Source organism: Nocardioides pyridinolyticus (assembly GCF_054653575.1).
Map to the genome: position 1 here is coordinate 57,371 of NZ_BAAIFY010000002.1, position 218,189 is coordinate 275,559.

Annotated in this window: 232 protein-coding genes, 1 tRNA gene and 1 pseudogene (2 of these 234 running past the window's edge); 137 read left to right on the forward strand and 97 right to left on the reverse strand. The window is 72.1% G+C overall.

Translation table 11 applies throughout. The features are described from left to right. The 3 genes in view from ACYQ0U_RS02330 to ACYQ0U_RS02340 are tightly spaced (at most 11 nt apart) and all read right to left on the reverse strand, a layout consistent with a single transcriptional unit that may run on beyond the window. Positions 1 to 815, reverse strand: the 5' portion of a protein-coding gene (locus ACYQ0U_RS02330) for an Mrp/NBP35 family ATP-binding protein (protein ID WP_459968984.1). Its footprint begins 346 nt before the window's first position; only the first 815 of its 1,161 coding nucleotides appear in the window; the start codon lies at positions 813 to 815; its stop codon lies beyond the left edge, outside the window. An 11-nt stretch (positions 816 to 826) separates the two neighbouring features. Continuing rightward, entirely contained in the window at positions 827 to 1,369 is a 543-nt protein-coding gene (locus ACYQ0U_RS02335) for a DUF1003 domain-containing protein (protein ID WP_459968986.1), read from the reverse strand. Then, positions 1,366 to 2,622: a magnesium transporter MgtE N-terminal domain-containing protein gene (locus ACYQ0U_RS02340; protein ID WP_459968988.1), complete on the reverse strand. Its 1,257-nt coding sequence runs from the start codon at positions 2,620 to 2,622 to the stop codon at positions 1,366 to 1,368. Before ACYQ0U_RS02340 ends, ACYQ0U_RS02335 begins: the two co-directional genes overlap by 4 nt. 153 nt (positions 2,623 to 2,775) lie before the next feature. Here ACYQ0U_RS02340 and ACYQ0U_RS02345 point away from each other — a divergent pair, with 153 nt between their 5' ends. The 5 genes from ACYQ0U_RS02345 to ACYQ0U_RS02365 are packed head-to-tail and all read left to right on the forward strand — an operon-like array spanning position 2,776 to position 7,421. Next, the gene (locus ACYQ0U_RS02345) at positions 2,776 to 3,183 is read left to right on the forward strand and encodes a hypothetical protein (RefSeq protein ID WP_459968990.1); all 408 of its coding nucleotides are present in this window, start codon (positions 2,776 to 2,778) and stop codon (positions 3,181 to 3,183) included. Positions 3,184 to 3,204: 21 nt separating this feature from the next. Beyond that, entirely contained in the window at positions 3,205 to 4,557 is a 1,353-nt protein-coding gene (locus tag ACYQ0U_RS02350) for a phospholipase D-like domain-containing protein (RefSeq protein ID WP_459968992.1), read from the forward strand. A gap of 6 nt (positions 4,558 to 4,563) precedes the next feature. Further along, positions 4,564 to 6,126 carry a class I SAM-dependent methyltransferase gene (locus tag ACYQ0U_RS02355; protein WP_459968994.1) on the forward strand — a complete coding sequence of 521 codons (1,563 nt, stop codon included), beginning with the start codon at positions 4,564 to 4,566 and terminating at the stop codon, positions 6,124 to 6,126. Positions 6,127 to 6,128: 2 nt separating this feature from the next. Further along, complete coding sequence (locus ACYQ0U_RS02360; RefSeq protein WP_459968996.1) at positions 6,129 to 6,323, forward strand: DUF6752 domain-containing protein; 195 nt, start codon at positions 6,129 to 6,131, stop codon at positions 6,321 to 6,323. Positions 6,324 to 6,332: 9 nt separating this feature from the next. Continuing rightward, the gene (locus tag ACYQ0U_RS02365) at positions 6,333 to 7,421 is read left to right on the forward strand and encodes a hypothetical protein (protein ID WP_459968998.1); all 1,089 of its coding nucleotides are present in this window, start codon (positions 6,333 to 6,335) and stop codon (positions 7,419 to 7,421) included. Here the strand turns inward: ACYQ0U_RS02365 and ACYQ0U_RS02370 are convergent. Next, a complete protein-coding gene (locus ACYQ0U_RS02370; protein WP_459969000.1) occupies positions 7,396 to 8,448 on the reverse strand; it encodes a glycosyltransferase family protein in 1,053 nt (350 codons plus the stop codon). The two genes, ACYQ0U_RS02365 and ACYQ0U_RS02370, sit on opposite strands and share 26 nt — an antisense overlap. A 52-nt stretch (positions 8,449 to 8,500) precedes the next feature. Here ACYQ0U_RS02370 and ACYQ0U_RS02375 point away from each other — a divergent pair, with 52 nt between their 5' ends. The 6 genes from ACYQ0U_RS02375 to ACYQ0U_RS02400 all read left to right on the forward strand — a co-directional run bounded on the left by ACYQ0U_RS02375 (position 8,501) and on the right by ACYQ0U_RS02400 (position 15,623). Further along, positions 8,501 to 9,583, forward strand: a complete 1,083-nt coding sequence (locus ACYQ0U_RS02375; RefSeq protein WP_459969002.1) for an endonuclease/exonuclease/phosphatase family protein — start codon at positions 8,501 to 8,503, stop codon at positions 9,581 to 9,583. Positions 9,584 to 9,701: 118 nt separating this feature from the next. Further along, entirely contained in the window at positions 9,702 to 11,051 is a 1,350-nt protein-coding gene (locus ACYQ0U_RS02380; protein WP_459969004.1) for an endonuclease/exonuclease/phosphatase family protein, read from the forward strand. Between the two features lie 13 nt (positions 11,052 to 11,064). Continuing rightward, positions 11,065 to 12,168 (forward strand): hypothetical protein, encoded by a 1,104-nt coding sequence (locus ACYQ0U_RS02385; protein WP_459969006.1) that lies wholly within the window; start codon positions 11,065 to 11,067, stop codon positions 12,166 to 12,168. Positions 12,169 to 12,254: 86 nt separating this feature from the next. After that, complete coding sequence (locus tag ACYQ0U_RS02390; RefSeq protein WP_459969008.1) at positions 12,255 to 13,460, forward strand: acyl-CoA dehydrogenase family protein; 1,206 nt, start codon at positions 12,255 to 12,257, stop codon at positions 13,458 to 13,460. A 1-nt stretch (position 13,461) separates the two neighbouring features. Beyond that, positions 13,462 to 14,598 carry a hypothetical protein gene (locus tag ACYQ0U_RS02395; protein WP_459969010.1) on the forward strand — a complete coding sequence of 379 codons (1,137 nt, stop codon included), beginning with the start codon at positions 13,462 to 13,464 and terminating at the stop codon, positions 14,596 to 14,598. After that, on the forward strand, positions 14,595 to 15,623 hold the full coding sequence (locus tag ACYQ0U_RS02400) for a hypothetical protein (protein ID WP_459969012.1): 1,029 nt from the start codon (positions 14,595 to 14,597) through the stop codon (positions 15,621 to 15,623). The genes ACYQ0U_RS02395 and ACYQ0U_RS02400 overlap by 4 nt, the downstream gene beginning before the upstream one ends. Before the next feature lie 142 nt (positions 15,624 to 15,765). Here the strand turns inward: ACYQ0U_RS02400 and ACYQ0U_RS02405 are convergent, their stop codons facing one another. After that, complete coding sequence (locus ACYQ0U_RS02405; RefSeq protein ID WP_459969014.1) at positions 15,766 to 16,092, reverse strand: hypothetical protein; 327 nt, start codon at positions 16,090 to 16,092, stop codon at positions 15,766 to 15,768. Positions 16,093 to 16,116: 24 nt separating this feature from the next. Continuing rightward, a complete protein-coding gene (locus tag ACYQ0U_RS02410) occupies positions 16,117 to 18,432 on the reverse strand; it encodes a glycosyltransferase family 4 protein (RefSeq protein ID WP_459969015.1) in 2,316 nt (771 codons plus the stop codon). Positions 18,433 to 18,533: 101 nt separating this feature from the next. Here ACYQ0U_RS02410 and ACYQ0U_RS02415 point away from each other — a divergent pair, with 101 nt between their 5' ends. Next, positions 18,534 to 19,577, forward strand: a complete 1,044-nt coding sequence (locus ACYQ0U_RS02415) for a sulfotransferase family protein (protein ID WP_459969017.1) — start codon at positions 18,534 to 18,536, stop codon at positions 19,575 to 19,577. On the opposite strand, the gene ACYQ0U_RS02420 is transcribed toward ACYQ0U_RS02415, so the two are convergent. Beyond that, positions 19,522 to 20,547 carry an endonuclease/exonuclease/phosphatase family protein gene (locus ACYQ0U_RS02420; RefSeq protein ID WP_459969019.1) on the reverse strand — a complete coding sequence of 342 codons (1,026 nt, stop codon included), beginning with the start codon at positions 20,545 to 20,547 and terminating at the stop codon, positions 19,522 to 19,524. The genes ACYQ0U_RS02415 and ACYQ0U_RS02420 overlap by 56 nt on opposite strands. Before the next feature lie 96 nt (positions 20,548 to 20,643). Between ACYQ0U_RS02420 and ACYQ0U_RS02425 the strand changes: the two genes are divergently transcribed. Beyond that, positions 20,644 to 20,826, forward strand: a complete 183-nt coding sequence (locus ACYQ0U_RS02425) for a DUF5302 domain-containing protein (RefSeq protein ID WP_459969021.1) — start codon at positions 20,644 to 20,646, stop codon at positions 20,824 to 20,826. A 78-nt stretch (positions 20,827 to 20,904) separates the two neighbouring features. Beyond that, the gene (locus ACYQ0U_RS02430; RefSeq protein WP_459969023.1) at positions 20,905 to 21,441 is read left to right on the forward strand and encodes a MaoC family dehydratase; all 537 of its coding nucleotides are present in this window, start codon (positions 20,905 to 20,907) and stop codon (positions 21,439 to 21,441) included. Here the strand turns inward: ACYQ0U_RS02430 and ACYQ0U_RS02435 are convergent. Further along, positions 21,424 to 22,587, reverse strand: coding sequence for an MFS transporter (locus tag ACYQ0U_RS02435; RefSeq protein ID WP_459969025.1), 1,164 nt, complete (start codon positions 22,585 to 22,587; stop codon positions 21,424 to 21,426). The genes ACYQ0U_RS02430 and ACYQ0U_RS02435 overlap by 18 nt on opposite strands. Before the next feature lie 98 nt (positions 22,588 to 22,685). Here ACYQ0U_RS02435 and ACYQ0U_RS02440 point away from each other — a divergent pair, with 98 nt between their 5' ends. From ACYQ0U_RS02440 to ACYQ0U_RS02460, 5 genes are read left to right on the forward strand one after another with little or no spacing between them, the layout of a single operon-like run. Continuing rightward, positions 22,686 to 24,644 (forward strand): CASTOR/POLLUX-related putative ion channel, encoded by a 1,959-nt coding sequence (locus ACYQ0U_RS02440; RefSeq protein WP_459969026.1) that lies wholly within the window; start codon positions 22,686 to 22,688, stop codon positions 24,642 to 24,644. 28 nt (positions 24,645 to 24,672) lie between these two features. Next, on the forward strand, positions 24,673 to 25,230 hold the full coding sequence (locus ACYQ0U_RS02445; protein ID WP_459969028.1) for a histidine phosphatase family protein: 558 nt from the start codon (positions 24,673 to 24,675) through the stop codon (positions 25,228 to 25,230). Between the two features lie 25 nt (positions 25,231 to 25,255). Then, the gene (locus ACYQ0U_RS02450) at positions 25,256 to 26,332 is read left to right on the forward strand and encodes a saccharopine dehydrogenase (protein WP_459969030.1); all 1,077 of its coding nucleotides are present in this window, start codon (positions 25,256 to 25,258) and stop codon (positions 26,330 to 26,332) included. Positions 26,333 to 26,365: 33 nt separating this feature from the next. After that, entirely contained in the window at positions 26,366 to 26,983 is a 618-nt protein-coding gene (locus tag ACYQ0U_RS02455) for a DUF6758 family protein (protein ID WP_459969032.1), read from the forward strand. A gap of 28 nt (positions 26,984 to 27,011) precedes the next feature. Further along, positions 27,012 to 27,854, forward strand: coding sequence for a PHP domain-containing protein (locus tag ACYQ0U_RS02460; protein ID WP_459969034.1), 843 nt, complete (start codon positions 27,012 to 27,014; stop codon positions 27,852 to 27,854). On the opposite strand, the gene ACYQ0U_RS02465 is transcribed toward ACYQ0U_RS02460, so the two are convergent. After that, complete coding sequence (locus tag ACYQ0U_RS02465; RefSeq protein WP_459969036.1) at positions 27,823 to 28,587, reverse strand: SDR family NAD(P)-dependent oxidoreductase; 765 nt, start codon at positions 28,585 to 28,587, stop codon at positions 27,823 to 27,825. The genes ACYQ0U_RS02460 and ACYQ0U_RS02465 overlap by 32 nt on opposite strands. 62 nt (positions 28,588 to 28,649) lie before the next feature. Here ACYQ0U_RS02465 and ACYQ0U_RS02470 point away from each other — a divergent pair, with 62 nt between their 5' ends. Both ACYQ0U_RS02470 and ACYQ0U_RS02475 read left to right on the forward strand, forming a co-directional pair. Next, positions 28,650 to 29,423 carry a ParA family protein gene (locus ACYQ0U_RS02470; protein ID WP_459969038.1) on the forward strand — a complete coding sequence of 258 codons (774 nt, stop codon included), beginning with the start codon at positions 28,650 to 28,652 and terminating at the stop codon, positions 29,421 to 29,423. Continuing rightward, positions 29,420 to 30,082, forward strand: coding sequence for a L,D-transpeptidase (locus ACYQ0U_RS02475; protein WP_459969040.1), 663 nt, complete (start codon positions 29,420 to 29,422; stop codon positions 30,080 to 30,082). The genes ACYQ0U_RS02470 and ACYQ0U_RS02475 overlap by 4 nt, the downstream gene beginning before the upstream one ends. Positions 30,083 to 30,106: 24 nt before the next feature. Here ACYQ0U_RS02475 and ACYQ0U_RS02480 read toward each other — a convergent pair whose 3' ends face one another. Continuing rightward, on the reverse strand, positions 30,107 to 31,513 hold the full coding sequence (locus ACYQ0U_RS02480; protein WP_459969042.1) for a DEAD/DEAH box helicase: 1,407 nt from the start codon (positions 31,511 to 31,513) through the stop codon (positions 30,107 to 30,109). Positions 31,514 to 31,684: 171 nt separating this feature from the next. On the opposite strand from ACYQ0U_RS02480, the gene ACYQ0U_RS02485 reads away from it, so the two are divergent. Both ACYQ0U_RS02485 and ACYQ0U_RS02490 read left to right on the forward strand, forming a co-directional pair. Then, a complete protein-coding gene (locus tag ACYQ0U_RS02485; RefSeq protein WP_459969044.1) occupies positions 31,685 to 32,374 on the forward strand; it encodes a ferritin-like fold-containing protein in 690 nt (229 codons plus the stop codon). A gap of 2 nt (positions 32,375 to 32,376) precedes the next feature. Beyond that, a complete protein-coding gene (locus ACYQ0U_RS02490) occupies positions 32,377 to 33,402 on the forward strand; it encodes a hypothetical protein (protein ID WP_459969046.1) in 1,026 nt (341 codons plus the stop codon). An 85-nt stretch (positions 33,403 to 33,487) separates the two neighbouring features. Here the strand turns inward: ACYQ0U_RS02490 and ACYQ0U_RS02495 are convergent, their stop codons facing one another. After that, the gene (locus ACYQ0U_RS02495; protein WP_459969048.1) at positions 33,488 to 33,709 is read right to left on the reverse strand and encodes a DUF3107 domain-containing protein; all 222 of its coding nucleotides are present in this window, start codon (positions 33,707 to 33,709) and stop codon (positions 33,488 to 33,490) included. A 30-nt stretch (positions 33,710 to 33,739) separates the two neighbouring features. Beyond that, positions 33,740 to 34,327: a TetR/AcrR family transcriptional regulator gene (locus tag ACYQ0U_RS02500; RefSeq protein ID WP_459969468.1), complete on the reverse strand. Its 588-nt coding sequence runs from the start codon at positions 34,325 to 34,327 to the stop codon at positions 33,740 to 33,742. A 232-nt stretch (positions 34,328 to 34,559) separates the two neighbouring features. Here ACYQ0U_RS02500 and moeZ point away from each other — a divergent pair, with 232 nt between their 5' ends. The 5 genes from moeZ to ACYQ0U_RS02525 all read left to right on the forward strand — a co-directional run bounded on the left by moeZ (position 34,560) and on the right by ACYQ0U_RS02525 (position 39,058). After that, positions 34,560 to 35,759 carry an adenylyltransferase/sulfurtransferase MoeZ gene (gene moeZ / locus ACYQ0U_RS02505; protein WP_459969050.1) on the forward strand — a complete coding sequence of 400 codons (1,200 nt, stop codon included), beginning with the start codon at positions 34,560 to 34,562 and terminating at the stop codon, positions 35,757 to 35,759. Between the two features lie 114 nt (positions 35,760 to 35,873). Next, positions 35,874 to 36,782 (forward strand): hypothetical protein, encoded by a 909-nt coding sequence (locus tag ACYQ0U_RS02510; RefSeq protein WP_459969052.1) that lies wholly within the window; start codon positions 35,874 to 35,876, stop codon positions 36,780 to 36,782. Positions 36,783 to 36,866: 84 nt separating this feature from the next. Further along, the gene (locus ACYQ0U_RS02515) at positions 36,867 to 37,196 is read left to right on the forward strand and encodes an MGMT family protein (protein ID WP_459969054.1); all 330 of its coding nucleotides are present in this window, start codon (positions 36,867 to 36,869) and stop codon (positions 37,194 to 37,196) included. Positions 37,197 to 37,244: 48 nt separating this feature from the next. Next, complete coding sequence (locus tag ACYQ0U_RS02520) at positions 37,245 to 38,249, forward strand: ATP-binding cassette domain-containing protein (RefSeq protein ID WP_459969056.1); 1,005 nt, start codon at positions 37,245 to 37,247, stop codon at positions 38,247 to 38,249. Then, positions 38,246 to 39,058: an ABC transporter permease gene (locus ACYQ0U_RS02525; protein WP_459969058.1), complete on the forward strand. Its 813-nt coding sequence runs from the start codon at positions 38,246 to 38,248 to the stop codon at positions 39,056 to 39,058. The genes ACYQ0U_RS02520 and ACYQ0U_RS02525 overlap by 4 nt, the downstream gene beginning before the upstream one ends. A 3-nt stretch (positions 39,059 to 39,061) precedes the next feature. On the opposite strand, the gene ACYQ0U_RS02530 is transcribed toward ACYQ0U_RS02525, so the two are convergent. From ACYQ0U_RS02530 to ACYQ0U_RS02540, 3 genes are all read right to left on the reverse strand, one after another. Continuing rightward, positions 39,062 to 40,453 carry a YlbE family protein gene (locus ACYQ0U_RS02530; RefSeq protein WP_459969060.1) on the reverse strand — a complete coding sequence of 464 codons (1,392 nt, stop codon included), beginning with the start codon at positions 40,451 to 40,453 and terminating at the stop codon, positions 39,062 to 39,064. Positions 40,454 to 40,525: 72 nt separating this feature from the next. After that, positions 40,526 to 41,914, reverse strand: a complete 1,389-nt coding sequence (locus ACYQ0U_RS02535) for an AllF/FdrA family protein (protein ID WP_459969062.1) — start codon at positions 41,912 to 41,914, stop codon at positions 40,526 to 40,528. Beyond that, complete coding sequence (locus ACYQ0U_RS02540) at positions 41,911 to 42,576, reverse strand: oxamate carbamoyltransferase subunit AllH family protein (RefSeq protein WP_459969064.1); 666 nt, start codon at positions 42,574 to 42,576, stop codon at positions 41,911 to 41,913. Before ACYQ0U_RS02540 ends, ACYQ0U_RS02535 begins: the two co-directional genes overlap by 4 nt. Before the next feature lie 81 nt (positions 42,577 to 42,657). On the opposite strand from ACYQ0U_RS02540, the gene ACYQ0U_RS02545 reads away from it, so the two are divergent. The 7 genes from ACYQ0U_RS02545 to ACYQ0U_RS02575 all read left to right on the forward strand — a co-directional run bounded on the left by ACYQ0U_RS02545 (position 42,658) and on the right by ACYQ0U_RS02575 (position 51,236). After that, a complete protein-coding gene (locus tag ACYQ0U_RS02545; protein ID WP_459969066.1) occupies positions 42,658 to 43,896 on the forward strand; it encodes a PucR family transcriptional regulator in 1,239 nt (412 codons plus the stop codon). Positions 43,897 to 44,057: 161 nt separating this feature from the next. Continuing rightward, positions 44,058 to 45,512, forward strand: coding sequence for a uracil-xanthine permease family protein (locus tag ACYQ0U_RS02550; RefSeq protein WP_459969068.1), 1,455 nt, complete (start codon positions 44,058 to 44,060; stop codon positions 45,510 to 45,512). A 22-nt stretch (positions 45,513 to 45,534) separates the two neighbouring features. After that, positions 45,535 to 46,374, forward strand: a complete 840-nt coding sequence (locus ACYQ0U_RS02555) for an FAD binding domain-containing protein (RefSeq protein WP_459969070.1) — start codon at positions 45,535 to 45,537, stop codon at positions 46,372 to 46,374. Then, positions 46,371 to 46,850, forward strand: coding sequence for a (2Fe-2S)-binding protein (locus ACYQ0U_RS02560; protein ID WP_459969072.1), 480 nt, complete (start codon positions 46,371 to 46,373; stop codon positions 46,848 to 46,850). Before ACYQ0U_RS02555 ends, ACYQ0U_RS02560 begins: the two co-directional genes overlap by 4 nt. Beyond that, positions 46,847 to 49,234, forward strand: coding sequence for an aerobic carbon-monoxide dehydrogenase large subunit (gene cutA, locus ACYQ0U_RS02565; RefSeq protein WP_459969074.1), 2,388 nt, complete (start codon positions 46,847 to 46,849; stop codon positions 49,232 to 49,234). The genes ACYQ0U_RS02560 and cutA overlap by 4 nt, the downstream gene beginning before the upstream one ends. Continuing rightward, entirely contained in the window at positions 49,231 to 49,854 is a 624-nt protein-coding gene (locus ACYQ0U_RS02570; RefSeq protein ID WP_459969076.1) for an SRPBCC family protein, read from the forward strand. Before cutA ends, ACYQ0U_RS02570 begins: the two co-directional genes overlap by 4 nt. After that, positions 49,851 to 51,236, forward strand: a complete 1,386-nt coding sequence (locus ACYQ0U_RS02575; protein WP_459969078.1) for an amidase — start codon at positions 49,851 to 49,853, stop codon at positions 51,234 to 51,236. Before ACYQ0U_RS02570 ends, ACYQ0U_RS02575 begins: the two co-directional genes overlap by 4 nt. A 679-nt stretch (positions 51,237 to 51,915) precedes the next feature. Here the strand turns inward: ACYQ0U_RS02575 and ACYQ0U_RS02580 are convergent. The 15 genes from ACYQ0U_RS02580 to ACYQ0U_RS02650 form a co-directional block, all read right to left on the reverse strand. Beyond that, entirely contained in the window at positions 51,916 to 53,355 is a 1,440-nt protein-coding gene (locus tag ACYQ0U_RS02580) for an aldehyde dehydrogenase (RefSeq protein ID WP_459969080.1), read from the reverse strand. After that, positions 53,352 to 53,561 (reverse strand): 2-hydroxymuconate tautomerase, encoded by a 210-nt coding sequence (gene thmT / locus ACYQ0U_RS02585; protein WP_459969082.1) that lies wholly within the window; start codon positions 53,559 to 53,561, stop codon positions 53,352 to 53,354. The genes ACYQ0U_RS02580 and thmT overlap by 4 nt, the downstream gene beginning before the upstream one ends. Positions 53,562 to 53,564: 3 nt before the next feature. After that, positions 53,565 to 54,353 (reverse strand): 2-keto-4-pentenoate hydratase, encoded by a 789-nt coding sequence (locus ACYQ0U_RS02590; protein WP_459969084.1) that lies wholly within the window; start codon positions 54,351 to 54,353, stop codon positions 53,565 to 53,567. Next, on the reverse strand, positions 54,353 to 55,489 hold the full coding sequence (gene dmpG / locus ACYQ0U_RS02595; RefSeq protein WP_459969086.1) for a 4-hydroxy-2-oxovalerate aldolase: 1,137 nt from the start codon (positions 55,487 to 55,489) through the stop codon (positions 54,353 to 54,355). Before dmpG ends, ACYQ0U_RS02590 begins: the two co-directional genes overlap by 1 nt. 3 nt (positions 55,490 to 55,492) lie before the next feature. After that, positions 55,493 to 56,485 (reverse strand): acetaldehyde dehydrogenase (acetylating), encoded by a 993-nt coding sequence (locus ACYQ0U_RS02600; RefSeq protein ID WP_459969088.1) that lies wholly within the window; start codon positions 56,483 to 56,485, stop codon positions 55,493 to 55,495. A gap of 1 nt (position 56,486) precedes the next feature. Then, the gene (locus ACYQ0U_RS02605) at positions 56,487 to 57,296 is read right to left on the reverse strand and encodes a 2-keto-4-pentenoate hydratase (protein ID WP_459969090.1); all 810 of its coding nucleotides are present in this window, start codon (positions 57,294 to 57,296) and stop codon (positions 56,487 to 56,489) included. Then, positions 57,293 to 58,261, reverse strand: a complete 969-nt coding sequence (locus ACYQ0U_RS02610; protein ID WP_459969092.1) for a PDR/VanB family oxidoreductase — start codon at positions 58,259 to 58,261, stop codon at positions 57,293 to 57,295. Before ACYQ0U_RS02610 ends, ACYQ0U_RS02605 begins: the two co-directional genes overlap by 4 nt. Further along, positions 58,254 to 58,919: an HAD-IA family hydrolase gene (locus ACYQ0U_RS02615; protein WP_459969094.1), complete on the reverse strand. Its 666-nt coding sequence runs from the start codon at positions 58,917 to 58,919 to the stop codon at positions 58,254 to 58,256. Before ACYQ0U_RS02615 ends, ACYQ0U_RS02610 begins: the two co-directional genes overlap by 8 nt. 1 nt (position 58,920) lies before the next feature. Further along, a complete protein-coding gene (locus ACYQ0U_RS02620; RefSeq protein WP_459969096.1) occupies positions 58,921 to 59,214 on the reverse strand; it encodes a hypothetical protein in 294 nt (97 codons plus the stop codon). Next, on the reverse strand, positions 59,207 to 60,463 hold the full coding sequence (locus ACYQ0U_RS02625; protein WP_459969098.1) for a Rieske 2Fe-2S domain-containing protein: 1,257 nt from the start codon (positions 60,461 to 60,463) through the stop codon (positions 59,207 to 59,209). Before ACYQ0U_RS02625 ends, ACYQ0U_RS02620 begins: the two co-directional genes overlap by 8 nt. A gap of 39 nt (positions 60,464 to 60,502) precedes the next feature. Continuing rightward, on the reverse strand, positions 60,503 to 62,317 hold the full coding sequence (locus ACYQ0U_RS02630; protein ID WP_459969100.1) for a PEP-utilizing enzyme: 1,815 nt from the start codon (positions 62,315 to 62,317) through the stop codon (positions 60,503 to 60,505). A gap of 86 nt (positions 62,318 to 62,403) precedes the next feature. Further along, a complete protein-coding gene (locus tag ACYQ0U_RS02635) occupies positions 62,404 to 63,504 on the reverse strand; it encodes a PEP/pyruvate-binding domain-containing protein (protein ID WP_459969102.1) in 1,101 nt (366 codons plus the stop codon). Positions 63,505 to 63,509: 5 nt separating this feature from the next. Continuing rightward, positions 63,510 to 64,577: a histidine phosphatase family protein gene (locus ACYQ0U_RS02640; protein ID WP_459969104.1), complete on the reverse strand. Its 1,068-nt coding sequence runs from the start codon at positions 64,575 to 64,577 to the stop codon at positions 63,510 to 63,512. Between the two features lie 10 nt (positions 64,578 to 64,587). Further along, entirely contained in the window at positions 64,588 to 65,499 is a 912-nt protein-coding gene (locus ACYQ0U_RS02645; protein WP_459969106.1) for a catechol 2,3-dioxygenase, read from the reverse strand. Continuing rightward, positions 65,499 to 66,590 (reverse strand): catechol 2,3-dioxygenase, encoded by a 1,092-nt coding sequence (locus ACYQ0U_RS02650; protein WP_459969108.1) that lies wholly within the window; start codon positions 66,588 to 66,590, stop codon positions 65,499 to 65,501. The genes ACYQ0U_RS02645 and ACYQ0U_RS02650 overlap by 1 nt, the downstream gene beginning before the upstream one ends. A 98-nt stretch (positions 66,591 to 66,688) precedes the next feature. Between ACYQ0U_RS02650 and ACYQ0U_RS02655 the strand changes: the two genes are divergently transcribed. From ACYQ0U_RS02655 to ACYQ0U_RS02700, 10 genes are all read left to right on the forward strand, one after another. Further along, positions 66,689 to 67,360 (forward strand): hypothetical protein, encoded by a 672-nt coding sequence (locus tag ACYQ0U_RS02655; protein ID WP_459969110.1) that lies wholly within the window; start codon positions 66,689 to 66,691, stop codon positions 67,358 to 67,360. Then, complete coding sequence (locus ACYQ0U_RS02660; protein ID WP_459969112.1) at positions 67,357 to 68,133, forward strand: IclR family transcriptional regulator; 777 nt, start codon at positions 67,357 to 67,359, stop codon at positions 68,131 to 68,133. The genes ACYQ0U_RS02655 and ACYQ0U_RS02660 overlap by 4 nt, the downstream gene beginning before the upstream one ends. Next, positions 68,130 to 69,380, forward strand: a complete 1,251-nt coding sequence (locus ACYQ0U_RS02665; protein WP_459969114.1) for an alpha/beta fold hydrolase — start codon at positions 68,130 to 68,132, stop codon at positions 69,378 to 69,380. The genes ACYQ0U_RS02660 and ACYQ0U_RS02665 overlap by 4 nt, the downstream gene beginning before the upstream one ends. Before the next feature lie 442 nt (positions 69,381 to 69,822). After that, positions 69,823 to 70,878, forward strand: coding sequence for a PAS domain-containing protein (locus ACYQ0U_RS02670; RefSeq protein WP_459969116.1), 1,056 nt, complete (start codon positions 69,823 to 69,825; stop codon positions 70,876 to 70,878). Continuing rightward, positions 70,845 to 71,153 carry a PP2C family protein-serine/threonine phosphatase gene (locus tag ACYQ0U_RS02675; RefSeq protein WP_459969471.1) on the forward strand — a complete coding sequence of 103 codons (309 nt, stop codon included), beginning with the start codon at positions 70,845 to 70,847 and terminating at the stop codon, positions 71,151 to 71,153. The genes ACYQ0U_RS02670 and ACYQ0U_RS02675 overlap by 34 nt, the downstream gene beginning before the upstream one ends. 57 nt (positions 71,154 to 71,210) lie before the next feature. Next, positions 71,211 to 71,876 carry a lysophospholipid acyltransferase family protein gene (locus ACYQ0U_RS02680; RefSeq protein ID WP_459969473.1) on the forward strand — a complete coding sequence of 222 codons (666 nt, stop codon included), beginning with the start codon at positions 71,211 to 71,213 and terminating at the stop codon, positions 71,874 to 71,876. Positions 71,877 to 72,220: 344 nt separating this feature from the next. Continuing rightward, the gene (locus ACYQ0U_RS02685; RefSeq protein ID WP_459969118.1) at positions 72,221 to 74,296 is read left to right on the forward strand and encodes a hydantoinase/oxoprolinase family protein; all 2,076 of its coding nucleotides are present in this window, start codon (positions 72,221 to 72,223) and stop codon (positions 74,294 to 74,296) included. Continuing rightward, complete coding sequence (locus ACYQ0U_RS02690; RefSeq protein WP_459969120.1) at positions 74,293 to 76,215, forward strand: hydantoinase B/oxoprolinase family protein; 1,923 nt, start codon at positions 74,293 to 74,295, stop codon at positions 76,213 to 76,215. The genes ACYQ0U_RS02685 and ACYQ0U_RS02690 overlap by 4 nt, the downstream gene beginning before the upstream one ends. A gap of 79 nt (positions 76,216 to 76,294) precedes the next feature. After that, entirely contained in the window at positions 76,295 to 76,972 is a 678-nt protein-coding gene (locus ACYQ0U_RS02695) for a hypothetical protein (RefSeq protein WP_459969122.1), read from the forward strand. Positions 76,973 to 76,981: 9 nt separating this feature from the next. After that, complete coding sequence (locus ACYQ0U_RS02700) at positions 76,982 to 77,635, forward strand: NAD(P)H-binding protein (RefSeq protein WP_459969124.1); 654 nt, start codon at positions 76,982 to 76,984, stop codon at positions 77,633 to 77,635. Here ACYQ0U_RS02700 and ACYQ0U_RS02705 read toward each other — a convergent pair. Both ACYQ0U_RS02705 and ACYQ0U_RS02710 read right to left on the reverse strand, forming a co-directional pair. Continuing rightward, positions 77,601 to 78,776, reverse strand: a complete 1,176-nt coding sequence (locus ACYQ0U_RS02705; protein WP_459969125.1) for an MFS transporter — start codon at positions 78,774 to 78,776, stop codon at positions 77,601 to 77,603. The genes ACYQ0U_RS02700 and ACYQ0U_RS02705 overlap by 35 nt on opposite strands. A 46-nt stretch (positions 78,777 to 78,822) precedes the next feature. Beyond that, on the reverse strand, positions 78,823 to 79,305 hold the full coding sequence (locus tag ACYQ0U_RS02710; protein WP_459969127.1) for a TIGR00266 family protein: 483 nt from the start codon (positions 79,303 to 79,305) through the stop codon (positions 78,823 to 78,825). A gap of 70 nt (positions 79,306 to 79,375) precedes the next feature. On the opposite strand from ACYQ0U_RS02710, the gene ACYQ0U_RS02715 reads away from it, so the two are divergent. Together ACYQ0U_RS02715 and ACYQ0U_RS02720 are read left to right on the forward strand one after the other, a co-directional pair. Continuing rightward, positions 79,376 to 79,861, forward strand: coding sequence for a nucleoside deaminase (locus ACYQ0U_RS02715; RefSeq protein ID WP_459969129.1), 486 nt, complete (start codon positions 79,376 to 79,378; stop codon positions 79,859 to 79,861). Next, positions 79,858 to 80,589 (forward strand): SDR family oxidoreductase, encoded by a 732-nt coding sequence (locus ACYQ0U_RS02720; RefSeq protein WP_459969131.1) that lies wholly within the window; start codon positions 79,858 to 79,860, stop codon positions 80,587 to 80,589. Before ACYQ0U_RS02715 ends, ACYQ0U_RS02720 begins: the two co-directional genes overlap by 4 nt. Here the strand turns inward: ACYQ0U_RS02720 and ACYQ0U_RS02725 are convergent. Further along, complete coding sequence (locus ACYQ0U_RS02725; RefSeq protein WP_459969133.1) at positions 80,586 to 81,257, reverse strand: response regulator; 672 nt, start codon at positions 81,255 to 81,257, stop codon at positions 80,586 to 80,588. The two genes, ACYQ0U_RS02720 and ACYQ0U_RS02725, sit on opposite strands and share 4 nt — an antisense overlap. Then, positions 81,254 to 82,114, reverse strand: coding sequence for a sensor histidine kinase (locus ACYQ0U_RS02730; RefSeq protein ID WP_459969135.1), 861 nt, complete (start codon positions 82,112 to 82,114; stop codon positions 81,254 to 81,256). Before ACYQ0U_RS02730 ends, ACYQ0U_RS02725 begins: the two co-directional genes overlap by 4 nt. Positions 82,115 to 82,200: 86 nt before the next feature. Here ACYQ0U_RS02730 and ACYQ0U_RS02735 point away from each other — a divergent pair, with 86 nt between their 5' ends. From ACYQ0U_RS02735 to ACYQ0U_RS02765, 7 genes and pseudogenes are all read left to right on the forward strand, one after another. Next, a complete protein-coding gene (locus ACYQ0U_RS02735; protein ID WP_459969137.1) occupies positions 82,201 to 82,668 on the forward strand; it encodes an SPFH domain-containing protein in 468 nt (155 codons plus the stop codon). Beyond that, positions 82,655 to 84,157 (forward strand): potassium/proton antiporter, encoded by a 1,503-nt coding sequence (locus ACYQ0U_RS02740; RefSeq protein ID WP_459969139.1) that lies wholly within the window; start codon positions 82,655 to 82,657, stop codon positions 84,155 to 84,157. Before ACYQ0U_RS02735 ends, ACYQ0U_RS02740 begins: the two co-directional genes overlap by 14 nt. Beyond that, positions 84,154 to 85,446 (forward strand): ArsB/NhaD family transporter, encoded by a 1,293-nt coding sequence (locus ACYQ0U_RS02745; protein WP_459969141.1) that lies wholly within the window; start codon positions 84,154 to 84,156, stop codon positions 85,444 to 85,446. Before ACYQ0U_RS02740 ends, ACYQ0U_RS02745 begins: the two co-directional genes overlap by 4 nt. A gap of 63 nt (positions 85,447 to 85,509) precedes the next feature. After that, positions 85,510 to 86,460 (forward strand): carbamate kinase, encoded by a 951-nt coding sequence (locus tag ACYQ0U_RS02750; RefSeq protein WP_459969143.1) that lies wholly within the window; start codon positions 85,510 to 85,512, stop codon positions 86,458 to 86,460. Next, a complete protein-coding gene (gene bar / locus ACYQ0U_RS02755) occupies positions 86,460 to 87,554 on the forward strand; it encodes a barbiturase (RefSeq protein WP_459969145.1) in 1,095 nt (364 codons plus the stop codon). The genes ACYQ0U_RS02750 and bar overlap by 1 nt, the downstream gene beginning before the upstream one ends. A gap of 90 nt (positions 87,555 to 87,644) precedes the next feature. Then, positions 87,645 to 87,785, forward strand: a pseudogene (locus ACYQ0U_RS02760) (DUF4326 domain-containing protein); the annotation flags it as partial. Positions 87,786 to 87,789: 4 nt separating this feature from the next. Continuing rightward, entirely contained in the window at positions 87,790 to 87,939 is a 150-nt protein-coding gene (locus tag ACYQ0U_RS02765; RefSeq protein WP_459969475.1) for a DUF4326 domain-containing protein, read from the forward strand. Between the two features lie 245 nt (positions 87,940 to 88,184). Here the strand turns inward: ACYQ0U_RS02765 and ACYQ0U_RS02770 are convergent, their stop codons facing one another. After that, positions 88,185 to 89,342 (reverse strand): CaiB/BaiF CoA transferase family protein, encoded by a 1,158-nt coding sequence (locus tag ACYQ0U_RS02770; RefSeq protein WP_459969147.1) that lies wholly within the window; start codon positions 89,340 to 89,342, stop codon positions 88,185 to 88,187. A gap of 62 nt (positions 89,343 to 89,404) precedes the next feature. Further along, entirely contained in the window at positions 89,405 to 89,995 is a 591-nt protein-coding gene (locus ACYQ0U_RS02775; RefSeq protein ID WP_459969149.1) for a DJ-1/PfpI family protein, read from the reverse strand. Positions 89,996 to 90,041: 46 nt separating this feature from the next. On the opposite strand from ACYQ0U_RS02775, the gene ACYQ0U_RS02780 reads away from it, so the two are divergent. Then, the gene (locus tag ACYQ0U_RS02780; RefSeq protein ID WP_459969151.1) at positions 90,042 to 93,257 is read left to right on the forward strand and encodes an ATP-dependent helicase; all 3,216 of its coding nucleotides are present in this window, start codon (positions 90,042 to 90,044) and stop codon (positions 93,255 to 93,257) included. Further along, complete coding sequence (locus ACYQ0U_RS02785; protein WP_459969153.1) at positions 93,254 to 96,412, forward strand: ATP-dependent helicase; 3,159 nt, start codon at positions 93,254 to 93,256, stop codon at positions 96,410 to 96,412. The genes ACYQ0U_RS02780 and ACYQ0U_RS02785 overlap by 4 nt, the downstream gene beginning before the upstream one ends. Here the strand turns inward: ACYQ0U_RS02785 and ACYQ0U_RS02790 are convergent. The 4 genes from ACYQ0U_RS02790 to ACYQ0U_RS02805 are packed head-to-tail and all read right to left on the reverse strand — an operon-like array spanning position 96,382 to position 99,025. Continuing rightward, positions 96,382 to 97,458, reverse strand: a complete 1,077-nt coding sequence (locus tag ACYQ0U_RS02790; protein WP_459969155.1) for an NAD(P)-binding domain-containing protein — start codon at positions 97,456 to 97,458, stop codon at positions 96,382 to 96,384. The genes ACYQ0U_RS02785 and ACYQ0U_RS02790 overlap by 31 nt on opposite strands. Positions 97,459 to 97,499: 41 nt before the next feature. Next, positions 97,500 to 98,210: a purine-nucleoside phosphorylase gene (gene deoD, locus ACYQ0U_RS02795; protein ID WP_459969157.1), complete on the reverse strand. Its 711-nt coding sequence runs from the start codon at positions 98,208 to 98,210 to the stop codon at positions 97,500 to 97,502. Positions 98,211 to 98,234: 24 nt separating this feature from the next. Then, positions 98,235 to 98,576, reverse strand: coding sequence for a hypothetical protein (locus ACYQ0U_RS02800; protein WP_459969159.1), 342 nt, complete (start codon positions 98,574 to 98,576; stop codon positions 98,235 to 98,237). Next, positions 98,549 to 99,025: a hypothetical protein gene (locus tag ACYQ0U_RS02805; protein WP_459969161.1), complete on the reverse strand. Its 477-nt coding sequence runs from the start codon at positions 99,023 to 99,025 to the stop codon at positions 98,549 to 98,551. Before ACYQ0U_RS02805 ends, ACYQ0U_RS02800 begins: the two co-directional genes overlap by 28 nt. Before the next feature lie 65 nt (positions 99,026 to 99,090). On the opposite strand from ACYQ0U_RS02805, the gene nudC reads away from it, so the two are divergent. Further along, positions 99,091 to 100,002, forward strand: coding sequence for an NAD(+) diphosphatase (nudC, locus tag ACYQ0U_RS02810; RefSeq protein ID WP_459969163.1), 912 nt, complete (start codon positions 99,091 to 99,093; stop codon positions 100,000 to 100,002). Positions 100,003 to 100,014: 12 nt separating this feature from the next. Here the strand turns inward: nudC and ACYQ0U_RS02815 are convergent, their stop codons facing one another. Beyond that, positions 100,015 to 100,266: a mycoredoxin gene (locus ACYQ0U_RS02815; RefSeq protein ID WP_459969165.1), complete on the reverse strand. Its 252-nt coding sequence runs from the start codon at positions 100,264 to 100,266 to the stop codon at positions 100,015 to 100,017. A gap of 80 nt (positions 100,267 to 100,346) precedes the next feature. Here ACYQ0U_RS02815 and ACYQ0U_RS02820 point away from each other — a divergent pair, with 80 nt between their 5' ends. The 6 genes from ACYQ0U_RS02820 to ACYQ0U_RS02845 all read left to right on the forward strand — a co-directional run bounded on the left by ACYQ0U_RS02820 (position 100,347) and on the right by ACYQ0U_RS02845 (position 104,262). Further along, positions 100,347 to 102,386, forward strand: coding sequence for an ATP-dependent DNA helicase UvrD2 (locus ACYQ0U_RS02820; RefSeq protein ID WP_459969167.1), 2,040 nt, complete (start codon positions 100,347 to 100,349; stop codon positions 102,384 to 102,386). 395 nt (positions 102,387 to 102,781) lie between these two features. Beyond that, a complete protein-coding gene (locus ACYQ0U_RS02825) occupies positions 102,782 to 103,021 on the forward strand; it encodes a hypothetical protein (protein WP_459969169.1) in 240 nt (79 codons plus the stop codon). A gap of 137 nt (positions 103,022 to 103,158) precedes the next feature. Continuing rightward, positions 103,159 to 103,503 (forward strand): WhiB family transcriptional regulator, encoded by a 345-nt coding sequence (locus ACYQ0U_RS02830; protein WP_459969171.1) that lies wholly within the window; start codon positions 103,159 to 103,161, stop codon positions 103,501 to 103,503. After that, positions 103,407 to 103,730: a hypothetical protein gene (locus tag ACYQ0U_RS22930; protein WP_488199412.1), complete on the forward strand. Its 324-nt coding sequence runs from the start codon at positions 103,407 to 103,409 to the stop codon at positions 103,728 to 103,730. Before ACYQ0U_RS02830 ends, ACYQ0U_RS22930 begins: the two co-directional genes overlap by 97 nt. A 34-nt stretch (positions 103,731 to 103,764) precedes the next feature. Next, the gene (locus ACYQ0U_RS02840; protein ID WP_459969175.1) at positions 103,765 to 103,965 is read left to right on the forward strand and encodes a hypothetical protein; all 201 of its coding nucleotides are present in this window, start codon (positions 103,765 to 103,767) and stop codon (positions 103,963 to 103,965) included. 135 nt (positions 103,966 to 104,100) lie between these two features. Continuing rightward, entirely contained in the window at positions 104,101 to 104,262 is a 162-nt protein-coding gene (locus ACYQ0U_RS02845; RefSeq protein ID WP_459969177.1) for a hypothetical protein, read from the forward strand. Positions 104,263 to 104,287: 25 nt separating this feature from the next. On the opposite strand, the gene ACYQ0U_RS02850 is transcribed toward ACYQ0U_RS02845, so the two are convergent. After that, positions 104,288 to 105,004 carry a hypothetical protein gene (locus ACYQ0U_RS02850; RefSeq protein WP_459969179.1) on the reverse strand — a complete coding sequence of 239 codons (717 nt, stop codon included), beginning with the start codon at positions 105,002 to 105,004 and terminating at the stop codon, positions 104,288 to 104,290. Between the two features lie 135 nt (positions 105,005 to 105,139). Then, complete coding sequence (locus ACYQ0U_RS02855; RefSeq protein ID WP_011754982.1) at positions 105,140 to 105,298, reverse strand: DUF5679 domain-containing protein; 159 nt, start codon at positions 105,296 to 105,298, stop codon at positions 105,140 to 105,142. 191 nt (positions 105,299 to 105,489) lie between these two features. On the opposite strand from ACYQ0U_RS02855, the gene ACYQ0U_RS02860 reads away from it, so the two are divergent. The 3 genes from ACYQ0U_RS02860 (at position 105,490) to ACYQ0U_RS02870 (ending at position 108,200) form a co-directional block, all read left to right on the forward strand. Continuing rightward, on the forward strand, positions 105,490 to 106,284 hold the full coding sequence (locus ACYQ0U_RS02860) for an enoyl-CoA hydratase/isomerase family protein (protein WP_459969182.1): 795 nt from the start codon (positions 105,490 to 105,492) through the stop codon (positions 106,282 to 106,284). A 323-nt stretch (positions 106,285 to 106,607) separates the two neighbouring features. Next, positions 106,608 to 107,651 (forward strand): PHP domain-containing protein, encoded by a 1,044-nt coding sequence (locus ACYQ0U_RS02865; RefSeq protein ID WP_459969184.1) that lies wholly within the window; start codon positions 106,608 to 106,610, stop codon positions 107,649 to 107,651. A gap of 9 nt (positions 107,652 to 107,660) precedes the next feature. Beyond that, positions 107,661 to 108,200, forward strand: a complete 540-nt coding sequence (locus ACYQ0U_RS02870; protein WP_459969186.1) for a M48 metallopeptidase family protein — start codon at positions 107,661 to 107,663, stop codon at positions 108,198 to 108,200. On the opposite strand, the gene ACYQ0U_RS02875 is transcribed toward ACYQ0U_RS02870, so the two are convergent. Together ACYQ0U_RS02875 and ACYQ0U_RS02880 are read right to left on the reverse strand one after the other, a co-directional pair. Then, positions 108,142 to 108,717 (reverse strand): NUDIX hydrolase, encoded by a 576-nt coding sequence (locus ACYQ0U_RS02875; RefSeq protein WP_459969188.1) that lies wholly within the window; start codon positions 108,715 to 108,717, stop codon positions 108,142 to 108,144. The genes ACYQ0U_RS02870 and ACYQ0U_RS02875 overlap by 59 nt on opposite strands. After that, positions 108,714 to 110,060 carry a zinc-dependent metalloprotease gene (locus ACYQ0U_RS02880; RefSeq protein WP_459969190.1) on the reverse strand — a complete coding sequence of 449 codons (1,347 nt, stop codon included), beginning with the start codon at positions 110,058 to 110,060 and terminating at the stop codon, positions 108,714 to 108,716. Before ACYQ0U_RS02880 ends, ACYQ0U_RS02875 begins: the two co-directional genes overlap by 4 nt. Before the next feature lie 393 nt (positions 110,061 to 110,453). Here ACYQ0U_RS02880 and ACYQ0U_RS02885 point away from each other — a divergent pair, with 393 nt between their 5' ends. From ACYQ0U_RS02885 to ACYQ0U_RS02925, 9 genes are all read left to right on the forward strand, one after another. Further along, positions 110,454 to 110,876 carry a molybdenum cofactor biosynthesis protein MoaE gene (locus tag ACYQ0U_RS02885; RefSeq protein ID WP_459969192.1) on the forward strand — a complete coding sequence of 141 codons (423 nt, stop codon included), beginning with the start codon at positions 110,454 to 110,456 and terminating at the stop codon, positions 110,874 to 110,876. 42 nt (positions 110,877 to 110,918) lie between these two features. Further along, positions 110,919 to 111,155, forward strand: a complete 237-nt coding sequence (locus ACYQ0U_RS02890; protein ID WP_459969194.1) for a hypothetical protein — start codon at positions 110,919 to 110,921, stop codon at positions 111,153 to 111,155. Between the two features lie 35 nt (positions 111,156 to 111,190). Further along, on the forward strand, positions 111,191 to 112,258 hold the full coding sequence (locus tag ACYQ0U_RS02895; protein ID WP_459969196.1) for a YlbL family protein: 1,068 nt from the start codon (positions 111,191 to 111,193) through the stop codon (positions 112,256 to 112,258). Beyond that, complete coding sequence (locus tag ACYQ0U_RS02900; RefSeq protein ID WP_459969197.1) at positions 112,255 to 112,812, forward strand: PPA1309 family protein; 558 nt, start codon at positions 112,255 to 112,257, stop codon at positions 112,810 to 112,812. Before ACYQ0U_RS02895 ends, ACYQ0U_RS02900 begins: the two co-directional genes overlap by 4 nt. 7 nt (positions 112,813 to 112,819) lie before the next feature. After that, entirely contained in the window at positions 112,820 to 115,870 is a 3,051-nt protein-coding gene (locus ACYQ0U_RS02905; RefSeq protein ID WP_459969199.1) for a UPF0182 family membrane protein, read from the forward strand. A gap of 48 nt (positions 115,871 to 115,918) precedes the next feature. After that, positions 115,919 to 115,992, forward strand: a tRNA-Met gene (locus tag ACYQ0U_RS02910). A gap of 175 nt (positions 115,993 to 116,167) precedes the next feature. Beyond that, a complete protein-coding gene (locus ACYQ0U_RS02915) occupies positions 116,168 to 116,374 on the forward strand; it encodes a helix-turn-helix transcriptional regulator (protein ID WP_459969200.1) in 207 nt (68 codons plus the stop codon). Then, entirely contained in the window at positions 116,367 to 116,489 is a 123-nt protein-coding gene (locus tag ACYQ0U_RS02920; protein WP_459969202.1) for a hypothetical protein, read from the forward strand. The genes ACYQ0U_RS02915 and ACYQ0U_RS02920 overlap by 8 nt, the downstream gene beginning before the upstream one ends. A gap of 358 nt (positions 116,490 to 116,847) precedes the next feature. Continuing rightward, positions 116,848 to 117,552: a tyrosine-type recombinase/integrase gene (locus ACYQ0U_RS02925; protein ID WP_459969204.1), complete on the forward strand. Its 705-nt coding sequence runs from the start codon at positions 116,848 to 116,850 to the stop codon at positions 117,550 to 117,552. On the opposite strand, the gene ACYQ0U_RS02930 is transcribed toward ACYQ0U_RS02925, so the two are convergent. Together ACYQ0U_RS02930 and ACYQ0U_RS02935 are read right to left on the reverse strand one after the other, a co-directional pair. Continuing rightward, complete coding sequence (locus tag ACYQ0U_RS02930) at positions 117,549 to 118,184, reverse strand: nucleotidyl transferase AbiEii/AbiGii toxin family protein (protein ID WP_459969206.1); 636 nt, start codon at positions 118,182 to 118,184, stop codon at positions 117,549 to 117,551. The two genes, ACYQ0U_RS02925 and ACYQ0U_RS02930, sit on opposite strands and share 4 nt — an antisense overlap. After that, positions 118,181 to 118,693 (reverse strand): helix-turn-helix domain-containing protein, encoded by a 513-nt coding sequence (locus ACYQ0U_RS02935; protein WP_459969208.1) that lies wholly within the window; start codon positions 118,691 to 118,693, stop codon positions 118,181 to 118,183. Before ACYQ0U_RS02935 ends, ACYQ0U_RS02930 begins: the two co-directional genes overlap by 4 nt. 137 nt (positions 118,694 to 118,830) lie before the next feature. Here ACYQ0U_RS02935 and ACYQ0U_RS02940 point away from each other — a divergent pair, with 137 nt between their 5' ends. Continuing rightward, on the forward strand, positions 118,831 to 119,337 hold the full coding sequence (locus tag ACYQ0U_RS02940; RefSeq protein ID WP_459969210.1) for a site-specific integrase: 507 nt from the start codon (positions 118,831 to 118,833) through the stop codon (positions 119,335 to 119,337). A gap of 84 nt (positions 119,338 to 119,421) precedes the next feature. Then, the gene (locus ACYQ0U_RS02945) at positions 119,422 to 119,661 is read left to right on the forward strand and encodes a hypothetical protein (RefSeq protein ID WP_459969212.1); all 240 of its coding nucleotides are present in this window, start codon (positions 119,422 to 119,424) and stop codon (positions 119,659 to 119,661) included. Between the two features lie 58 nt (positions 119,662 to 119,719). On the opposite strand, the gene iolD is transcribed toward ACYQ0U_RS02945, so the two are convergent. The 8 genes from iolD to ACYQ0U_RS02985 are packed head-to-tail and all read right to left on the reverse strand — an operon-like array spanning position 119,720 to position 128,821. Then, positions 119,720 to 121,624 carry a 3D-(3,5/4)-trihydroxycyclohexane-1,2-dione acylhydrolase (decyclizing) gene (gene iolD, locus ACYQ0U_RS02950; protein WP_459969214.1) on the reverse strand — a complete coding sequence of 635 codons (1,905 nt, stop codon included), beginning with the start codon at positions 121,622 to 121,624 and terminating at the stop codon, positions 119,720 to 119,722. Further along, positions 121,624 to 122,559 (reverse strand): 5-deoxy-glucuronate isomerase, encoded by a 936-nt coding sequence (iolB, locus tag ACYQ0U_RS02955; protein WP_459969216.1) that lies wholly within the window; start codon positions 122,557 to 122,559, stop codon positions 121,624 to 121,626. Before iolB ends, iolD begins: the two co-directional genes overlap by 1 nt. Further along, positions 122,556 to 123,500 carry a Cgl0159 family (beta/alpha)8-fold protein gene (locus ACYQ0U_RS02960; RefSeq protein ID WP_459969218.1) on the reverse strand — a complete coding sequence of 315 codons (945 nt, stop codon included), beginning with the start codon at positions 123,498 to 123,500 and terminating at the stop codon, positions 122,556 to 122,558. The genes iolB and ACYQ0U_RS02960 overlap by 4 nt, the downstream gene beginning before the upstream one ends. After that, positions 123,497 to 124,465: a 5-dehydro-2-deoxygluconokinase gene (gene iolC, locus ACYQ0U_RS02965; protein ID WP_459969220.1), complete on the reverse strand. Its 969-nt coding sequence runs from the start codon at positions 124,463 to 124,465 to the stop codon at positions 123,497 to 123,499. The genes ACYQ0U_RS02960 and iolC overlap by 4 nt, the downstream gene beginning before the upstream one ends. Positions 124,466 to 124,467: 2 nt before the next feature. After that, positions 124,468 to 125,346, reverse strand: coding sequence for a sugar phosphate isomerase/epimerase family protein (locus ACYQ0U_RS02970; protein ID WP_459969222.1), 879 nt, complete (start codon positions 125,344 to 125,346; stop codon positions 124,468 to 124,470). A 22-nt stretch (positions 125,347 to 125,368) separates the two neighbouring features. Next, positions 125,369 to 126,376, reverse strand: coding sequence for a Gfo/Idh/MocA family protein (locus ACYQ0U_RS02975; RefSeq protein ID WP_459969224.1), 1,008 nt, complete (start codon positions 126,374 to 126,376; stop codon positions 125,369 to 125,371). A 15-nt stretch (positions 126,377 to 126,391) separates the two neighbouring features. Then, on the reverse strand, positions 126,392 to 127,315 hold the full coding sequence (locus ACYQ0U_RS02980) for a TIM barrel protein (RefSeq protein ID WP_459969226.1): 924 nt from the start codon (positions 127,313 to 127,315) through the stop codon (positions 126,392 to 126,394). A 9-nt stretch (positions 127,316 to 127,324) separates the two neighbouring features. Continuing rightward, complete coding sequence (locus ACYQ0U_RS02985) at positions 127,325 to 128,821, reverse strand: CoA-acylating methylmalonate-semialdehyde dehydrogenase (protein ID WP_459969228.1); 1,497 nt, start codon at positions 128,819 to 128,821, stop codon at positions 127,325 to 127,327. Between the two features lie 449 nt (positions 128,822 to 129,270). On the opposite strand from ACYQ0U_RS02985, the gene ACYQ0U_RS02990 reads away from it, so the two are divergent. The 4 genes from ACYQ0U_RS02990 (at position 129,271) to ACYQ0U_RS03005 (ending at position 132,643) form a co-directional block, all read left to right on the forward strand. Then, entirely contained in the window at positions 129,271 to 130,266 is a 996-nt protein-coding gene (locus ACYQ0U_RS02990) for a substrate-binding domain-containing protein (protein WP_459969230.1), read from the forward strand. A 102-nt stretch (positions 130,267 to 130,368) separates the two neighbouring features. Continuing rightward, positions 130,369 to 131,409, forward strand: coding sequence for an ABC transporter permease (locus tag ACYQ0U_RS02995; protein WP_459969232.1), 1,041 nt, complete (start codon positions 130,369 to 130,371; stop codon positions 131,407 to 131,409). 2 nt (positions 131,410 to 131,411) lie between these two features. Continuing rightward, on the forward strand, positions 131,412 to 132,227 hold the full coding sequence (locus ACYQ0U_RS03000) for an ATP-binding cassette domain-containing protein (RefSeq protein WP_459969234.1): 816 nt from the start codon (positions 131,412 to 131,414) through the stop codon (positions 132,225 to 132,227). Between the two features lie 17 nt (positions 132,228 to 132,244). After that, the gene (locus ACYQ0U_RS03005; RefSeq protein ID WP_459969236.1) at positions 132,245 to 132,643 is read left to right on the forward strand and encodes a universal stress protein; all 399 of its coding nucleotides are present in this window, start codon (positions 132,245 to 132,247) and stop codon (positions 132,641 to 132,643) included. On the opposite strand, the gene ACYQ0U_RS03010 is transcribed toward ACYQ0U_RS03005, so the two are convergent. Together ACYQ0U_RS03010 and ACYQ0U_RS03015 are read right to left on the reverse strand one after the other, a co-directional pair. Further along, positions 132,630 to 133,430, reverse strand: a complete 801-nt coding sequence (locus ACYQ0U_RS03010; RefSeq protein ID WP_459969238.1) for a TIM barrel protein — start codon at positions 133,428 to 133,430, stop codon at positions 132,630 to 132,632. The two genes, ACYQ0U_RS03005 and ACYQ0U_RS03010, sit on opposite strands and share 14 nt — an antisense overlap. Continuing rightward, a complete protein-coding gene (locus ACYQ0U_RS03015; RefSeq protein ID WP_459969240.1) occupies positions 133,430 to 134,461 on the reverse strand; it encodes a Gfo/Idh/MocA family oxidoreductase in 1,032 nt (343 codons plus the stop codon). Before ACYQ0U_RS03015 ends, ACYQ0U_RS03010 begins: the two co-directional genes overlap by 1 nt. A 91-nt stretch (positions 134,462 to 134,552) precedes the next feature. Between ACYQ0U_RS03015 and ACYQ0U_RS03020 the strand changes: the two genes are divergently transcribed. Genes ACYQ0U_RS03020 through ACYQ0U_RS03030 form a run of 3 tightly spaced genes read left to right on the forward strand, consistent with a single transcriptional unit; the run spans position 134,553 to position 137,117 of the window. Beyond that, positions 134,553 to 135,566, forward strand: a complete 1,014-nt coding sequence (locus ACYQ0U_RS03020; RefSeq protein WP_459969242.1) for a LacI family DNA-binding transcriptional regulator — start codon at positions 134,553 to 134,555, stop codon at positions 135,564 to 135,566. Continuing rightward, positions 135,566 to 136,312, forward strand: a complete 747-nt coding sequence (locus tag ACYQ0U_RS03025; RefSeq protein WP_459969244.1) for a sulfite exporter TauE/SafE family protein — start codon at positions 135,566 to 135,568, stop codon at positions 136,310 to 136,312. The genes ACYQ0U_RS03020 and ACYQ0U_RS03025 overlap by 1 nt, the downstream gene beginning before the upstream one ends. Positions 136,313 to 136,349: 37 nt before the next feature. Then, positions 136,350 to 137,117 carry a GntR family transcriptional regulator gene (locus ACYQ0U_RS03030; protein ID WP_459969246.1) on the forward strand — a complete coding sequence of 256 codons (768 nt, stop codon included), beginning with the start codon at positions 136,350 to 136,352 and terminating at the stop codon, positions 137,115 to 137,117. A gap of 203 nt (positions 137,118 to 137,320) precedes the next feature. On the opposite strand, the gene ACYQ0U_RS03035 is transcribed toward ACYQ0U_RS03030, so the two are convergent. Next, a complete protein-coding gene (locus tag ACYQ0U_RS03035; RefSeq protein ID WP_459969248.1) occupies positions 137,321 to 138,484 on the reverse strand; it encodes a Gfo/Idh/MocA family protein in 1,164 nt (387 codons plus the stop codon). A gap of 174 nt (positions 138,485 to 138,658) precedes the next feature. On the opposite strand from ACYQ0U_RS03035, the gene ACYQ0U_RS03040 reads away from it, so the two are divergent. After that, positions 138,659 to 139,042: a DUF2267 domain-containing protein gene (locus ACYQ0U_RS03040; RefSeq protein ID WP_459969250.1), complete on the forward strand. Its 384-nt coding sequence runs from the start codon at positions 138,659 to 138,661 to the stop codon at positions 139,040 to 139,042. Between the two features lie 92 nt (positions 139,043 to 139,134). Here the strand turns inward: ACYQ0U_RS03040 and ACYQ0U_RS03045 are convergent, their stop codons facing one another. Next, positions 139,135 to 140,100, reverse strand: coding sequence for a LysR family transcriptional regulator (locus ACYQ0U_RS03045; RefSeq protein ID WP_459969252.1), 966 nt, complete (start codon positions 140,098 to 140,100; stop codon positions 139,135 to 139,137). Positions 140,101 to 140,279: 179 nt separating this feature from the next. On the opposite strand from ACYQ0U_RS03045, the gene ACYQ0U_RS03050 reads away from it, so the two are divergent. From ACYQ0U_RS03050 to ACYQ0U_RS03060, 3 genes are all read left to right on the forward strand, one after another. Then, the gene (locus ACYQ0U_RS03050; RefSeq protein ID WP_459969254.1) at positions 140,280 to 140,690 is read left to right on the forward strand and encodes a hypothetical protein; all 411 of its coding nucleotides are present in this window, start codon (positions 140,280 to 140,282) and stop codon (positions 140,688 to 140,690) included. 17 nt (positions 140,691 to 140,707) lie between these two features. After that, positions 140,708 to 141,565, forward strand: a complete 858-nt coding sequence (locus ACYQ0U_RS03055; RefSeq protein WP_459969256.1) for an alpha/beta fold hydrolase — start codon at positions 140,708 to 140,710, stop codon at positions 141,563 to 141,565. A gap of 113 nt (positions 141,566 to 141,678) precedes the next feature. Further along, the gene (locus tag ACYQ0U_RS03060) at positions 141,679 to 143,124 is read left to right on the forward strand and encodes an aldehyde dehydrogenase family protein (protein ID WP_459969258.1); all 1,446 of its coding nucleotides are present in this window, start codon (positions 141,679 to 141,681) and stop codon (positions 143,122 to 143,124) included. A gap of 365 nt (positions 143,125 to 143,489) precedes the next feature. Here the strand turns inward: ACYQ0U_RS03060 and ACYQ0U_RS03065 are convergent, their stop codons facing one another. From ACYQ0U_RS03065 to ACYQ0U_RS03080, 4 genes are read right to left on the reverse strand one after another with little or no spacing between them, the layout of a single operon-like run. Then, positions 143,490 to 144,155, reverse strand: a complete 666-nt coding sequence (locus ACYQ0U_RS03065) for a GntR family transcriptional regulator (RefSeq protein ID WP_459969261.1) — start codon at positions 144,153 to 144,155, stop codon at positions 143,490 to 143,492. A 31-nt stretch (positions 144,156 to 144,186) separates the two neighbouring features. Continuing rightward, on the reverse strand, positions 144,187 to 144,690 hold the full coding sequence (locus ACYQ0U_RS03070) for a flavin reductase family protein (protein ID WP_459969263.1): 504 nt from the start codon (positions 144,688 to 144,690) through the stop codon (positions 144,187 to 144,189). A gap of 23 nt (positions 144,691 to 144,713) precedes the next feature. Beyond that, complete coding sequence (locus ACYQ0U_RS03075; protein ID WP_459969265.1) at positions 144,714 to 145,142, reverse strand: ester cyclase; 429 nt, start codon at positions 145,140 to 145,142, stop codon at positions 144,714 to 144,716. 54 nt (positions 145,143 to 145,196) lie between these two features. Continuing rightward, on the reverse strand, positions 145,197 to 146,846 hold the full coding sequence (locus tag ACYQ0U_RS03080; RefSeq protein ID WP_459969267.1) for a BCCT family transporter: 1,650 nt from the start codon (positions 146,844 to 146,846) through the stop codon (positions 145,197 to 145,199). A gap of 254 nt (positions 146,847 to 147,100) precedes the next feature. On the opposite strand from ACYQ0U_RS03080, the gene ACYQ0U_RS03085 reads away from it, so the two are divergent. The 7 genes from ACYQ0U_RS03085 (at position 147,101) to ACYQ0U_RS03115 (ending at position 154,145) form a co-directional block, all read left to right on the forward strand. Next, positions 147,101 to 147,721 carry an amino acid synthesis family protein gene (locus tag ACYQ0U_RS03085; RefSeq protein ID WP_459969270.1) on the forward strand — a complete coding sequence of 207 codons (621 nt, stop codon included), beginning with the start codon at positions 147,101 to 147,103 and terminating at the stop codon, positions 147,719 to 147,721. Then, positions 147,718 to 148,269, forward strand: coding sequence for an amino acid synthesis family protein (locus ACYQ0U_RS03090; RefSeq protein WP_459969272.1), 552 nt, complete (start codon positions 147,718 to 147,720; stop codon positions 148,267 to 148,269). The genes ACYQ0U_RS03085 and ACYQ0U_RS03090 overlap by 4 nt, the downstream gene beginning before the upstream one ends. A 21-nt stretch (positions 148,270 to 148,290) precedes the next feature. After that, a complete protein-coding gene (locus tag ACYQ0U_RS03095; RefSeq protein WP_459969274.1) occupies positions 148,291 to 149,022 on the forward strand; it encodes an alpha/beta fold hydrolase in 732 nt (243 codons plus the stop codon). Beyond that, positions 149,015 to 150,502 (forward strand): aldehyde dehydrogenase, encoded by a 1,488-nt coding sequence (locus tag ACYQ0U_RS03100; protein ID WP_459969276.1) that lies wholly within the window; start codon positions 149,015 to 149,017, stop codon positions 150,500 to 150,502. Before ACYQ0U_RS03095 ends, ACYQ0U_RS03100 begins: the two co-directional genes overlap by 8 nt. A 5-nt stretch (positions 150,503 to 150,507) precedes the next feature. Further along, the gene (locus tag ACYQ0U_RS03105) at positions 150,508 to 150,744 is read left to right on the forward strand and encodes a tautomerase family protein (RefSeq protein ID WP_459969278.1); all 237 of its coding nucleotides are present in this window, start codon (positions 150,508 to 150,510) and stop codon (positions 150,742 to 150,744) included. Beyond that, positions 150,741 to 151,790 carry an LLM class flavin-dependent oxidoreductase gene (locus ACYQ0U_RS03110; protein WP_459969280.1) on the forward strand — a complete coding sequence of 350 codons (1,050 nt, stop codon included), beginning with the start codon at positions 150,741 to 150,743 and terminating at the stop codon, positions 151,788 to 151,790. The genes ACYQ0U_RS03105 and ACYQ0U_RS03110 overlap by 4 nt, the downstream gene beginning before the upstream one ends. Positions 151,791 to 152,039: 249 nt before the next feature. Continuing rightward, a complete protein-coding gene (locus tag ACYQ0U_RS03115; protein ID WP_459969282.1) occupies positions 152,040 to 154,145 on the forward strand; it encodes a SpoIIE family protein phosphatase in 2,106 nt (701 codons plus the stop codon). 10 nt (positions 154,146 to 154,155) lie between these two features. On the opposite strand, the gene ACYQ0U_RS03120 is transcribed toward ACYQ0U_RS03115, so the two are convergent. Next, complete coding sequence (locus ACYQ0U_RS03120; RefSeq protein WP_459969284.1) at positions 154,156 to 155,154, reverse strand: NADP-dependent oxidoreductase; 999 nt, start codon at positions 155,152 to 155,154, stop codon at positions 154,156 to 154,158. Positions 155,155 to 155,359: 205 nt separating this feature from the next. Between ACYQ0U_RS03120 and ACYQ0U_RS03125 the strand changes: the two genes are divergently transcribed. Beyond that, complete coding sequence (locus tag ACYQ0U_RS03125; RefSeq protein ID WP_459969286.1) at positions 155,360 to 156,712, forward strand: vanadium-dependent haloperoxidase; 1,353 nt, start codon at positions 155,360 to 155,362, stop codon at positions 156,710 to 156,712. A 44-nt stretch (positions 156,713 to 156,756) separates the two neighbouring features. Here the strand turns inward: ACYQ0U_RS03125 and ACYQ0U_RS03130 are convergent, their stop codons facing one another. Beyond that, positions 156,757 to 157,098: a DUF2200 domain-containing protein gene (locus tag ACYQ0U_RS03130; protein ID WP_459969288.1), complete on the reverse strand. Its 342-nt coding sequence runs from the start codon at positions 157,096 to 157,098 to the stop codon at positions 156,757 to 156,759. Between the two features lie 104 nt (positions 157,099 to 157,202). Here ACYQ0U_RS03130 and ACYQ0U_RS03135 point away from each other — a divergent pair, with 104 nt between their 5' ends. The 4 genes from ACYQ0U_RS03135 (at position 157,203) to ACYQ0U_RS03150 (ending at position 160,254) form a co-directional block, all read left to right on the forward strand. Continuing rightward, positions 157,203 to 159,257 carry a SpoIIE family protein phosphatase gene (locus tag ACYQ0U_RS03135; RefSeq protein ID WP_459969290.1) on the forward strand — a complete coding sequence of 685 codons (2,055 nt, stop codon included), beginning with the start codon at positions 157,203 to 157,205 and terminating at the stop codon, positions 159,255 to 159,257. 59 nt (positions 159,258 to 159,316) lie between these two features. Then, positions 159,317 to 159,730, forward strand: coding sequence for an ATP-binding protein (locus ACYQ0U_RS03140; protein ID WP_459969293.1), 414 nt, complete (start codon positions 159,317 to 159,319; stop codon positions 159,728 to 159,730). Then, positions 159,727 to 159,933: a hypothetical protein gene (locus ACYQ0U_RS03145; RefSeq protein ID WP_459969295.1), complete on the forward strand. Its 207-nt coding sequence runs from the start codon at positions 159,727 to 159,729 to the stop codon at positions 159,931 to 159,933. The genes ACYQ0U_RS03140 and ACYQ0U_RS03145 overlap by 4 nt, the downstream gene beginning before the upstream one ends. Positions 159,934 to 160,032: 99 nt before the next feature. Continuing rightward, positions 160,033 to 160,254, forward strand: a complete 222-nt coding sequence (locus ACYQ0U_RS03150; RefSeq protein WP_459969297.1) for a hypothetical protein — start codon at positions 160,033 to 160,035, stop codon at positions 160,252 to 160,254. 113 nt (positions 160,255 to 160,367) lie between these two features. Here ACYQ0U_RS03150 and ACYQ0U_RS03155 read toward each other — a convergent pair whose 3' ends face one another. The 6 genes from ACYQ0U_RS03155 to ACYQ0U_RS03180 all read right to left on the reverse strand — a co-directional run bounded on the left by ACYQ0U_RS03155 (position 160,368) and on the right by ACYQ0U_RS03180 (position 166,245). After that, positions 160,368 to 160,667, reverse strand: coding sequence for a hypothetical protein (locus ACYQ0U_RS03155; RefSeq protein WP_459969299.1), 300 nt, complete (start codon positions 160,665 to 160,667; stop codon positions 160,368 to 160,370). Between the two features lie 185 nt (positions 160,668 to 160,852). After that, positions 160,853 to 162,442, reverse strand: coding sequence for a phytoene desaturase family protein (locus tag ACYQ0U_RS03160; RefSeq protein ID WP_459969301.1), 1,590 nt, complete (start codon positions 162,440 to 162,442; stop codon positions 160,853 to 160,855). Next, positions 162,439 to 163,638 (reverse strand): aminomethyl transferase family protein, encoded by a 1,200-nt coding sequence (locus ACYQ0U_RS03165; protein WP_459969303.1) that lies wholly within the window; start codon positions 163,636 to 163,638, stop codon positions 162,439 to 162,441. Before ACYQ0U_RS03165 ends, ACYQ0U_RS03160 begins: the two co-directional genes overlap by 4 nt. 11 nt (positions 163,639 to 163,649) lie before the next feature. Next, on the reverse strand, positions 163,650 to 164,390 hold the full coding sequence (locus ACYQ0U_RS03170; RefSeq protein WP_459969477.1) for an amino acid ABC transporter ATP-binding protein: 741 nt from the start codon (positions 164,388 to 164,390) through the stop codon (positions 163,650 to 163,652). Positions 164,391 to 164,398: 8 nt separating this feature from the next. Continuing rightward, positions 164,399 to 165,301, reverse strand: a complete 903-nt coding sequence (locus tag ACYQ0U_RS03175; protein WP_459969305.1) for an amino acid ABC transporter permease — start codon at positions 165,299 to 165,301, stop codon at positions 164,399 to 164,401. After that, the gene (locus ACYQ0U_RS03180) at positions 165,298 to 166,245 is read right to left on the reverse strand and encodes a transporter substrate-binding domain-containing protein (protein ID WP_459969308.1); all 948 of its coding nucleotides are present in this window, start codon (positions 166,243 to 166,245) and stop codon (positions 165,298 to 165,300) included. Before ACYQ0U_RS03180 ends, ACYQ0U_RS03175 begins: the two co-directional genes overlap by 4 nt. Positions 166,246 to 166,372: 127 nt before the next feature. On the opposite strand from ACYQ0U_RS03180, the gene paaA reads away from it, so the two are divergent. Genes paaA through paaI form a run of 6 tightly spaced genes read left to right on the forward strand, consistent with a single transcriptional unit; the run spans position 166,373 to position 170,509 of the window. Further along, positions 166,373 to 167,317: a 1,2-phenylacetyl-CoA epoxidase subunit PaaA gene (gene paaA, locus ACYQ0U_RS03185; RefSeq protein WP_459969310.1), complete on the forward strand. Its 945-nt coding sequence runs from the start codon at positions 166,373 to 166,375 to the stop codon at positions 167,315 to 167,317. Next, positions 167,314 to 167,607 (forward strand): 1,2-phenylacetyl-CoA epoxidase subunit PaaB, encoded by a 294-nt coding sequence (paaB, locus tag ACYQ0U_RS03190; RefSeq protein WP_459969312.1) that lies wholly within the window; start codon positions 167,314 to 167,316, stop codon positions 167,605 to 167,607. The genes paaA and paaB overlap by 4 nt, the downstream gene beginning before the upstream one ends. A gap of 10 nt (positions 167,608 to 167,617) precedes the next feature. After that, the gene (paaC, locus tag ACYQ0U_RS03195) at positions 167,618 to 168,559 is read left to right on the forward strand and encodes a 1,2-phenylacetyl-CoA epoxidase subunit PaaC (RefSeq protein WP_459969314.1); all 942 of its coding nucleotides are present in this window, start codon (positions 167,618 to 167,620) and stop codon (positions 168,557 to 168,559) included. A 24-nt stretch (positions 168,560 to 168,583) separates the two neighbouring features. Then, on the forward strand, positions 168,584 to 169,069 hold the full coding sequence (paaD, locus tag ACYQ0U_RS03200) for a 1,2-phenylacetyl-CoA epoxidase subunit PaaD (protein WP_459969316.1): 486 nt from the start codon (positions 168,584 to 168,586) through the stop codon (positions 169,067 to 169,069). A gap of 4 nt (positions 169,070 to 169,073) precedes the next feature. Next, positions 169,074 to 170,123: a 1,2-phenylacetyl-CoA epoxidase subunit PaaE gene (gene paaE, locus ACYQ0U_RS03205; RefSeq protein WP_459969318.1), complete on the forward strand. Its 1,050-nt coding sequence runs from the start codon at positions 169,074 to 169,076 to the stop codon at positions 170,121 to 170,123. Then, positions 170,120 to 170,509, forward strand: a complete 390-nt coding sequence (paaI, locus tag ACYQ0U_RS03210; RefSeq protein ID WP_459969320.1) for a hydroxyphenylacetyl-CoA thioesterase PaaI — start codon at positions 170,120 to 170,122, stop codon at positions 170,507 to 170,509. Before paaE ends, paaI begins: the two co-directional genes overlap by 4 nt. On the opposite strand, the gene ACYQ0U_RS03215 is transcribed toward paaI, so the two are convergent. Beyond that, entirely contained in the window at positions 170,506 to 171,600 is a 1,095-nt protein-coding gene (locus ACYQ0U_RS03215; protein WP_459969323.1) for a PAS domain-containing sensor histidine kinase, read from the reverse strand. The genes paaI and ACYQ0U_RS03215 overlap by 4 nt on opposite strands. Before the next feature lie 41 nt (positions 171,601 to 171,641). Beyond that, positions 171,642 to 172,259, reverse strand: coding sequence for a TetR/AcrR family transcriptional regulator (locus tag ACYQ0U_RS03220; protein ID WP_459969326.1), 618 nt, complete (start codon positions 172,257 to 172,259; stop codon positions 171,642 to 171,644). A gap of 76 nt (positions 172,260 to 172,335) precedes the next feature. On the opposite strand from ACYQ0U_RS03220, the gene ACYQ0U_RS03225 reads away from it, so the two are divergent. The 6 genes from ACYQ0U_RS03225 (at position 172,336) to ACYQ0U_RS03250 (ending at position 179,192) form a co-directional block, all read left to right on the forward strand. Next, the gene (locus ACYQ0U_RS03225) at positions 172,336 to 172,548 is read left to right on the forward strand and encodes a heavy-metal-associated domain-containing protein (RefSeq protein WP_459969328.1); all 213 of its coding nucleotides are present in this window, start codon (positions 172,336 to 172,338) and stop codon (positions 172,546 to 172,548) included. Continuing rightward, a complete protein-coding gene (locus tag ACYQ0U_RS03230; RefSeq protein WP_459969330.1) occupies positions 172,545 to 173,399 on the forward strand; it encodes a hypothetical protein in 855 nt (284 codons plus the stop codon). Before ACYQ0U_RS03225 ends, ACYQ0U_RS03230 begins: the two co-directional genes overlap by 4 nt. Positions 173,400 to 173,428: 29 nt before the next feature. Beyond that, positions 173,429 to 175,531, forward strand: coding sequence for a heavy metal translocating P-type ATPase (locus tag ACYQ0U_RS03235; protein ID WP_459969480.1), 2,103 nt, complete (start codon positions 173,429 to 173,431; stop codon positions 175,529 to 175,531). Positions 175,532 to 175,786: 255 nt separating this feature from the next. Beyond that, positions 175,787 to 177,940 carry a DEAD/DEAH box helicase gene (locus tag ACYQ0U_RS03240; protein ID WP_459969331.1) on the forward strand — a complete coding sequence of 718 codons (2,154 nt, stop codon included), beginning with the start codon at positions 175,787 to 175,789 and terminating at the stop codon, positions 177,938 to 177,940. A gap of 41 nt (positions 177,941 to 177,981) precedes the next feature. Continuing rightward, positions 177,982 to 178,506, forward strand: a complete 525-nt coding sequence (locus ACYQ0U_RS03245; RefSeq protein WP_459969333.1) for a sigma-70 family RNA polymerase sigma factor — start codon at positions 177,982 to 177,984, stop codon at positions 178,504 to 178,506. Continuing rightward, positions 178,503 to 179,192, forward strand: coding sequence for an anti-sigma factor family protein (locus tag ACYQ0U_RS03250; protein WP_459969337.1), 690 nt, complete (start codon positions 178,503 to 178,505; stop codon positions 179,190 to 179,192). Before ACYQ0U_RS03245 ends, ACYQ0U_RS03250 begins: the two co-directional genes overlap by 4 nt. On the opposite strand, the gene ACYQ0U_RS03255 is transcribed toward ACYQ0U_RS03250, so the two are convergent. Then, positions 179,182 to 181,200: a CDP-alcohol phosphatidyltransferase family protein gene (locus ACYQ0U_RS03255; RefSeq protein ID WP_459969340.1), complete on the reverse strand. Its 2,019-nt coding sequence runs from the start codon at positions 181,198 to 181,200 to the stop codon at positions 179,182 to 179,184. The two genes, ACYQ0U_RS03250 and ACYQ0U_RS03255, sit on opposite strands and share 11 nt — an antisense overlap. Positions 181,201 to 181,220: 20 nt before the next feature. Here ACYQ0U_RS03255 and ACYQ0U_RS03260 point away from each other — a divergent pair, with 20 nt between their 5' ends. The 6 genes from ACYQ0U_RS03260 to ACYQ0U_RS03285 are packed head-to-tail and all read left to right on the forward strand — an operon-like array spanning position 181,221 to position 185,709. Beyond that, positions 181,221 to 182,246, forward strand: a complete 1,026-nt coding sequence (locus ACYQ0U_RS03260; protein WP_459969342.1) for a zinc-dependent alcohol dehydrogenase — start codon at positions 181,221 to 181,223, stop codon at positions 182,244 to 182,246. Then, positions 182,234 to 182,620, forward strand: coding sequence for a 6-pyruvoyl trahydropterin synthase family protein (locus ACYQ0U_RS03265; RefSeq protein WP_459969344.1), 387 nt, complete (start codon positions 182,234 to 182,236; stop codon positions 182,618 to 182,620). Before ACYQ0U_RS03260 ends, ACYQ0U_RS03265 begins: the two co-directional genes overlap by 13 nt. Before the next feature lie 51 nt (positions 182,621 to 182,671). Next, the gene (locus tag ACYQ0U_RS03270; protein WP_459969347.1) at positions 182,672 to 183,577 is read left to right on the forward strand and encodes a glycosyltransferase family 4 protein; all 906 of its coding nucleotides are present in this window, start codon (positions 182,672 to 182,674) and stop codon (positions 183,575 to 183,577) included. Continuing rightward, positions 183,574 to 184,329, forward strand: coding sequence for a lysylphosphatidylglycerol synthase domain-containing protein (locus ACYQ0U_RS03275; protein ID WP_459969350.1), 756 nt, complete (start codon positions 183,574 to 183,576; stop codon positions 184,327 to 184,329). The genes ACYQ0U_RS03270 and ACYQ0U_RS03275 overlap by 4 nt, the downstream gene beginning before the upstream one ends. Next, entirely contained in the window at positions 184,322 to 185,044 is a 723-nt protein-coding gene (locus ACYQ0U_RS03280; protein ID WP_459969352.1) for a RibD family protein, read from the forward strand. Before ACYQ0U_RS03275 ends, ACYQ0U_RS03280 begins: the two co-directional genes overlap by 8 nt. Then, positions 185,041 to 185,709, forward strand: coding sequence for a GTP cyclohydrolase II (locus tag ACYQ0U_RS03285; protein ID WP_459969355.1), 669 nt, complete (start codon positions 185,041 to 185,043; stop codon positions 185,707 to 185,709). Before ACYQ0U_RS03280 ends, ACYQ0U_RS03285 begins: the two co-directional genes overlap by 4 nt. Here the strand turns inward: ACYQ0U_RS03285 and ACYQ0U_RS03290 are convergent. The 3 genes from ACYQ0U_RS03290 to ACYQ0U_RS03300 all read right to left on the reverse strand — a co-directional run bounded on the left by ACYQ0U_RS03290 (position 185,642) and on the right by ACYQ0U_RS03300 (position 189,087). Further along, positions 185,642 to 186,958, reverse strand: a complete 1,317-nt coding sequence (locus tag ACYQ0U_RS03290; RefSeq protein WP_459969358.1) for an APC family permease — start codon at positions 186,956 to 186,958, stop codon at positions 185,642 to 185,644. The two genes, ACYQ0U_RS03285 and ACYQ0U_RS03290, sit on opposite strands and share 68 nt — an antisense overlap. A 126-nt stretch (positions 186,959 to 187,084) precedes the next feature. Further along, entirely contained in the window at positions 187,085 to 188,593 is a 1,509-nt protein-coding gene (locus tag ACYQ0U_RS03295) for an MXAN_6640 family putative metalloprotease (RefSeq protein ID WP_459969361.1), read from the reverse strand. A gap of 95 nt (positions 188,594 to 188,688) precedes the next feature. Then, positions 188,689 to 189,087, reverse strand: a complete 399-nt coding sequence (locus ACYQ0U_RS03300; protein WP_459969363.1) for an FAD synthase family protein — start codon at positions 189,085 to 189,087, stop codon at positions 188,689 to 188,691. Between the two features lie 45 nt (positions 189,088 to 189,132). Between ACYQ0U_RS03300 and ACYQ0U_RS03305 the strand changes: the two genes are divergently transcribed. Continuing rightward, entirely contained in the window at positions 189,133 to 190,404 is a 1,272-nt protein-coding gene (locus ACYQ0U_RS03305; protein WP_459969365.1) for a DUF445 domain-containing protein, read from the forward strand. A gap of 150 nt (positions 190,405 to 190,554) precedes the next feature. Continuing rightward, positions 190,555 to 190,887: a hypothetical protein gene (locus ACYQ0U_RS03310; protein ID WP_459969367.1), complete on the forward strand. Its 333-nt coding sequence runs from the start codon at positions 190,555 to 190,557 to the stop codon at positions 190,885 to 190,887. Between the two features lie 4 nt (positions 190,888 to 190,891). Here ACYQ0U_RS03310 and ACYQ0U_RS03315 read toward each other — a convergent pair whose 3' ends face one another. Continuing rightward, positions 190,892 to 191,404, reverse strand: coding sequence for a TOPRIM nucleotidyl transferase/hydrolase domain-containing protein (locus ACYQ0U_RS03315; protein ID WP_459969369.1), 513 nt, complete (start codon positions 191,402 to 191,404; stop codon positions 190,892 to 190,894). A gap of 22 nt (positions 191,405 to 191,426) precedes the next feature. Here ACYQ0U_RS03315 and ACYQ0U_RS03320 point away from each other — a divergent pair, with 22 nt between their 5' ends. Beyond that, positions 191,427 to 191,672 carry an RNA-binding S4 domain-containing protein gene (locus tag ACYQ0U_RS03320; protein WP_459969371.1) on the forward strand — a complete coding sequence of 82 codons (246 nt, stop codon included), beginning with the start codon at positions 191,427 to 191,429 and terminating at the stop codon, positions 191,670 to 191,672. Between the two features lie 40 nt (positions 191,673 to 191,712). On the opposite strand, the gene ACYQ0U_RS03325 is transcribed toward ACYQ0U_RS03320, so the two are convergent. After that, a complete protein-coding gene (locus ACYQ0U_RS03325; RefSeq protein WP_459969373.1) occupies positions 191,713 to 192,081 on the reverse strand; it encodes an FKBP-type peptidyl-prolyl cis-trans isomerase in 369 nt (122 codons plus the stop codon). A 40-nt stretch (positions 192,082 to 192,121) separates the two neighbouring features. Here ACYQ0U_RS03325 and ACYQ0U_RS03330 point away from each other — a divergent pair, with 40 nt between their 5' ends. Then, a complete protein-coding gene (locus ACYQ0U_RS03330; RefSeq protein WP_459969374.1) occupies positions 192,122 to 193,150 on the forward strand; it encodes a PP2C family protein-serine/threonine phosphatase in 1,029 nt (342 codons plus the stop codon). Between the two features lie 6 nt (positions 193,151 to 193,156). Here the strand turns inward: ACYQ0U_RS03330 and ACYQ0U_RS03335 are convergent, their stop codons facing one another. Together ACYQ0U_RS03335 and hisN are read right to left on the reverse strand one after the other, a co-directional pair. Further along, positions 193,157 to 193,588 carry a CBS domain-containing protein gene (locus ACYQ0U_RS03335; RefSeq protein ID WP_459969376.1) on the reverse strand — a complete coding sequence of 144 codons (432 nt, stop codon included), beginning with the start codon at positions 193,586 to 193,588 and terminating at the stop codon, positions 193,157 to 193,159. A gap of 15 nt (positions 193,589 to 193,603) precedes the next feature. Then, entirely contained in the window at positions 193,604 to 194,470 is an 867-nt protein-coding gene (gene hisN / locus ACYQ0U_RS03340; RefSeq protein WP_459969378.1) for a histidinol-phosphatase, read from the reverse strand. Between the two features lie 51 nt (positions 194,471 to 194,521). Between hisN and ACYQ0U_RS03345 the strand changes: the two genes are divergently transcribed. After that, on the forward strand, positions 194,522 to 194,953 hold the full coding sequence (locus tag ACYQ0U_RS03345; RefSeq protein ID WP_459969380.1) for a DUF2231 domain-containing protein: 432 nt from the start codon (positions 194,522 to 194,524) through the stop codon (positions 194,951 to 194,953). On the opposite strand, the gene rsgA is transcribed toward ACYQ0U_RS03345, so the two are convergent. From rsgA to ACYQ0U_RS03365, 4 genes are read right to left on the reverse strand one after another with little or no spacing between them, the layout of a single operon-like run. Beyond that, complete coding sequence (gene rsgA / locus ACYQ0U_RS03350; RefSeq protein ID WP_459969382.1) at positions 194,950 to 195,939, reverse strand: ribosome small subunit-dependent GTPase A; 990 nt, start codon at positions 195,937 to 195,939, stop codon at positions 194,950 to 194,952. The two genes, ACYQ0U_RS03345 and rsgA, sit on opposite strands and share 4 nt — an antisense overlap. Continuing rightward, complete coding sequence (gene aroA / locus ACYQ0U_RS03355; protein WP_459969386.1) at positions 195,936 to 197,234, reverse strand: 3-phosphoshikimate 1-carboxyvinyltransferase; 1,299 nt, start codon at positions 197,232 to 197,234, stop codon at positions 195,936 to 195,938. The genes rsgA and aroA overlap by 4 nt, the downstream gene beginning before the upstream one ends. A gap of 9 nt (positions 197,235 to 197,243) precedes the next feature. Next, complete coding sequence (locus tag ACYQ0U_RS03360) at positions 197,244 to 197,711, reverse strand: DoxX family protein (protein WP_459969388.1); 468 nt, start codon at positions 197,709 to 197,711, stop codon at positions 197,244 to 197,246. Further along, positions 197,708 to 199,078: a sigma-70 family RNA polymerase sigma factor gene (locus ACYQ0U_RS03365; RefSeq protein ID WP_459969390.1), complete on the reverse strand. Its 1,371-nt coding sequence runs from the start codon at positions 199,076 to 199,078 to the stop codon at positions 197,708 to 197,710. The genes ACYQ0U_RS03360 and ACYQ0U_RS03365 overlap by 4 nt, the downstream gene beginning before the upstream one ends. Before the next feature lie 115 nt (positions 199,079 to 199,193). Between ACYQ0U_RS03365 and ACYQ0U_RS03370 the strand changes: the two genes are divergently transcribed. From ACYQ0U_RS03370 to rsrA, 5 genes are all read left to right on the forward strand, one after another. Next, positions 199,194 to 199,907, forward strand: coding sequence for a hypothetical protein (locus tag ACYQ0U_RS03370; RefSeq protein ID WP_459969392.1), 714 nt, complete (start codon positions 199,194 to 199,196; stop codon positions 199,905 to 199,907). Between the two features lie 21 nt (positions 199,908 to 199,928). Continuing rightward, positions 199,929 to 200,672, forward strand: a complete 744-nt coding sequence (locus tag ACYQ0U_RS03375) for an SOS response-associated peptidase (RefSeq protein WP_459969394.1) — start codon at positions 199,929 to 199,931, stop codon at positions 200,670 to 200,672. Beyond that, on the forward strand, positions 200,669 to 201,313 hold the full coding sequence (locus tag ACYQ0U_RS03380; protein WP_459969396.1) for an alpha/beta hydrolase family protein: 645 nt from the start codon (positions 200,669 to 200,671) through the stop codon (positions 201,311 to 201,313). Before ACYQ0U_RS03375 ends, ACYQ0U_RS03380 begins: the two co-directional genes overlap by 4 nt. Positions 201,314 to 201,375: 62 nt before the next feature. Then, the gene (locus ACYQ0U_RS03385) at positions 201,376 to 202,011 is read left to right on the forward strand and encodes a sigma-70 family RNA polymerase sigma factor (RefSeq protein ID WP_459969398.1); all 636 of its coding nucleotides are present in this window, start codon (positions 201,376 to 201,378) and stop codon (positions 202,009 to 202,011) included. Continuing rightward, positions 202,008 to 202,298: a mycothiol system anti-sigma-R factor gene (gene rsrA, locus ACYQ0U_RS03390; RefSeq protein ID WP_459969400.1), complete on the forward strand. Its 291-nt coding sequence runs from the start codon at positions 202,008 to 202,010 to the stop codon at positions 202,296 to 202,298. Before ACYQ0U_RS03385 ends, rsrA begins: the two co-directional genes overlap by 4 nt. A gap of 70 nt (positions 202,299 to 202,368) precedes the next feature. Here the strand turns inward: rsrA and ACYQ0U_RS03395 are convergent, their stop codons facing one another. From ACYQ0U_RS03395 to ACYQ0U_RS03410, 4 genes are all read right to left on the reverse strand, one after another. Beyond that, positions 202,369 to 202,443: a 50S ribosomal protein bL37 gene (locus ACYQ0U_RS03395; protein WP_369759046.1), complete on the reverse strand. Its 75-nt coding sequence runs from the start codon at positions 202,441 to 202,443 to the stop codon at positions 202,369 to 202,371. Positions 202,444 to 202,581: 138 nt separating this feature from the next. Further along, positions 202,582 to 202,941, reverse strand: coding sequence for a thioesterase family protein (locus tag ACYQ0U_RS03400; protein ID WP_459969402.1), 360 nt, complete (start codon positions 202,939 to 202,941; stop codon positions 202,582 to 202,584). A gap of 15 nt (positions 202,942 to 202,956) precedes the next feature. Continuing rightward, complete coding sequence (locus ACYQ0U_RS03405) at positions 202,957 to 204,591, reverse strand: acetolactate synthase (RefSeq protein WP_459969404.1); 1,635 nt, start codon at positions 204,589 to 204,591, stop codon at positions 202,957 to 202,959. A gap of 10 nt (positions 204,592 to 204,601) precedes the next feature. Then, the gene (locus ACYQ0U_RS03410; RefSeq protein ID WP_459969406.1) at positions 204,602 to 205,453 is read right to left on the reverse strand and encodes a DUF2785 domain-containing protein; all 852 of its coding nucleotides are present in this window, start codon (positions 205,451 to 205,453) and stop codon (positions 204,602 to 204,604) included. Between the two features lie 86 nt (positions 205,454 to 205,539). Here ACYQ0U_RS03410 and ACYQ0U_RS03415 point away from each other — a divergent pair, with 86 nt between their 5' ends. Then, complete coding sequence (locus ACYQ0U_RS03415) at positions 205,540 to 207,015, forward strand: sensor histidine kinase (RefSeq protein ID WP_459969408.1); 1,476 nt, start codon at positions 205,540 to 205,542, stop codon at positions 207,013 to 207,015. 4 nt (positions 207,016 to 207,019) lie between these two features. Here ACYQ0U_RS03415 and ACYQ0U_RS03420 read toward each other — a convergent pair whose 3' ends face one another. After that, the gene (locus tag ACYQ0U_RS03420) at positions 207,020 to 207,271 is read right to left on the reverse strand and encodes a WhiB family transcriptional regulator (RefSeq protein ID WP_459969410.1); all 252 of its coding nucleotides are present in this window, start codon (positions 207,269 to 207,271) and stop codon (positions 207,020 to 207,022) included. 206 nt (positions 207,272 to 207,477) lie between these two features. Between ACYQ0U_RS03420 and ACYQ0U_RS03425 the strand changes: the two genes are divergently transcribed. Further along, the gene (locus ACYQ0U_RS03425; RefSeq protein WP_459969413.1) at positions 207,478 to 207,876 is read left to right on the forward strand and encodes a hypothetical protein; all 399 of its coding nucleotides are present in this window, start codon (positions 207,478 to 207,480) and stop codon (positions 207,874 to 207,876) included. A 10-nt stretch (positions 207,877 to 207,886) separates the two neighbouring features. On the opposite strand, the gene ACYQ0U_RS03430 is transcribed toward ACYQ0U_RS03425, so the two are convergent. From ACYQ0U_RS03430 to sodN, 3 genes are all read right to left on the reverse strand, one after another. Further along, a complete protein-coding gene (locus ACYQ0U_RS03430; RefSeq protein WP_459969415.1) occupies positions 207,887 to 208,699 on the reverse strand; it encodes an RNA polymerase sigma factor SigF in 813 nt (270 codons plus the stop codon). Then, positions 208,699 to 209,121 carry an ATP-binding protein gene (locus ACYQ0U_RS03435; protein ID WP_459969418.1) on the reverse strand — a complete coding sequence of 141 codons (423 nt, stop codon included), beginning with the start codon at positions 209,119 to 209,121 and terminating at the stop codon, positions 208,699 to 208,701. Before ACYQ0U_RS03435 ends, ACYQ0U_RS03430 begins: the two co-directional genes overlap by 1 nt. 307 nt (positions 209,122 to 209,428) lie before the next feature. Beyond that, entirely contained in the window at positions 209,429 to 209,830 is a 402-nt protein-coding gene (sodN, locus tag ACYQ0U_RS03440) for a superoxide dismutase, Ni (RefSeq protein WP_459969421.1), read from the reverse strand. A gap of 20 nt (positions 209,831 to 209,850) precedes the next feature. Between sodN and ACYQ0U_RS03445 the strand changes: the two genes are divergently transcribed. The 4 genes from ACYQ0U_RS03445 to ACYQ0U_RS03460 all read left to right on the forward strand — a co-directional run bounded on the left by ACYQ0U_RS03445 (position 209,851) and on the right by ACYQ0U_RS03460 (position 213,176). Further along, on the forward strand, positions 209,851 to 210,210 hold the full coding sequence (locus ACYQ0U_RS03445) for a S24/S26 family peptidase (RefSeq protein WP_459969423.1): 360 nt from the start codon (positions 209,851 to 209,853) through the stop codon (positions 210,208 to 210,210). A gap of 123 nt (positions 210,211 to 210,333) precedes the next feature. Next, a complete protein-coding gene (locus tag ACYQ0U_RS03450; protein ID WP_459969426.1) occupies positions 210,334 to 211,509 on the forward strand; it encodes an NAD(P)-dependent malic enzyme in 1,176 nt (391 codons plus the stop codon). A 21-nt stretch (positions 211,510 to 211,530) separates the two neighbouring features. Next, positions 211,531 to 212,499 (forward strand): zinc-binding dehydrogenase, encoded by a 969-nt coding sequence (locus ACYQ0U_RS03455; RefSeq protein WP_459969428.1) that lies wholly within the window; start codon positions 211,531 to 211,533, stop codon positions 212,497 to 212,499. Continuing rightward, positions 212,496 to 213,176: an SDR family oxidoreductase gene (locus ACYQ0U_RS03460; protein ID WP_459969430.1), complete on the forward strand. Its 681-nt coding sequence runs from the start codon at positions 212,496 to 212,498 to the stop codon at positions 213,174 to 213,176. Before ACYQ0U_RS03455 ends, ACYQ0U_RS03460 begins: the two co-directional genes overlap by 4 nt. 223 nt (positions 213,177 to 213,399) lie before the next feature. Here the strand turns inward: ACYQ0U_RS03460 and ACYQ0U_RS03465 are convergent, their stop codons facing one another. Further along, a complete protein-coding gene (locus ACYQ0U_RS03465) occupies positions 213,400 to 214,026 on the reverse strand; it encodes a TetR family transcriptional regulator (RefSeq protein WP_459969432.1) in 627 nt (208 codons plus the stop codon). Between the two features lie 139 nt (positions 214,027 to 214,165). On the opposite strand from ACYQ0U_RS03465, the gene ACYQ0U_RS03470 reads away from it, so the two are divergent. From ACYQ0U_RS03470 to ACYQ0U_RS03480, 3 genes are read left to right on the forward strand one after another with little or no spacing between them, the layout of a single operon-like run. Then, complete coding sequence (locus tag ACYQ0U_RS03470) at positions 214,166 to 215,245, forward strand: ferredoxin reductase (RefSeq protein ID WP_459969434.1); 1,080 nt, start codon at positions 214,166 to 214,168, stop codon at positions 215,243 to 215,245. Between the two features lie 11 nt (positions 215,246 to 215,256). Continuing rightward, entirely contained in the window at positions 215,257 to 216,345 is a 1,089-nt protein-coding gene (locus tag ACYQ0U_RS03475) for a fatty acid desaturase family protein (RefSeq protein WP_459969437.1), read from the forward strand. Between the two features lie 10 nt (positions 216,346 to 216,355). Continuing rightward, entirely contained in the window at positions 216,356 to 216,562 is a 207-nt protein-coding gene (locus tag ACYQ0U_RS03480; RefSeq protein ID WP_459969439.1) for a hypothetical protein, read from the forward strand. Positions 216,563 to 216,574: 12 nt separating this feature from the next. On the opposite strand, the gene ACYQ0U_RS03485 is transcribed toward ACYQ0U_RS03480, so the two are convergent. The 3 genes in view from ACYQ0U_RS03485 to ACYQ0U_RS03495 are tightly spaced (at most 23 nt apart) and all read right to left on the reverse strand, a layout consistent with a single transcriptional unit that may run on beyond the window. After that, the gene (locus tag ACYQ0U_RS03485; protein WP_459969441.1) at positions 216,575 to 217,195 is read right to left on the reverse strand and encodes an acetoacetate decarboxylase family protein; all 621 of its coding nucleotides are present in this window, start codon (positions 217,193 to 217,195) and stop codon (positions 216,575 to 216,577) included. Positions 217,196 to 217,218: 23 nt separating this feature from the next. Beyond that, positions 217,219 to 217,953 carry an SDR family NAD(P)-dependent oxidoreductase gene (locus ACYQ0U_RS03490; RefSeq protein ID WP_459969443.1) on the reverse strand — a complete coding sequence of 245 codons (735 nt, stop codon included), beginning with the start codon at positions 217,951 to 217,953 and terminating at the stop codon, positions 217,219 to 217,221. Continuing rightward, positions 217,950 to 218,189: the end of a phosphotransferase family protein gene (locus ACYQ0U_RS03495; RefSeq protein WP_459969446.1), read on the reverse strand. 801 nt of this gene lie beyond the right edge of the window; 240 of the gene's 1,041 nt are visible here — the last part of the coding sequence; its start codon lies off the right edge, out of view — the gene reads right to left on this strand; the stop codon is at positions 217,950 to 217,952. The genes ACYQ0U_RS03490 and ACYQ0U_RS03495 overlap by 4 nt, the downstream gene beginning before the upstream one ends.

The window sequence follows — 218,189 nt, forward strand, 5'->3', positions numbered from 1 at the left end:
GAGGCCATCGTGCCGGCGCGCTCGGCGACCTCGGCCGCGGCCTCCTGCGGGGTGGTCACCACGACCACCTCGGCACCGGGGAGGTGCTGGCCGAGCGAGATCGCGACGTCGCCGGTGCCCGGGGGCAGGTCGAGGAGCAGCACGTCCAGGTCGCCCCAGTAGACGTCGGCGAGCATCTGCACGAGCGCCCGGTCCAGCATCGGGCCGCGCCACGCGACGACCTGGTCGCGCCGCGGCTTGAGCATGCCGATCGAGATGACCGAGACGCCGGAGGCGGTCGGCACCGGCATGATCAGGTCGTCGACCTGGGTGGGCCGGCTGTCCGCGACGCCGAGCATCGCGGGGACCGAGTGGCCGTAGATGTCCGCGTCGACGATGCCGACCTTGAGGCCCTGCTGGGCCATCGCGAGGGCGAGGTTCACGGTGACCGACGACTTGCCGACGCCGCCCTTGCCGCTGGCGATCGCGAAGACCTTGGTGAGCGAGCCCGGCTGCGCGAACGGGATCTCCCGCTGGGCCGTGCCGTTGCTGAGGATCTCCTTGAGGCCGGCGCGCTGCTCGGCGGTCATCACGCCGAGCTGGAGGTCGACGCCGGTGACGCCGGGGACGCCCCCGACGGCCGCGGTCACGTCGCGGTTGATGGTGTCCTTGAGGGGACAGCCGGCGACGGTCAGCAGCACGGTCAGGTGCACGAGACCGGCGTCGTCGATGGCGACGGAGTCGACCATCCCGAGGTCGGTGATGGGGCGCTTGATCTCGGGGTCGTTGACCGTCGCGAGAGCGGCGGTGACCTGCTCGAGAAGGGGGCTGCTCATGATCCCCGAGTCTACGTGGACGGTCGATCGGGATCGGCGTCGGCCGGGTGAGTCTGGCCACGCTCGACCTCGCGCTCGTCGAGCTCGGCCAGCAGGCTGCGCAGCTCCGAGCGCAGGTAGTCGCGGGTCGCGACCTCTCCGACGGCCATCCGCAGCGACGCGACCTCGCGCGCCAGGAACTCCATGTCGGCGTGCGCGCGGGCGTCGGCCTGCCGGTCCTGCTGGGCGATGACCCGGTCGCGCGCCTCCTGGCGGTTCTGCGCGAGCAGGATCAGCGGGGCGGCGTACGACGCCTGGAGGCTGAGGATGAGCGTGAGGAAGATGTAGGGGTAGTCGTCGAAGCGCCAGTCCGCCGGGGTGGTGAAGTTCCACAGCACCCAGAACGCCACGAACAGCGTCATGTACAGGAGGAACGTCGCGGTGCCCATGAACCGGGCGAACTGCTCGGCGAAGACGCCGAAGCGGTCGGTGTCGTACGCCGGGCGGCGGACCAGCCGGCGGCGGCGGAGCTCCCGCGGCGCGTCGAGGCGCGGCGCGCGGTCGCGCTCGCTCATCGCCGGGGCCCCTGCCGGATCGCCTGGTCGCGCCAGCCCTCGGGCAGCATGTGGTCGAGCAGGTCGTCGACGGTGACGGCGCCGAGCAGGTGGCCGGCGTCGTCGACCACCGGCGCGGCGACCAGGTTGTAGGTCGCCAGGTGGGCGGCGACCTCGTCGATGGTCGCCTCGGGCCGCAGCGACTCCATCGAGTCGTCGAGCGCGCCCGCCACGAGCGTCGAGGGAGGCTCGCGCAGCAGCCGCTGGATGTGCGCGACGCCGAGGAACTTGCCGGTGGGCGGCTCCAGCGGCTGGCGGCACACGTAGACCAGCGCCGCGAGCGCCGGAGTCAGCTCGGGGTTGCGCACGTGGGCGAGCGCGTCCGCGATGGTCGCGTCCGGGCCGAGGATGACCGGCTCCGGCGTCATCATGCCGCCGGCGGTCTCCTCGGCGTAGGACATCAGCCGGCGGACGTCCTCGGCCTCCTCGGGCTCCATCAGCTCCAGGAGCGCCTCGGCGGTCTCGGGCGCCAGGTCGGCGATCAGGTCGGCCGCGTCGTCGGGCGACATCTCCTCGAGGATGTCCGCGGCGCGCTCGTTGTCGAGGTGCTCGAGGATCTCGACCTGGTCCTCCTCGGGCAGCTCCTCGAGCACGTCGGCGAGGCGTTCGTCGTCGAGGGCGGCCACGACCGCGGTCCGGCGCTCGAGCGGCAGGTCGTGGATCATGTTGGCCGCGTCGGCCGGGCGCATCTCGTTGAGCGCCGCGATCAGGTGGGTCGCGCCCTGCGCCTCCTCGCGCCCGGTCAGCCCCGAGACGTCGCGCCACTCGAACACATGGGTCTGGCCGCGGCGGCGCAGCCCCTTGGCCGGCTCCTGGATCGCGACCCGGCTGAGCACCCAGTCGCGGTTGCGCGCCTGCTCCATCGCGACGTCGTAGACGGTGCCCACGATGGAGGAGCTCGGGACGGTGACGGTGCGGTCGAGCATCTGGCCGATCACGAGGGTCTCGGTCGGGCGCTGCTCGAACCGGCGCATGTTGAGCAGGCCGGTCGTGTGGACCTGCCCGCTGTCGATGTTGGTGACCCGGGTCATCGGCACGAAGATCCTGCGGCGCCCGAAGACCTCGGCCACCAGGCCGAGCACGCGGGGCTGGTGGATCTCCGACCGGACCGCCACCACGAGGTCCCGCACCTTGCCGACCTGGTCGCCCTGGGGGTCGAAGATCGGCAGCCCGACGAGGCGGGCCGCGTAGACGCGGGAGGGGGTGGTGCTCATCCGGGGTCCCCGCGGAAGCGTGGGATGGAGGAGCGCAGCGGGGGAAGCCCGCGCTTTCGTGGGGTGAGGCTCACGTCTCGACAGGCTACCGGCGTGGGCGGCCCCCGCGGTGCAATGAGGGGGCGAGGCGGCACCCCACCTATACTCCGAGGCATGTCGGGTGCCCGTGGACAGAGCCTGCGCAGGGCGGCGTTGCCGCTCGTCGCGCTCTGCGCGTTCGGTTGCGGGAGCTCCGGCTCCTCGACTCCGGACGCGGTCGGGACCGACGCGTCCAGCCCGCCGGCGACCTCCGACTCCACCCCGGGGTCGACGCCGGCCGACAGGCCCGCTTGCGAGACCGTGTGGCAGGTCGACGAGACCCTGCCGCGGACCTACCGGGGCTGTGTCGACAGCACCGGGACCCTGGTCCCGCGCGACGCGCTCGGCTGCTCCTCGGGGCAGCGGCTGGTGCGCCACGACGACCGCTTCTGGGCGGTCCTCGGCGGCACCATCCACGAGGCGTCGTCCACGCTCGCCGACGACCCGGACTTCCGCACCGACGTGCGCAGCTGCCGGGCGTGACACCACCGAGGAGTTTCCTGCGTGACCAGATGTCTTGCCCTGCTCGTTGCGATCACCGCGTTCCTGGTGCCGGTCGGCGTCCCGACCGCCGCGGAGGCCGCGCCGGACAACTACCGGCCCCAGCCCGGGGTGACGTTCAACAACCCCACCGGTGACCGCGACAACCGGCGCCAGATCTACCGCAAGCTCATGCGGTCGATCGACTCCGCGCCGCGCGGCAGCACGATCAAGTTCTTCACCTGGAACTTCCTCACCAGCGAGGGCACGGACGCGCTGCTCCGAGCCCAGCGCCGTGGCGTCACCGTCCGGCTCCTCATGGACGCCAGCAACAACAAGGACGAGATCGGCAACCCGCCGTTCCGGCGCCTGCGGGCCGGCCTGCACAAGCGCAACCTCGAGCGCCCGCACCGCCCGAAGAGCTGGGCCAAGACCTGCCAGAACTCCTGCCGCGGCTCCGGCGGCGCGGCGCACGCCAAGTTCTTCATGTTCTCCCAGGTCGGCAAGGTCCCGCGGGTGGTCTTCCAGGGCTCGGCGAACTTCACGCTGGCGTCGACCAACAACCAGTGGAACGACGCCGTGATCCACACCCGCAGCAAGCCGGTGTGGCGCTTCTACGACAAGGTCTTCCGCGAGGCCTCGCTGGACAAGAAGGCCTCGCCGCCGTTCGTCGCCGGTCACTTCGGCGACTTCTCGCTCTACATGTTCCCGCTCCAGGGCACCAAGGTGGACCCGGCGTACCGGCTCCTCAACAAGGTGAAGTGCCGCGGCGCCACGAACACCGCCTCCGGCCGCACGGTGCTGCGCCTCGCGCCCGACGTGATCCGCAACGCCCGCGGCATGAAGTTCGCGCGGAAGATCCGCGGGCTGTGGGAGGCCGGCTGCGACGTCCGGATCGGCTACACCGTGCTCGGCATCGACATCGGCCGCTACCTGCGCGGCACGTCCGGCCGCGGCCCGGTCCCGATGAAGCACCTCGTGCAGGACTTCGACGGCGACGGCCAGTTCGACAACTACTTCCACCTCAAGGCGATGGCGATCATCGGCAACGTCGCCGGCAAGCGCGCGAACAAGGTGGTCCTGAACGGCTCGGCCAACCTCTCCGGACTCGGCGGGGTCAGCGACGAGAACATCGGCGTCTACTGGCGGGCACCGATCACGGACCGCTACCGCCAGCACATCGACTACTGGTACGAGAACTTCCCGGCGGACCGCAGCCCGAACGGGGCGGCCAACGGCACCACGCCGGCCGCGCGTCGAGCGGCGTCCGAGGGCCAGCTCGTCTTCGGCAGCGGTGCGAACGCGGTGTACGAGGACGGGACGCCGTACTCCACGACCGGCCTCGACCCGTACGCGAAGCTCGACCGGATGGACTGATCCGCGGTGGCACGCGTGCCCTCCTACCTCCGGGTGCGAGGCGTCGACGACGCCGGTGTGTCCCTGCTCGTCACGGCCGACCGGCCCCTCGACCTCCTCGTCGACGGGCGCCGGGTGTGGACCTTCTGGACCGGGCGCGACACCGTGCCGGTCCACTCACCCGTCGGGCGGGGGCCGTGGCCGCTGCGCCGCGCTCCGTGGCCGACGCCGCTCCAGCGGCGCCTCGACGGACGGTCGACGATCACGGTCCGCGACTCGGCGTCCGGGCGCACGTACTTCGAGCGGGAGCTGGCCTTCGGGGACCGCGAGGGCCCGATCCTCGTGCAGAACCGCGACGGTCTCGACGTCGGCATGGACAAGTCGGGGCGGCTGGTGCCGGTGTTCGCCGGGCGCTCCGACCGCGACATCGCTGCGCTGCTGGACGCCGTGGGCGCGGTGCTGGCGGCGCTGCGCTCGGCCGGCCTGGAGCCGTTCGTCGCCTACGGCACGCTGCTCGGCGCCGTGCGCGAGGGCCGGGTGCTCGGGCACGACTCGGACGCCGACCTCGGCTACGTCAGCCGGCACACGAACCCGGTCGACGTCGCGCGCGAGTCGTTCGCGGTGCAGCGCCGGCTGGCCGCCGAGGGCTGGCAGATCTCCCGCTACAGCGGCGGCTCGTTCAAGATGCTCGTCACCGAGGGTGACGTCACCCGCGGGCTCGACGTGTTCGGCGGCTTCCTCGACCAGGGCCATCTCTACCTGATGGGCGAGATCGGCGTCCCGTTCGAGCGGGAGTGGATCACGCCGCTGGGGGAGGCCCGGCTCGACGGCCGTCCGGTGCCGGTGCCCGCGCGCCCGGACAAGCTGCTCGAGGCGACGTACGGCCCGGGCTGGCGGACCCCGGACCCGGCGTTCAAGTTCACGACGCCCGACCGCACGGTCCGCGCGTTCGAGGACTGGTTCCGCGGCACCCAGCCGGGGGTCCGCTACTGGGACCGCAAGGCCTACCAGAACGCCCGGCGCACGCTGCCCGAGAAGCCGTCGGCGCTGGCCCGCAACGCCGCCGCGGCCGCGACCGAGCTCGGCGCCGAGGTGCTCGACGTCGGTGCCGGCCGGGGCATCGACAGCGTCTGGCTGGCGCGCCAGGGCCTGCCGGTGACGGCCTACGACTACACGCGCCGGGGGCTGAACGTCGCCGCCGAGCTGGCCACGACCGAGGCGCTCGACCTCACGACCCGCGACCTGAACCTCACCGAGTGGCGCTCGGTGCTCGCCGAGGGCGCGCGGCTCGCGCACCGCCGCGGCCCGAAGGTCGTGGTCGCCCGGCACCTGCTCGACGCCACCACGACCGAGGGCCGGCAGGCGTTCGGCCGGCTGTGCTCGATGGCGCTGCGCGACGGCGGCCGGGTGTTCGCCGAGTTCTTCCTGCTCGACGAGGACCGCCCCGACGAGAGGCCCGAGTGGATGCTGGGGCGCCCGGACCCGGAGGCGGTCACTACGCTGCTGCGCGACGCCGGCGCGACGCGGGTGGACGTGACCGAGAAGGCCCGCGGCGGACGGCCGCTCGCGAGAGTTGTGGGAGTGTGGTGAGCATGGGTCTGCGCAGTGACGTGGAGCGGCTGGAGCAGCGGGTCGCCGACCTCGAGGCCGACCTGGCCGAGATGCGCCGGCACCACCTGCGCCTGGCCGAGCTCGCCGACGTCGTCTCGGAGCTGCTGGTGCCGATGGCGAACCGGGACGAGGCCGCGATCCAGGCGGCGATCGAGCGGTTCCAGGAGTCGCTCTAGTGGTAGCCGATGGTTGACCGCGTCTTCGTGCACATCGGGCTGCCGAAGACCGCGACGTCCTACCTCCAGACGATCATCTGGTCCAACCGCGACCGGCTGCGCGAGCGCGGCGTCGTCGTGCCCGGCGCCGAGCGGCGCGACCACCTGTGGTCCTCGCGCACCGTCCGGGAGCAGACGAGCCACCGCAGGGCGCCCGAGCACCAGCAGCAGGCGTGGACGCGGGTCCGTGCGGAGCTCGCCTCGTCGCCGGGCACAGGCTTGGTCAGCCACGAGTTCTTCGCCGCGGCGTCGGCCGAGCAGGCCCGGGCCATGGTCGAGGCGCTCGCGCCGGCCGAGGTGCACCTGGTCGTGACCGCGCGGGAGCCGCTGGGACTGTTCACCGCGAGCTGGCAGGAGAGCCTGAAGAACGGGGCGACGACGCCGATGCCGGAGTACGGCCGCACCGTCTCCGCGAAGCCGACCGACATCTGGAACTGGCGCACGCTGGACCTGCGCCTGGTCCTCGAGCGCTGGACCCGGGCCGTGCCGGCGGCGCGTGTGCACGTGCTCGTGCTCGACCCGGGCGCCCCGCGCGAGGACGTGTGGGAGCGGTTCGCCGCCATCGTCGGCTTCCCGACCGAGGGCATCGACCTGTCCGGCTCGTTCCCGAACACCTCGATGGGCGTGGCCGAGGCCGAGACGCTGCGCCGGGTCAACGGGCAGCTGACCGGCTTCGGCAAGGCCTTCGACAAGGGCGTCTACCTGCGCACCTACCTCGCGGACGAGCGGCTCGTGCCGCGCGGCGGGGAGCGGTTCTGGCCCGAGCCCGACCAGGTCGAGGACTGCCGGCGTCGCGGCGAGGAGGCCGTGGCGCACCTGGCGGCGGGGGAGTACGACGTCGTCGGCGACGTGGAGCACCTGCGGGTCCCGGCGGAGCTGGAGGAGCGTCGCAGCACGACGTCGGTGACCGACGCCGAGGTGGCCGAGGTCGCGGTCGGGCTGGTCGCGACCATGTTGGGCGACGTACGCGACCTGAGCGGGAAGTCCCGCGGGGGCGGGGGACCCGGGTGGCGCTCGAGGTTCCGCCGCAGGCTCAGGGGCGGCGCCCCAGACGCTTGAGCCCCTGCCTGGCCGACGCCGGGCGGCCGACCGGAGCGGCGTCCTCGACGTAGTAGCCGGCCTTGGGGCCCTCGGACAGCTCGGCGACCCGCTGGGCGAGCTGCTCGGCGGCGCCCGCGGGGAACGCGCGCGGCGTGTGCCCGCCGCGCTCCGGGTCGGCGTCGACCAGCAGCTGGAGGTCGGCCAGCGTCTCGACGTCGTCGCGGGTGGTCAGCTCGTAGATCCGGCGCAGGTACCTCTCCCGGGTCGCCGGCGGCAGGTCGCCGGAGAGCAGGGTCTTGAGCGCGCGGGCGGACGGCTGCCGCGAGGGGCGGTAGCGAGCCGGCCCGGCCGAGGCGAGCGCGGTCCACTTGCGCACGAACTCCTCGCCGGAGGGCGCGTCGTAGTGCAGGACGTGCAGCCGCGGGTCCTCGTGCCGCGGCTGGCGCACGCCGTCGGCCGAGACGCCCTCGTGCAGGGTGAGGCCGAGCCCGGAGCCGGGGCGCACCCCCGACTTCCCGAGCACGTGGCCGTGGAAGTAGGCCTGGTTGGTCGGCTCGGGCAGCGCCCCCAGCACGTGCAGCAGGTTGAGCTCGGCGTCGTCGAGCAGGTGCTTGAAGCGGGTCGGCCGCCCGTCGGTCTCCCACTCGCTGACCGCCTCCCACGGGGTCAGCCAGACCGCGTCCACGCCGGCGGGCACGGCCGCGAGGGCCTCGTGGTCGAGCACCGCGACCTCGTCGCCGTCGACGTGGAACAGCCACTCCGCCCAGTCGTACGGCGCCAGCACGGTCCGCACCCAGTTCGCGTTGGTCCGCTGGCGGACGTTGAGGCTGGCCGGCCGGTCGCCGGCCCACCAGGCGCGCCGGCCGGTCGGGACGCACGTGACGTGCGGGTGCTCGCCGAGCATCGCCGCGACCTCGGCCTGGCCGTCCTCCCGGGGCGCGTCGAGGAACACGAACATGTGGTCCACGCCGGACGCGAGGTTGGCGTCCACGAAGAACCGGACGTTCTCCGCGGAGTCCTTGACCGTCGTGGCCGTGAAGTACATGGGCGTCAGCGTAAAGGTGGAGGGACCAGGGCCCGATGTTATGGTCATGCCCGTGACCGGACCGTCCCACCGCGCCCCGAAGGCCGGTCGGCGGACCTCGCGGGTCGCGGTCGCGATCCTCGCGCTCGGCGTCCTGGTCGCCCTCCTCGCCACCGTGCGCCTCGCGGGCTCCGACGGCGGCTCGACCGCCGCGGACCTCGGCGAGCGCGTGGCCGCGACGAGCAGCCCCACAGCCTGGCCGAGCGCGAGCGCGAGCGGGTCCGGTGCCGCGGTGTCCCGCTCCGCGCCGACGACCGCGCCCCCGCAGAAGGTCGTCCAGGCCGCGGTCGTCAAGCCGAAGCCGCCGAAGGTGCTCGAGCGCGAGCGGGTCGAGCGGATCGCGGCGAAGCAGGAGGCCGAGGTCGACGCGCCGTTCGACGTCACCATCGGCACCTTCAACGTGCTCGGCAGCCAGCACACCGCCCCCGGCGGGGACCGCCGGCGCTACCCGCCGGCCTCGGTGCGCACACCCGGCGCGGCCAGCCTGATCGCGGCCCACCGCATCGACATCGTCGGCACCCAGGAGCTCCAGGGCGACCAGCTCGCCGGGCTCACCTCGCGCACCGGCCTGACCGCCTGGCCGGGCACCGCGTGGGGGGCGCAGGAGACCGACAACTCGATCCTCTACGACGACGGCCGCTTCGACTACATCGAGGGCACGAGCTTCACCGTGACCTTCATGGGCCGCCCGCGGCCCTCGCCGATCCTCAAGCTGCGCGAGAGCGCCAGCGGCCGCGAGTTCTACGTCGTCAACACCCACCTCTCCGCCGGCGGCGGCCGCTACGCCACCGAGCGGCGCAACGGCATGGCCACGCTGGTGCGCGTGATGACCGGCCTCAAGGCGACCGGCCTGCCCGTGCTGCTGACCGGCGACATGAACGACCGCGTGCCGTTCTACTGCAACGTCGTCAGCCCCGCCGGCCTGGTGAACTCCAACGGCGGCGGCGCGGGCTGCGCCCCGCCGGCCGGCCAGATCCCGGTCGACTGGGTCGTCGGCAGCGGCGTCACGTGGAGCGGCTACTGGCGCGACACGTCCTCGACCACGCGCCGGATCAGCGACCACATCTTCGTCAGCGCGACCGCCCACATCGCCTGAACGGTGATCCTGAGAACTACCCGGAGAACTACAGCGTTGTAGTTCCGGCGCACGCCTTGTCAGTGACGGATGAGGATGATGTGATTCCTGTGACTGGTGAGATCGAGAGGAGACGGTGATGGGTGCACGCATGGGTCGGTACGGCGTCGGCGCGGTCGTCGCGCTCGCGCTCGGACTGTCCGCGCTGGCACCCACGTCGGCCCTGGCGCGCGACAACGAGGTGCCCGAGGAGCCGACCCCGGCCGGCTCGGAGACCGTCACGATGATCCAGGCGAACATCCTGACCACGCTCAAGCCGGCGCCCTTCCAGAAGGACGCCCGCACGGTGACCTCGCTCCTGCCCGACGTGATCAGCTACAACGAGGTGCCGTTCCGGCACGACGTGTTCCTCGCCCCCGAGGGCTACGCGATGTACCGCGACATGTCGAACCGCTTCACCGCGGCCACCCCGGTCGCCTGGCGCACCGATCGCTGGACCGCTGTCGCCACCGGCAACCAGTGGATCTCCAACTGGCGTGGCCGGCCCCCGGGCAAGCAGGTCGAGCTCGGCCGGCGTACCGCGAACTGGGTGAGGCTCCAGAGCGTCGACGGCAGGGTGATCAACGTCGTCTCCACCCACATCGCGCCGCCGACCCGCGGCATGCCCGACCTCCTGCGCCGCTCGATCAAGAGCCTCGACAAGCTGGTCGCGAAGCTCGCCCCCAGCGGCCCGGTGCTCGTCGGCGGCGACTTCAACGTGCACTACAAGAGCGGCCGCTACCCGCGAGACCTCTTCGACGCCAGCCGGCTGACGCCGACCTATGACGTGCTCGGGACGTCCTTCCCGACCGGCGACCACTTCGGCAACACCATCGACTACCTGTTCAGCCGCGGAGAGGGGCAGCTCACCGCGACGAACCACTACGCGGTGGAGCTGAAGTCCGACCACGACGCCGTCGTCGGCGAGTACACCTGGCTGGTCGACGCCCCCGCGACGATCAGCTCGGTGCGGAACAAGCCCTCCGGCACCAGGCCCGAGCAGCGCGCGGTGGTCAAGGCGCTGACCCGCGCGATCGACGCCGCCGAGGCCGGCTCGACCGTCGCGCTGCGGACCTCGGTCTTCGACCTCCGCGGCGTGCTGCGCTCCCTGCGCAAGGCGCTCGAGCGGGGCGTCCACGTCCAGGTCATGACCGCGAACGACGCCCCGACCGGTCGCGAGCGGACGCTGGGTCGCGCGGTGGCCGCCCACGGCGACCCCGACAGCTGGGTCCAGGCGTGCGGCGGCGGGTGCCTGCCGTCGTGGCGCGAGGCCGGCATGCCGCCCGCGCTGCTGATGGTCGGCGACGCCGCGGGCGAGTGGACCACCCGCTTCGACGCCAACCGGATGGTCGTCTCCGACCTGACCGCGATGCCGTCGCGCGTGAAGATCCAGAGCGGCCCGATCGCGCTCGAGGGTGGAGCGGCTCTCCTGGCTGGAGGGGCCGGCTGACATCCTTGGGCGCATGCCCGACGCCCCCCGGCTGTACCTCCACGTCGGTCTCCAGAAGACCGGCACGTCGTACCTCCAGGCCGCGCTGCTCAACAGCCGCGAGAGCCTGGCCGACGCCGGCCTCGACCTGGTGCCCCCGACCAAGCGCGAGTCCTTCGAGCTGATGGTCGTGGTGCGCGACCGGTACGCCGACCGCCGCGACGACGAGTCCGACCGCAACATCCTCGACCGGTTCACCCAGCAGCTGGCCGCGGCGAGGGGATCCCGGGCGGTCTACAGCCAGGAGTCCCTGGCCGCGGCGAGCCCGGCGCAGATCGAGCGGCTCCTCGCCGCCTGCGGCGACCGCGAGGTGCACGCCGTCGTGACGGTCCGCGACCTGCCGCGCGGCCTGCCCTCGGCCTGGCAGGAGGAGATCAAGGCCGGCAGCACGGCCCGCTTCGGCCGGCACCTGCGCAAGCTGCAGCGGCAGGAGCGCGAGGGCGCGGGCCGCAACCCGTGGATCCACCTCGACGCACCCGCGGTGCTCGCGCGCTGGGGCGAGCACGTGCCCGCCGAGCGACTGCACGTCGTCACGGTGCCGCCGTCCGGCAGCGCGCCGACGCTCCTGCTGGAGCGCTTCGCCGCCGTGCTGGGCGTCGACCCCGGCCTGCTCGAGCCGGAGGAGCGGCCGGCCAACACCAGCCTCGGGCTCGTGCAGGCCGAGGTGCTGCGCCGGGTCAACGCCGAATTGCCCGACGAGGTGCACCGGCGCTACGTCTACAGCGACGTCGTGAAGCGCTCGTTCGCCAGAGGGGTCCTCGGGCGCCAGGAGGGCGAGCGGATCCTGGTGCCGGGGGAGTACCGCGACTGGTGCGAGGAGGTGACGGCCCGCCAGGTCGAGGCCCTGCGCGGGTACGACGTCGTCGGGTCGCTCGACGACCTGGCCTGCTCCGACAGGTACTTCGCGACCGAGCCGCAGCGCGCGCGGCAGCGCGACGTCGCCTCCACGGCGGTCGCGGCGCTGGCCACGATGCTCGGCGAGCGCGGCACGGCGGTCGCCGGGCGGCGTACCGGGGAGATCCGGGTGCGGCCGACCAGCAGGCTCAGCCGGGTCAAGGCGCGGCTCCGCGGCCGGTGACGAGTGGGTCACACCGGGGGTACTGACTGGTAGCGCGGGGGATAGCATCACTGCCGGTCCACGCACCTCGTCACGGAAGGATTTCCATGGGTCGCCTTTGCCAGACCGACGGTCTCACCGAGGAGCAGCAGGAGATCCTCAAGGCGGTACGCCGCTTCGTGGACGACAAGATCCTGCCGGTCGCCACGGAGCTCGAGCACGCCGACGAGTACCCGCAGGAGATCGTGGACGGGCTCAAGGAGCTCGGCATCTTCGGCCTGATGATCCCCGAGGAGTACGACGGGCTCGGTGAGTCGCTGCTGACCTACGCCCTGTGCGTGGAGGAGATCGCCCGCGGCTGGATGAGCGTCTCCGGTGTCATCAACACCCACTTCATCGTGGCCTACCTGCTCATGCAGCACGGCACCGAGGAGCAGAAGAGGAAGTACCTGCCGAGGATGGCCGCCGGCGAGGTCCGCGGCGCCTTCTCGATGTCGGAGCCGGGCCTGGGCTCGGACGTCGCGGCGATCCGCACGAAGGCCGTCAAGGCCTCCGATGACTCCGACGAGTACGTCATCGACGGCCAGAAGATGTGGCTGACCAACGGCGGCACGTCCACGCTGATCGCGCTGCTGGTGAAGACCGACGACGGTCACGACTCGGTCTACAAGAACATGACGACCTTCCTGGTCGAGAAGGAGCCGGGCTTCGGCGAGGTCGCGCCCGGCCTGACCATCCCGGGCAAGATCGACAAGATGGGCTACAAGGGCGTCGACACCACCGAGGCGGTGTTCGAGGGCCACCGGATCGCGGCGGAGCAGATCCTGGGCGGGGAGACCGGCAAGGGCTTCTACCAGATGATGGACGGCGTCGAGGTCGGCCGCGTCAACGTCGCGGCCCGCGCCTGCGGCATCGGCCTGCGGGCCTTCGAGCTCGCGATCGCCTACGCCCAGCAGCGCGAGACCTTCGGCAAGCCGATCGCCGACCACCAGGCGATCATGTTCCGGCTCGCGGAGATGGCGACCAAGGTCGAGGCCGCGCACGCGCTGATGGTCCGCGCCGCCCGCCAGAAGGACAAGGGCGAGCGCAACGACGTCGAGGCCGGCATGGCCAAGATGCTCGCGTCGGAGTACTGCAACGAGGTCGTGTCGGACTCGTTCCGCATCCACGGCGGCTACGGTTACTCCAAGGAGTACGAGATCGAGCGCCTCTACCGCGAGGCGGCGTTCATGCTCATCGGCGAGGGCACCAGCGACATCCAGAAGATGATCATCGGCCGGAGCCTGCTCAAGGACTACAAGCTGGGATCCTGACTTGGCGCAACGCCTCTACCTGCACCTCGGTCTGCCGAAGAGCGGCTCGACCTTCCTCCAGTCGGTCATCGGGGGCAACCGCGCCGCGCTGAAGGAACACGGGTACGCCTACCCGTACGTCCAGCAGGAGGGCATGTTCCACGCGGCCGTCGAGATGGCCGGCAACCCCGAGCACTGGGGGCTGAGCCGCGAGGACGTCGACGGCACCTTCGACGCGATGCTCCAGCGGGGCCGCGACCTCGGGCGGACCGTGGTGATCAGCCACGAGATCTTCGGGGCCGCCTCGCCGGCACAGGTCGAGGAGATCGTCGGGCGGCTGGCGGACTTCGAGGTCCACCTGGTGGTGACCGTCCGCAACATCGGGCGGATGTTCACGGCCCAGTGGCAGGAGGCGGTCAAGAACGGCAACCCCGAGTCGTTCGCCGACTTCGCGGAGCGCCAGCTGGCGGCGCTGCCCGAGCCGGGGGACCGGGTGATGGCCGGCTTCTGGCGCGGCCAGAACCTCGCCTGGCTGCTGGACCGCTGGCGCCCGTACGTCCCGCCGGAGCGGACCCACGTCGTGGTCAGTCCCGCGGGCGGCGCCGACCCCGAGGTGCTCTGGCGGCGGTTCGCGGAGGCGATCGACCTCGCGGCCGACGCGATCGACACCTCGACGGTCCCGGGCAGCAACGAGTCACTGGGCACGCCGCAGATCGCGCTCCTGCGCCAGGTCGTCTCGTCCCTGGACGGGCGGCTGGAGCAGCCGTGGTACTCGCTCGTCGCCAAGCGCTGGTTCGCGCAGTCGATGCTCAGCCAGGTCCGCTCCCGCAAGCCGGTCACCCCCGCGCCCGTGGCCGAGCAGCTGGCCGGCGTGGCCCGCACGTGGATCGAGCTGGTCGAGACCGACGGCTACCGGGTCCACGGCGACCTGGCCGAGCTGCTCCCCGCCGTACCCCCGGACGGGACGCCGCACCCCGACGACGCGTCGGCCGAGGACCAGCTGGCCGGCCTGGCCGACGTCCTGGCTGCCATGCTGCTCCGCGTGCGTGACGACCGGCGGCAGATCGCCGAGCTGAAGGCGGCGAACAAGATGCTCGAGGCCCAGGTCGCCGACCTGACCCGGCCGCGGTCCCTGTGGAGCAGGGTGTGGCGGCGGTGAGCGACGCGCTGACCTTCCACCTGGGCACGCCCAAGAGCGGCACCACGTCGCTCCAGGGGATCCTGTCGCACAACCGGCGGCGGCTGAGGAAGGCGGGCTACCTCTACCCGGGCGAGAACCCGAGCCACTTCATCGAGGTGCTCGGGCTGCGCGACGGGGGCTTCCGCGGCCACAGCTACGCGTCGTCCGAGGGTGCCTGGGAGCGGCTCGTCGGCGAGGTCGAGCGGCACCGCGGGCCGGTCCTCGTCTCGCACGAGATCCTCGGGGGGTCGAAGCAGCCGGTGGTGGAGCGGGCGGTCGCGTCGTTCCCCGGTCGGCCGCTGCGCGCGGTCATCACCTGCCGCGACCTCGGCCGCCAGCTGCCCGCCGCGTGGCAGGAGGGCGTGAAGAACGGCGACACCGAGACGTACGCCGAGTTCCTCGACGCCGCGCTCGAGGGCTGGGCCGGTCCCGGGGCGGCGAAGGGCTTCTGGCGCGGCCAGAACCTGGTCACGATCGCCCGGCGCTGGGCCCGGCACCTCGGCCCCGAGAACGTGCTGCTCGTGACCGTCCCGCCGCCCGGCGCCGACCCGGACGTGCTGTGGCAGCGGTTCCGCGAGGCCGCCGGCCTGCCGGCGATCGACTACGACCTCCCCGCAGCCACCCGCAACCCCTCGCTCGGCGCCGTCGAGACCGAGCTGCTGCGCCGGATCGTCTCCTCGCTGCCCGCCGACGTCCCCTGGCCCGTCTACACCCGCCAGGTCAAGCGCCGGCTCGCCCAGCGCGAGCTCGTGCAGCGCCAGGCCGGCGGCCCCATCACGGTCCCCGAGCGGTACCGCCCCCGGATCGCCGAGATCCAGTCCGAGATGCTCGACGCCGTGCGCGAGGCGGGCTACCCGGTCGTCGGGTCGCTCGACGACCTCACGCCGGCGTACCGCTCCGACGGTGTCTCGCCCGACGAGGTCACCGACACCGCCCTGCTCGACCGCGCGCTCGAGGTGATGGCGCCGATGGTGCTGCGCGACAACCCGCGCAAGAAGGGCTGAGCGCTCGGTGGTGGTGGTGGTGGCCGTGGCCGCCGCCGACGATTCATCACGGTAGGCAGGTGAGCTTGCACTCCCCTCGGCATACCCACCGCGGGGAGTGCGGATTCGACTGCCTACCGTGATGAATCGGCAGACAGCCGAGCTACGAGCGCTCCGCGTGGGGGCCGAGGAGCCGGCGCAGGTAGCGGCCGAGGGGCACGCCGCAGAGCGCCATCGCCACCACGGCGAGACGTGCCGGGTCGGGGCGGTCGACGTGCTCGGTGTCGGCGGCGTGCCAGCTGCAGGTCGTCCCGGGCGGGAGCCAGGTCCGCTCGGCGGTCCCGTAGAACGAGGAGGCCATCGCGAAGTCGCACCGGAGCGAGCTCTCCGCGGTCCACAGCCAGAACACGATGATCGCGGCGGACAGGGCCGCCAGTGCGTACGACGTGCCGACGAGCCAGCGGCCCGGGTAGGCGGACGGTGAGGACACGTGCCGACTGTACGGAGCGCTCGGCTAGGAGCGGTCCGCGTCGATGTCCTCGACCAGCTCGACCCAGCGGTCGACGACGGCCCCGGGCTCGAAGTCGCGGGCGGTCTCCAGGCCGGCGGCGCCGAGCTCCCGGCGGCGGGCCGGGTCGTCCATGAGCGAGCGGAGCGCGTCGGTGAGGCCGTCGATGTCGCCCTGGCGGACCAGCAGGCCGTTGGTGCCGCTCCGGATCAGCTGGCGGGGGCCCTCGGGGCAGTCGAAGGAGACCGGGGGGACGCCCTTGCTCAACGCCTCCAGCAACACCATCGGCAGGCCCTCGTAGCGCGAGGACATCGCGTAGATCGACGCGCCGGCCAGCTCCTGCTCGAACTCGCGGGTGACGCCGGCGAGCAGGATCCGGTCACCGACGCCGGCCTCCGCGACAGCCTGCGCGAGGACCGAGTGCTGCGGGCCGTCGCCGTAGATGCGCAGCTGCCAGTCGGGGTGGGAGGTCGCGAGAGGGACCCAGGCCTCGACGAGCCGCTCGAAGCCCTTCTGGAGGCTCAGCCGGCCCGCGGCGATCACGACCGGGTTGGTGAGCGGGGCGGGCTCGCCGCCGGTGAACGGCGTGGGGTTCGGGATCGCCCCCATCCGCAGCGACGGGTCGTCGACGTACTCCCTCCAGCGCTCGAGGTCGGCCTCGGTGAGCGTCAGCAGCGCGTCCAGGCTGCGGACGCCGCCGGCGCCGGTCGCGACGCGGCGCAGCGCGGCGCGCAGCGGCTCGGGGCGGGGCAGGAACGACAGGTGCTCCTGATGGACCAGGATCGAGTCCGGATGGGTCCACAGGGCCGCCGCGACGCCGAACTCGGGCCGGGTCGAGACGACGACACCCGGCGGGAGCGCCGAGAGCTCCTCCTCGAGCCGCTTGTCGACGAACGCCGTGAACGACTGCCGCGCCTGCTCGTCCGCGACCAGCCGCGAGGGCTGCTCGTCGAGCTTGCGGATCCTCCGCTTCGCCTGCGGGTCCTTGCGCGGGACCGGCCGGGGCCGGCTCGGGTTCTCGGGATCGAAGCGGTCGTAGAGCGGCACGAGCCGCACCCGCGGGTCGAAGGCGAACGCCGGCTGCTCGGACGAGCGCGACAGCGTGATCACGCGGACCTCGTGGCCGCGCTCGACCAGGGTGTTGGCGGTGATCGAGGTGGTGCGGGCGATGCCGCCGGTGGCGTACGCCGAGGGGACGAGGAACGTCCACCGGCGGGTGCGCTCACCCGCGGAGCGGATGCGGCGCCGCCTCGCGGCCGGCGCGGGCTCCTGCTCGGGCTCCTGCTCGGCCCCGGGCGCCATCTGGAGCCGGAGCTGGCCGACCGCGAGCGTGCGCCCCGCGGTGACGAGCTCGGCGTCGGTGACCGAGTCCGGGTGGCGCGCCCCCGGACGGTCGTCGCCGGTGGTGATGTCGTCGAGGTCGCCGGTCACCTGCACGCCGAGCTCCCGGAGCCGCCGGGCGGCGTCGGCGCCGCGCTCGAGCAGCCGGTCGCGGAGCTCGGGCCCGACGCCGATCGGCTCGCCCGGCACGCCGACGAGCACCTGGCGCACGAGCGTGTTGCGCAGCCAGCGAGCCGGGCCGTTGCCGGGGTCGTCGGTGCGCTCGATCTCCGCGAGGAGGGCGGGGCCGTACTCCTGGAGCAGCCGAGCGCCCTGGACCGACAGCGACTCGTTCGCCGGCCGCGGCAGCGCGGTGCCCTCGGGGGAGAAGCCGATGGTCTCGGCGAACCGCCGCCACAGCAGGTCGGGTGCGCCGCCCGTCGGGGGCGTGGTGACGACGTGGACCCGCTCGGGCCCGACGATCGCGGCCCACCGCTGCGCGACCGCGGCCGGGTCGAGCACGTCCCACGTCCACTTGCCGTCGCCGTCGAGGGCGGCGACGAAGTCGGTGAGACTGTGGCCGCGCCCGACCTTGAGCGACTCCTGCCATGCGGCGGGTACGGCGAGCACCGGGCTGCGCGTCGTGATGACGACGTGCACGATGCCGTCGGGGTCGTTGCCGGGTCCTCCGCCGATCTGCTCCACCGCCGCCTCGGCCTGGCGCCGGTTCGCGGCCAGCCACCACTCGTTGCTGAGCACCACCTGGCCGTCGTGGGCCGCGGCCTGGCGACAGAAGCTGCGCCACACCGGGGCCGCGCGGCCGACGTCGATGTGGGCGCCGGCGCGGACCTGCATCGACGCGCGTTTCTGGTCGAAGGCCTTCCTGCCCGGGTAGAGCACCCCGCGCTCGAGCAGCTGCTCCCGGTTCGCCCACAGCGTGGACTGGAGGAACGTGGTGCCGGACTTGGGCGTGCCTACGTGCAGGTCGACCCGCTGGGCCATGCTGGCTCCTTCCGCGTTCGCCGGCGCATCTACAGTAGTGGCCGCGGGTGGCCCCTCGAACCGCCACCCACGTCGTCCGATCCGGAAGGGAAGGTACCCGCATGCCCGACAAGCGGGTCGTGGTCGTCGCGGGTTCGGGCCGCAGCGGCACCAGCACGATCGCCGGCGTCCTGAAGTCGGTCGGTCTCCGGATCCCGCCGCCGGAGGTCCCGGGCAACCGCACCAACCCGCGGGGCTTCTTCGAGCCCCAGTGGGCGGTCGACTTCCAGACCGGGCTGCTGCGCAAGGCCGCGGTCGCCCTGACCGATGCCCGCCCGGCCGGCTTCGACGCCACGGCCGCCGTGGCCGCGCGCGAGCCGGTCCGCGCGGAGGTCGGGGCCTGGATCGGGGAGCACCTCGCCGACGCCGACGAGCTGCTGGTGAAGGACCCGCGCAACAGCTGGTTCCTCCCCATGTGGCGCCAGGCCGCCGCGGACAACGGCGCCGGCATCTCGTTCCTCACGATGCTGCGCCACCCGGCCGAGGTCGTCGGCTCCAAGGACAAGTACTACGGCGGCGTCACCTCGGGCGAGACCGTGCGCCACGTGCAGACGACCCGCGTGGGCAGCTGGCTCAACGTCGCGCTGTTCACCGAGGCGACGACCCGCGACGGTCGCCGCACCTTCGTGCCCTACAACGACCTGCTCGACGACTGGCGCGCCGTGGTCGCCCGCGTGGCTCCCGAGCTCGACCTGGTCGCCGGCCGGGAGGTCTCCGCGGAGGCCGCGGCCGAGGTGGACGGCTTCGTCGACCCCGACCTGCGCCGCGTCCGCACCGGGTGGGACGAGATCGAGTGCCCCGACCCGGTCCGCGACCTTGCGGAGGCGACGTGGGAGCAGCTGATCGTCCTCGCCGGCAGCGGCGGCTTCGACGAGGGCGCCCAGGCGCGGCTCGACGAGCTGCGCGCGGCGTACGTCGAGCTGTACGCCGACGCCGAGGCCATCGCCCAGTCCTCGGCCGACTCCGCGCGGCGCGTGGGGGCCAAGGAGGTGCGTCGCAAGCTGCGCCAGCAGGCCGAGGGCGGGGGAGACGGTCCGAGGGGAGAGGGTCCTAGGGGAGGTCGTCGCCGCCCAGGAGCGGAACGCAGATCTCGCCGGAGTCGCTGACCAGGCGGTAGCCCGCGCGGACCGCCCAGTGGTCGGAGACCCCGGAGCGCAGCACGATCGCGTCGACCGACACGAGGTCGGCGTCCTCGCCGCCGTCGTGGAGCAGGTAGTCGATGCGCGAGCGGGGGTTGCGCGCGGAGTGGGTGTAGCCCGGGCCGCGGCCGACCTCGGGCCAGGTGTCGGTGAGCTGTCGGGTGGCGAGGTCCATGACCGGTGAGCCCGGCCGGGAGTTCAGGTCGCCGCCGAGCACCATCGGCCGCGGGTCGCTCGCGAGCACCTGCGTGATCACCCGCATCTGCTGGAGCCGGGCCGCGCTCGAGGTGTGCTCGAGGTGGGTGTTGTAGACGCTGACCTCGGTGCCGTTGACGTCGATGGTCGCGCCGAGCAGGCCGCGCTGCTGGGTGCCCGGCGGCGCCGGCAGCGGCACGTTGCGCGAGTCCGTGATCGGGAAGCGCGACAGGATCGCGGTGCCGTACTGGTTGGTCGCCGACCGCCGGACGTTGGCGCCGAAGGTCCAGCTCGTCCCGAGCGCCTCGGCCAGCGTCGCCGGCATGTCGACCCGCCCGGTCCAGTCCCGGCCGCGGTCGACCTCCTGGAGCAGCACCACGTCCGCGCGCCAGCGGCGGATTTCCTCGGTGATCGTCGAGAGGCGGACGCTGCCGTCGGCGGCTCGCGCGGAGTGGATGTTGAACGTCATCACGTGCAGGCGGGTCGCCTCGTCGCTGTCGACGCACACCGTCGACGTCGCGCTCGGCGGCGTGCTGCCGGCGGAGCCCGGCGTGCCCCGGTCGGCGGGTGTCGCGGACTGGACCGCCACCGGTGCGCTCGACCGGGCGCTCGGGCCGGCTCCCGGCGCGGCGTCGCGGGCGTTGTCGTCGTGCGCGAGCTTGACGACCGCGGCGATCACGACGGCGAGCAGCAGCACGATCGGCACGGTCACCCAGACCGACTCCGCGTCCCGTTCCGCCACCGCGCCAGTGTAGGGAGGGGGTGCGTGGATGGGTGGCCCGCAGACCAGCCCCGTGACATGGTGAACGGACCGTCCAGGAGCCCCGCAGGAGGAACCATGACCGACTCGCACGCCAACGACGACCTCAAGGCCAAGATGCGGGAGGCGCTGGACCGGAAGAACGGCAAGGAGCGGGGCGTCCACCAGGACGGCCCGGTGCGCGAGAAGGCGCACGGATCCGAGGTCGCGGGCGGCGGCCCGAAGATGCACCGGCGCAAGGCCGGCGGCGGGGGCTCGTGAGCCAGCCCCTCGTCGCCAGCAGCCGCTGGTGAGACACCCCACAGTGCGGTCGGCGCCGGAGCCGGGCAGAGTGTCGCCATGCAGTTCGGACGCAGCTATGAGGAGTTCGAGGTCGGCGCGACCTACAAGCACTGGCCCGGCAAGACCGTGACCGAGTACGACGACCACCTGTTCTCCCTGCTCACGATGAACCACCACCCGCTGCACCTCGACGTGCACTACGCGGAGGAGACCACCCAGTTCGGCAAGAACGTCGTGGTGGGCAACTACGTGTACTCCCTCCTGCTCGGCATGAGCGTCCCGGACATCTCCGGGAAGGCGATCGCCAACCTGGAGATCGAGTCGCTGCGCCACGTCGCGCCGACGTTCCACGGGGACACCCTCTACGGCGAGACCACCGTGCTCGACAAGTGGGAGAGCACCAGCAAGGACGACCGCGGCGTCGTCCACGTCGAGACCATCGGCTACAACCAGGACGGCAAGGTCGTCTGCATCTTCCGCCGCAAGGTGATGGTCCCGAAGAACAGCTACCTCGAGGCCCGCGGCGGCGAGCAGCCGGGCCGCCCGGCCCCGCAGCCCGACAAGAACTGGCCGGGGTCAGCCGCGACGCAGTGACGCCCCGACCCGCGGCGCGAACGCCGACGCCAGCGGGATGAGGCCGAGCACGAGGACCATCGGGACGGCGAAGCCGATCCGCAGCGAGCCCGACCCCACCAGGCCGGTGAGCACCGAGCCGAGCAGCGCGCCGACGTAGTTGAACTGGTTGAAGCGGGCGATGACCGCGTCGACCCGGGCCTGCCGCTGGGCCAGCTCGAGGCCCTGGCCGCCCGCGATCCGGGCGGCCGCCGAGAAGCTCAGCGGTGCGACCAACGCGACGCCGGCACCCAGCACGGCGAAGCCGAGGACGGCGACCTGCCAGGTGGGGGAGAACACCACGATCGCCAGCGCCAGCGCACCGACGACCGCTCCGGCGCGCAGCACGGCCACCGGTCCGAGCCGCGCGACGATGCCGTCGCCGGCCAGGCGCACGAAGCCGGAGGCGAGGAGGTAGCAGAGCGCCGAGAGGGCGACGTACCGGTCGGAGCTGCCGAAGGTGTGGTCGAGGAACAGCGGGCCCCAGGTCTGCACGGCGGTGTCGACCATGTAGAAGAGCACCATCGCGACGCCGACCAGCAGGATCGGCCGCCAGGGCACGGCGAGCGCCTCGGGCAGCTCGGTCGGGCCGTGGTCGCGGGGGAGGAACGGGGCGAACGCGACCAGCAGCGGGACCACCGCGACCGCGGCACTGGCCTCGAGCGCGAGGTGGGACGTCGCCAGCGTGGTCGCCGCGCCCACGACGCCGCCGAGGGTCCACGCGCCGTGGAAGGACGGCAGGATCGGGCGCTCGTAGCGGTGCTCGAGCGCGACCGCCTGCATGTTCGTCGACGCGTCCACGATGCCCAGGCCGAGCCCGTAGACGGCGATGCCGCCGACGAAGAACGGCGGTGCCGGAGCGGTGCAGAGGACGGCGACCCCGAGCGCGACCACGAGCCGGCCGACCCGCAGCAGCAGGGCGCTGTCCCGGCGCCTCGCGAGCGCCTCCGCGACGACCGAGCCGGCGCCCGCGAGCAGGATCATCATGAGGAGGATCAGCGACAGGTCGACGTCCGTGATGTCCCAGCGGTCCTGGAACTCCGGCAGCCGCGTCGTGAGGCTGAGCAGGACCAGACCCTGGGTGAGGAATCCGGCGGCGACCGCGACGCGCGACCGGGTGATGCCCATGGGCGGCATCGTGGCACGGGTTGTCCGAAAAGCGGTGCCGGGACCGCGAGTGTGCGCGACGATGCGACCGACCACGACGGACCCCCGGGGAGTTGAGAATGGCACGGACCGGCCAGCAACTGCGCCAGCGCACGGCGAAGGCGATGACGCAGTCGAGGGGCGCGACCGGCCCGAACCGGACGGCGGCCGCGCCGCGGTCGAGCCTCGGGGACCGCCTGCGCTACCGCTTCGACAACAGCATGTCGCGCGGCACCCCGGCGCTGATCGCCTGGCTCTCGGTGGTCACGCTGCTGCTGATCCTCGTCTTCGCGGTCATCACCACGGTCTTCGACCTCCGCGAGGGAGGGACGAACGAGGGGTTCTTCCGGGAGCTGGCGCAGAGCCTGTTCCACGCGCTCGACCCCGGCACGATCGGCGGCGACGCAGCGAGCCCGTGGCGGTTCCTGCTCACGATGCTCGTTCTCACCATCGCCGGCCTGTTCATCGTCAGCGCGCTGATCGGCGTCATCGCAGCGGGCATCGACACCAAGCTCACCGACCTGCGCCGCGGCCGCTCCATCGTCCTGGAGAAGGACCACACGGTGATCCTGGGCTGGTCGGACTCGATCTTCACGATCGTCCGCGAGCTCACGCTCGCCAACGAGAGCCGCAGGAAGCCCGTGGTCGTGATCCTCGCCGACCGCGACAAGGTCGAGATGGAGGAGGAGCTGCGAGCCAAGGTCGACGACTTCCGCGGCACCCGGGTGATCTGCCGCAGCGGCTCGCCGATGGACATCGACGACCTGCGCCTGAGCAGCCACCGGTCCGCCCGCTCGGTGATCCTCCTGGCGCCCGAGGGCTCCGAGGACCCCGACAGCGAGGTCATCAAGACGCTGCTCGCGCTCACCCACGCCGGGCCCGAGGGGCCGCGCATCGTGGCCGAGATCCGCAACCCCACGAACCTCGAGGCGGCCCGGCTGGTCGGCGCCGATCGCACCGTGCTGCTCGACATCCGCGAGACCGTGGCCAAGCTGCTCGTGCAGACCTCGCGCCAGTCCGGTGCCGCCGCCGTCTACACCGAGCTGTTCGACTACGGCGGCGACGAGATCTACTTCCTCGAGGACCACGCCCTCGACGGCACGACGTACGCCGACGCGCAGCTCGCGTTCGAGCGGGCGGCGGTCGTCGGCGTGATCGGCGACGGCGTGCCGAAGCTCAACCCGGCGCCGGAGACCGTGATCGCCGGCCACACGCTGATCGTGGTGGCCGAGGACGACTCGATGCTCGCGGGCGCGCCCGACGCCACCGTCGGGCCCGACCTCGACCGGCTGGGCGCCGGCACCGGATCCGACGACCGCCCGACCCAGGCGTTGCTCATCGGCTGGAACGAGCGCGCGCCGATCGTGCTGCGCGAGCTCGACCACTATGCGCCGGCCGGGTCGACGCTGACCGTGCTGACCTCGTTCGCGGTCCCGGCGGTCCCGGGCCTGGAGAACATCCGGGTCACGGTGTCGCCCGGCCCGACGACCGACCGCCGCACACTCGAGGAGCACGTGCACGCGGAGCTCGACCAGGTGCTGGTGCTCTGCTACTCCGACGACCTCGAGCCGCAGGCGGCCGACGCGCGGACGCTGGTGACGCTGCTGCACGTGCGCGACATCCTGTCCGGCTGCGAGTCCGCGACGCCGGTGGTCAGCGAGATGCTCGACGACCGCAACCGCGTGCTGGCCCAGGTGGCGCACGTCGACGACGTCGTCGTCAGCGGCGAGATCGTCAGCCTGCTCGTCACCCAGCTCTCCGAGGACCACCGGCTCGAGGCGGTCTTCGAGCAACTGCTGGGCGACGAGGGCAGCGAGATCTACCTGCGGCCGGCGGAGTGGTACGTCGAGCAGGGGGCCGACGTCACGTTCGCGACGATCATCGCGGGCGCGACCCGGCGCGGCGAGACCGCGATCGGCTACAAGTCCGAGGCGCTGGCCGAGGGCGAGGCGTCCTTCGGCGTACGCGTGAACCCGGCGAAGTCCGACACCTTCCACGTGCTGCCCGGCGACCGGGTCGTGGTGCTGGCCGACGACTGACCCTTCCCTGGCAGGGTTCAATGGCCGGGTGAGCGAGCTCTGGCTGGTCCGTCACGGCCCCACCGAGTGGAGCGAGTCGGGCCGGCACACGTCGACGACCGACCTGCCGCTGCTGCCCGCGGGCGAGGAGGCGGCGCGCTCGCTCGCTCCGCGGCTCGCGGAGGCGGTGTTCGCGCAGGTGCTGACCTCGCCGCGCCTGCGCGCCCGGCGCACCGCGGCGCTGGCCGGGTTCGCGTCGGCCGACGTCGACGAGGACCTCGTCGAGTGGGGCTACGGCGACTACGAGGGACGCACCACGGCCGACATCCGGGAGACGGTGCCCGGCTGGTCGGTGTGGACGCACCCGACGCCCGGCGGCGAGACTGCGGCGTCGGTGACCGAGCGCCTGGACCGCGTGGTCGCCCGGGTCCGCGCCGTCGACGGGCCGACGTTGGTCTTCGGCCACGGCCACAGCCTGCGGGCGCTGGCCGCCCGGTGGCTGGGCCTCGACGTCGCCGAGGGCCGGCACCTGCGTCTCGACACCGCCACCGTCTCGTGGCTCGGCTGGGAGCGGGAGTCGCCGGTGATCCTCCGCTGGAACGCGTGAACGACGCGGCTGGCATCCTGAGCGCATGCAGCCCGTCCATGTGTGGATCAGGTCCGAGTCCCGCCGCACCGAGCGCCGGGCGCCCGTCGTCCCGGCCGACGTCCCGCTGCTGGTGGACGCCGGCTTCGAGGTGACCGTCGAGGAGTCGCCGCAGCGCATCTTCCCCATCGAGGAGTACGCCGCCGCCGGCGCGTCCGTCGTGGGCGAGGGCACCTGGGTCGACGCGCCGCGCGACGCGTACGTCCTCGGGATCAAGGAGCTGCCCGACGAGCCGGCGTCCCTGCGCCACACGCACATCTACTTCGCCCACGCGTTCAAGGGCCAGGAGGACGCCGCGGAGACCCTCGCGCGGTTCCGCCGCGGCGGGGGGCGGCTGCTCGACATCGAGTACCTCACCGACACCGACGGCAAGCGCGTGGTCGCCTTCGGCTACTGGGCCGGCTACGTGGGTGCGGCGCTCGGCGTGCTGCACCTGGCCGACCGGCTGAAGGTGCCGCTCGCCCCGATGGCCAAGCACGAGCTCGACGCTGAGCTCGAGCAGGCCGGCCAGGACGGGGCCGACCAGTTGCTGGCCCTGGTGACCGGGGCACGGGGGCGGTCCGGTCGCGGCGCCCAGCGGGCCCTGATGACCGCCGGCCTCCCGATCACCCGGTGGGACCGCCAGGAGACGCGTGACCTGCACAAGCAGGCGCTCCTGGGCCACGATCTGCTCGTGAACTGCGTGTTCACGCGCACCCCGACCCCGCCGTTCGTCGAGCACGCCGACCTCGACCACGAACGCCGGTTGCGGGTGCTCGCGGACGTCACCTGTGACGTCACCGGGCCCACCAACATGCTCCCGGTGAACACCGAGATCACCACGTGGGAGGAGCCGGTCCGGCGGCTCCACGACGGCACGCCGGGTGACGGCGCCGCTCCGCTGGAGGTCATCGCGATCGACAACCTGCCCTCGCTGCTCCCACGCGAGGCCAGTGAGGGGTTCAGCGCCGACCTGACCCCGCACCTGATCGGGCTGGCCGAGCAGGGTGGGCCGTCGGGTCCGTGGCGCGCGGCCGGCCGCGCGTTCGACGAGGCGATGGCCGAGACCCCCGCCATCACTTGACGCGGCAGGGCGACGTTCCGCACCGTGGAGCGCATGTCGCTGGCGACCAGCTGCGTGCGGTGCTCGGCGCCCGTGGTCCCGTGCCCCGACCACGGGGGACAGGCCGCGCTCTGGCGACCGGAGGAGGCGTCGTACGACGTGTTCGCCGAGCACCTCGCGACCGCGCGGCTGTTCCCGACCTACCTGCCTTGGCCGGTGAGCCCGGGGTGGAGCGTGACCGACTTCGCGACGGTGGCCGACGGAGTCCACGACGCCCGCGCGACGCTGACGTGCACCAGCGGCACCAGTGAGCTCGACGGGCCCGTCGACGTGATCGTGGTGGCCGAGGAGGCCGGGACCGGTCTCGGGGCGCGCTGCGCGGGCACGCGGTACGACGACCCGGGGGCCGACATCGGCGGGCGGCCGCCGACGGCGCGGGTGCGGATCGGTCGGCAGCCGGTGAACCTGTGGGACGTCTCGACGAGCAGCGCGGACGGCGAGTTCGACCGGTCGGTGCTGGCCGGCGAGGCGGGCGGGCGGTGGCTGTGGATCGTGCTGCGGCCCGCCTCGGCGCTGCTGCTCCTGCGCGGCGACTGGATCCTCCGCGACGTCTCCGAGGACGGCCCGGGGCTGGTGGAGCTGCCGTTCGGGGGGCACCGGCCGGGCTGGTAGCGCCGGCCCGCCCGACTAGGCTGCCCGGGTGCGCATCGACCTCCACACGCACTCGCGGGCCAGCGACGGCACGGACACGCCGGCCGGGCTGGTGCGCGCCGCCGCCGAGGCCGACCTCGACGTCCTCGCGATCACCGACCACGACACGGCCGACGGCTGGGCCGAGGCCCAGGCCGCCGCGGACGAGGTCGGGCTGACGCTGGTGCCGGGCATGGAGATCAGCACCCGCCTGCGGGGGAGGGGCGTGCACCTGCTCGCCTACTTCCCCGACCCCGGCTACGCGCCGCTCGCGGCCGAGCTCGACAAGGTCCTCCATGGCCGGGCGTCCCGGGTCCCGACGATGGTCGCGCGCCTCAACGGGCTGGGCATCGAGATCACCGAGGACGACGTCCGCGACGCCTCCACCGGCGCCGCCGCCTCGGGCCGCCCGCACGTCGCCGACGCCCTGGTCACGCTGGGCGTGGTGCCCGACCGGACGGCGGCGTTCGACCGCTACCTGGGCTGGGGCCGGCCCGCCCACGTCGACCGGTACGCCGTCGAGCTCGAGGACGCGATCACGCTGGTGCGCGAGTCCGGCGGGCTCTCGGTGGTGGCGCACCCGTGGGGACGCGGCGGGCTCGGCCGCCCCGACGCGACGGTGTTCGCCGAGCTCAAGGAGCTCGGGCTGACCGGCATCGAGGTCGACCACCAGGACCACGACGCCGCGGCCCGCGAGCGGCTACGCGCGATCGCGCGCGACCTCGACCTCGTGGCGACCGGCTCCAGCGACTACCACGGCGAGGGCAAGCAGGACCACGACCTGGGGGTCAACACGACCGACCCCGCCGAGTACGAGCGGCTCATCTCCGCCCGAGTGACTGGAACCGCTTGAGCAGACCGGTCGGCACCACGCGGGCGGCGGTCGAGATGACCTTGTACTGCGGCCCGGGGATCGACCAGGCCTTGCCCTTCGCGTGGTCCTTCAGCGCCGTCGCGACGAGCTCGTCGGCGTCGAGCCACATGAAGTCCGGCGCCGAGCCGCGGCTGACGTGCATCCGCTCGTGGAACTCGGTCCTGGTGAAGCCCGGGCACAGGCAGGTGACGGTGACGCCCCGCCCGGCGTACTCGTGGTGCGCCCACTCCGAGAACGAGTTCACGTACGCCTTCGCTGCCGAGTAGGAGCCGCGCGGCAGGAACGCCGCCACGCTCGACACGTTGATCACCCCGCCCCTGCCGCGCTCGACCATGGCGCCGAGGGCGGCGTGGCTGAGCCGCATGACCGCGGTCACCAGCACGTCGAGCATCGCCTGCTCCTCCTCGACGGTGTTGGCGAGGAAGCGCCTCTTCAGCCCGAAGCCGGCGTTGTTGACCAGCAGGTCGACCGGCCGCGCGGTGTCGGCCAGGCGCGCCTCGACGGTCGCCAGCTGGGCGCGGTCGACCAGGTCGGCGGGCAGCACCTCGACCTCGACGGCGTACGTCGAGCGCAGCTCGGCGGCCTCGGACTCCAGCCGCTCGCGGTCGCGGGCGACGAGCACCAGGTCGTAGCCCCGGGCGGCGAGCTGGTGGGCGAAGGAGCGGCCGATGCCCGCGGTGGGGCCGGTGACGAGAGCGGTGCGTCCGGACATGTGCGCAAGTGAAGCACCCGCCTGCGTCGCAGGCGCTCGACGGTCGGGCATGATGGGCTTCGATGACCACGACGCTCGCGATCGCGAACCAGAAGGGCGGGGTCGCCAAGACGACCACCGTCGCCTCGATCGGTGCCGCGCTCGCCGAGCTCGGGCACTCCGTGCTCCTGGTCGACCTCGACCCGCAGTCGTGCCTGACGTTCTCGCTCGGCATCGACCCCGAGGACCTCGAGCTGTCGATCCACCACGTGCTCACCAAGGGCCTCGACCCGGCCGAGGTCGTCATCGAGACCGAGGACGGCGTGGACATCGTGCCCGCCACGATCGAGCTGGCCCGCGCCGAGGCCGAGCTGCTCACCCGCACCGGTCGCGAGCACGTGCTGCGCGCGATGATCGAGGCGCTGGCCGAGGGCGAGCTCGAGTACGACTGGGTCCTCCTCGACTGCCCGCCGTCCCTCGGGGTGCTCACGGTCGCCGCGCTGACCGCCGCCGACGGCGTGCTGATCCCGCTCCAGTGCGAGACGCTCTCGCACCGCGGGGTCGGGCAGCTGCTCGACACCGTGCACGACGTACGGCGCTTCACCAACAAGGGCCTCGAGGTCTGGGGCGTGCTGCCGACGCTGTACGACGGGCGTACCAACCACGCGCGGACGGTGCTCGAGACCATCTCGGAGACCTACGACCTCGCCGTGGTCGAGCCGCCGATCCCCAAGACGATCAAGTTCGCGGAGGCGCCGGCCGCGGGCCGCTCCATCCTCGCGACGAGCCGCAGCAGCAAGGGCGCGCGGGCCTACCGCGAGGTCGCCGAGAACCTGGTGGCGAGGTCCGCGAGGTGAGCCGGCACCGCGCCGAGGTCCGTCCGCGCTACGGGCGGCTCGCGGTGCTCGCCACCGCGCTGGCGGTGACCGCGATCTCCGTGCTCGCCGGCACCGGCGTGCTGCCCTCGCTCGCGGGAGGGGAGCCCCCGCCGGCCGCGGCCAGGCAGGCCGTCGACCTGCCGGCCGAGTCGCCGTCCGTCACGCCGTCGCCCCCGGCGACCACCGTGCTCAGATCGGAGGTCGAGGAGCCGGGGGAGCAGGTCGACGAGACCGCGCTCCCGGCGCGGTCGGGCACCGGCAGGCGGGTCGTGTTCAGCGAGAGCCGCCAGCGGGTGTGGCTGGTCGACGACGCCACCGACGTCCGGCGCACCTACCTGGTGTCCGGCAGCACGCTCGACAACCTCGACCCCGGCACGTACGAGGTCTACAGCACCTCGCGCTGGGCCGTCGGCATCGACGACTCCGGGGTGATGGAGTACTTCGTCCGGTTCACCCGGGGCCCGAGCGGCGCCGCGATCGGGTTCCACACGATCCCGACCAAGGACGGCGCCCCGCTCCAGACCAAGCAGGAGCTGGGGACGCCGCAGTCGCACGGCTGCATCCGGCAGCGGACTCCGGACGCCATCGCGCTCTGGGACTTCGCGCCCGTGGGCACGACGGTCGTCGTCACCGCCTGAGAGCGGTCACCCCGATCACTCGGATCACTCCGAGGCGGCCGCCTGGGGCGCACCGCCACCGGACGAACGGCGACGACGGCGGCGGTTGCGGTTGCCGGCCGGCTTGTCGCCGGGCTCCCACGCCGCGTCGCCCTCGGCGGCCGCGACGGTCTCGCCCCCGCGGGTGCGGGTGCGGGTCCGGTTGCGGTCGCGGTTGCGCTCCCGCGGCTCGCGGGGCTCCCGCTCCTTCCTCTCGACCGGCTTCGGGTCGGCGATCCGGCCCTTGGTGCCCGGGGCGATGCCCTGGTCGTGGAAGAGGTGCTCGGAGGTGGAGTAGGTCTCCTGCGGCTCGTCGAAGGGCAGCTCGAGGGCCTTGTTGATCATCTTCCAGCGGTGCAGGTCCGCCCAGTCGACGAAGGTGATCGCGACGCCGCTCGCGCCGGCCCGGCCGGTGCGGCCGATCCGGTGGACGTAGGTCTTGTCGTCCTCGGGGCAGGAGTAGTTGACGACGTGGGAGACGCCACGCACGTCGATGCCGCGGGCGGCGACGTCGGTCGCGACCAGGACCTGGATCTTGTCCTCGCGGAACTTCGCCAGCGCCTTCTCGCGCGCCACCTGGGCCATGTCGCCGTGCAGCGGGCTGGCCTTGAAGCCGCGCTCGGCCAGGTCGTCGGCCACCCGCTGCGCCTGACGCTTGGTGCGGGTGAACACGATGAACTTGTCGGCGTCCTCGGCCTGGAGCAGGCGGCCCAGGATCTCGGGCTTGTCGAGGTCGTGGACCTGGTAGATGAACTGCGCGGTCGCGGGCACGGTCGCGTTCTCGTACGACGACTCAGCGCGGATGTTCATCGGGTGGCGCATGTGGATGCGGGCCAGCGAGACGATCGCCGACGGCATGGTGGCCGAGAACAGCATCGTCTGGCGGGTCTCCGGCGTCATCCGGAGCAGCTTCTCGACGTCGGGCAGGAAGCCGAGGTCGAGCATCTCGTCCGCCTCGTCGAGCACGAGCGCGTGCACGTGCGAGAGGTCCAGGACGCGGCGGTTGGCCAGGTCGATGAGGCGGCCGGGCGTGCCGACGACGATGTCGACACCGGTCTGGAGGGCCTCGATCTGCGGCTCGTAGCCGACACCGCCGTACACGGTGAGCACGCGGAGCCCGCGGTCGGCGCCCGCCAGCGCGAGGTCGCTGGAGACCTGGAGCGCGAGCTCGCGGGTCGGGGCGACGATCAGCGCCTGCGGCTTGCCCTGGGGGATCTCGGCGTAGTCGGGGTCCTTCGGGGCGACGCTGCGCTGGAGCACCGGGATGCCGAAGGCCAGCGTCTTGCCGGTGCCGGTGCGGGCCTGGCCGATCAGGTCGGTGCCCATCAGCGCGACGGAGAGGGTCATCTCCTGGATGGCGAAGGGGGTCGTGATGTCGGCGCGCTCGAGCGCGTCGCAAATCTCGGGGAGCACCCCGAGCTCTCGGAACGTGGTCAGGGTCTTGTCGCTTTCATGAGTCAACTGCCGTCGGTTTGCGGCGGACTCGTCCACGAAGGGAGGAGGCGGTCTGCCGCGCACATACGCGGGTGCGCCCGGAGGTGGGCGCGACCTCGATCACGGACATTCTATCGGTAGGGTGCGCACGTGACCGCATCCACGCCCGTCGCCTTCGAGGACCCGCAGTACCGCGAGGCGATCGTGGACCTTCTCGGCGCCATCGCCTACGGCGAGATCTCCGCCTTCGAGCGGCTCGCCGAGGACGCGAAGCTGGCGCCGACGCTGGCGGACAAGGTCGCGATCGTGTCGATGGCGACCGCGGAGTTCGGCCACGTGGCGAAGCTCAACGAGCGGCTGGCCGCCCTGGGCGCGGACCCGTTCGCGGCGATGGCACCGTTCCAGGCGCCGATCGACAAGTTCCACGACTACACCGCGCCCACCGACTGGTACGAGGGCCTGATCAAGGCGTACGTCGGCGACGGGCTCGCCAACGACTTCTACCGCGAGATCGCGGCCTACCTCGACGCCGACACGCGCGACCTGATCCTGGCCTCGCTCGAGGACTCCGGACACGCGGCGTTCGTCGTCGACCGGGTGCGCGCGGCGATCGCCGCGGACCCGCGGCTCGGCGGCCGGCTCGCGCTGTGGGGCCGACGGCTGATGGGGGAGGCGCTCACCCAGGCACAGCGCGTGACCGCCGACCGCGACGCGCTCTCGGCGCTGCTGGCCGGCGGCGTCGACCGGCCGGGCCTGGACCTGGCCGCGATCGGCCGGATGTTCACGCGGATCACCGAACGGCACGCCGAGCGGATGGCGGAGCTCGGGCTGGCGAGCTGACCATGGGGTCGCCGCGCACGCAGCTCTACCTCCACGTCGGGATGCCCAAGACGGGCACGACCTACATCCAGTCCGTGCTGCACGCGGGCGCCGAGCAGCTGGTCGCCCAGGGGCTCGCGCTGCTGCCGGCCACCCGGCAGGGGAGCTTCCGGCTGTCGGTGGCGGTGCGCGGCGGCCGCGCGGGCCAGCCCGGCGTGGACGCGGCGGTCAGGCGGTTCGCGCGACGGCTGGCGCAGGTGGAGACGCCCCGGGTCCTCACCTCCGACGAGATGCTCGGCGGGGCGTCGTCGGCCCAGATCGCCGCGTTCCTCGAGGTCTGCGGCGACGCCGAGGTGCACGTCGTCGTGTCGGTGCGCAGCCTGTCGAGACTGCTGCCCTCGACGTGGCAGCAGCGGGTCCAGCAGCGCAGCGAGAGCCCCGCGCTGGAGGACTTCCTCGCCGCCGTCGCCAGCCGCGAGGGCGCGCTGGCCGAGCGGTGGTGGACCGAGCGCGGCGTCGTACCCGTGCTCGAGCGGTGGGCCGAGCACGTGCCGATGGAGCGGATGCACGTGATCACGATGCCGGGCGCCGGCGCGGACCCGCGCAGCCTGCTCGAGCGGCACGGCAGCGTGCTGGGCGTCGACGTGTCGGTGCTCGACGAGGACGCCGCCAGGCCGAACGTCTCACTCGGCTGGGCGCAGGCGGAGGTGCTCCGGCAGGTGAAGCTCCGCGTGCCGCGGGAGCTGCACACGAGGCAGGGCTACCTCCCGGTCGGGAAGAAGTGGCTCGGCGCCGGGCATCTCGCGCCGCAGCGGGGGGTGCCGCCGCGGATGCCGTCGTCGCTGCGGGCGTGGTGCGAGGAGGAGGCGGCGTCGACGATCGACTGGCTCGCCGCCCAGCCCCTCGAGGTCGCGGGCGACCTCGCCGACCTCTGCCCGCAGGAGGAGGACTTCGTCGAGGACCCGCGGCTCGACGCCGACGCGATCGCGGAGGCGGCGATCGCGGCGCTGACCTCGATCGCGCTCGAGCGCACCAGGGAGCAGAGCTAGCGACTCCGGCGGGTCGCGCCGGCGGCGAGGACGCCCCCGCCGGTCGGCGCCCACAGCCGCGCGCAGGCCATGCGCCAGGAGCGCGCTACGAGCGGAAGCCGACCTGGCCGAGGGTGCCGTGGCCGATCTCGACGTACGCGAGCTTGTCGGTCGGGACGACGACCTTGCGGCCCTTGTTGTCGGCGAGCGTCAGCACGCCGCCGGCCGCGAGAGCCTCCGCAACCTGCTTCTCGACGGCCTCCGCCGACTCGTCGGTGTCGATGTGCAGCTCGCGGGCGGCGTTCTGGACGCCGATCTTGACCTCCACGAGGTCCTCCTTCAGGGGTCTGTCGGTGTGTCAGTGGTCGTCGGTGCGGGGGTAGCCGCGGATGCCGCGCCAGGCCAGGCCCGCGACGAGTGCCGCCGCGTCGGCCTTGCCGATGTCGCCGGTCTCCGTGAGCCAGAACCGCGCGCTCACCTGCGCCATTCCCACCAGGGAGACCGCCAGCAGGCGGGCGGCGTCGTCCGGGAGGCCGGTGTCCTCGCGGATGACCTCGGTGACCATCGCGGCCGTCTCGGAGGTCACCCGGTCGACCTGCTCGCGCACCGCGGGCTCGTTGGTCAGGTCGGACTCGAAGACCAGGCGGAAGGCGCCGGAGTCGCTGGCGACGTACTCGTAGAAGACCTCCATCGTCGCCGCGACCCGCTGCTTGTTGTCCTGGGTGGACTCCAGGGCCTCGCGGGTGTTGGCGATGATCGTGTCGCAGGACTGCTCGAGCAGCGCGAGGTAGAGGTCGAGCTTGCCGGGGAAGTGCTGGTACAGGACCGGCTTGGAGACGCCCGCGCGCTCGGCGATGTCGTCCATGGCCGCCGCGTGGTAGCCCTGCGCCACGAAAACCTCGAGCGCGGACTCCATCAGCTGCGCGCGACGCTCACGTCGCGGCATGCGACCGCCCCGGGGGCGCGTCGCCGGTGTGTCGTACTGCTCTGCCGTCACGCCCCGAACACTACCGGCCAGTCACTGCGAGCGGGCCGACCAACCCCATGTCGGACGGGGGCCGGCGGGCCCCGTCCGTCCGGATGACGGGACGCGGCGAGCCGCGGTCGGACCCTGCGGGGAACATGGCAGGACCGGAGGTTGTTTCGACAGTCGAACCGACCTGAGCAAGGAGTGTGCCGTGTCCTATCCCGCGCTGGTGGAGCCCGCGGACGAGCTGACCATCGACGAGGTGCGCCGCTACAGCCGCCACCTGATCATCCCCGACGTGGGCATGACCGGTCAGAAGCGCCTGAAGAACGCCAAGGTGCTCGTGATCGGCGCCGGCGGCCTCGGCAGCCCCGCGCTGCTCTACCTGGCCGCGGCCGGCGTGCACACGCTCGGCATCGCGGAGTTCGACGAGGTCGACGAGTCGAACCTGCAGCGGCAGATCATCCACGGGCAGTCCGACATCGGGAAGTCCAAGGCGCTCTCGGCCAAGGAGTCGATCGCCGAGGCGAACCCCTACGTCAACGTGATCCTCCACGAGGGCCGCCTCGACAACGACAACGTCATGGACGTGTTCCGCGGCTACGACCTCATCGTCGACGGCACCGACAACTTCGCGACCCGCTACATGGTCAACGACGCGGCGTACTTCCTGGGCATCCCGTACGTCTGGGGCTCGATCTACCGCTTCGACGGCCAGGCCTCGGTGTTCGCGCCGACCCTCTCCGAGGACGCCCCCTGCTACCGCTGCCTCTACCCGGAGCCCCCGCCGCCGGGCATGGTCCCGAGCTGCGCCGAGGGCGGCGTGCTCGGCGTGCTGTGCGCGTCGATCGGCTCGATCCAGGTCAACGAGGCCATCAAGCTGCTGACCGGCATCGGTGAGCCGCTGGTCGGCAAGCTGATGATCTACGACGCCCTGGAGATGGAGTACCGCAAGCTGAAGGTCCGCAAGGACCCCAACTGCGCGCTCTGCGGCGAGCACCCGACCGTCACGAGCCTGATCGACTACGACGCCTTCTGCGGCGCGATCTCCGACGACGCCGCCGAGGCGGCCGCCGGCTCGACGATCTCGGTCGTCCAGCTCGAGCACATGCTCAAGGAGCGCGAGGAGGGCACCCGCGACTTCGTCCTGGTGGACGTGCGCGAGCCCAACGAGTTCGAGATCAACCGGATCCCCGGCTCGGTCCTCATCCCCAAGGGCGACTTCCTCAACGGCTCGGCCCTCGAGCAGCTGCCCGCCGACAAGCAGGTCGTCATGCACTGCAAGTCGGGCGTGCGCTCGGCCGAGACGCTGGCGATCGTCAAGGGCGCCGGGTACGCCGACGCCGTGCACGTCGGGGGTGGCGTGGTCGCCTGGGTCAACCAGATCGACCCCTCGCAGCCGTCGTACTGAGCTCACGCGCCGACTCGGCGTTGGCCACCCTTTCGGGCTAGCCCGAAAGGGTGGCCGCGCATAACCCGGGGACGGGCGACCTCGTTGGAAGGTCGTCCACGTCCAGGGCCGGTGATGCCGGCCGCACCCCTATCGGGAGGGTCCCCACCCCATGCGCTCTCCTCCAAGCACGTCGTCGCGACGGCTGCCCTGCTGACCAGCGGCGTCCTCGCGACCGCACTCTCGACCGCTGCCCCCGCCACCGCTGCCCCGACCTGGGCGCCCGCGGACACCGCCCAGATCCACCCGGGCGTGCAGATGTACACCGAGGGTGCGCAGTGCACCGGCAACTTCGTCTTCACCGACAGCGCCTCCAACGTCTACGTCGGGTACGCCGCGCACTGCGCCGGCACCGGTGGCGCGACCGACACCGACGGCTGCCTCGCCGACTCCCTGCCGCTGGGCACGCGGGTGACCTTCAACGAGGGCGGCTCGCTGGTCACCGACGGCACCCAGGTCGGCGCCGGCACGCTCGTGTACTCGGCGTGGAACACCATGGACGAGATCGGCACCACCGACGACAACACCTGCGCCTACAACGACTTCGCGCTGGTGCAGGTCGACGCCGCGGACGTCGCCAAGGTCAACCCGTCGATCCCGTTCTGGGGCGGCCCGACCGGCATCGACACCGACGGCACCGACGCCGGGGACCGCGTCTACAGCTACGGCAACTCCAGCCTGCGCGGCGGCGTCACCGCCCTCTCGCCGAAGACCGGCACCAGCCTCGGCGACAGCGCCAGCGACGGTGGCTGGTCGCACCCGCTCTACACCGTCACCCCGGGCATCCCCGGTGACTCGGGCTCCGCGTTCGTGAGCGCCGACGGCGCGGCGATCGGCACCCTGTCGACCCTGGGCCTGGCGCCGCTGCCGCTGTCGAACAACATCGGCGACCTGGCCAAGGAACTCGCCTTCGCCCAGCAGCACTCCGGCATCTCCGGCCTGACGCTGGTCAACGGCACCGAGCCCTTCTCGCCCATCCTCTGATCAGACCGCTGACCTGAGGGAGCCCCGACAGCCCCGTCCCGACAGGGACGGGGCTGTCGAACGCCCTAGGATACGTTGCCGCTCATGACCGGCCTGGACCACGAGGAGTACGTCGAGCGGGTGCTCCAGTGCGTCGAGACGATCCCGCGCGGCCGGGTGTCGACCTACGGCGCGATCGCCGAGGTGGTCGGCGAGCTGCTCGGCGGGGGCGGCCCGCGGCTGGTCGGCTCGACCATGGCGCAGCACGGCGGCGGCGTGACCTGGTGGCGCGTGGTGCGCGCCGACGGGTCGCTGCCGCCGAGCCACCAGGACGAGGCGCGGCAGTGCTACCTCGAGGAGGGCACCCCGCTGCGCCCGAACGGCAACGTCGACCTCCAGCTGGCGTTCTTCCGGCCGGCGTCGTTGCGCGGCTGACCGGCGAAGTCGCTTTGCCCTGTCGGTGACGACCGGCAGAGTGGGGTCATGACATCCGTGATCCGGGCCGAAGCGCTGGTGAAGAGGTACGGCGACGTGAGCGCGCTCGACGGCCTCGACCTCGAGGTCGAGGAGGGCACGGTGATGGGCCTCCTCGGCCCCAACGGAGCCGGCAAGACCACGACCGTGCGGGTGCTCACCACCCTGCTGCGCCCCGACAGCGGGACCGCGGAGGTGGCGGGCGTCGACGTGCTGCGCCGGCCCCAGGACCTGCGTCGGCGGATCGGCGTCTCCGGTCAGTACGCCGCCGTCGACGAGCACCTCACCGGGTTCGAGAACCTCGACATGGTAGGCCGGCTCTACCACCTCGGTGCGGCGGCGAGCCGCCGGCGGGCGCGCGAGCTGCTGGAGCAGTTCGACCTGGTGGAGGCGGGTGATCGCACCGTCAAGGGCTACTCCGGCGGCATGCGCCGACGACTCGACCTGGCGGGGGCGCTCGTCGCCCGACCCCCGGTGATCTTCCTCGACGAGCCGACGACCGGCCTCGACCCGCGCGGCCGCGTCGGCATGTGGGACGTCATCGAGGAGCTGGTCCGGGGCGGGACGACCCTGCTGCTCACCACCCAGTACCTCGAGGAGGCCGACCGGCTGGCCGACCGCATCGCGGTCATCGACCGGGGCACGGTGATCGCCCGCGGCACCGCCGACGAGCTGAAGGCCCAGGTGGGTGGCGACCAGGTCGAGGTCCGCCTCCCCGTCGGCGGCGACCTGCCGGCCGCGGCACGCGCGGTCGAGGGCGTCGGGGTCGGCGCGCCCACCGTCGACGAGCGCGACCGGCGGGTGACGGTGCCTGTCGACGGCGGGACCCGTGACCTGCGCGTGGTGCTCGACCGCCTCGACCGGGCCGGCGTCGCGGTGGCCGAGGCCGGGCTGCGCCGGCCGACGCTCGACGACGTGTTCCTCGCCCTGACCGGCCACGCGGCCGTCGAGGCCGAGGACACCGGTGACCCCGACCGGGTCGACGACGGGACCGACGAGGAGGGGGTCGCGTGAAGTCCGCCGTGGCCGAGGGAGTGTCCGACGCGTGGGTGATCACGCGCCGCAACCTCCGCAAGATCCTGCGGGTGCCCGACGTCCTCGTCTTCACGACGCTGTCGCCGATCATGTTCGTGGTGCTGTTCGCCTACGTGTTCGGCAACGCCATCGGCACCCAGGACACCGGTGTCGACTACACCGAGTTCCTCGTCCCGGGCATCTTCGCCCAGACCGTCGTCTTCGGCGCGACCTTCACCGGCTACAGCCTCGCCGAGGACCTGCAGAAGGGCATCATCGACCGGTTCCGGTCGCTGCCGATGTCGTCGTCGTCCGTGGTGCTCGGCCGGACCGTGTCCGACATCGGGATCAACATCGTGAGCCTGGCCGTGATGGCGTTGACCGGGCTCGTGGTCGGATGGCGGATCCGCTCGTCGGTGCTGGAGGCCGCCGCAGGCTTCCTGGTGCTGCTCGCGTTCGCCTTCGCGATCTCGTGGATCATGGCGACCGTGGCACTCGTGGTCCGCACGCCCGAGGTCGTCAACAACGCGTCGTTCATCGTGATCTTCCCGCTCACGTTCATCGCGAACACGTTCGTGTCGATCAGCAACCTGCCCGGACCGCTGGCCACGTTCGCCAACTGGAACCCCGTCTCCTCCGTGACCCAGGCGGCGCGCGAGTTGTTCGGCAACACTGACCCGACAGCGCCGGTGCCGGACGTGTGGTCGCTGCAGAACCCGGTCGCCTACACGCTGATCTGGGTCGTGATCATCCTCGCGGTGTTCGTCCCGCTGTCCATCCGGCTCTACCGCCGCGCGACGAGCCGGTAGGTCCTACCGACCCTCGGGCGCCAGCCGGGCCAGCCGGGCCAGCGCCTTCGGGAAGATCTCCGCGGGAGGCGTGACCAGGCCGGCGCCGACCTGGCCCACGCCCGCGACCCGGCCGGCCATGCCGGTGTTGATCTGCGGCAGGATCCCGGTGCGGCACACCAACGTGACGTCGATGCCGGTCGGGGTGCCCTGGAACTCCAGGACCGGGACCGACCAGCGGGGGTTCTCGCCCAGCGTGATCTCGTGCATCCGACGGGTGGTCGCGAGGGCGTCCGGCACCGAGCCGCCGACGAACCGCACGATCGCGGGCGCGGTCGCCATCGCGAAGCCGCCGATGCCGGCGGTCTCGGTGATCGCGCTGTCGCCGATGTCGGGGTTGGCGTCGTCCGGGCCGTAGTCGCCGAGGAAGAGCCCGTCGGCGAGCTGGGCCGGGCCGGTGAACCACTCGTCGCCGGTGCCGGCGACCTGGATGCCGAAGTCGGTGCCGTTGCGGGACATCGCGACGACCATCGTCGAGCCGCCGATGCCGCGCGCCGCGTCGAGTGCGAGCTTGCACGCCGGCATCGCGAGGTTGAGGAAGAAGTGGTCGTTGCCGCCGACGAACCGCAGCGCCTGCGCCACGTCCGCGCTGTCGAAGCCCGCGTCCACCATCGCGGGGGAGAGGTCGCGCAGCAGCATCAGGGTCCCGGCGCGGTTGCGGTTGTGGGCCTCGTCGCCCATCTGGAGCATCTGCGTGAGGATGCCGGTGACGTCGACCGGGTCCGACGCCCGCACGGCCGCCTGGAGCAGCGGGCCGAGGACGTCGCCCATCCAGCGCAGCCGGGTGAGCACCTCGGGGGAGTAGGCGCCGTACCGCAGCACCTTGCCGAGGCCCTCGTTGAGGGAGCAGTACGTCCGGCGACCGCTGGCCGCGTCCTCGAGCACGAACATCCACATGCTGGGGGTGACGACGCCGGCCATCGGGCCGACGGTGGAGCGGTGGTGGCACGGCTCGAGGCTCACGGAGCTGCCGGACTCGAACAGCGCGATTGCGTCCTCCGGGTCGTCGACCAGGCCCTCGAGCGCGGCACCGCCCATGAGCGCGCCGCGGAGCGGGCCGGACGCGCGGTCCCACCCGATCGGCGGGCCGGCGTGCAGGAACTCCCCGGGCTGGAGGCCGAGCACCTCGGACGCCGGCGCCACGTCGACCAGCGTCGCGGTGACGTCGAGCATCGCGGCGAGCGCGCGGGCGTTGGCCTCCGGACGGCGCGGGTCGGCCGCGACGGTCGCGAGGTCGGCCTCGGTGCCCTCCATCGGGGGGCGCCAGTCGACGCGGGTGGTCGCCACGGCCTGGCCCTCGACGGCGTCGGCGAACAGGTCGGCGCCGACGTTGACGACGGCGGTCGGGATGCTCATGCACGTACTCGCTTCGCTCCGTGCGCGCATGAGGCACATGACGCGCTGTGTTGGATGGTGAGCTCGCTGCGCTCACTCACTGCGGCCTCCGGTGAGCTCGAGCGCACGGCGGGTGGCGCCGGCGTTGGACAGGTGCACCTCGGCGCCGGCGTCGGCCAGCGCCCGGACCTGGCGGTCCAGGCCCTGCGGGTCGGCGGAGGTGCCGACGACCGCGACGACCACGGGCTTGGTCACCCCGGCCAGGGCCGGCGCGAGGCCGGCGGCCGGATCGGGCTCGGCGCCGTGGCCGAGCACGACGTCGAGGAGGAGTACGCCGGCGGCCGGGTCCTCCGCCGCGCGGGCGAGGTGCTCCAGCCGCAGCGACGGGTCGATCATCGGGTGCGCGCGTCCGGTGGTGTAGTCGTCGTCGCCGAAGTCCACGAACGTGTGGCCGGCGTCCGTGCCCGCGATGAGCTTGGCCTCGCTGGCCAGCGTCCCTCCGACGAAGAGGCCCCGGATGACACCCGGGTTGGCCTCCGCCGTCCCGGTGACGGGCCACTCCGGCACGTCCCGACCCAGGCGGCGCAGCACCGACTCGGTGGCCTCGGTGAGGTCGGGCCGGCCGGCGCCGAGCAGCGCGTACTCGACCGGCGTGGACAGGGTGTCCGCGTAGGCGCGGATCTCGGCGGCGACGTCGTCGGCCGGGGGCTTGGAGATCAGCACGATCAGCTCGACCGCGGGGTCCTCGTCGAGCCGGCGCATCGCCTCGCGGGTCGCGAGGCCGCGCACCTCGGCCGACAGGTCGCGGCCGCCGACGCCGAGCGCGGACGTCACGCCGACGCCCGCGTGGTCGAGCAGCGCCAGCACCTGCTGGCAGCCGGTGCCGGAGGCGGCGACGATGCCGACCGGGCCGGGGGAGACCGTGTTCGCGAAGCCCAGGCCGAGCCCGCCCATGACGGCGGTGCCGCAGTCGGGGCCCATCACCAGCAGGCCGCGCCCGGCGGCGTACCGCTTGAGGGCGACCTCCTGCTCCACCGGCACGTTGTCGCTGAACACCATCACGTCGTGGCCCGACTCCAGGGCGTCCATCGCCTCGACGAAGGCGCTGGCGCCGGGGACCGACACCAGCGCGACCGCGCTAGGGGTACGGCGGAACGCGCTGCCGGTCGTGCGCGGCGGGGCGAGCTCGGTCGGCCCGGCCTCCCGGCGGTTCGCGTCGCGCAGCGCCTGGTCGACCCCGGCCAGTGCGGCGGCCAGCGCCTGGGAGCTCTCCAGCCGCAGCGCGACCACCATGTCGTTGGGCGTCGCCTCGGCGGGGACGTCGAAGCCCATGCCGGTCAGCACCTCGACGTTGAGCGCGGTCGCCATCGCGACCTGCGCGGCGACGACACCGTCCTGGCCCTGCACGGTCCGGGAGACCTGCAGGAGGGTGACGGAGTCGGCGTACGCGCCGGGCCGGAGCTCGACGTGGGAGTGGGTCATGCCGCGCCTTTCTGGGCTCTCTTCTGGGGGCTCTTCTGGGCATCGATGGCGAAGCGGGCGCCCGCGAGCATCCCGCGCCCGGAGCTGTGGCCGACGGCGGCCAGGGCCGCGTCGCGCGTGGGGTCGGCGACCCAGGCGGCGAACTCCGGGATCACCTCGCCGTGCAACGCGCAGTCGAGGAGGGTGGCCGAGAGCAGCGTGGTGCGGTCGAGGCAGGCCCGGACCTCCGCGTCGGCCTCCGGCGTCGGCACGCCGGCCGCGCGGTGGATGGCCAGCCAGCCGCACAGCACGTCGTCGTCGTACGGCGTGAGCCCGTCGCCGCGGCCGACCATCTCCCGCACGTCCCCGGGGAGGGGCGCGGGGCGGGTCCAGGCGGTCGGCAGCCGGGGCACGGTCACGTCGACCATCCGGCCGACCACGAGCGGCTCGCCGTCGAGATGCAGCACGCCGTCCGCGACGTGGGCCGCGGTCACGTCGAGCGACTCCCGCGCCGTCCGCAGCGCGCAGGGTACGGCGGTCGCGCGGGTGCCGACGACGCCGACGCAGCGACCGGCCACCTCGACGTACACGGCGTCGCGGCCGCGGTGCACCACGGGCACCGCGCCGTCGGGTGCCTGCGCCAGGTGCGACCGCACGCGCGGCGGTGCACTGACGGGGATCACCTGTCCGACGCTAGCGGGGAGGGTTACGGTTTGCCGATGTGAGGTTGTGCCAACGGCTGGGTCAGGAGTGCGCAAATGTTGATGAGCGGTGACCGTGAGGAGCTGGCGAGCGCTGCGCTGGCCCGGGTCGACGCGCTGCACACCGCGCTGACCCGCATCGTCCTCGAGGGCGGCAACCTGGACGGCATCGCGGCCGAGGTCGCGAGCGTGTTGGACGCGGGCGTCGCCTTCACCTCCACCGACGGCCGCGAGCGGGCCGGCGCGATGTCCACCGACGTCCGCGACGCCCTGACCGACGCCGGCCTGGTCGACCCGACCGGTCGGCTGCGGGTGGAGCGGATGCACGGCGAGGGCAACGTGCGCGCGCTCCGGGTCGCGGCCGGCGGCGCCGACCTCGCGCGCCTGGTCTGCGTGCGCCCCGACCAGTCGCTGACCGAGGACGACGTCCACGCGCTGGAGCGGGCGGCCGCGGTCGCCGCGTTGCTGATCACCCGCGAGGAGGCGGTCACCGCCGTCGAGAACAAGTACCAGGGCGACTTCCTGCGCGACCTGCTGCTGCGCCGGGCGGCCGACCCCGACTACGTCGCCGAGCACGCCGCGACCTTCGGCTGGGACCTCGGCCGTCCGGTCCTGGTGGTCGTCGCCGAGCTCGACCCCTCCCAGGGCCAGGGCGACGAGCCCGCGTCGAGCGGCCAGCGCCGCCAGTGGCAGGAGCGCTTCTCGGCCGCGTGGCGCCAGGTCGCCGAGAGCATCGCCCCGAACATCCCGACCGTCGACTTCTCCTCCGAGGTCGTCACGCTGCTCCCGGTCGGCGAGGACGTCGTCTCCCGGGCGGTGCAGGCGGTGGCCGGCGACAAGGGCGGCGGCCGCCGCTCGTTCTCGGTCGGCGTCAGCCGCGTCGCCGAGACGCTGGACCGGCTGCCCGAGGCCTACGCCCAGGCCCGCCGGGCCGTCGAGGTCGGCCGTCGCGTGCGCGGCACCGGCTCGACGACGTTCTTCGACCAGCTCGGCCTGCACCGGCTGATCGCGCTGATCCCCGACGGCTCGGAGAGCAACGGTGAGCTGCGGTCCTTCGTCCGTGACGTGCTCGGGCCGCTGGCCGAGGACACCGCCGAGGCCGCCGACCTGCGCGAGACCCTCCAGGTGCTGCTGGACACGAACTTCAACGTCGCCGAGGCCGCCCGCGTGCAGTTCTTCCACTACAACACGATGCGCTACCGGGTCTCCAAGCTCGAGCGGCTGCTCGGCTCGCTCTCGACCGATCCGCACCTCCGCCTCGACGTCGCGGTGGCGCTGCGTGTCCATGAGATCACCGGCTGATCACACCGTCATTTCGGCGGTCCGGGCGGGTCCGGCGCGCCCACAACAGGTGCCAGCCGATTCGGCGTTCCTTCGGCATTTGTCGCCGTCGTGGGTGTGTCATGAGGATCACTAGTTTGTGACCACTCGGGGCCTGGTCACCGAAAGAAGGGTGTTGCGTCATGTCGATGTTCAAGTGGGAAGTGGTCGACCCCGGACCCGGTGAGGCCGTGGCGCCGAACCAGCGCGTGGCCTGGGGCAAGACGGTGGGTCTCGGTGCCCAGCACGTCGTCGCGATGTTCGGTGCGACGTTCGTGTTCCCGCTCATCATGGGCCTGAACCCGAACCTCGCGATCCTGATGAGCGGCATCGCGACGATCTGCTTCCTGCTGATCGTCAAGGGTGTCGTCCCGAGCTACCTCGGCACGTCGGCCTCGTTCGTCGGCGGAGCCGCTGCGATCTACGCCCAGAACGGCGGGCCCGCCGACGTCACCGGCGCCATCCTCGTCTCCGGCGTGGTGCTCGCGATCGTCGGCGTGATCGTCCACTACCTGGGCGCGGACGTCGTCAACCGCGTGTTGCCGCCGGTCGTGACCGGCGCCGTGGTGATGATCATCGGCTTCAACCTCGCCACGGTCGCGACCAAGGTCTACATGCCGGCTGACCGCTGGATGGCCCTGATCACGATGACCGCGGTCATCGTGATGGCCGTCGGCCTGCGCGGCTTCTTCGGCCGGATCGCGATCTTCCTCGGGCTGGTCTTCGGCTACGTGCTGTCCTGGCTGTTCGACGTCATCGGCGTCGGCGGGGTGAGCGGCGACCGCGTCAGCTGGGCCAACGTCAAGGCCGCCGACTGGTTCGGCTTCCCGCCGCACACCGCTGACGGGCTGGTGGGCAACCAGTCGCCCTTCGGCGGGGCCAACAACATGGCCGAGGTCGGCTGGCACCTGCCGAGCTTCTCGCTGACCTTCGCCCTGCTCGCGATGCCCGCCGTGATCGCCCTGATCGCGGAGAACATGGGCCACGTCAAGGCCGTGTCCGGCATGACCGGTCGCGACCTCGACCCGGTGATGGGCCGGGCCATCGCCGCCGACGGTGTCGGCACCGTGATCGCCACGTCCGTCGGTGGCTCCCCGACCACGACGTACGCCGAGAACATCGGCGTGATGGCCGCGACCCGGGTCTACTCGACCGCCGCCTACTACGTCGCGGCGATCGTCGCGATCCTGCTGGGCTTCGTCCCGAAGTTCGGCCAGATCGTCGCGGCGACGCCGGGTGGCGTCCTCGCGGGCATCACGATCGTGCTCTACGGCATGATCGGCCTGCTCGGCGCCAAGATCTGGATCGAGAACCGGGTGAACTTCGCCAACCCGGTCAACCTGGTCCCCGTGGCCGCCGGCCTGATCTTCGGCATCGGTCTCGACGCCGGCGACCCGAACGCGTTCTTCAAGATCACCGAGAACTTCGTCCTCGGCGGTATCGCGATGGGCACGATCGTGGTCATCGCCGGCTACCACCTGGCCCGCCTGGTCGCCCCCAACGGCGGGGACGAGGGCGCGGTCATCGCGGTCGGCCAGACCGGTGCGCACGTGGAGGACCACGCTCCTCCGCACGCGCACGACGACCACAAGCACTGACCAGCAGGAGAGCAAGGAATCCGTGAAGCCAGCACCGTTCGACTATCGCCGTCCAGGGTCGCTCGCCGAGGCGACCGCGATCCTGGCCGGTGAGCCGGACGCCAAGGTGCTGGCCGGTGGCCAGAGCCTGGTCCCCCTCCTGTCGATGCGCCTCGCGGCCCCCGCGATGCTCGTCGACATCAACGGGATCCCCGGCCTGGACACGATCGAGGCTCTGTCAGATGAGCAGGGGGACGGCGGCGTGCGGGTGGGCGCGCTCGCCCGGCACGCCGCCGTCCTCGCCTCGCCCGACGTCCGCCGCGTGCAGCCGCTCGTCCCGCTCGCGCTGGCCCACGTCGCGCACGCCACGATCCGCAACCGTGGCACCACCGTGGGCTCGCTCGTCCACGCCGACGCGGCCGCCGAGATGCCGGTCGTCCTGACCCTGCTCGGCGGCTCCGTCGAGGTGGAGGGACCCGCCGGTCGTCGCACGATCCCGGCCGACGAGCTGTACGTCGGACCGCTGGAGTCCTCGGTCGGCCACGACGAGATCGCGGTGTCGGCGTTCTTCCCGGCGCTCGCGCCCGGCGCCGGCGTCGCGTTCGAGGAGATCGCCCGCCGCCACGGCGACTACGCGCTCGTCGGCGCGGCCGCGCTCGTCGAGGGGGAGTCCGTGAAGGTCGGGTTCCTCTCGGTCAGCGACGTGCCGACGGTCGTCGACCTGTCCGGCGTCGCCGACGACGACCTGGGCGAGGCCGCCCTCGCGCAGCTGGAGCCCCTGGACGACATCCACGCCACCGCGGCGTACCGCTCGCAGCTCGTGCGGGTGCTCACCGGCCGCGTGGTTCGATCTGCCCAGAAGACTGCTCGGGAGGGCATGTGAGCGAGGAGCTCCACGACGTTCGGCTGACGGTGAACGGCACGGCGCACCAGATCCGGGTGCCCGCGCGCCGGCTGCTGTCGGATGCCCTGCGGCACGACCTCGGCCTCACCGGCACGCACGTCGGCTGCGAGCACGGCGTCTGCGGCGCCTGCACGGTCCTCGTCGACGGGTCGCCGATGCGCGCGTGCCTGATGTTCGCGGTCTCGACGGTGGACCACGAGATCACCACGGTCGAGGGCCTGACCCGCGAGGACGGCTCCCTCAGCCCCGTGCAGCAGGCCTTCGCCGAGTGCCACGGGCTCCAGTGCGGCTTCTGCACGCCCGGCTTCCTCACCACGATCACGGCCGGGCTGCGCGAGAACCCGAGCCCCACGCACGACGAGGCCCGCGACATGATCGCCGGCAACCTCTGCCGGTGCACGGGCTACCAGAACATCGTCAAGGCGGTCGAGCGCGCGGCGGAGCTGTCGTCATGACGACCAAGCTGATGGGCCAGGGGATCCAGCGGGTCGAGGACCAGCGGTTCCTCCGCGGCCAGGGCCGCTACGTCGACGACATCGCGGTCGCGCCCGACACGTTGCACGCCGCCGTCCTGCGCTCGCCGCACGCGCACGCGCGCATCCTGGACATCGACGTGGCCGACGTGCTCGACGTCGAGGGCGTGCACGCGGTCTACACCTACGACGACCTCACCGGCCCGATGGCCGACCCGCTGCCCCTGCTGATCCCGCACCCGGCGCTGACGCACGGGCGCACGCAGTACGCGCTGGCCAAGGACGAGGTGAACTACGTCGGCGAGGCGATCGCCTTCGTGGTCGCCGAGGACCGGTACGTCGCCGAGGACGCCGTCTCGCGGATCCGGGTGGACTACGAGTTCCTGCCCCCGGTCGTCGGCGTCGAGGCCGCGCGCGCCGCGAAGGACCTGGTGCACGCGGACGTGCCGGGCAACGTCGGCGCCCGCCTGGAGCAGCACGTCGGCGACGCGCCGGCGGCGATCGCCGCGGCCCCGCACCGGCTCTCGCTCGACCTCACGGTCGAGCGCAGCGCGTGCATGCCGATGGAGGGCCGCGGCACCGTCGCGCGCTGGGACGCGGACATCGACCGGCTCCTGGTGTGGACGTCGACGCAGAGCTCGACCGGCGTCCGCGCCGCCGTCGCGGTGAAGATGGGCCTGGACCTCGGCCAGGTCGACGTCGTCACTCCCGACGTCGGTGGTGGCTTCGGCGTGAAGATCAACCACCCGTGGCCCGAGGAGCTCCTGGTGCCGATGGCGGCCCGCGCCCTCGGCCGCACCGTGAAGTTCACCGAGGACCGGCGCGAGCACTTCATCTCCTCCGCCCACGAGCGCGGGCAGGTCCAGCACGTCGAGGTCGGCTTCGACGACGACGGCCGGATGGTGGGCCTGGACGTGGAGTTCTGGCACGACCACGGCGCCTTCACGCCGTACGGCCTGATCGTCCCGATCATCACCTCCACCCAGCTGCTCGGCCCGTACAAGCCGCAGAACTACCGCGTCTACTTCGAGTCGCTCTACACGAACACCGTGATGGTCACGCCGTACCGCGGCGCCGGGCGCCCGCAGGGCTGCTACGCCATGGAGCGGACCATGGACGCGATCGCTGCGTACCTCGGCAAGGACCGCGCCGACGTCCGCGCGGTCAACTTCATCCAGCCCGACGAGTTCCCCTACGACCAGGGCCTGATCTTCCAGGACGGCCGCGAGCTGGAGTACGACTCCGGCGACTACCCGGCGTCGCTGGAGAAGATCAAGGCGCTCATCGGGTGGGACGAGTTCCCGGCGTACCAGCGGGAGATGGCGGCCCAGGGCCGCCGGGTCGGGATCGGCCTGGCCTGCTACGTCGAGGGCACCGGCGTCGGCCCCTACGAGGGCGCGCACGTGCACGTCGAGACGTCCGGCAAGGTCAAGGTCGCCACGGGCCTGACCACCCAGGGCCAGGGCCACGCGACGGTGTTCGCGCAGCTGGTCGCGGACGAGCTCGGCGTGAAGTTCGAGGACGTCGAGGTCGTCACCGGCGACACCCGCCGGATGCCGTACGCCGTGGGCACGTTCGCGTCCCGCGCGGCCGTCATGAGCGGCTCGGCGATCCACCTGGCCGCGAAGCGGGCCAAGGAGAAGGTGCTCACGATCGCCGCCGAGGCGCTCGAGGCCGACGAGAAGGACCTGGAGATCGTCGACGGTGTCGTCTCGGTGAAGGGATCGCCCGGTGCCTCGATCGACCTCGGCACGGTGTCGGTGCTCTCGAACCCGCTGCGCTACGCCTTCGACGAGAAGTCCAAGGCCGCCACGCAGTTCTCGGTCGGCGACCCGGGCAAGCCGCCGGTCGCCGAGGACGAGGAGCCCGGGCTCGAGGGCAAGGACTTCTACTCGCCCGAGCGGGCGACGTTCGCGTCCGGCATGCACGCGGTGATCGTCGAGACCGACCCGGACACCGCCGAGATCACCATCCTCAAGTACGCCGTCGTCCACGACTGCGGCCACCTGATCAACCCGATGATCGTCGAGGGCCAGATCCACGGCGGCGTCGCGCAGGGCATCGGGGGAGCGCTCTACGAGCGGATGGCCTACGACGAGTCCGGGCAGCTGCTCAACGCGTCGTTCATGGACTTCCTCATGCCCTACGTCACCGAGATCCCCGACGGCATCGCCATCGACCACCTCGAGACGCCGTCCCCCCTCAACCCGCTCGGCATCAAGGGCGCGGGCGAGGCCGGGGTGATCCCGTCCGCCGCGGTGTTCGCCGCCGCCATCGAGGACGCGGAGAAGATCCCGATCCGGGACATGCCGATCTCGCCGTCCGAGCTGTTCACCCTTCGTCAGTCGCAGGAGCACACGTCATGAAGATCGCCGGTTCCAACGTCCTCGAGCAGCCCGTCGAGAAGGTGTGGGACGCGCTGCTCGACCCGCAGGTGCTCGTCGCCACGATCCCCGGCTGCGAGCGGCTGGTCGCGACGGGTGGCCCCGGTGACCACGCCTACGACATGACCGTCACCGCCGGCGTGGCCGCGATCAAGGGCACCTACCAGGGCCAGTGCACGCTCTCGGACCTGCAGCGGCACGAGGGCCTGACCATGCGCCTGTCGGGCGCTGGCGCGCCGGGCACGGTCGACGCGACCGTGGCCGTCACCTTCGCCTCGCCGTCCCCGGGCGCCACCGAGATCTCCTACGAGGCGGACGCGGTCGTGGGCGGCATGGTCGGCGGCGTCGGGCAGCGGATGCTCAGCTCGGTGTCCAGGCGGATGGCCGGGGAGTTCTTCGGCAACGTCGGCAAGGCGATCGCCGGCGGCCCGGTGGCCGCTCCCGCGGCGGCGCCGGTCACGACCGACACCGGCGCGCCGGTCTTCTCGGCCCCGGCGAAGCCGGCCGTCTCGGCGCAGGACGACTTCCTCAAGGGCATCGCGGTGGGTGCCGGTCTCGTGGTGCTCGGCGTCGTCGTCGGGCGGCTCTTCGGCCGTCGATGAAGCACCCGGCGAACCTGACCGTCGACTCGACCGCGCGCGACCAGGCGGCCGCCGTACGCCGGCGCGAGATCTCCGCGCGCGAGCTGCTCGAGCTGCACCTGGCGCGGATCTCCGAGCGCAACCCGGAGCTCAACGCGATCGTCTCGCTGGACGAGGACCGGGCGCGGGCCGGGGCTCTCGCCGCGGACGAGGCGCTCGCGGTCGGCTCCGAGGTCGGGCCCCTCCACGGGCTGCCGTTCGCGTTCAAGGACACCCATGCGGTGGCGGGCTGGCGCACGACGTACGGCTCTCCGCTCTTCCGCGACCACGTGCCGGACCGGGACGAGCTGCTGGTGGAGCGGGTGCGCCGGGCGGGTGTGGTCGTCGTCGGCAAGACCAACGTGCCCGAGTTCGCCGCCGGGTCGCACACGTTCAACACCGTCTTCGGCACGACGCTGAACCCGGTCGACCCCACGCGCTCGGCCGGCGGCTCGTCGGGCGGCGCGGCCTGCGCGCTCGCCGCGGGCATGGTGCCGCTCGCGGACGGCTCCGACATGGGCGGCTCGCTGCGCAACCCCGCGTCGTTCTGCGGCGTCGTCGGCCTGCGCCCGTCGCTGGGCCGGGTGCCGGAGTGGCCGCACGCGAACCAGTGGGAGACCACCTCGGTCGGCGGCCCGATGGCCCGCAACGTCGGTGACCTCGCGCTGCTGCTGTCGGTGCTCGCCGGCCCGGACCCGCGTGCCCCGTTGGCCCTCGGCGACCCCGGGTCGTCGTTCGCGCCGCCGCTCGCCGGCTCGCTGGCGGGCCTGCGGGTGGCGCTGTCGGTCGACCTCGGCGGTGCGTTCGAGGTCGACGACGAGGTGGCCTCGATCGTCGCGTCGTCCGCCTCGGTCTTCCCGTCCGTGGCGTCGGCCCACCCCGACCTGTCGCTGGCCGACGACACGTTCCGCACCCTGCGGGCGTGGCACTTCCAGGCCCGCTTCGGCGCTCTCCTCGCCGAGCACCCGGACTCCTTCAAGCAGTCGCTCGCGGACAACATCCGCGCGGGGGAGTCCCTCACCGGCGCCGACGTCGCGCGGGCCTACCAGCAGCGGACGGCGCTCGCGGAGACGATGCGCGAGTTCTTCTCCTCCTACGACGTCCTCGTGCTGCCGGTCTCGCAGGTCCCGCCGTTCCCGGCCGACCAGGAGTTCCCGACCGCGATCAACGGCCGCCCGATGGGGACCTACCTGGACTGGATGCGCGCGGCGTACTCCATCACCGTCACCGGCTGTCCCGCCATCTCCGTGCCCTTCGGCACGACGGCCTCCGGGCTGCCGGTCGGCGTCCAGCTCGTCGCCGCCCACGGCCGCGACCGGTTCCTCCTCGAGGTCGCCGCGGCGTTCGAGGAGGCGACCTCCTGAGAGCAACGTCCGGGCGCGCGCGGCTCGGCCGCCGCACGGCAGTTGGCGACTCTCGAGGCCGGTGCCGATTCATCACGGTAGGCAGATGAAGCTGCACTTCCCCTGGTGGGTATGGCGCGGGGAGTGCCGACTCGCCTGCCTACCGTGATGAATCACCCGGTGAGGGGCGGCGGTGGGCGGTACGTGCTCGACACGGTCGAGGGTGCCGGCCTGGGCGTGCCCGCTCGCGCCGGCCGGCAACACCGTCCCGACGGCCGTGCCGGTCGGCGAGCTCCCGTCCTGAGGGTCGGCCACTTCTCCACAGGACCAGTGGAAAACCTGTCAGGAATGGCCCGGATGGCTGTGGAGGACCGGGGGCGGGGCTGTGGGTAACCCACGACTTTCCGTGGAACCGGAGGAATGTCGGCGTACGCCCTTGCGCGCTCGGAACGCGAGGGCATAGAACTTCTCCCACGCACTCCGGCAACGGAGGGCGGGACAGCTCGGAGACGAGGGTCCGAACGACACGAGCCGGCTTGCCGGAGCGTGGCGCAGCGGCTGGGTGACGAGGCCGCTGGGACCGGAGAGCCGTGCTGTTCGACCGGGAGCGTCACCGGTACCGGTCACCCGAAGGGCCCTTGCGACTCATACCCGCAAGGGCCCTTCTCCCGTTCCGGGAGAAGGGCCCCAGGGCAGAGCCTCAGCGCTGGATCTGCATGACGATGGCCTTCGGCTCCGTGAAGAACTCGCGGCTGAAGTTGCCTCCCTCGCGGCCCACGCCTGAGTCGCCGACACCGCCGAACGGCGTCCGCAGGTCTCTGATGAAGAAGCAGTTGACCCAGACCGTGCCCGCGCGAAGCCGGGAGGAGACCCGGTGGGCCCGGGAGAGGTTCTCCGTGAACAGCATGGCGTTCAGGCCGTAGCGGGTGTCGTTCGCCAGCGCGACCACCTCGTCCTCGGACTCGAACCGGTTGACGACGCACACGGGGCCGAAGATCTCCTCGCAGTAGGCGGGAGCCGTGAGCGGCAGGTCGGTGATGATCGTCGGCTTGACCAGCCAGCGGCCCTCGGTGTCGGCGCCGCCCGTCAGGATCTTCCCGCCGTCGGCCGGCACGTCGTCGAGGTAGGACGTCACCTTGTCGAAGTGCCTCTTGCTCGCCAGCGAGGAGAACTTCGTGGCCGGGTCGAAGGGGTCGCCGATGGTCAGGGCCTCGGCTGCGGCGACGAAGCGGTCCATGAACTCGTCGTAGATCCCGGCGCCGACGAAGAGCCGGGAGCCGGCCAGGCAGACCTGCCCCGAGTTGCGGAAGATCGACTCCACCGCCCAGTGGACGGCGTTCTCGATCTCGGCGTCGTCGAAGACGATGTTGGCGCCCTTGCCGCCGAGCTCCAGCGAGACCGGAGCGAGGTGTGCCGCCGCTCCCGCCATGACGTGCCGCCCGGTGGCGGAGGACCCCGTGAACGTCACGCGGTCCACCCGGTCGTCCGACACCAGGGAGGAGCCGGCCGGCGTGCCGTGACCGTTGAGGACGTTGATGACGCCCGGGGGAAGCCCTGCCTCGACGGCCAGTCGCCCCAGCAGGGTGACGGAGGCGGGGGTGTCCTCCGAGGGCTTGATCACGCAGGTGTTGCCCCAGGCGATGGCCGGAGCGACCTTCCAGGTCGCCATCATCAGGGGGAAGTTCCAGGGGCTGATGGCGGCCACGACACCCGCGGGCCCGTACTCGCTGTAGGAGTGGTGTCCCGAGTCCATCGGGTAGACCTCGCCGCAGTGGTCACGTTGGTGGTCGGCGAAGAACCGGAAGTTCCAAACCGACCGGGCGACGTCGTGCTTCGACTGCGCCAACGGCTTGCCCATGTTGGTGGTGTCGAGCGTCGCCAGCTCCTCGGCGTGCTGCTCCATCACGTCGGCGAGGCGATGGATCGCCGCCGCGCGCTCGGCCCGGCCCAGCCGCGGCCAGGGACCTTCGTCGAAGGCCGCGCGGGCGCTCGTGACCGCTCGGTCCGCGTCGGCCGCCGATCCCTCGGCGGCCTGGGCGAACACCTCCTGGGTCCAGGGGTTCCAGACGTCGAAGCTGGCGCCCTCCAGGGAGGGGACCTCCTCGCCGTCGATGAGGTGTCCGAAGAACTGGTCGCTCATGTCGTCTCCTGGCTGCTGGCGCGGCGCTCGGCGATCGTGACGTCGCCCGCCGCCCAGTGGGTCGTGGGGATCTCCCGCACGACGACGCGCACCGACTCGCGCGGCGCGTCCACGGTCTCCACCGCCGCGGCGGTCAGCGCGGTGATCAGCGCGCGCACCTGCTCGGGGCTCCTGCCCTCGACCATGGTCACCTCGATCAGGGGCATGGCTCAGTCCTCCCCACCGCGGACGTGCACGGACCCGAGGTTGGTGAAGTGCATGGCCACCGAGGACCCCGGCGGGATGGGTACGGCGTCGGTCATCGCGCCGGTCAGCACCACCCAGCCGGGCTCGATGGCGCGGCCGCGTCGGGCGAGCTCGTTGGCCGCGAGCGCGAGGGCCTCGCCCGGGTGGCCGAGAACAGCGGCGCCGGTCGCCGAGTCGACGACCTGGCCTCCGACCTCCACCAGGACCGCCTCGAGCGAGAGGTCGAGGTCGTTCGGGCCCCGGCCGACCGGTCCGGTCATGAAGGCGCCCGAGGACGCGTTGTCGGCCACCACGTCACCCGCGGTGAACCGGAAGTCGCGGTAGCGGCTGTCGATGACCTCTGCTCCGCCCAGCACGGTGCCGACGGCCGCCATGGCGGTCGCCGCCGTGACCCCCGGCCCCTCCAGTCGGTCACGCATCACGAAGACCAGCTCGGGCTCGACGCGCGGATGGATGAGCCGGGCCTGGGGGACCGGCTCGCCGGCCGGGAGCACCATGGCGTCGGTGAGCCAGGCGACCAGCGGCACGTCGACGTTCATCCGCTCCTGCTTGGCGCGGCTGGTGAGGCCGAGCTTGACCCCGATCAAGGTCTCGCCGCGGGCCAGCCGCGCCTCGAGGTTGCGGTCCTGGATCTCGTAGCCGGTGTCGAGATCGAGCTCGGGCCACTCGTCGGTGAAGGGCGGCCGGTCGCGGCGCTCCTCCTCGCAGCGCAGCAGCTCGTCGGCGACCGAGGCGACGTCCCAGGCGGCCATCAGCGGGCACCCGCCGCAGCCAGGTCGCCCAGCTCCTGCTCCTGGGAGAGCTGGAGGGCGATGTCGATGATCATGTCCTCCTGGCCGCCGACGTAGCCGTACTCGCCGACCTTCTGCAAGATGGCGTGCGCGGGTACGCCGTAGCGCTCGGCCGCCCGTTCGGCGTGCAGCAGGAACGATGAGTAGACGCCGGCGTAGCCCTGGGTGATGGAGGCCCGGTCCATCCAGGGCAGTCGCTTCACGAACGGGCGCACCACCTCCTCCGCCGCCGAGAGCACCTCGCCGAGGTCGACGCCGGTGCGCACCCCCATCCGCTCGAAGGTCGCGGCCAGCACCTCGGTCGGCGAGTTGCCGGCGCCGGCACCCAGGGCGCACAGCGCTCCGTCGATCTGTCTCGCCCCGGCCTGGAAGGCGAGAACGGAGTTGGCGATGCCGAGGCTGAGGTTCTGGTGCCCGTGGAACCCCACCTGCACCTGGTCGCGGCCGACCTCGTCGAGCACGGCCTGGACGCGCTGCTGAGCGTCGGAGAGCACGAGCGCACCGGCGGAGTCGACCACGTAGACACACTGTGCCCCCGCGTCCGCCATGATCCGCGCCTGCTGGGCCAGCACCTGGGGCGTGGTGCTGTGAGCGAGCATCAGGAACCCGACCGTCTCCATCCCGAGCTCCCGGGCCCGGCCGAAGTGCTGGATGGAGACGTCCGCCTCCGTGCAGTGCGTGGCGATGCGGGCCACCGAGGCACCGGCATCGCGGGCGCGCTCGAGATGCTTGAGGGTGCCCAGACCGGGCAGCATGAGGACCGCGATCCTGGCCTGGGTCGCCTCGTCCACGGCGGCGGCGATCAGATGGAACTCGTCCACCTTGCTGAACCCGTAGTTGAAGCTCGAGCCGCCCAGGCCGTCGCCGTGGCTGACCTCGATCACCTGGACACCGGCGCGGTCGAGGGCCGACACGACGCCGCGCACCTGCTCCTCGGTGAACTGGTGCGACATCGCGTGAGAGCCGTCGCGCAGCGTCGAGTCGGTGATGCGGAGGTCGGCCGGACCACTGCCCGGCGTCTGCGCACGGACGTCGGTCTCGGTGACCTCGCTCGTCACCACCGGGGCGTCCTCGGGCCGGATGGTCATGTCTCCCATGAGTCAGACACCTGCCTTCTCGACCAGGTCGTCGGGCTCGAGCTCGCCGAGGTCCGCCGAGGACTTCCACGACGTCTCGACGCCCAGCCGGTGGGCCATCATCAGGTCGCCGACGCGGGCCGCGGCGGCGGTGATGATGTCCAGGTTGCCGGCGTACTCGGGCAGGTAGTCCCCCCGGCCCTTCACCTCGGTCGGCACGAACACCCGGGCCTGGCCGCGCCAGGTCTCGCGGGCGGGGTCGAACTGGGGCTCGGCCCGCAGGTGGTAGCCGGGGACGTACTCCTGGACCACGCGCACCATGGCGTGCACGGACTCGAGGATCCGGTCCTGGAGCGGCCCGGGCTCGCCCGCCTCGGCCGGGATGGCGCAGAACACCGAGTTGCGCATCATCAGGGGCGGCTCGACGGGGTTGAGGATGATGATCGCCTTGCCCTCGGCGGCTCCTCCGATGGCCTCCACCGCGGAGGCGGTGGTCTCGGTGAACTCGTCGATGTTGGCGCGGGTGCCCGGGCCGGCCGACCGGCTGGAGACCGAGGCCACGATCTCGGCGTACGGGACCGGCACGACCGAGGAGACCGCGTGGACGACGGGGACGGTGGCCTGGCCGCCGCAGGTGATCATGTTGACGTTCATCGCGTCCAGGTTGAACGACAGGTTGACGGGCGGGCACAGGTACGGGCCCACCGCCGCCGGGGTCAGGTCGACCGCGAGGATCCCCGCTTCGGCGTACCGCGGCGCATGGGCCTCGTGGGCCTTGGCGGAGGTGCACTCGAAGACGATGTCGGGCAGCTCGTCCTGCGCGAGCAGCCAGTCGACTCCCTCCGCGCTCGCTTCGAGTCCGAGGCGGCTGGCGCGCGCGAGCCCGTCCGAGGTGGGGTCGGCGCCCACCATGTAGCGCGGCTCGATGATCTCGCTGCGGCGCATCAGCTTGAACATCAGGTCGGTCCCGATGTTGCCGGGGCCGACGATGGCGGCGGTGGCCTTGGCCTGCGTCATCTCAGTGGTCTCCGTCCTGGGGGTCAGGGGCGAACCGGGCGGTGACGCCGCCCAGTCCGGCGAACGTGGCGGTGAACGTGTCGCCGGCAGCGACCGGCGACATGGCGCACACCGAGCCGGGGAGGACGACCTGCCCGGCCTCGAGGCTCACTCCTCGGTCGCCGAGGACATTGGCGAGCCACACCAGCGAGGTCAAGGGTGACCCGAGCACGGCGCCACCCGCGCCGGTGCCGACCACGGCACCGTTGCGGGTCATCACCGCGCCCGACAGGCGCAGGTCGACGGCGCTCAGCGGGGTCGGGGTGGACCCCAGGACGACGGCGCCGGAGCTCGCGTTGTCGGCGATGGTGTCGAAGAGGCCGATCTTCCAGTCCTCGATCCGACTGTCGACGATCTCGAGCGCGGGAAGGACGAAGTCGACGGCAGCGATCGCCTCGTGGGCCGTGACGCCCGGGCCGGAGAGCGAGCGCTTCAGCACGAACGCGACCTCCGGCTCGATGCGGGGCTGGACGAACCGGGACACGGGGATCGGTGCGTGCTCGAGGTAGAAGAAGTCGTCGAGCAGGTGGCCGTAGTCGGGCTCGACGACCCCCAGGAGCCGCTGCATGGCCGCGCTGGTCAGTCCGACCTTGTGCCCCCGGATCGAGCGGCCCCGGGCGACCAGCTGCTCGATCTGGAGCACCTGGATGGCGTAGGCGTCGTCGAGCTCCAGGTCGTCGTACGTCGAGGTCAACGGTGCGACCGGCTTGCGGGTGTCGTAGGCGTCCAGCAGCCGCCGAGCAGCGTCGGCGCGTGCTGCGTCATCGATCACAGATCCAGCTCCAGACGGTCGCTGGTCGGTCGGGAGCAGCAGATCATCATCTTGTCCATGGCCGCCTGCTCCCGCTTGGTGAGGACGAGGTCCCGGTGGTCGACCGTGCCGGCGAGCACCCGTGTGACGCACGAGCCGCAGATGCCGTCGCGGCAGTCGTTCTCCACCTCGACGCCCAGGGCGAGGACCGTGTCCAGGATGTTCGCGTCGGGCTTCATACGGAGAGTGTGACCGGACTGGGCGAGTACCAGCTCGTAGCTGTCCCCGTCGAGCGGCTCCGACTCCTTCGGCTCCACCCCCGCGCGGCTGAACAGCTCGAACCTGACGATGTCCTGGTCCGGGCCGTGCACCCTCTCGGCGGCCGCTTCGACGGCACGGAGGAGGGGGAGTGGGCCGCAGACGTAGACCAGGCCGCCGTCGGGAAGGTCCTTGACGACCGTGTCGAGGTCCGGTCGCCCGTCGGTGTCCTCGGCCAGGAGGAGGAGTCGCTCGCCCATCGCGGCGAGCCGCTCACGGAAGGCCATCGAGTCGGCCGTCCGGCCTCCGTAGACGAGGCGGAACGGGCGCCCCTCCCGGTCCAGGTGCTCGGCGAAGGTGATGATCGGGGTGATGCCCACGCCGCCCGCCACCAGTGCATGGTAGGGCGCGTCCTCCAGTGCGAACCCCTGCTTGGGGCGCGTCACCAGCAGCCGATCGCCCACCCGGAGGGTGTCGTGGACGTACGCCGAGCCACCTCGTCCTTCCGGCTCCCGCAACACCGCGATCTGGTAGTACGACAGGTCGCGCGGGTCGCCGCACAGGGAGTACTGCCGGGTGGACCCGTCGGGGACGTAGACGTCGAGGTGCGCGCCCGGCTCCCACGCAGGCAGGGGCCGGTCGCTCTCGATGCGGGTCAGCTTCACCGAGACGACCCCCTCCGCCTCGAGGGTCATCTGGGTCACGCGGAGCTCCCGCTGCTCAACCATCCCTGTCCTCCTCCGGGAGCTCGAGGAGCTTGCGCACCTCGGCGTAGGAGGTGTCGGGGTCGGTGACGTCGAACCACACGGAGCTGATCCCGAGCGCCTCGGCCCCCAAGATGTTGGAGGTCTGGTCGTCGAGGAAGACCATGGCATCGAACGGTACGCCGAGCCGCTCCGAGAGCAGCTCGTAGAGCCTCGGCGCCGGCTTGAGGTGACCCTCGACGGAGCCGTCCACCACCACGTCGACGTCCCCGACGATGTCGATCGCGTCGATCCACTCCTGCGAGTGGAACGCCCGGAGGTCGTTGGTCAGGATCCCGATCGGCACTCCCGCCCGCTTCGCATCCTCGACCAGCGCACGCGCCTGGTCGCGCACCAGCTCCGGCCTGGCGGGCTGGTACAGGTGCGCGATCATCGCCCGGATGTCCCCGTCGTGCCCTCCCCGCTGGTGCCATTCGGCAGCGCGTTCGTCCCAATAGGCCCGCTCGGTGATCTCGCCCGCCTGCAGGCTCTCCCAGGTCAGGTCGCGATGGGCGGGGCCCGCCAGCGGCCCCCTCAGGTGGAGCAGGTCGTACGCGGGAGTCCCGGGAAGGTCGGCCACCAGCTCGAAGGGCGTGAGCAGGACGGGACCGCCGAAGTCGAGGACGAGGGCTCGGTTCACCATGTCAGTGCTCAGGCTCCTCGATGACCGCCTTGTCGAACAACACCACGTTCCCCGTCCACCTGCAGGAGGCGCACCAGGTCAGGAAGATCCGCTCGGTCCCGCTCCACCACTCCGAGATCAACCCGCGCTCGAGCGACGCCGCGCACGACGGGCAGAACTTGGGCTTGTCGAGGAGGTGGTGGGCGGCGTCGGAGGCGAACCAGTCACCCGGCGGCGGGAGCAGGTAGGGGTCGGGCGGCATCTGAGGCATCGGCCCGTGATGGGCCGCCCGCATCGCCTGCTCGATCTCACGCACCGGACCCGGCCTTCTCACGCGCGGCGGCCGCGTCGCGGTGCAGCGCCAGCAGCTCCTCGCGGATCGGGCTGTAGCGCATCGAGCCGCCGTTGATCCACTGGTCGGTGAAGGCGGTGCCGGCCCCGAACTTGTCCTTCTCGCAGGGCAGGTCGATGACCTCGTGCTCGAAGCGCACGACGCCCGGTGGGTCCTCGCCGTCCTCGACGGACGCCATGGCCTCCTTGAACATCTTGCGCAGCATCGCGACGCCCTGGTCGGAGCGTCCCAGGTGCTCCTGGGTGCGGTCGGTGATCGCGCCCTGGGACACCCACGCCATGACGTCCTGGCCCTCGACGTAGTCGGTGACGAAGTCGCCGTTCTCGTCGAAGACCTCGTAGTCGTAGATCACCGGCCGCTCCTGCGGCTCCCAGGTCCCACCCTCGGGATGGTGGAGGGAGTAGAAGAGCTTCCACGTGGTGGTGTCGTCGATCGGCACGCGGATCTGCATCTGGTCGATCCACTGACCGCCGACGCGCATGCCGTAGGGGAAGACGAGCGGGTGCCCGATCGCCCAGTCGTCGTTCTCCTCGCCGTGACCCTCGAGCACGCGGCGCTTGATGATGCCGTACTCGAACTCGTCGAAGGCGACCTTGATGTGCTTCTTCTGGAACGACTTCGGGGCCTCGAAGCCCTGCGTCTGACCCAGGAACTCGAAGTACGCGCCGTGGAGCCACTCGACGTGGTGGGGATCGACCGAGTTCTCCATGATCTGCAGCCAGTTGCACGGCAGGGTGGCCACGCCGATGTCCCGGATGCCGTCGAGGACGTACACGTCGAAGCGCGGCAGCTCAGGGACCGGGGTGGGCCCCACGTAGACCCACACCATCCCACCCAGGGCCTGGGCCACGCCGGCCTTGGCCTTGATCTTGTCGCGGAACGTCGTGTTGTCGTTCTCGGCCGGCTGCTCCACGCACTGCCCGGAGAAGTCGTACTTCCAGCCGTGGTAGCCGCAGCGGATGCCGTCCTCGTGCACGATCCCGTAGGTCAGCGAGGCCCGACGGTGCGGGCAGGCCTCGCCGATGATCCCGTACCTGCCGGACGGGGTCTTGTACAGCGTCCAGTTCTCTCCCAGCAACCGCACCGTCTTGCTGGCTCGCTTGTCGAAGTCCTGCTCGAAAGCGATCGGGTACCAGTAGCGGCGCAGCAGCTCTCCCATCGGGGTACCGGGACCGACGCGGGTCAGTTCTTCGTTCTGCTCGACAGTCAGCATGGTGCTCTCTCTCCTTCTCAGATGGTTGGTGCGGCAGCGTCACTGCTCGAGCAGCGTGACCTTGCCGGTGTTGCCGTCCACGCGGATGAGCTGGCCGGTGCTGATGTTCTTCGTGGCGAAGGCGGTGCCGGTGACCGCGGGCAGGCCGTACTCACGGCACACGATGGCTGCGTGGCTCATCATGCCGCCGACGTCGGTGACCGTGGCCTTGATCTTGCCGAACACCGGGGCCCACGACGGGGCGGTCAGCGGCGCGACGAGGATCTCGCCGTCCTCGAGCTCGCTGATCTGGTCGGCGGAGAAGATCACGCGCGCCTTGCCCTCGACCAGGCCTGGCGAGGCCGCGAAGCCGGACAGCTCCCCGTCCGCGGAGTCGTCGCCCGAGTTGAGCCAGGCGGACACGGAGTCGGAGGTGATGCCCCACAGCATGACGGTGAAGGGCTCGGTCACGACCTCGGGAGGAACGCCGAGTGCCGGAGGTGCGGACCAACGCTTGAGCGCGTCGTGGATACCGCGCCGGCGCTCGATCTCCTTCGGCCAGTAGGCCGGGCCCCGGTGCGGGGCCCCGACCGACCAGCCCGCGAACAGGTCGAAGAGAACGTCGGAGATCTCGTTGCGACGGAACATGAACACGTCGTCGACGCTGGTGATGAACCCGGCGCCCTGGAGCACCTCACCCAGCTCGCGCATCTTGCGCCAGATGACCGAGTGGGCCCAGTGCTCGACGTAGAAGTTGTGGTTCTCGACGTACGGGAACACCGTGCGCGACAGTCCGAGCTTGCCGTCGAACGCGGCGCGGTCCTCGTCGGAGTCGAGCAGTTCGCGGTACTCACCGACGACGCGGTCGCGCTCCGCGTGAAGCGACTCCACCGGACGGTCGAGGTCCTCGCCGGCCTTGACCTTCTCCACGTAGCTGACGATGTAGCCCAGCGGCACCTCGACGTTCTGGATCCAGACCTTGTCGGAGTGGTAGAAGCCGGACCCGGTCGAGAAGTTGAACCACGGCTCCGCAGCCTTCTCCCACTCGGCGATCCAGGCGCGGCCGGCGTCGTCGGCCGAGAGCTTCTCCCAGGTCTGCGGGATGTTCTCGACGTCGAAGCGGTCGTCGACCCCGCTCGACACGGCCAGGCGGGCCAGCCGCTTGAGCTCGTCGTCGGGCCGGAACAGGTCGACGTCCACGCCGGCGACCATCTTGGCGATGGCCAGGTCCGGGATGGACGGGAAGGCGGCCTTGCAGAACCCGAAGAAGTCGAGGTAGGCGGCGTAGCCGAGGTTGAGGAACTCGAAGTGGTACTGCCACAGCGTCAGGGCCTTGTCGAGCAGGCCGTGGTAGGTGGAGAGAAGCCGGTCACCGGAGCCGCGTCCGGCGCCCGAGGTGATGACCTCCATGTCCTCCATCTCGGGGAGGGGGGAGAAGTCGAGCTCGGTCAGCTCCTGCACCAGGGCGCGGATCTTGACCAGCCAGTCGTCGTACAGCCGGTCCCAGTTGCCGAAGTAGTAGCCGGCTCGTTCCATGAAGAGCGGGACGCGTGCCTCGATCTCCGACTCGGGAGCGGGCACGGGGCTGAGGTAGACGTAGCCGTTGAGGATCCTGAAGTCCACGCCGAAGGCGGGCGGCACGAGATAGTGCCGGGTGTTGTACTGCCCGAGCGAGGCGATCGCGAACTCGAAGAGCGTGGTGTCCCACGGGGTCATGGCCTCGGGCCAGTGGACGCCGTCGTGGAACCAGAAGCCACTGTCCTCGTAGTCGCGACGGTCCTCGCTGAACAGCGACGAGTACGTGTAGAGCTCCTGCCATCCCTCCGCACCCTCGGGTGTGGTGATGTCGAACGGGCTGGGGAATCGATCTGCCATGGTGCCCTCCTCGGGTCACGCCGGTGGTTGAGCGGTTGAGGTTCGCGGTCGGCCGGCTTCCCTCGCCGGCAGGGTGCTGACCCGAGTCAGGCGGGCTGCACTCCCTTCTTGGCGTAGTGAGGGTTGACCAGGGTGTCGACGATGGAGGCCAGGGAGTCGGCCTTCGCGCCGACGACGTGCCTCTTCTTGCTCCAGACGGTCTCGGGTCGGGCCTGCAGCAGCACCACGTTCTCGCGTGCCGGCAGGTCCTCGTCGACGGCCCACTCGATGTCCTGCGGGCTGCCGTAGTGCTTCTCTGCCGTGCGCGCCAGTCGGGCGACGGCGACGATCTCCTCATCCGTGAGCGACGGGGCGTTGACCTTGTCCGCGGGCAGCTCGACACGGCCCACGGTGGGGTGGCCCCCGTTCACCCCGTCCACCAGCAGGTGCGCGTGCGTCTTGGGGCTGATCGTCCGCCGGTTGATCGACCACATCACCTTGTCGACGAGGAAGTTGTCCGGCGTGACGTCACCGGAGACGACGCCCTCGCCGAAGCCCCACGCTGCGTCGATGCAGATCCCCGAACGGTCCCCGTTGGTCGGGTCGAGCGTGAACGCGACGCCGGCAGCGCGAGGCCGGACCATCTTCTGCACCGCGACGGCCATGTGGATCTCGTCGTGCTTGTAGCCCATCTTGTTGCGATAGGTGATGGCGCGGTCGGTGAAGAGGCTGGCCCAGCACTCGCGGATCTTCTGGAGGACCTCGTCGATCCCGCAGACCCAGAGGTAGGTGTCGTGCTCGCCGGCGAAGGAGGCGTCGGGTGAGTCCTCGGCGGTGGCGGAGGAGCGCACGGCGACCGGGACGTCGGGAACACCGGACAGCTCGCAGAGCTCGGCGTACAGCTGGGTGACGCGTTCCTTGTGCTCTGCCGCGATCGGCCAGGTCTTCACGAGCTCCCGCGTCTGCGCCGCGGCTCGGGCCAGCTCCGCTGATCCCTCCTCGAGGTCCGCGACCAGCGCGCTGGCCTCGGCCATGACCCCCGAGGCCTCCCGCGCGTCTCCGAAGACCCGCGTGGTGACGGCGAAGCCCGGCGGCACGGGGAGCCCGGCCTGACTCATCGCCCCGAGAGATGCGCACTTGCCTCCGACCTGGCCGTGGAACTCACTGGCCAGGGAGCCGAAGGGGATGGCACTGGGGCACTCGGTCATGACGGTCACTCCTGGAATCGGGTGTCGGAGTTGGGAGGGAGAGCGTCGAGGTCGGGGATCACGACCTCCTGGACCCGGTTGCGGTAGAGCACCAGCGCCGTTCGGCCACCGGCCACGAGCCGGACGCGGACGAACTCGGTATTGAAGGGCTCACCGGGGTCGTATCCCATGGCGAGGGTGGCGAAGGCCCGGATCGGGCCGGAGTGGGTGGCGACCACGATGCTGCGGGCGTCCGTCGCCTCGCGGGCGGTCAGGATGCCGCGCCAGAAGCGGCGCACGCAGGACACGGGAGGTTCGAAGTACATCATCGGCATCGTGAGCCAGTGGGTGATCGGGTCGCCGCCGCCCTGCTGGATCCCCCAGAACCGGTCGACGTCCACCAGCCAGCCGGGGCGTTCCCCGAGGCCGACCCGCTCGTACTTCTCCATCTCCCGGTGGTACAGCCGGAAGGCGCTCGTGACGTCGCGAGGGCCCTCGGGTGTCGCCACCTCGAAGTTGCGGAAGTTGCGGTCGTCGTGGAGCTCGCTCACGTCCGGCTCGCCTCGCCCGTAGAGGGCGACGTTGTCGAGGAGGCCGCGGCGCAGGTGCTCGGCCGTCTGACGCGCCCGGTTGGTCGGGGCGCACAGCAGCTCGACCTTCTGCCCGTCGAACACGCGTCGGGCGAGCTCCTGCCCGCGCCGGTGCGCCTGCCAGGACCCGAGCGGCGTGAGGCCCGACTCGGAGGAGTAGCCCTGGGTCTCGCCATGACGGACCAGGTAGATGTCGCAGTCCACGTCGGCCAACTGGTCCCGACGCTCGGGGACGATCTCCCGGGTGCGGGTCACCTCCGCCCACGCCCGCGAGACCCCGACGACGTCGCCGTCGTACAGGACGGGATCGCTGCGGTGGTCCCCGCGGCCGCGGAACTGGCGCAGGTACAGGGGTACCGACGCGTCCTCCTCGGCGGGCGCCGGCTCGGTGGCCGGCACGGCCTGGCCGGTGCGGCGTGCCCGGTGGCGGGTCAGGTAGGCCGGGGCGTCGGGCCGCTCCGTGCGGGGCAGTGCCGGGGAGCCCGCGTGCTCGTCGATCGACATCTCCCGCGCTTCAGCTGTGCACCGTGAGGAACTGCTGGTTCACGACGCCGTCGTAGTAGAACATCGCCCGGCCCATCTCGGCCTCGGTCCACGTGACCGGCTCGGCGCCGGGGTCGACCCAGTAGCCGCCCGTGAACATCTCGTTGCGGTTCCCGAGCGGGTCGAAGAAGTAGAGGCACTGACCGCGGGTGGCGCCGTGCCGCGTGGGGTTCGTCTCCACGTTGACCCCGTGGTAGACGCAGGCATCCGCGGCGTTGCGGAGGTCGTTCCACCCGTCGACCCAGTAGGCGAAGTGGTGGAGCCCCCGGTTGGGGCCCGTGATGAAGGCGATGTCGTGGGAGCGATGGGACACCTCGAGCCAGCTCGCGATCTGGTACCCGTCGTCGCCCAGGACCTGCTCGGTCAGGCGGAAGTCGAGGTGCGCGGTGAGGAAGCGCGTGTTCGTGTCGACCTCCTCGGCGGTGAGGAACACGTGGTCCACCCGCGGCGGCGCGATGCCCGTGAGCCCCATCGGCCGCGGGGGCGGATTGGTCTGCGGGAGCAGGTTGCCCACCTGCTGCATGCCGTAGACGAGCTCCATCTCGTGACCGCTGGGCAGCTCGAAACGGATCGAGGTGCCGTGGCCGGGCGCCCACTCGTCGGCCGCGTAGCGGCGAACGGCGACGCCGGCTGCCTCCAGACGCTCCTGGTAGTGATCGAGGTCTTCGGCGTCGGTCACCTTGAAGCCGAAGTGGTTCAGGCCATGGGTGGGCTCCATCGTCAGCACGACGCTGTGGTGCTGGTGCTCGTCCCAGCACTTCATGAAGACCCGACGGGAGTCTCGCCCGGTCTCGATCATGCCGATGACCTCGGAGTAGTAGGCGGTGGCGAGCTCGAGGTCGGGGACGCGGATCTCGACGTGGGACAGGCGCAGGATGGTCATCAGGTGTGCACTCTCATGAATCGGTCGTTGACCTCGCCCTCGTAGTAGAAGACGGCGCGGCCGATGTTGTCCTCGGTCCACGTCAGGGTCGGGAAGTCGGGGTCGGGGCGGTAGCCGCCGGTGAAGACCTCGTTGCGGGTGCCGAGGGGGTCGAAGAAGTAGATGGTCGTTCCCCGGGTGATGCCGTGACGGGTCGGTCCGACGTCGAGCTGGATGCCGTTGTAGGCCAGCACGTCGGCGCTGTCACGCACGTCGTCCCAGTCGTCGAGCCAGAACGCGAAGTGGTGCAGACCACCGTTGGGCCCGTGCACGATCGCCAGGTCGTGCGGTGAGTGAGAGCGTTCGAGCCAGGTGCCCAGCTGGTGTCCGTTGCCGTCGAGCAGCTGCTCGGTGATGCGGAAGCCGAGGACGTCCATGAAGAACCGTGTCGACTCGCCGACCTCTTCGGCGTTGATGAGCGTGTGGTCCATCCGCGGCGGACAGATCCGGTCGCGGGCGAACGGCTCGTCGTCGGAGGCGGGTTCGAGGAGGTGCCGGGGCCGTGAGGTCCCCACCTTCTCGACGTCGGCGACCAGCTCCATGATGTGGCCACTGGGAGTCGAGAACCGGATCGACTCTCCCTGCCCCAGGGTCTCGCCCCGGCTGATCCGCTCGACGGGGAAGCCGTAGCGGCTGACGCGGTTCTCGAGGTCGGCGAGGTCGTCCTCGTGGTGGACCTTGAAGGACATCAGGTCCATGCCCATGCGCTGGGCGTAGCGCAGCCGCAGCGAGTGGTGGTCCTCCTCGTCCCAGCACTTGAGGTAGACCGAGTCGTCCGTGCGGGCGGTGATCTCCATCCCCATCACGCCGGTGTAGTAGGCGGCCGCCAGGTCGAGGTCGGTGACGGTCACGTCGACGTGGCCCAGGCGGAGGATGCCGCGCGAGCGGCCGGGCACGGTGGGGCGGCCGCTCATGGCGTGGGCCTGGCGGGTGTCGGACGGGTCGAACCGGGCGCCGTCGGCCGGGGCGTCCTTGGCGAACTCTCGCCGCATGCCGGCGGGAGTTCCTTCCACGAGGTCCTCGAGCCCTGTGACGCCATTCACATGTGCCATGTCGAAACCATGACCCGCGGAACGCCGATCCGGTGGACCCGTTCCGCTATACAGAACACAAGGTGTCCAATACGCAGCCCGGGGGCCACCCTGATCCTGTGACCACCGACACCTCCCAGGGCGAGGGCCCCGCCGGCCCGGAGGCCATGCGCGAACTGGTCAGGGCCTACGTGTACGCCGTGCACGCGGCGTACCTCGACCACACCCGTCACCTGTCCGCGGGCGAACGGGGCGCGCTGCCCCTGGTCGCCGGTGAGCACCTCACCGTCGTCGCGGCCGCCTCCCGTCAGCTGCACCTCGTCGCCACCACGGACACCCTTCCGGCTCCGCAGGGTCGCGAGGTCGAGTACGCGGACGAGCACCTCGGGGTGACGTGGCGCCTGCGGTTCTACGACCCCTCGGTGGTCCCGGCGCTCGGCCTGCTCGTGGACGACCGCGCCGAGGAGGTGCGGAGGGTCCTGGGGATCGGGGACACGCTCTACCACCTGTCCGTGGACGTCGGCGGTGGTCTGGGGGTGCACCACGCCCAGCACTCCGGCGTCGCGCTGGCCAACCAGCACACCAAGCAGTTCCGTGACCTCGAGCGGGTGCGCCGGGCGCTCCCGCAGCGCGAGCAGAGCATCGACGAGCTGGGCGTGTGCGTACGCAACGGCCTGGCACGCGCGGCTGCGCTGCTGGCGGCCGACCTGAGCTCGGGCCGCCTGGACGCGGGCTCGGCCGGCTCCGCGGCGGACAGCCTCGCCGCGCTCGCGGACGACGTGGCGCGATGAGCGACGGGGCGTCTCCCGGGGAACGGTTGTCGAGCGTCGCGGCCGCCGCCCGCATCCTGCGGGAGTTCGGCAAGCACAGCACCCAGCTCGGTGTCACCCAGCTCGCCCACCGGGTCGGGGTCGGGAAGAGCACGGCCCACCGCGTCATCTGGACCCTCGTCCAGGAAGGGCTGCTGGAGAAGGTCGAGGAGACGGGGCTGTTCCGGCTGACGGCGACGATGCGCTCGCTGGGAGCGAGTGCCGAGACCGCACAGCGACTGCACGAGGCGTCGACGCTGCCGCTCGACCATCTCCGAGCGGTGACCTCGGGCACGATGCACATCGGCATCCTCGACGGCCACGACGTGCTCTACGTCGAGCGGCGCGAGGGGCCGGGCGCGATACCCGTGTTCCGGGAGGTCGGGGCTCGCAACGCCGCCCATGCCACGTCCAGCGGCAAGGTGCTGCTCGCGTTCCTGCCCCCTGACCAGCAGAAGCGCACGGTGAGTGAGATGCGGTTGAGCGCGAAGACGCCTCGCACGATCACCACGACGGCCGCTCTCCTCGAGGAGCTCGCCACCATCCGGCGGCAGGGCTTCGCGGAGAACCGGGGCGAGTCGGAGCCGGGGATGTGCTCCATCGCCGCCCCGATCCGCGACCCCCTGGGGCGGGTGGTCGCCTCCGTCTCGATCGCCGAGCACGTCGGCGACGGCGAAGCCGGGATCCGCCATCTGGCGCATCCGCTGATGGACACGGCGGTGCGCATCTCCTCGGGGCTCGGGTGGCGACCGTGACGAGCCGGTGGGAGCGGGTGTGTCGGGTCGACGACGTCGCCGACGACCGGCCGGTGGGCCGGGTGGTCGGGACGTCTGGCCAGGACCGGGACCGGGTCTGCGTCGTCCAGGGACCAGCAGGCCGGCCGGTCGCGATGCTGGACCGCTGCCCCCACCGCGACATCTCCCTGTCCGGGGGCACGGTGCGGGACGGCACGCTGATCTGCCCGGGGCACTTCTGGCGCTTCGACCTCACCGACGGTCGGCGGACCGACCGGCCCACCGAGCGTGCCACCTTCTATCCCACCCGGATCGTCGACGGCTGGGTGGAGGCACTCCTCCCGCCGGCGGCGCGCCACCAGTCGATGCGTGCCTGGCTGCTCGAGCAGGCCGCCGCGAGGAGCCCCGCCATGCCCGAGCCCGCGCCCACCACCCCCGAGATCGGCCAGACCGCCGACGTGGCGGGTGTCGCCACGAACTACCACGACGAGGGCTCCGGCGCCCCGGTGGTGCTCGTCCACGGCTCGGGACCCGGTGTCAGCGCCTGGGCCAACTGGCGGCTGGCCCTGCCGGCGCTCTCCCAGCACGCGCGCGTGGTGGCCCCCGACCTGCTCGGGTTCGGCTACACCGAGCGACGATCCGACGACCGCTACGACATGGACGCGTGGACCGACCACCTGGTCGGCTTCCTGGACGTGCTGGAGCTCGATCGCGTGGCGCTGGTGGGCAACAGCTTCGGCGGGGCGCTGGCCCTCCGCCTGGCCACGCGTCACCCGGATCGGGTGGGCAAGCTGGTGCTGATGGGGAGCGTCGGGACCCGCTTCGCGCTCACGCCGGGGCTGGAGGCCGCCTGGGGGTTCGAGCCGTCGCTGCGCGCCATGCGTGACCTGCTCGACGTCTTCGCCTACGACCGGGACCTCGTCGATGACGACCTGGCCCGCCTCCGGCTGGATGCGGCCACCCGACCCGGGGTGCAGGAGGCCTTCAGTGCGATGTTCCCCGCGCCGCGACAGGCGCACGTGGACGCGATGGCGGTCGACGAGGAGCTCGTGCGCGGCATCGACGTGCCCACCCTGGTCGTGCACGGACGCGACGACCGGGTGATCCCCCTCGAGACCTCGTTGCGGCTGCACGAGCTGATCGACGACTCGCAGCTGCACGTGTTCGGCCGGTGCGGCCACTGGGTGCAGATCGAGCGCGCCGATGACTTCCACCGCCTCGTGATCGACTTCCTCCGCGACGAGGGAGCCGGACCGGCCCGGACCTGATCGCTCGCCGGGGCACGAGCCGATGCCGGCGTCTCCACAGGAGTCCCGCTCAGCTGTGGGAATCGGGGCCCATCCAGTGGACAGGGAGGGGTCTGCCTGTGGACCATCCGCCGACTTTCGGTGGAACCAGAAGAATGTGGGCGAAAGCCCTTGCGGCCCGGCTCGCCAGGGCATAGAACTTCTCCCACGCACTCCGGCAACGGAGAGCGGGACAGCTCGGAGACGAGGGTCCGTACGACGGAGACCCAGCTTGCTGGGAAGCCGTCGCGGAGGCTGGGTGACGAAGCCGCCGGGACCGGAGTCGAGGAGCCGTCGATCGGGAGCGTCGCCAGTACCGATCACCTGAAGGGCCCTTGGGACTCATACTCTCGAGGGCCCTTCGCCTATTTCCCAGCGCCCTTCGCTAATTCCGGACGCCGCCGGGATCGAGGAGGATGGCGCCGTGCACGACCTCTTCCGCTCCGCGGGCGCCCTGCGACCGGCGTACGCCGCCGTCGACTGGGCGGCCACGCCGCTCGGTCCGCCGGAGGAGTGGAGTCCCGCGCTGGTCAACGCGGTCGACCTGGCGCTCAACACCGGCTTCCCGATCACCCTCCTGTGGGGTCCCGAGGCGGTCCTGGTCTACAACGAGAGCTACGTCGACATCCTCGCCGAGAAGCATCCGTGGGCGCTCGGGCGACCGGTCCTCGAGGTCTTCTCCGAGGCCCGCGAGCTGGTCGACGGCATGCACCGGTACGTCATGGAGCGGGACGAGGCCGTCTACGTCGAGGACGAGCTCGTGCCCCTGGTCCGCAACGGGCACCTGTCCGAGGAGTACTTCACGTTCGCCTACTCCCCGGTGCACGGCTGCGAGGGCCGGGTCGAGGGCGTCATCGACATCGTGGCCACCACGACCGCGCAGGTGATCGCCGGTCGGCGGCTGCGGCTGCTCATCCGGCTCGGGACCGCCCTCACCGAGGCCGACACCGCCCCGGACGTCCTCGAGCGTGCGCTCGAGGTGCTGGACGAGGACACCCAGGACGTCGTGGCGTCCGGGTTCGTGGAGGGTGCGGCGACGGAGGAGACCCTGGTCGACGGCGACGACGGCGAGCCGGTGCTGCTGATCCCGCTGCAGGGGCGCGGCGTCGCCTGCGGGACCGCGCTCCGGGTCACGCTCAGCATGCTGCTCGCGGCCGACGACGAGGCGTACCGGGAGTTCCTGCGGCTCGTGGTCCGCACGATCGACCAGGCGCTCGACCGCGTGCAGGCCATCTCGTCCGAGCGGTCGTTCTCCGAGGCACTCCAGCGCAGCCTCCTCACGCAGCCGGTGAGCACGCCACGGATCGACGTGGCGGTGCGCTACCAGCCCGCGAGCGAGGGGGGCCGGATCGGCGGCGACTGGTACGACTCCTTCCGCCTCCCGGACGGACGGCTCGCCCTCGTCGCACAGCCCGATGGTCGAACGCCGGCCACCCGCCGCCGGTCCTGGTCGACGCCGGCGGTCGGGCGTCGCTGGTGACCGCGGACCCCGACCTCCTGCTCGGCCTCGACCCGGCGTACGACCGTGCCGACCACGCACTCGACCTCGGCCCGGGCGCCACGCTCGTGCTCTACACCGACGGCCTGGTCGAGCGGCGCGGGGTCTCCCTCGAGGACAGCCTGCAGCGGCTGGTCGAGGCGCTGGCCGACCGGCAGCTCCTGAGCGCCGACGAGCTGTGCGAGCACCTGCTCACCGAGGTCGGGGGTGCGATCGAGGACGACGTCGCCCTGCTGGTGCTCCGGGTCCGCGGGTGAGGCCTGAGACGGGGAATCGGCTGACCCACGGGTAACCGCGACACTGGGCGCGTGGTCATGTACACCGTCCTCCACACGGTCGTCCCGCCGGTCGCGAAGCTGGTCTGGCGGCCGACGGTGACCGGGCTCGAGAACGTGCCGCGCACCGGCGCGGTCATCATCGCGAGCAACCACCTCAGCTTCGCCGACTCCCTCGTGATCCCGATCGTGGCGCCGCGCAAGGTGCACTTCCTGGCGAAGTCCGACTACTTCGCCGGCGGGGGCATCAAGGGCACGCTCCAGAAGGCCTGGTTCGAGGGGATGGGCATGCTGCCCGTCGACCGCGACGACCCGAAGGCGGCGCTCGGCAGCCTCGACACCGCGCTCGAGGTGCTCCGCCGCGGCGAGGCGTTCGGCCTCTACCCCGAGGGCACCCGCTCCCGCGACGGCCGGCTCTACCGCGGCCGCACCGGCGTCGCCCACCTCGCGCTCACGGCGGGCGTGCCGGTCGTCCCCGTCGGCATCACCGGCACCGAGAAGCTCCAGCCCGTCGGCTCGAGGCTCCCGCGGATCGTCCCGATCGCGGTGCGGTTCGGCGCCCCCATCGAGGTCGCCGGCCGGTACGCCGGCGTCCCGCTCGGCAAGGCCCGCCGGCTCGTGACCGACGAGATCATGACCGCGATCCAGGCGCTGTCGGGCCAGGAGGAGGCCGGGGTCTACAACGACCGCGCCCCCGACGCCTGAGCGGGTCACGCGTCAGCCCGGTCAGGTGGCGTTCGTGATCCGGGACGGCCCGGCGGCGCCGGCGGTCCGCCCTTTCGGCGCAATTGCGCCGAATGGACGACCCAGGCACGGTTCAGGCTGCCCTTGCGGCGCAATTGCGCTGCTCGAACGACGGCGGTTCGCGCCTCCGGCGGACCGGCCCAACTCGCTGGCAGAGGTTGCCGGAGAACGGCGGTCCGGTCGGCAACCTCTGCCGTGGCCGCCGGGGAACCGGACCGGTTGAATCGGGGTGAGGGCGACAGCGCCGATCTCCAGATCACGACGTACCACCTGCCCCACCTGCCCCACCTGGAAGGGATCAAGCCATGACCCGGCGCATCCGGATCGGCATCGACACCGGCGGGACGTTCACCGACGTCGTCGCCTTCGACGAGGACTCGGGAGAGCTCGTCACGACCAAGACCCCCTCGACGCCGAGCAATCCGGCCGACGGCTTCCTCGCCGGCATCGACAAGGTCCTCGGCCTGCTCGGCGCGGGCGGCGCCGACATCGACGCCGTCAGCCACGGCACGACGGTCGCGACCAACCAGCTGCTCGAGGGCAAGGTCGACCGGCTCGGCTTCATCACCACGGCGGGCTACGAGGCGATGCTCGAGATCGCCCGCCAGTCGGTGCCCGACGGCTACGGCAACTCCTACTTCTGGGTGAAGCCGGACCGGATCGTGCCGCGCGACCTGGTCAAGGGTGTCGAGGGCCGCCTCGACTTCACCGGCGCCGAGGTCCGCCCCTTCGACGAGGCCGGCGCCCGCGCGGCCGCGCGCTGGTTCAGGGCGCAGGGCATCACCACGCTCGGCGTCTGCTTCCTGCACGCCTACGCCAACCCCGAGCACGAGGAGCGGATGCGCGCCGTGCTCGCCGAGGAGCACCCCGACGCGGTCGTGTCGCTGTCGAGCGAGGTGCTGCGCGAGTACCGCGAGTACGAGCGCGCGATGACCACGCTCGTCGACGCCGCCGTGAAGCCGCGGCTCTCGGCGTACGTCAACAACATCAAGAGCCGGCTCACCAGCCAGTTCGAACGGCAGGGCGACGACCGGACGATCCCGTTCTACGTGATGAAGTCCAACGGCGGCGTGCTCTCGGCCGACGAGGTCGTGCACCAGCCGATCACCACCGTGCTCTCCGGCCCGGCCGCGGGCGCCCTCGGCGCCGCGCTGATCGCCAAGGTCGCCGGCTTCGACCGGGTGCTGACCTCCGACGGCGGAGGTACGTCGACCGACGTCTCCGTGGTCATCGACGGCGAGCCGACGCTGACGACCGAGGGCTCGGTCGGCGCGTTCCCGTCGAAGATCCCGATGATCGACGTCGTCACCGTCGGCGCGGGCGGCGGCTCGATCGCCTGGCTCAGCCCCGAGGGCACGCTGAAGGTCGGCCCGCAGTCGGCGGGCGCCGACCCCGGCCCGCTCTGCTACGGCAAGGGCGGCACCGAGGTCACCATCACCGACGCCCACGTCTTCCTGGGCCGGATCCCCCCGCACCTGCTCGGCGGCGAGATCCCGCTCGACGTCGACGCCGCTCGCAACGGCATCGAGTCGCTGGCCAAGCAGCTCGGTCTCAGCCCCGAGGCCTGCGCCACCGGCATCCTCGAGATCTCCGCGTGGAACCAGGCCAACGCGCTGCGCCAGGTCACCGTCAAGCGCGGCCTCGACGTCCGCGACTTCACCCTCACCACGTTCGGGGGCTCGGGGTCGCTGCTGCTCTGCCGCCTGATGGACGTGCTCGACGTCCGCACCGTGCTGGTGCCGCCGAACCCCGGCAACGTGTCGGCCTTCGGCCTGCTCACCGTGGACGTCAAGAACGACTACGTCCGCACCCACGTGACCCTCGCGGAGAAGCTCGACCCGGAGGCGGTCGCCGGCATCTACGACGACCTCACCGCCCAGGCCGCCGAGGCGCTCACCAAGGAGGGCTTCGACCCGGCCGAGCACCAGTTCGCCCGGACCGCCGACCTGCGCTACTTCGGCCAGGCCTTCGAGGTGCGGGTGCCGGTCGCCGCCGACCTCGACCCCGCCGCCGTCGCCGCCGCCTTCCACGCCGAGCACCAGGCGCTCTACGGCTACGACTTCTCCGGCGACGACTCCCAGCAGGTCGAGTGGGTCAACCTCCGCGTCTCGGGCATCGGCCCGATCCAGCGCCCGGAGATCCAGCGCCACGACGGCGCCGGCGCGACCCCGGCGGAGAAGGGACGTCGCGACGTCTGCTTCGACCCCGACGAGGGGTACGTCGACACCCCGGTGCTCTGGCGTCCCGACCTCGTCCCGGGCACGGTCGTCCGCGGCCCGGTCATCGTCGAGGAGTTCGGCTCGACCGTCCCCGTCCACCCCGGTTTCGACGTCCGCGTCGACGAGTACCTCAACCTGATCGTCACGAGGAGCCAGGCATGAGCCGCCGCGCGCCCACGCAGTTCCCCTTCGGCAGCCTGACCGCGGACGCCGGCGCGAGCGCCGACCCGGTGCTCGTCGAGATCGTCCAGGGCTCCCTGGCGAGCGTCGAGATGGAGGTCGAGACCGCCATCGCACGCACGAGCCGCAGCCCGATGATCCGCGACGCGCACGACTTCCGTGCGGGCATCCACGACCGGCTGCTGCGCAAGCTGACCGGCCGGTCGTACTCCGCCCTCGTGCACCCGATCGCCCGGGACTTCCCGATCGAGGAGATGCAGGAGGGCGACGTCTTCTTCCACAACGACGTCTACCGCTCCGAGGGCGGCATCGGCCACCTGCCGGACCTCTGCGTCACCGTGCCCGTGTTCTCCGGCGCCCCGGGAGAGCGCAGGGTCGTCGCGTTCGTCCAGGCCTTCGGCCACCACGACGACATCGGCGGCGCCGTCCCCGGCTCGATGCCGAGCAACGCCACGAGCGTGTTCGAGGAGGGCCTGATGGTCCCGCCGATCCGCCTGTGGGACGCGGGCGTGCCCAACAGGGCCGCGCTGTCGATCATGACCCGCAACTCGCGCATGCCCGAGTCGCTCGCGGCCGACCTGGACGCCGAGTGCTCCGCCTGCCTCATGGGCGCGCGCCGGCTCGGCGAGCTCTTCGACCGGTACGGCGTCGAGACGGTCGAGTCCTGCTTCGACGCGATCATCGCCCGCACCACCGACACCTACCGCCGCGAGATCCTCGGCAAGATCCCGGTCGGCAGCTGGACGTGGGAGGACTACGCCGAGCACGACGGTGTGGACGAGCCGATGCTGCACACGCAGCGGATCACGCTCACCCGCACCGCGGCCGACGACCCCGAGGGGGAGCGGCTGATCCTCGACTTCGACGGCACCTCGCCGCAGGCCAAGGGCCCGATCAACCACTGCGGCGACTACAGCGACGGCGTCTTCCTCAAGAAGTGGCTGGCGCCGATCCTGCGGAACCTCGCCGACACCCCCGAGCGGATGGCCGAGCTCGACGTCAACGAGGGCATCGTGCCGCTCATCGAGATGCGGTTCCCCGAGCCCGGCACGCTGCTGACGCCGATCTTCCCGGCGCCCACCAACGCCCGCACGTTCGTGATCCTGCGGCTGCTCGGCGTCCTGGCGGGCGTCGTCGCCAAGGCGGTCGACGGCCGGATGCCCGCCGACCAGGAGACGATCCGCTACACCGGCGTGTACGGCGAGGACCTGGACGGCCGCCCGTACCTCATGCGCGAGGTGCTCGGCGGGGGCTCCGGCGGCCGCTACTACGCCGACGGCGAGGACACCATCCACGTCGTGCCGGACTCGCGGAACCTGCCGACCGAGTTCACCGAGGCGCGCTTCCCGTTCCGCGTCGAGTCGCTCTCGCTCGCCATGGACAGCGGGGGAGCGGGCCGGTTCCGCGGCGGCCTGGGCTACGAGAAGCACATCCGGATGCTCAAGGACGGCCACTTCATGTCGATCGCCGACCGGTCGATCCTGGCCTGCTGGGGCGTGAAGGGCGGCCTGGCCGGCAGGCCCTTCGAGGTCACCATCGACCCGGGCGGCCCGAACGAGCGCGAGGTCGACGCCCTCGCCGACGCCGAGCCGATCAAGGCCGGTGAGGTGGTCCGCATCCGCACCACCGGCGGCGGCGGTTGGGGCGACCCGCTCGAGCGCGACCCGGGCCTCGTCGTCCGCGACGTGGTGTGGCGCAAGGTCTCCCCGGAGGCCGCGCTGGCGTCGTACGGCGTCGTGCTGACCGGCTCCCTCGACGGCGACACGCTCGGGTACGACGAGGCGGCGACCGCCGCCGAGCGGGCGTCCCGGCCGCAGCCGAGCGAGGCGTTCTTCGACCGTGGCCCGGGCTACGCCGAGCTCGCCGGCGGCGCGGCGTTCGCCGCGGTCGACCTGGTCTGAGCAGCGCCCACCGCGGGCCACTTGTGGCCCGAATCGTCGAGGCGCATGATCGGAGGTGGCAGGCGAAGAAGGTGACGCCATGGGCACGACCGATGTCCTCCGCGGGTCGATCCGGCACACGCACGAGCAGATGGGCGAGCGGCTCGAGGCCGCCCGGTTCAGGGAGACGCCGCCCGACCGGCCCCGCGACGGCTACGAGCGGATCGACGCCTTCCTCGCCACCACGAGCAAGCACCTCCATGCCGTCGACGCCGTCCTGCTGCGCCCCGCGCGCCGGCAGGTCGACGACGGCGGCGTGCTGGTGCACGGCTACCTGCGCTCGGCCAGGGGCCTCGAGGTCGCGCTCGCCCACGTGAAGGCGCACGAGTACGGCTCGGTCTACGAGACGTCGTTCGGCTGGCCGCAGGTGTGGTCGGACGTCGCCGGTGCGCTGGCCGACCACCAGCAGCACGAGGAGGAGCTGGCCGACCGGCTGACCGCGACCCTCGCCGACGCGGACCTCGTGCGCCTCGCCGAACGGCTCCGCGACGCCGAGCTGGCCGCCCCGAGCAGGCCGCACCCCTACACCCCCCACACGGGCCTGCTCGGGCTGGTCGCCCGCAAGGTGATGCACACGGCCGACCGCTTCTGGGACACCGTCGAGGGCCGGATGGTGCCCGAGCCGCCGCCGGAGAAGAAGAAGCCGCCGGGCCGGGTGGCGCAGTACTTCCTGGCCGACCCGCGCTTCGACGAGGAGCCGTCCCCGCCGCCGCCCTAGGCTCCCCGCATGACCCGAGTCGCCGTGTTCGCCGGTCGCGGCAAGACCGGCCGCGCCGTGAGCGCCCACCTCCCCGACAGCCGGGCGCTCGGCCGCGACGGCTGGGACCTCGACGGCTGCGACGCGGCGTACCTGATCGCCCCGAACCTGCACCCCGACGAGCCGGCGTACGTCGGCGCGGCGCTCGACGCGATGCGGGCCGCGGGCGTGGAGCGGGTCGTCTACCACTCGGTCGCCTCGCCGTACGTCCCGGCGATGCCCCACCACCTCGGCAAGGCCGTGTCCGAGGACCTCGTGCGGCGCTCCGGCCTGGTGTGGACGATCCTCCAGCCGGGTGCCTACCTCCAGAACCTCGACCTGTCCGGGCCGACCGTGGACGTGCCGTACGACGTGGACGCGGTGTTCGGCTTCCTCGACCTCGCCGACCTGGGCGTCGTGGCGGCCCGGGTGCTGCTCGAGGACGGGCACGCCGGCGCGACCTACGAGCTCGCCAGCCGGCAGGCCACGGTCCGGCAGCTGGCCGAGGAGGCCCGCGTCCGGGCCCGCCGGGTGGACGACCCCGGCACGCACCGGTGGCTCACGGCGATGTTCGCCTACTACGACCAGCACGGCCTGCCGGCCGGCACCCTCACCCTGCGGGCGCTGCGCGACGGGTCGAGGTGACCAGCGTCACCAGCGAGACCGCCTGCAGCGCGCCGATCACCGCGACCAGGGCGCCGAGGTGGTCGGCGTAGAGCCAGCCGGCGAGCACGCCGCCCGCGAGCGCGGCCACGCCCTGCGCGGCCGCGAAGACGCCGTACGCCGTCGCGAGCGCCGTCGGCGGCACCAGGTCGGCCACCAGCGCCTTGACCGTCGAGTCCTGGATGCCGGTCGCGACACCCCACAGCGCGACGCCGACGAGCACGAGGCCGAGGGTCTGGGCGAACACCAGGGCCGGCACGGCGGCGACCAGCAGCGGCAGCGGGTAGAGGACCTTCGCGCCGACCCGGTCGTAGGCGCCGCCGGTCGCGAGGGCCGCGACCGCCTCGACGGCCATCGCGCCGGCGTACACGACCGGGACGAGCGCGGGCGCGAGCAGGTCGGCCTCGACGAGCGCGAAGGACATCACGCCGAAGGTCATCAGGCCGAGCGTGCTCGCCGCGCAGGAGAACGCGAACAGGCGGAAGTCGCGCGGCAGCCGCACGTGCGTGTCGACGGTGGGCACCGGCGGCGTCGCCTCGATCGGCGCGTGCCGGCGCAGCTGCGCGAGCAGCGCCAGCGAGACCGCTCCGGGGACGGCCAGGACGAGGAAGCCCAGCCACAGCTGCCCGCTGAGCGCCGCGATGCCCGCGATGAGCAGCGGCCCGGCGAACGCACCCACCTGGTCGAGCGCCTTGTGCACGGCGAAGCCGCGACCGCGCCCCACGGGCTTGGCCATGCCGGCGAGCAGCGCGGACTTCGACGGCGAGCGGATCGCCTTGCCGGCCCGCTCGGCGAGGATCAGGACCGACGCGACGCCGAGCCCCGCCGCGCCGAGCATCGGCGCCAGCGCGAGGAGCGGCACGCAGACCGCGGTCAGCGCGTAGCCGAACGTCGTCAGGCCCCAGTGCCGGCCGGTGCGGTCGGCGAGCGGGCCGGTGGCCAGCCGCAGCACGAGCGCGATCGCCTCGCCCGCGCCGGTGACGATGCCGACGGTCAGCGCGGAGGCGCCCAGGGAGCCGAGGAACGGGCCCGCCACCGAGCGCATGCCCTCGTAGACCATGTCCGCCGTCAGCGAGACGAGCCCGAAGGCCACCACCGAGCGCCAGGGGGTCCAGGTCCTCACGTCGGACGATCCTCGCAGGGGCGGCCCCGGTCGCTGCGGTGCGGCCTCAGCTGCTCGGCGTCGGCAGCTGCGGGATCAGCCAGCCCAGGAACGCGTCCTGGCTGCGGGTCTGGAGGTAGATCCGACCGGGACCGGTGAGGTCGCAGACCAGGCCCTCGCCGGAGAAGAACGTCTTCGCCCCGCCCCAGTTCGTGTCGACCTGGATGGTGCCCGAGCACGCGACGAACGATCCGGACTGCACGAAGAGCGTCTGGTTCAGCGGCCAGGCCACCATGTCGCCGGGGAGCGCGGGCGCGACGAGCATCTCGGCGCCGTCGTGCTGCGCGGTGAAGGTGTTCATGAAGAACGACTCGCCGCCGAGCACGGATCGCTTGAGGCCCTTGAGCAGGCCGCCCTGCGTCGACGTCTCGAGGGTGATCCCGGGCGACATGGCCAGCATCGCGCCGGACTCGGCGCGGACGGTCTCACCCTGCGCGAGCGTGAGCTTCGCGGTGGCGTAGGCGGGGCTGTAGAGCACTTCGGTCTGCATCGGACTTCTTCGTGTGCGGTCCCGAGCCAGATGGGTCACGTGGCCCGAAGCGTAGTGCGAGACTCAGCTCGTGAGCCTCTCCGACACCGACCTGCGGCATCTGCGTCAGTGCGTCGACCTGGCCCGCGAGGCGCTCGACGACGGCGACGAGCCGTTCGGGTCCGTGCTCGTGTCCGGCACCGGTGCGGTGCTGTACGGCGACCGCAACCGGGTCAAGGACGGCGACGGCACCCGGCACCCCGAGCTCGAGATCGCGCGGTGGGCGGGGGAGCACGTGCCGCGGGACGAGCGGGCGGCCTGCACCGTCTACACCTCGGGCGAGCACTGCGCGATGTGCTCGGCCGCGCACGCGTGGGTCGGGCTCGGCCGGATCGTGTACGCCGTCTCGACCGAGCAGCTCGTCGGCTGGCTGACCGCCTGGGGCGTGGCTCCGGACCCGGTGCGCGCGCTCGCGGTGAACGAGGTGGCGCCCGGCGTACCCGTGGACGGGCCGGCGCCGTCCCTGGAGGCCGAGGTCCGCGCCCTGCACGCCCGGCTGCACGGGGTGGCGGAGTGAGCCGCACCCTGATCACCGGCGGCACCCGCGGGATCGGCGCCGCCACCGCGCTCCGGCTCGCGGAGGACGGCCACGAGCTCGTGCTCGGCTACGCCCGCGACGACCGGGCCGCCGAGCAGACGCGCTTGGCGGTCGAGGACGCCGGCGGCCGCTGCGCGCTGGTCCGGGCGGACCTCACCGACCCCGACGGGGTCGACCGGCTGTTCGCGGAGGCCGGCGCGCTCACCGGCGTGGTCAACAACGCCGGCGCGACGCTCCACATCGGCCGGCTCGCCGAGACGCCGCCCGAGGTCATCGCCGCCACCGTCGACCTCAACCTCACCAGCGCCCTGCTCGTCGCCCGCGCGGCGGTGCGCGCGCTCGGCACGTCGTACGGCGGCAGCGGCGGCGTCCTCGTCAACGTCAGCTCCGGCGCCGCGACCCTGGGCGCCCCGCACGAGTACGTCCAGTACGCCGCCGCGAAGGCCGGCGTCGACGCGATGACCGTCGGCCTGGCCCAGGAGGCGGCCGGCGAGGGCATCCGCGTGGTCGGCGTCGCGCCCGGCACCGTGCGCACCACCATCCACGCCGACGCCGGCGAGCCCGGCCGGGTGGACCGCGTCGGCCCGCTGGTCCCGCTCGGCCGGATCGGGGAGCCGCACGAGGTCGCCGAGGCGATCGCGTGGCTGCTGAGCGACGCGGCGTCGTACGTCACCGGCACGACGCTGCGCGTGGCGGGTGGTCGCTAGGGCTCGATCAGGCCCGCGCGGATCGCGTAGCGGGTCAGCTGGGTGCGGTCGCGCATGCCGAGTTTGGCCAGGATGTTCTCGCGGTGCCGCTCGACGGTGCGGACGCTGATCGTCAGCGCCTCCGCGATCTCCTTCGACGACGACCCCTCGGCGATCAGCTTGATCACCTCGTCCTCGCGCTCGGTGAGGACGGTCTCGGGCACCCGCTCGCCGCGGCGCATCCGGTCGAGGTGGTCGCGCACGAGCGCGCTCATCGCGCCGGGGTAGACGAACGCCTCGCCGCGCAGGGCCGCCCGGCAGGCCGCGACCAGGTCCTCGTCCGCGACCGACTTGAGGACGTAGCCGCAGGCGCCGACCTTGAGCGACTCGAAGAAGTACTGCTCGTTGTCGTGCATCGACAGCATCAGCATCTTCGGGCTCCGCCCCGAGGAGGTACGCCGCCCGATCTCGCGCGCCGCCTGGAGCCCGGTCATACGCGGCATCGCGATGTCGAGCACGACGAGGTCGACCTCGGTCTCGCGCGCCAGCGCCACCGCCTCGGCCCCGTCGCCGGCCTCGGCGACGACGGTCAGGTCGGGCTCGCGGTCGAGGATCAGCCGGACGCCGCGGCGGACCAGCGCGTGGTCGTCGACGAGCAGGATCCGGGCGGGGGTCGGTGTCGTCGTCATGGCGCCACCGGGACCGAGAGCCGGACGGCGGTCGCGCCGTGGGTGCTGGTGATCACCAGGTCGGCGCCGACCATCCGGGCGCGCTCGCGCATGCCGCTCAGGCCGGCGCCCTCGGTGGCGGGGTCGAAGCCGCGCCCGTTGTCGGCGACCTCGAGCACCACCCGGTCGCCGACCCGGCTCAGCGACAGCACGACGGCCGTCGCACCGGAGTGCCGGGCCGCGTTGGTCAGCGCCTCCTGGGCGACCCGGTAGCAGACCAGCTCCGCCTCGAGGGTCAGCGCGGGCAGGCCGGGGGCCACGTGGCGCTGCACGGTGGCGGGGCTGCGGACGGCGAAGTCGTTCGTCAACGAGGCCAGCGCGCTGGTGAGGCCGAGGTCGTCGAGCACGCCGGGCCGCAGCTGCCGGGCGACGCGCCGGACGTCGTCGAGTCCCTCGCGCACGCTCTCGCGCAGCAGCGCGACCTCCTCGGCGAGCTCCGGCGTGGTGTCCTGCTCGAGCCGCTTGAGCCCGAGCAGCACGACGGTCAGCTGCTGGCCCACCTCGTCGTGGAGCTCCTGGGCGATCCGGTGCCGCTCGGCCTCCTGCGCGGCGAGCGCCTTGGCGTTGCTGGCGGCGCGCTCGTCCTCGAGCCGCGCGAACATCGCGTCGTACTCCGCCACGACCTGCTCGACCGGCTTGAAGCTCGCGCGCAGGAGCAGCGCGTTCGCGAGCAGCATCACCGCGAGGCCGGCGCCGAGCACCGCGACCTCGGAGACGACCGGGTGGCGGGAGACGCTGACCGGGGCGAGCACGAGCAGCAGCGTCGCGGCGAGCAGGACCGCGCCGTTGATCAGCACAACCCGCCGGTACAACCGCACGCGACCAGCCTCGCACGGGCGCGGGCGCCCGGAGATGGGTGCTGCTCCCCATTCAGCTGCGGCCCCCCGGCACCAAGACTCGAGGCATGACCGCCGCGACACCGCTCGTCCGATGGGTCCCCCGCGGCCACTGGGTGGCCGTCGTACGCCGGGGAGTGGTGCGCCGCGTGCGCACGTCCGGCCCGATCTGGCGGCTGCCGTTCGTCGAGCGCTTCGTCGAGGACGTCGTGGGCCCGTCGGAGGCGCCGGTGCTCGCGCGGTCGGTGACCCGGGACGGCGTTCCCGTGCTCGTGCTGGCGGAGGCCACGGTCTCCTTTCCCCGGCCGGCCTTGGGCACGCGGTACGCCGATCCCTGGCCGGCGGCGGAGCAGGCTGCGGAGGAGACGATCGCCAGGACCGTGGCGGACTGGTCGGCGGCCGAGATCACCCGTGCGGCCGCAGTCGCCGCGCAGCCGCTCCGTCGCGAGGTCCGCGCCGCGGTGGACCCGCACGGCGTCCAGGTCGTCGACCTGACGCTGGTCGAGGTCGGCGTCTCGCTCGATGGACCCCGCTGACCTCAACGCGGTCCTGCTGGTCGTCGCCGGGCTGCTGCTGGTCGCGGTCGCGGCCGTCCGCGTGTCGACGGGAGCCGGGCTGCCGAGCCTGCTGCTCTACCTCGCGATCGGCCTGGCGATCGGCGAGTCGGGCCTCGGCATCGGCTTCGAGGACGCCGAGCTCGCGCAGGTGCTGGGCTCGGTCGCGCTCGCGTTCATCCTCATGGAGGGCGGGTTCACCACGGACTGGCGCACGGTCCGCCCGGTCGCGCCGCTGGCCGCCGTCCTCGCGACCGTCGGCGTCGCCATCTCCGTCGTCGTCACCTCGTCGCTGGTCTACCTGCTGCTCGACGTCGACCTGCGCACCGCGATCCTGCTCGGCGCGGTCGCGTCCTCGACCGACGCCGCCGCCGTCTTCGCGGTGCTCCGCCGGATGCCCATTCGGGCCCGCCTGCGGGCCACCGTCGAGGCCGAGTCGGGCTTCAACGACCCGCCGGTCATCATCCTCGTCACCGTCGTCGCGTCGAGCGCCTGGACCGACGCGGACGGCGTCGGGATCCTCGGTCAGGTCCTCTACCAGCTGGTGCTGGGCATCGCCGTCGGCTTCCTCGTCGCCCGGGCCGGGCGCTGGCTGCTCGCCCGCAGCGCCCTGCCGGCGTCCGGGCTCTACCCGATCGCCACGCTCGCGATCGCGTTCCTCGCCTTCGCGACCGCCGGCGTGGCCGGCGGCAGCGCGCTGATGGCCATCTACGTCGCCGGCCTGACCCTCGGCAACTCGCCCCTGCCGCACCGGGCCACCACGGCGAGCTTCGCCGAGGGCCTCGCCTGGCTGGCGCAGATCGGGCTGTTCGTGATGCTCGGCCTGCTCGCCAGCCCGAGCCGGCTGATCGACGCACTGCCGTACGCGCTCGTCGTCGGTGGCGCGCTCACGCTCATCGCTCGTCCGCTCTCGGTGGTCGCGTGCGCCATGCCGTTCCGGGTGCCCTGGCGCGAGCAGGCGTTCATCTCCTGGGCGGGCCTGCGCGGAGCGGTGCCCATCGTCCTGGCCACGATCCCGATGGCCGCGGGCCTGCCGGGCGCCACCCGGATCTTCGACGTCGTCTTCCTGCTCGTCGTGGTCTTCACGCTCGTCCAGGGTCCGACGCTCCCGTGGGTGGCGAGCCGCCTGGGTGCGGCCGTCGAGCACCGGCCGCGCGCGGTGGCGATCGAGTCGGCGCCGCTGGAGGACGTCGACGCGGTGCTGCTCCAGTTCTCGGTCGCTCCGGAGTCGCGGCTGGCCGGGGTCGAGGTGGCCGAGCTACGGCTGCCGCCGCGCGCCGCGGTGTCGCTGGTGCTGCGCGCCGGCGAGATCTTCACCCCCGGCCCCTCCAGCGTCCTGCGGCCCGGCGACCACGTGCTGGTCGCCGCCGCCCACGAGGACCAGGACGAGGTCGAGCGACGGCTCCAGGCCGTCAGCGAGGCCGGCCGCCTGGCCGGCTGGTACCACCGCATCCAGAACGGAGCAGTATGACCTTCACCGTCCTCGCCGCGGTGGTGATCTTCGGCGTCACGTACGCCCTGATCGCCACGGAGAAGGTGCATCGCGTGACCGCCGCGCTCGGCGGCGTCGCCGCGATGACGCTCATCGGGCTCGTCGACGCCGAGACGGCGTTCTTCGACCACGAGACCGGCGTCGACTGGAACGTCATCTTCCTGCTGTTCGGGATGATGGTGATCGTCAGCGTCCTCAAGCAGACCGGGCTGTTCGAGTTCCTCGCCCTGTGGGCGGCCAAGGCGTCCCGTGGCCGGCCGGGTCGGCTGATGATGCTGCTGATCCTCATCACCGCGGGGCTCTCGCCGGTGCTGGACAACGTGACGACCGTGCTGCTGGTCGCACCCGTGGCGCTCTCGGTCACCGCGCGGCTGGGGCTCTCGCCCGTGCCGTACCTGATCGCGCTCGTCTTCGCCTCCAACATCGGCGGCATGGGCACGCTGATCGGGGACCCGCCCAACATCATCATCGCCAGCCGCGGCGGGCTGACCTTCAACGACTTCCTCATCCACTCGATGCCGATCACCGTGGTCCTCGTCGGTGTCCTGGTCGTGCTCTGCCTGCTGCTGTTCCGGCGTGACCTCGACGTCGAGGTCACCAACGACATCTCCGACCTCCGCCCCGTGGACGCGATCCGGGACCGGGCGATGCTGACCCGCTGCCTGGTGGTGCTCGCCGTGGTGATGGTCGCCTTCGGCCTCCACACCGTCCTGCACGTCGACCCGTCGATCGTCGCCATGCTCGGTGCCGGGGCGATCGTCCTGGCCGCGCGCGCGACGCCGGAGCAGTCCCTCGAGGAGGTCGAGTGGGTGACGCTCGCCTTCTTCATGGCGCTGTTCGTGCTCGTCGGCAGCCTGGTCGAGGTGGGCGTGATCGGTGACCTGGGCGAGCTCGCCGCGGACGCGCTCGGCGAGCGCGAGCTGCTGGCCTCGACCGTGCTGCTCTTCGGCTCTGCGGTCGCCGGCGCCTTCGTCGACAACATCCCCTACACCGCGGCCATGGTGCCGATCGTGGGGGACATGGTCGCCGCCTCGCCGAACCCGGGCTCCGGGAGCCCGCTGTGGTGGGCCTTCGTCTTCGGCGCCGACCTCGGCGGCAACACGACCGCGGTCGCGGCCGGCGCCAACGTCGTGGTGCTCGGCATCGCGGCCAAGGCCGGCCACCCCATCAGCTTCTGGCGGTTCACCAAGTACGGCATCGTCGTCACCTTCGCCACCCTCGTCGTCTCGTGGGTCTACGTCTGGCTCCGGTACTTCGTGCTCGCCTGAGCCGCCTTCTCTTGGCAACTCCTGCCATGGGCCGAGGCTGGAGGGGGTCACTAGGTTCGTCGCATGAGGGTCCTGCTCGCGCTCGGTGGCAACGCCATGACGAACGCTGACGGCCGGGCCCGACCCGAGGATCAGATCGCCGCTGCCGGGGTCGCGATGGCCGCGGTCGCGGACCTGCTCGAGCACGACGTCGAGGTGGTCGTCACCCACGGCAACGGCCCCCAGGTCGGCAACCTGCTGGTCAAGAACGAGCTCGCCGCCGCGGTCGTCCCACCGGTCCCGCTGGACTGGTGCGACGCCCAGACGCAGGCGACGCTGGGCAACGTGTTGATGAACGCGCTCGACGCCGCGCTGGCCGCGCGAGGAGTCGACCGCCGTACCGCCACCGTCGTGACGCGAGCGCTCGTCGACCCGGACGACGCCGGCTTCACCCGCCCGACCAAGCCGATCGGGCGCTTCCTGCCCGCCGACGAGGCCGCGGTGCTGATCGAGCACGGCGAGACGTGGGAGGACCGGGGCGAGAAGGGCTGGCGGCGCGTGGTCGCCTCGCCCGAGCCGCTGGAGATCCTCGACGCACCCGCCGTGCGGGCGCTGGTCGAGGCCGGCTTCGTCGTCGTCGCGAACGGCGGCGGCGGCATCCCGACCGTGCGCGAGTCCGACGGCTCGCTCCGCGGCGTCGAGGCCGTCATCGACAAGGACCTCGGCGCGGCCCTGCTCGCGCGGACCGTGCACGCCGACGTCCTGGTGATCGGCACCGACGTGCCGAACGCGATCCTGCGCTACGGCCAGCCGGACGCGGAGGCCGTCGGCACGGTGACCGTCGACCAGATGCGCGAGTACGCCGCCGAGGGACACTTCGCGAGCGGCTCCATGGGACCCAAGGTCGACGCCGCCTGCCGGTTCGTCGAGCAGGGCGGCACGCGCGCCGTCATCACCGACCTCGATCATCTCGCCGACGCCGTCACCGGCGGCGCCGGCACCGTCGTCGTACCCAACCAGCAAAGGAACGCCTGATGCCCAGCGCCATCGAAGTACGCAAGGTCCCGATCCACTCGGTCGCCGACGCCAGCGAGCTCGCCAAGCTGATCGACGACGGGGTGATGGAGGCCTCGCGCGTCATCGCGATCATCGGCAAGACCGAGGGCAACGGCGGCGTGAACGACTACACGCGGATCATCGCCGACCGGGCGTTCCGCGAGGTGCTGGTCGAGAAGGGCGCCGACCCCGGGGCGGTCAAGCAGGTCCCGATCGTGTGGTCCGGCGGCACCGACGGCGTGATCAGCCCGCACGCGACGATCTTCGCGACCGTCGACGCCGAGCCGACCGAGGAGTCGCGGCTGACCGTGGGCTTCGCGATGAGCGAGCAGCTGCTGCCCGAGGACATCGGCCGCACCCCGATGGTGGAGAAGGTCGCGGACGCGGTGAGGGTCGCGATGGAGCGCGCCGGCATCACGGACCCGGCCGACGTGCACTACGTGCAGACCAAGACCCCGCTGCTGACCGTGCACACGATCCGCGACGCGAAGTCGCGCGGCAAGACCGTGTGGACCGAGCACACCCACGAGTCGATGGACCTCTCCAACGGCTGCACCGCGCTCGGCATCGCCGTCGCCCTCGGCGAGATCGAGATGCCGACCGACGCCGACGTCATGCACGACCGCTCGCTCTACTCCTCGGTGGCCTCCTGCTCCTCGGGCGTCGAGCTCGACCAGGCGCAGGTCGTCGTGGTCGGCAACGCCACCGGCGTCGGTGGCCGCTACCGGATCGGCCACTCGGTGATGAAGGACGCCCTCGACGCGGACGGCATCTGGGACGCGATCCGCTCCGCGGGCCTGGACCTCCCCGAGCGCCCGCACCCCTCGGACCTCGACGGCCGCCTGGTCAACGTGTTCCTCAAGTGCGAGGTCTCCCAGGACGGCGTCGTCCGTGGCCGCCGCAACGCGATGCTCGACGACTCCGACGTCCACTGGCACCGCCAGATCAAGTCCGCCGTCGGTGGCGTCACCGCCGCCGTCACCGGTGACCCCGCCGTGTTCGTCTCGGTCTCCGCCGCCCACCAGGGCCCCGACGGTGGTGGCCCGGTCGCGGCGATCGTCGACCTGGGCTGAGTCCGGTGGCGATACTCGGCTAACCGGGTATCGCCTCGGTTCCCGGCCTTTGCAACGGGCGAGAACCGTGGAGAGAGGCCTGGAACCCCGATGCCCGAGCGCACCCAGCTGAGCCGACGCCGGGGCTGGCGCAAGCCGCCCGGCACGGTCGTCGTCGCCCGTCCGAGCCGGTGGGGCAACCCCCACCGGCCGGCGGTGCCGACGGTCGAGGGCCACCGGGCCGCGGTGGCGGCGTATCGGGAGGACCCGGTGGCCGGGCGCCTGCCGGTCACCGTGGAGGACGTACGGCGCGCTCGCCGGTCGCGACCTGGCCTGCTGGTGCCGGCGCGACCTGCCGTGCCACGCCGACGTGCTGCTCGAGGTGGCCGACCAGCCGCTCCGCTGAGCATGAGGACACCGCGACGGCCCGGCGGTGGAACCGGGCGAGACTAGGCCCAGGACGCCCGAGACGGCGACGCCCGTCCCGGCCACCACCGGCAGCGTGTCCCGGCCGTCGCCGGCGCAGATGCTCACCAGCCGCACGGGTCCCGGCGCCGCGACCAGCAGGGCGCGCACGGACGAGCGGACGACGGCGCGACAGCGACGACGCCGGGTCGTCGTCGTGCGCGTGCCACTCCGGCCAGTCGCGGCTCACGAGTCGAGCCACTCCCGGATCGACTCGTTGTGCTGCCCGAGCGTCGGGGGAGCGACGTGGGTGGAGCGGCCGCCGGAGAAGGGCTGGTCGTCGAAGCGGATCGGCGACCCCGGGAGCTGGAGCGACCCCTTGGTGGCGTGGTCGACGTCGATGAGCAGCCCCTGCGACAGCGCCTGGTCCCAGGCGTAGACGTCGTCCATCGAGCGCACCTTGCCCGACGGCACCCCCGCGTCGGAGAGCAGGGACAGCCAGTGCTCGGCGGGCTCACCGGCGAAGAGCGACTCCATCCGCGCGGTCAGCGCGGGCCGGTTCGCGACCCGCAGCGCGTTCGTGGCGAAGTCCGGCTCGGCCGGGTCCCAGCCGAAGGCCGCGCACAGCGCGCGCCAGAGGTTCTCCGAGCCGCAGGCGATCTGGATCGGCGCGGACGCCGTCGTGAACATGCCGTACGGCGAGATCGACGGGTGGTGGTCGCCGGCCAGGCCGGGCACCTCGCCCGCGACGGTCCAGCGGGTGCCCTGGTAGGCGTGGACGCCGACCATGCCCGCCAGCAGCGACGTGCGGACCACCCGGCCGCGCCCGGTCGTCGACCGCTCGTGCAGGGCCGCGAGCACGCCGTACGCGCCGTACATCCCGGCGACGAGGTCGGCGATCGGCACGCCGACCTTGGTCGGCTGCTCGGTGCCGGTGATCGACATCAGGCCGCCCTCGCCCTGGGCGATCTGGTCGTAGCCCGACCGCTTCGCCTCGGGGCCGTCGTGGCCGAAGCCGGTGATCGAGAGGACCACCAGGCCGGGGTTGAGCTCGTGCAGCCGCTCGACCGGGAAGCCGAGCCGGTCGAGCACGCCGATGCGGAAGTTCTCCATCAGCACGTCGGCCCGCTCCACCAGCCGGGCCAGCACGTCCTTGTCCGCATCGGACTTGAGGTCGAGGACGATCGACTCCTTGTTGCGGTTGGCCGACATGAAGTACGTCGACTCGCGGTCGTCGCCCTCGCCGAGGAACGGCGGCCCCCACCCGCGACTGTCGTCGCCGGCCGGCGACTCGACCTTGATCACCCGCGCCCCGAGGTCGCCGAGCATCATCGCGGCGTGCGGGCCGGCGAGCGCCCGGGTCAGGTCGAGCACCAGCAGGTCGGAGAGCGGTCCGTGAGCCATACCGGCACGGTACTGACCCCCGGCGGGGGCGACCTAGGGCGATACTTGCCGACAGCGGCCGCCTAGGACTGCCACATCCACTCCATCTCGCTGACGGCGCGGTCGCGCGTCTCCTGGCCGGCCAGCAGCTGCACCACGTGGAACGCGAGGTCGACGCCGGCCGAGACGCCGCCCGAGGTCAGGATGTTCTCGCTGCTGCGGACGAACCGCTGGCCGCGCACGACCTTCGTGGTCGGCGACGCGGCCGCCAGCTCGTCGTACGCGCCGTGGTGCGTCGTGGCGGGCTTCCGCTCGAGCAGGCCGGCGGCCGCGAGCACCAGCGCTCCGGTGCAGACCGACATCAGCACCTCCACCTCGGCCGCGCGGTCGCGCAGCCACGCGAGCAGCGCCTCCTCCTTCATCAGCGCTCGCGACCCGGCTCCGCCCGGGACCACGACGAGATCGGGGATCGGCGCGTCCGCGAGCGCGTACGTCGGCAGCACGGTGAAGCCGCCGCGACCGACGACCGGCGCTCCCGTCAGGCCCACCGAGAACACCGAGAACGGCTGCCCGTCGCCGAGCTCGCCGGCCACGTTGAACACCTCGTAGGGCCCGGCGTAGTCGAGCACCTCCATGTCGTCGAAGGCGAGGATGGCCACAGTCCGCTGAGTCACCGGGCCATTGTCGTGCGCTGTCGGTGCGGGATGGTCGAATGGCCACATGACGGCCACCGCGACCTCCTCCTCGTCGCGCTACCGCCTCGTGCGGCCGGACGTCGCGACCACCGTCCCCGAGCTCGATGAGCACCAGCGACGCGTCGTCGACCACCCGGGCGGCCCGCTGCTCGTGCTCGCCGGTCCCGGCACCGGCAAGACCACGACGCTGGTCGAGGCGATCGTCGACCGGATCGAGCAGCGCGGGGCCAGACCCGACGAGATCCTGGCGCTGACCTTCTCCCGCAAGGCCGCCGAGCAGCTCCGCGACCGGGTCACCGCCCGCCTCGGCAGCACGATGTCGACCACGCTGAGCTCGACGTTCCACTCCTTCGCCTACGGCCTCATCCGCGCCTACTCCCCGGCCGAGCTCTACGAGGCGCCGCTGCGCCTGCTCTCCGCGCCCGAGCAGGACGTCGTCCTGCGCGAGCTGCTCACCGACCACCCGGAGTCGGTGGTCTGGCCGGACTCGCTGGCCCGCGCGCTCGGCACCCGCGGCTTCGCCCGCGAGGTCCACGCCGTCCTCTCCCGCGCGCGGGAGAAGGGGCTCGACGGCGTCGCGCTGACCGCCCTCGGCGAGGCCGAGGACCTGCCCGAGTACGTCGCCGCCGGCCGCTTCCTCGACCAGTACCTCACCAACCTCGACTCCCAGGGCGCCACCGACTACGCCGACCTGATCCGCCGCGCGACGATCGAGGCCGAGGCCCACCGCGACGAGCTGCGGGCGCGGATCAGGGCGGTGTTCGTCGACGAGTACCAGGACACCGACCCCGGCCAGGTCGCCCTGCTCCGCGCGCTCGCGGGCGACGGTCGCGACCTGGTGGTCGTCGGCGACCCGCACCAGTCGATCTACGGGTTCCGGGGCGCCGAGGTCCGCGGGATCCTCGAGTTCCCATCCGAGTTCCCGCGCGCCGACGGCGCGCCCGCCGACGTGGTCGCGCTGCGCACCACGCGGCGGTTCGGGTCCCGGCTGCTGGTCGCCTCGCAGCGGGTGGCCGGCCGGCTCGCGCTGCCCGGCAGCATCCCCGAGGAGGCGCGGTCGGCGTTCCTCGCGCCCGAGGCCGAGCCGAACGACCTGGGTGAGGGCCGGGTGCTGGTCCGCACCTTCGACACCGAGCGCGCGGAGGCCGAGCACCTCGCCGACCTGCTGCGCCGCGCCCACCTCGAGGACGGCGTCCCGTGGGACCAGATGGCGGTCCTGGTCCGCTCCGGCCGGACCTCGATCCCCCCGCTGCGGCGCGCGCTCGGGGCGGCCGGCGTCCCGGTCGAGGTCGCCAGCGACGAGATCCCGCTGGTGCGCGACCCCGCCGTGCTGCCGCTGCTCGACGCCCTCCGCGCGGTCGTCAACCTCGACAACGACGACGTCGAGCACGTCGACCACATCGACCCGGCCCGCGCGGAGGCGCTGCTGCTCGGCCCGCTCGGCGGCCTCGACGCCGGCGACGTCCGGCGCCTCGCCCGCCGCCTGCGCACCCGCGAGAAGGAGCAGAGCAAGGCCGAGGCCCGCACGCCGCGCACCTCCCGCGACCTGGTCCGCCGGGTGATCGTCGAGCCCGGCTTCCTCGACGGGCTCGACGGGCCCGAGGTGGTCCGGGCCCGGGCGCTCACCCAGCTGCTGCTCGACACCCGCGAGGAGATGCGCGGCGGCGCCTCCGCGGAGGAGCTGCTCTGGATGCTGTGGTCCCGCAGCGGCTGGCCGGCCCGGCTGCGCCGCGCGGTCGACCTCGGCGGGGGAGCCGCCCGCCGGGCCCACCGCGACCTCGACTCGGTCTGCGCGCTCTTCGACGTGGCCGCCCGCGCCGAGGAGCAGCGCGACCACGTCGGCGTCCGGGCCTTCCTCGCGACGCTGGTGCAGCAGCAGATCCCCGCCGACACGCTCGCCGAGCGGGGGGCCCGCGGCGCCGCCGTACGCCTCCTGACCGCCCACCGCTCCAAGGGACTGGAGTGGCGGCTGGTCGTCGTCGCCCACGTCCAGCAGGACGGCTGGCCCGACCTGCGCCGGCGCTCGACGCTGCTGCAGGCCGACCGGATCGGCGAGCACGGCGTCGTGCCGCCGGTGACGCCGCGCGAGCTGCTGATGGAGGAGCGGCGACTGTTCTACGTCGCCTGCACCCGCGCCCGCCAGCGGCTCGTCGTGACCGCCGTTGCCTCGCCCGACGACGAGGGCGAGCAGCCGTCCCGCTTCCTCGACGAGCTCGGCGTGAGCATCGAGCGCGTCGTCGGCCGGCCCCCGCGCCCGCTGTCGCTGGCCGGGCTGGTCGCCGAGCTCCGGCGCACCGTCGCCGACCCCACGACCTCCGAGCCCCTCCGCCTGGCCGCGGCCCGGCGCCTGGCCCGGCTGGCGCCGGAGGTCCGGATCGCCGACCCGTCGAGCTGGTGGGGCACCCGCGCCGCCACCCGGTCGGTCGAGCCGATCCGCGACCCGGACCAGCCCGTGCCGGTGTCGGCGAGCGTGCTCGACGCGGTCGCGGTCTGCCCGACCCAGTGGTTCCTCGAGCGCGAGGCCGGCGGCATCGCCCGCGCCCACCAGTCGGCCAACCTCGGCGAGCTCCTCCACGCGCTCGCCCAGCGGGTGGCCGCCGGCGAGCTCGAGCCCGCGGTCGACGTCCTGATGGAGCACGTCGACGCGGTGTGGGACCGGCTCGACTTCCGCACGCCCTGGTCCCGGGCGCGGGAGCACGACCGCGTGCGTGCGGCGATCGGCCGGTTCCTCCAGTGGCACCTCGCCAACCCGCGCGAGCTGCTCGCGACCGAGGCGCCGTTCACCACCGTCGTCGCACTGGAGGACGGGGAGCAGGTGAAGATCAGCGGTTACGCCGACCGGATCGAGCTCGACGCCGAGGGCCGCGTCGTCGTGGTCGACCTCAAGTCCGGCCGCACCAAGCCCAGCAACAAGGCGGTCGAGCGCCACGTCCAGCTCGGCCTCTACCAGTTCGCCGTCGACCACGGCGCCGTCGCCGACCTCGCGCCCGGTGCCGCCGCCGGGGGCGCCGAGCTGGTCCAGCTCGGGCTCAGCGACGGGGGCGAGACGGCCGTCGTCCAGGCCCAGGACGCCCAGCCCGAGGACGGCCCCGCCCGCGACGACCTGCGGCTGCGGCTCGGCCACGCCGCGTCGCTGCTGCGCGCGGAGACGTTCCCGGCCGTCGCCGGCCAGCACTGCCGCGACTGCTCCTTCGTGGCGATCTGCCCCATCAAGAGCGCCGGGTCGGTGACCGCGCAGTGATCCAGCAGATCCGGACGCCCGAGGAGCTCGCGGCGGTCATGCGCACGCCGTACGCCCCGAGCGCCCAGCAGTGGGCGGCGATCGCGGCGCCGCTCGCGCCCGCGGTCGTCATCGCCGGCGCCGGCTCCGGCAAGACCACGCTGATGGCGGCGCGCGTCGTCTACCTCGTCGTCACCGGTCAGGTGCGCCCTGATGAGGTGCTGGGGCTGACGTTCACGACCAAGGCGGCCAGCGAGCTGCGCCAGCGGATCCTCCAGGCACTCGCCGCCGCCGGCGCCCTCGAGGAGCCCGACGACGGCGAGGACGTCCTCGAGCCGACGGTCGCCACCTACAACGCGTACGCCGCCGGCCTGCTGACCGACCACGGCCTGCGGATCGGCCACGAGCCCGACACGCGGGTGATCACCGACGCCGCGCGCTACCAGCTCGGCGCGCGGGCGGTCGACCGCTACACCGGCGAGGTCCAGTTCCTCTCCGACCACCCCGAGACCGTGATCCAGAACCTCCTCGCGCTCGACAGCGCGATGAGCGAGCACCTCGTGGGGCCGGACGCGGTGCGGAGGATCGACGCCGAGGCGTGCGCGGGGTTCGAGCGCGCGCTGGCCGAGGAGGTCGCCGGCAAGAACCGCGTCACCTACCGCGAGGCGGTCGAGAAGGCGATCTCCGCGATCGCCCGCCGGGGCGAGCTGCTGGGCCTGGTCGAGTCCTACCGGCGGCTCAAGCGCGAGCTCGGGCTCATGGACTTCTCCGACCAGATCGAGCTCGGCGCCCGGCTGGCCAGCGAGCAGGCGGGAGTGGGCGAGCTGGAGCGGTCCCGGTTCAAGGTCGTGCTGCTCGACGAGTACCAGGACACCTCGGTGGCCCAGGCCGTGATGCTCTCCCGGCTCTTCGGCGGCGGCCACCCGGTCACCGCGGTCGGCGACCCCAACCAGGCGATCTACGGCTGGCGCGGCGCCTCGGTCTCCAACATCCTCAACTTCGCGGAGACGTTCCCGGCCGCGGACGGGCGCCCCGTCCCGACGTACCCGCTCACGGTCAACCGCCGCTCCGACGCCCGCATCCTCGAGGTCGCGAACCGGCTCGCCGCGCCGCTCTACGAGAAGTACGGCCAGGTCGAGCCCCTCGTGGCCAAGCCCGAGGCCGAGACCGGCACCGTCACCGCGCGGGTCTTCGAGACCCACGCCGACGAGCTCGCCTGGCTGGTCGACGCGGTCCAGGACGCCCACGAGGACTCCTGGGCCGCCATCGGCGTGCTCACCCGCGACAACGCCCACGCCGAGGACGTCTTCGACGCGCTCACCGGCGCCGGCATCCCCGTCGAGATCGTCGGCCTCTCCGGACTGCTCCGGCTCCCGGAGGTCGCCGAGATCGTCGCCACCCTCACGCTGCTCCACGACGTCACCGCCAACGCCGCCCTGCTCACGCTGCTCACCGGCCCGCGCTGGGCGATCGGCCCGCGCGACCTGCGGCTGCTCAGCCGACGCGCCTTCGAGATCGCCGGCCGCCAGGGCCGCGGCGCCGACGCCGCCACGATCACCGACCAGCTGCTCGAGATCGCCGACGGCATCGACCCCGCCGAGATCCCGTCCCTCGACGACGCGCTCGCCGACCCCGGCGAGCACCCCTACTCGCCCGAGGCGCTGGAGCGCTTCGGCCTGCTCTCCGCCGAGCTCCGCATGCTGCGCACCTACGTCGGCGAGCCCCTGCTCGACATCGTCCGCCGGATCATCGACACCAGTGGCACCGACGTCGAGCTCGCGTCGGCGGTGAGCCCGGCCGCCTCGGCCCGGCGCGACAACCTCGACCTGTTCGTCAAGGCGGTCGCGGAGTTCCAGGCCGTCGACGGCGACGTCACGCTGCCCGCGCTGCTGGCCTACCTCACCGCCGAGGACGACCAGGGCAACGGCCTCGACGTCGCCACCCCGACCGAGGCCGACTCGGTCAAGCTGCTCACCGTCCACCGGTCCAAGGGCCTGGAGTGGGACTCGGTGTTCCTCGTCGGGGTCTGCGAGACCCGCTTCCCGTCCAACCGGTCCCGCACGCTGTGGACGTCCTCGCCGGCGATCCTGCCCGCACCCCTGCGCGGCGACGCCGCCGACCTGCCGCAGCTCGCCGGCCACGACAAGGCCGCGCTCGACGCCTACCGCGCCGCCACCCGCGACCACGACGCCGAGGAGGAGCTGCGGCTCGGGTACGTCGCCTTCACCCGCGCCGCCCGCCGGCTGCACGTCACGTCCTACCTGTGGAGCCCCCGCGCGACGCCGTTCGGTCCGTCGGCCTACCAGCAGGTCGTCCGCGACCAGCTCGACGACTGGGAGGAGCCCGCCGAGTGGCGGGAGCGGCCGGTGAAGGGCGACCCGAACCCCTACGACGCCGTCGACCCGTCCCGGCCGTGGCCGGCGACCGCCACCGGGCGCGAGGCCGCCCTGCGGATCGAGGCGGCCCGGCTGGTCCGCGAGGTCGACCCGGCCACGCCGGACTCCGGCCTCGACATGATCGAGACCGCCACGGTGGCGGAGTGGGACGCCGAGCTCGACCGGCTGCTCGCCGAGGCCCGCCGCGACCGCAGCACCGACCTCGCCGTACCCCTGCCGTCGAGCCTGTCCGCCACCGCGCTGGGCCGCCTCCGCGACGACCCCGAGACGTTCGCGCGCGAGCTGGCCCGCCCGATGCCGCGACCGCCGTCGTCGGCGGCCCGCTTCGGCACCCGCTTCCACGCCTGGGTGGAGGCGCGGTTCGGTCAGCAGGACCTCTTCGACTACGACGACCTGCCCGGCCGCGCCGACGCGGGCATCGACGACGACTCCGACCTCGAGGAGCTGATCGCGACGTTCGAGGCCGGGCCGTTCGCGACCCGGACCCCGCACCAGGTCGAGGCGCCGTTCGCGCTGGTGCTCGCGGGCCAGGTGGTGCGCGGCCGCATCGACGCCGTCTACGTCGACGGCGAGGACCACCTCGTCGTCGACTGGAAGACCAACCGCGCGGCGAACGCCGACCCGCTCCAGCTCGCGCTCTACCGCCTGGCCTGGGCCGAACTGCACGACGTGCCGCTGGACCGGGTGCGCGCGGCGTTCTACTACGTGCGCACCGGTGAGGTCGTCGAGCCCGCGGACCTGCCCGGCCGTCAGGCGCTCGAGGCCATCTTCTCGCTCTGACCGCTCTGAGCCAGCCACTGCGCGACACCGCGGGCGGCCAGCCGGCCGGCCCGGTTCGCACCGATGGTGCTGGCCGACGGTCCGTAGCCGACCAGCTGCACGCGCCGGTCCGCGACCGCGGCGGTGCCGTCGAGCTGGATGCCGCCGTGCGGCGAGCGCAGGTGCAGGGGCGCGAGGTGCGCCACGGCCGGCCGGAAGCCGGTCGCCCAGAGGATCACGTCGGCCGGCCACGGCGTCCCGTCGGCCAGCCGTACGCCGTCGGGCTCGATGCGGGTGAACATCGGCCGCCGCTCGTAGGCCCCGAGCCGCGCGGCCTCCTGCTCCTGCTCGCGCAGGGCCAGACCGGTCACGCTGACCACGCTGGCCGGGGGGAGGCCGCGGCGTACCCGCTCCTCGACCAGCGCCACCGCGGCCCGCCCGACCTCGGGCGTGAACTCGTCGGTGCGCCACACCGGCGCCCGCCGGGTCACCCAGAGCGTGTCCGCGGCCACCGGTGCGACCTCGCCGAGCAGCTGGACCGCCGAGGCGCCCCCGCCGACCACGACCACCCGCCTGCCGCGGAAGTGCTCCGGGCCGGGATAGCCGGCGGTGTGCAGCTGCTCGCCCGCGAACGACGCCATCCCGGGGTAGGAGGGCAGGTACGGCTGCGACCAGGTCCCGGTCGCGTTCACGAGCGTCCGCGTGGTCCAGGCCCGGTCGCCGGCCCGCACGACGAGCAGGCCGCCGTCGGACTCCACCCGGTCCACGCGCACCGGCCGCACGACCGGCAGGTCGTGCTCGCGCTCGTAGTCGCCGAAGTACGCCGGCACCACGACGTTCGCGCGGCCCGCCTGGTCCGCGGGGGACGCTGGCGCGGGAGAGTCGGGGAGAGAGGCGATCCCGTGCACGTCGTGCATCGAGAGGGAGTCCCAGCGGTGCTGCCACGCACCGCCGGGCGCGGCGTCCGCGTCGAGCACGACGTGCGCGATCCCGCGGCGCTTGAGGTGGTACGACGCCGACAGGCCGGCCTGGCCGGCCCCGATGACGACGGCGTCGTAGATCTCCACGCCACTTGCAACGCCGGATGCGGGCGAGTTAGTCCTGCGTTCTAGTCCTGCGCCGTGCCCGCCGCGAGGGCGATCTCCACCATCGCGCCGAAGGTCTGCTCCCGCTCCTGCGCGGAGGTCTCCTCGCCGGTGACCAGGTGGTCGGAGACGGTGCAGATGGCGAGCGCGCGCCGGTCGTGCTTGGCGGCGAGCGTGTAGAGCGCGCTGGTCTCCATCTCGACCGCGAGGACGCCGTAGTCGACCATCCGCGCGCCGAGCTCGGGCCGGGCGGGGTAGAACGAGTCGCTGCTGTGCACCAGGCCGACGTGGACGTCGGCGCCCAGGTCGCCGGCGGCGAGGTAGGCGCGGTGCAGCAGCCCGAAGTCGGCGACGGGCGCGTAGTCGAGCCCCTCGAAGGCGATCCGGTTCATCGAGGAGTCCGTGCACGCGCCGGAGGCGATCACGATGTCGCGGATGGCGACCTTCGGCGACATCCCCCCGCAGGAGCCGACGCGGATGACCGACTGCACGTCGTACTCGCGGAACAGCTCGTTGACGTAGATCGCCATCGAGGGCTGGCCCATGCCGGAGCCCTGCACGGAGACGGAGCGGCCGTTCCACGTGCCGGTGTAGCCGTACATCCCGCGGACCTCGGAGTAGAGGCGCGCATCGGTGAGGAAGGTCTCCGCGATCCACTTCGCGCGCAGCGGGTCCCCAGGCAGGAGGACGAGCGGGGCGATGTCCCCGGGGCGGGCGCCGATGTGCGTGCTCATGGCGCCCACCCTAGAGAGCACGGTTCAGCCGCTGACGCCCACCAGCTCGTTGGGCACCTCGAGCTCGGCGTCGGGGTCGGTCTTGTAGTCACCCAGGACGTACGCCGAGGTCTCCGACCCGGCCTGGTTCCCGATCCGGCCGTAGGAGTCAGGCGCCGCGACCTTGCGGATCCGGTCACCGTCGACGAGCAGCACCCCGTCCTCGCACCCGACGACGGCCGTGTGACCGCCGTACGCCTCGCCGTGCACGCCCGGGCAGGCGTCGCTCGACGCGACCATCTCTCCCGAGGCGGCCACCACCTGGACGCCGTTGCGCTCGTCGGCCGTGCCCACGGTCGTCAGCCAGGACCCGTCGTGGCCGTGCACGGCCACGACGTCGTGCGGCCGTCGTGGACGACCACGTGGCCGGGCTCGCTGGCCGCGATCGTGAACCCGGTGAGCTCCGGGTCGTCGACGTAGGAGTGGCCGTGGTCGCCGTGGTCGGCGGTCCAGCTGCCGAGGTCGAGGGCGGTGAAGCCGCCCGCCGCGGACAGCAGCACGTGGCGCTCGTCGCCGGCCGCGTTCACCCGGGCGAAGCCCTCCTGCGGTACGTCGGCGAGCACGTCGCCGTCGGTCGCGTCGATGACGAGGACCCCGCCGTCGTAGGTCACCGCGAGCCGCGGCTCGGGGGAGTCGACCTGGCGGACGGTCGGCGCCTCGGGAGTCGAAGCCGTGGCGTCGGAGGAGCTCTCAGAGGCGGACCCGCAGCCCGCGGCGAGCCAGGTGAGAGCGGCGGCGAGGAGGACGGGGAGGGAGCGTGGATGGATGCGCGACATGAGAACGATTGTCATTATAAATGAGAATCGTTGTCAACTGCGATCGGCGTACTAGCCTGCGCAGAGTGAGGTATCCGCACGAGCGACTGGCCGCGAACCCCCACGACCGCACCGCCCAGCACCGCTCCAACGACGCCTGGCTCGAGGAGCGGTGGGCCGACCCGGCGACGCGCGTGCTGGTCGTCTCGGGCACCCGCATCCGGCCCCGTGGCGGACAGATCGACTGGATCTCGCCCCAGGAGGCGCCCGACGGGCTGCGGGTGCTGCTCGGCGAGCACGATGGCCGCGCGTGGTTCGCGGTGGTCGTCGACGCGGAGATGTCGAGGTCTGCGGAGAAGGGGGAGTGGACACCGCTGCGCGGCCTGCTGCCGCACCTCGCCGACGACGCGATCGCCGGCGCGCCGCTGGTCTTCCACGCGCTGGGCCTGGCGGAGTGGCTCTTCGTCACCCGCTACTGCCCGCGCTGCGGCGAGCCGCTGAGCCCGGCGCGTTCGGGCCACGAGCTGACCTGCCCGAACGGGCACACGCAGTTCCCGCGCACCGATCCCGCGGTGATCATGCTCGTCGCCTCGGGCGAGCCCGGGTCGGACGACGAGCGCTGCCTGCTGGGCCGCCAGTCGGTGTGGCCGGAGGGCCGCTACTCCACCCTCGCGGGCTTCTGCGAGCCGGGGGAGACGCTGGAGGACGCCGTACGGCGCGAGGTGCTCGAGGAGGTCGGCGTGGTGGTCGGCGAGGTCACGTACTTCGGCAACCAGCCCTGGCCGCTGCCGGCCAGCCTCATGCTGGGCTTCGTCGCGCGGGCGGTCACCACCGAGCTGACTCCCGACCGCAACGAGATCGAGGACGCGCGCTGGTTCACGCGCGCGGAGATGCGCGAGCTCGCGGAGGCGGGCACGCTCGTGCTCCCCGGGGGAGTCTCGATCAGCCGGTCGCTCGTCGAGCACTGGTACGGCGGGCCGCTGCCCGGGAGCTGGTGAGCCCGCCGGCCCTCAGCTCGCCAGCGCGGCCAGCTTCTCCTTGACCTGGGCCAGCGACGGGTTCGTCTGCGCGGTGCCGTCGGCGTAGACCAGCGTCGGCACCGTCTGGTTGCCGTTGTTGGCCGACTCGACGATCTCCACGGCGCTGGGGTCCTGCTCGATGTCGACGATGTCGTAGGCGATGCCCTCACGGTCCAGCTGGCTCTTGAGCCGGTGGCAGTAACCGCACCAGGGGGTGGTGTACATCGTGAAGCTGCTGCTCATCTGGGACTGTCGCCTCCGACGTCTAGGGTGTGGGTCGTCCACCGGATCCAACCATCCGCACCCAGGAGATGTTCCCCCGCATGCCCACCCCCGACGACCTGCTCGCCGCGCTCGACCCGGAGCAGCGCCGGGTCGCGGAGGCGCTGCGCGGGCCGGTGCGGGTGCTCGCCGGTGCCGGCACGGGCAAGACCCGCGCGATCACCCACCGGATCGCGTACGGCGTCGCGTCGGGTGTCTACGCGCCCACCGAGGTCCTCGCGGTCACGTTCACGACCCGGGCGGCCGGCGAGATGCGGGGCCGGCTGCGCACCCTCGGCGCCTCCGGCGTCCAGGCCCGGACCTTCCACTCCGCCGCGCTGCGCCAGCTGCGCTACTTCTGGCCGCACGTGCACGGCACCGAGCTGCCGACGCTGATCGAGTCGAAGATCGGCCTGCTCGCGTCCGCCGCGCGCCGGCAGCGGCTCAACGCCGACCAGGCGCTGCTGCGCGACCTCGCCTCGGAGGTCGAGTGGGCCAAGGTCAGCAACGTCCACCCCGACGACTACGCCCGCATCGCCGCGGCACGGGGCCGGTCGGTCTCCGGCCAGGACCCCGAGACCGTGGGCCGGGTGTTCGGCAGCTACGAGGAGGTCAAGCGCGGCCAGGGCCGGATGGACATGGAGGACGTCCTCCTCCTCACCGCCGGCATGCTCGCCGAGGACGAGCGGGTCGCCGCGCAGGTCCGCCGCCAGTACAAGTGGTTCGTCGTCGACGAGTTCCAGGACGTCTCGCCGCTCCAGTCGGCCCTGCTCGACCTGTGGCTCGGGGGGCGGGACGAGCTCTGCGTGGTCGGCGACCCCGCCCAGACGATCTACTCGTTCGCGGGCGCGAACGCCGACTACCTCCGCGAGTTCCCGAAGAGGTACCCCGGCACCACCTCGGTCGAGCTGGTCCGCAACTACCGCTCCACCCCCGAGGTCGTCGACGCCGCCAACACGCTGCTCGCCGGCACCGCCAGCCAGGGCGTCGAGCTCCGCGCCCAGCGTCCCTCCGGCCCGGCGGTGACCTACACCGCGCGGCCCGACGAGGTCGCCGAGGCCGAGGCCGTCGCCGCGCAGGTCCTGCGGCTGCGCGACGCCGGGCGCTCGCTCGGCGAGGTCGCGGTGCTGTTCCGCATCAACGCCCAGTCCGAGTCCTTCGAGGAGGCGCTCGCCGCGCGTGGCCTGCCCTACGTCGTCCGCGGCGCGGCCCGCTTCTTCGAGCGCCCCGAGGTCCGCGAGGCGGTCACCCGGCTGCGCGGCGCGGCCCGCTCCGGCGAGGGCGACGCCGCCGAGGACTGGGTCGACGTCGTCCGTGCCACCCTGGCCGGCATGGGCTGGACGCCCGAGGCGCCGACCGCCCGCGGCCAGACCCGCGACCGGTGGGAGTCGTGGCAGGCGCTGGTCGACCAGGCGAGCGAGTTCGCGACCAGCCACGCCCAGGGTGACCTCAACGCGTTCGTCGACGACCTGGACCGCCGGGCCGCCGAGCAGCACGCCCCGGTCGCCGACGGCGTCACCCTGGCGACGTTCCACGCCGCGAAGGGCCTGGAGTGGGACAGCGTCTTCCTCTGCGGCCTCCAGGACGGCACGCTCCCGATCACCTACGCCGAGACCCCGGCGGCGGTCGAGGAGGAGCGCCGGCTGCTCTACGTCGGCATGACCCGTGCCCGCGTCGACCTCCACCTGTCCTGGGCGCTGGCGCGCAATCCCGGCGGCCGCGCCTCGCGGAAGCCGTCCCGGTTCCTCGACCCGCTGCTCCCCGACGACGCCCGGGGCCGGCAGGACCTCCCGCGCTCGCGCAAGGTCGCGAGCTGCCGCGAGTGCGGCCGTCCGCTGTCGACGGGCGCGGAGAAGAAGCGCGGCCGGTGCGCGGACTGCCCGGCGTCGTACGACGAGGAGCTCTTCGACCGCCTGCGCGAGTGGCGCAAGGAGCGTGCGGGGGAGGAGAGCGTGCCGGCGTTCGTGGTGTTCACCGACGCCACGCTCCAGCTCATCGCCGAGCACAAGCCGCGCACGCCGGAGGCCCTGCTGCGCATCAGTGGGATAGGCCGGTCCAAGCTCGATCGGTACGGCGAGGACGTGCTCTCGCTGGTCGGTTGAGGCGGATGCCGAGGCGTGGATGAGCTGAGCGGACTCGGCGGACCCGGCGAGGCACCGACGACGACGGACCGTTCGCCCGAACGGCGCAATTGCGCCGCAAGCGCAGCCCGACCCACGCCTGAGGCGCCCATCCCGCGCAATTGCGCCGACCGGGCAGCAGCCGCCCGGTCGTTCGGACCCACCTGACCGCGTCGGCGCCGCCGCGACCGTTGACCGCGACGACCGCGACGACCGCGACGGCCCCGTCGTCAGGCGGATCTCGAAAGAGTTCGAGAAATACCCATAAAACCGTTTGCCCATTACCCGCAGGAGCCGATAGGTTTCCGGTCAAGCAATTCCATGCGCACACGATCCTGGCACGATCGGCGCCCGACGCACCGAAGGAGGTGGCCCTGATGAACAGCACCAAGCTCTGGATGACGGCTCAGACCCCGTCGGCCTTTGGCATGCCCATTTCCGGTCACACCTTCGGCGTGATCACGCCTGCCACCGATGCCTGCGCTGCCGCGGCCACGACGCTCGTCGTGCGCGAGCGCGCCGCCATCGCGGCCGTCAAGAGCGCCGTCAAGGGGGACATGGGCCTCGCCCAGTCCTACTTCCCGGGGACCAGTGCCTGGAGACCACCGACCTGTTGAGAACCAACAGCATCGGCAGCCTCCAGGCCGCGGAACCCGAACCGGGATCCGCGGCCTTTCTGTTTCTTCACGAGACAGAGCTTCCCCGCACCGACCCGCACCACCCACAGCGATCAGGTCAGAGAAGGAGGTGAAACATGACCATCAGTGAACTCGTCCGCACCGATGGAGCACTGCCGATGACGGAGTCGTTCCAGGGGGCGAGCCTCGGTGTTCTCCACGACCAGGCGAGCCAGGTCGACGACGACCTGCTGCCCTGCCGGGTGAACAACCCGGAGCTCTGGTTCGCCGAGTCCCCCGTCGACGTGGAGGCCGCCAAGGCCCTCTGCCAGGAGTGCCCCGTCCGGGCCCTCTGCCTCGACGGGGCCCTCGAGCGGCGTGAGCCGTGGGGCGTCTGGGGAGGCCAGCTCTTCCTCCAGGGCGTCGTGATCCCGCGCAAGCGGCCTCGCGGCCGGCCCCGCAAGAACGAAGTCGCCGCCTAGCCGGCAGCGTCCCGCACCACCACGCACCTCTTTCGACAACGACGTCAAAGGAAGCACCCGACATGAACATCACGCACGACTACCTGGCTCGCGCTCACGTGAGCGCTCGCCTCGGTGACGCCCAGAAGGCCCGCCGCGGGCACCAGCTGGCCCACGCGATCCGCTCCGGCCGCCGCGCCGAGCAGCTCGCCCAGAAGGCCCGTCTGGCCCTGGCCCGGTCGCTCTGAGCGCACCGACGACCTGAAGAAGGAACCGACTCCGATGGACAAGACCACTCACCTGAACGGACGTAACGACATGACGCTCATGCACGAGGACCTGGCTCGCGCACAAATGGCCGCGCGCCTGGGAGAGGCGCAGCAGCTCCGGCGTGGTGCCCAGATGGCCCGCGCCCGCCGACTCAGCCGCAAGGCGGAGAAGGCCGCACGGGACGCTCGTCTGGCCCTCGCCCGAGCCCTGTGACGACACCGCACTGACCTGATCGCGGGTGTCTGAGAGACGAAGGCCCGGTACGACCCCACGTCGTGCCGGGCCTTCGTCCGTCTGCTGGCTCACCGACTGGCTGCTGCCGTGGAGCGGCGGGGCTAGGTTGGAGAGGTGACGACCTGCGACTTCTGCGGCCGCGTCGAGACCGACGAGGCGAAGACGCTCACCTGGACGACCGCGGTCGAGAACGGCCGCAAGCGCGCCTACTGCGACGAGTGCTCCCGCGTGAACCTCCGCGCGATGGAGGGGAAGCTCGACAGCGAGTTCTGGTGAGCCGGGGCCGCCGCCGAGCGCAGCCCTAGCCCCAAGCGCACCCGCAGTGCGGATGCCGCTCCCAGGTACGCCGCCGGGGCGGGAGCGTCGGGCCGAGCTCGACGGTCGCCGACCACGTGGCGGGCTCGCCGCCGCCCAGGAACGTGAGCAGGTCGCGCACGGCCCACGCGGCCGCCAGGGTGGCGAGCGTCGGGTCGTCCGGGGCCGCCGGGAGGCCGGCCAGCTGCTCGACCACGAGGGCGCGGCGCGGGTCGTGGTGGCCGCGGTGCGCGTCGACGCAGCGCAGGCAGGCGGTACGGCCGGGGACCACGAACGGCCCGACGGTCCAGCCGTGGGCGTGGGCCGCGAGCACGAGGTGAGGCCGGCCGGCATGCACCTCCGCGTCGGCGTCGGCCCGGGGCACCTCACCGGAGACGCCGACGAGCGCGACCGGGGCCGCGGGGTCGACCGCGCAGCCCGCCTCGCGGAGCAGCCGCTCGACCTGGGGGACGCCGGCGCCGAGCGCGACCACGCGGTCGGCCGGCTCCGGCTCGGCCAGCAGGCCCGCGGCGGCCAGGTCGGCCAGCGCGCGCTGGGCCGCCACCGACGCGGGCGCGGGGGAGCGGCCGGCCGTCAGGTCGTCGAGCAGCCGGCGTACGTCGGGATGATCGGGGAGCACCGCCCGCCACGGCGGGTCGATGCCCACCTGGAGGTGGTGGTCGTCGCGGCGCGCGACGTGCAGCCCGGGACGCAGGGAGGTCATCCCCGGCGTCTACCCCGATCGGACGGGGCAGGGTCGGTTGTCCACAGTGCCGGAGAAACTACGACGGCGCCCGTCCCGGTCGGGTGACCGGGGCGGACGCCGCCGTGGAACTCGTGGGGCGATGCTGCTTTCGCGTCAGGCCTTGCCGAGGATCCGGTTGAGGTTCGTGCCACAGACGGGGCAGACGGCCTTCGCCATCCGGGTGCCCTTGTCGTTGACCTTGACCTCGCCCTCGGCCTCGCGCTTCTCCTTGCACTTCACGCAGTAGAACTCGCCGCTCCAGGTCTCCGCCATGACGGCCTCCTTGCCTAGTTACTCTCTCGGTCGTCGCGACGGGGTACTTGGGGAAGACCCGCCGGAGTCCGGCGAAGGTGCCGCCGAACCGACTCGACCCTACGACATCCCCGCTCAGAACCGCGTCAGGCGCACCGTGTGCGGTGAATCTGGTCACGGCGTGTCGCGGTCGCGATGAGTACGTTGACGCCATGTCCGAACCTCAGCACCTCCGCGTGGAGCGCCCGTCCGACGGCGTCGCCCTCCTCGTCCTCGACAACCCCGACCAGCGCAACGCGATGTCCGACGAGATGACGGCCTCCTGGGTCGCCGCGATCGACGAGCTCGCGAGCGACCGCTCGGTCCGCGCGGTCGTGGTGACCGGAGCGGGGTCCGCGTTCTGCTCCGGCGGCAACACGTCCTGGATCGCCAGCGAGCCGGACGCGTCGGTGGACCACCTGCGCACCCGGATGATGGCGTTCTACCGGGACTGGCTCTCGATCCGCCGCCTCGAGGTCCCGACGATCGCCGCGGTCAACGGCCCCGCCGTGGGCGCCGGCCTGTGCCTGGCGCTGGCCTGCGACATCCGGTACGCCGCCGCCGGCGCCAAGCTCACCGCGCCGTTCGTGAAGCTGGGCATGCACCCGGGCATGGGGGCGACGTCGCTGCTCCCGAACGTCGTGGGCGCGGCGCACGCGCGCGACCTGCTGCTCACCGGGCGCGTCGTCGAGGCCGAGGAGGCGCTGCGCCTGGGCCTGGTCTCCCGGGTGATCGAGCCGGCGGCGTTCCTCGACGAGGTGCTGGCCACGGCGGCCGGGATCGCCGCGAGCGCGCCGATCGCCACCAAGCTCACCAAGCTCGCCCTGCGCGACGGCGGCCACGCCGACGTCGAGGCCTGCCTCCAGTGGGAGGCGATGGCGCAGCCGATCACGCTGGCGACCGCGGACCTCCAGGAGGGGATCCGGGCGGCGCAGGAGAAGCGCACGCCGGTCTTCCGCGGGGAGTAGGCCCGACCCGAGACGAAAGAGAGGCCCCCGGTCACCGGTGGACACTTGCCTTCCCCTTGCGAGTGTCCCTCGGTGGCCCGGAGGCCCCATCTGCGGCACACGCTAGGAGGCGGTCGCCGACAGGGTCAACGCGGGTCCGGCGCAGCCTGTGGACAACGTTGTGGAAAACCATGTGGAGAACGCCCCTCGACGGTGGAGGAGGCCGGGATGCCGCTGTGGACAACAACCCGCCGGGGACGGCGGACCACCCGCTGACCAGCGAGAATGGCCGTCCACCGGGTGTGGAGAGAAGAAACCTGAGACGAGATCGCGAGGTGATCGGCGTGTCGGAGCGCTACGACGGGGGCCCGGTGGCGGCGCTGCGCCGGATCGCGTTCCTGCTCGAGCGCGGGCGCGAGGACACCTACAAGGTCAAGGCCTACCGCAACGCGGCCGCGGCGATCCTGCCGCTGCCGGCCGACCGGGTGGCGGCGGCGGTGGAGGACGGCACGATCACCGACCTGCCGGGGGTCGGGGCGAGCACCGCGAAGGTGATCGCCGCCGCGGTGCGGGGCGAGCTGCCCGACCGGCTGGCCGCCCTGGAGAAGGAGTACGGCGGACCGCTCACCGGCGCCGGCGCCGACCTCCGGTCGGCGCTGCGCGGCGACCTGCACTCGCACTCCGACTGGTCCGACGGCGGCTCCCCGATCGAGGAGATGGCCTTCACCGCGATGGAGCTCGGCCACGACTACCTCGTGCTCACCGACCACTCGCCGCGGCTGACCGTGGCGCACGGGCTCAGCCCCGAGCGGCTCACCCGGCAGCTCGGCGTCGTCGACGCGGTCAACGAGCACCTCGCCGCGATCGGCGGCGGCTTCACGCTGCTCAAGGGCATCGAGGTCGACATCCTCGACGACGGCTCGCTCGACCAGGCCGACGAGCTGCTCGCCCGGCTCGACGTGCGGGTGGCCAGCGTCCACTCCAAGCTCAAGATGGACGCCGCGGACATGACCACGCGGATGGTCGCCGCGGTGCGGAACCCGTTCACCAACGTGCTCGGCCACTGCACCGGACGGATGGTGATGGGCAGCCGCGGCACCCGCCCGCCGTCGCAGTTCGACGCGAAGGCGGTCTTCGAGGCCTGCGCGGAGCACGACACGGCGGTCGAGATCAACAGCCGGCCCGAGCGGCGCGACCCGCCGACGAAGCTGCTCGAGCTGGCCCGCGACGTCGGCTGCCTGTTCTCGATCGACAGCGACGCGCACGCGCCGGGCCAGCTCGACTTCCAGGTGCACGGGTGCGAGCGCGCCGAGGCCGCCGGGATCGACCCCGACCGGATCGTCAACACCTGGCCGAAGGAACGGCTCCTGACCTGGGCGAACCGGTAGGTTCAGGACATGTCCGCCACGCCGACCCGCCCGGAGGTGGAGGTGCGGCGCTCCAAGCGGCGGCGGCGTACCGTCTCCGCCTACCGCGACGGCGATCGCGTCGTGGTGATGATCCCGGCCTCGCTCTCCCGCAAGGAGGAGGCCGAGTGGGTCGAGACGATGCTCGCCCGGCTCGAGCGCTCCGAGCGGCGCCGCAAGCCCAGCGACTCCGACCTGATGAGGCGGGCCCGCGACCTCAACGACAAGTACCTCGGCGGGCTGGCGACGCCGGAGTCGGTGCGCTGGGTCGACAACCAGCAGTCCCGGTGGGGCTCCTGCACGCCCGGCGACCGCACGATCCGGCTGTCGGGACGGCTCCAGGGGATGCCTTCGTGGGTGATCGACTACGTGCTCGTGCACGAGCTGGCGCACCTGCTCGAGCCCGGTCACGACGCCAGCTTCTGGGCGTGGGTCGACCGCTACCCCCAGGCCGAGCGCGCGAAGGGCTACCTCATCGGGTGGTCGACCGCGGCCCGGCTGGACCCGCCGCCCGGCGACGAGATCGACTGAGCGCGACCAGCTCGACCAGGTCGGGCTCGGGGTCGGGCAGCGCGTCGACCGGCCACCAGCGCAGGTCGAGGGACTCGTCGCTGATGACGTGGGCGGCGTCCGGCGCGACCGCGACGAACCGGACGTCGAGGTGGTGCACGTCGCCGGTCGGGCCGCAGAACGGGACGGCGTGCTCGCTGAGCTGGACCGGCACCGGGTCGAGGACCAGTCCGTCGATGCCGGACTCCTCGGTCGCCTCGCGCAGCGCCGCGCCGGCCAGGGTCGCGTCGCCGGGCTCGCAGTGGCCGCCGAGCTGGAACCACGCGTGCGCCTTCGCGTGCAGAGTCAGCAGCACGGCGTCGTGCGCCGCGTTGAGGACGAGCGTGCTCGCCGTGACGTGGTCCGGCGTGCAGGCGCGGGTCAGGCCGTCGGGGTGGGCGCGCAGGTGCTCGACGTACCGCCGCCGGAGCCGCTCCTGGGCGTCGTCGGGCGCGGGCCAGCCGTCGAGGACGGCGAGCGCGTCCGCGTGGAGCGTCACTCCTGAGGGCCGTCGGCGGGGCCGCCGTCGAGCAGCTTCTTCAGCTCGGCGTCGAAGTCCTCGTCGCTGAGCTGTGCGGGGGCCGAGGCGTCCTCGCGGAAGCCCAGCGGGTCGTCGAGATCAGCGGCCGACGGCAGCAGGTCGGGGTGCATCCACACGCCGTCGCGGGCCTCGGCGCCCTGGCGGGTGCGCAGCGAGCCCCACAGCGTGGACGCGTCGCGCAGCCGGCGCGGGCGCAGCTCGAGGCCGACCAGCGTGGCGAAGGTCTGCTCGGCCGGGCCGCCCGCGGCGCGGCGGCGCCGGAACGCCTCCTGGAGCTTGCCCGCCGACGGCATCCGCTCGGCGGTGGCCTGGCCGACGACCTCGTCGACCCAGCCCTCGACCAGCGCGAGCGTGACCTCGAGGCGCTGGAGGGCGGCCTCCTGGCCGGCGGAGCGGGGGACGTCGAACATCCCGCCCTCGAGCAGCTGCTGCATCGACTCGGGGTTGGTCGGGTCGATGCCGCTCATCTGCTCCTCGATGCGGGAGCGCATGCCCTCGGCGTTGATCTCCAGCCCGCGGGCGTAGTCGGCCACCGCACCGATGAGGTGGTCCCGCAGCCACGGCACGTGCGCGAACAGCCGTTGGTGGGCGGCCTCGCGCAGCGCGAGGTAGAGGAGGACGTCGTCCTCGGTGACGTCGAGCCCCTCGGCGAACGCGCCGACGTTGGCGGGCACGATCGCCGCCTTGCCGGGCGCGGCCAGCGGGAGACCGATGTCGGAGACGCTCAGCACCTCCGCGGCGAGCGCGCCGAGACCGGAGCCGACCTGGGAGGCGAGCATGCCGCCGACCGCCTTGCCGAGGATGCCCAGCATCGGGCCGGCCATCGCCTGCGCCTCGTCGCCCAAGGCCCCGGAGAGCGCCTGCACCGAGGACTCGGCGATCGGCTCGACGAGAACCTTCCACACCTCGGTGGTGCCGACGATCCACTCCGCGCGGCTCCAGGCCGTCGCGGAGGTGACGCCGGAGGGGAACGCGGTGGTCGCGTCGAGCCAGTGGTCGGCGAGGCGGACGGCGTCCGCGACCGCGTCCTTCTGCTTCTGCGTGGGGGAGGGGTCCGGCGCCTGCGCGACGGTCTTGCGCGCCATGTCGAGCGCGAAGTCCCAGTTGAGCGGGCCGTCGTTGGGCTGCATCAAGAACTGGATCTGGCTGAAGAGCTGGCTGAGGTCGGGCAGTCCCGCGCCCGCGGCGCCTCCCTGGGCACCGCCCAGGGCGCCGAAGAACTGCTCGAAAGGCGTGCCCTTGAAGGGGTTCTGGCCGCCCTCGTCCGGGGAGTCGGGCGTCTCGCCCGGCTTGTCGTTCATGCCTCAACCGTACGCGGTTGGCCTGAGCCACGACGATCGACGCAGCGCCGTCGCGAGCTGCGCGATTGGGCGTGGACTGGTGAGGCGCCGTCCACCCTCGGCGACGGCACGGTGACCGAGATCGGCCCGCGGGATCCGCACCCGACCAATGAAGGGCGGAAGCCGTGGCAGCAGCACAGAACTACCCGGCCATCAGGGCCGAGTACGTCGGCCTGCCGATCGCTCGCGCTGGTGCTGTCGCTGGTGCTGTCGGTCGCTCAGCCGGTCCGGCGCATCGGCCGCCGGATGCACTCCGCGGTCCTGCCAGGATGGAGCGAGGGCAACGCAGCCAGGTCGCGTTCAGCGCGCGGCGTAGTAGGCGTGGAGTCGCTCGGCACGGTCTAAGGTCGTGCTGTGAGCGCTGTACGGCTTGTGGACCTCCGGGAAGACCCCCTCGACGTGGCCGAGGTCGTGGCCGCGCTCGATGACGACGCCTCCGGCGGGCTGACCCTCTTCGTCGGCCGGGTGCGCGACCACGACGGCGGCAAGGACGTGGACGGGCTCGACTACTCCGCCCACCCCACGGCCCTCGAGGTGATGCGCGGGGTGTGCGAGCGGATCGCCGCCGAGCACGACGTCACCGGCGTGGCCGCCGTGCACCGGGTCGGCACCCTCGCCATCGGCGACGTCGCGGTGATCATCGCGACCACCGCCGCCCACCGGGGCGAGGCGTTCACCGCGTCCCGGGCGCTGATCGACACCCTCAAGGCCGAGGTGCCGATCTGGAAGCACCAGCGCTTCGACGACGGCAGCGACGAGTGGGTCGGCACGCCGTAGCAGGTCCGCGGGGAAGCGCGCCGCGATCCGTACCCTCGACGCGTGGAGATTCTGCTCTGGCTGCTGCCGTCGGTCGTCGTCACCGTCGTGGCGATGCTGTGGGTCGGCTGGGCGGGACGCGAGGGCCGCGGCGAGGTCGACCGCGAGGTCGCCGTACGTCGCCTGGCGGCCGCGCTGGAGCGGGAGCCGCGCCGGAGCCGGCCGGGATACGCCGTCGAGCAGCCCGCGCCCGACCGCTCCACCGGGGTCGCGGTGCGGCCCTCCCGCCGCGCCTCCTGAATCCGTCCTAGGGCGGGTCTGACAGTCTTGGCGCCATGACGCAGCGCACCCTGGCCGGGATCCTGGCCGTGCCGCTGCTCATCGCGCTCTGGCTCACGGCCGCGCTGGCGCCGCTGCCCTACGTCACCTACGAACCCGGCCTCACCGTCGACGTGCTGGGTGACAACGACGAGGGGCAGGAGATCATCGACGTCTCCGGGCGCACGGCCTACCACGACGACGAGGGCCAACTGCGGATGACGACCGTCTACGTCTCGCAGCCCAGGCCCGAGGGCAGGAACAACCTCTTCGAGCTGATGCACGACTGGATCAGCGACGAGTCCGCGGTCTACCCCTACGACTCGGTCTACCGCGAGGACGAGACCGTCGAGCAGAACCGCGAGGAGGGCCAGGCCCAGATGACCACCTCCCAGGACGCGGCCACGGCGGTCGCCCTGGAGGAGATGGGCTTCGACGTCACCGAGCCGGTCGTCGCCGCCGTCTCGGACGGCACCCCGGCCGACGGTGCGCTCGAGCCCGGCGATGTGATCCTCAAGGTCGACGGCGCCCCGGTGACGACGTCCGAGGAGGTCGTCGACGAGGTCGGCGCGGCCGAGGTGGGCGAGGAGGTCACCTTCGTCGTACGCCGCGACGACGAGCGCACCGAGGTCGACGTCACGCCCGAGGAGGTCGACGGTGGCCCGCAGGTGGGCATCTCGGTCGGCACCCAGGTCAAGGCCGACCTGCCGGTCGACGTCACCATCAACATCGACGCGAGCATCGGCGGGCCGAGCGCGGGGCTGATGTTCTCCCTCGGCATCTACGACACCCTCACGCCCGGCTCGCTGACCGGCGGCCAGACCATCGCCGGCACCGGGACCATGGACGCCGCCGGCCGGGTCGGGCCGATCGGCGGCATCCAGCAGAAGATCGTCGGGGCCCGGGACGCCGGCGCGAAGCTGTTCCTCGTGCCTCCCGGGAACTGCGAGGATGCGCTCGGCGCCCCGAACGAGGACATGCGGCTCGTCCGCGCGGACACCATGCACGACGCCCGCCTCGCCATCGAGGCCTGGGTGAAGGACCCCGACGCCGACCTGCCCAGCTGCGAGGAGGCCTCCGCGTGACCGAGTTCGACCAGGACCTCGACGTCGACCCGGCCCTCGCGGCCGCCGTCCTCGAGATCGAGGAGCACGCGTCCGAGAGCGGGTGGGACCAGCCGGCCCGGCTCTACGCCCTCGTCGACACGCAGACGATCGTCGAGCACGAGCCGGCTCTGGCGGCCGCGATGGGCCTGGACGAGTCGTCCGCCCAGGGCTCGCTGACGCCGGTCGAGCAGGACCAGCTCGCGCCCGACCAGCCGCTCGAGGTGGCGCTCCAGTCGATGAGCTGGCCGCCGGGCGTCACCGGCTGCGCCGCGGTCGTCGAGCGGCTCGTGCTGCCGCCGGACGCGGACGTCGAGATCCCCGAGGACCCGGCCGCGGCCGAGGAGTTCGCCCGGGAGCACCCGGACCGCCAGGAGGTCCGGATCGTCGCCGGCGCCACGCGCGCCGGGGCGACGTACTGCGCACTGCGACTGCGCGCGCACGACGACGCCCAGTCAGTGGTGGGCGGCGTGGATCTGGTGCCCCAGCTGCTGCAGCTGCTGGGCGCGACGCTTGAAGAGGAGAACGAAGGATGAACCCGGCATGAGCGAGCTGTTCGACGAGGGCGGTCGGGAGGCCGCCGCGCCGCCACCGAGGGGGTCGCGCCGGTCGCGCGCGCTGATCATCACCGCGGTCGTGCTGGTGCTCGCCTTCCTGGGGCTGAGCACGTTCGCCAACCTTTACACCGACCGGCTCTGGTACAAGCAGGGCGGCTACGCCGGGGTCTTCTCCACGCTGTTCTGGACCCGTGCCGCGCTGTTCCTGGTCTTCGGTGCGCTGATGACCGTGGTGGTCGGGATCAACATCTACCTGGCCTACCGGTTCCGGCCGTTCTTCCGGCCGAGCTCCCCGGAGCAGAGCGGTCTCGACCGCTACCGCGAGGCCGTGACGCCGATCCGCACCTGGCTGCTCGTCGGCGTCTCGCTCGTGCTGGGCGCGTTCGCCGGAAGCTCGGGGATCGGGGAGTGGCGCAACTACCTGCTCTGGCGCAACGGCGGCTCCTTCGGGGAGGAGGACGCCTGGTTCGGCAAGGACATCGGGTTCTACGTCTTCGACCTGCCGTGGCTGCACTACCTGGTCGACTTCGCGATGGCGGCGCTCGTCATCTCGCTGATCGCCGCCGCCGTCGTGCACTACCTGTACGGCGGGATCCGGCTCCAGGCCTCGCGCGACCGCCTCTCGGGTCCGGCGCAGGTCCAGCTGTCGATCCTGCTCGGCCTGTTCGTGCTGGCGAAGGGCGCGGACTACTACCTCGACCGCTTCGACCTGGTCACCCAGGGCGGCGGCCTCATCACCGGCATGACCTACACCGACCACCACGCGGTGCTGCCGGCCAAGAACATCCTGCTCGGGATCGCGGTCATCTGCGCGATCCTCTTCTTCGTCAACGTCTGGCGGCGCACCTGGCTGCTGCCCTCGGTCGGCCTCGCGCTGCTCGCGGTCTCCGCGATCCTGCTCGGCCTGATCTGGCCGGGCATCGTGCAGCAGTTCCAGGTCAAGCCGTCCGAGGCCGACCGGGAGGCCGAGTACATCCAGGCCAACATCGACGCCACGCGTCTGGCCTACGACGTCGACGACGTCGAGGTCGAGGAGTACACGCCCTCCAGCGACCTGACCGGTGGACTCGACGCGCTGGACGAGGAGACCTCCTCGGTGCCGCTGGTCGACCCGCTGCTGGTGCGGGACGCCTTCGAGCAGAACCAGCAGGTGCGGGCGTACTACTCGGTCGCCGACGTGCTGGACGTCGACCGCTACGACATCGGCGGCACCGAGCGTGCGCTGGTGCTCGGCGTCCGCGAGCTCGACCAGTCGGGTATCCCCGCGGGTGACCAGAACTGGTCGAACCTGCACACCGTCTACACCCACGGCAACGGGGTCATTGCGGCGTACGCCAACCAGCGCCCCGAGGACAACCGCGCCCAGATCGACACGACCAGCGCGGCGGCCGACTCGGTGGGCATCGAGTGGGCCGAGGGCACGAACGTCGGCCAGAGCGAGCTCAGCGAGGCGACCGGCGGCTTCGAGAACCGGATCTACTACGGCGAGCAGAGCCCCGACTACTCGATCGTCGGCAAGGCGTCGGACGAGTCCGACGACGTCGAGCTGAACCTGCCGCTGGCCGGCTCGGACCTGGGCGCGACCACGACGTACGACGGCGCCGGGGACGCGGGCGTCGGGGGCACGTTCAACCAGCTGATGTTCGCGGTGAAGTACGGCGAGCCGAACTTCCTGCTCTCGGGCCGGGTGAACGAGAACAGCCGGATCCTGTTCGACCGCGACCCGCGCGAACGGGTCCAGAAGGTCGCGCCGTGGCTGACCGTCGACAGTGACGTCTATCCCGCGATCGTCGACGGCCGGATCCAGTGGATCGTCGACGGCTACACGACCACCGACCGCTATCCCAACGCGGAGAAGGAGTCGTTCCAGACGATGACCGACGACTCCCTCCAGCAGGACATCGGCCTGCGGACGCTGCCGACCGACGAGATCAACTACATGCGCAACGCCGTGAAGGCCACGGTCGACGCCTACACCGGCGAGGTGGTCCTCTACGCCTGGGACGAGGAGGACCCGCTCCTGCAGACCTGGCGCGCGGCGTTCCCCGGAACGGTCCAGGACAAGGAGCAGATCTCGCCCGAGCTGCTCGCCCACCTGCGGTACCCCGAGGACCTGTTCAAGGTCCAGCGCTACCAGTTCGCCCGCTACCACGTCACCGAGGCCACGGCGTTCTACCAGGGCAACAACCGGTGGGAGGTCCCCGAGGACCCGTACGCGAACGGCAAGTTCCAGCCGCCGTACCGGCTCTTCGTCGACAGCCCGGGCACCGACGGCGAGGTCTTCTCGCTCACCTCGGTCTACGTGCCGTTCGAGAAGAACAACCTGGCCTCGTTCGTGTCGGTGGACGCCGACGCGACCGGCGACGACTACGGCAAGATCCGCGTGCTCCAGCTTCCCAACGAGCAGACGCCCGGACCGGGCCTGGTCGCCAACCAGTTCGCCTCGGACCCGAACGTCGCTGACCTGCTCGCGCAGTTCAACCGAAGTGGTGCCCGCCCGGTCTACGGCAACCTGCTCACGCTGCCCATCAACGACGGGCTGATGTACGTCCAGCCGGTCTACGCGACCCGGGAGCTCTCCGACTCGAGCTTCCCGATCCTGCGCTACGTGCTGGTGAAGTACGGCAACGACATCGGGGTCGGCGCCACGCTGCGCGGCTCGCTCGCGAACCTGCTCGGCGTGAGCGACCCCGGCGCCGGCTCGGGAGCTGGCGAGCCCGGCGACGGGAGCGGCGAGGGCAACGGGGACGGGAGCGGCGACGGCGGGACCGGCGGCGGCGAGGGCACCGGTGGTCAAGGCGCCGACGCGACGATCCAGGGCCTCCTGGCGCAGGCCGAGGCCAAGTTCGCCGCCGCCGAGGCGGCCCTCGCGGCCGGCGACCTGGGGACCTACCAGGAACGGGTGGAGGAGGCACAGGCACTCGTCGGCCGGGCGATCACCCTCGCCCAGCGGCGCGACGGCGGCTCGTCGGGCTCCCCGGGCTCCCCGGGCTCCTCGTCGCCCTCCGCGTCCCCGTCGGAGGAGGCCGCCGACTGACCCCGATTTGGCCCGTCCCACCCCACCCGGTAAGGTTTTCCTCACCGACGCGGGGTGGAGCAGCTCGGTAGCTCGCTGGGCTCATAACCCAGAGGTCGCAGGTTCAAATCCTGCCCCCGCTACGAAGAAAGTCCAGGTCAGCCCATGGTTGACCTGGACTTTCGCTTTGGGGGCGAGATGCGATCCCATCGTTTACCCATCACATTGACAGGTGCGCAGCGTGGCCCAGTCGGGCCGCAGCACCGTTGGTTCCGGTCGCTTCGGGCTTCCTCGGCAGCCGTGGCTCACCTACTCGGCATGAGTACGACGCAGCTGGGGCTGGAGCCCCTGATTGGGGTCGAGGAGCTCGCCGACTACCTCGGTGTGCCCGTGCAGACCATCTACGACTGGCGGCTGTCCGGTCGGGCGCCGCGGGCCTTCAAGCTCGGCAAGCACCTGCGGTTCGCCGTCAGCGACGTGCAGGAGTGGCTCGAGGAGCACCATGAGGGTCGCGGCGATGAGTAGGCCGCGGATCCCGATCGGTGGGTACGGCGAGATCGCCTTCATCTCGCGCGGCAAGGGCAAGGTCGAGGCGCGCACCCGCTTCCGGGGCTGGGACGGCCAGACACGGCTCGTGTAGGCGACCGCCTCGTCGAGGCCCGCGGCCGAGGTGGCGTTGAAGAAGAAGCTCACCCAGCGCAACGCCTTCCAGCCGGTCGACACCACCCGCACGCCGGCCAGCCCGTTTCCGGCCCTGGTCGACTACTGGCTTGCCGACCTCGACCTGGAGGGACGGATCGCGCCCGCGACCCGGTTCAACTACGAGCGCGACATGCGCCGCCTGGTCCTGCCGGCGTTCAAGGGCTTCGCCCTGCGCGAGATCGGGGTCGCCCGCTGCGATGCCCTGCTCAAGCAGTTGGGCAACAGCTCGTACTCGTCGGCCAAGCGAGCTCGGACCGTGCTGAGGCAGGTCGTTCGCACTCGCGGTCAGGCACGAGGTGCTCCCGCGCAACCCGATCGACAACGTCTCCCGCCTCCACAAGCCGAAGCGCACACCCACCGCCCTGACCGCGGCGGAGGTCAACGCCATCCGCGCGGTGATCAAGGCATGGGAGTCCACAACGGGAACCTCCGGCCCGAACCCCGACGGACAGCTCGGCCAGATCGTCGAGGTCATGCTCGGCACCTCCGCCCGGATCGGCGAGGTGCTGGCCATCCGCCGCCGCGATCTGGACCTGACGACGACACCGGCGACGCTGAGGATCTGCGGCACCGTGATCTCCGAGCGCGGCAAGGGGACCTATCGCCAGGAGCATCCCAAGACGGACCGGTCGAACCGGGTGATCGCGCTGCCGAGCTTCACCGCCGAGGCCTTGCGTCGGCGGATGGCGATCATGCGGGACCACTCGCTCGACGCCCTGGTGTTCTGCTGCCGCGAGGGCACGCCGCTGACGACCGCGAACGTGCGTCGGCAGCTCCGCAAGGTCCTCGGCGAGGCTGGCATCGAGGGCGTCACGCCCCACATGTTCCGCCGGACCGTCGTCACCGTGGTGAACGAGCAGGCGAGCCTCAACCTTGCCTCCGAGCTGCTCGGTCACACCGACCCGAAGATGACAGTCGAGCACTACATCCGCCGCAACGAGCACGTGAACCCGCTGACCGCCGAGCTCCTCGACCAGGCGTTCGCCCACAAGGACGACTAACGGGGATCGAGCTCGTCGGCCCACGCATCGAAATAGGTCCGAATGTCGGTGATGGGCACGCCGACGTCCGGGAAGTCCTGGTCCTCGATGCGGCCATGGGTGCGCAACGTCGCAGCGAACATCGCGAGATCGAAGCCCGGATCGGCCTCGGCCGCCTTCCGGAGCGTCTCCTCGCGGTCGAATCGCTGGTGCAGCACGTAGACGTCGACGAAGTCACGCGGTTCAGCACGACCGAACAGCGCGAGCGTCTTGCGGATCGCGAGTTCGTCGGGAGCGAAGCTTGGCCCGGCGATCGTGACGGTCGGAGTGCTGGCGGCGGGACTGTCGACCGCGAGGTCCACGAGAACCGTCTCCGGGCCGGTGACCGACCACCGCCGAAACTCCTCGCCGGTTCGCACCAACTTGTGGCTCCACCCGCGAGCCGTGACCGCGGCGATGAGCGCTTCGCTCGCCGCCTCGACGCTGCCCGCGCGACGCGATGTGAAGAAGTCGAGGTCTTCGGTCGGCCTCGGCACGATCCCCTGGGCGATCAGAGCCCCGCCGCCGGCGAGCAGGAACCCTGCCGACTCGGGCAGGGCGAAGAACACGTTGGCCAGTTCGACCTGGAAGTCGCTCAGCCTTGAGTCGCTCACGCGATGGCACCGAGCGACGCGATGAGCGGCTCCCAGGCGCTGCGGATCGCCCGCGGGATGACGAGGTCGTCCCAGAGGTCGACGAGCAGGGCCCCGTCCAAGTAGGCGAGCAGGTCGGCCGGCTCACCTTCGCGAAGAACGATCTCGTAGACCCTGGCCCGGTCGCGCCGGTCGCGAAGGTTGTAGGGACGCGACGGGCCGGACCAGTGCAGATGCTGGGGCAGCGTCACGGTCGCCAACGCCGTGGCTGTGTCGAGGCGCCACAGGCGATCAGGCACGACGAACGGCTCCCCGCGAGCGCCGGGGTGGGTGGTGAACTCGACGCGGGGCACGAGGTCAAGATCGAAACCGCTGCTCTTCACGATCCGCTCGGCCACAGCGAGCGTCGGCGACTTGGTGCCGTGCTCGTAGGTCGAGAGCGTGGGCTGCGAGGTGCCCGAACGGCGCGCCAGTTCCCGCTGCGACAGTCCACTGCCGCGGCGTGCGCGCGCGATGATCGTTCCGGCCATGTCCGCCATGATATCCGTGTAGATATCGCTCCTCAAGGTCTCGCCGGCGCGCTACCGAAATCGCTTGGTCATGTCGGAGGCGATCCGTAGCGTCGATCGCGGCCAGGAGGCAGTCAGAGGAGCAGAGGGGGCCGGCTGTGCAGAAGATTGTCGTGAACGCGAAGCCCGGAGGCTTCGGGCTGTCCCGCGAGGCCGCCGCTGCGCTCGGACTGGAGGTCGACGAGAAGTCGTCGTTCATGCAGCCATACCGAGTCATTGGCGAGAGCGCGCTCCGCAGAAACGATTCTCGCCGAGTCGTGGCGCGGCTCGCTCGCGGCCTGTTGGAGCGGTGCGCCGAGCTGACTGCCCAGATCAACGCGCTCGAGAAGGAGCTGCGCGGACTCGTGCGGGTGTTGGCACCGTCGCTGCTGGAGATCCCCGGTTGTGGTGTCCTATCGGCCGCGGTCATCGTCGGTGAGACAGCCGGCGTCCACAATCTCGGCGTCAGCGGTCACTCCCTACGCGCCGGTCACGCCACCACAGCCGCCGCCAACGGCGCGCCGCTCGACCGGATCGCCGCGCAGACCCGACACCGCGACCTGACCACCCTCTTCAACCACTGCATCTACGAGATGCCCTTCGTGGTGGTGGAAATCGATCCCTAGAGAACACCGATCCACCAGCACGTAAGGGCATTCTCACTTCACGCCGCGCTCACAACCCCGAGCTCATCGGTGGATCGAGGCTTAGTGCGGGATCGCCAGCTGACGATCCTGACGAGCAAGCCGCTGTACGTGAGCGAGACCGGCTGCCCGGAGACGGGCGGCGACGAGGCTGCCTGGATCCGGGACATATGGTCGTGGCTGGCGGCGCACCCCGAGGTGCGCGGCGTCACCTGGTTCGACTTCGACAAGGAGACCGACTGGCGCGTCGACAGCTCGGAGGCGTCGCTGCAGGCCTACGCCACCGGCGCCCGGTCCTTCGCCTAGCCGCCGGTGCCCCGGAAGGGGTCGTGCGGACGGCGACGTCGTCGGGCCGTCCAGACCCCTACAGCCAGCGCAGCTGGCGCTGCTTGGCCTCGTCGTAGTCGGCTCGACCGGAGAGCGAGTCCGGGACGCCGGTCTCCCACCAGGCGCCGGCCTCGGTCCAGGTGGTGGGGTGGGTCCGGCAGACGACCACGGCGGGGCGGCGGGTGTCCGAGGCGACCTGACGGGCGCGGAGGTACGCCGCGCGCAGATCCTCGACGCCGGCGTCCGCGGGCACGTCCTCGACCGCGCAGCCGAGCGACCGCGCGTGGGCGGCGAAGTCGACCCGCACGCTGCCGTCGGAGCCCGGGCCGCGGGCATCCGTGAGGAGGTTGTTGAACCCCTCGGCACCCTGGTTGGTCTGGAGCCGGTGGATCACGGCGTACCCGCCGTTGTCGCAGAGCACCGCGACGTACGGATGCCCGCTGAACGCCGCGGAGTAGAGCTCGGAGTTGAGCATGAGGTACGAGCCGTCGCCGAACAGCGCGGTGACCAGGCCGTCGGGGTGGGTCCGCTGCCGGGCCATGGCGGCGCCCCAGGGGGCGACCACCTCGTAGCCCATGCAGGAGAAGCCGTACTCGAGGTCCATCGTCGCGCCGGACGTGGCGCCTGCGTCCGGCTTGACGTCGCCGGTGCGCCACCCGCCGTGGAGCTCGCCCGGCATGCCGCCGGAAGCGGTGAGCACGTAGTCGTCCGGCCCGCTCGCGTCGTTGACCACGCCGACGACCTGGGCGTAGCTGAGGGCCCCGTCCGGCGCGACGCCGGCGCGCAGCTCGTCGACGTGGGAGTCCCAGGCGGCCTTCTCCTGCTGCGCGCGGACCGCGTTCTGCGGCGGCGCGGCCCAGCCGTCGAGCGCACCGGACAGCTCGGTCAAGGTCTCGCGGGCGTCGCCGACGACCGCCTGCGCGGCGTGCTTGACGGCGTCGAAGCGCGCCGCGTTCACGGTCACGAGCGACACGTCGTCGGCGAAGCCGGTCCACGAGGACGTGGTGAAGTCCTGGAGCCGGGTGCCGACCGCGAGCACGACGTCCGCCTCGGCGGCCAGCGTGTTCGCCGACGTCGAGCCGATGATGCCCAGCGCGCCGGCGTACAGCGGGTGGTCGTGGGGGACGAGCGTGCGCCCGGCCACGGTCTCGACGATCGGCACCTGATGCGCCTCGGCGAAGGCCAGCGCCTCGGCAGCCGCGCCGGAGTAGCGGACCCCGCCGCCGACCACGAGAAGCGGGCGCTCGGCCCGCCGCAGGGTCGCCACCGTATCCCGGACGGCCGCCAGGTCGGGCCGGGGCCGCGGCACGCGGTGCAGGCGAGGCTCGAACATCGCGACGGGGAAGTCGCAGGTCTCGGCCTGCACGTCCTGGGGGAGCGCCAGCGTCACCGGCCCCGCGTCGGCCGGGTCGGTCAGGACCCGCGCCACCTGCGGCAGGGTGCCGATCAGCTGCTCGGGGCGGGTGAGCCGGTCGAAGTAGCGCGACACGGGTCGGAACGCGTCGTTCACGGAGATCGTCGGCTCGCCGAAGTGCTCCACCTGCTGGAGCACCGGGTCGGGGGCGCGCCCGGTGAAGGTATCGCCCGGGAGGAGCAGCACCGGCAGCCGGTTCGCATGGGCGAGGCCGGCTGCGGTGACCATGTTGAGCGCACCGGGCCCGATGGACGACGTCGCCGCCATCACCTGGCGGCGGTCCGTGGCGCGCGCGTACGCGACCGCCGCGAGCGCCATGCCCTGCTCGGTCTGGCCGCGCCACGTCGGCAGCTCGTCCTGCACGTCGTACAGCGCGGTGCCGAGCCCGAGGACGTTGCCGTGCCCGAAGATCGCGAAGACCCCGGCGAACAGCGGTACCTCGGTGCCGTCGAGAAGCTCGGAGCGTTGGACGGTCATCCAGCGGACCAGCGCCTGCGCGGCCGTGAGGCGGATCGTTCGTGCGCTCATCAGGTGTGCCTCTCGCTCGAGGTGGCAGCCGACGTCACCGGGCACCGCGGGTCGGTCTCCATGGTGGCCCAGGAGTCGCGGACCCAGGCGTGGGCAGGGTCGTCGCAGAACGCCAGCGCGCGCTCGGCGGCCGGCCCGGCCATCACGTTGAGGTAGTACATGGGGTAGCCGGGCGCCGCGATGCACGGACCGTGGTAGCCGTGCGGCACCAGCACGACGTCGTGGTCGCGCACCTCGACGAGCTCGTCGAGCGGCGCGAGTCCGGCGTCCGCGTGCTCGGGGCCGGTGTAGGTCCGGTGGTAGCCGAAACCGTCGCGAGACGGTCTCACCTGGTCCGCGCCGGCGATCCGGTAGTAGTAGATCTCCTCGTTGACGACCGGGCACGGCTCACTCGCGTCGTGCTTGTGCGGCGGGTAGCTCGACCAGTTGCCCGGCGGGGTGATCAGCTCGCAGCAGACCAGCTTCTCGGCGTGGTCCCAGACGCCGGGTACGCCGAAGTTGTTCACCTGCCGGGTGGCGTTGCCCGCACCTCGCACCTCGACCGGGACGTCCTCGGCCGTGGCGTACGCCGGAGGCAGCACCTGGCTGCACCGCGACGCCGGGACGGCGATCTCCGCGCCGGTCTCGCTCGCGAGGACCACGACGCTGTCGCGGCCGACGTAGGCGAAGTCGGTGACCGCGGCGAACACGGAGGGCCGGCCGGTCAGGTTCAGGCTCTTCAGGTGCTCCCCGGACCCGTCGGCGACCTCGACGTCCACGCTCCCTCCGGACAGCGGGAGGAGGAACACCTCGGAGCCGCCGGTGTGCAGCGTGACGGCGCCTCCGGGCCGGACGGCCACGACCCGGAGCCCGGTCCAGGTCCAGCCCGCGTCCTCCGGGGTGATCTCGACGACGAGCTCGGAGTCGCGGTCCTGCCAGGGCCGATGCAGGGTCATCGGTCCGCCTCGTGCGCGGTGCGGAGCACGGTGGCGGCGGCGTCGACCGCGGCGTGGACGTCGCCGTCGGGCGGGTAGAGCAGGGCCCGTCCGACGACCAGCCCGCGAACGGTGGGCTGGGTGAGGGCGCGGCCCCAAGACTCGAGGTCCACTGCCGGGTCGGGGCTCGGCACCCCGCCGAGCACGACGCACGGCAGGGTGGTCGCACCGAAGACCGTGACCGGGTCGTCGCACGCGGGCATCTTGAGCCAGGTGAAGGCGCTGGTGGTGCCGAGGGCGCTCGCGATGGTGATCGCGCGGGCGAGTGCCGGCACGTCCTTGCGCAGCGTCAGCGTGCCGTCGTCGCCGCGGTGGTAGGGGAGTGGCTCCACCATCGCGATCAGGCCGAGGCCGGCGAGCTCGCTCACCGCCGACGCACAGCCCTCCAGCGTGCCCGCGGTGGAGGGATCCTGGTCGTCGATCCGCAGCAGCATCTTCCCGCCGTCGAGCCGGCAGGCCGCGATGCTGGCGGCGTCGTACCCGGTGAACCGGTCGTCCATGGTCCAGCTGGCGCCGTCGAGGCCGCCTCGGTTCATCGAGCCGATCACCAGCTTGTCCTCGAGGGCGCCGAGCAGGAGCAGCTCCTCGACGATGTCGGGGCTGCCGAGGACGCCGTCGACCTCCGGGTGCTCGAGCGCCTCGACCAGGCGCGCGAGCAACGATCGCCGGTCGGCCATCGCCATCGCGTCGTCACCGGAGCGCAGCGAGCCGCGTGCGGGATGGTCGGCGGCGACCAGGAAGAGGGTGCCGCGCTCGGAGAGGATGCGCGACGGCCGTCTCCGCTCGGCGTAGGCCTTCGCGACCGCGGAGGGGTCCGTCGCGCGCTGGAGCAGGAGGTCCCGCCAGGCGGCGTCGGCGAGGGTGGGGCCGGGTTCGACGGCCACCGCTTCGAGCTCGGTCATGCGGTCACTCCTCCTCGGGCGGCGACGATCTCGTCCAGCTCGGTCGGCGTCGGCATCGCGTCGGCACAGGCGAGCCGGGACGCGACCACCGCACCGGCGACGTTGGCGTACTCCGCGATCCGCACGGGGCCCCAGCCGGCGAGCAGGCCGTGGACGAGCGCACCCCCGAAGGCGTCGCCGGCACCGAGCCCGCAGACGACCTCGACGGGATGGGGCGGGACGACCTGGACGTCGTCGGGCGTCGCGACCAGCACTCCCTCGCCGCCCATCTTGACCAGGGCCAGCTGGACCCCGCGCTCGAGCAGGCGGTTCGCGGCCTCGTGCGGGTCGGCGGTACCGACCGCGACGTCGACCTCGGACCGGTTGCCGACGACGACGTTCGCGGAGTCGAGCATCGCGGAGTACTCGGCACGGGCCTCCTCCGGCGACGGCCAGAACATCGCTCGCCAGTCCAGGTCGAGGCAGGTCCACCGGCCCGACCCAGGGTCAGGGCGTCCCCGGCGCGCCAGCATCTCCAGCTGGGTGCCGCGGGCGGGTTCGACGCTGACCCCGGTGCCGGTGACCCACAGCACCGGCACGTCGCGCACCACGTCCCACGGCACGTCGTCGGTCGTCAGGGTCAGGTCGGGTGCGACCGGAGCCCGGTAGAAGAGCAGCGGCGGGTCCTCCGGCGGGTCCAGCTCGCAGAAGACCACCGGGGTCAGCAGGTCGGGGGCGGTTCCGACGTACGACGCGTCGACGCCGAAGTCCTCCAGCGCCTGGCGGACGTAGTCGCCGAACCCGTCCGGGCCGACCTTGGTGAGCACGGCGGTGCGGCGGCCGAGACGGGCGGCGCCGACAGCCACGTTCGTCGCGGTGCCGCCGAGGGACTTGGCGAACGTCCGCACGTCGCGGAGGGGCCCGGTCTGCTCGGGGTAGAGGTCGACGCCGACCCGGCCGACAGTGAGGAGCTCGAGGTCGGTCATGGTCACCACCCGCCGACGTAGGTGTCGATGGTTTGTCGCATGAACGTCGTCGACTCCCGTGCCCGGTCCTCCCACGCGAACACGCACGACGTCATGATCGAGCGGTCGCTCGCGCCGAACCCGAGACGGTTCACCGTGTCGAAGAACGTGTCCCAGTCCACCTCGCCCTGGCCGATGTCGAGGTGCTGGTGGACCCGCGCCGTCGAGCCGGGCGGATTCACGATGTAGCGCAGCCCGGACGACGCGGTGTGGTCGAAGGCGTCGGCCAGGTGGAGGTGCGTCATCAGCGGGCCGGCGTACTCCATGATCTCGACCATCTTCTCGGGGCTGGTGCCGCCCATGTGGAAGGTGTGGGGCGCGCAGTAGAGGAACGACACGAGCGGGCTGTTGATGCCGCGCACCATGTCGACCGCGACCTTGCCGTCCTCGACGAAGTCGTCGGGGTGCGGCTCGAGCCGCAGCTCCACGCCCTCCCGCTCGAAGATCGGCAGTAGCTCCTCCATCGACCGCCAGAACATCGACTCGCTCCGGCTGGCCTGCTCCGGTCGGCCGTTGAACTCGGAGTTCATCACTCGGCAGTCCAGGTCGACGGTGATCTGGATGGCGCGCTTCCAGTAGCGCACCGCAGCCTGCCGCTCGTCCTCGTCCGGCCCCGACCACCGGTACAGCGGGAGGTGGCAGGCGATCTTCACGTCTGCCGCGTCCAGGGCCTTCTTGAAGGCGCTGACCGTGTCGTCGTCGGCGCGGGGGTGCAGGAAGAACGGCGTGAAGTCCTCCCGCGGGGAGAGCTCGATGTACTCGAAGCCCAGGTCCGCCACGAGGCCGGGCAGCTCCAGGAGCGGGGTGCTGCGGAACATGTACGGGTCGAGGGCGATCTTCATCCCAGGCACCTTTCGAGGACTCTCATGCGTAGAGGTCGGGCTTCAGGGGCAGCTTGATCTCGACCCGCTCACCGTCGTACAGCGCTCGTACGCCGGCGGCGCAGACGGCCTGCGCCGCGTAGCCGTCCCAGGCCGAGGGGCCGCTGAGCGTCGCGCCCGACGCGACCTCGGCGAGCCACTCGCGGAACTCCACGTCGTAGGCGGCGATGAATCGCTCGCGCCAGTCCTCGGGCACCGCCACCCCGACGCTGTTGGAGGATCGGACGACGACCGAGCCTCGGTCGGCGAGCGCCGCGGTGCCGTCCTCGCCGATGACCTCGCCGCGGATGTCGTAGCCGTAACGGATGTTGACCGACGTCTCCACGCTCACCAGCACACCGGACTCGGTCTCCAGCGTCATCAGCAGCGGGTCCTGGAGATCGCCGCCGTGCCGGTTCGGCTTGGCCGCCTGGACGCGGATCGCGGTCAGCTCCTCTCCGAGGAGCCAGCGCACGACGTCGAAGTCGTGCACGGCGGTGTCGACGATCGCCATGTCGCGGGTGTAGTGCTCGGGCACCGACGGGTTGCGGTGACCCGAGAAGTACATGAGGGGCGCGCCGATCGTGCCGGAGTCGATGACTCCCTTCAGCGCGCGGTAGGCCGTGTCGTACCGCCGCATGAAGCCCACCTGCACCAGGCGCCGGCCCGCGGCCACCTCGGCGTCGATGATCCGCTGGCACGCCTCGGTGGTGGTGGCCAGCGGCTTCTCACAGAAGACGTGCTTGCCGGCAGCGATCGAGGCGAGGACGTAGTCCTCGTGCGTCGGGCCCCACGAGCAGACGATGACCGCGTCCACGCCGTCGTCCGCGACCAGGTCCTCGCCGGTCGCGTGCACGGTGGCGCCCGACAAGCCGGCCGCCACCTCCTTGGCGGCCACCTCGTTGGTGTCGGTGACCGCCACGACCTCGGCGCCGGAGAGGACCTCGGTCAGCCGCCGGATGTGGTCACGGCCGATCATTCCGGTGCCGATGACTCCGACCTTGAGCGTCATTGCTCTGTCCTGTTCTCAGTAGGGCCAGCGACGGACCGGGCCGAGGCCGCAGCCGACGTAGTAGCCGGCGGTGCGCGCGCCGATGGGGAGGGGGATGTGCGGCTCGACCGGGTAGAGGTCCTGCTCGATGACCGTGTAGATCTCGCGGTCGAGCTTGCCGAGGGCGTCGAGGAGCGGCGGCATGTCGGGCTCGCCGTACGGCGGCTCGCACATGATGCCGAGCTTCACCGACTCCGAGAGCGGCATCTGCTCCGCGAGTGCTCGGGCCCGTACGACGGGGTCGACGGACTTCAGGTGCACATAGGTGATGCGCTCCGGGAACCGCTCGATGATCTCGATGTTGTCGCCCTCGCAGTAGGCGACGTGGCCGGTGTCCAGACAGAGGTTCACCAGCGCCGGGTCCGTGTCGGCCAGGAAGCGCTCGATGCGTTCCTGGGTGTCGACGTGGGTGTCGGCGTGGGGGTGGAAGACGAGCTTGACGCCGTGCTCCTCGTAGATCACCTTGGCCAGCTCGTCGGTGCCGCTGACCAGGTTCTTCCACTGCTCGGTGTCGAGGTCTCCCGACTCCGTCGCGTGCCCGGTGTGCTGGTCGGTGTACTGCTCGGGCAGGTGCACGAGGTACGCCGCGCCGAGGGCAGCGAGCAGCCTGGCCTCCTGGCTGAAGGCGGTGATCGCCTCGTCGAGCGCCTCCTTCCCCTTGTGCAGCCCGGCGAACACGGTGCCGCCGCAGACGGTCAGGTTGCGCTGGGCGAGCTCGTCCTTCAGCTGGCCGGGGTCCTGCGGCATGAACCCCTGAGGACCGAGCTCGGTGTAGACGTAGCCGACTGCGGCGATCTCGTCGAGGTAGACGTCCCAAGTGACCTGGTGCGGATCGTCCGCGAACCACACGCCCCAGGAGTCCGGTGCGGTACCGAGGCGGAGCTGGGCGAGGTCGGACATCGGATCTCCCTACTTGGCGGTGGGGAAGTGGAAGCTGGCGTCGCTGGCGTGGTCGACGTGGGGCCAGCGCGCGGTGACGACCTTGGCGCGGGTGTAGAAGGAGACCCCTTCCGGTCCGTGCACGTGCTTGTCGCCGAACAGTGAGTCCTTCCACCCGCCGAAGGAGTAGAAGGCCATCGGCACCGGCACCGGCACGTTGATGCCGATCATGCCGACGTGCACGCCGCGCTGGAACCTGCGGGCGGCCTCGCCGCTGTTGGTGAAGATCGCGGTGCCGTTGCCGTACGGGTTCGCGTTGACCAGTGCGATGGCCGCATCGACCGTGTCGGCGCGGACCACGGAGAGGACCGGTCCGAAGATCTCCTCGCGGTAGACGTCCATCTCCGTGGTGACCCGGTCGATGACCGTCGGACCGACGAAGAAGCCCGCTTCGTGGCCGGGCACGCTGAAGCCGCGCCCGTCGACGGTGATCTCGGCGCCCTGGTCCTCGCCGGTGCCGATCAGCCCGACGATGCGCTCCTGGGCAGCCCTCGTGACGACCGGCCCCATCTCGCTGTCGTGGTCGCGACCGGAGCCGACCTTGACGGCCCGGGCGCGGCTGTTGACCGCGCTCACGATGGCGTCGGCGGCGGAGCCGACGGCCACCGCGGCGGAGATCGCCATGCACCGCTCGCCGGCCGAGCCGAACGCGGCGGCAGCGAGGTGGTCGGCGGCGAACTCCATGTCGGCGTCGGGGAGGACGATCGCGTGGTTCTTGGCGCCGCCGAGCGCCTGGACCCGCTTGCCGTTGGCGCTGCCGCGCTCATGGATGTAGCGGGCGATGGGGGTGGAGCCCACGAAGGACACCGCGGCCACGCTCGGGGAGTCGAGGAGCGTGTCCACGGCCAGCTTGTCGCCGTGCACCACGTTGAACACCCCATCGGGGAGCCCGGCGCGCTGCCACAGCTCGGCGATGAACACCGACGCCGAGGGGTCACGCTCGCTGGGCTTGAGCACGAAGGTGTTGCCGCAGGCGATCGCCACCGGGAACATCCACATCGGGACCATCGCCGGGAAGTTGAACGGCGTGATGCCGGCGACCACTCCGAGCGGCTCGCGGAACGAGAACGTGTCCACGTCCGTCGAGACCTGGTCGGAGTAGTCGCCCTTCAGCAGCGACGGGATGCCGCACGCGAACTCGACGACCTCGAGACCGCGCTGCACCTCGCCCAGGGCGTCCGAGAGCACCTTGCCGTGCTCGTCGGTGATCAGCTCGGCGATGTCCTGGGCGTGAGCATTCACCAGCTCACGGAAGGCGAACAGGGTCTTCGTGCGCTTCGAGATCGACGTCTGCGACCACTCCGGGAACGCGTCGGCGGCCGCGGCGATCGCCGCCTCCACGTCGCGCTCGGAGCCGAGCACGACCTCGGCCTGCTGCGCGCCGGTGGCGGGGTTGAAGACCGGAGCGGTGCGGTCGCTGGTGCCCGACGTGGACTTGCCGGCGATCCAGTGCTGGACGGTTCTCACGGGTGGGTTCCTCCGGAGTGCGAGATGTCGGAACGGCAGAGGGAAGGACTGCCGGCAGCGCTTCTCCATGAAAAGCCGGAGCAGCCCGCGGTGTCAACACTTTGTCCTAACATTCTGACTGGAGTGTCGAGAGCTGGCGCGCCCACTCGCGAGGGCGTCGGTAGAAAATGGCGACGTCAGAATGTTAGAACAAACTATTGACATCGCGTGCCTCGGTGGGCAAGGTGAGTGACGTCCGGCACATCCACTGCCGGCGCTCCTGAGCGAAGGTCCGGGCATATGCGAAGCCGTCCCACCACCACAGGCGGGACCTGGGTGCCGTCGCGCCAACGGGGTCACGACGCCGGTTCTTGGACCTGCGGGCCACGCCTGCGGGCATCGCGCCCTGCACGCCCTCACGTGCGGGTGTGCGCAACCGGCAACGACGTACGACGAAAGGAACTCCGACGATGAGATGGACACGAGCCCGGAAGGGCGTAGCAGTCACCGCGTTGGCCGCACTCGCTCTCGCCGTGACGGCATGCAGCAGTGGAGGCAAGGAGGAGAGCGACAGCGGCCCCAGTGGCGGCGGAGGCGGTGGCGACGACTCGGGCTACACGATCGCGATGATCACGCACGAGACACCTGGCGACACCTTCTGGGACAAGATCAAGGCCGGTGCCCAGCGGGCAGCAGAGAACTACGGCATCGACCTGAAGTACTCCAACGACCCCGACCCGGGCCAGCATGCGACGCTGATCCAGAACGCCGTCGACTCGGAGGTGGACGGGATCGCCACGACACTCGAGGCCCCGGACGCCGAGGCCGAGTCGGTGCGGACCGCGCTCGACGCCGGCATTCCGATCGTGGCCTTCAACCAGGGCATCGACCAGTACCAGGACCTCGGCATCAGCATGTACTTCGGATCCGACGAGAGGCTCGCCGGCGAGACCGCCGGGCAGCGGATCAGCCAGGCCGGCGGACAGCACGTGCTGTGCGTCATCCAGGACGAGGGCTCGGTCGCACTCGAGACCCGCTGCGCCGGCGTGAAGTCGTCGGCGCCCAGCACGGAGAACATCCAGGTCAACGGAGCGGACGACTCCGCGGTCGTCTCGTCGCTGCAGGCCAAGCTCTCGGAGGACGACTCGATCGACTACATCGTCACGCTCGGGGCACCCATCGCGATGGACGCGCTCCAGGCGATCGAAGCGGCGGGCAGCGACGCCAAGCTGGTCACGTTCGACCTGAACGTGGACGCGGCGCAGGCGATCAAGGACGGCTCGATCGAGTTCTCGATCGACCAGCAGCCCTATGTCCAGGGCTACATGGCGGTGACGTCGCTGTACCTGAACCTGCTGAACGGCAATGACATCGGCGGCGGCGGCCCGGTTCTCACGGGTCCCTCGTTCGTCGACGCCTCCAACATCGACGCGATCGTCCCGTTCGCGGAGAACGGCACTCGCTAGCGGTGGCGGAGAGCCGCCCGGCTCAGCTGTTCGAGCCGGGCGGCTCTCCACATGATGGCCTCAACCTCGGAGGAACTCATGAGTCAAACATCTGAAAAGCCCGTGGCTGCGGCACCGTCGGACGCGTCCAACCGGGTACAGCTGTCGACCTTCAACCGGGTGCTGGCCCGGCCGGAGGTGGGCGCTCTCGTCGCCGCGATCGTCATCGGCATCTTCTTCCTGATCGTGGCGCCGCCGTTCCGCTCGTTCGACTCGCTGGCGACGGTGCTCTACCAGAGCGCGACGATCGGCATCGTCGCAGTGGCTGTCGGCCTGCTGATGATCGGCGGCGAGTTCGACCTGTCGGCAGGTGTCATGGTCACCTCGGCCGGCCTCGTGAACGCGATCTTCTGCTACGAGTACGGCGTCAACCTGTGGGTGGGCGCCGCCCTGTCGTTGGCCTTCGCCCTCGCCGTCGGCTTCCTCAACGGCTATCTGGTGATGAAGACCGGGATCGCCAGCTTCCTGATCACGCTCGGATCCTTCTTCGTGCTCATCGGGGTCAACCTCGGTGTCACGAAGATGGTCACCGGCTCCGTCACGACGCAGAACATCAACCGCATGGACGGCTTCAGCCAGCTGCACTGGATCTTCGCAGCGAGCTTCCAGGTCGGCTCCGTCCGCGTCTCGATCATCGTGCTGTGGTGGTTCCTGTTCGTCGCGCTCGCGACATGGATCCTGCAGCGAACGAGGATCGGCAACTGGATCTACGCCGTCGGTGGCAACGCGGCCAGCGCTCGCGCGGTCGGCGTCCCGGTGCTTCGGGTCAAGGTCGGCCTGTTCATGAGTGTGTCGTTCCTGGCGTGGTTCATGGGCATGCACACCCTCTACCGGTTCAACACGCTGCAGTCCGGGAACGGCGTCGGCAACGAGTTCCTCTACATCATCGCCGCCGTCGTGGGCGGCACGCTGCTCACGGGCGGCTACGGCAACGCCATCGGCGTCGCCATCGGCTCGTTCATCTTCGGCATGACGAACCTCTGCATCGTCTACGCCGGCTGGGATCCGAACTGGTTCCGCGCCTTCCTGGGCGTGATGCTCCTGCTCGCGGTCCTGGTGAACCTGTACGTCAAGAAGCTCTCCACGGCCAGGAAGGTGGGCTAGCCATGACCGACACCATCACCGAGCACGCCGATCAGTCACTCACCCAGGGTGAGCCGTTGGTCCAGATGACCGGCGTCGGCAAGAGCTACGGCGCCATCCGCGCCCTGAAGGGCATCAACCTGACGGTCCGCGCCGGCGAGGTGACCGGCGTCCTCGGAGACAACGGCGCCGGCAAGTCCACGCTCATCAAGATCATCTCCGGCCTGCACGCGCACAACGAGGGCACGCTCAAGGTCGACGGCAAGGAGGTGCGGTTCTCGTCGCCGCGCGAGGCGCTCGACCACGGCATTGCGACCGTCTACCAGGATCTCGCCGTCGTGCCCCTGATGGAGGTGTGGCGCAACTTCTTCCTCGGCTCGGAGATGAGCTCGAGCAAGCTCCCGTTGGCGGGGATGAAGATCAAGGACATGAAGCGGATCGCCGACGAGGAGCTCCGCAAGATGGGCATCGTCGTCAAGGACATCGACCAGCCGATCGGCGAGCTGTCCGGCGGTCAGCGCCAGTGTGTCGCCATCGCTCGCGCGGTCTACTTCGGTGCCCGGGTGCTCATCCTGGACGAGCCGACCGCGGCGCTGGGCGTCAAGCAGTCCGGCGTGGTGCTGAAGTACATCGCCGCAGCGCGCGACGCGGGACTCGGGGTCGTGTTCATCACCCACAATCCTCATCACGCCTACCTGGTCGGCGATCACTTCGTGATCCTCAAGCTCGGCCAGGCGGTGCTGGACCGCAAGCGCGACGAGGTCTCGCTGGACGAGCTCACCCGGCAGATGGCCGGCGGCGACGAGCTCGCCGAGCTCTCCCACGAGCTGCAGCGCTGACCGGGGAGGGATGTCCCATGACGGTGGCAGTGGCGCACCAGGTCTCTCCGACCAGCCTGCTGGCGATCCAGCAGGCGGCGAGTGAGGCGCAGTACCGCGGCACCGACCTCGCGGTGCTGCACGTCACGGACTCGGCGCTGGACGCCGACCGGAGGGAGGCCTACCGGCTCGGGATCGCCGACGACATCGAGCGCGCGCTCGGATCGGACGTGTCGGTCGACTGGAGGCTCCACCTCGTCACGTCGAAGGCCGACATCGGGGGAGAGGTGGTGGCACTGGCCGAGGAGGTCGGCGCGGACCTGCTGGTGATCGGCGCGCGCCGGCGTTCACCGGTCGGGAAGGCGTTCCTCGGCAGCGTCGCTCAGACGATCATCCTGCAGGCGGACGTGCCGGTCCTCGTGGTCAAGACGCCCTGACCTCGAACGCCGTCCGGAACCGTTCGAGCGCGGTCTCGCTGCCGCTCGACGCCCAGGCCTCCAGTCCGACGACGCCCCGGTACCCCGCGCTGTGCAGTGCCGCCGCCACCGCGGGGTAGTTGATCTCGCCGGTGCCCGGCTCCCGGCGCCCGGGCACGTCGGCCACTTGTACCTCGCCGATCAGACCGACGCTGTCGCGGATCAGCTGGATCAGGTTCCCTTCGCCGATCTGCGCGTGGTAGAGGTCCAAGTTCATCCGCAGGTGCGGACTGCTCACGGCAGCCACCATCGCCCGGGTGTCGGAAGCGGTGGCGAACGGAACTCCGGGGTGGTCGACCGCGGTGTTGAGGTTCTCCAGGGCGAACACGACGCCGTGACGTTCGCCGAGCTTCGCAACCCGCTCGAGGGTGCGTAGGGCGGCCAGCCACATCGGGCCTGTGGTGAGCTCGACGGGGCGCACGGGCATGCCGCGGTCGTCGAGGCCGGTGCCGTGCAGGTTGAGGTTGGGGGTCCCCAGTGCGGTCGACGCGTGGATGGACTGCTCGGCCGAGCGCAACAGGGCGTCGGCGCCGGCCGGATCGGTCAGGTTCCCGGTGAGGTACCCGGTCATCGACGTGAAAGCAGCTCCCGTCGCGGCGAGCGCGGCGAGGTCCTTGTCGGCCCAGCCCCAGATCTCGGCGGCGAAGCCGAGCTCGTGGACGCGGCGGACCCGCTCGACGATCGGGACGTCCAGGAACACCATCTCGACGCACACGGCGAGCGTGAAGGCGTCAGGGGGCGCCGCCATCAGCGTCCGACCTCCTCGACCGGCGAGGGAGCACCGCTCTGGACCGACTCGATGCAGGCGAGCGCGATGGCCAAGGCACGTCGTGCGTCCTCCCCGGTGACCGCCGGAGCCCGCTTGGTGCGCACCGCATCGGCGAACTCGGCGAACTCGGCCGTGTAGGCGTCGAGGAACAGGTCGACGTCGCCGCGCACCGTCTCCGCGGATCGGCCGGTGCGCGTGGAGTGCACCATCGCGGTGCGCCTTCCCGGGTCGACCGTCACCATCCCGGCGGAGCCGAAGACCTCGGCGCGGACGTCGTACCCGTAGGCCGCGGAGAAGCTGGCGTCGGCGGTGGCGATCGCGCCGTTGTCGAAGGTGATGACCACGACCGCGGTGTCCAGCAGCCCCTGGCTCTTGAACTCCGGCGCGACCAGGGCATCGGCCGTCGCGTGGACGCTGACCGCCCGGGCGCCCGGGTTCAACCACAGCAGTGCGTCGAAGTCGTGGATCAGGGTCTGGGTGAAGATCGTCCACGGCGGTACCGACCCCGGGTCGGCGAGGCCGGGGTCGCGAGTCAGCGACCGCATCAGCTGTGGCGTCCCCACGCCGCCCGACGACACCACTTCGTGAGCAGCAGCGAAGTCGGCCGAGAACCTCCGGTTGAAGCCCACCTGGAGAGGTACGCCGGCGCCTTCGGCCGCCGCGATGGCTCGGTCCGCGTCGGTCAGGGTCATCGCCATCGGCTTCTCGCAGAAGATCGCCTTGCCCGCCTCGGCTGCCGACTCGACGAGGTCGGCGTGTGCAGTCGACGAGGCGGCGATCACCACGGCCTCGACCTCGTCGTCGCCCAGAATCCGGTCCGGCGTCAGGGAGCGGCAGCCGAGGCGATCCGCGAGCTCGCGCGCGACCCCCGGTCGTGGGTCGCCGACCGCGACCAGGCGGGCACTCGGCACGCGCCGGGCGATGACCTCGGCATGGGAACAGCCCATGCGCCCGGTGCCGATGAGGCCGATGCGGACGGGGTCGGACGGGGCGAGGGAGGTGGTGGCCATCGGGTTCTCTTTCACAGGACTAGAGCGCTCTAGTATCGTCGAGGGGGAGCGCCGCGTCAACGGCGGCGGAGGAGGAGGAGGAGGAGGAGCGTTGGAGCCCAGCGGTCGTGGTGGTGCGGTGACGATGGAGGACGTCGCCGCGCGCGCCGGCGTCTCGCGCGCCTTGGTCTCGATCGTCTTCCGTGGTGTGCCCGGCGCCAGCGAAGCAACCAGGGCCAAGGTGATGAGGGCCGCCGACGAGCTCGGCTACCGCCCCGATCAGCGGGCGCGGCTCCTCGGCAGCAGCAGGAGCCGTACGATCGGCGTCGCGTTCGGGCTCCAGCACGAGTTCCACTGCGAGCTGGTCGAGCAGCTGTACGTCGCGGCGGAGGGGAGTGGCTACGAGCTGTTGCTGGGTGCACACGCGCCGTCGCGCCCACCCGGCGCCGCGGTCGCCTCCCTGCTCGCGTTCCGGTGCGAGGCGATCGTTCTCGTGGGCCCCACGCAGACGCGCGAGGAGCTTGCGGCCCTCGCGGCGCGGACGCCGGTCATCCTGGTCGGACGATCCCTTCGGGGGCTCGGCCTGGACGTCGTGCGCACCGACGACGCTGCGGCCGGAGCTCTCGCCGTTCGGCATCTCCACGACCTCGGGCACCGCGACATCGCGTTCGTCGACGGCGGTCGGGCCGCCGGTGCCGCCGAACGTCGCCGCGGCTATCTGGCGGCGATGGCCGACGCGGGCTTGTCGTCCGTGCGGGTGATTCCGGGCGGCCTCACGGAGTCCGACGGAGAGGAGACCGGTCGTCGCCTGCTCCAGGAGGGCTTGCCGTCGGCCGTCGCGGGCTTCAACGACCGCTGCGCGGCGGGAATCGTCGCGGTCAGCAGGGCCGCCGGTGTCGCGGTGCCGGACCGGCTCTCGGTGGTCGGCTTCGACGACAGCCGGGTGGCCGCACTCTCGACCCTCGCACTCACCACCGTGGCGCAGGACACCCCCTCGCTGGCCGACGAGGCGTGGCGGCTGGCGACAGGACGGGCCGCTGGCGAGTCGCGTGATCCGGTGCAGCGCGTCGTCCCGCCCCGGCTCGTCATCCGCCGCACCACGGCGCCGCCCGGCCGGGCATCCTGATGGATGAGTTGACCTGGGTGGCCGTCGCTGCCCTGGCGGTCGCGGCGATCCTCGTCGGGGTCGCCAAGACGGCCATCAGCGGCGTTGGTGCGATCTCGGTCGTGATCTTCGCGGCGGTCCTGCCGGCGCGCGAGTCGACCGGTGCGATCCTGCCGCTGCTGATCTGCGGGGACCTGGTCGCGGTCGTCTACTACCGACGGCACGCCGACTGGGCGGTGCTGGGGCGGTTGCTCCTCGGGGTTCTCCCCGGGACGGCCTTCGGGGCGTGGTTCCTCGCGGTCGTCGACGACACGCTGATGCGACAGGCGATCGCTCTGATCCTGCTCGTGATGTGCGGTCTCCAGCTGTGGCAGCGCCGTCGAGTGCTCGCCGTTCACGAGTTCGCCGGCCGCGGGAGCCCGGTCTCCCTGGCGATGGGGGCGGTGGCCGGGTTCGCCACCATGACCGCGAACGCCGCCGGGCCGGTGACGACCATCTACCTGCTGATGGCAGGGCTCACGATGCTCCAGCTGATCGGAACTGGCGCCTGGTTCTACCTGGTGGTCAACGTGATCAAGCTGCCGATGAGCATCGGGCTCGGGCTGATCACTCCGGGCACCCTGGCGCTGGACCTCGCACTGGTGCCGGCGATGCTGGCCGGAGCGGTGCTCGGGATACTGCTGATCCAACGGATCGACCAGCGTCGGTTCGAGCTCGTGGCGCTCGGCTTCGGCGGGCTCGCGGCGCTCGTCCTGCTCGCCACCTGAACGCACTTTGGCAAAATCTTCTGACATACTGACTTTCATGTCCGGCACCGCTACCTCCGAGCTGACCTCTGCCCTGCGCGGCTTCGGCGTCGATCGCTCCAGCCCGATCCCGCTCTACTTCCAGGTGTCGGGGTTCATCGAGCAGGCCATCGAGTCCGGACAGATCCCCAACGGGTCGCTGTTCGCCAACGAGATCCAGCTCGCCGAGCAGCTCGGGCTCTCGCGGCCCACGGTCCGCCGGGCCATGCAGGACCTGGTCGACAAGGGACTGATCGTGCGTCGCCGTGGCATCGGTACCCGCGTCGTGCAGCCCAAGGTCCGGCGTCCCCTCGAGCTCTCGAGCCTCTTCGACGACCTGGCCGGATCCGGCCAGAAGCCGACAACCGCGGTCCTCGAGGTCTCCACGGTCGCTGCCGACGACGAGGTCGCCCTCCAGCTGGGCATCCCCGTCGACACCGAGGTGCTCAGGGTGGTGCGGCTGCGCAGTGCCAAGGGCAACCCGATCGCCAAGATGACGAACTACCTGCCGGAGCAGGTCGGCGGCCTCACCCAGGAAGACCTCGAGCAGCACGGTCTCTACGAGCTGATGCGCGGACGCGGGATCCACCTCCACGCGGCGTCTCAGACCGTCGGCGCGCGCACGGCGACACCCGCCGAGGCGAAGCTGCTCGACGAGCGCCGCAACGCTGCCCTGCTGACGATGCAGCGCACGACGTACGACGACCAGGGCACCGTCGTGGAGTTCGGGAGCCACATCTACGCGGCGAGCCGGTACAGCTTCGAGATCTCGCTGCTGGCGCCCTAGGTCGAGGACGGCACACCCGCGGGCAGCGGACCTCGTGCATCAGGTCGAGCGTCCCGCCCCGTCGCTGATTCATCACGGTAGGCAGGTGAATCGTCACTCCCCGCGGTGGGCATGCCACGGGGAGTGCACACTCATCTGCCTACCGTGATGAATCGGCAGCGCAGCGCAGCGCAGCCCGACCCGCGGCGCGCGGCCGCCCACCGTCAGGCGAGGTCGACCCAGGCGCGCTTGCTCACGGACTCCTCCATCGCGTCGAGCGCCCGGGCGGAGGCCACCGCGTCCGCGAGCGTTGCCGCGCGGGGCCGACCGTCGACGATCGTCGAGAGGAAGCGCGCGGCCTCGAGGACCTTGAGGTCGTCGTACCCCATCGCGATGCCCGCGCCCGGTTGGAACAAGCCGTAGTCGCCGGCGCCGGGGCCGACGTACCTCGTGGCCATCGGCTGGTCCGAGAAGGTGTCGCCGAGGCAGACCTGGAGCTCGCCCATCCGGCGGAAGTCCCACGCCAGGGCTCCGCGGGTGCCGTGCACCTCGAAGCCGTAGGCGTTCTGGTCACCGACCGCGACGCGGCTGGCCTCGAGGGTCACGTGGGCTCCGCCGGTGAGGTGGAGGAGGGCCGAGACGGCATCGTCGTTCTCGACCGGGCCGGGGTCGCCGCCGGCGGTCAGGGTGTGGCCGCGCGTCGCGCCGGTGGGCCGCGCGCGCTGGGGGATGAACGTCGCGCTGTCGGCGACCAGGCTCTCGATCTCGCCGAGCACGAACCGGATCAGGTCGACGCCGTGGGAGGCGAGGTCGCCCAGGACCCCGTTGCCACCGCGCTCGCGCTCGTAGCGCCAGGACAGCGCGCCGGCGGGATGGGCGGCGTAGTCGCTGAACATCCGCACCCGGCAGTGCGTGATGTCCCCGACGGCGCCCTCCGTGACCAGGCGGCGGGCCTCCTCGACCGCAGGAGAGTGGCGGTAGTTGAAGCCGACGACGCCGGTAAGGTCGGCCCTCGCGACGGCGTCGGCCACTGCCTGGGCGTCGGCCAGGCCCAGACCGACGGGCTTCTCGATCCAGAGGTGCTTGCCGGCGTCCGCGACCGCCGTTCCGAGCTCGCGATGCAGGAAGTTCGGGGCAGTGACGCTGACCGCCTCGACCCGCGGATCCGTGAGCACGTCGTGCCAGTCCTCCGTCGCCGACTCGAAGCCGAACCGCTCAGCGGCCTCGGCGGCCCGCCCCGGCACCGCGTCGGCGACCAGCACGAGCCTCGGACGTACCGCGACCTCGGTGAGGTGGTGCGGCACCCGCGCGTACGCGGTGGTGTGCGCCTTGCCCATCCAGCCGAAGCCGATGACGGCGCTGCCGATCTCTCGAGATGTGGCGGACACGGGAGCCCCTTCCTGACCAGGCGGCAGTGCGCACACCCTCTCCCAACTCGGCGACCAACGTCAAGACTTTGTCCGGTCATACGAACAATTACGTGCGTTCGGGGGTATCGGCAGGGTTGCCAGTAGACCGGTCCGCCGAGCGTCGAACAGACTGCTGGGTAGCCTGCGAAGGGAGTGAGGACCGGGCAGTATGACGAGTTCATCGAGTCGGTGGCGCGAGGCGCCGGCATCTCGCGGGAGGAGGCGGAACGCATCACGTCCGCCACCTTGCAGACCCTGGCCGAGCGGATCACGGGTGGCGAGGCCGAAGACCTCGCGGCGCAGCTTCCCCAGGAGCTGAAGCCCCACTTGACAGGGGCAGGGGAGGAGGCCGAACGGTTCGACGTCGACGTCTTCGTGGCGCGGGTGGCCGAGCGCTCCGGGACCGACCCGGACCAGGCGCTGGCGCACGCGGGCGCCGTGTTCGCCACCCTCCGCGAGGCGGTCACCGCCGGAGAGCTCGACGACGTCGCCGCCCAGCTCCCCGACGGTCTGCGGGACCTCGTCGGCTTCCACTGACCGGCTTCCGAACGAGATGCCGAAGCCGCCCGAGGGACACCCGTGGCAGGAGACGGGTCAGACTCCTCGGGCAGATCGAGGCGACGGGAGCATCACTGGGCGACGTTGGGGATGGTCGTCTGTGGACTCATCGTGTCGGCGGAGACCGTCGTCGGCACGTAGTCCATCGTGGCGAGCTTGCGCGCCGTGTCGACGAACTGCCGAACCGTAGGAGCGTCGACGTCGTCGCGCCACGCGATGGCCAGCGGGGAGGGCGGGATGTCCTTGACCGGCACGAAGGCGAGCCCCGGACGCTGGTAGTACCGCTGCGTGGACGCTTGGGTGAACGCGACGCCCCGGCCGGCCAGGATCGCCTCGAAGCACTCATCCACGGACCCGACTTCGGCACCCAGGCGCACGTCGCACGACCCCCGGCTGTCGACGGCGAGCCAGAAGTTGCGCCAGTACTCCGGTGCTCGTCGTCCGACGAAGGGCTCGTTGATGACGTCCTCGACGGACACGAGCTCGCGGTCCGCGAGAGGGGAGTCGGATGACACGACCAGGACACGCGGCTCGACGAACAGGGTCTCGATGGAGAGCCAGTCCTGGACGAGGATGGGCGGTCTGACGAACGCGACGTCGCTCGCGCCCGACGCCAGGCCGACATACGGGTCGGCGAAGTCGTAGGCGCGCATCTCGACCTGGATGCGCGGGAAGCGCCGTTGGAAGGCCGCCAGGATCCGGGGGGTCAGCTCGGCTGCCGCGTTCGCCTGGAAGCCGACGACGAGGCTGCCGTCGACGTCGCTGCGAGCCGCCTCGCGCGTCAGCTGCTGCAGGCGTTCAGCGCTGGCGAGCAGCCGGGTGGCCTCCTCCAGGAGGACCACGCCGGCGGGCGTCAGCGCCACGTGCCGGCTGTCGCGCTCCAGCAGCTGCGCCCCGATCTGGTGCTCGAGCTTGCGGATCTGCACGCTCAGCGACGGCTGGCTCACGTGCAGTCGGGCTGCGGCGCGCCCGAAGTGGAGCTCCTCCGCCACTGCTACGAAGTAGCGGAGGACGCGCAGGTCTGGTGGATCGGCCACTCGTCGATGCTAACCGGGCCGATCGGCGCAGGACCAATAGTCGTGGCCTATCGACGGTTCACTCCTAGGCATTGGACGCACGTCCCCCACCCGGGTTCCCCTGGTGACGCCCACCACAACGGTCGGCGATGCAGGAGCGCACCACCGGCTCGCTGCGCTCAGAGAGAGGAAGAGTCCCCATGACAACGGCGCCCACTGCCACTCGCGCCCCGGCCGAGTGGGCGGAGGCCTTCACCGAGGCCAACAACACCGACCCCGAGCTCCAGGCCCACGGCACGTACCTCACCACCACCTGGCTCCTCGACGCAGGCGAGCACAGCTACGCCATCAAGCTGGAGTCCGGCAAGGTCACCGACGTCACCGTCGACCCCGGTCCGCTGGACGTCCCCTACCAGTTCGCCATCCGCGCCAGCGCCGACACGTGGCGCGAGTTCGGCCAGCCGGTCCCCAAGCCGATGTTCCACGGCATCTGGGCCGCCTCGTTCCAGCGCGACATGCGTCTGGAGGGCGACGTCCTCGTCCTCATGCAGAACCTGCGTTGCATCACGCGCCAGATCGAGCTGCTGCGCGTCATCGGGTCCCCGGTCTGAGAAGGAGCAAGAACACCATGAGCAAGATCTCCCCGGTCACCGGGCGCTACGTCACGATCGAGGTCGACGGCCTCGAGTACAAGGTCTTCTACCTCGAGAACGGCACCGGCCAGCCGCTGGTCTGCCAGCACACCGCCGGCGCCCACAACCACCAGTGGCGTGGCCTCCTCGAGGACGAGGAGATCACCGCCAACTATCGCGTGATCGCCTACGACCTCCCGCGCCACGGCAAGTCCGACCCGCCGGAGAACACCGAGTGGTGGAAGGAGGAGTACCAGCTCACCGCCGACCACTTCGTGAACTTCATCGTCGCCCTGTGCGACGCCCTCGAGCTCGAGGACCCGCTGTTCATGGGCTCGTCCTTCGGCGGCAACGTCGCCCTCCAGTTGGCCCTGCGTCATCCTGACCGGTTCGGCGGCGTGCTCTCGGTCGAGGGAGCCGACTACTCGCCGGGCTTCTACCTCGACTGGTGGCAGCACCCCCACGCCAACGCCGCGCAGATCTGTGCCAGCGGTACGTGGGACCTGATGGCCCCCCAATCCCCGGAGGCCGACCGCTGGAAGACCTGGTTCTACTACTCGCAGGGTTCCGAGGCCTTCAAGGGCGACCTGCACTTCTACTCGGTCGACCATGACCTGCGCGGCCGCCTGCACGAGATCGACGGCGACAAGTGCCCCGTGGTGATGCTGACCGGCGAGTACGACTACCTCACCACGCCCGAGGACAGCGCCCGCACCGCCGGTGAGATCAAGAACGGGGCCTTCATCAACATGCCCGAGATCGGCCACTTCCCGATGAGTGAGAACCACGACCGGTTCCGCGTCCATCTGATCGAGGCCCTCGACGCGCTCCAGCGCGTGAAGGCGCACGCCTGAGGCGACGCCTGACTCGCGTGGAAACGGTCGGCGGGACCTCCCGCCGGCCGTTTCCCACGCCTTCTCACCGGCGCGAGCAAGCACGCGTCACCCCTCCCTGGAAGGACACAGCGTTGAAGCGGCACGCCAAGCCCATGTGGGTCGCCGGAAGCCACGTGACGGGCAGCCGGAGCGAGAGCGTCCTCAACCCGTACGACGGCGCCCATGTCGGCGAGGTCAGCCTCGCCGACCCCGACCACGTACACCAGGCAGTGGCGGCCGCGCATGAGGCGCAGCAACCGCTCGCTCAGCTCCCCGCCTTCCGGCGCGCCGACGCCCTCGACCACGTGGCCATGCGGTTGCGCCAGCGGCAGCAAGAGATCGCAGCCGTCATCGTGGCGGAGGGTGGTAAGCCGGTGCGGTGGGCGCTGGCGGAGGTCGACCGGGCAGCGATCACCTTCCGCCTCGCGGCCGAGGAGGCCCGGCGGTGGTCAGGCGAGCTGCAGCGTCTCGACACCGACCGAGCGGGTGAGGGACGCCTCGCGCTCAACCGTCGGGTCCCTCGTGGCCCGGTGCTGGGGATCACCCCGTTCAACTTCCCGCTCAACCTGGTGGCCCACAAGGTCGCGCCCGCGCTCGCGGTCGGAGCGCCGATCATCGTCAAGCCAGCACCGGCGACGCCGCTCACCGCGCTCGCCCTCGGCGAGCTACTCGCGGAGACGGACCTGCCCGAAGGATCCTGGTCGGTCATCATGGTCCTTAACTCCGAGATGGACGCTCTGGTGGCGGACCCGCGCCTGCCGGTCATCTCCTTCACCGGGTCGGGACCGGTCGGCTGGAGCATCGTGGATCGGGTGCCGCGGAAGCACGTCACCCTCGAACTGGGCGGGAACGCGGCCGTCGTGGTGTGCGCCGACTGGAGCACCGAGGCGGACCTGGAGCTCGCAGCGAAGCGGATCGCAGCGCTCGGCATGGGCCACGCGGGCCAGTCCTGCATCTCGGTGCAGCGCGTCATCGCCGACCGCACCGTCTACGACCGCCTCCTCGATAAGATCACCGTGCACGTGCGTGGTGAGGTGCTGGGCGACCCGCGGGACGCGACGACCACCGTCGGCCCCATGATCAACGAGGCCGCCGCCGCACGTGCCCAGGCTTGGGTCCAGGAGGCGACGACAGCCGGGGCCACCATCGTCACCGGTGGAGACCGAGATCGTGCGCTGCTGACCCCCACCGTGCTGACCCAGGTCCCGGGCGACGCGCGGGTGATCCGCGACGAGGTGTTCGCACCGGTGCTGACCGTCACGGCGGTCGACAGCGAGCAGGAGGCGTTCGACCTCGTCAACGACTCCGCCTTCGGGCTGCAAGCCGGCGTCTTCACGCACGATCTCGCCACCGCCTTCCGGGCACACCGCGAGCTGCAGGTCGGAGGCGTCATCGTGGGTGACGTCCCTACGTACCGGGCCGAACAGATGCCCTACGGCGGGATCAAGGAGTCCGGCGTGGGCCGGGAGGGGGTCCGATTCGCCATGGACGACCTGACCTATGACCGCTCACTCGTCCTGACCGGCATCGAGCTGTGAACGGCTCGATGCAGCAGGGCAGGCAGCGCCGGCAGGGTGTGACGACACCAACGTCGGAAAGCCGTCCCGCCACCCTACGATCGCCACGAGGGTCTCGTCGCTCGCTGCGACGCGCCCGGCTCGTCGATCCCGGAAGGTGGAGGCAATGACCTGCCTCGTGTGCAAGAACGACACGGTGGAGGGACACTGTCCTCGGACCAGGCCAGCGTGCGCCTGGTACCGCTGCCTCAGCTGCACCGCGGTCCTCGACGTCGGCCGGCGGATCCTCTGGCTGCCGTCCCACCGGGTGGTCCGGTACGGCTGAGGCCGGAGGACGTTCGGGGCAGAGGGTCCGGGTGCAGGTTCGGGTTGGGGAGCGGGGCTCGCTAGGTCTGGAGCCCGGCGAGCAGCGCGCGTCGGCTGGCGCGCACGTGCTCGCGCATCACGCGCTCGGCGCTGTCGCCGTCCTTGTCGACGATCAGCTCGAGCACGTTGTGGTGCTCGCGGTCGGACTGCAGTGGCCGGCCGGGCTGGCTGAGGGACGTGGTGACCAGACGCGAGTACGCGAGCTGGTTCATCAAGGTCCGGTAGTGCGCCTCGAGCTTGCTGTTGTCGGCACCGGTGATGAGCAGGTCGTGGAACTCCTGGACCAGCTCCGCGTACCGGTCCCGGTCGTCGCGGGCGACGGCGAGATCGGCCTGGCGGAGGTTCTCCTCGAGCTGGTCGACCTCCTGCACCCGGCCGCGCTGGGCGAGCAGCCGGGCCGCTGCTCCCTCGAGCAGCTCCTTCATCTCGAACAGCTCGGTGATCTCCCGACGCGATGGCGTGGTGACGAAGGTGCCGACGCGCGGTCGGATCTCGACCAGGCCCTCGGTCTGCAGCTGCTTGAGCGCCTCGCGCACCGGGGTGCGGGAGACACTGAACTCGTCGGCGAGCGCGAGCTCGGACAGGTTCGCTCCCGGCTGGATCTCACCGGCGATGATGCGGCGGCGCATCTCGGTGATCACCCGGCCCTGGATCAAGCCGTTGCCGGTGCCGTTCGCCTTGCTCACCGCGCGCCTCCTCCGTCGTTCCGGTGCTGAATCATGCCAGTGGCGGGAGCGCGCCGCCGTCGAAGAACCTGCCGGCGGCGTAGACCATCGGGTGCCGGTCCGAGACCTCGGCGTGCACCACCCGGCAGATGAACACCGTGTGGGTGCTCGCCTGCAGCCGTTCGCGGATCTCGACCTCCATCTGCGCGCTGCTGCGTCCGATCAGCGGGCTGCCGAAGGGACCGGGCTCCCAGTCGAGGCCGGCGAACTTGTCGGCACCCTTGGCAGCGAACCGGCTCACGACGTCCATCTGGTCGGTGGAGAGGATGTTGATGGCGAGGTGGCTGGCTCGGAACAGGCAGTCGTGGGTCGAGGAGCTGTGTTGCACGCAAACCATGACCGTCGCGGGATCCAAGGTGATGCTGGAGAACGCGTTGACCGCGAGGCCGCGGGGCGTGTCCTCGTCCATCGCGGTCACCACCGTGACCCCGGTGACGAACTGGCGGTTCACCTGCTTCATCAGGTCGAGATCGGGCTGGCTCGGCGAGCTGGCCATCAGAGTGCTCCTTGTCATGGCGATCAGAGGTCCTGCCCCACGCTGATGATGCCGAGGGCGGTCAGCAGGGATCGCGGATCCCAGGTGACATGCTCCTCGACGATCCGTTCATCCTCGAAACGCGCGAACGTCGCGCCGCTGACCCGCACCTCGCGTCTGGTGGCCGGTACGCCGAGCAGGGGATGCTCGTGGCGCCCGACGCTGTGCCACCGGATGGCCGCCCGGTCACCTTCCACCACGATCTCGTCGATGGTGGTGACGAGGTCCGGGAACGCCGAGCGCGTCGAGATGATCGACGCCTTGAACTCGGTGAGGCTCTCAGCGGAGCCGTCGCTGCCGAGCCGTCGGTAGTCGGGGCTCAGCAGGTCGTCGAACGCGTCGACCTCACCGCGGTCCCAGGCGGCGTCCCAGGCCTTCTCGATCCGCTGCCGACGGTCATCGGTCTCGGACATGTCTCCTCCGTCTGTCTTGTCGCCGGTCGTCGGCTCAGGGCTGGTCGTGGCTGGTCACTTGTGCGGAGCCGGGGTCTCCGGCGCGCTGGTCGTCTCGGCGTCCGCGGCACGTCGGTCGGCGAGCAGCTCCTTCCAGAACGACACGGTCAGTCCGGCGATGATCACCAGGAAGGGCAGTGAGGCCACGATGACGGTCTTCTGCAGTGCGCTCAGGCCGCCGGCCAGCATCAGCACGATCGCGGTGATGCCGGTCAGGACACCCCAGAGGACGAGCACCGAGCGGCGCGGGGTGAGCGAGCCGTTGGAGGTCATCATGCCGAGCACGTAGGTGTTGGCGTCGGCTCCGGAGACGAAGAACATCACCACGAGCAGGATCGCGATCGTGGAGGTGATCGTCGCCAGCGGGAAGTGGTCCAGGGTGGCGAAGAAGGCGCTGTTGATGTCGGTCGCGGTCTGCGCGGCGATGTCGCCGCCCTGGAACATGTCGACGTGGATGGCGGTGCCACCGAAGACGCTGAACCAGGTGAAGAACACCACGCTCGGGACGACGAGGACACCGAGGATGAAGCCGCGGATGGTCCGGCCCCGCGAGATCCGAGCGAGGAAGACGCCCACGAAGGCGCCCCACGAGACCCACCAGGCCATCATGAAGTAGGTCCACCACTGCATCCACTCGAGACCACCGAAGGCGGTGCCCTGCAGGCTCATGCGGAAGAAGTCGGTGGCCCACATGCCGATCGACTCGATGTAGAGGTTGGCCACGAACACCGCCGGACCGACGACGAGGATGAACACGAAGAGGGCAGCGGCGAGGACGACACTTCCCTGGCTCAGGAACTTGATGCCCTTGCTGACACCCGTGACCGCCGACATCGTGAAGATCGCCGTGACGGCGGCGATGATCAGGACCTGGGTGACGTTGTTGACCGGCACACCGAAGAGCCTGCCGAGCCCGTTGTTGACCTGCAGGGAACCCAGGCCGAGCGACGTGGTGGTGCCGAACAGGGTCGCGAAGACGGCGAGGACGTCGATCGTCTTGCCGATCGGGCCGTTGGCCCGGTTACCGAGGAGCGGCACGAACAGCTGGCTCACGAGGGTGCGGCGACCCTTGCGGTAGGTCGAGTAGGCGATGGCGAGGCCGAACACGGCGAAGATCGCCCAGGCGTGAAGTCCCCAGTCGAAGTACGAGTACTGCAGGGCACGCACCGCCGCGCCGGGTGTGTGGGGCTCGGCGAGGCCGTGCGGGGGAGTCGCGAGGTGCGAGATCGGCTCCGCGACGCCGTACGACACCAGGCCGATGCCCATGACGGCGCTCAGGATCATCGCGAACCAGGTCAGCGTCCCGAACTCCGGCCGGTCCGTGTCCCTGCCGAGGCGGATACTGCCGGCCGGGCTGAAGGCGAGGAACACCAGGAAGATCAGGATGCCCAGGGTCACCACCAGGTAGGTCCAGCCGAAGCTGGCCGTCACCCAGTTGAGTGACGTGGTGGTCACCGTGTTCAGGTTCTCGGTGAAGAGGACCGCCCAGGCGACGAAGATCGCCGAGACGGACACCGACGTCCAGAAGACGGAGCCGAGCTTCCCCGGCAGGTGCGGAAGATGGTGCCCGCCGTCGCCCGCGTCGCGGCCCGTCACCTTGGACGGATGGGTCGACGGGCCGGCGTCCGCCGACGCGGTCGGGCCGGTGCTGAGATCACTGGACATGGTGCTCCTTGTGCATCCGTTCAGTCTGCGAACGTCGGGCCGTCCCGTTCCAGCCCTCGCTCTTGTATGCAAGAGCACGTTAGGCACGTCACAGCGGCGTGTCAATGCTCTTCGGGCAAGTTGTCGGTCGCCGAGCGAAGAATCGCCAGTTTCACGCTCAAAACAACGCGATTCGGAGACCTAACTCCCGGACGCCATGCCCACATCCTCGAGCGACTTGACCCTCACCGGATCTCCATCTACCGTTCTGTGGCATGCAAGAGCGTGAAGTCGCGGCCCTGGTCGCGCTGCGGAAGCTGGTCGTCTACCGCGAGGTCGTGGTGACCGAGGCCGGTGAGCTGCCCGCGCGTCCGGCGTGGCAGGCGAGCGTGGCCGCCGTGATCCGCAACCCCTGGGTGGGCACGGCTCCCACCCACGACCTCGCCTCTGAGGTCGGCCGGGTTGCCCCGGTGCTGGCCAGGCTCCTGACCGACCGACTGGTCAAGGCCCTGGGTGGGGTGGAAGCGATCGAGGCGTTCGGCAAGGCGGCGATCATCGGCACCGCCGGCGAGATCGAGCACGGCGGAGCGCTCATCCATACGCCGTACTTCGGCAACCTGATGCGCGAGTTCCTCGAGGGCGAGTCGATGATCTGCTTCGCCGACACCCGAGCCGCGGCCGGCGAGCCGCTGGTGGTGCCGCTGTGGCACAAGACCCAGGCAGCCACCCGGAGCCACTACCAGACCGTCACCACCCGGGTGCCTGATGCGCCTCGCGCCGACGAGCTGGTGATCGTTGCCGCGGCATCGACCGGCCCACGACCGCACCCTCGGATCGGGGACCGCACCACCGACCCTGTCGTCACCACCAAGAACCTGGAGAGTGTCCTGTCATGAACGTTCGCAAGGTCGTCACCGTCGTCGAGGAGATCCGCACCGAGGGTGGTCGCGAGGTCTGGCCGCCGGCCCGGGTCGCCGTGGTCGCGGCCGTCATCGAGAACCCGTGGGCCGGCCAGGGGTTCGTCGAGGACCTCAACCCGGGCATCGACGCCACCGCCTCGGACCTCGGGGCGCTGCTCGCGCCCCAGGTGCTCGAAGCGCTCGAGGCGCCGGCCGAGGCGTACGGCAAGGCCGCGATCGTCGGGTTGGATGGCGAGATCGAGCACGGGTCCGGCCTGATCCACACGCTCAAGTTCGGGGACCACTTCCGCAAGGCGGCCAACGCCACCACGCTGCTGCCCGCCGTCGAGAAGCGCGGTCCGGCCGGGGTCGCCTTCGACATCCCGCTGAAGCACATCACCGACGCCACCATCCGCTCGCACCACCAGAGCGTGGAGGTCCGTGTCGCGGATGCGCCGCATCCCGATGAGATCGTCATCGCGCTGGCCGCCGCCTCCCAGGGCCGTCCGCAGCAGCGGCTGGCCCCGCTGTCCACCGAGCAGTGACAAGCGCCTGAAGGACCACAGATGACCAAGCCGACCCTGGTGCTGCTGCACGGCGTGGGCCTCGACCACACGATGTGGGGCCCGGTCGCCGACCTGCTGTCCGACGCGTTCGAGGTGGTGACGCCCGATCTGCCGGGGCACGGGTCGCGACCGCCCGCGCCTGCCGGGACCACTCTGGCCGATCTGGCGGACGGCGTGGCCGAGGAGGTCCGGCCCGGGTCGCACCTGGTCGGCTTCTCGCTCGGGGCCCTGGTTGCGCAGCACCTGGCCCGCTACCGGCCCGATCTCGCTGCCACCCTGACCTCGGTGAGCTCGGTGTGCCGGCGCACGCCGGAGGAGCGCGACGCCGTGCTCGGTCGCCTGCGGACGGCCGAGGCCGATGTCGCCGCCAGCGCGGCCGCGTCGCTGAGGCGGTGGTACGACGGCACCGACGTCGACCCCGACCTGGTCCGGCGCACCGAGGCCACCCTGCTCGCCAACGACCGCGACAGCTTCCTGAACTGCTACCGGGTCTTCGCCACCGGCGATGAGGAGATCGGACCCGAGCTCGGCCGGATCACGGTGCCGTCGCTGGCGGTCACCGGCGAGCACGACCCCGGCTCGACCCCGGAGATGACCCGACGCCTCGCGGACGCCATCCCCGACTGCCGGGCCGTCGTCGTGCCCGGCGCCCGGCACATGCTTCCCGTCGAGCGCCCGCAGGCCCTCGTCGACTGCCTGAGCACGTTCATCGGAGAGGACGCACATGTCTGACCAGAGCACCCTCCAGCACTTCATCGGCGGCGAGTGGGTGGCACCCGCGTCGGGGGAGTACTTCGAGAGCACGAACCCCGCCACGCGCGACGTGCTCTACCGTGCGGCCCGTGGCAACGCGGCCGACGTCGCCGCCGCCGTCGACTCGGCTCGGGTGACCTTCGAGGACCCGCGCTGGCGCGACCTGAGCCAGACCCGTCGAGGTCGTCTGCTCCGCAACCTCGGCGACCTGATCGGCGAGCACGCCGAAGAGCTGGCCCGCTCCGAGAGCCAGGACAACGGCAAGCTGCTGCGCGAGATGCGCGGCCAGCTCGCGACCCTCCCGGAGTACTACTTCTACTACGCCGGCCTGGCCGACAAGATCCACGGCTCGGTGATCCCCACCTCTGACCGGCAGGTGCTCAACTACACCACCCGCGAGCCGCTCGGGGTGGTGGGCGCGATCACCCCCTGGAACTCCCCGCTCACGCTGACCACCAGCAAGCTGGCGCCGGCCCTGTGCGCCGGCAACACGGTCGTCATCAAGCCCTCCGAGTACACCTCGGCCACCGTCCTGCGCCTCGCCGAGCTCGCCATCGAGGCCGGCTTCCCTCCCGGTGCGATCAACGTCGTGACCGGATTCGGAGCCGAGGCGGGCGCGGCGCTCGTCGACCACCCGTCGCTTGCCAAGATCTCCTTCACCGGGAGCACGGCCACCGGCGCCCGGATCGCGTCGGCCGCCGCCGGGCGGTTCATCGGGTCCACCCTGGAGCTCGGCGGCAAGTCGCCCAACATCGTGTTCGAGGACGCTGAGGTGTCGAACGCGGCGATGGGCGTCGTGGCCGGGATCTTCGCTGCCGCAGGACAGACGTGCATCGCCGGCAGCCGCGTCTTCGCGCACCGCTCGGTCTACGACGAGCTGCTCGAGCGGGTGACCGAGCGCGCCCGCACCATCCGGATCGGCGACCCACTCGACGACGACACCGAGCTCGGGCCGCTGGCCTTCGAGGACCAGCGCGACAAGGTCGCGTCGTACGTCGACCTCGGCCGCACCGAGGGTGCCCGCGTCCTCACCGGGGGCCGGCCCACCGACGGCGGCCTGGGCGGCTACTTCTACGAACCCACCGTCCTGGTCGACGTCGACAACGGCATGCGGGTGGTCCGCGAGGAGATCTTCGGCCCGGTCGCGGCGATCATGCCCTTCGAGAGCGAGGAGGAGGTCGTGCGCCTCGCCAACGACACGGAGTACGGCCTGGCGGCTGGCGTCTGGACCACGAACCTGTCGCGGGCGCACCGGGTCGCCTCCCGGCTCGAGGCCGGCACGATCTGGGTGAACACCTATCGTGCGATGTCGCCGATGTCTCCGCGCCAGGGCTTCAAGAACAGCGGGGTCGGTGTCGAGCACGGCACCGAGACCATCAAGGAGTACACCCGGCTCAAGAGCGTCTGGATCAACACCAGCGAAGAGCCCGTGGCCGACCCGTTCATCATGCGGAGCTGAGCGCCGTGCCACTGATCGAGATCACGCTCGGCGAGGGCCGCGACCACGAGCAGATCCGCAGCATGATCCACGAGGTGCACGAGGCCGTCTTGCGCACCGCCAACACGAGGCCCGAGCACATCCGCGTCATCGTCCGCGAGGTTCCCCGCACCCACTGGGCCACCGGGGACCGGACGCTCAGGGAGATGGACGCAGCCGCCAGCCCACCCAGGACCCCGTCAGGAACCGAGGAGCAGTCGTGAGATTTTCGTTGTTCGTCCACATGGAGCGCTGGGACGACCAGGTCAGCCACCGCCAGCTCTTCGAGGACCTGACCGAGCTCACGCTCATGGCCGAGGCGGGCGGGTTCGGCACGGTGTGGATCGGCGAGCACCACTCGATGGAGTACACCATCTCGCCGAACCCAATGCCGCTGCTGGCCTACCTCGCCGGGCAGACCGAGACGATCCGCCTCGGCGCGGGCACGATCATCGCGCCGTTCTGGAACCCGATCCGGGTGGCCGGCGAGTGCGCGCTGCTCGACGTGATCAGCAACGGTCGGATGGAGGTCGGGCTGGCCCGCGGTGCCTACCAGTTCGAGTTCGACCGGATGGCCGGGGGCCTGGCGGCGTCCGACGGCGGCAAGCACCTGCGTGAGCTGGTGCCGGCCGTCCGCGAGCTGTGGCAGGGCGACTACGCCCATGACGGCGAGATCTGGCAGTTCCCGACCTCGACGAGCGTCCCGAAGCCGGTGCAGCAGCCCACCCCGCCGATGTGGATCGCCGCACGCGACCCCGACTCCCACGACTTCGCTGTCAGCCAGGGCTGCAACGTCATGGTCACCCCGCTGATGAAGGGCGACGAGGAGGTCGAGGACCTCAAGAACAAGTTCGAGACCGCCGTGGCCAACCACCCGGACGTGCCCCGACCCGAGCTGATGGTGCTGCGCCACACCCACGTGCACTCACCCGAGGACCCGGACGGCTGGCGCCCCGCCGCCGAGGCGATCTCGCGGTTCTACCGCACCTTCGACGCCTGGTTCGGCAACAAGACGACGCCGGTCAACGGCTTCCTCGAGCCCAGCCCCGAGTCGAAGTTCGCCGAACGCCCCGAGTTCGAGCTGGACTCCCTGCACAAGACCGCCATGATCGGCACGCCGGACGAGGTCATCGAGCGACTGCGTCACTACGAGGAGCTCGGCGTCGACGAGTTCAGCTTCTGGTGCGACAACAGCCTTCCCCACGAGGAGAAGAAGAAGTCTCTCGAGCTCTTCATCCGCGATGTCGTCCCGGCGTTCCAGGGGCGGTGACCAGCAGCGGACCGGGCAGACGGCCAGGCCCATGCCGGCCGTGCCCGTCGTGCGCCACGCGGGCAGGCGCCACGGATAACGCGATCCACCACCCCCGCGCGTAGTATCGACCGGCCTCCCTTCGCCGCCGCGAAGGATGAACGGCGTCAGCTGCGAGTGATCCACGGGACCAAGAAGCCGGCCCGGGTCACCCGCAGCTGTGACGACCAGGCAAGGAGATGCGGTGGAGCGCCAGATGAAGCAGGACCCGTGAACAGGGTCCTGCTCGAGCGGGTCGAGCGTGGCGGGTGGCTCGTCGGGCTCGCCGTGGTCGCGGTGCTCGTGGCGGCCGACCTGGTCTCGGGGCGGCAGATCAACGGCGTGTACGCCGGCGGCGCGGTCGTGGCAGCCCTGTTCTGCACGCCGGGCCGGACGTCGGTGGTCGCGGCGGTGGCGGTCGTGGCGTCCGCGGCCTCCGGGGCCTGGAACGGCAACCTGGGCACCTCGGAGTGGCTCCTCCGGTTCGCCGCCTGCGCGCTGCTGGCGGCCCTGGCCGTGGCGGCCGCGCGGTTGAACCAGCACCGGCGTGAACAGCTCGAGCGTGCCCAGAGCCTGGCTCAGCAGGTGCTCGACGCCCTCGCGGTGGAGCTGACCGGAGCCAGGACGGTCAAGGACGTGGCCGACGGGTTCGTCAGCCATGCCGCGGCCGTGCTCGGCGCCAAGTCGGCCATGGTGCACTCCTTGGATCCCGACGGGGTGCTGCGCACGGTCACCTGGAGCGGCCGCGGCAACGGTGCCGCCGACCAGTTCCAGGAGCTGCCGCTCGCCAGCGACCTCCCGGGAGCTGTCGCGGCCCGCGAGGGGATCGACCTGCACTACTGGTCCGTCGCCGAGATCGAGCGCGCCTTCCCTGCGCTGGTCGGCTACTACCGCCAGGAGCTGAGCCTGCACGTCCTTCCGCTGAACAGGGGGGACCGGATCCTCGGACTGCTCTCCATCACGTTCCCTTCGGGGACCTTCTCCGCGTCGGAGGATGGATTCCTGCACTCGCTGGCGGGTGCGCTGTCCAGCGCGATCGTGCGCGCCGAGGAGCTCCAGGCGACCGACGCCGCCACGCAGCGCACGGCGCTGCTGGCCGAGGCCTCCATGACCCTGTCGCGGAGCCTGGACGTCGACGGGACCCTGGCCGAGGTGGTGCGGCTCCTCGTGCCGCGGTTCGCGGACTGGTGTGCCGTGCAGCTCCTGCACGACGGTGAGCTCGAGACGGCGGCGATCCAGCACCGCGACCCCGACACGACCGCGTGGGCCCGCAGCATGAAGGGTGCGTTCCCCACGCGGATGGACGCGCCCACCGGAGCGCCGCGGGTCGTGCGCACCGGGCAGAGCGAGATCTACCCGTTCATCCCGTCCGACCTCGTCGACGCTGCCGCCATCAACGAGGAGCACCGCGCGATCCTGCGCCGCCTCGGCATGACCAGTGCGATCGTGGCGCCGTTGACCGGCCGCGACCGGATCCTGGGCGCCGTCACGCTGATCCACGCCGAGTCGGGACGCCGGTACGCCGAGGCCGACCTCGTCTTCCTCGAGGAGATCGCCGAGCGGGCCGCCCTGGCGCTCGACACCGCGGTGACGTTCCAGCAGCAGTCCGAGCGACTCGCGGGCGTGATGCTGGTGGCGGAGGCCGCCCAGCGCGCGATCCTGGCCCCACCGCCGCCCCGGGTCGGGCCCGTGACGCTCACCGCCCGCTACAGCTCGGCGGCCGTCGAGGCGCAGGTGGGCGGCGACCTCTACGAGCTCGTCGAGCGACCCGACTCGGTCCGGCTGCTGGTCGGTGACGTGCGGGGCAAGGGGTTGGGCGCCGTGCGGAGCGCCACCGTCGTGCTCGGCGAGTTCCGGGCGGCGGCCGCCGGGGACAGTGACATCGCCGATGTCGCGCGCGAGATCGACCGGCGCATCGTTCCCTACCTGCCCGACTCCGAGGACTTCGTCACCGGCGTGCTGGTCGACATCGCCCACGACGGGACGTTCAGCGTCGTCTCGTGCGGTCACCCGGCTCCGGCGCAGGTGACCGCGGACGGCCGGGTGAGCACGATCGACCTGGACCATGCCGTCCCGCTGGGCCTGGGCGCGGACCCGCAGGCGGTCAGCGGGCAGCTGCGGCCCGGTGACCGGCTGCTCCTCTTCACCGACGGGCTGATCGAGGCCCGCTCGCCCGCCGGCTCGTTCGTCGACCCGACGCCGTTCCTCGCCCGCCTCGCGGACCTGCCGTTCGACACCGCCCTCGACGGTCTGCTCGACTCGATCCGGAGCGCCGCGGGACACTCGCTCGACGACGACCTCGCCCTGCTCATGGCCGGCTACGACCCGCTGACGTGAGTCCGGGGCGTCAGAGCCGGACGAGCATCTTCCCGGTGTTGTCGCCCCGGTGGAGGCCGAGGAAGGCGTCGACCGCGTGGTCGAGCCCGTCGATGCAGGTCTCGCGATACTGCAGGGAGCCGTCGGCGAGCCAGGCGCCGGCCCGTCGGTAGAACTCCGAGGCGGCGTCGCCGTGGTCGGTGACGATGAAGCCGCGGAGCGTCAGGCGCTTGCTGACCACCATCATCATGTTGCGCGGGCCGGGGATCGGGGCCTCGGCGTTGTAGCCGGCGATCGCCCCGCAGAGCGCGATCCGGCCGAAGTCGGCCATGGCGGAGATCGCGGCCTCGAGGTGGTCGCCGCCCACGTTGTCGAAGGAGACGTCGACGGGGGAGTGCTCGCGCAGCTGGCGGCCGATCGGGGCGTCCTTGTAGTTCAGGGCCACGTCGAAGCCCAGCTCGTCGGTGAGCCAGGCGCACTTCTCCGCCGAGCCGGCGGAGCCGATGACCTTCGCGGCACCGAGGAGCCGGGCTATCTGGCCCACCGCGGACCCGACCGCACCGGCCGCGCCCGACACGAAGACCGTCTCGCCCTCCTTCATCCCGGCGACGCGGGTCAGTCCGACGTACGCCGTCATGCCCGGCATGCCGAGCGCGCCGAGGTAGGCCGACGCGGGGACCTGCGAGACGTCGACCCGGCGCGCGGCCTTCGCCGGGAGCAGGGCGTGCGTGCGCCAGCCGGCCTGGTGGAGGACCGTGTCGCCGACCGTGAGGTCGTCGGATCCGGACGCCACCACCTCACCCACGGCGCCGCCGTCGAGCGGGGCGTCGAGGGCGAACGGCGGCACGTAGGACTTCACGTCGTTCATCCGGCCGCGCATGTAGGGATCGACCGACATCACCGTGTTGCGCACGAGCACCTCGCCCGGGCCCGGATCCGGCAGGTCCACGTCGACGGTGCGGAAGTTGTCGGGCGTGGGCCACCCCTGGGGGCGGGAGGCGAGGTGGATCTCACGGGAGCTGGTGGTCATGCACCCGATCCTGCCGACCGACGGGAACCGCGCACGCGCGCCGCTCGCCTGATCACGGCCGACTTGCCCAACCTGTGCGATGCGGAGCGCAGCCTGCTGACGATTGGATGTCGTCCGTCGACATCACCCGGAGGACGTTGTCCCTGGGATCGCGTCCTCGTGCCCACGAGGAGGAGCGATGAGATCGAGCCGGATGTTGGTTGGCGTGGGGACGGTCCTCGTCCTCGCGGTCGGCGGCGCTGCGGTGCCCGCCAGCGACGCCGGAACCATGCGGGGACGCGGAGGCCACTCCGCGAGCGGCGATGCGGTCTGGGCGTGGAACGAGATCGCGGTGAACACGCTCAGCACGCTGCCCGGCCCGGCGGGCGGCACCCCGTTCGGGACGGCGATCCACCTCGGCATGGTCCAGGGAGCGGTGTTCGACGCCGTCAACGCCATCGGGCATCGACACTTCCGGTCCTACGTGCTGATGCAGCGGTTCCCGTCCGGTGCCTCGACGGACGCCGCGGTCGCAGCCGCTGCGCACGACGTCCTGCACGACATCGTCTCGACGGTGCCCAACCTCCCCGACGCGACCCGGGCCGCAACGCTGACCACGCTGACCACGGCGTACGGCGACGCGCTCGCCGCCGTTCCGGACGGCTGGTCCGAGGACGCGGGCGTGGCCGCGGGCCAGGCCGCAGCCGCGGCGATGCTGGCCGAGCGCGCGGACGACGGCCGGTTCGGGCCTTCGCCGTTCGTGCCGGATCCCACGCCCGAGCCGGGTGAGTGGTCGCCGCTACTCGACCCGGTCACCCAGGCGCCGATCCTCGACCCGACGCCGTGGGTGGGCAACGTCCGGCCCTTCGTGCTGACGTCGCCGTCCCAGTTCCGCACAGCCGGCCCGCTCCGGCTCGGGGGTGCCCGCTACGCCGCCGAGCTCAACGAGGTCAAGGCACTCGGCTCGGTGACCAGCGCGGTGCGCACGCCGACCCAGACCTACGTCGCGAAGTGGTGGCAGAGCACGCCGGTGCGGAGCTGGAACGAGGTCGCCCGCGACCTCGCGACCCGCCACGACCTCGGTGCCCTGCACACGGCTCGGCTGCTCGCCCTGGAGAACTTCAGCGAGGCCGACGCGGCGATCAACTGCTGGAACGACAAGTACCACTGGAACTTCTGGCGGCCCTGGAACGCGATCCGTCGCGCAGCGGAGGACCGGAACGCGGCGACGGTGGCCGACCCGGCCTGGTCAGCGCTGATCACGGCGCCCTATCCGGATCACCCGTCCGGCCACCTCTGTCTCGACGGCGCCGGCGTCCGCAGCCTGCGGATGTACTTCGGCGACACGACCACCGGCGGCTACTCGATCACGAGCGTCTCGGCGCTCCTCGCGGCCGGAGAGCCCACCGTCCGGCACTTCGACAGCTTCACCCAGGCGCTCGACGAGATCGTCGAAGCCCGCATCTGGGCCGGCCTGCACTTCAGGACCGCGGACCGGCAGGCCAAGCAGCTCGGCCTGGACGTCGCGCGGTACGTCTGGAAGAAGGAGCTCCAGCCGGTCCACCACCACCACGACTGAGCGTCACCCTCGGAGCGGCCCCCGCGACGGCGGGGGTCGCTCACTCAGGAGCGGAGCACCTTCTCCATCGGCCGGCCCTTGGCCAGCTCGTCGACGAGCTTGTCGAGGTAGCGGATCTGCTGCATGAGCGGGTCCTCGATCTCCTGGACCCGGACGCCGCACACCGAGCCCGTGATCAGCGCGGCGTTCGGGTTGAGGTCGGCGTCGGCGAAGAAGTCGGCGAACGTGGTCTCCGCGGCCAGGTGCCGCTCGAGCGCGGCCTCGTCGAAGCCGGTGAGCCACGCGATGACCTGGTCGAGCTCGGCCCGGCTCCGGCCCTTCTTCTCCACCTTGGCCACGTAGTGCGGGTAGACCGATGCGACGCTGACGCCGTAGATGCGGTGCACCTACCGAGGGTAGTCCCGGCGGCCTCACCCGCGCGGGTGAGAGGGGCTCGGCGGGTGCCGAGCACGCGCGGTCGGTGTGGAACGCTGTGCGGGTGGAAGGCCCGGTGAGCGACGTCCCCGGCGTGGAGACCGACCGCCTGGCCTGGCGGCTCGCGGTCGACGCTGCGGGTGTCGGCGCCTTCGAGTGGGACCTCGTCACCGGCGAGCTGCGGTGGGACGAGCGGCTGCTCGAGCTGTTCGGCCTCGACGAGCGCGCCTTCGGCGGCAGCATCACCGCGTTCAACGAGCGGGTGCACCCCGAAGACCTGGACCGGGTGAGCGAGGCACTGCGCACCGCCGTCGAGACCTGTGGCGAGTACGCCGCCGAGTACCGCGTCATTCTGCCCGGCGGTGACGTGCGCTGGGTGAGCGCGCGCGGGCGCGCCCTCGCGGACCGGCCGGGTGGTCCGGCGGTCCAGCTGCTCGGCGCGGCGTACGACACGACCGCCGTACAGGAGGGCGAGGCGCGGGTCGCCCGCGTGCTCGAGTCGATGCCCACGGCGTTCTTCCAGGTCGACCGCTCGTGGCGCTTCACCTACGTCAACTCCGAGGCCGAGCGACTGCTCGGGACGACCCGCACCGTGATGGTCGGCGGGACGATCTGGGAGCTCTTCCCGGCCGCCGTCGACAGCGAGTTCGAGACGCACTACCGGCACGCCATGGACTCCGGCGAGCCGGTGGCCTTCGACGCCTACTACCCGCCGCCGCTGGACGCCTGGTACGAGGTCCGCGCCTGGCCGTCCCCGGACGGCCTCGCGGTCTACTTCATCGACGTGACCGCACGGCACGCGGCGCAGGAGGAGCTGGACCGGGCCGCGCGCCGCGGCGAGCTGCTCGCGGGCGTGAGCGAGGCGCTGTCCGGGACGCTCGACGCCGCCGAGGGCGTCAGCCGCCTGGCCGATCTGCTGGTGCCGGCGCTGGCCGACTGGTGCCTGGTGACGCTGGTCGAGGACACCGGTGCCACGGACTGGCGACAGCGCCTGCGCGATGTCGGGTGGGAGCACGTCGACCCGGTCAGCCGCGAGACGCTGCGTCGGTACGCCGAGAGGCGACTGCCGGCGATGACCGACGACTCCTACCTGGTGCAGGCGATGGCCAGCGCCGATCCCATCGTCATCGACGCCGACGCGACCGAGGAGGTCGCCGGCGTCCTGGTCCCGGGCGAGGCCCAGGACCTCCTGCGCGAGCTGGCCCCCGCGTCGGCGTTCGTCGTGCCCCTGCGCGGGCCGGACCGGACCGTCGGCGTCCTCTCGGCCTTCCGGGGGCGGCACCGTGCGTCGTTCTCGGCCGAGGAGCAGGCGCTGCTGGCCGACATCGCGTCGCGCGCCGGCCTGGCGCTCGACAACGCCCGGCTGTACGCCGACCAGCGCGACGTGGCCGAGGCCCTCCAGCGCAGCCTGCTCACCGAGCCGCCGCAGTCCGACCACCTCCAGATCGCGGTGCGCTACCAGCCGGCGGCCGAGGCCGCCCAGGTCGGCGGTGACTGGTACGACGCGTTCGTCCAGCCCCACCCCTCCCCGGACACGCTGGTCGTCGTCGGGGACGTCGTCGGCCACGACGTCGCCGCGGCCGGCGCCATGGGCCAGGTCCGCGGCCTGCTGCGCGGCATCGCGGCGCAGGGCGGGTCGACGCCGGCCGAGGTTGTGCGCGCGGTCGACGCCGTCATGGACACGCTGCGGGTCGAGACCACCGCGACGGTGGTCGTCGCCCGCCTGGAGCACCCGGACGAGGCCGCCGGGGGCGTACGGGTGCGCTGGTCCAACGCGGGCCACCCGCCGCCGCTGCTCGTGACGGCCGCGGGCGAGGTCACCGTGCTGGTGGGGTCGGAGGGCAACGACCTGCTGCTCGGCTTCGACCCGCGGACCGAGCGCCACGAGAACGAGGCCGTGCTCCCGGCCGGCGGCGCGCTGGTGCTCTACACCGACGGGCTGGTCGAGCGACGCACCCAGGTCGTCGACGAGGGCATCGCGATCCTCGCCGGCCACCTGGCCGAGCTCGCCCGAGCCGGTACGCCGCTGGAGGAGCTGTGCGACCACCTGCTCGCGCGGATGCTCCCCGAGCGGCTGGAGGACGACGTCGCGCTGCTCGCCGTTCGTCACCCCTCCGGTCCGGTTAGGTGAGCAGGTGGGCGGGTACGTGCCAGTTCGGAATGCACGAGCGCTGAGCACGGGGTAGGGACATGGGTGCAGGTTGGACCGCCGTCTCGACGACGGCGACGCTCGACGCGGCCGAGCTCTCAGCGCGCGAGGCGCGGCAGCTGGTGCGCGCCGTGCTCGCCGACGCTCGCGTCTCGACCGAGGCCACGGAGACCGCGCTGCTGCTGGTCAGCGAGCTCGTGACCAACGCGGTCCTGCACGCCGACGGCCGGCCGGTCCTCGACGTCGCCGTCGAGCCGGAACTGCTGCGCATCTCGGTCTCGGACACCGGCCGCGGCATGCCGGAGGTGCAGACCGACAACCCGCTGCTGTCCGACCGCGGCCGCGGCATGCTGCTCGTCGACAGCCTCGCGTCGCGGTGGGGGAGCGAGCGCACCGGCGCGCGTGGCAAGCGGGTGTGGTTCGAGCTCGAGCCGTCCTCGGGGAGCGCGCGGTGAACCCGTCCCTGCCGTACGACCCGGACCACCATGACCCCGGCTCGGTCGCGGCGAACGGCCGGTGCTCCTGGCACGCGTCCTGCGACGGCGAGGCCGTCGTGTCGTTCCAGGACCGGGACGGGGCCTGGCAGTCCGGATGCGCGGTCGCCCTCCGGGAGCTGGTCGACCGCGGCGACATCGAGCCGCTCGGCCAGGGAGCCTGACGGGCGCTTCCGGGCCCGCGGATGGCCACGTCTGCCCAATGTGGGTGACATCTCCCTCGCCCGGCCGGCTGGATCGGGATCCGGTGGCACCGTGACCGGATGAGCGGCTTCGAACAGGCCTCGGACCGGCTGGACCGCACGCTGTCGGTCCTGAAGCGCGCCCTCGAGGCGGTCTTCTACAGCGTCCTGATCTTCGTCCTGGCCTGCGTCATCCTCCTGGTGGCGGCCGGCGTGTTCGGCCTCCTCCACCAGGGCAACGACTTCGGCGGGACTCCCGGCGGCTCCGGCGGAGACGTCATCGTTCCGAGCGTGCTCCGCTGACGAGCACTGTCCCAGGGGGCTCCGATGGTCGACCACCACCTCTCACCCGAGCACGAGCGCATCGCGCGGGAGGCGACCGCACGCATCCGGGCCGCCGTGGCGGCAGGAGCGCCTCAGTCGAGCCGGCGAGCGGACGATCGCCAGGTCGACGTCTCGGTGGAGGCCGCGGTCACCGAGCGCAACAGGTCGACCTCGGCACGCAGCTGAGGGTGCGGCGCGAGGCCCGCGGCCTCGAGCGCGCGGACGTAGGTCTCGAGCGCGGCGAGCAGGTGTCGCTGCGCGCGGACGAGCCCGAACCGGTTCGTGTTGTCCGCCTGCCGGTAGGCCGAGACGTCCTCCCGCGCCGCGTCGATGACGATGCGCAGCTGGCCGAAGGCCCTGCGATCTGGTCGCACCACTCGTTCGACCGTCATGCGGGGACCGTACGACGATCCGAGGAGCCGCCGCCGGCGAGGCGCCGAACATCCCCCACACGGATGACGCGCAGCGTTGAGTTGGGGTTCAGTCGCCCTCGAGTTGGGCCTCGCTCCCGATCGACGGAAGGCGCGCCCAGCTCATGAGCAACTCGGGCCCAACTCAGGGGTGATTCTGGCCCAACTCAACGACGCTTCAGGTCGCGCAGGACCCGCTGGCTGGCGAGCTTGCCGGGGGAGCCGATCACGCAGCCGCCGGGGTGGGTGCCGGAGCCGCACTGGTAGTAGCCGTCGATCGGGGTGGCGTACTGGCTCCAGCCCGGGGCGGGGCGGAAGAAGTACATCTGCGGGGCGAGGAACTCGCCGGCGAAGATGTTGCCCTCGGTCAGGCCGGTGCGGGTCTCGATGTCCACGGGCGTGACGACCTCGCGGTGCAGCACCAGGTCGTCGAAGCCGGGGAAGTGCGACTCGAGGACGGCCTGCGCCTTGTCGCCGAAGCTCTGGCGCTCGGTCTCCCAGTCGCTGCCGCGCAACTCGTACGGCGCATACTGCACGAAGCACGACATGACGTGCTTGCCCGGGGGCGCCATGTCGGGGTCGACGATCGACTGGATGGCGCCGTCGATGAACGGCTGCTCGGAGTACCACCCGTACTTCGCGGCGTCGAAGGCCCGCTCGACGTACTCGATGGTCGGGCCGATGTTGAGGAACCCCCCGAAGTGGTCCACGGTGTCGGGCAGGGCGGGGAAGGTCGGCAGCCCGTCGAGGGCGAAGTTCACCTTGGCCGAGACGCCACGGAACCTGATCCGGCGGATGTTGTCGACCAGGTCGAGCGGCAGCTCGCGGGGCTCGACCAGCTCGAGGAACGTACGCCGGGGGTCGAGCGCCGACACCACGACCGGCGCCCGGAACTCGGTGCCGTCCTCCAGCGTGACGCCCACGGCGCGGCCGTCCCGGGTGACCACGGACGTCACCGGAGCGCCGAGGCGGATCTCCGCGCCGTACGCCTGCGCGGCGCGCGCGAGGACCTGCGTGAAGCCGCCGTTGCCGCCCTTGTGGAAGGCCCACGAGCCGAGGTGGCCGTCGTGCTCGCCCATCTTGTGGAAGAGCAGCACCAGGCCGGAGCCCGGCGACATCGGGCCGACCTTCGAGCCGATGATCGAGGACGACGCGTGATAGCCCTTGATCGCCTCGTGCTCGAAGTAGTCGTCGAGCCAGTCCTTCGCGCTGCCGGTCAGCAGCCGCACGATGTCGTGCACGGTCTTGCGGTCGATGCCGCCGAGGTGGTCCAGCAGCCACTTCACGTCGGCCGCGTCCTCGGGGTCGTGGCCGAAGATGTTCGGCGGCGGGCTGTCGAACAGCGGCCGGATCGCCTGGCAGACGCGGTCGAGGTCGCGGTGGTACCGCTCGTAGGCGTCCGCGTCGCGCGGCGAGTGGCGGCGCACCTCCTGCAGGTTCTGCGCGTGGTCGTCGCCGAAGAGCAGGTAGTCGCCGTCGCCGGTCGGGTGGAACGACGACGGCATCATCAACGGCAGGAAGCCGTGCTCGACCAGGTCGAGCTCGTGGATGATCTCCGGGCGCAGCAGGCTCAGGGCGTACGAGAACGTCGTGAAGCTGAAGCCCGGCAGCAGTTCCTCGGTGATCGCCGCGCCGCCCACGAGGTCGTTCTTCTCCAGCACCAGCGTGCGCAGGCCCGCCTTCGCGAGGTACGCCGCGTGGGTCAGTCCGTTGTGGCCTCCGCCGACGACGATCGCGTCGTACTCGTGGGCGCTCATCCGCGCTTCCTCTCCGGGTCGAAGAACGGCATCGGAGTCGTGGTGATCCGCACCGTGGTGTTGTGGTGGTTGACGGCGAGCTCGAGGCGCAGCCCGGTGCCGGCGGCCGCGAGGTCGGGGCGGACCCGCGCGATGCCGATGTGGCGCTGGAGGACCGGGGAGTAGACGAAGCTCGTGCAGTAGCCGACCTCGGCGCGGTCGTCGTCGAGGATCATCGACTCGTAGGGCAGCGGGTGCTCGGACTTCGGCGGGAACAGGCCGGCCTCGCGGTAGAGCCGCAGCCAGTCGTCGGGGTCGACCACGATGCCGGTCGTGGCCCAGCGCGAGGTGCCCTCGACCAGCTCGCGACGGATCGCCTCGGAGCCGACGAACCGGCGGGAGCCGTCGCGGACGCCGCGAAGCATCCAGCCCAGGCCGAGCTCCTTCGGCGTGACGCAGTCGGCGTCGCTGAAGGTCAGCCGCGCGTCGTGCCACTCGATGTCGACGAGCGGGAGGCCGGCCTCGATGCGCAGCGTCATCAGGGCCTCCTCGCCGAACGGTCGGATGCTGTGCGGCCGGCCGGCCTCGAGCACGGCGTCGAGCACGTCGAGCGCGTCGTCGGCGGCGACGGTGATCTCGAAGCCGAGGTCGCCGGTGTAGCCGGTGCGCGAGAGCACCACCCCGGCCCCGGCGACCTTCGCCGGGGTGTGGTCGAAGTAGCCCAGCGGCACGGCCTCGGGCATCAGCCCGGCCACGACGGTCCGCGAGCGCGGGCCCTGGACGGCGAGCATCGCGTACTGCTCGGTGACGTCCTCCAGCTCCACGCGGAGGCCCGCGGCGAGCTCCTCGAACCACGACAGTGCCGGCCGCCCGGCGGTGAGCAGGAACTCGTCGGCCGCGTGCCGGAACACCACGCCGTCGTGCATGACGTAGCCCCGGTCGTCGCACCACGCGGTGTAGTGCGCCTGCCCCGGACGGCAGGTCCGGACGTCGCGCACCAGCGCACCGGCGAGCAGCCGCTCGGCGTCCGGGCCGGTGACGGCGTACTTGTAGAGCGGCGAGGTGTCGAAGACGCCGACGCTGTTGCGGACCGCGAAGTACTCGTGCTTCGGCGCATGGCTGTAGCGCAGCGGCGAGAGGGTGCCCTGCCAGTGCGTGTAGAGGTACTGGTCGTTGAGCTCGCTCAGCCGCCGATGGAACGGCGTGGTCCTGATCATGGGTCGTCCTCTCAGAGCACCGCGTCGAGGAAGGTCTTCGTCTCCGGACGGGTGGGTGCCGCGACGATCTGCGCCGGCGGGCCCTCCTCCAGGATGGTGCCCTCGTGGAAGAAGCACATCCGATCGGCGACCTCCCGGGCAAATCCCATCTCGTGGGTGACGACCATCATCGTCATGTGGAGGTCCCGGGCCAGCGAGGTCATCACGCCGAGGACCTCGCCGGTGAGCTCGGGGTCGAGCGAGGAGGTCGGCTCGTCGAAGAGCATCACGTCCGGCTCCATCGCCAACGCCCGCGCGATCGCGACCCGCTGCTGCTGGCCGCCGGAGAGGCGGATCGGGTGCTCGCCGGCCTTGTCGGCCAGCCCGACCCGGTCGAGCAGGTCGAGCGCCCGCTCTCGCACCGCGGCCTGCTTGCCGCCGGCGCACATCGGCCCGCACATCACGTTGTCGAGCGCGGTCATGTTCGGGAACAGGTTGAACTGCTGGAAGACCATGCCGGTCCTGAGCCGCAGCTGCCGGATCTGCCGGCGCTTGCGGCGGGTGCGGTGCCCGCCCTCGAGGCGTACGCCGGACACCTCGATCGACCCGGCCGTCGGATCCTCGATCATGTTCACGCAGCGCAGCAGCGTGGACTTGCCGGAGCCGGAGCGGCCGAAGATCACGACGACCTCGCCCTTCTCGACCTCGAGGTCGACGCCCCGGACCACCTCGAGGTGGCCGAAGCTCTTGTGCAGCCCCTGGATCCGCACGATGGGCTCGCTCACGCCAGACCCCCTCCACCGCCGTGGGGCTGGACGGGCAGTGTCTTCACGGGCGTGCGCACGTAGCCGCGCTCCAGCCGGCTCTCGAGCCGGCGCTGGAAGAACGAGAAGATCGCGGTGAGGATCCAGTAGAGGATCGCGCAGGCGAGGAAGGCCTCGAGGTTCTTGAAGTCGGCCTTGCCCAGCAGCTGCGCGCGGCGGAAGATCTCGGCGCTGGCGATGGTGACGCCGAGGAACGAGATCAACGCGGTGTCCTTCATCATCGCGATGAACTCGTTGCCGGTCGGCGGGATCACCACCCGGAACGCCTGGGGCAGGATCACCTTCCGCATCTTCTGCGCGTGGGTCATGCCGAGCGCGTCCGCGGCCTCCGACTGGCCGACGGCCACGGCCTGGATGCCGGCCCGGAAGATCTCGGTCATGTAGGCGCCGTAGTTGAGGCCGAGCGCCAGGGTGCCGGCCACGGCGGCGTCCATGATCAGCGCGGCCTCGAAGCCCTCCGGGACCCAGCCGTACCTCGCGGTGATGTTCTGGCCGACGGGGGGCAGCGCGAGGTAGAGCAGGAACATCTGCACGATCAGCGGCGTGCCCCGGAAGAAGGAGACGTAGAAGCCGGAGACGCCGTAGGCGATGGGGTTGCGCGAGAGCCGGGCGAGGGCGCCGAGCGTCGCGAGCACGATCGCGATCACGATGCCCCCGACCGCCATGACCAGCGTGTACTGCAGGCCGCCCGCGATGTACTCGATGTTGTCGCGGATCCAGCCGGTGTCGAAGCCGGCGGCCAGGACGAACAGGCCGAGCAGCACGAAGATGACGGCCCAGACGACCGCGACCTTCAGCCGGAAGGGGACGCGCGCGCTGGCCAGGGCGAGGCGTTCGAGGGGTGACTCGGGTGCGGTCACTGCTGGACCGTCAGGTCGACCCCGTCGTACCACTTCTCCGAGAAGCCGGTCAGGGTGCCGTCGTCGTGCATCTCGCCGACGATCCCGTCGACCGCCTCGACCAGGCTGGCCGGGTCGAGCTCGGAGGACTTGTCGATCGCGACCGACAGGGGCTCGTAGAACACCGGGTCGCCGACGATCTTGGTCGGGTTGCCGGCCTTCTCGTAGCCCTGCGCCACGGTGAGCGAGGTGATCGCGGCGTCGAGCCGCTCGCCGTCGCCGAGCGCGAGGTCCTGCATCGCGGTGGTGTCCGTGTCGTAGCCGACGATCTCGGCGTCGTCGACGATGAAGTCGAAGGTGAAGCCCTCGATGGCCAGGGTCTTGTCGAGGAACTGCTCGTAGGTGCAGCCCGCGCAGACGCCGATGGTCTTGCCGTCGAGGTCGGTGCTGAGGTCGGTGATGTCGCTGTTGTCGGCGTTCACGGCCACGACCGCGGGCGTGTAGTAGTACGGCTGCGTGAAGTCGAGGACCTTCTGCCGGTCGTTGGTCGGCGTCATCGAGCCGACGCTCATCTGCCAGCGGTTGTTCCAGCTGCCCGCGGTGATGACGTCCCAGGACGGGGTCTCCCACGCGATGTCGACGCCGAGCCGCTTGGCGATCTCGGTGGCGACGTCGATGTCGAAGCCCTCGTAGTCACCCGACTTCGGGTCGAGCGAGGACTGCGGGGGATAGGCCGGGTCAGTCGACACGGTGATGACGCCGGCCTCGCAGATGCTGGCGAGCAGGTCGTCGGTCGCGTCGGTCGTGTCGCAGACCGCCTCACCGCTCGCCACCGGCTCGGTGCCGGTGTCGCCTCCGCCTCCGCCGTCGTCGCCCCCGCAGCCCGCCAGGAGCAGGGCGAGCAGGGCGGTGGTCGCGGCCAGGGCCTGCTGGCGCCGTGAGAGACCTCGAGCGAGCTGCAGCATGAGCGTGCCTCCTCCGGGACGGACGCATTCGCGTCGTCTCGGCAATATGACAGAAATTCTCCCGCTCGACACCGGGTGCGGAGACGTTAGACTATTACTGACCGTTCGGTCTGTAATCGGAGGGACGATGACGGCTACTCCTGGGATCGACGCCGGCCTGCTGGAGGAGTTCGAGCGGATCGTCGGCGCCCACGACCGGATCGAGCCGCGCGACTGGATGCCCGAGCAGTACCGCGCGACGCTCGTGCGGCAGATCGCGCAGCACGCGCACTCCGAGATCATCGGCATGCAGCCCGAGGGCAACTGGATCACCCGGGCGCCGTCGCTGCGCCGCAAGGCGATCCTGCTGGCCAAGGTGCAGGACGAGGCCGGCCACGGCCTGTACCTCTACTCCGCGTGCGAGACCCTCGGCGTCTCCCGGGGCGAGCTGACCCAGATGCTGATCGACGGCCGGCAGAAGTACTCATCGATCTTCAACTACCCGACGCTGTCCTACGCCGACGTCGGCACCATCGGGTGGCTGGTCGACGGCGCGGCGATCTGCAACCAGGTCCCGCTCTGCCGCACGTCCTACGGGCCCTACGGTCGCGCGATGATCCGCATCTGCAAGGAGGAGTCCTTCCACCAGCGGCAGGGCTACGAGCTGCTGATGACGATGATGCGCGGCACCGACGCGCAGCGCGCGATGGTGCAGGAGTCGGTCGACCGGTTCTGGTGGCCGGCGCTCATGATGTTCGGCCCGCCGGACGCGGACTCGCCCAACACCGCGCAGTCGATGGCGTGGGAGATCAAGCGCGACACCAACGACGAGCTCCGGCAGAAGTTCGTGGACATGTCGGTGCCGCAGGCCGAGGCGCTCGGGGTCACGCTGCCCGACCCCGAGCTGCGGTGGAACGAAAAGCGCGGCCACCACGACTTCGGCCAGCCCGACTGGGAGGAGTTCATGCGGGTCGTGAAGGGCGGCGGTCCCTGCAACGCGCAGCGGATCGCCCACCGGCGCCGGGCCCACGAGGACGGCGCGTGGGTGCGCGAGGCCGCGACGGCGTACGCCGCGAGGGAGGTCGGGCCGTGAGCGAGATCCGGAGCGAGTGGCCGCTCTACGAGGTGTTCGTCCGCGGCCGCCGCGGCCTCAACCACGTGCACGTCGGGTCGCTGCACGCGGCCGACGACCAGATGGCGCTGCGCCACGCCCGCGACGTCTACACCCGGCGCAACGAGGGCGTGAGCATCTGGGTGGTGCGCTCGGCCGACGTGGTCGCGTCGAGCCCGGACGAGAAGGACCCGCTGTTCGCGCCGGCCGGCGACAAGGTCTACCGGCACCCGACGTTCTACGCCATCCCCGACGACGTCCCGCACATGTGATCGGACGAGCATGAACGCTGCCCACCACGACCACGACGCGGACCACCAGTCGGTCTACGACGGGCTCACCGGCGGCGACGAGTCGCAGTGGGCCTTCGGCACCGGCCACGAGTTCGAGCTCAGTGAGGATCCGCTGGCGGGGGCGTCGAAGACGCCTGTCCCCGCGGGCACGGACGCCGCGGCCCTCGCCCGCTACTGCCTGATGCTCGGCGACGACGCGCTCGTCCACTCCCACCGACTCTCGGAGTGGACCAGCAACGCGCCCGACCTCGAGGACGACATCGCGCTGGCCAACATCGCGCTCGACCTGCTCGGCCAGGCGCGGCTGCTCCTGGCTCGGGCCGCGGCGGCCGACCCGTCCGTCGTACCCGCGCTCCCGGGGGGCTCGCCCGTCCCGCCCGAGGACGCCCTCGCGTTCTTCCGCGACGCCTCGCAGTTCCGCAACGTGCGCCTGGTCGAGGCCGTCAACGGCGACTTCGCCGGGACCATCGCGCGGCTGCTGCTCGCCTCGACCTACCGGCTCGCGCTGCTCGAGCGCCTCACCGGCAGCCCGGACCCCGTGCTGTCCGCGATCGCGGCCAAGGGCGTCAAGGAGGTCACCTACCATCGCGACTACGCCGGCCGCTGGTTCCTCACGCTGGCGCGCGGCACCAGGGAGTCGCGGCGTCGGCTCGACGCCGGGCTGGTCGTGGTGTGGCCCTGGTACGACGAGCTGTTCCGCACCCATCCGGACGAGCGTGCGGTCGGCGTGGACCCGACGACCGTCGCCGACGAGGTCTCGGCCGTGCTCGACCGGGTGTTCTCGCTCAGCGGCGTCGACCGCCCCGAGGTCGCCCAGGCCGGCCCCGTCGCCGGCGGCGTCGGGCGCGACGGCCGGCACACCGAGGTCCTGTCGCGGCTGCTCGCCGAGATGCAGTCGGTCGCCCGGGCCCACCCGTTGGGGCAGTGGTGAGGGGGCAGTGGTGAGGGGGCAGTGGTGACCGCGTACGCCGTGGCGGCGGCCGTCACCGACCCCGAGCTGCCGATGCTGACCCTCGCCGATCTCGGCGTGCTGCGCGCGGTCGACGAGGAGGGCGACCGCGTCGTCGTCACGATCACGCCGACCTACTCCGGCTGCCCCGCGATGGCCACCATGCGCGACGACCTCGTGCACGCCCTGACCGACGAGGGCTTCGGCGACGTCGAGGTGCGGATCGCCCTCAGCCCCCCGTGGACCACCGACTGGATCACCGAGCGCGGCCGGGCGGCGCTGGCTGCGCACGGCATCTCCGCACCCGGCCCGGCCCCGCGCCGCGACGGGCCGGTCGCGCTGACGCTGGCGCCGACCCGGCGCTCGATCGCCTGCCCTCGTTGCGCATCGGGCGCCACCGAGCTCGTCTCGGAGTTCGCCGCGACCGCGTGCAAGGCGATGTACCGCTGCACGGCCTGCCTCGAGCCGTTCGACCACGTGAAGGAGATCTAGGCCCGTGCGCTTCCACCAGCTGACGGTCGCCGACGTGGAGCACCTCACCGACGACTCGGCGGCGATCACCTTCGAGGTGCCCGACGACCTGCGCGAGGAGTTCGCGTTCGCGGCCGGCCAGTCGCTGACGCTGCGCAGGGTCGTCGACGGCGTGGACCACCGGCGGTCGTACTCGATCTGTGCGCCGGTCGGGGCCCGGCCGCGCGTCGGCGTACGCGAGATCCCGGGCGGGATGTTCTCGTCCTGGCTGGTGCGCGAGGTGCGGCCCGGCGACGTCGTCGAGGTGCAGACGCCCACCGGCTCCTTCCGTGCCGACCCGGCGCAGGGTGGGCGGCACCTCTGCATCGCGGCGGGCTCCGGCATCACGCCGATGCTGTCGATCGCCTCGACGGTGCTGACCCACCCCGACGCGACGGTGACGCTGATCTACGGCAACCGCACCACGGGCTCGGTGATGTTCGCCGAGGAGCTCGCCGACCTGAAGAACCGGTACGGCGCCCGGCTCGACCTCGTGCACGTGCTGTCCCGCGAGCCGCGCGACGTCGAGCTCTTCTCCGGCCGGCTCGACGCCGACCGGCTGCGCCGCCTGCTCACGGTGCTGGTGCCGGTCGACGGCGTCGACCACGTCTGGCTGTGCGGCCCGTTCGGCCTGATCGCCGACGCCCGCGAGGTGCTCGCCGACCTCGGTGTCCCGAGCGAGCGCGTGCACTTCGAGCTGTTCTACGTCGACGAGCCGCCGCCGGAGCTGGTCCGCGCCGACCGGGAGCTCGCGGGGGAGACCAGCGAGGTCACCGTGACCCTCGACGGACGGACGACGGTGTCCGCGATGTCGCGCGGGGAGTCGATCCTCGACGGCGCGGCCGCGACCCGGCACGACCTGCCCTTCGCCTGCAAGGGTGGGGTGTGCGGCACCTGTCGCGCCCTGGTCACCGACGGCGAGGTGGACATGCGGCGCAACTACGCCCTCGACGACGACGAGGTCGAGCGGGGCTTCGTGCTGAGCTGCCAGACGGTGCCCGTGTCCGACCGGGTCGGCGTGGACTTCGACGCATGAGCGCGGAGGACATGTGGGCGGCCGACGCCGCGAGCCGGGCGCTGGGGATGGAGCTGGTGTCGGTCACGCCGGGCTCCTCGACGGTGTCGATGGTCGTGCGGTCGGACATGCTCAACGGCTGGGACCTCTGCCACGGCGGGCTGATCGCCGCGCTCGCCGACAGCGCGTTCGCCCTGGCCTGCAACTCCCGCGGGGGCCGGGTGGTCGCCGCCGGGTTCGACATCATCTTCCTCGAGCCAGGCCGCCTCGGCGACGAGCTCGTGGCGCCCGCGCAGGAGCGTGCCCTGCGCGGCCGCTCCGGCGTGTACGACGTCACGGTCGTCCGGGCCGCCGACAGCACGCCGGTGGCGGAGTTCCGCGGCCGCAGCCGCGTCGTCGAGCGCTAGACGGTATTGAAGTGACCCGGTAGCCGGAGCATGGCGCACAGGCCCTGCGGTGACTGCGGGGCGAGGACCAGGACGCCGCCGTGCGCGGTCGCGACGGTGTTCGCGATGGCGAGGCCCAGACCCTTGCCGGTCACGTCCTGGCGGGGGTGGGCGCCGCGCTCGAAGGGCTGGAGCAGCCGGGCCCGGTCGGCCTCCTCGATGCCGGGGCCCTGGTCGGCTACCGTGACCTCGATCCCGCCGTCGTCCACCCGCGCGCGCAGCTCGACGGTGCTGCCGGCGGGGGCGTAGGTCGCGGCGTTCTTCAGCAGCTCGGACACGGCCCGCCGGACCTCGGCGAAGTCGATGACGGCCGGCAGTCGCGGCGGCAGGTCGACGCGGAGGCCGACCGCTTGGGCGTCGAAGATGGGCTGGAGCGTGCGGGCGGCCTGGCGCAGGGCCACCGCGAGGTCGCCGGAGGTGCGGGTGAGCTCGGTGTGGCGGTCGAGGTCCACGAGGGCCGAGACCGTCTCGAGGAGCGCTCCGAGCTGCTTGGCGGCGCGGAGCACGGCGTCGACGGCCCGGTGGGACTCGGGTGGGATCGCCTGACGCTGGTCGTCGAGCACCTCGGCGTACCCGAGCAGGTTGGTGACCGGGGTGCGGAAATGGTGGTTGACGGTCGCCAGCAGCCGCTCGCGCAGCTCGGCCTGGCGCTCGAGAGCGGCGCGCTCGGCGGTGACGTCCTGGACGAGCACGATCGCGCCGTTGGGCCGGCCCAGGCGGTCGACGAGCGGCGAGGCGTTGCACCGCAGGTAGACCAGGCACCCCGCTTCGGTGCGGGTCGTGATCAGCTCGTCCCGCACGGTCTCGCCCCGGCGCGCCCGGACCAGCGGGACGTCCTCGGTCGCCAGCGGCGCGCTGCCGTCGTGCGTGTAGAGCCGGAAGCGGTCGCTGAGCTCGTCCTCGGTCATCCGCTCGAACGGGAGGTCGAAGAGATCCTGCATGCCGGGGCTGAGCAGCGAGATCCTCCCCTCCCGGTCGCTCGCGGCGACGAGCAGTCCGGTCTGGGCGAGCAGGGTCGAGGACTCGAGCTCGTGGAGCTCGGACGGGATCATGGGACCTCCCCACCGGTGCGGCAAACCCGGGAGGTACCCGTTCAGCGCGCGTTCAGGCCTTCGAAGGCCAGGGCGGTGATCGCCGCGGCGAGCTCGTCGGCGGAGACGGGTCCGTCGGGGCGGTACCACTCGACGACCGAGTTCACCATGCCGAAGAGCAGGCGGCTGATCAGGTGCGGCGGTACGTCGCCGCGGACCGCGCCCTCCGCGGCGGCGGCCTCGACCAGCGAGGCGAGCTTGTCGTCGAGGACGCGCCGTCGGGCGAGCGCGGCCAGCTCGACGTCGCTGTTGCCGCGCACCCGGAGCAGGAGGGTCACCGCCGGCTGGTGGGCGACCAGGATCCGCACCGACTGCTCGACCGCCGTGCGCAGCCGGTCAGCGGCGCTGGTGCCCGGGTCGGCGTCGGCCGCGGCGTCGATGGCGACGGTGAGCCCGTCGAGTGCCTCGTCGAGCGCGGCGGCGAGGAGCTGCTCGCGGCTGTCGACGTGGTGGTAGATCGCCGACTTGGTGAGGCCGAGCTCGCGGGCCAGGTCGCTCATGCTCGTGCCCTCGTACCCCTGGCGGTTGAAGAGGTCGATCGCGCGGCGCAGCACCGTCGCCTGGTCGTAGCCCGGCCGGCCGCGGCGCGGTCCGGGGGACTCCGGCGACGTCTCGAGCATGACCGGGATTGTCCCATGGGGATGATGGAGGTGGAGGGCCCTTGCTGCAGATACCCTAGGGGGGTATGGTAAACATATGACTGTCGAGACCATCGCGACCTACACCGTCACCGGGATGACCTGCGAGCACTGCGTCGCCTCGGTCACCGAGGAGGTCGAGGAGATCTCCGGTGTCACCGACGTCCGGGTCGACCTCGCGAGTGGCGCGCTCGCCGTCACCAGCGACCGGCCGCTGGCCGACGACGAGGTCCGTGCGGCCGTCGTCGAGGCCGGCTACCGGCTGTCGTGAACGCCGGGGCTCGCGTCGCGGCGTTCGCCGGCGGGCTCGCGGTGGTCTTCGGCCTGGCCTGGGTCGCCGGCGCGGCGGTCGGCCCCCTCGTCGGCCCCGTCATCGACGACGAGCCCGAGCCGATGGCCGGTCACGGCATGGCCCAGGGCGCTGCCCACGCGGAGCGGGGCGAGCACCTGCCCGGCGGCCTCGCCGTCGCTCGGGACGGCTACCGCCTCCGCCTCGCCGACGACGTGCTGCGCCCCGGCGCGCGCGAGCTCGCGTTCACGGTCGTCGGCCCGGACGGTGCTCCCGTCACGGCGTACGAGGTCGAGCACGAGAAGCGTCTCCACCTGATCGTGGTGCGCCGCGACTTCGCCGGCTTCCAGCACGTCCACCCGGTCCTCGACGAGGGCAGCGGCGAGTGGACGGCCGACGTCGACCTCGAGTCGGGCGCCTGGCGCGTCTTCGCGGACTTCGTCCCGGCGGGCGGCGACGACCTGACGCTCGGTGCCGACCTGACCGTGCCGGGCGCCGTGCCCGCCCCGGCGCCCGTCGTGGAGCAGCGGGTCGCCGAGGTCGACGGCTATGCCGTCGCGCTCGACGGTGAGCTGCACCCCGGCGAGGACGCGGTGCTGACCTTCGAGGTCACGCGCGACGGCGAGCCGGTCACCGACCTCGAGCAGTACCTCGGCGCCGCCGGCCACCTGGTCGCCCTGCGCGACGGCGACCTCGCCTACCTCCACGTCCACCCCGGCGACGGCCTGGAGTTCGTGGCGGAGGTCCCGAGCCCAGGCACCTACCACCTGTTCCTCGACTTCCAGCACGACGGCGTCGTGCGGACCGCCCAGCTCGTCGTGGAGGCGTCGTGACCACGGAGACCGAGCTCGAGCTCACGGGCATGACGTGCGCGTCGTGCGCGAACCGGATCGAGCGCAAGCTGAACAAGGTCCCCGGCGTCACCGCCTCGGTCAACTACGCCACCGAGAAGGCCTGGGTGACCTTCGAGGACTCGGTCACGACCGACGACCTGATCGCCACCGTCGAGTCCGCGGGGTACGGCGCCCGACTGCCGGCCGCCGCGGCGGAGCCCGCGGAGCCCGGGGAGGACCCGGAGCTCCGCGCGATGCGGCAGCGGCTGCTGGTCTCGGCCGTCCTCACGGTCCCGGTGGTCCTGCTGGCGATGGTGCCGGCGTGGCAGTTCGACCACTGGCAATGGCTCTCGCTCACGCTGGCCGCTCCGGTGGTCGTGTGGGGCGCCTGGCCCTTCCACCGCGCCGCCTGGACCAACCTGCGCCACGGCAGCGCGACGATGGACACGCTCGTCTCGATGGGCGTGCTCGCGGCGTTCGGCTGGTCGCTCTACGCGCTGTTCCTCGGCGATGCCGGCCAGCCCGGCATGACCCACCCGTTCGAGCTCACCATCGAGCGGATGGCCGGCACGTCGAGCATCTACCTCGAGGCGGCGGCCGGCGTCACGACGTTCCTCCTCGCGGGCCGCTTCTTCGAGCTGCGCTCGCGGCGGCAGGCCGGCGCGGCACTGCGCGCCCTTCTCGACCTCGGCGCGAAGGACGTCGCGGTGCTCCGTGACGGCGCCGAGGTGCTCGTGCCGGTCGACCAGCTCGCGGTCGGCGACCACTTCGTGGTCCGGCCGGGGGAGAAGGTCGCGACCGACGGCGTCGTCGAGGACGGCGTGTCCGCGGTCGACGCCTCCATGCTCACCGGAGAGTCGGTGCCGGTCGAGGTCGGCCCGGGCGACCGGGTCGTGGGCGCGACCGTGAACGCGGGTGGCCGGCTGGTCGTCTGCGCGACCCGCGTCGGGTCCGACACCCAGCTCGCGCAGATGGCGAAGCTGGTCGAGGAGGCCCAGCACGGCAAGGCCGGCGCGCAGCGGCTGGCCGACCGGATCTCCGGCATCTTCGTGCCGATCGTGATCGTGCTCGCCGCCGGCACGCTCGGCTTCTGGCTGGGCACCGGCGCCGGTGCCACCGCCGCGTTCACCGCCGCGGTCGCGGTCCTGATCATCGCCTGCCCGTGCGCCCTCGGGCTCGCCACGCCGACCGCCCTGATGGTCGGCACCGGCCGAGGCGCCCAGCTGGGCATCCTGATCCGCGGTCCCGAGGTGCTCGAGCAGACCCGACGCGTCGACACGGTGGTGCTCGACAAGACCGGCACCGTGACGACCGGCGAGATGACGCTGCTCGACGTGACCGCAGCCGACGGCGAGGACGCCGACACCGTGCTGCGGCTGGCCGGCGCGCTCGAGGTCGCCTCGGAGCACCCGATCGGCCGGGCGGTCGCGACGGCGGCGCGCGAGCGCCTCGGCGAGCTGCCGGCGGTGTCCGACTTCCGGGCGACGCCCGGGCAGGGCGTCGAGGGCACGGTCGAGGGTCACGCCGTACGCGTCGGCCGCTCGGCCGCGGGCGTCCAGGTCGAGTGGGACGGTACGCCGCGCGGGTGGCTGCGCGTCGCCGACTCGGTGAAGCCGACGTCGGCCGAGGCGGTCGCCGAGCTGCGTGCCCTCGGGCTGCACCCGGTCCTGCTGACCGGCGACCGCGAGGCGACGGCGCGGGAGGTCGCGGCCGAGGTCGGCATCGACGACGTCGTGGCCGAGGTGCTGCCGGCCGACAAGGTCGCCGAGATCCGGCGGCTCCAGAGCGAGGGACGGGTCGTCGCGATGGTCGGCGACGGCGTCAACGACGCGGCCGCGCTGGCCCAGGCGGACCTCGGCCTGGCCATGGGCACCGGCACGGACGTCGCGATCGAGGCGAGCGACCTCACGCTGGTCCGCGGCGACCTCCGCGTCGCCGCCGACGCGATCCGGCTCTCGCGCCGGACGCTGTCGACCATCAAGGGCAACCTGTTCTGGGCGTTCGGCTACAACGTGGCCGCCCTGCCGCTGGCCGCGGCGGGCCTGCTCAACCCGATGATCGCCGGCGCCGCCATGGCCTTCTCGTCGGTCTTCGTGGTCGGCAACAGCCTCCGGCTGCGCACCTTCCGCTGAGGCCGCTCGGGGCGTCGGTCGGGCAGTGGTCTCGCCATCCGACGCCCACACGATGACGGAGATGCCGCCGAGCACGCCCCGGCTGGTAGCATGGCGGGGCACCGACGGGCAGCTCTGCCCGTCGGAGGGTGTGACACTCCAGGAACGGCCGTCTGCATCGGTCGCCCTATCGCTCGCTTCGCTGGTGGCTGTGCCCGGCCGGCGGCGGCTGTTGCCGCACCGCTTCTGTACTCGGGCACATCTGAGGAGGGGTCCTTGGCTCGACAGGGCCAGCGCCAGTCGGCGAACCGTCGCACACCTGCACGCAACCAGCGCCGCGGACGTGCTCTCGACAACGAGGGCATCATCCCGGTGCTCGCCCGCGCGGTGCGCGAGGTCGAGACCGCCGTGCAGCGACGCCAGGTGAACGACGGCACGCGCACCAAGTTCCAGGTCGTCGCCCTGCTGGTCCGCGAGGAGCGGGCTGCGGTCAAGGCCGACACCGAGGCGACCGAGGCGCACCGCGCCGACCAGCTCAAGCGGCTCGACGGCATCGCCACGATCCTCGCGAAGACCGCCGCGGTGCAGCCCACGCTGCTCGCGCTGCTCGCCGAGGACGCCGAGGTCTCCGACGAGGCCCGCGAGCTGCGCCGCCGGATGCTCACCCAGGGTGGCGTGGAGGTGCCGGTCGAGGAGGTCGTCGAGCCCGAGACCACCGACCCCACCGCCCTGATCGCCACCCGGCGCAAGGTCCCGCCCTCGGTGATGGCCCGCCAGCTGGCCAACCCGTTCCTCGTGCCCGACTTCGACGCCGTCCAGGCCGGCAGCGGGCGCGCCCGCCGACTCGCCGGCTGGGAGCTGCTCGGCCCGCTGTTCCGCTCCTTCGAGTACGCCAGCAACGGCGTCTCGTGCATGCCGCTGCCCGAGCCCGAGAAGGTCCGGCTCCCGGCGGGCCGCGAGCTCATGCGGCACCAGGCCCAGATGGTCGCGGCCGCCGCCGACGGCCACCGCACGTTCCTGCTCGCCGACGAGCCCGGCCTCGGCAAGACCGCCCAGGCGCTGCTGGCCGCGCAGGCCGCCGACGCGTACCCGCTCCTGGTCGTCGTCCCCAACGTCGTCAAGATGAACTGGGCCCGCGAGGTCGGCCTGTGGACGCCCGACAAGACGGTCAGCGTCATCCACGGCGACGGCGAGGACGTCGACGGCTTCGCCGACATCTTCGTGGTGAACTACGAGATCCTCGACCGCCATGTCGGCTGGCTGGGCAACCACGGCCTGCGCGGCATGGTCGTCGATGAGGCGCACTTCATCAAGAACAAGTCGTCCCAGCGCTCCCAGAACGTCCTGCAGCTCTCGGACCGGATCCGGAGCCGCTTCGGCCGCCCGCTGCTGATGGCCCTGACCGGCACCCCGCTGATCAACGACATCGAGGACTTCCAGGCGATCTGGGAGTTTCTGGGCTGGATCGACGAGAAGTTGCCGCTCGGCGCCCTCATGGACGCCCTCGAGGAGACCGGCCTGACGCCGGCCGACCCCGGCTTCTACCCCAACGCCCGCAAGGCGGTCGTCGACCGTGGCATCGTGCGCCGGCGCAAGATCGACGTCGCCGCCGACATCCCGGCCCGCCGGGTCGCCGACCTGCCCGTCGAGCTCGACGACGAGGTCGGGCGCTCGATCCGCGAGGCCGAGCGCGAGCTCGCCCGCCGGCTCGTGGAGCGCTACGAGATGGCGCTGGCCACCCGCAAGGAGGGCCGCACGGTCGAGGGCATCGACCACGAGCTCGTGCGCCGCGTGGCGACGTGGGAGCGCGAGGACATGGACACCTCGACCGGCGAGAACGTCTTCAGCATGATGCGCCGGATCGGCCGGGCGAAGGCCGGCCTCGCGGCCGACTACGCCGCGCAGCTGGCCCGCTCGGTGGGCAAGGTCGTGTTCTTCGCCAAGCACATCGAGGTCATGGACGCCGCCGAGGAGCTCTTCGAGGCCCGCGGCCTGCGCTACTCCTCGATCCGCGGTGACCAGACCACCGCGGTCCGCCAGCGCAACATCGACGCGTTCACGGGCGACCCCGAGGTCGCCGTCATCGTGTGCTCGCTCACCGCTGCCGGCGTCGGGGTCAACCTCCAGGTCGCGTCGAACGTCGTCCTGGCCGAGCTGTCGTGGACCGACGCCGAGCAGACCCAGGCGATCGACCGCGTCCACCGGATCGGCCAGGAGGAGCCGGTGACGGCGTGGCGGATCATCGCCTCGCAGACCATCGACACCCGCGTCGCCGAGCTCATCGACAGCAAGGCCGGCCTGGCGGCCGTCGCGCTCGACGGCTCCGACGAGGAGGTCGGCTCCTCGGTCGACATCCAGCTCGAGGCCCTGGTCGCGCTGCTCACGGCGGCGCTGGAGGAGAAGCTCGAGGCCACGCGGCAGACTGGTTGAACCCGCCGGGCCTCCCGGCCGTGACACGGGTGGGAGGTGAGATGGCCCCGAGAACGGACCAGAGCCCGGCGGCGACGATGACCCGGCTGCACGACGAGCACGCGGCTGCGTTGTGGGGCTACTGCCTCCGGCTGACCGGCCACGACCGCGCGCGGGCCGAGGACGTCGCGCAGGAGACGTTCCTGCGTGCCTGGCGGAGCCTGCCGAGGCTCGACGAGTCGGCCGGCTCGGTGCGCGCGTGGCTGTTCAAGGTCGCGCGCAACATCGTGATCGACGACTGGCGGACCAAGCGCTCGCAGCGGGAGTACGCCGTCGCCGAGGTGCCCGAGGCCCCGGCCGAGGTCGACCGGACCGACCAGCTCCTCGTCTCCTGGGTGGTCGCGGACGCGCTCACCCGCCTCTCGCCGGAGCACCGCGCCGTGCTCGTCGAGTGCTACTACCAGGGTCAGTCGGTCGCCGAGGCGTCCCGCCGGCTCGGCGTACCGGAAGGAACCGTGAAGTCCCGCACGCACTACGCACTCCGCGCCCTGCGGCTCGCCCTCGAGGAGAACGGGGTGGTCGCATGACCTGCGACCTCGCCCAGCTCGACGGCGCCTACGTCCTCGGTGCGCTCGCACCGGAGGAGCGGCTGGCGTTCGAGCGTCACCTGCCCACCTGCCCCGCCTGCTCGGCCGCCGTCCGCGACCTCGCGGGCCTGCCCGGGCTGCTCGGGCAGGTGTCGCCCGAGGTGGTGAGGTCGCCGCCGGAGCCCGAGCCCGTGCCGGAGACCCTCCTGCCCGCACTCGTCGCGGAGGTACGCCGGGAGCAGCATCAGCTGCACCGCCGCCGCTGGGTGGCCGGTCTCGTGGCGGCCGCCGCGGTCGTCGTGATCGGCCTCGGCGCCGCCCTGGCGGTGACGCGTGACGGCCAGCCCGCGCCGGAGCCGCCGGAGCCGCCGGTCGCGGTGCAGCCGATGGTGCCGATCGACCAGGACGCCGTCGAGGCGTCGGTCGCGCTCACGTCGGTCGCGTGGGGCACCCGGCTCGACCTCACGTGCAGCTACGACGTGCCGAGCGCGGGCCACTCCTACGAGCCGCCGGTGTACTCCCTCGTGGTCCGCACCGCCGACGGGACCGAGCAGGTCGCCACCTGGAAGGGCCTGCCCGGCAGGACCATGCACCTGACCGGCGCGACCGCGCTGACGACCGACGAGATCCTGTCCGTCGAGGTCCAGGACGCCGACGGGCGCCCGCTGCTGGAGCTCACCGGCTGAACGCGTCGAGCACCTCGTCGCGGACGACGTCCATCGGCCATACCGGCGCGGTGCCGTCGGGGTGCAGCCCGGGCTGCCAGTCCCAGCCGCCGATCCGCCGGATCACGGCCGGGTCGCGCGCGATCACCGAGACCGGCACGTCGTGCCCCGGGTCGGGGCCGGTCACGTAGGAGTGCGGCTGGTGGTCGCCGAGCACGAGCACGACGAGGTCGCGGCCGCGGTACCGCGCGAGCCAGGAGACCAGCGTGTGCAGGGAGTACTCGATCCCGCGGCCGTAGCGGTCGACGACGTCGTCGAGCGTCTCCTCCGGCTCCGTGAGCACCGACCCGTCGCCGACCCGGTCCCACGCGACGGGCGCGGGCGGGGGCGTCCACGGGTGGTGGCTGGAGACCAGGTCGACCTCGGCGAAAACCGGGCCGAGGATCGGGTCGCCGGTCAGCTCGCGCCGCTCGAGGTCCGCCAGCGTGTACTGGTCGGGCACCGGCGCGTAGCCGAACTCCGGCCCGGCGTACCCGACGTTGCGAGAGTCGTAGAGCTGGTCGAACCCGTAGAACGCGGCCCCCTCGGGCCAGTCGCGGGTGTTGGCCGGGACGTCGAAGACCGTGCGCCAGCCGGCGTCCTCGAAGGCCGAGGTCAGCGTCAGCCGGTCGGCGGCCATCAGCTGGTCGTAGCGGCCCTGGCTGTCGACCCACAGCCCGGACTGGAGCGTCGAGTGGGCCAGCCAGCTGGCCGCGCCGAACGTCGGCGAGGTCAGGAACCCGCTCCGGGACTGCCACCCCGCGGCGTCGAGCCGCCGGGTGCCGTCGTCGACGGTCGCCACCACACCGGGCAGGTCGAGCGCCGTCCGGCCGTAGGACTCCACGAAGACCACCAGGACGTCCTTGCCGCGCAGCCCCTCCAGCCGCAGGGGTACGCCGGCGTACGGGTCGGCCGCGATCTCGGCCGCGAACGAGCGGCGGTCGGCGAGCTCAGCGCGGGCGTGCCGCACCTCGTCGTAGGCCAGCCCGGCGGCCCCCGTCGAGCCGACGGGTGCCAGCGGGGCGAGCACGCAGACCGCGAGCAGCGTCACCGCCGGTCGCCGGTGCCGGGCCAGGGCGCCGCTGGCGCGGACCGTCGCGAGCGGCAGCACCACCAGCAGCGCGGCCACGACCACCGCGGCCCCCACCGCGGTCGCGACCGCGGCGGCGTCGCCGATCGAGTCCCCGAGGACGCCGATGCCCGGCCCGAGGTAGGACCAGTCGGCGACCGGGTCGAAGGGCCGGTCGAGGAACGTCTCGAAGCCCACGTCCATCGCCCGCACCACGCCGAGCAGCGCGAGCAGGACGCCGAGGACCGCCGCCGCGGGTCGCCGGCCGCGGGGGAGCAGCGCGACCGCGGCCAGCACGGCCGCGGCGCCCGGGACCTGGGCGAGGTCGCCGGGCGAGGCCGGCAGGACCAGCGCCACCCAGACCGCGCCGGCCGCGACGAGCGTGACGCCGCCGCCCGCCGGGTAGGGCACCTCGTCGCCGTGCCGGCAGCGCCACAGCCACCACACGTCGCGGCCGAAGGACTCCGCCAGCAGGGCGAGCGCCACCAGCAGCGCCACGGTGGCCAGGGCGGTGGGCACCAGCCCGGAGACCGCCACCGCGAGCACGATGCCCTGGACGGCGGCGACCACCTTGCGCCAGTAGCGCGGCGGCACGGGCTTGCGCAGCCACGGCAGCACGCGCTCGGCGAGCCAGAGCAGGTAGCGCGCGAGGCCGATCAGCAGCACCCAGGCGCCGTGCTCCGGCACGGCGTAGGCGCTGAGCACCAGGATGAGGAACGCGTCGGTCTCCATGTCGAAGCGCGCCCCGAAGTCCGACACCGTGCCGGTGCGCCGGGCGACCTGCCCGTCCACCCAGTCCAGAGCCAGCGCCACCACGACCAGCACGAGACCAGCACCGTCCGGGCCGGCGACCGCGACGGTCACGGCGAGCAGGGCTCGCGCGAGCGTGATCGCGTCGGCGGGACGGTGAACCAGCGGCACGGCGCCTCCGTGTAGGGGGTGTGACCAGTCGTACGGAGCCGCGTCTCCCGGAGTTCACCGGCGCGTCCACGGCGCAGGCCTTCTGGGTACGGGAGCCGGGCAGCGGCGAGATCCGCCCCGAGCCGCTGCCGGAGCCTGGGCCCGGCGAGGTGCTGGTCCGCTCGCTGCACTCCGGCATCAGCCGCGGCACCGAGGCGCTGGTCTTCCGCGGCGGCGTGCCCGAGAGCGAGTGGCGGCGGATGCGCGCGCCGTTCCAGGGCGGCGACCTGCCGGGCCCGGTGAAGTACGGCTACCTCAGCGTCGGCCGGGTCGAGGCGGGACCGGCGGATCTGCGCGGACGGACCGTGTTCTGCCTGCACCCGCACCAGACGGCGTACGTCGTCCCGACCTCCTCCGTCCTCGCGGTGCCCGACGGCGTGCCGGCCCGGCGCGCGGTGCTCGCCGGCACCGTCGAGACCGCTCTCAACGCGCTGTGGGACCTCGCGCCGCTCGTCGGCGACCGGGTCGCGGTGGTCGGTGCCGGGATGGTCGGCTGCAGCGTCGCCCGGCTGCTCGCGCGCCTCCCCGAGCTCGAAGTGACGCTGGTCGACGTCGACCCCTCGCGGGCCGCTGTCGCGGAGCGGCTGGGCGCGGGCTTCGCGACGCCGGACCGGGCCGAGGGGGGCAGGGACGCCGTCGTGCACACCAGCGCGACGGGCTCCGGACTCCAGCGCTCGCTGGACCTGCTCGCGCCGGAGGGGACCGTACTCGACCTGAGCTGGTACGGCGACCAGCGGGTCGACCTCGCCCTGGGGGGTGCCTTCCACGCGCGGCGGCTGGCGATCCGCTCCAGCCAGGTCGGCGTCGTCGGGGGTCGGTCGCGGCGGACCCACGCGGACCGGCTCGCGCTGGCGCTGCGGCTGCTGCGCGACGAGGCGTTCGACGCGCTGCTGACGGGGGAGTCGGCCTTCGCGGACCTGCCGGACGTGATGGCCCGGCTGTCGAGGGGCGAGCTGGCGGCCCTGTGCCACACCATCACCTACGAGGGGGCCTGGTGTTCACGGTGACCGTCCGCGACCACATGATGATCGCCCACAGCCTCCGCGGCGAGGTCTTCGGGCCGGCGCAGCGGCTGCACGGGGCGACCTACGTGGTGGACGCGGCGTTCTCCGGGCCCGAGCTCGGTCCCGACGGGATCCTCCTCGACATCGGCGCCGCGACCGGCCTGCTCCACGAGGTGCTCGGCGAGCTGACCTACCGCAACCTCGACGACGACCCGGCGTTCGCGGGCGTGAACACCTCGACCGAGGTGCTCGCCCGCGCGGTCGCCGACCGGCTCGCCACGCGGGCCACCGGGCTCGGGCCGGTGGCCCGGGTAGTGGTGACGCTGCGCGAGTCCCACGTCGCGTGGGCGAGCTACGAGAGGGCGGTGTCACTGTGAGGGCACTGTGAGGGCACTGTGAGGGCACTGTGAGGGCACTGTGAGGACACCGTGAGCGGGAAGGTCCACCTCGTCGCGCCGCCGTGGCTCGACGACCCCCGCCGGCCGAGCGGCGGCAACGTCTACGACCGGCGGGTCGCCGACGCGCTCGGCGCCGAGGTGCACACCACCACGAACACCGTGCCGCGGGGAGCGACCGTGCTCGTCGACGCGCTGCTCGCCTCGCCGGCGCTGCTGGCCGAGGTGGGTCGGCTGCGCGTGGTCGTGCTCGTGCACATGCCGAGCGGCGCGCCGTGGGAGGGCCGGGTGCTGCGCGCGGCCGCCGGTGTGGTGACCACCAGCCGGTGGGCGCGCGACCACCTCGTCGCCGCCCACGGACTCGAGCGGGTCGTCGTGGCCGAGCCGGGGGTCGACCCCGCCCCGGTCGCCCCCGGGTCGGTCGACGGGCGCGCGCTGCTCAGCGTCGGCGCGGTCACCGCCCTCAAGGGGTACGACGTGCTGGCCGCCGCGCTCGCGCTGCTCGACGACCTGCCGTGGGACTGCCGCGGCGTGGGGTCGACCGCGCTCGATCCGGACCTCGCCGACCGGGTGGGCCGGAGCGTCCGGCTGACCGGCCCGCTGAGCCGCGCCGCGCTCGACGCGACCTACGCCGAGGCCGACCTCCTCGTGCTGGCGTCCCGCGCCGAGACCTACGGCATGGTCGTCACCGAGGCGCTCGCGCACGGCGTGCCGGTCGTCGCCACCCGCGTCGGCGGCGTGCCCGAGGCGCTCGGCGACGGCGGGGTGCTGGTGCCGCCGGGCGACCCGGTCGCGCTCGCGGCCGCCCTGCGCCGGTGGCTCACCGACCACGAGCACCGGGCCGCCCTCCGCGCGGCGGCGCGCGACCGCCGTACCTCCCTGGCGGGGTGGGACCGCACGGCCGGCCTGGTGGCGGGGGCGCTGGAGGCGGCGCGATGAGGTGGCTGCGGATCGGTGTCGGCCTCGGCGTGCTGGCCGCGGTCGGGTGGTGGGTCGGGCCGGCGCCGTTCGTCGACGCGGTCCGGTCCACCGGGCCGTTCGCGATCGCGGCCGCGCTGGCGGTCACCGCGGTCACGACCCTCGCGTGCGCGTGCCGGTGGCGGGCGCTGGCCCACGTGCTCGGGGTGGAGGTGTCGCTGCGCGAGGCGGTGGCGGCGTACTACCGCTCGCAGTTCCTCAACGCCACGCTGCCGACCGGCGTGGTCGGCGACGTGCACCGCGGCTACCGGCACGGCGCGCTGCCGGTCGTGGCCGACCGGGGGACCGGGCAGGCCGTGCAGGTCGCGGCGGCCGGTGCCCTGCTCCTGGCCGGCCCGGCGCCGTGGGCGGCGGCGGTGCTCGGCCTCGGTGTGGTCGCGGCGCTCGTGCGGTGGCCCCAGGTCGTCGGTACCTCGATCGTCGCGGCCGCGGGCCACCTGGTCGTGTTCCTCGTCGCGGCCCGCGCCGCGGGCACCGCGGCGTCCCTGACCGACCTGGTGCCGCTCGCACTGCTGGTGCTCGTCGCGGCCGCGATCCCGCTCAACGTCGCCGGATGGGGCCCGCGCGAGGGCGTCGCGGCGTGGGCGTTCGCCAGCGCCGGCCTGGGGGCCGCACAGGGCGCCACCGTCGCCGTGCTCTACGGCGTGCTCGCGCTCGTCGCGGTCCTGCCCGGGGGTCTGCTGCTCACGAGAGGGGTGGTCGCCCGTGCCTGAGCCCCGACCCGAGCCCGACCGTCCCTACACGCTGCTCAGCTGCGGCGTCTCGCTCGACGGCTACCTCGACAGCGCCGGCGACGAACGGCTGATCCTCTCCAACGACGCCGACCTCGACCGGGTCGACGGCGTCCGCGCCGGCTGCGACGCGATCCTCGTGGGCGCGACCACCGTGCGCAACGACAACCCGCGCCTGCTCGTCCGCTGCCCGGACCGGCGCCGCGACCGGATCGAGCGCGGCCTCGCCCCGGACCCGGTCAAGGTCACCCTCACCTGCCACGGCGACCTCGACCCCGCCGCCGCGTTCTTCACGACCGGCGAGGCCGAGAAGCTCGTCTACACCCCGTCCTCCCACGTGCCGCTCGCCCGGGCGCGGTTCGGCGCGGTCGCGACCGTCGTGGACGGCGGCCGCCGGGTCTCGGTGCGCCGGCTGGCCGAGGACCTCGGCACCCGCGGCGTCCGCCGGCTGATGGTCGAGGGCGGCGGGACCCTCCACACCCAGTTCCTCGCCGAGGACGCCGCCGACGAGCTCCAGCTGGTGGTCGCGCCGTTCTTCGTCGGCGACGCCAAGGCCCGCCGGTTCGTCGACGACGGGCCGTTCCCCTTCGGCCCCGACCACCCCGCCGCGCTCGCCGAGGCCCGCCGGATCGGTGAGGTCGTGCTGCTGCGGTACGCCCTCTCGCCCCGCTTCGCCGACGACCAGGAGTCCGCATGAGCGTCACCGTCCGGACCTCGATCACCGTGCCACTGCGTCTCCACGGCTGGTCCGGCGTCGGCGAGGTGACGACCTTCGACGGGCTCGCCGACGGCGCGGAGCACCTCGCGATCCGGCTCGGGTCGCCGGGCGCCGTACCCCTCGTCCGGCTGCACTCGGAGTGCCTCACCGGTGACGTGCTGGGCAGCGAGCGCTGCGACTGCGGACCCCAGCTGCACGAGGCGGTGCGCCGGATCTCGGCCACCGGCGGCCACCTCCTCTACCTGCGCCAGGAGGGACGCGGTATCGGCCTCTACGCCAAGCTCGACGCCTACGCGCTCCAGGACCGCGGCCTCGACACCTACGAGGCCAACCTCGCGCTGGGGTACGCCGCCGACGCCCGTGACTACACCGCCGCGGCCGAGATGCTGGCCGCTCTCGGGGTCGAGCGGCTCGCGCTCCTGACCAACAACCCCGACAAGGTCGACCAGCTCCGCGCCCACGGGCTCGAGGTCGACCTGGTGCCGACGGCGGTCCACGTGGCGCCCGCCAACGCCCGCTACCTCGCCGCCAAGTCCAGCCGGGGCCACCTGCTGACCGGCGGGATGGGCCCGGCGGTCACGACCGCGATCGCACCGGGTCCGGAGCGGCGGGGACGTCTGCACGCGAGCGGCTCATCCAGATGACCGCGACGATCGCCACGAGGAGCTGGGGGAGCAGGTAGCGCCCGGACACGGCGAGCAGCGCGAGCGAGGAGACGAAGGCGACGACGGCGCCGCGCCGCACCCAGCTGCCGCGCGGCAGCAGCCTGACGGCGGCGGCCGTGCCGACGACGTACACGATCGCGAACGCGCCGGTGACCAGCAGCATGGTCTCCTCGATGGCGATGCCGGTGACCGCGATGCCGACGAGCGTGCCGAGCGCGCCGCCGGTCACCACCACCAGCGAGCGACGCGGCACCTCGCCCGCGGTCGAGCCGTGGGCGAACCAGACCGGCAGCGAGCCGTCGCGGCCGAGCGCCGCTCCGAGCCTGGCGCTGCCGGCGAAGTACGCGTTCATCGCGCCGACCGAGAGCAACACGGCCACCACGGTGGTGACACCGCGAGCGGGCTCACCGAAGCCGAGCACGAGCAGCTCGGAGAGCGGCGCCTTGCCGGCGCCGCTGCCGAGCACCGCGACGGTCGCGAACGCGACGCCGAGGTACATCACGCCCATCACGACCAGGGCGATCACGGTCGCGCGGCCGAGGTCGCGCGCCGGGTTCCGGTATTCCGAGGACAGCGAGGTGACGACCTCCCAGCCGGCGAACGCCCAGATGAGCAGGGCCGCGGCGGTGCCGATCGCGGCCCAGCCGTGCGGAGCGAACGGCGTGAGGTTGTCGGTGGTGGCGTGGGGGAGCGACACCACGGTCGCGACGAGGAGCAGCGCGGCGAGCGTGCCCGCGATGGCCAGCTGCACGCGGCCGGAGACCCGGATGCCGTACCAGTTCATCACCGCGACCACGACGATGAGCGCGGCGGCCGTCAGCAGCTGGGTCTGCCGTCCGCCGCCGGTGCCGTCGGCGACGTACGCCCCGGCGAAGCCGGCCGCTGCCGGGGCGCCGAGGGGGATCGCGAAGTAGAAGCACCAGCCGACGACGGTGGCCGGCCGGGCGCCGAACGCCCGGCGCGTGTAGGTCGAGACGCCGCCCCCGTCGGGGTAGCGGGCGCCGAGCGCGGCGAACGTCGTCGCGAGCGGCACCGACAACGCGACCAGCAGCAACCACGCCACCAGCGAGGCGGGCCCGGCCTCGTGCGCGGCGAGCGCCGGCAGCGAGATGACGCCGGTCCCGAGCACCGCGCCGAGCGTGAGCGCGGCCCCCTGGGGCACGCCCAGACCGCCGGTCGAGATCGGGTCGTTCGGCGGCAGCGGGTCGGGGGTCAGCGAGCGGGTCACGGGCGTCAATCTAGGGCCCGCCCAGCTCGTGCCGCGCGCCGATACGACCCGGTCGTCGGGCCTGTGTCGTCGGGCCTGGTCGTCGGGCCTGTGTCGTCGGGCCTGCGTCGTGGACCGGTCGGCGGCCTACCGCTTGGCCCGGACCGCCCTCACGCTGATCGTGAACGGCGCGTTGTTGTCGCGGGCCTTGCCCTGGCACGACCACGACGTCCGGTGCCAGCAGGAGAAGCGGGTCGAGGCGTTCACGAGCACGACCTTGGCCCACGTCACCTGGGTGCCGTTGAAGGCGATGGTCTTGGTGCCCGTGCCCTTCCTCGACAGACCGATCGGGGTGCGGACGAGGCCGTTCTTGCGCTTCACGACGAGGTACGCCGCCGGCGCGGTCCGCGGGCCGGGGCCGTCGATCGCGATCCGCAGCTTCCAGCGCTTGCCGCCGAGGCCGTCACCGGGCCGCACGACGTAGTTGCGCGAGGCCATGTGGTCGATCCGCGTGGCCGCGCTCTGCCGGGGTGCGTCCTTGGTCAAGGTCCAGGAGGCGGTCGCCGGGGCCACCGGCCACGTCGCGCCCTCGGGGTAGCTGCGGCCGGGCACCGTGTTGGCGGCCGAGAACTTCCGGAACACGTCGGTGAAGCCGCCGCGCTTGCCGCTGAGGACGGTCTTCACGGCCTTGGTGGAGTACTGGTAGCCGGAGCCCTGGTAGGCGCCGGCCCGCGACCAGATCTGCCGCACGATGCCGGTGCCGAAGCGGTTGCTGAGGTACTCGAAGAACGTCCAGTTGCCGTACTGGTTGAAGCCCTGCCGGTTGAACGTGTCGAGCGGGCGGGACGGGTTCCCGACCTGTCCGTACGGGAGGTACTGGCGGTTGTCGTTGACGTCGTCGGCGAACCGCTCCTCCATCCACGTCGCGGTCGCCTCCATCAGCCACGGGTCCTCGCCGTAGTCGTAGGCGAACTGCACCGCGTGGAAGAACTCGTGCGCGGCGGTCACGCGGAGGCTCTGCATCGGCGGGGCGCCGTACTGCGCCTCGGCGAAGTCGTTGTCGAGCACGCAGTAGCCGGAGGCGAGCCACTTGTGGCCGCGGACCTTCCGCTCCGGCGTGCAGTAGCCGTAGATGCCGCGGTCGCCGAGCTCCTTGAGGTAGACGTCCAGCTTGGCGTTGCCGCCGCGCTTCTTGTCTCCGATGGGCTTGCGGTAGCCGAGCTGGCCGACCTCGGTCTTCCAGACCTTGCCCATGATCTTGAGGTTGGTGTTCACCCAGGCCCGGCTCGGCGGGGCGTCCGCGGTGGACTCGACCCAGTGCACGCAGACCTTCTTGCCGCACTTCCGCTCGGAGGGGACCGTGTAGCCGTCGCCCACCGGGTCGGCGTCACCGTCGGTCGGGCGGGCGAAGATATCGCGTGCCGTACGCCGGTCGGAGGCGCTGAGCGACGGCATCGCCTTGAACAGCTCGCGCATCGCCAACGAGAGGTCGGTCTGCTCCCCGGTGGTGCGCTCGAGGAGCCCCTGCACGGTGGAGAGGGCGCGCTCCGGGGTGACCGGCGTGACCGGTGTGTCCGGCTCCTCCGCGCTCCCGCTTCCGGGACTCGACAGCACCAGGGCCGCGGCGACGGCAGCGACGACGAGCGAACGACGCATCTTTCTCCTCGAGAACGAAAGGGGTGTGTCGGGCGGATCCGCCTCGCGGGGAGAGTGCCCGCTCGGCGGGTGGGCCGAAACCCTGCCCGCTGGGGTCAGGCGTTGCCGGAGATCTTCTCGATCAGGGCGGTCGTGGAGATGGCCGGGGTGCGGGGGAGGTAGACGACCTCGCAGACGTCGCCGAACTCGTCGAAGCGCCCCGCCCAGTCATCGCCCATCACGAGCACGTCGGCGCCGTACTCCACGATGTAGTCGCGCTTGAGCTCGAGGCTCTCCTCGACGAACACCTCGTCGACCGGCTTGAGCGCGGCGACGATCGCGAGCCGCTCGGCCTGGCTGAAGACGGGCTCGCGGCCCTTCTTGCGCAGGTTGAGCGCGTCCGCCGAGACGCCGACGACGAGCCGGTCGCCCAGCGCCGCCGCCCGCTCGATCACCCGGAGGTGCCCGACGTGGAACACGTCGAACGTGCCGAAGGTGATGACCGTGCGTGACATGCGGCGCATTCTGGCATGTGGCCGCGTAGGCAAGACTGGCGGGCGATGAACCAGCCCACCTCGATCGCGATGATCACGTCCAACCCGGCCGCGGACGCCGTACGCCGCCAGGGACTGCGCCGGATGCGCACGCTCGCCGTGTCGCTGCTGCTGCTCGCCGCGGCCGTCTACCTGCTCACGCTCGACCAGGACGGCTTCCTCGGCTTCGTCAACGCCGGAGCCGAGGCCTCCATGGTCGGTGCGATCGCGGACTGGTTCGCGGTGACCGCGCTGTTCAAGCACCCGCTGGGGCTGCCGATCCCGCACACCGCCCTGATCCCGAAGCGCAAGGACGAGCTCGGGCGCGGGCTCGAGGAGTTCATGGGGGAGAACTTCCTCCAGGAGGGGATCATCCGCGACCGCGTCGCCGCGGCAACGCCGTCGCTGCGCCTCGGCCGGTGGCTGTCCTCGCCCGAGCACGCCCACCGCGCCGTCGACGAGGTGGCCGACATCGCGGTGGCCGCGCTGAACCGGGTCCGCGACGAGCACGTCGAGGAGCTGTTCCGCGACGCCCTCGTGCCCCGCTTCCGCGAGGAGCCGATCTCGCCGCTCCTCGGGTCGCTGCTGGAGGAGACCGTCCGCGACGACCTGCACCATGGGCTCGTCGACCTCGGCCTCACCGAGCTGCACCGCTGGCTGGTCGAGAACCCCGAGACCGTCTCGGAGATCCTCGGCGAGCGCGCGCCCTGGTGGGCTCCCACGCGCCTGAACGAGGCGGTCATCGGCCGCCTGCATCGCGAGCTGGTCGAGTGGGTCGGCGACATCCGCGACGACCCGCGCCACCACGCCCGCCAGGCCCTGGACTCGATGCTGGCCCAGCTCGCCCAGGACCTCCTCACCGACCCCGCCGCCCAGGAGCGCACCGAGCGCCTCAAGGAGCGGCTGCTCGACCACCCCCAGGTCCTCGCCTCCTCCGTCTCGCTCTGGAACGCCCTGCGCCGTTCGCTGCTCGCCTCCCTCCAGGACCCCACCGGCGCGGTCCGAGCGCGCCTGCTGGCCGAGCTGTCGTCGTTCTCCTCCCGCCTGCTCTCCGACGGCGCCTTCCGTGCGCGTCTGGACGGCCTCGCCGCCGACGCCGCCGTCTACGCCGTCGACCGGTACGGCAGCGAGCTCACCACGGTGATCACCCACACCATCGAGCGCTGGGACGGCAAGGAGGCCGCCCGCCGGATCGAGCTGCACGTGGGCCGCGACCTCCAGTTCATCCGGATCAACGGCACCATCGTCGGTGGCCTCGTCGGCGTTCTCATCCACGCGGTGACGGTGCTGGTGAACTGACGGCCGCGTCCGCCCGGACGTCATACGAGCTGGTCGTCCCGGCAGCCGCCTCGTATGACGTCCCGCGCGAGTCAGGCAGCTGGCGTAACGCCGACGGCACCTCGCGACAGGTAGAGGGCGTCACACCCTCCCCGCATCTCGGAGGACTACATGTTGCGCGCCCTCGCACTCCCGATCGCCTCGATCTTCGCCCTCGGCGCCCTGTCGGCCGGCCCCGCCGCCGCCGACGACGCGCCGGCGCCGAGCGACCCGTGCGCCAAGGAGCAGGCCCAGTACGACCGGGCCAGCGCCAAGTACGCGGAGTTCCAGGCCAAGCACCAGGAGCACAGGACGAAGAAGAACCAGAAGGCCAAGAAGGCACAGGCCCAGCGCGTGAAGGCGGCGGAGGCCCGCCTCGACGACTGCCGCGCCGATAACCGCGATAACCGCGATAACCGCGATAACCGCGAGAACCCCGAGAACCCCGAGACCGCTGCAGCCTGATCGGTCACACCCGGTCCAGCACCGCTGCGAGTGGGGGAGGCGCGTTCCCCGAGGGGAGTGCCTCCACGAACAGGGCCGCATAGCGCGCCTTGCGACCCGCTCCGCCCAGGAAGCGGTGCAGCAGCGCCTCACGGGACCATCCCCGCTGTGCGGGCATCCCCGTGAGGCGTTGCAGCGACCGGAGCTCCCCGGCGGCCGCGACCACGGCCTCCGCGGCGTCGGCGCCGAGGGCGCGGATGAGCTCGTCCTCCAGGTCGGCATCGCAGGCGAAGAACCCGTCAGCCGGTACGCCGGCGGCCGCGAGTCCGCGCACCACGATCGGCTCCTCCGCCGCGTCGTACAGTCCCGTCAGGGGCACCCCGAGGCCGTGTGGTCCGTACCGGAGCGCGAAGGAGCGGACGTTGGTGACACCGCCCATCGCGACCACCTCGACGCCCTCGGCCTCGAGGTCGCGGCCGCGCCGCCGCGCGAGGGTCTCGATCGCCACGCGGTCGCTGTGCCCTTCGACGAGGACCACCGCCTGAGGGGAGAATGGGGCCATGGCTGAGCCCTTCGACGTACCGATCCGCGACGAGTCCATCCGGCTGGGCCAGTTCCTGAAGCTGGCCAACCTGGTGGAGACCGGCGCGGAGGCGAAGCCGCTGATCGCGGCCGGGATGGTGCGGGTGAACGACGAGGTGGAGACCCGTCGGGGCCGCCAGCTCGTCCAGGGCGACGTGGTGCAGGTGGCCGGGCAGGCCGCCCGGGTCGCCGAGGACGGCGCTCCGGACAACCTGCCCTGGTGATCTGCCCCGGTGATCTGCCCTGGTGATCGGGCGGGTGGCGTCAGGAGACGCCGAGCAGGTCCACCACGAAGATCAGCGTCTCGCCCGGCTTGATGACGGCGCCGGCGCCGCGGTCGCCGTAGCCCAGGTGCGGCGGGATCACGAGCTGCCGGCGGCCGCCGACCTTCATGCCCTGCACCCCCTGGTCCCAGCCGGAGATGACCTGGCCGACGCCGAGCCGGAACTGCAGCGGCTGGCCACGGTTGTAGGAGGCGTCGAACTCCTCGCCGGTCGAGTGCGCGACGCCGACGTAGTGCACCGACACCGTCGAGCCGGCGGTCGCCTCGGCGCCGTCGCCCTCGGTGATCTCCGTGACGACGAGGTCAGCGGGCGGGTCGAAGTCGGGAAAGTCGATCTCGGGCTTGTCCATACGCCCACCCTAGGTCACGCCAACTGACAAGATTGCGCCCGTGACGTCCTCGCGTATCGACCCCGGCCTGCTCGCCGGGCTCGCCGTGATCGCGGCCCTCGTCGTGCTCTCGATCGTGACGCCGGCCCATCTGATCGCGGTGTTCGCGGCCGGCGCGATCGTGGCGAGCATGCTCACGACGGCCCGCCGTACGGCGTACGTCGCGATCGTCGCCACCTCCTGCGGTGTGCTCGCGCGCCTGTGGGATGACACCACCAATACCGTCGACTTCCTGGTCCGCGTCCTGCTGTGCGCCCTGCTCGGCGTCGTCGCCGTCCAGGCGGCCGCACTCAGCGAGCGGCGCGAGAGCCGGCTGCGCCGCATGACCGTGATCGCGGAGACCGCGCAGCGCGCCGTGCTGCGCGCCATCCCGACCGCGATCGGCTCCGTCGGCCTGTCCGCGCGCTACGTCTCGGCGTCGGCGGAGGCCCTGGTGGGCGGCGACCTCTACGAGGTCGCGGCCACGCCCTTCGGCGTCCGCGTGATCGTCGGCGACGTCCGCGGCAAGGGCCTCGAGGCCGTGCAGACCGCGGCCGCCGTGCTCGGCGCGTTCCGCGCCGCGGCGTTCACCGAGCCCGACCCGGCCGCGCTCGCCCGCAGCATCGACGAGACCATCACCCGCTTCATCGGCGACGAGGAGTTCGTGACGGCGATCGTCGGCGAGTTCCACGGCGACAGGGTCATGCTCGCCAACTGCGGCCACCACCCGCCGCTGCTCGTCCACGACTCCCAGGTCGCCGAGGTCGACACCGGAGAGCCGACGGTGCCGCTGGGCATGGGATCCGCGCCCGCGATGACCGAGCACGCGTGGCCGACCGGCGCGCGGATGCTCTTCTTCACCGACGGCCTGGTCGAGGCGCGCGACAGGTCGGGGGAGTTCTTCCCGCTGGACGAGTTCGCCGCCGAGCTGGGCGAGGGCTCGCTCGAGGACGCGCTCGACCACCTCGTCGAGCGCCTGCTGGAGTACGCCGGCGGCCGGATGAACGACGACCTCGCCCTCGTCCTCGCGGAGAGCGAGAGCGCCCGCTGAGTCCGCTCAGCTCCGGTGGACGTAGTTGTCCAGCTGGTCGCGCTCGAACTCCAGCTGGCCGATGCGGTGCTTCACCACGTCGCCGATGCTGATGATCCCGACCAGCCGGCCCTCGTGGACGACCGGCACGTGCCGGATCCGGCGCTTGGTCATGATCGTCATCAGGTCGTCGAGAGGGGTGTCCTGGTCGCAGGTCTCCACGACCGCGGTCATGATCGCCCGGACGTTGTTGTTGACGACCGTCCCGTCGTGGTGGAGGTGGCGCACGACGTCGCGCTCGCTCACGATCCCGTCGACGGACTCGCCGTCGGAGCTGACGATCAGGGCGCCCACGTTGTGCTCGGCGAGGAGCGCGAGCAGCTCACGCACCCCGGCGTCCGGCGCGATGGTCACGACCTCGCGACTGGGCTTGGCCTGCAGCACGTCACCGATCCGCATGCTGTGACCGTACTCTCAGTCGCGCCGCCGGTCACGCAGATCGGAGACGGAGCCCGGACCGGTCCGGCGGACGTCGGGGTCGTCATCGTCGTCGGGGAGCGTCCCGAGGAACGACAGCACGGCCTCGTGCAGGTGCCCGTTGGTCGCGAGCGCGTTGCCGCCGAACGGCCCGTCGGCGCCGTCGAGCGAGGTGAACCGGCCACCGGCCTCGCGCACGATCACGTCGAGCGCGGCCATGTCGTACACCTCGAGCTCCGGCTCGGCGGCGATGTCGACCGCACCCTCGGCGAGCAGCATGTAGGACCAGAAGTCGCCGTACGCCCGGGTGCGCCAGCAGCGGCGCATCAGCGTCAGGAAGTCGTCGAGCCGGTCGCGCTCGTCCCACCCGTGCAGCGACGCGTAGGACAGTGACGCGTCCTCGAGCCGGCGCACGTCGGAGACCTGGCAGCGGCTCGCCTTGAGCAGCGACCGCCCGGTCCAGGCGCCGTTGCCCGCCGAGGCCCACCAGCGGCGCTGGAGCAGCGGCGCGGACACGACGCCGAGGACGACCTCGTCGTCGACGACGAGCGAGATCAGCGTGGCCCAGACCGGCACGCCGCGGACGAAGTTCTTGGTGCCGTCGATCGGGTCGATCACCCACCGGCGCTGGCTGTGCCCGGTCGATCCCTGCTCCTCGCCGGTGATGGCGTCGCGGGACCGGACCCGCGAGAGCGTACGGCGGATGCTCTCCTCGACGGCCTGGTCGGCGTCGGTCACCGGGGTGAGGTCGGGCTTGCTCATCACGTGCAGGTCCAGCGACCGGAACCGGCTCTCGGTGATCGAGTCGGCGTCGTCGGCCAGCACGTGCGCGAGCCGGAGATCGTCGGTGTAGTCAGTCGACACACCGCCACCCTATTCACTGAACGGACCGGCGTGGTGGACCGTGTACCTGTCATGGAGATCAACGGCCTCCCCCTGCACCCCCTCGTCGTCCACGCAGCCGTCGTCTTCGGCCCCCTCGCGGCGGCCGCGGCGCTCGCCTTCCTCGTGCCCCGCTGGCGCGATCGGATGCGCTGGCCGATGCTCGTGCTCGCCGTCCTCGCGACCGGCGCGCTCGTCGTCGCGTACTACTCCGGAGGCGACTTCCTCGACAGCAAGCCCGAGCTCGAGTCGAGCCCCCTGGTCGAGACGCACGAGAAGCTCGGGGGGCAGCTGCTCTGGGTCAGCCTGGCCTTCGGGCTGGTCGCGATCGTCGCCGGCCGGCTCCACTCCCGCACGGGTGCGCTGCGCGTGGTGATCGACGTGCTGCTCGCGGTCGTGGCCGTCGCCCTGCTGGTGTGGGTGGCCCGCACCGGCGAGGCCGGCGCCCGCGCGGTCTGGGGCTAGTAGGCCGGCTCGCTCCGGGCGGCGAGCAGCCGGCGGAACGACTCGACCCGCACCAGGTCGGCCTCGCCCCGGGCGACCGCCTCGTCGAGCCCGCACTCCGGCTCGTCCGCGCCGTGCGTGCAGCCCCGCGGGCAGTCCTCGGTCATCTCGTCGAGGTCGGGGAACGCCTCGATCAGGCTCTCCGGCTCCACGTGCGCCAGCCCGAACGACCGGATGCCCGGGGTGTCGACGATCCAGCCCGCCTCGTCGGGCAGCTGGAGGAGGTACGCCGAGGTGGAGGTGTGCCGCCCCCGGCCGGTCACCGCGTTCACGTGCCCGACGTCGCGGCCGGCGTCCGGCACGAGGGCGTTGACCAGCGTGGACTTGCCGACGCCGCTCGACCCCAGCAGCACGCTGGTCCGCCCGTCGAGCCGCTCGCGCAGCTCGGTGAGGTCGCCGCCGCGCTGCGTGACGACCCACGGGACGCCCAGCGAGCGGTAGGTGGTCAGTAGCTCGTCCGGCGCGGTCAGGTCGGCCTTGGTGAGGCAGAGCAGCGGCTGCATCCCGGCGTCGTACGCCGCCACCAGGGCGCGGTCGATCAACCGCGGCTGCGGCTCGGGGTCGGCGAGCGCGGTGACGACGACGAGCTGGTCGGCGTTCGCGACGATCACGCGCTCGACGGGGTCGTCGTCGTCCGCGGTGCGCCGGAGCACGGTCCTGCGCTCGGTGACCTCGACGATCCGCGCGAGCGAGCCGTCCTGGCCCGAGGTGTCGCCGACCACGCGGACCCGGTCACCCACGACGACGCCCTTGCGGCCCAGCGGCCGGGCCTTCATCGCCATCACCGTGCGGCCGTCGAGCAGCAGCGTGAACCGGCCGCGGTCCACCGTGACGACGACGGCGTCCTCCGCGTCGTCGTAGGTGGGGCGCTCCTTGGTGCGGGGACGGGTACGCCGACGGGGACGGTCGTAGTGCTCGACGTCCTGGTCGGAGTACCGCCCGGTCACTGCGCTGGGTCCTCTGGAGTGACCAGCCCCGACCAGAATCCCGCGAAGTCGGGGAACGTCTTGCCGGTCGTCGCGATGTTCTCGATCTCCACCCCCTCGACCGCCGCGCCGACGATCGCGCCGGCGTGGGCCATCCGGTGGTCGGCGTAGGTGTGGAAGACCCCGCCGTGCAGGGGTGCGGGGTTGATGGTGAGGCCGTCGGGGTGCTCGACGACGTCCGCACCGAGCCCGGTGAGCTCGGTGGCGAGCGCGGCCAGCCGGTCGGTCTCGTGGCCGCGGATGTGGCCGACGCCGCGCAGGTGCGACGGCGCCTCGGCGAGCGCGCAGAGGGCGGCGACGGCGGGCGTGAGCTCGCCGACGTCGTGCAGGTCGATGTCGATGCCGAGGAGCGTGCCGCTGCCGGTGACCCGCAGGCCGTCGCCGGTGAAGCCGACCTCGCAGCCCATCGCGGTCAGGATGTCGCGCATCGCGTCGCCGGCCTGCGTGGTCTCCCGCGGCCAGTCGCGCACGGTGACCGAGCCGCCGGAGACCGCGGCCAGCGCCAGGAACGGCGCCGCGTTGGACAGGTCCGGCTCGATCAGGTGGTCGACCGCGCGGATCGGGCCGGGGCCGACCGCCCAGCGGTTGGCGCCGGAGTCGTCGACCTCGACGCCGTGCTCGCGCAGCATCGCGACCGTCATGTCGATGTGGGGCAGCGAGGGGACTCGCCCAGAATCCGCGCCTCGCCCGTCGTGGCGCACGTCGACGCCCTCGTCGTACCGCGCACCCGCCAGCAGCAGCGCCGAGATGAACTGCGAGGACGCCGAGGCGTCCACGACCACGGTGCCGCCGCGCACCGAGCCGGTGCCGTGCACCGTGAAGGGCAGCGCGTCACCGGGCACGTCGACGCCGAGGCCGCGCAGGGCGCCGAGGATCTCGCCGACCGGCCGCTTGCGCATGTGCTCGTCGCCGTCGAAGGACACGGCCCCGCTGGACAGGCCGGCGATCGGGGGCACGAACCGCATCACGGTGCCGGCCAGCCCGCAGTCGACCTCCGCGTCGCGGTCGAACGCGCCGGGCGTGACCGTCCAGTCGTCGCCGGAGGTGTCCACGGGGGACCCGAGCGCGGTCAGCGCGGCTGCCATCAGCGTGGTGTCACGTGACCGCAGTGCTCGGCGGACGACGGACGGGCCGTCGGCGATCGCGGCGAGGACCAGCGCCCGGTTGGTGAGCGACTTGCTGCCGGGGAGCGTGACGACCGCGTCGACGGGGTGGTTCGCGTGCGGCGCAGGCCAGGGATCGAGGAGGTCGCTCACCGCCGCAGACTATCGGGAGGGGAGATGGTCCTTCGCCGCGCGCTTGGCGCGCCAGGTGAGGGCCGGCTTCCCCTCACGGTCGGTCGAGGCGATCATCAGGCCGCCCACGAGCGAGACGTTCTTGAAGAAGTGCAGCTTCTGCTGGGTGCGCTGGGCCGGGTCCTCGATCTCCCAGTAGCGGTGCCCGGCGGCCGTCGTCGGCACCAGCGACGCGGCGAGCACGGCGGCGGACAGGCGTGGGAGGCGGCCGGTGGCGAGCGCGAGCGCGGCGCCGATCTGGACGCCGGCGTTGAGCTTCACGAGCGTCTCGGGGTCCGAGGGCAGCGGGATGCCGGCCTTCTGGGCCAGCGGCACCAGCCGCGAGGTGACCGAGTCGGCCTTCTGCGCGGTGCCGGCGGAGTTCTTCAGGGCGGTGGTGGCGCCCACGACGAAGATCGAGGCGAGCATCGGGCGGGCGACCTTGCGGCTGAGGCTCATGACCCTTCTCTACCCACTCCGGCCGGAACGGTCACCTCGACCGGCGGGAGAGGGGCGCCGAGCACGCTGCCGGACACGCCCGCGTCGACGCCGCCCGGTCCGACGGAGAGGTCGACCTCGAGCTGCACCAGCGGGGTCGGCCCCGGAGAGGGCGGCTGCGTCGGCGGCGGCTCGGTCGGGGGAGGCTCGCCGGGCGGGGGCTCCGTGGCCGGCGGTGGCTCGTCGGGAGGAGGCGTCGCGGCCGGCCCGTCGGTCGGCTCGTCGGTCGGCACCACCGAGGAGTCGGCGGAGGAGCCGGTGAAGCGCGCGGGGGTCGTCGCCGTCGCGGTCGAGCGCCGCGAGGCATCGCCGCGTTCGATCGGCCCGCCCGGGAGCCGCGTCGGCTCGGCCTGCGCGGCCGGGACGTCCACGGCGGCGGGCAGGTCGGGCGCCGGCTGGTTGATCGCCACGAGCAGTCCGACCGCGACAGCTGACGCCGCTGCGCCTGCCACAGCCGCGGTCGGACCGTGCGAGAGGACCGCGTCGCGGGCGCGGTCCAGAAGGACGACGATGCCGCCGCCCGCGGCCGCGCCGCCGCCGGCCGCCGTGCCCAGGTACGCCGTCGCGGCGACGCCGAGCAGCAGCGGCGCGAGCACGGCGCCGAGCCGGGAGTTCACCTCGGTGAGCTCGAGGTAGATCGCCGCGCACCGGCGGCACTCCTCGAGGTGCTGCTCGACCTTGGCGCTGTCGCGGCGGGACAGCCCGCCGCGGACGTAGGCGCCGAGCGAGGCGCGGGTGGCCGCGCACGCGTCCTCGTCGACGTCCTGGGCGTGCATGGAGAGGTAGGCCTGGCGCAGTCCCTCGCGGGCGCGGTAGGCCAGCGCGGAGACGGAGTTGGCGCTCATGCCGAGCAGGGTCGCGACCTCGGCGGGCTTCTGGCCCTCGACCTCGGTGTGCCACAGCACCAGCTGCCAGCGCTCGGGCAGGGAGGCGAAGGCCCGCGCGGCGGCAGCGTTCTCGAAGCCCTCGACCGCGGTGTCGCGGAACGGCACCCCGGGGTCGAACGGCGTGAGGTCGTCGGTCGTGCGCAGCCGGGCCGTGGAGCGGATGCGGTCTACGTGCAGGCGGCGTACGGCGGTGAGCAGGTAGGCCCGGAACGCGAGGTCGGGCCCGCCGCCCCGCTGGAGGACGACGAGGACCTTCGCGAACGCCTCCGAGACCAGGTCGTCGGCCTCGCCCGCGGACACCAGCTGCCGGGCCAGGCGGCGGGCGGCCTCGACGTGGCGGCAGAACAGCTCGCCGTACGCGTCGGCGTCCCCGCCGCGGACGGCCGAGATCAGCTCGCCGTCACTCGGCGGGCCGTCGAGGGTCGCGAGGTGGCTGGCCACGGGGGTCCAACGAGAAAAATCCGAGAAGGTTCCGGAAAATCGCGTCATGGGTTCTCGCCTCACCCGTTCCATCGCCGGACAGAGCCGAAGTCGGGCAACAGCAGGGGGAGCCACCGTGGATTGGTTCGCGACGCGCAAGCGACGTGGCACCACGGTCGATCCCGAAGCAGGGCGGGAGCTGTCCTCGGAGCTCAGGGCGGCCTTGCCGCCGCGCTTCGAGGCGGTCGGGGAGGCCCTTGCTTCGGGTTCGGGGTCGGTCGTCGCGTGCGAGGTCACCGGGGGAGACCTCGCACGCGACGGCCACACGCTCGCCGAGGCGCTCGACGCGCTCGTCCTCACCGTGCGGCTGGTCCTCGGGACCGAGCCCGGCCATGCCGAGACCCGCGCCCTCGCCGTCGCCTGGAGCGACGCGACCCTCGGCTACCTGGGCGACCTCTCGTGCGACGACCCGCTCACCGGGCTCGCCACCCGGCCGCACCTGCGCAGCCGGATCTCCGAGATCTACCGCGCCCAGCACGTCGAGGCGCACGCGCTCGTCGTCGTCGCCGCGCCGCCGTGGCCCGACGACGCGATCACCCGGGCCATGTACGACGCCCGCCTCGGCGACACCGCCCGCACCGTCTTCGCCGGCCGCGAGACGATCGGCCACGTCGGCCCCGGTCGGGTCGTGGTCGTCGCCGACCGCGACGACCGGATCGGCCGCCGGGTCGGCCTGCTGCGCCGGATGCTCGACAGCACCGACGTCCAGCGCACCCGCGTCTGGATCGAGGGCCTGCCCGAGACCGACGAGGCCGCCGGGCGCCTGCTCGACGAGCTCACCCGCGTCTGAGCTCCAACTAGGCTGGCCGCCATGTGCGGCCGCTACGCCTCCAGTCGGCGTCCCGAGGACCTCGTCGAGGAGTTCGACATCGCCGACCTGCGCATCCCGGCGCCGCTCGAGGCCGACTACAACGTCGCGCCGACGAAGGAGGTCTACGCCGTCGTCGAGCGGCCGCCCTCCCGGGAGAGCGCCGAGCCGCCCGAGCGCCAGCTCCGGGTGCTGACGTGGGGACTGCTCCCGTCGTGGGCCAAGGACCCTTCGATCGGCAACCGGATGATCAACGCGCGCATGGAGACGGTCGCGGAGAAGCCTGCGTACAAGAAGGCCTTCGCGGTACGCCGGTGCCTGCTGCCCGCCGACGGCTACTTCGAGTGGTACCCGACCGAGGAGCACACGGCGGCGGGCAAGCCGCGGAAGCAGCCCTTCTTCATCCGCCCGAAGGACGGCGGGATCCTCGCGATGGCCGGCCTGTACGAGATCTGGCGCGACCCGAGCAAGCCCGAGGACGCCGAGGACCGGTTCCGCTGGACCTGCACGGTGATCACCACCCAGGCCGAGGACTCCGTCGGGTACATCCACGACCGGATGCCGCTGATGGTCGAGAAGGACCGCTGGTCGGAGTGGCTCGACCCGCGCACCGGCGGTGACACCGGCCTGCTCGTGCCCGCCGCCCCCGGCATGCTGGAGGCCTACCCGGTCTCCACGCTGGTGAGCAACGTCCGCAACAACGGGCCCGAGCTGGTGGAGCCGCTGCCGCTCGAGGGGGACCGATGACCGAGCGTCGGATCGACACGCCGCAGGGCGAGGCGCGGTTGGTGACCGCCCGGGCGCGCTCGCCGTACGCGACCCTGCTGCTGAGCCACGGCGCGGGCGTCGGGATCGACACCGCGGACCTCGAGGCGCTCGCGCACCACCTGCCCCGCAACGGCATCACGGTGGTCCGGCTCGAGCAGCCGTGGCGGGTGGCCGGCCGCAAGGTCGCCTCGCCGCCCCCCACGCTGGACCAGGGCCTGACCGCCGCGGCCGGCCACCTGCGCGGGACGGCGCCGCTGGTGGTGGGCGGTCGCTCCGCCGGGGCCCGCTCGGCGGCGCGCTGCGCGCAGGCCCTCGGCGCGGCCGGCTGCCTGGCCCTGGCGTTCCCGCTGCACCCGCCCGGCAAGCCGGAGAGGACGCGGCTGCACGAGCTCGAGGGCGCCGGCGTGCCGACCCTGGTGATCCAGGGCGAGAAGGACACGATGGGCCGGCCCGACGAGTTCCCGCCGGAGACCGACCTCGCGGTCGTCCCGGCCGCGGACCACTCGTTCAAGGTCGCGAAGAGCGCCCCGGTCTCCCAGGAGGAGGCGCTCGAGATCATCGTGGAGTCGACGCTGGAGTGGCTGGTGCGTGAGGTCACCGGGAATGAGCGACCGGCCTGACGTGTTCCTCGAACATGCTCGCCGTGCTCGAACGTCCCACCCCCGGGCTACTCTGGGAGACGATGACCGATCCCACTGAGACGACCCCGGAGGTCGTCGACCGCGAGACCGAGACGGACGCCGAGCGCTCCGCGCGCTTCGAGCGTGACGCGCTGCCGTTCCTCGACCAGCTCTACTCGGCCGCGATGCGGATGACCCGCAACCCCGCCGACGCCGAGGACCTCGTGCAGGAGACGTTCGCCAAGGCGTACTCCTCCTTCCACCAGTTCCGGCCGGGCACCAACCTGAAGGCCTGGCTGTACCGGATCCTCACCAACACCTTCATCAACAACTACCGCAAGAAGCAGCGTCAGCCGCAGCAGTCGATGTCCGAGGACGTCGAGGACTGGCAGCTGCACCGTGCCGAGTCGCACACCTCGTCCGGGCTCCGCTCGGCCGAGACCGAGGCGCTCGAGCACCTCCCCGACTCCCAGGTCAAGGACGCCCTCCAGCGACTGCCCGAGGAGTTCCGCCTGGCGGTGTACCTCGCCGACGTCGAGGGCTTCGCCTACAAGGAGATCGCCGAGGTCATGGACACTCCGATCGGCACCGTGATGTCCCGGTTGCACCGGGGCCGCCGCCAGCTGCGCGACATGCTCTCCGACTACGTGCGCGACAACGACCTGCTCAGCGTCGGTCGGGACGGGGGTGCGTCGTGAGCCACGACCACATCGTCGGTCCGGGGCAGGACCCCTCGCTCGCCGACTGCGCGGACTTCCTCGAGCGGATCGTCTACTTCCTCGACAACGAGCTCGACGAGGCCGACTGCTCCGCCGTCCGACTCCACCTCGACAGCTGCAACCCCTGCCTGGAGAAGTACGACCTCCAGCGCACGGTGAAGGCCGTGGTGGCCCGCTCCTGCTCCGAGGTCGCCCCCGACGAGCTCCGGCAGCGCGTGATGCTCCGCATCCGCCAGGTGCAGGTGGAGATCCGCACCGAGGGCTGACCTGGACCCGACAGGCCCCCAGCAGCAGAGAACCCCCGAGCATCGCTCGGGGGTTCATTGCATTTCGCGCTCAGGCGTTGGGGCGCTTGCCGTGGTTCGCGCCCTTCTTCTTGCGAGCGCGGCGCTTGCGGCCGGTCTTGCCCATGGTCTTCCTCCTGATCGGACGGTCCTGGCCCGGTCAGGGGCCAAGGGTCAGTCTCTCATCTCCCGTCGAGACACCCAAAACGGCCCCTTTTCATCCCCGCCAGGGGCCGTTGCTGGTGTCTCGACGCGAAACGGGCCGTCAGAGCCGGCTCAGGAACCGCTCGGCGTCGACGACCACGCGGGTGATCTCGCCGGTGCCCACGACCTTGCCGCCGACGTTGCGCGCCATCACCGAGAAGCGGTGCAGCCGGCCGTCGGCGTACGACGCCGTGGCGGTCACCTCCACCTGCTGGCCGACCGCGGAGGCGGCGACGTGCTCGAGCTCGACGCGGGTGCCGACGCTGGTCTCGCCGGGGGCGAGCGCGGAGCTGATCGCGGCGCAGGTGGCGGCCTCGCACCACGCCAGCAGGCGGGGCGTGCCGAGGACGGGCAGGCTGCCCGAGCCGACCGCCTCGGCGGTGTCGGTGTCGGTGGCCGTGAACGTCAGGGTGGCTTCCATGGCAGGCATCAGAGCTCAGACACCGAAGCTGTTCCGCGGGTAGGTCGCCTCGACGTCGGTGATCACGTTGACCAGGTAGGGCACGCCGGAGGCGAAGGCCCGGTCGATCGCCGGGCCGACCTGGCGCGGGTCGGTCACGGTCTCGCCCGCGCCGCCGAGGGCGCGGACCACCTCGTCGTACGCCGTGCGCGGAGCCAGGTCCGCGATCACGTCGTACCCGTAGAGCATCTGCATGGGGCCCTTCTCCAGCCCCCACGCGGAGTTGTTGCCCATGACCATCACCACCGGCAGGTCGTGCCGGACGAGCGTGTCGACGTCCATGAGCGAGAAGCCCGCGGCGCCGTCGCCGAGCAGCAGCACGACCTGCGAGGAGGGACGGGCCAGCCGGGCGGCGATCGCGGCGCCCAGCCCGGCGCCGAGGCAGCCGTAGGGGCCGGGGTCGAGCCAGCCACCGGGGCGCTTCGGCTCGACGAACTTGCCGGCGAAGCTGACGAAGTCGCCGCCGTCGCCGATGACGACCGCGTCGTCGGCCAGCCGGGGCACGAGCTCGCCGTAGATCCGCGCGGGATGGATCGGGTCGGCCTCGGCGCCGAGCAGCGCGGCGTCCCGCTCCACCGCGGCGGCCACGCCGGCCTGGAGGTCGGCGACCCAGGCGGACCAGTCGTGGTCCTTCAGGGCCGCGAGCAGCCCGTCGAAGACCGCGGAGAGGTCGCCGGAGACCGAGTCCGCGAGCTCGGCGTGCGCGGCGACCTGACCGGGGGAGTCGGCGACGTGCACGACGCGGGCGTCGCCGAAGACGCCGTACCCGAGCCGGAAGTCCAGCGGCGTGCCGACCACGACCACGAGGTCGGCACCCTTGAGCGCCTGGCTGCGCGCCTTGGTGACCAGCAGCGGGTGGCCGCCGGGCACGATGCCGCGGCCCATGCCGTTCGTGATCGCGGGTACGCCGGCCGCCTCGACGAACCGCAGGGCGGCCTCCTCCGCGTGGTCGGCCCACACATCGGTGCCGAGGATCAGCACCGGGCGGGAGGCGCCGGCCAGCAGCGCCGCGATCCGCTCGACGGCGTCGGTGTCGGGGTCGGCGCCCCGCGGCGCCGCGACGTCGGGCAGCGTGCCGGTGGCGGTGTTGAACAGCTCGTCCATCGGCACGTCGACGAAGACCGGGCCGCGGTGCGAGGAGCGCGCGGTCAGGAACGCCTCGTGCATGCCCTCGGCCACCTCGGCGGCGGTCGGGATCGTGCGCGCGAGCTTCGAGACCGGGGCGAAGATCGGCGGCTGGTCGAGCTCCTGGAGGGCGCCGGAGCCCCAACGGCTCTGCGGCGCGCGGCCGCCGAGGACCACCATCGGCGAGCCCGCGAACTGCGCCTGCGCGACCGCGCTGAGGCCGTTGGTGACCCCGGGGCCGGCGGTGAGCACGGCCAGCCCGGGGACCCGGGTCAGCTTGCCGGTCGCCTCCGCGGCGAAGGCCGCGGTCTGCTCGTGGCGCACGTCGAGCAGCCGGACCGGCCGGCCGGCCTCGGCGGCCTTCACGGCACCGTCGTACAACGGGAAGACGTGCGCGCCGGAGAGGGTGAACATGGTCTCGACGCCGTGCGCCTGGGCGACGGCCGTGGCGAGCTCGCCCGCATGGCCGCTGAGTTCGGAGGACATGGCCCAGAGGTTACTGGTCCGTAGCGGAGAGGAGCGCGGAGTTCGTGTGCTTGAGCGCGGCCACGACGACGAGCAGCAGGTCGGAGCGCACCTGGGGCGGGCGGGCGCCGAGCGAGAGCTGGAGGTAGAGCGCGCGCAGGAAGGCCTCGGCGTTGCCGCCGAGCAAGTAGGGGTCGCGGCCCTCGTAGGACCCGCGGGGGCGGGCGGCCGCGGCCAGGCGGGCGATCCAGGGCTCCAGCACGCCCAGCGGGACGACGTTGCGGCGCAGCACGTTCATGGTCGCGAAGGCGAGCCGGTCGGGCTCGCCGTTGCCGAACAGCCGGTCCACGGGCAGCAGCACGCGGTCGGCGATCACGTCGAGGATCACCGTGAGCTCGGGCTGGGCCAGGTGCGGGGAGCGCGCGAGCGTGGCCAGGCTGTCGGCGCCGTGGGCGACCGCGTGCGCCCAGCCCTTGCCCGGCACGAACGCGCGCAGGTCACGCTCGCGCAGCAGCCAGGCCGCCAGCCGGTCGCCCCACTCGAGGATCTTGCCGCCCGGGAGCAGCGAGCGCTGGTTGTCGCGGGCGATGCAGTCGCCGAGCACCAGCGCGGAGAAGCTGCGCCGGAACACCGTGTCGGTGCCCTGCTCGCCGAGCCCCACGCGCAGCCCGATCGCCATGCCGTCGCCCAGGCCGGCGAGCAGGTCGTCGTACACCCCGCGGTCGACCCAGGTGGTCAGCGTGGGGTAGGCCGTGCCGTCGCGGAGCGCGGGATCCGGGTCGCCGAGCATCCGGGTGAGCTCGGCGGTGAGGTCGTCCAGCGGGCGGTCCGTCGGTACCGCGAGACCGGTGGCGTGCACCTGCTTCCAGTACGACCCCGACATGCTGTCCATCCTCTCAAAGATGGTCCAGACGTCCACCCGGGGTCCTCCCCGCCGCGGAACCCTCCCCGCGGCCTACCCTTGCCCCCGTGCCGTCCCTCACCGACCTGGTGCGCAGCCACACCGACCTCGACGCCGACGACGTCGCGTGGCTCCAGCTGCTCCAGGCGGACTGGCAGATCATCGCCGACCTGTCCTTCGCCGACCTGGTGCTCTGGCTGCCGGACCGCGAGGGCAAGGGCTTCTGGGCTGCGGGGCAGATGCGGCCCACCACGGGGCCCACGGCGTACGTCGACGACGTGATCGGCACGTTCGTGCCGGTGGGCCGCCGGCCCCTGATCGACGCCGCCCACGCGCAGGGCCGGCTGGTGCGCGAGGGGGACCCGGAGTGGCGCGACGACGTGCCGGTCCGGGTCGAGACGATCCCCGTGCGCCGCGCCGGCCGGGTGATCGCGGTCGTCGCGCGCAACACCAACCTGCTCGGCGTCCGCACCCCGAGCCGCCTGGAGCTATCCTACCTCCAGACCGCGGCCGACCTGACCCAGATGATCGCCCACGGGCAGTTCCCGGCGGCCGGCCAGCGCAGCGACCACGCGGACAGCCCGCGGGTGGGCGACGGGTTCCTGCGCGTCGACGCCGCCGGCCGGGTCGCCTACGCCAGCCCGAACGCGCTCTCGGTCTTCCGCAGGCTCGGGCTCTCGGGCGACCTCAGCGGGCTGTCCCTGGCCGACGTCACCCGCGAGCTCGTGCCGCCGCGGCGCCGCCCGGACGAGGAGACCCTCAGCGCGGTGCTCGGTGGCCGGGCCCACCGCGACACCGAGATCGGCACCGACGGCGTCTCCCTGATCGTGCGGGCGATCCCGCTGCGGCCGCGGGGCGACCACATCGGCGCGCTGGTGCTGGTCCGCGACGTCACCGACCTGCGCCGCCGTGACCGCGAGCTGGTCACCAAGGACGCGACCATCCGGGAGATCCACCACCGGGTGAAGAACAACCTCCAGACGGTCGCCGCGCTGCTCCGGCTCCAGGCACGGCGGATGGACTCCGAGTCGGCGCGGCTCGCGCTCGAGGAGGCCGTACGCCGCGTGGGGTCGATCGCGATCGTCCACGAGATCCTCAGCCAGGCCGTCGAGGAGCAGGTCGACTTCGACGACGTGGTGGACCCGCTCGGGCGGATGGTCAGCGACGTCAGCGCGGTCGGCAGCCGGGTCCGCGTGCGGCGCGAGGGGTCGTTCGGCGTCCTGCCCTCGGAGTCGGCGACGGCGCTCGCGATGGTGCTGACCGAGCTGCTCCAGAACGCCGTCGAGCACGGCTACGACGCGGACGCGGCCGACGTCGCCGGCGAGATCGTGATCACCGCGCAGCGCCTGGTCGGGCGGCTGCACGTGACCGTCGAGGACGACGGCGGCGGGCTGCCCGAGGGGTTCGACCTGGACGGGTCGACGAACCTGGGGCTGTCCATCGTCCGCACGCTCGTGGAGTCCGAGCTCGGCGGTCAGCTCGAGCTGGGACCTCGGCCCGGAGGTGCGGGCACGCGCGCGGCGCTCGACGTGCCCCTCGAGTAGCCGCCTACGCGGTGCGGACGCGGGAGCGGGCAGTGCGACGCTTCAGCGCGCGGCGCTCGTCCTCGCTGAGGCCGCCCCAGACTCCATGGTCCTGGCCAGCCTCCAGCGCCCACGCAAGGCACTGCTCGCGCACCTCGCAGCGACGGCACACCTGCTTGGCCTCCTCGATCTGGAGGATGGCCGGACCGGTGTTGCCGATCGGGAAGAACAGTTCCGGGTCCTCGTCGAGGCACGCAGAACGGTGGCGCCAATCCATGGCTGGGGAATCCCTCTTTCCTGAAGCTCAGATGTACAGGTCCGGGGCCGGGCAAGACCTGCGATGACGCCCGTCACACGCGAGCGGGCGCGGCGCAGTGAACGCATTCACGAGCGCATGGTCAAGCCTGGCAACTGTTGGAGCGTTAAACAACCCCTCCGGATGGTTCGTTTCGTCACAGCGCGGGCCGCTTCTAGGCTCTTCCTGTGACGGTACGCCGCCCTGACAACCCCGCCCCCCTGGTCGTCGCCGCCTCGCTCGTGGCGGTCGAGGGCCTGCTGCTGCTCGGATACGCCGTGCTCGAGCTCGCCCACCTCTCCACCGACCGCGCCGCGGTCGCCGTGACGACCTCGATCTTCTTCGCGGCGTACGGCGGTCTCCTGCTCGGTGCGGCCTGGGCGATCACCCACGGGCACACGTGGGCCCGCAGCCCGATGGTGCTGGCCCAGCTGATCCAGCTCGGCGTGGCCTGGAGCTTCCGCGGCGGCGACACGACGTGGGTCGCGGTCACGCTGGCCGCGGTCGCGCTCGTCGTGCTGGTCGGCCTGCTGAACCCGGTCAGCATCGACGCGCTGGCCGACCCCGAGGACCGGGGTCCCCGCTAGCTCCCGAGGGTCAGGACTGCTCCTCGAGCGAGACGCGCAGCCGCTCCAGGGTGCGGTTGAGCAGCCGGGAGACGTGCATCTGGGAGACGCCGATCTCGTCGGCGATCTGCGACTGCGTCATGTTCTTGAAGAACCGCAGCAGCAGGATCTTCTTCTCCCGCGGCTCGAGCCGGTCGAGCAGGGGCTTGATCGACTCGCGGATCTCGACGTGCGCGAGGCCCTCGTCGTCGACGCCGATCGCGTCGAGCATGCTGGCGGCACCGCCCTCCTCGCCGTCGTCGCTGGCGTCGAGCGAGAGGGTGGAGTAGGCGTTGCTGGACTCGATGCCCTCGACGATCTCCTCGACGGTGCAGCCGATCGCGTGCGCGAGCTCGCGCGGGGTGGGGGAGCGGCCCAGCGACTGGGTCAGCTCGGCGGTCGCGGCGCCGATCTGCATGCGCAGCTCCTGCAGCCGCCGGGGCACCCGGATCGCCCAGCCCTTGTCGCGGAAGTAGCGCTTGATCTCGCCGATGATCGTCGGCGTCGCGTAGGTCGAGAACTCCACGCCGCGGTCGGAGTCGAAGCGATCCACGGACTTGATCAGGCCGATCGTGCCGACCTGGACGAGGTCCTCCAGCGGTTCGCCGCGGTTGCGGAACCGGCGGGCGCAGTGCTCGACCAGCGGCAGGTGGAGGTGCACGAGCGCGTCGCGCGCGGTCTCCCGCTCGGCCGTGGAGCTGTCCTCGTCGCGGAAGACCAGGAACAGCTCGGCACTGCGCTGCCGCGTGACCTCCACGCTCGTACGGCCGAATGCCTCCGGCTCGTCCCCCGGTGTCGAGCTCATCAGCTGCCGATCTCGGTCTGACCCGACTCCATGGTGAGCGTGATGCCGAACCTGCCGTCCTCGTCGTCGACCCGGGCGGACGTCGCCAGGGTGGTGAGGACCTGCCAGGCGAAGCTGTCGAGGTCGGGGGTCAGGGGCGCGTCGACGTCGACCGCGACGCTCACGGTCAGCTCGCCGGGCGCCATGAAGAAGCGGCAGGTGAGGTCGGAGCCGACCCCGGCCTCGGGCAGCACCATCGCGCTCGCCTCGCCGACCGCGATCCGCAGGTCCTCGATGTCGTCGATCGGGAAGTCGAGCCGGGCCGCGAGGCCGGCGGTCGTCGTACGCAGGACCGACGCGAACGCGCTGTCGGCCGGCAACCGCAGCTCGACGTCGGCGCGGCCTTCCGTGGTCGAGCCGGTGGTCGCGCCGATCGGTGCCATGTGTCGTCCCTCGGGGGCTTGGTCGGTGGGGGTGGTCCGCGGACCGTCTCCGCAATGTAGCGGGGGGAGCCGGCCCGTCGTGGACGTACCCGGGCTTTCGCCGGCGCTAACGGGTCGGCGGCGGCTCGGCGGCGGGGCAGGTCTGGGAAGGCCACGGCCCGCCCGGTGGAACCGGGCGGGCCGTGGAGGGGAGACGGAGAAGGCCGTCAGGCCTTCTGGCCCGAAGGCCTTCGCACGCTCAGGCCTTCGTCCGTACCGACCTCGCTTCGCTTCGGTCGGCGGGTCAGACGAAGAAGGCGTGACGGAGTCACGCCTTCTTCGTCTCCCAGAAGATCTCCGCGATCTCGTCGATCTTGGCGAGCAGCTCGTCGGCCTTGCCGGCGTCGAGCTCGCCCTTGGTCCCGGCGGCGCCGGCCAGCTTGGTGGCCTCGTTCACCAGGGTGTGCAGCTGCGGGTACTTCTCGAAGTGCGGGGGCTTGAAGTAGTCGGTCCACAGCACCCAGAGGTGGTGCTTCACGAGCTCCGAGCGCTGCTCCTTGATGAGGATCGCGCGGGTGCGGAAGTCCGGGTCGTCGTTGTCCGCGACCTTGGCGATGATGGCCTTGATCGACTCCGCCTCGATGCGGGCCTGCGCGGGGTCGTAGACGCCGCAGGGGAGGTCGCAGTGGGCGGAGACCTCGAGGGTGGGGGCGAACAGCTTCGCGAACATGCGGGTCCTCTCGTCTTCGGTTGTCTGTCCTAGGGAACAGGTCTATCGCTGCGACACTACTCCGCGTGTCGACGTGGGGCTTCGCCGTGGTCAGTGGTCGGTCGATGCTGCCCACGCTGCGCCCCGGCGACCGACTCGTCGTGACCCATCGGCGGGCGCCCCGGACGGGGGACGTGGTGGTGGCCCGGTTCGCGGACGGGACGGTCGCGGTGAAGCGAGCCGTCGAACGGCGTACGACGCGGTCGGGGGCGCCGGGATGGTGGCTACTGAGCGACAACCCCGACGAGGGCGTCGACTCGCGGCACCGCGGGCCGGTCGCCGACGCGGACGTGATCGCCGTCACTGTCGCCAGAATCTGGCCGCGGCCCCGCCGTCTCTGACCCTGTGCGAGACTGCTGAGCGGGAGAACCCCGAGGTCCACCGGCTCCGCGCTCCACCCTTCCGCGTCGAGCCTCGACCTCCGCATCTGTCTCGCACGTCCTGATGGAAAGACACCTCCAGCCATGTCTGCTCCCCATCCCCATGCCGGCGACCCGGTCTTCGACCTGCACGTCGGTGGGAAGATGGCGGTCCGCTCGACCGCTCCGCTCGCGAACAGCGACGACCTCTCCCTCGCCTACACGCCCGGCGTCGCCCGGGTGTGCGAGGCGATCGCCGGCGACCCGTCGCTGACCCAGCACTACACCTGGGTGCCGAACACCGTCGCGGTCGTCACCGACGGCACCGCCGTGCTCGGCCTCGGAGACATCGGCCCGGCCGCCGCCATGCCGGTGATGGAGGGCAAGGCCGTGCTGTTCAAGCAGTTCGGCGACGTCGACGGCGTCCCGATCTGCCTGGACACCACCGACGTCGAGGAGATCATCGAGACCGTCGCCCGGCTGGCGCCGAGCTTCGGCGGCATCAACCTCGAGGACATCTCCGCGCCCCGGTGCTTCGAGATCGAGGACCGGCTCAAGGCGATGCTCGACATCCCGGTCTTCCACGACGACCAGCACGGCACCGCCGTCGTCGCCCTGGCCGCGCTCTGGAACGCGCTGAAGCTCACCGGCCGCGACGCCGCCGCGACGCGGGTCGTGATCTCGGGCGCGGGTGCGGCCGGCGTGGCGATCGCCAAGATCCTGCTCGAGGCGGGCATCAAGGACCTCGCGGTCACCGACCGCAAGGGCGTCGTCCACTCGGGCCGCCACGACCTCACGCCGGTCAAGCGGGAGCTGGCCGAGATGACCGCCGACAAGACCGGCCGCACCGGCACCCTCGCCGACGCGCTGGCCGGGGCCGACGTCTACATGGGCGTCTCGGGCGGCACCGTGCCGGAGGAGGACGTCGCGCGGATGGCGCCCGACGCGATCATCTTCGCGATGGCCAACCCGACTCCCGAGGTGCACCCGGAGGTCGCGCACCGCCACGCCCGCGTGGTCGCGACGGGCCGGTCGGACTTCCCGAACCAGATCAACAACGTGCTGGCCTTCCCCGGCATCTTCCGGGGCGCGTTCGACGTGCACGCCACCGCGATCACCGAGGGCATGAAGCTCGCGGCCGCCCGGGCGCTCGCCGAGCTCGTCGGGGACGCCCTGTCGGAGGAGTACGTCATCCCCTCGCCGTTCGACCCGCGCGTCGGGCCGGCCGTCGCGCAGGCTGTGGCGAACGCCGCACGTCAGGACGGTGTGGCCCGCCGGTAGGCCACCGGTACGTTCGGGGACATGTTCGCCGTCTACGCAGGCAGCTTCTCCCAGGACGACCCGCTCTCCGCCCTCGAGGTGGGGGAGCGGCCCGACCCGGAGGTCCCCGCCGGGTGGACCACCGTGACGGTCAAGGCCGCCTCGCTCAACCACCACGACCTGTTCTCGCTGCGCGGGGTCGGGCTGCGCGAGGAGGCGCTGCCGATGATCCTCGGCTGTGACGCCGCGGGGTACGACGAGGACGGCAACGAGGTCGTGGTGCACGCGGTCATCAGCGACCCGTCGTGGAGCGGCGACGAGACCTTCGACCCGAAGCGGTCGCTGCTCTCGGAGCGCTACCAGGGCACGTTCGCCGACAAGGTCGCGGTGCCCCGCTCGAACGTGGTGCCCAAGCCCGCCTCGCTGTCCTTCGAGGAGGCCGCCTGCCTCCCGACGGCCTGGCTGACGGCGTACCGGATGCTGTTCACGCGCGGTGAGCTGCGCGCCGGCGAGACGGTCCTGGTCCAGGGGGCCGGCGGCGGCGTGGCGACCGCCGCGATCGTGCTGGGCAGGGCTGCCGGCCTGCGCGTGCTGGTCACCAGCCGCGACGAGGCCAAGCGGGCGCGAGCCCTGGAGCTGGGCGCGCACGAGGCCTTCGAGTCCGGTGCGCGGCTGCCGGTGAAGGTCGACGCGGTCATCGAGACCGTCGGCCGGGCCACGTGGTCGCACTCGATCCGCGCGCTGCGGCCCGGCGGCCGGATCATCACCTCGGGCACGACGTCGGGCCCGAACCTCGACGACGCCGAGCTCACCCGGATCTTCTTCCTCCAGCTCTCGGTCATCGGCTCGACGATGGGCACGCGCGGCGAGCTCGCCTCGCTGGTGTCCCTGCTCGACGCGACCGGTGCCCGGCCGCTGATCGACCGGGTGCTGCCGATGACCGACGCCCGCGACGGCTTCGCCGCGATGCTCGAGGGGGAGCAGTTCGGCAAGATCGTGTTCACCAGATGACCCACTCCTCCGTCCACCTGGTCACCGGCGCGGGTTCCGGGATCGGCGCAGTGCTGGCTCGCCGCCTGCTCGACCGCGGTGACTCCGTCGTGCTGGTGGCGCGCAGCGCGGAGCGGGCGGACGAGCTGCGGGCGGCGTACGACGGGGCGGCGGTGGTGGTCGCGGACCTGGCGCGGCCCGAGTCGGTCGAGTCGCTCGAGCTGCCGTCGTCGCTGGACTCGGTCGTCCACGCGGCCGGCGTCGTCGGGCTCGGCCCGGTGTCCTCACTGACCCTGGAGGACTGGGCCACTCAGCTGCACGTCAACCTGGTCGCGCCCGCCGCCCTGACCCGGGTCGCGCTGCCGGCCCTGCGCGCGGCCCGCGGCAGCGTGGTGTTCGTGAACTCCGGCGCCGGCCTCACCGCCCACCCGGGCTGGTCGGCGTACGCCGCGTCCAAGCACGGCCTGCGCGCGCTGGCCGACTCCCTGCGCCGGGAGGAGCCCGACCTGCGCGTGACCACCGTCTACCCGGGCCGCACCGCCACGCCCATGCAGGAGCAGGTGCACCGCCAGGAGGGCAAGGAGTACGACGCCGCCGACTGGATCCGCCCCGACACCGTCGCCGACGCGATCCTCCACGTCCTCGACCTTCCCCGCGACGCGACCATCCCCGACGTCACCGTCCGCCCGGCGGGGTAGGCACGCCCGTCTCTCGTCTCCCGTCTCGCGCAGCTGCCGATTCATCACGGTAGGTGGGTGAATCTGCGCCTCCCGCGGCGTACCCAGCGCGGGGAGCGTCGATCGACCTGCTGACCGTGATGAACCGACGACAGCGCTGGCCGCGCCGTCCGGGGATAGTCCCGGCCGAGATCGGGGTGTGGGAGCGCTCCCGACCCCGCGAACGTCAGGGACTACCCCAGCGTCACGGCTTCGAGCGCCAGTTCAGCGCCCCGACCAGCACCATGCGGAGCTGGATGCGGGCCTGCTCGACCAGCTCCTTCTCGACGTCCCGGCGGCCGGCGGCGCCGAGGATGGACTCGGCCGTGGAGACCATCGCGGTGACGATCAGGTTGGAGAGCACCCGGAGGTCCTCGCCCGACCACGTGTCGGTGCCGGGGAGCCGGGCCAGGTCGGTGGCGAGCTCGCGCTCGAACAGCTCGATCTGGTGCCGGATCTCGTCGCGCACGGCAGGCGGGCCGGCGGCGCGCTCGCGGGCGATGAACAGGAAGTAGGCGCGCTGCTCGTGGACGTGGTCCACCAGCACCGACACCGAGCGGTCGACGATGTCGGCCAGGGCCGGGTCGCCGCGGCGGATGTCGCGCATCATCTGGCGCAGCGACGCGAACGCCTCGTCGACCAGCGCCAGGCCGAGCGCCTCGATCGAGTCGAAGTGCCGGTAGAACGCGGTGGGCACGATGCCGACGTGCCGGGCCACCTGGCGCAGCGAGATCGCCGCGAGCGTGCTCTCGTCGGAGAGCTCCAGGGCGGCGTCGAGGATCGCGCGGCGGGTGCGCTCCTTGCGCTCCACCCGGGAGATCGGCTCGGCCATCCCCTCAGGCTACCGGTGCACGGGCGTGCTCCGGGGGGCGGCGCGTGGCGGGCGTCACCGCGCCTGGCCTTGACCATACCCACGGTATGCGGCCACGATATTGAGTGTACGAACGTTCACTGAATAGGAAGGAGCGGACATGAACCGGATCCTCCGGTCCCGGGCGGTCGTCGCCCTCACGTCGCCCCACGGCGTCGACCGCTACCTCGAGCAGCTGAACCCCATGTGGGCCGCGCACGAGGTGCGCGCCCGGGTCGTCGACGTCCATCGCGAGGTCGACGTGCCGGGCCACCCGCCCGTGGCCACCCTCACCCTCCAGCCCACCTCGACCTGGCGCGGCCACCGCGCCGGCCAGCACGTGCAGGTCGGCGTCGAGGTCGACGGCGCCCGGCGTACGACGCGGGTGTTCTCGGTCTCCAGCGCGGAGTCGCGCCCGGGCGACCGGTTCACGATCACCCTGCGCGCGAACCCGGACGCCCCCGACCAGCGCAGCGTGAGCCGCTACCTCGTCGAGCGCGCGAAGCCCGGCACGATGGTCCACCTGTCCCAGGCCGAGGGCGAGTTCGTCCTCCCGGACCGCGTCCCCGAGCACGTGCTGCTGATCAGCGGTGGCTCCGGCATCACCCCGGTGATGTCGATGCTGCGCAGCCTCCAGCGCCGCGCGCACCGCGGACGGATCACGTTCCTGCACTACGCGCAGAGCCCGGACCACCAGATCTTCGCGGACGAGCTTGACCAGATCCGGCGCGACGGCCACGGCACCGACGTGCACCTGCTGCACCCCGAGCTCGGCGACCCCAACCTGTCGCCGGCGTACCTCGAGCGCCTGGTGCCCGGCTACCGCGACGTCGCCACGTGGGCGTGCGGCCCGGCGCCGATGGTCGAGGCCGTGCAGGCGGCGTACGACGGGAGCGACGCGCTGCGCGTCGAGTACTTCCGTCCGCCGCGGGTCAGCACGGGGGCCGAGGGCGGCGAGGTGGTCTTCGAGCGGTCGGGCCGGACGGCCGTGAATGCGGGGACGCCGCTGCTGGAGCAGGCCGAGGCCGCCGGGCTGACCCCGGGGTTCGGCTGCCGGATGGGCATCTGCCTGTCCTGCACCACCCGCAAGACCGAAGGCACCGTGCGCAACGTGCTCACCGGTGTCGAGTCCTCGCTTCCCGGCGAGGACATCCAGATCTGTGTCAACGCCCCGGTCGGCGACTGCGTCGTCGACCTCTGAGGAGGAGACCCATGACCACCAAGCTCACTCCCGAGCAGCTCGACGCCCTGGGCGAGGAGCTCGACGCTCTCCGCCGCCGCATCCTCGACGACCTCGGCGAGGACGACGCGGCGTACATCCGCAAGGTCGTCAAGGCCCAGCGCACCTTCGAGGTCGCGGGCCGCGCGCTCTTCTACCTGCCCCCGGCCTGGCCGCTCGCGGTCGCGTCGCTGTCGATCTCCAAGATCCTCGACAACATGGAGATCGGCCACAACGTCATGCACGGGCAGTACGACTGGATGGGCGACCCCGCGCTCAGCTCGCGCATGTACGAGTGGGACAACGTCTGCCCGAGCGAGCAGTGGAAGTACAGCCACAACTACATCCACCACACCTACACGAACATTCACGGCTTGGATCGCGACATCGGGTACGGCATCCTCCGGATGGACGAGGACCAGCCGTGGCACCCGTACTACCTGGGCAACCCGCTGTACGCCTTCCTGCTCATGGTGTTCTTCGAGTGGGGCGTCGCGATGCACGACCTCGAGGTCGAGAACATCGTCGCGGGGCGCCGGAAGATGGAGGAGAACAAGGCCCTCCACGCCGGGATCATGCGCAAGGTCAAGCGCCAGGCGCTCAAGGACTACGTGCTATTCCCGGCGCTGACCGGCCCGCTGTTCCCGCTGACGCTCGCGGGCAACGCCACCGCGAACCTGGTCCGCAACGTCTGGGCCTTCAACATCATCTTCTGCGGTCACTTCCCGGCCGGCGTGGAGTCGTTTCGCCAGGAGGAGTGCGAGGACGAGAGCCGCGGGCACTGGTACTACCGCCAGGTGCTCGGCTCGGCCAACATCACGGGCGGCAGGCTGTTCCACGTGCTGACCGGCAACCTCTCGCACCAGATCGAGCACCACCTGTTCCCCGATCTGCCGGCCCGGCGCTACCCGGAGATCGCCGAGGAGGTGCGCGACATCTGCGAGCGCTACGGCCTGCCGTACAACACCGGCCCGCTGCGCAAGCAGCTCGGCAGCGTCGCCCGGAAGATCTGCCGCCTCGCGCTGCCGCCGCGCCGTCCGCGGGCTGAGGCGCCGGTTGTGGTGGAGCCGGTCGCCGCCTGAGGATGGGCTCATGAAGGACCACCTCAGCAAGGGCGAGATCCGCAAGGACGCCGTGCAGGACACCGTCGAGGCCGCGGCCGCGACGGTGGGGCAGGTGGCCACGATCATCACCGGGGCCGTCCGCGACATCGCGGGCGCGGTGGGCGGGCTCGCGACCGAGCTCTTCGAGATCCGCGACTCCGCCCGCCGCGCGTCCGAGGCCAACGACCCCGACTAGCGGGTCGGCGCGTCAGCCGAAGGACATCCGGAAGTCGGCCTGGCGGAACGACGCGAGCTGCCGCGCGGGCCGCAGCCATCCGAGGGGGCCGTCCGCGGCGAAGTCCCACCGGCCGCGGCACGGCAGCGCCTTGGCCGAGCCCTGGAGGACGGCCGAGCGGTCCTCGCCGTCCGTGTCCTCGATGCCGGGCTGCCAGGTGCTGGCCTTGAACGGGGTCCGTGGCATCGCGCGCGACACGTCGGTGAACGACGCCGACGCGATCGGCCTGCGGCCGAACGAGGCCGACCAGTCGGTCGAGGACAGTGGGCCGCGGTGCGCGGTGTCGAGGTCGAAGTCGCACAGGCCCTTCGGGATCGCCCAGAGCTCCCGGCCGCCGGCCACCGACGCGGGGGAGTCGACCCAGATGTCGGTGATCGAGACGCGGCGGCCCCTGCCCTCGGGCGCGGGGATCGGCCGGGCGACCAGGAGCTCGGAGTAGGTGAGCGGGCTCCCGGGCTCGTAGCTGACGAACGCAGCGCCGTAGATGCCCGCCGGCCGGAGCTCGTCGACCGGCTCACGCAGCCGGAACAGAGTGAGCCAGAGCTGCCCCACCATGGGCCAGGGGGCGGGCGGGTACGCCGTCGCGTCGGCCATGGCGACATCCTGCCGCACGCGGTTCACGCGCCGTAGCCGGAGCTCCCACTGCGGGTCATCACGACCTGGGTGATCGAGGCGGTCCTGCTCAGCCCGAGCAGCATGTCGACCACCGCGACGACGTCGCTGACCCGGATCATCGTCTTCGCCGGGATGGTGTCGGTGATCCAGGCCGACATGTCGGTCTCGACGTACCCCGGAGCGATCGCCGTGGCGCACACGCCGTTGCCGGACTCCTCCAGGTTGACGGTCTCCACCAGCGACATCAGAGCGGCCTTGCTGGCACCGTACGCGGCCAGGCCGGCTTCGGCGTACGCGCCGGTGATCGAGGAGAGCGCGACGATGCGGGCGGCGCGGCTGGCGTCCTCGACGGCGGCCTGCCGGAGCAGCGGGAGCGCCGCCTGGGTGAGCAGGAAGCCGGAGGTGAAGTTGACCTGGAGGGTCTTGTGGAGCCGGTCGACCGGGAACGACGCGACGCTGCCGGCGGTGCCGACCCCGGCGTTGACGACCAGGCTGTTCATCGACCCGAAGGTCCGCGCGTGCAGCTCGACCACCTTGGTCGGAGCATCCGGGTCGGCCAGGTCGGCGGGTAGGTGGACCACCTCGGGTGCGCCGACGTCCCTCAGGTCGGCGGCCAGCGCGACCAGGTCGACCGCGGAGCGGGAGGTGACGGTGAGTCCGTATCCCTGGCGGGCCAGGCTCATCGCGACACCCCGCCCGATGCCCCTGGACGCGCCCGTCACGAGCGCCGACCTCATCGGCGTGCCCCGAGTGCTCCGAGTGCGTCGAGCCCGGCGGCCAGGAAGTGCGGAACCGCGAGTCCCGACGAGTCGAAGCCGGGCCCGGAGCCTGCGCCCGCACGGAAGCGATGGTCGATGCCGGCCGCGATGACCGCGACCTTGAAGTAGGCGAGCGCGAGGTGGAAGCCCCAGTCGGCCAGCGGTACGCCGCCCGCGGCTTCGTACGCGGCGGCCAGGCTGTCGACGTCGGGCAG

Bases quoted from the DNA above. Each gene is read 5' to 3' on its own strand.
- ACYQ0U_RS03100 (WP_459969276.1), top strand. From the start codon at position 149,015: ATGTCTGACCAGAGCACCCTCCAGCACTTCATCGGCGGCGAGTGGGTG.
- ACYQ0U_RS03155 (WP_459969299.1), bottom strand. From the start codon at position 160,667: ATGACGGTCGAACGAGTGGTGCGACCAGATCGCAGGGCCTTCGGCCAG.
- ACYQ0U_RS02425 (WP_459969021.1), top strand. From the start codon at position 20,644: ATGACCGACTCGCACGCCAACGACGACCTCAAGGCCAAGATGCGGGAG.
- thmT (WP_459969082.1), bottom strand. From the start codon at position 53,561: ATGCCCCTGATCGAGGTGACCATGGTCGAGGGCAGGAGCCCCGAGCAG.
- ACYQ0U_RS02510 (WP_459969052.1), top strand. From the start codon at position 35,874: ATGCCGGCCGCACCCCTATCGGGAGGGTCCCCACCCCATGCGCTCTCC.
- ACYQ0U_RS03375 (WP_459969394.1), top strand. From the start codon at position 199,929: ATGTGCGGCCGCTACGCCTCCAGTCGGCGTCCCGAGGACCTCGTCGAG.
- ACYQ0U_RS03050 (WP_459969254.1), top strand. From the start codon at position 140,280: ATGACAACGGCGCCCACTGCCACTCGCGCCCCGGCCGAGTGGGCGGAG.
- bar (WP_459969145.1), top strand. From the start codon at position 86,460: ATGCCCAGCGCCATCGAAGTACGCAAGGTCCCGATCCACTCGGTCGCC.
- ACYQ0U_RS02635 (WP_459969102.1), bottom strand. From the start codon at position 63,504: ATGACCGAGTGCCCCAGTGCCATCCCCTTCGGCTCCCTGGCCAGTGAG.
- ACYQ0U_RS02590 (WP_459969084.1), bottom strand. From the start codon at position 54,353: ATGGCCGCCTGGGACGTCGCCTCGGTCGCCGACGAGCTGCTGCGCTGC.
- ACYQ0U_RS02750 (WP_459969143.1), top strand. From the start codon at position 85,510: ATGAGGGTCCTGCTCGCGCTCGGTGGCAACGCCATGACGAACGCTGAC.
- ACYQ0U_RS02625 (WP_459969098.1), bottom strand. From the start codon at position 60,463: ATGCTGACTGTCGAGCAGAACGAAGAACTGACCCGCGTCGGTCCCGGT.
- ACYQ0U_RS02335 (WP_459968986.1), bottom strand. From the start codon at position 1,369: ATGAGCGAGCGCGACCGCGCGCCGCGCCTCGACGCGCCGCGGGAGCTC.
- paaI (WP_459969320.1), top strand. From the start codon at position 170,120: ATGAGCGCGGAGGACATGTGGGCGGCCGACGCCGCGAGCCGGGCGCTG.
- cutA (WP_459969074.1), top strand. From the start codon at position 46,847: ATGACGACCAAGCTGATGGGCCAGGGGATCCAGCGGGTCGAGGACCAG.
- ACYQ0U_RS03070 (WP_459969263.1), bottom strand. From the start codon at position 144,690: ATGGCCAGCTCGCCGAGCCAGCCCGATCTCGACCTGATGAAGCAGGTG.
- ACYQ0U_RS03180 (WP_459969308.1), bottom strand. From the start codon at position 166,245: ATGCTGCAGCTCGCTCGAGGTCTCTCACGGCGCCAGCAGGCCCTGGCC.
- ACYQ0U_RS03275 (WP_459969350.1), top strand. From the start codon at position 183,574: ATGAGGTGGCTGCGGATCGGTGTCGGCCTCGGCGTGCTGGCCGCGGTC.
- ACYQ0U_RS03405 (WP_459969404.1), bottom strand. From the start codon at position 204,591: ATGTCCTCCGAACTCAGCGGCCATGCGGGCGAGCTCGCCACGGCCGTC.
- paaC (WP_459969314.1), top strand. From the start codon at position 167,618: ATGAACGCTGCCCACCACGACCACGACGCGGACCACCAGTCGGTCTAC.
- ACYQ0U_RS02390 (WP_459969008.1), top strand. From the start codon at position 12,255: ATGGGTCGCCTTTGCCAGACCGACGGTCTCACCGAGGAGCAGCAGGAG.
- ACYQ0U_RS03015 (WP_459969240.1), bottom strand. From the start codon at position 134,461: ATGGCCACCACCTCCCTCGCCCCGTCCGACCCCGTCCGCATCGGCCTC.
- ACYQ0U_RS03420 (WP_459969410.1), bottom strand. From the start codon at position 207,271: ATGGATTGGCGCCACCGTTCTGCGTGCCTCGACGAGGACCCGGAACTG.
- ACYQ0U_RS03000 (WP_459969234.1), top strand. From the start codon at position 131,412: ATGACCGACACCATCACCGAGCACGCCGATCAGTCACTCACCCAGGGT.
- ACYQ0U_RS02970 (WP_459969222.1), bottom strand. From the start codon at position 125,346: ATGAAGATCGCCCTCGACCCGTACATGTTCCGCAGCACCCCGCTCCTG.
- ACYQ0U_RS02745 (WP_459969141.1), top strand. From the start codon at position 84,154: ATGACCTTCACCGTCCTCGCCGCGGTGGTGATCTTCGGCGTCACGTAC.
- ACYQ0U_RS03410 (WP_459969406.1), bottom strand. From the start codon at position 205,453: ATGTCGGGGTCGTACTGGAAGCAGGTGCACGCCACCGGTCTCGCGGTA.
- ACYQ0U_RS03165 (WP_459969303.1), bottom strand. From the start codon at position 163,638: ATGATCAGGACCACGCCGTTCCATCGGCGGCTGAGCGAGCTCAACGAC.
- ACYQ0U_RS02630 (WP_459969100.1), bottom strand. From the start codon at position 62,317: ATGGCAGATCGATTCCCCAGCCCGTTCGACATCACCACACCCGAGGGT.
- ACYQ0U_RS03090 (WP_459969272.1), top strand. From the start codon at position 147,718: ATGAACGTTCGCAAGGTCGTCACCGTCGTCGAGGAGATCCGCACCGAG.
- ACYQ0U_RS03485 (WP_459969441.1), bottom strand. From the start codon at position 217,195: ATGGCCGACGCGACGGCGTACCCGCCCGCCCCCTGGCCCATGGTGGGG.
- ACYQ0U_RS02725 (WP_459969133.1), bottom strand. From the start codon at position 81,257: ATGACGACGACACCGACCCCCGCCCGGATCCTGCTCGTCGACGACCAC.
- ACYQ0U_RS03010 (WP_459969238.1), bottom strand. From the start codon at position 133,430: ATGGCGGCGCCCCCTGACGCCTTCACGCTCGCCGTGTGCGTCGAGATG.
- ACYQ0U_RS02690 (WP_459969120.1), top strand. From the start codon at position 74,293: ATGAGCCGCCGCGCGCCCACGCAGTTCCCCTTCGGCAGCCTGACCGCG.
- ACYQ0U_RS02820 (WP_459969167.1), top strand. From the start codon at position 100,347: ATGCCCACCCCCGACGACCTGCTCGCCGCGCTCGACCCGGAGCAGCGC.
- ACYQ0U_RS02685 (WP_459969118.1), top strand. From the start codon at position 72,221: ATGACCCGGCGCATCCGGATCGGCATCGACACCGGCGGGACGTTCACC.
- ACYQ0U_RS03470 (WP_459969434.1), top strand. From the start codon at position 214,166: ATGAACCGGATCCTCCGGTCCCGGGCGGTCGTCGCCCTCACGTCGCCC.
- ACYQ0U_RS03310 (WP_459969367.1), top strand. From the start codon at position 190,555: ATGTTGCGCGCCCTCGCACTCCCGATCGCCTCGATCTTCGCCCTCGGC.
- ACYQ0U_RS02575 (WP_459969078.1), top strand. From the start codon at position 49,851: ATGAAGCACCCGGCGAACCTGACCGTCGACTCGACCGCGCGCGACCAG.
- ACYQ0U_RS02470 (WP_459969038.1), top strand. From the start codon at position 28,650: ATGACCACGACGCTCGCGATCGCGAACCAGAAGGGCGGGGTCGCCAAG.
- ACYQ0U_RS02660 (WP_459969112.1), top strand. From the start codon at position 67,357: ATGAGCGACGGGGCGTCTCCCGGGGAACGGTTGTCGAGCGTCGCGGCC.
- ACYQ0U_RS02610 (WP_459969092.1), bottom strand. From the start codon at position 58,261: ATGGTTGAGCAGCGGGAGCTCCGCGTGACCCAGATGACCCTCGAGGCG.
- ACYQ0U_RS02640 (WP_459969104.1), bottom strand. From the start codon at position 64,577: ATGTCGATCGACGAGCACGCGGGCTCCCCGGCACTGCCCCGCACGGAG.
- iolD (WP_459969214.1), bottom strand. From the start codon at position 121,624: ATGAGCGCACGAACGATCCGCCTCACGGCCGCGCAGGCGCTGGTCCGC.
- iolB (WP_459969216.1), bottom strand. From the start codon at position 122,559: ATGACCCTGCATCGGCCCTGGCAGGACCGCGACTCCGAGCTCGTCGTC.
- ACYQ0U_RS03140 (WP_459969293.1), top strand. From the start codon at position 159,317: ATGGGTGCAGGTTGGACCGCCGTCTCGACGACGGCGACGCTCGACGCG.
- ACYQ0U_RS03215 (WP_459969323.1), bottom strand. From the start codon at position 171,600: ATGATCCCGTCCGAGCTCCACGAGCTCGAGTCCTCGACCCTGCTCGCC.
- ACYQ0U_RS02580 (WP_459969080.1), bottom strand. From the start codon at position 53,355: ATGAGCGACCAGTTCTTCGGACACCTCATCGACGGCGAGGAGGTCCCC.
- ACYQ0U_RS02870 (WP_459969186.1), top strand. From the start codon at position 107,661: ATGTCCGCCACGCCGACCCGCCCGGAGGTGGAGGTGCGGCGCTCCAAG.
- ACYQ0U_RS02650 (WP_459969108.1), bottom strand. From the start codon at position 66,590: ATGGCACATGTGAATGGCGTCACAGGGCTCGAGGACCTCGTGGAAGGA.
- ACYQ0U_RS03460 (WP_459969430.1), top strand. From the start codon at position 212,496: ATGACCCACTCCTCCGTCCACCTGGTCACCGGCGCGGGTTCCGGGATC.
- paaA (WP_459969310.1), top strand. From the start codon at position 166,373: ATGACGGCTACTCCTGGGATCGACGCCGGCCTGCTGGAGGAGTTCGAG.
- ACYQ0U_RS02975 (WP_459969224.1), bottom strand. From the start codon at position 126,376: ATGACGCTCAAGGTCGGAGTCATCGGCACCGGAATGATCGGCCGTGAC.
- ACYQ0U_RS03480 (WP_459969439.1), top strand. From the start codon at position 216,356: ATGAAGGACCACCTCAGCAAGGGCGAGATCCGCAAGGACGCCGTGCAG.
- ACYQ0U_RS03380 (WP_459969396.1), top strand. From the start codon at position 200,669: ATGACCGAGCGTCGGATCGACACGCCGCAGGGCGAGGCGCGGTTGGTG.
- ACYQ0U_RS02370 (WP_459969000.1), bottom strand. From the start codon at position 8,448: ATGTACTTCACGGCCACGACGGTCAAGGACTCCGCGGAGAACGTCCGG.
- ACYQ0U_RS03320 (WP_459969371.1), top strand. From the start codon at position 191,427: ATGGCTGAGCCCTTCGACGTACCGATCCGCGACGAGTCCATCCGGCTG.
- ACYQ0U_RS03450 (WP_459969426.1), top strand. From the start codon at position 210,334: ATGTCTGCTCCCCATCCCCATGCCGGCGACCCGGTCTTCGACCTGCAC.
- ACYQ0U_RS02600 (WP_459969088.1), bottom strand. From the start codon at position 56,485: ATGACGCAGGCCAAGGCCACCGCCGCCATCGTCGGCCCCGGCAACATC.
- ACYQ0U_RS02345 (WP_459968990.1), top strand. From the start codon at position 2,776: ATGTCGGGTGCCCGTGGACAGAGCCTGCGCAGGGCGGCGTTGCCGCTC.
- ACYQ0U_RS02695 (WP_459969122.1), top strand. From the start codon at position 76,295: ATGGGCACGACCGATGTCCTCCGCGGGTCGATCCGGCACACGCACGAG.
- ACYQ0U_RS02700 (WP_459969124.1), top strand. From the start codon at position 76,982: ATGACCCGAGTCGCCGTGTTCGCCGGTCGCGGCAAGACCGGCCGCGCC.
- ACYQ0U_RS02515 (WP_459969054.1), top strand. From the start codon at position 36,867: ATGACCGGCCTGGACCACGAGGAGTACGTCGAGCGGGTGCTCCAGTGC.
- ACYQ0U_RS03075 (WP_459969265.1), bottom strand. From the start codon at position 145,142: ATGTCCGAGACCGATGACCGTCGGCAGCGGATCGAGAAGGCCTGGGAC.
- ACYQ0U_RS02340 (WP_459968988.1), bottom strand. From the start codon at position 2,622: ATGAGCACCACCCCCTCCCGCGTCTACGCGGCCCGCCTCGTCGGGCTG.
- ACYQ0U_RS02520 (WP_459969056.1), top strand. From the start codon at position 37,245: ATGACATCCGTGATCCGGGCCGAAGCGCTGGTGAAGAGGTACGGCGAC.
- ACYQ0U_RS03325 (WP_459969373.1), bottom strand. From the start codon at position 192,081: ATGGACAAGCCCGAGATCGACTTTCCCGACTTCGACCCGCCCGCTGAC.
- ACYQ0U_RS03300 (WP_459969363.1), bottom strand. From the start codon at position 189,087: ATGTCACGCACGGTCATCACCTTCGGCACGTTCGACGTGTTCCACGTC.
- ACYQ0U_RS03095 (WP_459969274.1), top strand. From the start codon at position 148,291: ATGACCAAGCCGACCCTGGTGCTGCTGCACGGCGTGGGCCTCGACCAC.
- ACYQ0U_RS03360 (WP_459969388.1), bottom strand. From the start codon at position 197,711: ATGAGCCTCAGCCGCAAGGTCGCCCGCCCGATGCTCGCCTCGATCTTC.
- ACYQ0U_RS03225 (WP_459969328.1), top strand. From the start codon at position 172,336: ATGACTGTCGAGACCATCGCGACCTACACCGTCACCGGGATGACCTGC.
- ACYQ0U_RS02545 (WP_459969066.1), top strand. From the start codon at position 42,658: ATGAGCGGTGACCGTGAGGAGCTGGCGAGCGCTGCGCTGGCCCGGGTC.
- iolC (WP_459969220.1), bottom strand. From the start codon at position 124,465: ATGACCGACCTCGAGCTCCTCACTGTCGGCCGGGTCGGCGTCGACCTC.
- ACYQ0U_RS02830 (WP_459969171.1), top strand. From the start codon at position 103,159: ATGACCATCAGTGAACTCGTCCGCACCGATGGAGCACTGCCGATGACG.
- sodN (WP_459969421.1), bottom strand. From the start codon at position 209,830: ATGTTCGCGAAGCTGTTCGCCCCCACCCTCGAGGTCTCCGCCCACTGC.
- ACYQ0U_RS03400 (WP_459969402.1), bottom strand. From the start codon at position 202,941: ATGGAAGCCACCCTGACGTTCACGGCCACCGACACCGACACCGCCGAG.
- ACYQ0U_RS02380 (WP_459969004.1), top strand. From the start codon at position 9,702: ATGGGTGCACGCATGGGTCGGTACGGCGTCGGCGCGGTCGTCGCGCTC.
- ACYQ0U_RS02455 (WP_459969032.1), top strand. From the start codon at position 26,366: ATGTCGCTGGCGACCAGCTGCGTGCGGTGCTCGGCGCCCGTGGTCCCG.
- ACYQ0U_RS02850 (WP_459969179.1), bottom strand. From the start codon at position 105,004: ATGACCTCCCTGCGTCCCGGGCTGCACGTCGCGCGCCGCGACGACCAC.
- ACYQ0U_RS03455 (WP_459969428.1), top strand. From the start codon at position 211,531: ATGTTCGCCGTCTACGCAGGCAGCTTCTCCCAGGACGACCCGCTCTCC.
- ACYQ0U_RS02645 (WP_459969106.1), bottom strand. From the start codon at position 65,499: ATGACCATCCTGCGCCTGTCCCACGTCGAGATCCGCGTCCCCGACCTC.
- ACYQ0U_RS02710 (WP_459969127.1), bottom strand. From the start codon at position 79,305: ATGCAGACCGAAGTGCTCTACAGCCCCGCCTACGCCACCGCGAAGCTC.
- deoD (WP_459969157.1), bottom strand. From the start codon at position 98,210: ATGAGCACGCACATCGGCGCCCGCCCCGGGGACATCGCCCCGCTCGTC.
- ACYQ0U_RS02935 (WP_459969208.1), bottom strand. From the start codon at position 118,693: ATGGCCGGAACGATCATCGCGCGCGCACGCCGCGGCAGTGGACTGTCG.
- ACYQ0U_RS02905 (WP_459969199.1), top strand. From the start codon at position 112,820: ATGAGCGAGCTGTTCGACGAGGGCGGTCGGGAGGCCGCCGCGCCGCCA.
- ACYQ0U_RS03435 (WP_459969418.1), bottom strand. From the start codon at position 209,121: ATGGCACCGATCGGCGCGACCACCGGCTCGACCACGGAAGGCCGCGCC.
- ACYQ0U_RS03245 (WP_459969333.1), top strand. From the start codon at position 177,982: ATGGCCCCGAGAACGGACCAGAGCCCGGCGGCGACGATGACCCGGCTG.
- ACYQ0U_RS03385 (WP_459969398.1), top strand. From the start codon at position 201,376: ATGACCGATCCCACTGAGACGACCCCGGAGGTCGTCGACCGCGAGACC.
- ACYQ0U_RS03475 (WP_459969437.1), top strand. From the start codon at position 215,257: ATGACCACCAAGCTCACTCCCGAGCAGCTCGACGCCCTGGGCGAGGAG.
- ACYQ0U_RS02895 (WP_459969196.1), top strand. From the start codon at position 111,191: ATGACGCAGCGCACCCTGGCCGGGATCCTGGCCGTGCCGCTGCTCATC.
- ACYQ0U_RS02385 (WP_459969006.1), top strand. From the start codon at position 11,065: ATGCCCGACGCCCCCCGGCTGTACCTCCACGTCGGTCTCCAGAAGACC.
- ACYQ0U_RS03025 (WP_459969244.1), top strand. From the start codon at position 135,566: ATGGATGAGTTGACCTGGGTGGCCGTCGCTGCCCTGGCGGTCGCGGCG.
- ACYQ0U_RS02440 (WP_459969026.1), top strand. From the start codon at position 22,686: ATGGCACGGACCGGCCAGCAACTGCGCCAGCGCACGGCGAAGGCGATG.
- ACYQ0U_RS02430 (WP_459969023.1), top strand. From the start codon at position 20,905: ATGCAGTTCGGACGCAGCTATGAGGAGTTCGAGGTCGGCGCGACCTAC.
- ACYQ0U_RS02415 (WP_459969017.1), top strand. From the start codon at position 18,534: ATGCCCGACAAGCGGGTCGTGGTCGTCGCGGGTTCGGGCCGCAGCGGC.
- ACYQ0U_RS02535 (WP_459969062.1), bottom strand. From the start codon at position 41,914: ATGACCCACTCCCACGTCGAGCTCCGGCCCGGCGCGTACGCCGACTCC.
- ACYQ0U_RS03080 (WP_459969267.1), bottom strand. From the start codon at position 146,846: ATGTCCAGTGATCTCAGCACCGGCCCGACCGCGTCGGCGGACGCCGGC.
- ACYQ0U_RS02680 (WP_459969473.1), top strand. From the start codon at position 71,211: ATGTACACCGTCCTCCACACGGTCGTCCCGCCGGTCGCGAAGCTGGTC.
- ACYQ0U_RS02360 (WP_459968996.1), top strand. From the start codon at position 6,129: ATGGGTCTGCGCAGTGACGTGGAGCGGCTGGAGCAGCGGGTCGCCGAC.
- ACYQ0U_RS02550 (WP_459969068.1), top strand. From the start codon at position 44,058: ATGTCGATGTTCAAGTGGGAAGTGGTCGACCCCGGACCCGGTGAGGCC.
- ACYQ0U_RS02805 (WP_459969161.1), bottom strand. From the start codon at position 99,025: ATGTCGCGCATCCATCCACGCTCCCTCCCCGTCCTCCTCGCCGCCGCT.
- ACYQ0U_RS02435 (WP_459969025.1), bottom strand. From the start codon at position 22,587: ATGGGCATCACCCGGTCGCGCGTCGCGGTCGCCGCCGGATTCCTCACC.
- ACYQ0U_RS02825 (WP_459969169.1), top strand. From the start codon at position 102,782: ATGAACAGCACCAAGCTCTGGATGACGGCTCAGACCCCGTCGGCCTTT.
- ACYQ0U_RS02990 (WP_459969230.1), top strand. From the start codon at position 129,271: ATGAGATGGACACGAGCCCGGAAGGGCGTAGCAGTCACCGCGTTGGCC.
- ACYQ0U_RS03295 (WP_459969361.1), bottom strand. From the start codon at position 188,593: ATGCGTCGTTCGCTCGTCGTCGCTGCCGTCGCCGCGGCCCTGGTGCTG.
- ACYQ0U_RS03430 (WP_459969415.1), bottom strand. From the start codon at position 208,699: ATGAGCTCGACACCGGGGGACGAGCCGGAGGCATTCGGCCGTACGAGC.
- dmpG (WP_459969086.1), bottom strand. From the start codon at position 55,489: ATGGGAGACATGACCATCCGGCCCGAGGACGCCCCGGTGGTGACGAGC.
- ACYQ0U_RS03305 (WP_459969365.1), top strand. From the start codon at position 189,133: ATGAACCAGCCCACCTCGATCGCGATGATCACGTCCAACCCGGCCGCG.
- ACYQ0U_RS03005 (WP_459969236.1), top strand. From the start codon at position 132,245: ATGACGGTGGCAGTGGCGCACCAGGTCTCTCCGACCAGCCTGCTGGCG.
- ACYQ0U_RS02410 (WP_459969015.1), bottom strand. From the start codon at position 18,432: ATGGCCCAGCGGGTCGACCTGCACGTAGGCACGCCCAAGTCCGGCACC.
- ACYQ0U_RS02615 (WP_459969094.1), bottom strand. From the start codon at position 58,919: ATGGTGAACCGAGCCCTCGTCCTCGACTTCGGCGGTCCCGTCCTGCTC.
- ACYQ0U_RS03220 (WP_459969326.1), bottom strand. From the start codon at position 172,259: ATGCTCGAGACGTCGCCGGAGTCCCCCGGACCGCGCCGCGGCCGGCCG.
- ACYQ0U_RS02500 (WP_459969468.1), bottom strand. From the start codon at position 34,327: ATGCCGCGACGTGAGCGTCGCGCGCAGCTGATGGAGTCCGCGCTCGAG.
- ACYQ0U_RS03030 (WP_459969246.1), top strand. From the start codon at position 136,350: ATGTCCGGCACCGCTACCTCCGAGCTGACCTCTGCCCTGCGCGGCTTC.
- ACYQ0U_RS02915 (WP_459969200.1), top strand. From the start codon at position 116,168: ATGAGTACGACGCAGCTGGGGCTGGAGCCCCTGATTGGGGTCGAGGAG.
- ACYQ0U_RS03335 (WP_459969376.1), bottom strand. From the start codon at position 193,588: ATGCGGATCGGTGACGTGCTGCAGGCCAAGCCCAGTCGCGAGGTCGTG.
- ACYQ0U_RS03345 (WP_459969380.1), top strand. From the start codon at position 194,522: ATGGAGATCAACGGCCTCCCCCTGCACCCCCTCGTCGTCCACGCAGCC.
- ACYQ0U_RS02365 (WP_459968998.1), top strand. From the start codon at position 6,333: ATGGTTGACCGCGTCTTCGTGCACATCGGGCTGCCGAAGACCGCGACG.
- ACYQ0U_RS03465 (WP_459969432.1), bottom strand. From the start codon at position 214,026: ATGGCCGAGCCGATCTCCCGGGTGGAGCGCAAGGAGCGCACCCGCCGC.
- ACYQ0U_RS03490 (WP_459969443.1), bottom strand. From the start codon at position 217,953: ATGAGGTCGGCGCTCGTGACGGGCGCGTCCAGGGGCATCGGGCGGGGT.
- ACYQ0U_RS02465 (WP_459969036.1), bottom strand. From the start codon at position 28,587: ATGTCCGGACGCACCGCTCTCGTCACCGGCCCCACCGCGGGCATCGGC.
- ACYQ0U_RS02855 (WP_011754982.1), bottom strand. From the start codon at position 105,298: ATGGCGGAGACCTGGAGCGGCGAGTTCTACTGCGTGAAGTGCAAGGAG.
- ACYQ0U_RS02530 (WP_459969060.1), bottom strand. From the start codon at position 40,453: ATGAGCATCCCGACCGCCGTCGTCAACGTCGGCGCCGACCTGTTCGCC.
- ACYQ0U_RS02840 (WP_459969175.1), top strand. From the start codon at position 103,765: ATGGACAAGACCACTCACCTGAACGGACGTAACGACATGACGCTCATG.
- ACYQ0U_RS03250 (WP_459969337.1), top strand. From the start codon at position 178,503: ATGACCTGCGACCTCGCCCAGCTCGACGGCGCCTACGTCCTCGGTGCG.
- ACYQ0U_RS02780 (WP_459969151.1), top strand. From the start codon at position 90,042: ATGACGGCCACCGCGACCTCCTCCTCGTCGCGCTACCGCCTCGTGCGG.
- ACYQ0U_RS02570 (WP_459969076.1), top strand. From the start codon at position 49,231: ATGAAGATCGCCGGTTCCAACGTCCTCGAGCAGCCCGTCGAGAAGGTG.
- ACYQ0U_RS02735 (WP_459969137.1), top strand. From the start codon at position 82,201: ATGACCGCCGCGACACCGCTCGTCCGATGGGTCCCCCGCGGCCACTGG.
- ACYQ0U_RS03085 (WP_459969270.1), top strand. From the start codon at position 147,101: ATGCAAGAGCGTGAAGTCGCGGCCCTGGTCGCGCTGCGGAAGCTGGTC.
- ACYQ0U_RS02815 (WP_459969165.1), bottom strand. From the start codon at position 100,266: ATGAGCAGCAGCTTCACGATGTACACCACCCCCTGGTGCGGTTACTGC.
- ACYQ0U_RS02980 (WP_459969226.1), bottom strand. From the start codon at position 127,315: ATGTCCGACCTCGCCCAGCTCCGCCTCGGTACCGCACCGGACTCCTGG.
- ACYQ0U_RS02490 (WP_459969046.1), top strand. From the start codon at position 32,377: ATGGGGTCGCCGCGCACGCAGCTCTACCTCCACGTCGGGATGCCCAAG.
- ACYQ0U_RS03055 (WP_459969256.1), top strand. From the start codon at position 140,708: ATGAGCAAGATCTCCCCGGTCACCGGGCGCTACGTCACGATCGAGGTC.
- ACYQ0U_RS02960 (WP_459969218.1), bottom strand. From the start codon at position 123,500: ATGACCGAGCTCGAAGCGGTGGCCGTCGAACCCGGCCCCACCCTCGCC.
- ACYQ0U_RS03120 (WP_459969284.1), bottom strand. From the start codon at position 155,154: ATGACCACCAGCTCCCGTGAGATCCACCTCGCCTCCCGCCCCCAGGGG.
- ACYQ0U_RS02450 (WP_459969030.1), top strand. From the start codon at position 25,256: ATGCAGCCCGTCCATGTGTGGATCAGGTCCGAGTCCCGCCGCACCGAG.
- ACYQ0U_RS03235 (WP_459969480.1), top strand. From the start codon at position 173,429: ATGACGTGCGCGTCGTGCGCGAACCGGATCGAGCGCAAGCTGAACAAG.
- ACYQ0U_RS02920 (WP_459969202.1), top strand. From the start codon at position 116,367: ATGAGTAGGCCGCGGATCCCGATCGGTGGGTACGGCGAGATCGCCTTC.
- ACYQ0U_RS02880 (WP_459969190.1), bottom strand. From the start codon at position 110,060: ATGAACGACAAGCCGGGCGAGACGCCCGACTCCCCGGACGAGGGCGGC.
- ACYQ0U_RS02860 (WP_459969182.1), top strand. From the start codon at position 105,490: ATGTCCGAACCTCAGCACCTCCGCGTGGAGCGCCCGTCCGACGGCGTC.
- ACYQ0U_RS03285 (WP_459969355.1), top strand. From the start codon at position 185,041: ATGAGCGTCACCGTCCGGACCTCGATCACCGTGCCACTGCGTCTCCAC.
- ACYQ0U_RS03150 (WP_459969297.1), top strand. From the start codon at position 160,033: ATGAGCGGCTTCGAACAGGCCTCGGACCGGCTGGACCGCACGCTGTCG.
- ACYQ0U_RS02740 (WP_459969139.1), top strand. From the start codon at position 82,655: ATGGACCCCGCTGACCTCAACGCGGTCCTGCTGGTCGTCGCCGGGCTG.
- ACYQ0U_RS02770 (WP_459969147.1), bottom strand. From the start codon at position 89,342: ATGGCTCACGGACCGCTCTCCGACCTGCTGGTGCTCGACCTGACCCGG.
- ACYQ0U_RS03160 (WP_459969301.1), bottom strand. From the start codon at position 162,442: ATGAGCGCCCACGAGTACGACGCGATCGTCGTCGGCGGAGGCCACAAC.